Annotated in this window: 201 protein-coding genes, 7 pseudogenes and 1 riboswitch (1 of these 209 cut by a window edge); of the genes and pseudogenes, 112 read left to right on the forward strand and 96 right to left on the reverse strand. The window is 61.4% G+C overall.

The genetic code is table 11. From position 1 onward, the window contains the following. Positions 1-153: 153 nt before the first annotated feature. The 7 genes and pseudogenes from IEX53_RS06065 to IEX53_RS06095 form a co-directional block, all read right to left on the reverse strand. Positions 154-741: a TetR/AcrR family transcriptional regulator gene (locus IEX53_RS06065; RefSeq protein WP_188822489.1), complete on the reverse strand. Its 588-nt coding sequence runs from the start codon at positions 739-741 to the stop codon at positions 154-156. Between the two features lie 87 nt (positions 742-828). After that, positions 829-1,590 (reverse strand): TonB-dependent receptor domain-containing protein, encoded by a 762-nt coding sequence (locus IEX53_RS06070; RefSeq protein WP_188822491.1) that lies wholly within the window; start codon positions 1,588-1,590, stop codon positions 829-831. After that, positions 1,488-2,660 carry a TonB-dependent receptor gene (locus tag IEX53_RS06075; RefSeq protein WP_188822493.1) on the reverse strand — a complete coding sequence of 391 codons (1,173 nt, stop codon included), beginning with the start codon at positions 2,658-2,660 and terminating at the stop codon, positions 1,488-1,490. The genes IEX53_RS06070 and IEX53_RS06075 overlap by 103 nt, the downstream gene beginning before the upstream one ends. A gap of 233 nt (positions 2,661-2,893) precedes the next feature. After that, positions 2,894-3,097: riboswitch (cobalamin riboswitch) on the reverse strand. A 233-nt stretch (positions 3,098-3,330) separates the two neighbouring features. Then, positions 3,331-3,471: pseudogene (locus IEX53_RS06080) on the reverse strand (enolase C-terminal domain-like protein); the annotation flags it as partial. After that, the gene (locus tag IEX53_RS06085; RefSeq protein WP_210311628.1) at positions 3,434-3,652 is read right to left on the reverse strand and encodes a hypothetical protein; all 219 of its coding nucleotides are present in this window, start codon (positions 3,650-3,652) and stop codon (positions 3,434-3,436) included. The gene IEX53_RS06085 and the pseudogene IEX53_RS06080, both read right to left, overlap by 38 nt. A gap of 67 nt (positions 3,653-3,719) precedes the next feature. Further along, on the reverse strand, positions 3,720-4,094 hold the full coding sequence (locus IEX53_RS06090; RefSeq protein WP_188822495.1) for a substrate-binding domain-containing protein: 375 nt from the start codon (positions 4,092-4,094) through the stop codon (positions 3,720-3,722). Between the two features lie 207 nt (positions 4,095-4,301). Beyond that, entirely contained in the window at positions 4,302-5,048 is a 747-nt protein-coding gene (locus IEX53_RS06095) for a FadR/GntR family transcriptional regulator (protein ID WP_188822497.1), read from the reverse strand. A 267-nt stretch (positions 5,049-5,315) separates the two neighbouring features. Here IEX53_RS06095 and IEX53_RS06100 point away from each other — a divergent pair, with 267 nt between their 5' ends. The 6 genes from IEX53_RS06100 (at position 5,316) to IEX53_RS06125 (ending at position 12,435) form a co-directional block, all read left to right on the forward strand. Next, the gene (locus IEX53_RS06100) at positions 5,316-6,056 is read left to right on the forward strand and encodes a FadR/GntR family transcriptional regulator (RefSeq protein ID WP_188822499.1); all 741 of its coding nucleotides are present in this window, start codon (positions 5,316-5,318) and stop codon (positions 6,054-6,056) included. A 155-nt stretch (positions 6,057-6,211) separates the two neighbouring features. Then, positions 6,212-7,720, forward strand: coding sequence for an ABC transporter substrate-binding protein (locus IEX53_RS06105; RefSeq protein ID WP_188822501.1), 1,509 nt, complete (start codon positions 6,212-6,214; stop codon positions 7,718-7,720). Positions 7,721-7,803: 83 nt separating this feature from the next. Beyond that, positions 7,804-8,718, forward strand: coding sequence for an ABC transporter permease (locus IEX53_RS06110; RefSeq protein WP_188822503.1), 915 nt, complete (start codon positions 7,804-7,806; stop codon positions 8,716-8,718). A 2-nt stretch (positions 8,719-8,720) separates the two neighbouring features. Further along, on the forward strand, positions 8,721-9,644 hold the full coding sequence (locus IEX53_RS06115; RefSeq protein WP_188822505.1) for an ABC transporter permease: 924 nt from the start codon (positions 8,721-8,723) through the stop codon (positions 9,642-9,644). After that, the gene (locus tag IEX53_RS06120; protein ID WP_188822507.1) at positions 9,641-11,293 is read left to right on the forward strand and encodes an ABC transporter ATP-binding protein; all 1,653 of its coding nucleotides are present in this window, start codon (positions 9,641-9,643) and stop codon (positions 11,291-11,293) included. Before IEX53_RS06115 ends, IEX53_RS06120 begins: the two co-directional genes overlap by 4 nt. A gap of 149 nt (positions 11,294-11,442) precedes the next feature. Beyond that, positions 11,443-12,435 (forward strand): 2-hydroxyacid dehydrogenase, encoded by a 993-nt coding sequence (locus IEX53_RS06125; RefSeq protein ID WP_188822509.1) that lies wholly within the window; start codon positions 11,443-11,445, stop codon positions 12,433-12,435. 105 nt (positions 12,436-12,540) lie between these two features. Here the strand turns inward: IEX53_RS06125 and IEX53_RS06130 are convergent, their stop codons facing one another. The 5 genes from IEX53_RS06130 to IEX53_RS06150 are packed head-to-tail and all read right to left on the reverse strand — an operon-like array spanning position 12,541 to position 17,790. Continuing rightward, positions 12,541-13,347 carry an ABC transporter ATP-binding protein gene (locus IEX53_RS06130; protein ID WP_373288601.1) on the reverse strand — a complete coding sequence of 269 codons (807 nt, stop codon included), beginning with the start codon at positions 13,345-13,347 and terminating at the stop codon, positions 12,541-12,543. Between the two features lie 7 nt (positions 13,348-13,354). After that, the gene (locus IEX53_RS06135; RefSeq protein WP_188822514.1) at positions 13,355-14,203 is read right to left on the reverse strand and encodes an ABC transporter ATP-binding protein; all 849 of its coding nucleotides are present in this window, start codon (positions 14,201-14,203) and stop codon (positions 13,355-13,357) included. Then, positions 14,196-15,107, reverse strand: a complete 912-nt coding sequence (locus tag IEX53_RS06140; protein ID WP_188823019.1) for an ABC transporter permease — start codon at positions 15,105-15,107, stop codon at positions 14,196-14,198. The genes IEX53_RS06135 and IEX53_RS06140 overlap by 8 nt, the downstream gene beginning before the upstream one ends. Positions 15,108-15,114: 7 nt before the next feature. Continuing rightward, the gene (locus IEX53_RS06145; protein WP_188822517.1) at positions 15,115-16,173 is read right to left on the reverse strand and encodes an ABC transporter permease; all 1,059 of its coding nucleotides are present in this window, start codon (positions 16,171-16,173) and stop codon (positions 15,115-15,117) included. Between the two features lie 24 nt (positions 16,174-16,197). Next, positions 16,198-17,790, reverse strand: coding sequence for an ABC transporter substrate-binding protein (locus tag IEX53_RS06150; RefSeq protein WP_188822519.1), 1,593 nt, complete (start codon positions 17,788-17,790; stop codon positions 16,198-16,200). Positions 17,791-17,906: 116 nt separating this feature from the next. Between IEX53_RS06150 and IEX53_RS06155 the strand changes: the two genes are divergently transcribed. Genes IEX53_RS06155 through IEX53_RS06170 form a run of 4 tightly spaced genes read left to right on the forward strand, consistent with a single transcriptional unit; the run spans position 17,907 to position 21,942 of the window. Then, entirely contained in the window at positions 17,907-18,617 is a 711-nt protein-coding gene (locus IEX53_RS06155) for a GntR family transcriptional regulator (protein ID WP_188823021.1), read from the forward strand. Between the two features lies 1 nt (position 18,618). After that, positions 18,619-19,551 (forward strand): dihydrodipicolinate synthase family protein, encoded by a 933-nt coding sequence (locus IEX53_RS06160; protein ID WP_188822521.1) that lies wholly within the window; start codon positions 18,619-18,621, stop codon positions 19,549-19,551. Positions 19,552-19,564: 13 nt separating this feature from the next. Beyond that, complete coding sequence (locus tag IEX53_RS06165) at positions 19,565-20,704, forward strand: mandelate racemase/muconate lactonizing enzyme family protein (RefSeq protein WP_188822523.1); 1,140 nt, start codon at positions 19,565-19,567, stop codon at positions 20,702-20,704. Positions 20,705-20,739: 35 nt separating this feature from the next. Then, complete coding sequence (locus tag IEX53_RS06170) at positions 20,740-21,942, forward strand: mandelate racemase/muconate lactonizing enzyme family protein (RefSeq protein ID WP_188822525.1); 1,203 nt, start codon at positions 20,740-20,742, stop codon at positions 21,940-21,942. A 72-nt stretch (positions 21,943-22,014) separates the two neighbouring features. Here the strand turns inward: IEX53_RS06170 and IEX53_RS23800 are convergent, their stop codons facing one another. From IEX53_RS23800 to IEX53_RS06180, 3 genes and pseudogenes are all read right to left on the reverse strand, one after another. Continuing rightward, the gene (locus IEX53_RS23800; RefSeq protein WP_236016061.1) at positions 22,015-22,419 is read right to left on the reverse strand and encodes a thioredoxin fold domain-containing protein; all 405 of its coding nucleotides are present in this window, start codon (positions 22,417-22,419) and stop codon (positions 22,015-22,017) included. Positions 22,420-22,438: 19 nt separating this feature from the next. After that, positions 22,439-23,389, reverse strand: a pseudogene (locus IEX53_RS06175) (cytochrome c biogenesis protein CcdA); the annotation flags it as partial. Positions 23,390-23,492: 103 nt separating this feature from the next. Next, on the reverse strand, positions 23,493-23,696 hold the full coding sequence (locus tag IEX53_RS06180; RefSeq protein WP_188822527.1) for a thioredoxin domain-containing protein: 204 nt from the start codon (positions 23,694-23,696) through the stop codon (positions 23,493-23,495). Between the two features lie 100 nt (positions 23,697-23,796). Here IEX53_RS06180 and IEX53_RS06185 point away from each other — a divergent pair, with 100 nt between their 5' ends. After that, the gene (locus IEX53_RS06185; protein WP_188822529.1) at positions 23,797-24,129 is read left to right on the forward strand and encodes a hypothetical protein; all 333 of its coding nucleotides are present in this window, start codon (positions 23,797-23,799) and stop codon (positions 24,127-24,129) included. Positions 24,130-24,158: 29 nt separating this feature from the next. Then, the gene (locus tag IEX53_RS06190) at positions 24,159-25,112 is read left to right on the forward strand and encodes an ISNCY family transposase (protein WP_188822531.1); all 954 of its coding nucleotides are present in this window, start codon (positions 24,159-24,161) and stop codon (positions 25,110-25,112) included. Here the strand turns inward: IEX53_RS06190 and IEX53_RS06195 are convergent. Further along, a complete protein-coding gene (locus tag IEX53_RS06195; protein ID WP_188822533.1) occupies positions 25,071-25,601 on the reverse strand; it encodes a thioredoxin domain-containing protein in 531 nt (176 codons plus the stop codon). The genes IEX53_RS06190 and IEX53_RS06195 overlap by 42 nt on opposite strands. A 112-nt stretch (positions 25,602-25,713) precedes the next feature. Then, positions 25,714-26,262, reverse strand: coding sequence for a cysteine hydrolase family protein (locus tag IEX53_RS06200; RefSeq protein ID WP_188822535.1), 549 nt, complete (start codon positions 26,260-26,262; stop codon positions 25,714-25,716). A 211-nt stretch (positions 26,263-26,473) separates the two neighbouring features. On the opposite strand from IEX53_RS06200, the gene IEX53_RS06205 reads away from it, so the two are divergent. From IEX53_RS06205 to IEX53_RS06215, 3 genes are all read left to right on the forward strand, one after another. Continuing rightward, entirely contained in the window at positions 26,474-27,475 is a 1,002-nt protein-coding gene (locus tag IEX53_RS06205) for a GlxA family transcriptional regulator (RefSeq protein ID WP_188822537.1), read from the forward strand. A 236-nt stretch (positions 27,476-27,711) separates the two neighbouring features. Continuing rightward, entirely contained in the window at positions 27,712-28,938 is a 1,227-nt protein-coding gene (locus IEX53_RS06210; RefSeq protein ID WP_188822539.1) for an MFS transporter, read from the forward strand. A gap of 403 nt (positions 28,939-29,341) precedes the next feature. Then, positions 29,342-32,770 carry a DEAD/DEAH box helicase gene (locus IEX53_RS06215; protein ID WP_188822541.1) on the forward strand — a complete coding sequence of 1,143 codons (3,429 nt, stop codon included), beginning with the start codon at positions 29,342-29,344 and terminating at the stop codon, positions 32,768-32,770. Positions 32,771-32,829: 59 nt separating this feature from the next. Here the strand turns inward: IEX53_RS06215 and IEX53_RS06220 are convergent, their stop codons facing one another. After that, positions 32,830-33,318 (reverse strand): IclR family transcriptional regulator domain-containing protein, encoded by a 489-nt coding sequence (locus tag IEX53_RS06220; RefSeq protein WP_236016062.1) that lies wholly within the window; start codon positions 33,316-33,318, stop codon positions 32,830-32,832. A gap of 48 nt (positions 33,319-33,366) precedes the next feature. Here IEX53_RS06220 and IEX53_RS23805 point away from each other — a divergent pair, with 48 nt between their 5' ends. Then, entirely contained in the window at positions 33,367-33,543 is a 177-nt protein-coding gene (locus IEX53_RS23805; RefSeq protein ID WP_236016063.1) for a hypothetical protein, read from the forward strand. 252 nt (positions 33,544-33,795) lie between these two features. Here IEX53_RS23805 and fhuB read toward each other — a convergent pair whose 3' ends face one another. The 3 genes from fhuB to IEX53_RS06240 form a co-directional block, all read right to left on the reverse strand. Next, positions 33,796-35,763, reverse strand: coding sequence for a Fe(3+)-hydroxamate ABC transporter permease FhuB (gene fhuB, locus IEX53_RS06230; protein ID WP_188822543.1), 1,968 nt, complete (start codon positions 35,761-35,763; stop codon positions 33,796-33,798). Positions 35,764-35,992: 229 nt separating this feature from the next. Next, positions 35,993-36,877: an ABC transporter substrate-binding protein gene (locus tag IEX53_RS06235; RefSeq protein ID WP_188822544.1), complete on the reverse strand. Its 885-nt coding sequence runs from the start codon at positions 36,875-36,877 to the stop codon at positions 35,993-35,995. Positions 36,878-36,884: 7 nt separating this feature from the next. Next, entirely contained in the window at positions 36,885-39,014 is a 2,130-nt protein-coding gene (locus IEX53_RS06240) for a TonB-dependent siderophore receptor (protein WP_188822546.1), read from the reverse strand. A 145-nt stretch (positions 39,015-39,159) separates the two neighbouring features. Between IEX53_RS06240 and IEX53_RS06245 the strand changes: the two genes are divergently transcribed. Next, positions 39,160-40,089: a LysR substrate-binding domain-containing protein gene (locus IEX53_RS06245; protein ID WP_188822548.1), complete on the forward strand. Its 930-nt coding sequence runs from the start codon at positions 39,160-39,162 to the stop codon at positions 40,087-40,089. Positions 40,090-40,106: 17 nt separating this feature from the next. On the opposite strand, the gene IEX53_RS06250 is transcribed toward IEX53_RS06245, so the two are convergent. From IEX53_RS06250 to IEX53_RS06290, 9 genes are all read right to left on the reverse strand, one after another. Continuing rightward, positions 40,107-40,973, reverse strand: coding sequence for a D-amino-acid transaminase (locus IEX53_RS06250; protein WP_188822550.1), 867 nt, complete (start codon positions 40,971-40,973; stop codon positions 40,107-40,109). Positions 40,974-41,010: 37 nt separating this feature from the next. Next, positions 41,011-41,829: a M55 family metallopeptidase gene (locus IEX53_RS06255; protein WP_188822552.1), complete on the reverse strand. Its 819-nt coding sequence runs from the start codon at positions 41,827-41,829 to the stop codon at positions 41,011-41,013. Beyond that, complete coding sequence (locus tag IEX53_RS06260; RefSeq protein ID WP_236016064.1) at positions 41,826-42,890, reverse strand: DmpA family aminopeptidase; 1,065 nt, start codon at positions 42,888-42,890, stop codon at positions 41,826-41,828. The genes IEX53_RS06255 and IEX53_RS06260 overlap by 4 nt, the downstream gene beginning before the upstream one ends. A gap of 246 nt (positions 42,891-43,136) precedes the next feature. Beyond that, complete coding sequence (gene gsiD / locus IEX53_RS06265; protein ID WP_188822555.1) at positions 43,137-44,036, reverse strand: glutathione ABC transporter permease GsiD; 900 nt, start codon at positions 44,034-44,036, stop codon at positions 43,137-43,139. Between the two features lie 10 nt (positions 44,037-44,046). Beyond that, on the reverse strand, positions 44,047-44,967 hold the full coding sequence (gsiC, locus tag IEX53_RS06270; protein ID WP_188822557.1) for a glutathione ABC transporter permease GsiC: 921 nt from the start codon (positions 44,965-44,967) through the stop codon (positions 44,047-44,049). Between the two features lie 81 nt (positions 44,968-45,048). Then, positions 45,049-46,602, reverse strand: coding sequence for a glutathione ABC transporter substrate-binding protein GsiB (gene gsiB / locus IEX53_RS06275; RefSeq protein WP_188822559.1), 1,554 nt, complete (start codon positions 46,600-46,602; stop codon positions 45,049-45,051). A gap of 33 nt (positions 46,603-46,635) precedes the next feature. Next, on the reverse strand, positions 46,636-48,540 hold the full coding sequence (locus IEX53_RS06280) for a dipeptide ABC transporter ATP-binding protein (protein ID WP_188822561.1): 1,905 nt from the start codon (positions 48,538-48,540) through the stop codon (positions 46,636-46,638). 18 nt (positions 48,541-48,558) lie between these two features. Continuing rightward, positions 48,559-49,533, reverse strand: a complete 975-nt coding sequence (locus tag IEX53_RS06285) for an isoaspartyl peptidase/L-asparaginase family protein (RefSeq protein ID WP_188822562.1) — start codon at positions 49,531-49,533, stop codon at positions 48,559-48,561. Beyond that, positions 49,530-50,459 (reverse strand): MurR/RpiR family transcriptional regulator, encoded by a 930-nt coding sequence (locus IEX53_RS06290; RefSeq protein ID WP_188822564.1) that lies wholly within the window; start codon positions 50,457-50,459, stop codon positions 49,530-49,532. Before IEX53_RS06290 ends, IEX53_RS06285 begins: the two co-directional genes overlap by 4 nt. 878 nt (positions 50,460-51,337) lie before the next feature. Here IEX53_RS06290 and IEX53_RS24350 point away from each other — a divergent pair. From IEX53_RS24350 to IEX53_RS06330, 9 genes are all read left to right on the forward strand, one after another. After that, positions 51,338-51,766 (forward strand): autotransporter-associated beta strand repeat-containing protein, encoded by a 429-nt coding sequence (locus IEX53_RS24350; RefSeq protein WP_373288602.1) that lies wholly within the window; start codon positions 51,338-51,340, stop codon positions 51,764-51,766. Between the two features lie 38 nt (positions 51,767-51,804). Then, positions 51,805-52,116, forward strand: a complete 312-nt coding sequence (locus IEX53_RS23670) for a Rossmann-fold NAD(P)-binding domain-containing protein (RefSeq protein WP_210311630.1) — start codon at positions 51,805-51,807, stop codon at positions 52,114-52,116. Further along, on the forward strand, positions 52,113-52,730 hold the full coding sequence (locus tag IEX53_RS06300; protein ID WP_210311631.1) for an aromatic alcohol reductase: 618 nt from the start codon (positions 52,113-52,115) through the stop codon (positions 52,728-52,730). The genes IEX53_RS23670 and IEX53_RS06300 overlap by 4 nt, the downstream gene beginning before the upstream one ends. A 456-nt stretch (positions 52,731-53,186) precedes the next feature. Further along, entirely contained in the window at positions 53,187-54,416 is a 1,230-nt protein-coding gene (gene solA, locus IEX53_RS06305) for an N-methyl-L-tryptophan oxidase (protein WP_188823025.1), read from the forward strand. Between the two features lie 112 nt (positions 54,417-54,528). Next, entirely contained in the window at positions 54,529-55,368 is an 840-nt protein-coding gene (locus IEX53_RS06310) for a metallophosphoesterase family protein (RefSeq protein WP_188822566.1), read from the forward strand. Continuing rightward, positions 55,365-56,525 (forward strand): ABC transporter ATP-binding protein, encoded by a 1,161-nt coding sequence (locus IEX53_RS06315; protein WP_188822568.1) that lies wholly within the window; start codon positions 55,365-55,367, stop codon positions 56,523-56,525. The genes IEX53_RS06310 and IEX53_RS06315 overlap by 4 nt, the downstream gene beginning before the upstream one ends. Further along, the gene (locus tag IEX53_RS06320; RefSeq protein WP_188822570.1) at positions 56,518-57,441 is read left to right on the forward strand and encodes a carbohydrate ABC transporter permease; all 924 of its coding nucleotides are present in this window, start codon (positions 56,518-56,520) and stop codon (positions 57,439-57,441) included. The genes IEX53_RS06315 and IEX53_RS06320 overlap by 8 nt, the downstream gene beginning before the upstream one ends. After that, entirely contained in the window at positions 57,438-58,274 is an 837-nt protein-coding gene (locus IEX53_RS06325; RefSeq protein WP_188822572.1) for a carbohydrate ABC transporter permease, read from the forward strand. Before IEX53_RS06320 ends, IEX53_RS06325 begins: the two co-directional genes overlap by 4 nt. Before the next feature lie 33 nt (positions 58,275-58,307). Next, positions 58,308-59,573, forward strand: coding sequence for an ABC transporter substrate-binding protein (locus tag IEX53_RS06330; protein ID WP_188822574.1), 1,266 nt, complete (start codon positions 58,308-58,310; stop codon positions 59,571-59,573). A 51-nt stretch (positions 59,574-59,624) separates the two neighbouring features. On the opposite strand, the gene IEX53_RS06335 is transcribed toward IEX53_RS06330, so the two are convergent. From IEX53_RS06335 to IEX53_RS06360, 6 genes are all read right to left on the reverse strand, one after another. After that, positions 59,625-60,614 carry a substrate-binding domain-containing protein gene (locus tag IEX53_RS06335; RefSeq protein ID WP_188822575.1) on the reverse strand — a complete coding sequence of 330 codons (990 nt, stop codon included), beginning with the start codon at positions 60,612-60,614 and terminating at the stop codon, positions 59,625-59,627. Positions 60,615-60,851: 237 nt separating this feature from the next. Continuing rightward, entirely contained in the window at positions 60,852-61,598 is a 747-nt protein-coding gene (locus tag IEX53_RS06340) for a copper homeostasis protein CutC (protein WP_188822578.1), read from the reverse strand. Further along, a complete protein-coding gene (locus tag IEX53_RS06345) occupies positions 61,595-62,548 on the reverse strand; it encodes an ROK family protein (RefSeq protein ID WP_188822580.1) in 954 nt (317 codons plus the stop codon). Before IEX53_RS06345 ends, IEX53_RS06340 begins: the two co-directional genes overlap by 4 nt. Before the next feature lie 11 nt (positions 62,549-62,559). Next, the gene (locus IEX53_RS06350; protein WP_188822582.1) at positions 62,560-63,432 is read right to left on the reverse strand and encodes an ABC transporter permease; all 873 of its coding nucleotides are present in this window, start codon (positions 63,430-63,432) and stop codon (positions 62,560-62,562) included. Then, entirely contained in the window at positions 63,432-64,352 is a 921-nt protein-coding gene (locus IEX53_RS06355) for an ABC transporter permease (protein ID WP_188822583.1), read from the reverse strand. Before IEX53_RS06355 ends, IEX53_RS06350 begins: the two co-directional genes overlap by 1 nt. A gap of 244 nt (positions 64,353-64,596) precedes the next feature. Next, positions 64,597-66,147 carry an ABC transporter substrate-binding protein gene (locus tag IEX53_RS06360; RefSeq protein ID WP_188822585.1) on the reverse strand — a complete coding sequence of 517 codons (1,551 nt, stop codon included), beginning with the start codon at positions 66,145-66,147 and terminating at the stop codon, positions 64,597-64,599. Positions 66,148-66,276: 129 nt separating this feature from the next. Between IEX53_RS06360 and IEX53_RS06365 the strand changes: the two genes are divergently transcribed. From IEX53_RS06365 to IEX53_RS06375, 3 genes are read left to right on the forward strand one after another with little or no spacing between them, the layout of a single operon-like run. Next, a complete protein-coding gene (locus tag IEX53_RS06365) occupies positions 66,277-67,416 on the forward strand; it encodes an ROK family transcriptional regulator (RefSeq protein WP_188822587.1) in 1,140 nt (379 codons plus the stop codon). 22 nt (positions 67,417-67,438) lie between these two features. Next, on the forward strand, positions 67,439-68,875 hold the full coding sequence (locus tag IEX53_RS06370; RefSeq protein ID WP_188822589.1) for a M81 family metallopeptidase: 1,437 nt from the start codon (positions 67,439-67,441) through the stop codon (positions 68,873-68,875). Positions 68,876-68,889: 14 nt separating this feature from the next. Further along, positions 68,890-70,692, forward strand: coding sequence for an ABC transporter ATP-binding protein (locus IEX53_RS06375; protein ID WP_188822591.1), 1,803 nt, complete (start codon positions 68,890-68,892; stop codon positions 70,690-70,692). A 79-nt stretch (positions 70,693-70,771) separates the two neighbouring features. Here the strand turns inward: IEX53_RS06375 and IEX53_RS06380 are convergent, their stop codons facing one another. Further along, the gene (locus tag IEX53_RS06380) at positions 70,772-71,008 is read right to left on the reverse strand and encodes a helix-turn-helix transcriptional regulator (RefSeq protein WP_373288603.1); all 237 of its coding nucleotides are present in this window, start codon (positions 71,006-71,008) and stop codon (positions 70,772-70,774) included. A gap of 231 nt (positions 71,009-71,239) precedes the next feature. Between IEX53_RS06380 and IEX53_RS06385 the strand changes: the two are divergent. The 5 genes and pseudogenes from IEX53_RS06385 to modC form a co-directional block, all read left to right on the forward strand. Then, a pseudogene (locus IEX53_RS06385) lies at positions 71,240-71,827 on the forward strand (family 4 glycosyl hydrolase); the annotation flags it as partial. A 442-nt stretch (positions 71,828-72,269) separates the two neighbouring features. After that, positions 72,270-73,058, forward strand: a complete 789-nt coding sequence (locus IEX53_RS06390) for a TOBE domain-containing protein (protein WP_188822592.1) — start codon at positions 72,270-72,272, stop codon at positions 73,056-73,058. Positions 73,059-73,084: 26 nt separating this feature from the next. After that, positions 73,085-73,846, forward strand: a complete 762-nt coding sequence (modA, locus tag IEX53_RS06395) for a molybdate ABC transporter substrate-binding protein (RefSeq protein ID WP_188822594.1) — start codon at positions 73,085-73,087, stop codon at positions 73,844-73,846. A gap of 6 nt (positions 73,847-73,852) precedes the next feature. Beyond that, the gene (gene modB, locus IEX53_RS06400) at positions 73,853-74,539 is read left to right on the forward strand and encodes a molybdate ABC transporter permease subunit (protein ID WP_188823029.1); all 687 of its coding nucleotides are present in this window, start codon (positions 73,853-73,855) and stop codon (positions 74,537-74,539) included. After that, a complete protein-coding gene (gene modC, locus IEX53_RS06405) occupies positions 74,536-75,462 on the forward strand; it encodes a molybdenum ABC transporter ATP-binding protein (RefSeq protein ID WP_188822596.1) in 927 nt (308 codons plus the stop codon). Before modB ends, modC begins: the two co-directional genes overlap by 4 nt. Here the strand turns inward: modC and IEX53_RS06410 are convergent. Then, on the reverse strand, positions 75,459-76,049 hold the full coding sequence (locus IEX53_RS06410; RefSeq protein ID WP_188822598.1) for a recombinase family protein: 591 nt from the start codon (positions 76,047-76,049) through the stop codon (positions 75,459-75,461). The genes modC and IEX53_RS06410 overlap by 4 nt on opposite strands. A gap of 456 nt (positions 76,050-76,505) precedes the next feature. Between IEX53_RS06410 and IEX53_RS06415 the strand changes: the two genes are divergently transcribed. From IEX53_RS06415 to IEX53_RS06450, 8 genes are all read left to right on the forward strand, one after another. Further along, positions 76,506-79,850 (forward strand): autotransporter outer membrane beta-barrel domain-containing protein, encoded by a 3,345-nt coding sequence (locus tag IEX53_RS06415; protein ID WP_188822600.1) that lies wholly within the window; start codon positions 76,506-76,508, stop codon positions 79,848-79,850. Positions 79,851-80,237: 387 nt separating this feature from the next. Further along, positions 80,238-81,377, forward strand: a complete 1,140-nt coding sequence (locus IEX53_RS06420) for a coiled-coil domain-containing protein (RefSeq protein ID WP_188822602.1) — start codon at positions 80,238-80,240, stop codon at positions 81,375-81,377. Between the two features lie 174 nt (positions 81,378-81,551). After that, the gene (locus tag IEX53_RS06425) at positions 81,552-82,280 is read left to right on the forward strand and encodes an EAL domain-containing protein (protein ID WP_188822605.1); all 729 of its coding nucleotides are present in this window, start codon (positions 81,552-81,554) and stop codon (positions 82,278-82,280) included. Then, complete coding sequence (locus tag IEX53_RS06430; protein ID WP_188822607.1) at positions 82,280-82,453, forward strand: hypothetical protein; 174 nt, start codon at positions 82,280-82,282, stop codon at positions 82,451-82,453. Before IEX53_RS06425 ends, IEX53_RS06430 begins: the two co-directional genes overlap by 1 nt. 262 nt (positions 82,454-82,715) lie before the next feature. Further along, a complete protein-coding gene (locus IEX53_RS06435; RefSeq protein WP_188822608.1) occupies positions 82,716-83,237 on the forward strand; it encodes a Csu type fimbrial protein in 522 nt (173 codons plus the stop codon). A gap of 14 nt (positions 83,238-83,251) precedes the next feature. Beyond that, entirely contained in the window at positions 83,252-83,677 is a 426-nt protein-coding gene (locus tag IEX53_RS06440) for a fimbrial biogenesis chaperone (RefSeq protein WP_188822610.1), read from the forward strand. A 22-nt stretch (positions 83,678-83,699) separates the two neighbouring features. Then, complete coding sequence (locus IEX53_RS06445) at positions 83,700-86,096, forward strand: fimbria/pilus outer membrane usher protein (RefSeq protein ID WP_188822612.1); 2,397 nt, start codon at positions 83,700-83,702, stop codon at positions 86,094-86,096. 8 nt (positions 86,097-86,104) lie between these two features. Further along, positions 86,105-87,040: a Csu type fimbrial protein gene (locus tag IEX53_RS06450; RefSeq protein ID WP_188822614.1), complete on the forward strand. Its 936-nt coding sequence runs from the start codon at positions 86,105-86,107 to the stop codon at positions 87,038-87,040. Here the strand turns inward: IEX53_RS06450 and IEX53_RS06455 are convergent. Then, complete coding sequence (locus tag IEX53_RS06455) at positions 87,037-87,603, reverse strand: recombinase family protein (RefSeq protein ID WP_188822616.1); 567 nt, start codon at positions 87,601-87,603, stop codon at positions 87,037-87,039. The genes IEX53_RS06450 and IEX53_RS06455 overlap by 4 nt on opposite strands. Positions 87,604-87,889: 286 nt before the next feature. Here IEX53_RS06455 and IEX53_RS06460 point away from each other — a divergent pair, with 286 nt between their 5' ends. Next, positions 87,890-88,585 (forward strand): GntR family transcriptional regulator, encoded by a 696-nt coding sequence (locus IEX53_RS06460; protein WP_188822617.1) that lies wholly within the window; start codon positions 87,890-87,892, stop codon positions 88,583-88,585. A gap of 75 nt (positions 88,586-88,660) precedes the next feature. On the opposite strand, the gene IEX53_RS06465 is transcribed toward IEX53_RS06460, so the two are convergent. Further along, a complete protein-coding gene (locus tag IEX53_RS06465; protein WP_188822619.1) occupies positions 88,661-89,053 on the reverse strand; it encodes a winged helix-turn-helix transcriptional regulator in 393 nt (130 codons plus the stop codon). Between the two features lie 84 nt (positions 89,054-89,137). On the opposite strand from IEX53_RS06465, the gene IEX53_RS06470 reads away from it, so the two are divergent. Beyond that, a complete protein-coding gene (locus IEX53_RS06470) occupies positions 89,138-89,869 on the forward strand; it encodes an SDR family NAD(P)-dependent oxidoreductase (protein ID WP_188822621.1) in 732 nt (243 codons plus the stop codon). Here the strand turns inward: IEX53_RS06470 and IEX53_RS06475 are convergent. Further along, on the reverse strand, positions 89,860-91,245 hold the full coding sequence (locus IEX53_RS06475) for an MFS transporter (protein WP_188822623.1): 1,386 nt from the start codon (positions 91,243-91,245) through the stop codon (positions 89,860-89,862). The genes IEX53_RS06470 and IEX53_RS06475 overlap by 10 nt on opposite strands. A 123-nt stretch (positions 91,246-91,368) precedes the next feature. On the opposite strand from IEX53_RS06475, the gene IEX53_RS06480 reads away from it, so the two are divergent. Continuing rightward, positions 91,369-92,262 carry a LysR family transcriptional regulator gene (locus tag IEX53_RS06480; protein ID WP_188822625.1) on the forward strand — a complete coding sequence of 298 codons (894 nt, stop codon included), beginning with the start codon at positions 91,369-91,371 and terminating at the stop codon, positions 92,260-92,262. Positions 92,263-92,397: 135 nt separating this feature from the next. Here IEX53_RS06480 and IEX53_RS06485 read toward each other — a convergent pair whose 3' ends face one another. The 5 genes from IEX53_RS06485 to IEX53_RS06505 all read right to left on the reverse strand — a co-directional run bounded on the left by IEX53_RS06485 (position 92,398) and on the right by IEX53_RS06505 (position 98,325). Next, positions 92,398-93,642: a saccharopine dehydrogenase family protein gene (locus IEX53_RS06485; RefSeq protein WP_188822626.1), complete on the reverse strand. Its 1,245-nt coding sequence runs from the start codon at positions 93,640-93,642 to the stop codon at positions 92,398-92,400. 43 nt (positions 93,643-93,685) lie between these two features. Then, positions 93,686-94,789: a carboxynorspermidine decarboxylase gene (gene nspC, locus IEX53_RS06490; protein WP_188822628.1), complete on the reverse strand. Its 1,104-nt coding sequence runs from the start codon at positions 94,787-94,789 to the stop codon at positions 93,686-93,688. A gap of 112 nt (positions 94,790-94,901) precedes the next feature. Further along, positions 94,902-95,141, reverse strand: a complete 240-nt coding sequence (locus tag IEX53_RS06495) for a hypothetical protein (protein ID WP_188822630.1) — start codon at positions 95,139-95,141, stop codon at positions 94,902-94,904. A 111-nt stretch (positions 95,142-95,252) separates the two neighbouring features. Next, positions 95,253-96,560 carry a sigma-54-dependent transcriptional regulator gene (locus IEX53_RS06500; protein ID WP_188822631.1) on the reverse strand — a complete coding sequence of 436 codons (1,308 nt, stop codon included), beginning with the start codon at positions 96,558-96,560 and terminating at the stop codon, positions 95,253-95,255. Then, positions 96,547-98,325 (reverse strand): sensor histidine kinase, encoded by a 1,779-nt coding sequence (locus tag IEX53_RS06505; protein WP_188822633.1) that lies wholly within the window; start codon positions 98,323-98,325, stop codon positions 96,547-96,549. Before IEX53_RS06505 ends, IEX53_RS06500 begins: the two co-directional genes overlap by 14 nt. A gap of 205 nt (positions 98,326-98,530) precedes the next feature. On the opposite strand from IEX53_RS06505, the gene IEX53_RS06510 reads away from it, so the two are divergent. Then, entirely contained in the window at positions 98,531-99,829 is a 1,299-nt protein-coding gene (locus tag IEX53_RS06510) for an MFS transporter (protein ID WP_373288591.1), read from the forward strand. A 70-nt stretch (positions 99,830-99,899) separates the two neighbouring features. On the opposite strand, the gene IEX53_RS06515 is transcribed toward IEX53_RS06510, so the two are convergent. Then, positions 99,900-100,343 (reverse strand): GNAT family N-acetyltransferase, encoded by a 444-nt coding sequence (locus tag IEX53_RS06515; protein ID WP_188822637.1) that lies wholly within the window; start codon positions 100,341-100,343, stop codon positions 99,900-99,902. 250 nt (positions 100,344-100,593) lie between these two features. Here IEX53_RS06515 and IEX53_RS06520 point away from each other — a divergent pair, with 250 nt between their 5' ends. From IEX53_RS06520 to mog, 7 genes are all read left to right on the forward strand, one after another. Continuing rightward, positions 100,594-103,338 (forward strand): nitrate/nitrite transporter, encoded by a 2,745-nt coding sequence (locus IEX53_RS06520; protein ID WP_308429131.1) that lies wholly within the window; start codon positions 100,594-100,596, stop codon positions 103,336-103,338. Positions 103,339-103,351: 13 nt separating this feature from the next. After that, positions 103,352-107,083 carry a nitrate reductase subunit alpha gene (locus tag IEX53_RS06525; protein ID WP_188822639.1) on the forward strand — a complete coding sequence of 1,244 codons (3,732 nt, stop codon included), beginning with the start codon at positions 103,352-103,354 and terminating at the stop codon, positions 107,081-107,083. Next, complete coding sequence (gene narH / locus IEX53_RS06530; RefSeq protein ID WP_188822641.1) at positions 107,080-108,609, forward strand: nitrate reductase subunit beta; 1,530 nt, start codon at positions 107,080-107,082, stop codon at positions 108,607-108,609. The genes IEX53_RS06525 and narH overlap by 4 nt, the downstream gene beginning before the upstream one ends. Beyond that, positions 108,606-109,292 carry a nitrate reductase molybdenum cofactor assembly chaperone gene (narJ, locus tag IEX53_RS06535; protein ID WP_188822643.1) on the forward strand — a complete coding sequence of 229 codons (687 nt, stop codon included), beginning with the start codon at positions 108,606-108,608 and terminating at the stop codon, positions 109,290-109,292. The genes narH and narJ overlap by 4 nt, the downstream gene beginning before the upstream one ends. A 17-nt stretch (positions 109,293-109,309) precedes the next feature. Further along, positions 109,310-110,014: a respiratory nitrate reductase subunit gamma gene (gene narI, locus IEX53_RS06540; protein WP_188822645.1), complete on the forward strand. Its 705-nt coding sequence runs from the start codon at positions 109,310-109,312 to the stop codon at positions 110,012-110,014. A gap of 92 nt (positions 110,015-110,106) precedes the next feature. Further along, positions 110,107-110,892, forward strand: a complete 786-nt coding sequence (locus tag IEX53_RS06545) for a peptidylprolyl isomerase (protein WP_236016079.1) — start codon at positions 110,107-110,109, stop codon at positions 110,890-110,892. 13 nt (positions 110,893-110,905) lie between these two features. Next, positions 110,906-111,427 (forward strand): molybdopterin adenylyltransferase, encoded by a 522-nt coding sequence (mog, locus tag IEX53_RS06550; RefSeq protein WP_188822647.1) that lies wholly within the window; start codon positions 110,906-110,908, stop codon positions 111,425-111,427. Positions 111,428-111,461: 34 nt separating this feature from the next. On the opposite strand, the gene IEX53_RS06555 is transcribed toward mog, so the two are convergent. From IEX53_RS06555 to IEX53_RS06565, 3 genes are all read right to left on the reverse strand, one after another. Then, a complete protein-coding gene (locus tag IEX53_RS06555; protein ID WP_188822649.1) occupies positions 111,462-112,955 on the reverse strand; it encodes an MDR family MFS transporter in 1,494 nt (497 codons plus the stop codon). Positions 112,956-113,190: 235 nt separating this feature from the next. Then, on the reverse strand, positions 113,191-114,786 hold the full coding sequence (locus IEX53_RS06560) for an ABC transporter substrate-binding protein (protein WP_188822651.1): 1,596 nt from the start codon (positions 114,784-114,786) through the stop codon (positions 113,191-113,193). 176 nt (positions 114,787-114,962) lie between these two features. Next, on the reverse strand, positions 114,963-116,111 hold the full coding sequence (locus IEX53_RS06565; RefSeq protein ID WP_188822654.1) for a mandelate racemase family protein: 1,149 nt from the start codon (positions 116,109-116,111) through the stop codon (positions 114,963-114,965). A gap of 194 nt (positions 116,112-116,305) precedes the next feature. Here IEX53_RS06565 and IEX53_RS06570 point away from each other — a divergent pair, with 194 nt between their 5' ends. The 8 genes from IEX53_RS06570 to kduD all read left to right on the forward strand — a co-directional run bounded on the left by IEX53_RS06570 (position 116,306) and on the right by kduD (position 122,714). Next, positions 116,306-117,079, forward strand: coding sequence for a FadR/GntR family transcriptional regulator (locus tag IEX53_RS06570; RefSeq protein ID WP_188822656.1), 774 nt, complete (start codon positions 116,306-116,308; stop codon positions 117,077-117,079). A 45-nt stretch (positions 117,080-117,124) separates the two neighbouring features. Further along, complete coding sequence (locus IEX53_RS06575; RefSeq protein ID WP_188822658.1) at positions 117,125-117,439, forward strand: cupin domain-containing protein; 315 nt, start codon at positions 117,125-117,127, stop codon at positions 117,437-117,439. Positions 117,440-117,619: 180 nt separating this feature from the next. Next, positions 117,620-118,642, forward strand: coding sequence for an ABC transporter permease (locus IEX53_RS06580; RefSeq protein ID WP_210311632.1), 1,023 nt, complete (start codon positions 117,620-117,622; stop codon positions 118,640-118,642). 38 nt (positions 118,643-118,680) lie between these two features. Beyond that, positions 118,681-119,526: an ABC transporter permease gene (locus IEX53_RS06585; protein WP_236016080.1), complete on the forward strand. Its 846-nt coding sequence runs from the start codon at positions 118,681-118,683 to the stop codon at positions 119,524-119,526. Position 119,527: 1 nt separating this feature from the next. Continuing rightward, complete coding sequence (locus IEX53_RS06590) at positions 119,528-120,367, forward strand: ABC transporter ATP-binding protein (RefSeq protein ID WP_188822662.1); 840 nt, start codon at positions 119,528-119,530, stop codon at positions 120,365-120,367. Next, positions 120,343-121,134: an ABC transporter ATP-binding protein gene (locus IEX53_RS06595; protein WP_188822664.1), complete on the forward strand. Its 792-nt coding sequence runs from the start codon at positions 120,343-120,345 to the stop codon at positions 121,132-121,134. The genes IEX53_RS06590 and IEX53_RS06595 overlap by 25 nt, the downstream gene beginning before the upstream one ends. A gap of 18 nt (positions 121,135-121,152) precedes the next feature. Then, on the forward strand, positions 121,153-121,977 hold the full coding sequence (gene kduI / locus IEX53_RS06600) for a 5-dehydro-4-deoxy-D-glucuronate isomerase (protein WP_188822665.1): 825 nt from the start codon (positions 121,153-121,155) through the stop codon (positions 121,975-121,977). Further along, a complete protein-coding gene (kduD, locus tag IEX53_RS06605; protein WP_188822667.1) occupies positions 121,974-122,714 on the forward strand; it encodes a 2-dehydro-3-deoxy-D-gluconate 5-dehydrogenase KduD in 741 nt (246 codons plus the stop codon). Before kduI ends, kduD begins: the two co-directional genes overlap by 4 nt. Here kduD and IEX53_RS06610 read toward each other — a convergent pair whose 3' ends face one another. The 5 genes from IEX53_RS06610 to IEX53_RS06630 all read right to left on the reverse strand — a co-directional run bounded on the left by IEX53_RS06610 (position 122,715) and on the right by IEX53_RS06630 (position 127,632). Next, positions 122,715-123,461 carry an ABC transporter ATP-binding protein gene (locus IEX53_RS06610; RefSeq protein ID WP_188822669.1) on the reverse strand — a complete coding sequence of 249 codons (747 nt, stop codon included), beginning with the start codon at positions 123,459-123,461 and terminating at the stop codon, positions 122,715-122,717. Beyond that, positions 123,458-124,267, reverse strand: a complete 810-nt coding sequence (locus tag IEX53_RS06615) for an ATP-binding cassette domain-containing protein (protein ID WP_188822671.1) — start codon at positions 124,265-124,267, stop codon at positions 123,458-123,460. The genes IEX53_RS06610 and IEX53_RS06615 overlap by 4 nt, the downstream gene beginning before the upstream one ends. Then, a complete protein-coding gene (locus tag IEX53_RS06620) occupies positions 124,264-125,112 on the reverse strand; it encodes an ABC transporter permease (protein WP_188822672.1) in 849 nt (282 codons plus the stop codon). The genes IEX53_RS06615 and IEX53_RS06620 overlap by 4 nt, the downstream gene beginning before the upstream one ends. Next, positions 125,109-126,077: an ABC transporter permease gene (locus IEX53_RS06625; protein WP_236016065.1), complete on the reverse strand. Its 969-nt coding sequence runs from the start codon at positions 126,075-126,077 to the stop codon at positions 125,109-125,111. The genes IEX53_RS06620 and IEX53_RS06625 overlap by 4 nt, the downstream gene beginning before the upstream one ends. 85 nt (positions 126,078-126,162) lie before the next feature. Beyond that, on the reverse strand, positions 126,163-127,632 hold the full coding sequence (locus tag IEX53_RS06630; RefSeq protein WP_236016081.1) for an ABC transporter substrate-binding protein: 1,470 nt from the start codon (positions 127,630-127,632) through the stop codon (positions 126,163-126,165). A gap of 277 nt (positions 127,633-127,909) precedes the next feature. On the opposite strand from IEX53_RS06630, the gene IEX53_RS06635 reads away from it, so the two are divergent. The 4 genes from IEX53_RS06635 to IEX53_RS06650 all read left to right on the forward strand — a co-directional run bounded on the left by IEX53_RS06635 (position 127,910) and on the right by IEX53_RS06650 (position 132,196). Next, on the forward strand, positions 127,910-129,136 hold the full coding sequence (locus IEX53_RS06635; RefSeq protein ID WP_188822675.1) for a M24 family metallopeptidase: 1,227 nt from the start codon (positions 127,910-127,912) through the stop codon (positions 129,134-129,136). A 62-nt stretch (positions 129,137-129,198) separates the two neighbouring features. Next, positions 129,199-129,870: a response regulator transcription factor gene (locus IEX53_RS06640; protein ID WP_188822677.1), complete on the forward strand. Its 672-nt coding sequence runs from the start codon at positions 129,199-129,201 to the stop codon at positions 129,868-129,870. Beyond that, positions 129,870-131,198, forward strand: a complete 1,329-nt coding sequence (locus IEX53_RS06645) for a sensor histidine kinase (RefSeq protein ID WP_188822679.1) — start codon at positions 129,870-129,872, stop codon at positions 131,196-131,198. Before IEX53_RS06640 ends, IEX53_RS06645 begins: the two co-directional genes overlap by 1 nt. Positions 131,199-131,335: 137 nt before the next feature. After that, positions 131,336-132,196: a DUF3313 domain-containing protein gene (locus tag IEX53_RS06650; RefSeq protein WP_236016066.1), complete on the forward strand. Its 861-nt coding sequence runs from the start codon at positions 131,336-131,338 to the stop codon at positions 132,194-132,196. Between the two features lie 181 nt (positions 132,197-132,377). Here IEX53_RS06650 and IEX53_RS06655 read toward each other — a convergent pair. Further along, positions 132,378-133,050 (reverse strand): annotated as a pseudogene (locus tag IEX53_RS06655) (SDR family NAD(P)-dependent oxidoreductase). A gap of 171 nt (positions 133,051-133,221) precedes the next feature. Between IEX53_RS06655 and IEX53_RS24465 the strand changes: the two are divergent. Then, positions 133,222-133,362: pseudogene (locus tag IEX53_RS24465) on the forward strand (helix-turn-helix domain-containing protein); the annotation flags it as partial. 54 nt (positions 133,363-133,416) lie between these two features. On the opposite strand, the gene IEX53_RS06665 reads toward IEX53_RS24465, so the two are convergent. From IEX53_RS06665 to rfbB, 9 genes are read right to left on the reverse strand one after another with little or no spacing between them, the layout of a single operon-like run. Then, entirely contained in the window at positions 133,417-134,358 is a 942-nt protein-coding gene (locus tag IEX53_RS06665) for a glycosyltransferase family 2 protein (protein ID WP_188822683.1), read from the reverse strand. Beyond that, positions 134,355-135,620 carry an O-antigen translocase gene (locus tag IEX53_RS06670; RefSeq protein WP_188822684.1) on the reverse strand — a complete coding sequence of 422 codons (1,266 nt, stop codon included), beginning with the start codon at positions 135,618-135,620 and terminating at the stop codon, positions 134,355-134,357. Before IEX53_RS06670 ends, IEX53_RS06665 begins: the two co-directional genes overlap by 4 nt. Continuing rightward, the gene (locus IEX53_RS06675) at positions 135,617-136,720 is read right to left on the reverse strand and encodes a DegT/DnrJ/EryC1/StrS family aminotransferase (protein WP_188822686.1); all 1,104 of its coding nucleotides are present in this window, start codon (positions 136,718-136,720) and stop codon (positions 135,617-135,619) included. The genes IEX53_RS06670 and IEX53_RS06675 overlap by 4 nt, the downstream gene beginning before the upstream one ends. Then, positions 136,713-137,654, reverse strand: a complete 942-nt coding sequence (locus IEX53_RS06680; RefSeq protein ID WP_188822687.1) for a GNAT family N-acetyltransferase — start codon at positions 137,652-137,654, stop codon at positions 136,713-136,715. Before IEX53_RS06680 ends, IEX53_RS06675 begins: the two co-directional genes overlap by 8 nt. Next, positions 137,648-138,562, reverse strand: coding sequence for a glycoside hydrolase family protein (locus tag IEX53_RS06685; protein ID WP_188822689.1), 915 nt, complete (start codon positions 138,560-138,562; stop codon positions 137,648-137,650). Before IEX53_RS06685 ends, IEX53_RS06680 begins: the two co-directional genes overlap by 7 nt. A gap of 6 nt (positions 138,563-138,568) precedes the next feature. Further along, complete coding sequence (locus IEX53_RS06690; RefSeq protein WP_188822691.1) at positions 138,569-139,240, reverse strand: acetyltransferase; 672 nt, start codon at positions 139,238-139,240, stop codon at positions 138,569-138,571. Continuing rightward, complete coding sequence (locus IEX53_RS06695; RefSeq protein ID WP_188822693.1) at positions 139,230-139,640, reverse strand: sugar 3,4-ketoisomerase; 411 nt, start codon at positions 139,638-139,640, stop codon at positions 139,230-139,232. The genes IEX53_RS06690 and IEX53_RS06695 overlap by 11 nt, the downstream gene beginning before the upstream one ends. A 40-nt stretch (positions 139,641-139,680) precedes the next feature. Further along, the gene (gene rfbA, locus IEX53_RS06700; RefSeq protein ID WP_188822695.1) at positions 139,681-140,562 is read right to left on the reverse strand and encodes a glucose-1-phosphate thymidylyltransferase RfbA; all 882 of its coding nucleotides are present in this window, start codon (positions 140,560-140,562) and stop codon (positions 139,681-139,683) included. Next, the gene (gene rfbB, locus IEX53_RS06705; protein ID WP_188822697.1) at positions 140,559-141,629 is read right to left on the reverse strand and encodes a dTDP-glucose 4,6-dehydratase; all 1,071 of its coding nucleotides are present in this window, start codon (positions 141,627-141,629) and stop codon (positions 140,559-140,561) included. Before rfbB ends, rfbA begins: the two co-directional genes overlap by 4 nt. Before the next feature lie 281 nt (positions 141,630-141,910). Between rfbB and murQ the strand changes: the two genes are divergently transcribed. Then, positions 141,911-142,837 carry an N-acetylmuramic acid 6-phosphate etherase gene (murQ, locus tag IEX53_RS06710; RefSeq protein ID WP_188822699.1) on the forward strand — a complete coding sequence of 309 codons (927 nt, stop codon included), beginning with the start codon at positions 141,911-141,913 and terminating at the stop codon, positions 142,835-142,837. An 80-nt stretch (positions 142,838-142,917) separates the two neighbouring features. Beyond that, a complete protein-coding gene (locus IEX53_RS06715) occupies positions 142,918-144,033 on the forward strand; it encodes an anhydro-N-acetylmuramic acid kinase (protein ID WP_188822701.1) in 1,116 nt (371 codons plus the stop codon). Positions 144,034-144,048: 15 nt separating this feature from the next. Here IEX53_RS06715 and IEX53_RS24165 read toward each other — a convergent pair whose 3' ends face one another. After that, positions 144,049-144,183, reverse strand: coding sequence for a hypothetical protein (locus IEX53_RS24165; RefSeq protein WP_268902574.1), 135 nt, complete (start codon positions 144,181-144,183; stop codon positions 144,049-144,051). On the opposite strand from IEX53_RS24165, the pseudogene IEX53_RS06720 reads away from it, so the two are divergent. After that, a pseudogene (locus IEX53_RS06720) lies at positions 144,164-144,346 on the forward strand (N-methyl-L-tryptophan oxidase); the annotation flags it as partial. The gene IEX53_RS24165 and the pseudogene IEX53_RS06720 sit on opposite strands and share 20 nt — an antisense overlap. 261 nt (positions 144,347-144,607) lie before the next feature. Here the strand turns inward: IEX53_RS06720 and IEX53_RS06725 are convergent. The 6 genes from IEX53_RS06725 to IEX53_RS06750 form a co-directional block, all read right to left on the reverse strand. Then, the gene (locus IEX53_RS06725) at positions 144,608-145,831 is read right to left on the reverse strand and encodes a Gfo/Idh/MocA family protein (protein WP_188822703.1); all 1,224 of its coding nucleotides are present in this window, start codon (positions 145,829-145,831) and stop codon (positions 144,608-144,610) included. 21 nt (positions 145,832-145,852) lie between these two features. After that, positions 145,853-146,674 carry a sugar phosphate isomerase/epimerase family protein gene (locus IEX53_RS06730; protein WP_188822705.1) on the reverse strand — a complete coding sequence of 274 codons (822 nt, stop codon included), beginning with the start codon at positions 146,672-146,674 and terminating at the stop codon, positions 145,853-145,855. Positions 146,675-146,676: 2 nt separating this feature from the next. Further along, positions 146,677-148,098: an enolase C-terminal domain-like protein gene (locus tag IEX53_RS06735; protein WP_373288593.1), complete on the reverse strand. Its 1,422-nt coding sequence runs from the start codon at positions 148,096-148,098 to the stop codon at positions 146,677-146,679. Beyond that, positions 148,091-149,254, reverse strand: coding sequence for a dihydrodipicolinate synthase family protein (locus IEX53_RS06740; RefSeq protein WP_188822709.1), 1,164 nt, complete (start codon positions 149,252-149,254; stop codon positions 148,091-148,093). The genes IEX53_RS06735 and IEX53_RS06740 overlap by 8 nt, the downstream gene beginning before the upstream one ends. A gap of 10 nt (positions 149,255-149,264) precedes the next feature. Further along, a complete protein-coding gene (locus tag IEX53_RS06745; RefSeq protein WP_188822711.1) occupies positions 149,265-150,407 on the reverse strand; it encodes a Gfo/Idh/MocA family protein in 1,143 nt (380 codons plus the stop codon). A gap of 324 nt (positions 150,408-150,731) precedes the next feature. Next, positions 150,732-151,445, reverse strand: a complete 714-nt coding sequence (locus IEX53_RS06750; protein ID WP_188822713.1) for a TetR/AcrR family transcriptional regulator — start codon at positions 151,443-151,445, stop codon at positions 150,732-150,734. A 117-nt stretch (positions 151,446-151,562) separates the two neighbouring features. Between IEX53_RS06750 and IEX53_RS06755 the strand changes: the two genes are divergently transcribed. The 8 genes and pseudogenes from IEX53_RS06755 to IEX53_RS06790 all read left to right on the forward strand — a co-directional run bounded on the left by IEX53_RS06755 (position 151,563) and on the right by IEX53_RS06790 (position 165,450). After that, a complete protein-coding gene (locus IEX53_RS06755; RefSeq protein ID WP_188822715.1) occupies positions 151,563-152,852 on the forward strand; it encodes an ABC transporter substrate-binding protein in 1,290 nt (429 codons plus the stop codon). Between the two features lie 102 nt (positions 152,853-152,954). Beyond that, positions 152,955-153,815: pseudogene (locus IEX53_RS06760) on the forward strand (carbohydrate ABC transporter permease); the annotation flags it as partial. After that, positions 153,808-154,680, forward strand: coding sequence for a carbohydrate ABC transporter permease (locus IEX53_RS06765; RefSeq protein WP_188822720.1), 873 nt, complete (start codon positions 153,808-153,810; stop codon positions 154,678-154,680). The pseudogene IEX53_RS06760 and the gene IEX53_RS06765, both read left to right, overlap by 8 nt. 16 nt (positions 154,681-154,696) lie before the next feature. Further along, on the forward strand, positions 154,697-155,710 hold the full coding sequence (locus IEX53_RS06770) for a Gfo/Idh/MocA family protein (protein WP_188822722.1): 1,014 nt from the start codon (positions 154,697-154,699) through the stop codon (positions 155,708-155,710). Beyond that, positions 155,703-156,770 (forward strand): Gfo/Idh/MocA family protein, encoded by a 1,068-nt coding sequence (locus IEX53_RS06775; RefSeq protein WP_188822724.1) that lies wholly within the window; start codon positions 155,703-155,705, stop codon positions 156,768-156,770. Before IEX53_RS06770 ends, IEX53_RS06775 begins: the two co-directional genes overlap by 8 nt. A gap of 238 nt (positions 156,771-157,008) precedes the next feature. After that, positions 157,009-158,088: an ABC transporter ATP-binding protein gene (locus IEX53_RS06780; protein WP_188822726.1), complete on the forward strand. Its 1,080-nt coding sequence runs from the start codon at positions 157,009-157,011 to the stop codon at positions 158,086-158,088. 913 nt (positions 158,089-159,001) lie between these two features. Further along, complete coding sequence (locus tag IEX53_RS06785; protein ID WP_188822728.1) at positions 159,002-164,776, forward strand: autotransporter outer membrane beta-barrel domain-containing protein; 5,775 nt, start codon at positions 159,002-159,004, stop codon at positions 164,774-164,776. Positions 164,777-164,853: 77 nt separating this feature from the next. After that, the gene (locus IEX53_RS06790; protein ID WP_188822730.1) at positions 164,854-165,450 is read left to right on the forward strand and encodes a L,D-transpeptidase; all 597 of its coding nucleotides are present in this window, start codon (positions 164,854-164,856) and stop codon (positions 165,448-165,450) included. A gap of 46 nt (positions 165,451-165,496) precedes the next feature. Here the strand turns inward: IEX53_RS06790 and IEX53_RS06795 are convergent, their stop codons facing one another. From IEX53_RS06795 to IEX53_RS06815, 5 genes are all read right to left on the reverse strand, one after another. Next, positions 165,497-166,141 carry a hypothetical protein gene (locus IEX53_RS06795; RefSeq protein ID WP_188822732.1) on the reverse strand — a complete coding sequence of 215 codons (645 nt, stop codon included), beginning with the start codon at positions 166,139-166,141 and terminating at the stop codon, positions 165,497-165,499. A gap of 4 nt (positions 166,142-166,145) precedes the next feature. Beyond that, a complete protein-coding gene (locus IEX53_RS06800; protein WP_188822734.1) occupies positions 166,146-167,606 on the reverse strand; it encodes an aspartate aminotransferase family protein in 1,461 nt (486 codons plus the stop codon). Next, on the reverse strand, positions 167,603-168,415 hold the full coding sequence (locus IEX53_RS06805) for a class II aldolase/adducin family protein (protein WP_188822736.1): 813 nt from the start codon (positions 168,413-168,415) through the stop codon (positions 167,603-167,605). Before IEX53_RS06805 ends, IEX53_RS06800 begins: the two co-directional genes overlap by 4 nt. Beyond that, a complete protein-coding gene (locus IEX53_RS06810; RefSeq protein ID WP_188822738.1) occupies positions 168,408-170,006 on the reverse strand; it encodes a xylulokinase in 1,599 nt (532 codons plus the stop codon). The genes IEX53_RS06805 and IEX53_RS06810 overlap by 8 nt, the downstream gene beginning before the upstream one ends. Positions 170,007-170,104: 98 nt before the next feature. After that, a complete protein-coding gene (locus IEX53_RS06815; protein ID WP_188822740.1) occupies positions 170,105-171,130 on the reverse strand; it encodes an AraC family transcriptional regulator in 1,026 nt (341 codons plus the stop codon). A gap of 227 nt (positions 171,131-171,357) precedes the next feature. Between IEX53_RS06815 and IEX53_RS06820 the strand changes: the two genes are divergently transcribed. The 12 genes from IEX53_RS06820 (at position 171,358) to glpK (ending at position 185,582) form a co-directional block, all read left to right on the forward strand. Beyond that, a complete protein-coding gene (locus IEX53_RS06820) occupies positions 171,358-172,503 on the forward strand; it encodes an MFS transporter (protein ID WP_188822741.1) in 1,146 nt (381 codons plus the stop codon). A 5-nt stretch (positions 172,504-172,508) separates the two neighbouring features. Continuing rightward, the gene (locus tag IEX53_RS06825; RefSeq protein ID WP_236016067.1) at positions 172,509-173,909 is read left to right on the forward strand and encodes a coniferyl aldehyde dehydrogenase; all 1,401 of its coding nucleotides are present in this window, start codon (positions 172,509-172,511) and stop codon (positions 173,907-173,909) included. 314 nt (positions 173,910-174,223) lie between these two features. Continuing rightward, positions 174,224-175,396, forward strand: coding sequence for an OmpP1/FadL family transporter (locus tag IEX53_RS06830; protein ID WP_188822745.1), 1,173 nt, complete (start codon positions 174,224-174,226; stop codon positions 175,394-175,396). Between the two features lie 191 nt (positions 175,397-175,587). Then, a complete protein-coding gene (locus IEX53_RS06835; RefSeq protein ID WP_188822747.1) occupies positions 175,588-176,358 on the forward strand; it encodes a DeoR/GlpR family DNA-binding transcription regulator in 771 nt (256 codons plus the stop codon). Positions 176,359-176,466: 108 nt separating this feature from the next. After that, on the forward strand, positions 176,467-177,966 hold the full coding sequence (glpD, locus tag IEX53_RS06840) for a glycerol-3-phosphate dehydrogenase (protein ID WP_188822749.1): 1,500 nt from the start codon (positions 176,467-176,469) through the stop codon (positions 177,964-177,966). A 46-nt stretch (positions 177,967-178,012) separates the two neighbouring features. Continuing rightward, on the forward strand, positions 178,013-179,083 hold the full coding sequence (locus IEX53_RS06845) for an ABC transporter ATP-binding protein (protein ID WP_188822751.1): 1,071 nt from the start codon (positions 178,013-178,015) through the stop codon (positions 179,081-179,083). A gap of 14 nt (positions 179,084-179,097) precedes the next feature. Then, the gene (locus tag IEX53_RS06850) at positions 179,098-180,168 is read left to right on the forward strand and encodes an ABC transporter ATP-binding protein (protein ID WP_188822752.1); all 1,071 of its coding nucleotides are present in this window, start codon (positions 179,098-179,100) and stop codon (positions 180,166-180,168) included. A 3-nt stretch (positions 180,169-180,171) separates the two neighbouring features. After that, on the forward strand, positions 180,172-181,038 hold the full coding sequence (locus IEX53_RS06855; RefSeq protein ID WP_188822754.1) for a carbohydrate ABC transporter permease: 867 nt from the start codon (positions 180,172-180,174) through the stop codon (positions 181,036-181,038). A gap of 1 nt (position 181,039) precedes the next feature. Further along, entirely contained in the window at positions 181,040-181,909 is an 870-nt protein-coding gene (locus IEX53_RS06860) for a carbohydrate ABC transporter permease (RefSeq protein ID WP_236016068.1), read from the forward strand. A gap of 2 nt (positions 181,910-181,911) precedes the next feature. Further along, a complete protein-coding gene (locus tag IEX53_RS06865; RefSeq protein WP_188822758.1) occupies positions 181,912-182,205 on the forward strand; it encodes a DUF2160 domain-containing protein in 294 nt (97 codons plus the stop codon). A gap of 94 nt (positions 182,206-182,299) precedes the next feature. Beyond that, positions 182,300-184,021, forward strand: coding sequence for an ABC transporter substrate-binding protein (locus tag IEX53_RS06870; RefSeq protein WP_188822760.1), 1,722 nt, complete (start codon positions 182,300-182,302; stop codon positions 184,019-184,021). Positions 184,022-184,082: 61 nt separating this feature from the next. Next, on the forward strand, positions 184,083-185,582 hold the full coding sequence (gene glpK, locus IEX53_RS06875) for a glycerol kinase GlpK (RefSeq protein ID WP_188822762.1): 1,500 nt from the start codon (positions 184,083-184,085) through the stop codon (positions 185,580-185,582). Positions 185,583-185,591: 9 nt separating this feature from the next. On the opposite strand, the gene IEX53_RS06880 is transcribed toward glpK, so the two are convergent. Next, positions 185,592-186,203, reverse strand: a complete 612-nt coding sequence (locus IEX53_RS06880; protein WP_188822764.1) for a TetR/AcrR family transcriptional regulator — start codon at positions 186,201-186,203, stop codon at positions 185,592-185,594. Positions 186,204-186,280: 77 nt separating this feature from the next. On the opposite strand from IEX53_RS06880, the gene IEX53_RS06885 reads away from it, so the two are divergent. After that, positions 186,281-186,898 (forward strand): NAD(P)H-dependent oxidoreductase, encoded by a 618-nt coding sequence (locus IEX53_RS06885; protein WP_188822766.1) that lies wholly within the window; start codon positions 186,281-186,283, stop codon positions 186,896-186,898. Positions 186,899-186,911: 13 nt separating this feature from the next. Here IEX53_RS06885 and IEX53_RS06890 read toward each other — a convergent pair whose 3' ends face one another. From IEX53_RS06890 to IEX53_RS06905, 4 genes are all read right to left on the reverse strand, one after another. Then, positions 186,912-187,556 (reverse strand): hypothetical protein, encoded by a 645-nt coding sequence (locus IEX53_RS06890; protein ID WP_188822768.1) that lies wholly within the window; start codon positions 187,554-187,556, stop codon positions 186,912-186,914. Between the two features lie 117 nt (positions 187,557-187,673). Further along, positions 187,674-188,813: a pentapeptide repeat-containing protein gene (locus tag IEX53_RS06895; protein ID WP_188822770.1), complete on the reverse strand. Its 1,140-nt coding sequence runs from the start codon at positions 188,811-188,813 to the stop codon at positions 187,674-187,676. Between the two features lie 171 nt (positions 188,814-188,984). Then, a complete protein-coding gene (rnk, locus tag IEX53_RS06900; RefSeq protein ID WP_188822771.1) occupies positions 188,985-189,410 on the reverse strand; it encodes a nucleoside diphosphate kinase regulator in 426 nt (141 codons plus the stop codon). 300 nt (positions 189,411-189,710) lie between these two features. Further along, positions 189,711-191,075: an MFS transporter gene (locus tag IEX53_RS06905; RefSeq protein WP_188822773.1), complete on the reverse strand. Its 1,365-nt coding sequence runs from the start codon at positions 191,073-191,075 to the stop codon at positions 189,711-189,713. A gap of 436 nt (positions 191,076-191,511) precedes the next feature. On the opposite strand from IEX53_RS06905, the gene cyoA reads away from it, so the two are divergent. The 5 genes from cyoA (at position 191,512) to IEX53_RS06930 (ending at position 196,570) form a co-directional block, all read left to right on the forward strand. Beyond that, positions 191,512-192,663: a ubiquinol oxidase subunit II gene (cyoA, locus tag IEX53_RS06910; protein WP_373288594.1), complete on the forward strand. Its 1,152-nt coding sequence runs from the start codon at positions 191,512-191,514 to the stop codon at positions 192,661-192,663. 54 nt (positions 192,664-192,717) lie between these two features. After that, on the forward strand, positions 192,718-194,721 hold the full coding sequence (gene cyoB, locus IEX53_RS06915; protein WP_188822777.1) for a cytochrome o ubiquinol oxidase subunit I: 2,004 nt from the start codon (positions 192,718-192,720) through the stop codon (positions 194,719-194,721). 4 nt (positions 194,722-194,725) lie between these two features. Further along, positions 194,726-195,367: a cytochrome o ubiquinol oxidase subunit III gene (gene cyoC / locus IEX53_RS06920; protein ID WP_188822779.1), complete on the forward strand. Its 642-nt coding sequence runs from the start codon at positions 194,726-194,728 to the stop codon at positions 195,365-195,367. Then, positions 195,364-195,759: a cytochrome o ubiquinol oxidase subunit IV gene (gene cyoD, locus IEX53_RS06925; protein WP_188822781.1), complete on the forward strand. Its 396-nt coding sequence runs from the start codon at positions 195,364-195,366 to the stop codon at positions 195,757-195,759. Before cyoC ends, cyoD begins: the two co-directional genes overlap by 4 nt. Positions 195,760-195,892: 133 nt before the next feature. Next, entirely contained in the window at positions 195,893-196,570 is a 678-nt protein-coding gene (locus tag IEX53_RS06930) for an SURF1 family protein (protein WP_236016082.1), read from the forward strand. 7 nt (positions 196,571-196,577) lie between these two features. Here IEX53_RS06930 and IEX53_RS06935 read toward each other — a convergent pair whose 3' ends face one another. Continuing rightward, positions 196,578-197,468, reverse strand: coding sequence for a helix-turn-helix domain-containing protein (locus IEX53_RS06935; RefSeq protein WP_188822785.1), 891 nt, complete (start codon positions 197,466-197,468; stop codon positions 196,578-196,580). 92 nt (positions 197,469-197,560) lie between these two features. Here IEX53_RS06935 and IEX53_RS06940 point away from each other — a divergent pair, with 92 nt between their 5' ends. The 5 genes from IEX53_RS06940 to IEX53_RS06960 all read left to right on the forward strand — a co-directional run bounded on the left by IEX53_RS06940 (position 197,561) and on the right by IEX53_RS06960 (position 203,737). Further along, complete coding sequence (locus IEX53_RS06940; RefSeq protein WP_188822787.1) at positions 197,561-198,832, forward strand: ABC transporter substrate-binding protein; 1,272 nt, start codon at positions 197,561-197,563, stop codon at positions 198,830-198,832. Between the two features lie 69 nt (positions 198,833-198,901). Then, positions 198,902-199,762 carry a carbohydrate ABC transporter permease gene (locus IEX53_RS06945; RefSeq protein ID WP_188822789.1) on the forward strand — a complete coding sequence of 287 codons (861 nt, stop codon included), beginning with the start codon at positions 198,902-198,904 and terminating at the stop codon, positions 199,760-199,762. Continuing rightward, positions 199,759-200,595, forward strand: coding sequence for a carbohydrate ABC transporter permease (locus IEX53_RS06950; protein ID WP_188822790.1), 837 nt, complete (start codon positions 199,759-199,761; stop codon positions 200,593-200,595). The genes IEX53_RS06945 and IEX53_RS06950 overlap by 4 nt, the downstream gene beginning before the upstream one ends. 15 nt (positions 200,596-200,610) lie before the next feature. After that, the gene (locus IEX53_RS06955) at positions 200,611-201,696 is read left to right on the forward strand and encodes an ABC transporter ATP-binding protein (protein ID WP_188822792.1); all 1,086 of its coding nucleotides are present in this window, start codon (positions 200,611-200,613) and stop codon (positions 201,694-201,696) included. 37 nt (positions 201,697-201,733) lie between these two features. Continuing rightward, on the forward strand, positions 201,734-203,737 hold the full coding sequence (locus IEX53_RS06960) for an aldo/keto reductase (protein ID WP_188822794.1): 2,004 nt from the start codon (positions 201,734-201,736) through the stop codon (positions 203,735-203,737). Between the two features lie 9 nt (positions 203,738-203,746). Here IEX53_RS06960 and IEX53_RS06965 read toward each other — a convergent pair whose 3' ends face one another. Then, positions 203,747-204,769, reverse strand: a complete 1,023-nt coding sequence (locus tag IEX53_RS06965; RefSeq protein ID WP_188822796.1) for a LacI family transcriptional regulator — start codon at positions 204,767-204,769, stop codon at positions 203,747-203,749. A gap of 568 nt (positions 204,770-205,337) precedes the next feature. Between IEX53_RS06965 and chvE the strand changes: the two genes are divergently transcribed. The 4 genes from chvE (at position 205,338) to IEX53_RS06985 (ending at position 210,058) form a co-directional block, all read left to right on the forward strand. After that, positions 205,338-206,378 (forward strand): multiple monosaccharide ABC transporter substrate-binding protein, encoded by a 1,041-nt coding sequence (chvE, locus tag IEX53_RS06970; protein ID WP_188823037.1) that lies wholly within the window; start codon positions 205,338-205,340, stop codon positions 206,376-206,378. 125 nt (positions 206,379-206,503) lie between these two features. Continuing rightward, positions 206,504-208,030 (forward strand): multiple monosaccharide ABC transporter ATP-binding protein, encoded by a 1,527-nt coding sequence (mmsA, locus tag IEX53_RS06975; RefSeq protein ID WP_188822798.1) that lies wholly within the window; start codon positions 206,504-206,506, stop codon positions 208,028-208,030. Positions 208,031-208,035: 5 nt separating this feature from the next. Then, complete coding sequence (gene mmsB / locus IEX53_RS06980) at positions 208,036-209,229, forward strand: multiple monosaccharide ABC transporter permease (protein ID WP_188822800.1); 1,194 nt, start codon at positions 208,036-208,038, stop codon at positions 209,227-209,229. 136 nt (positions 209,230-209,365) lie between these two features. Next, a complete protein-coding gene (locus IEX53_RS06985) occupies positions 209,366-210,058 on the forward strand; it encodes a fumarylacetoacetate hydrolase family protein (RefSeq protein ID WP_188822802.1) in 693 nt (230 codons plus the stop codon). A 10-nt stretch (positions 210,059-210,068) separates the two neighbouring features. On the opposite strand, the gene IEX53_RS06990 is transcribed toward IEX53_RS06985, so the two are convergent. Together IEX53_RS06990 and IEX53_RS06995 are read right to left on the reverse strand one after the other, a co-directional pair. Then, positions 210,069-210,347 carry a type II toxin-antitoxin system RelE/ParE family toxin gene (locus IEX53_RS06990; protein ID WP_188822804.1) on the reverse strand — a complete coding sequence of 93 codons (279 nt, stop codon included), beginning with the start codon at positions 210,345-210,347 and terminating at the stop codon, positions 210,069-210,071. Further along, positions 210,347-210,622 (reverse strand): CopG family ribbon-helix-helix protein, encoded by a 276-nt coding sequence (locus tag IEX53_RS06995; protein ID WP_188822806.1) that lies wholly within the window; start codon positions 210,620-210,622, stop codon positions 210,347-210,349. Before IEX53_RS06995 ends, IEX53_RS06990 begins: the two co-directional genes overlap by 1 nt. 185 nt (positions 210,623-210,807) lie before the next feature. On the opposite strand from IEX53_RS06995, the gene IEX53_RS07000 reads away from it, so the two are divergent. Then, positions 210,808-211,398 carry an ANTAR domain-containing response regulator gene (locus IEX53_RS07000; protein ID WP_188822808.1) on the forward strand — a complete coding sequence of 197 codons (591 nt, stop codon included), beginning with the start codon at positions 210,808-210,810 and terminating at the stop codon, positions 211,396-211,398. A gap of 19 nt (positions 211,399-211,417) precedes the next feature. Further along, positions 211,418-212,689, forward strand: coding sequence for a CmpA/NrtA family ABC transporter substrate-binding protein (locus tag IEX53_RS07005; protein WP_188823038.1), 1,272 nt, complete (start codon positions 211,418-211,420; stop codon positions 212,687-212,689). Between the two features lie 14 nt (positions 212,690-212,703). Here IEX53_RS07005 and IEX53_RS07010 read toward each other — a convergent pair whose 3' ends face one another. Together IEX53_RS07010 and IEX53_RS07015 are read right to left on the reverse strand one after the other, a co-directional pair. Then, positions 212,704-213,069: a type II toxin-antitoxin system VapC family toxin gene (locus IEX53_RS07010; RefSeq protein WP_188822810.1), complete on the reverse strand. Its 366-nt coding sequence runs from the start codon at positions 213,067-213,069 to the stop codon at positions 212,704-212,706. Further along, on the reverse strand, positions 213,063-213,278 hold the full coding sequence (locus IEX53_RS07015) for a ribbon-helix-helix protein, CopG family (RefSeq protein ID WP_188822812.1): 216 nt from the start codon (positions 213,276-213,278) through the stop codon (positions 213,063-213,065). The genes IEX53_RS07010 and IEX53_RS07015 overlap by 7 nt, the downstream gene beginning before the upstream one ends. A gap of 447 nt (positions 213,279-213,725) precedes the next feature. On the opposite strand from IEX53_RS07015, the gene IEX53_RS07020 reads away from it, so the two are divergent. The 4 genes from IEX53_RS07020 to IEX53_RS07035 are packed head-to-tail and all read left to right on the forward strand — an operon-like array spanning position 213,726 to position 220,608. Next, on the forward strand, positions 213,726-214,967 hold the full coding sequence (locus tag IEX53_RS07020) for an MFS transporter (protein WP_188822814.1): 1,242 nt from the start codon (positions 213,726-213,728) through the stop codon (positions 214,965-214,967). A 26-nt stretch (positions 214,968-214,993) separates the two neighbouring features. Beyond that, the gene (nirB, locus tag IEX53_RS07025; RefSeq protein WP_188822816.1) at positions 214,994-217,441 is read left to right on the forward strand and encodes a nitrite reductase large subunit NirB; all 2,448 of its coding nucleotides are present in this window, start codon (positions 214,994-214,996) and stop codon (positions 217,439-217,441) included. Between the two features lie 5 nt (positions 217,442-217,446). Continuing rightward, entirely contained in the window at positions 217,447-217,785 is a 339-nt protein-coding gene (gene nirD, locus IEX53_RS07030; protein ID WP_188822817.1) for a nitrite reductase small subunit NirD, read from the forward strand. Beyond that, complete coding sequence (locus IEX53_RS07035) at positions 217,786-220,608, forward strand: nitrate reductase (RefSeq protein WP_188822819.1); 2,823 nt, start codon at positions 217,786-217,788, stop codon at positions 220,606-220,608. Positions 220,609-220,769: 161 nt separating this feature from the next. On the opposite strand, the gene IEX53_RS07040 is transcribed toward IEX53_RS07035, so the two are convergent. Continuing rightward, on the reverse strand, positions 220,770-222,764 hold the full coding sequence (locus tag IEX53_RS07040; RefSeq protein WP_188822821.1) for a PhoX family protein: 1,995 nt from the start codon (positions 222,762-222,764) through the stop codon (positions 220,770-220,772). A gap of 246 nt (positions 222,765-223,010) precedes the next feature. On the opposite strand from IEX53_RS07040, the gene IEX53_RS07045 reads away from it, so the two are divergent. Further along, positions 223,011-224,030 (forward strand): glycoside hydrolase family 25 protein, encoded by a 1,020-nt coding sequence (locus tag IEX53_RS07045; protein WP_188822822.1) that lies wholly within the window; start codon positions 223,011-223,013, stop codon positions 224,028-224,030. On the opposite strand, the gene IEX53_RS07050 is transcribed toward IEX53_RS07045, so the two are convergent. After that, on the reverse strand, positions 224,031-224,606 hold the full coding sequence (locus IEX53_RS07050; protein ID WP_188822824.1) for an NAD(P)H-dependent oxidoreductase: 576 nt from the start codon (positions 224,604-224,606) through the stop codon (positions 224,031-224,033). Positions 224,607-224,698: 92 nt separating this feature from the next. Here IEX53_RS07050 and IEX53_RS07055 point away from each other — a divergent pair, with 92 nt between their 5' ends. Continuing rightward, positions 224,699-225,586 (forward strand): LysR family transcriptional regulator, encoded by an 888-nt coding sequence (locus IEX53_RS07055; RefSeq protein WP_188822826.1) that lies wholly within the window; start codon positions 224,699-224,701, stop codon positions 225,584-225,586. Here the strand turns inward: IEX53_RS07055 and IEX53_RS07060 are convergent. From IEX53_RS07060 to IEX53_RS07085, 6 genes are all read right to left on the reverse strand, one after another. Beyond that, positions 225,575-226,342, reverse strand: coding sequence for a phosphodiesterase (locus IEX53_RS07060; RefSeq protein WP_188822827.1), 768 nt, complete (start codon positions 226,340-226,342; stop codon positions 225,575-225,577). The two genes, IEX53_RS07055 and IEX53_RS07060, sit on opposite strands and share 12 nt — an antisense overlap. 31 nt (positions 226,343-226,373) lie before the next feature. Then, positions 226,374-227,396, reverse strand: coding sequence for a LacI family DNA-binding transcriptional regulator (locus tag IEX53_RS07065; protein WP_373288597.1), 1,023 nt, complete (start codon positions 227,394-227,396; stop codon positions 226,374-226,376). Then, entirely contained in the window at positions 227,393-228,193 is an 801-nt protein-coding gene (locus IEX53_RS07070) for an ABC transporter permease (RefSeq protein WP_188822829.1), read from the reverse strand. Before IEX53_RS07070 ends, IEX53_RS07065 begins: the two co-directional genes overlap by 4 nt. Continuing rightward, positions 228,190-229,011: an ABC transporter permease gene (locus IEX53_RS07075; RefSeq protein WP_188822831.1), complete on the reverse strand. Its 822-nt coding sequence runs from the start codon at positions 229,009-229,011 to the stop codon at positions 228,190-228,192. The genes IEX53_RS07070 and IEX53_RS07075 overlap by 4 nt, the downstream gene beginning before the upstream one ends. A gap of 264 nt (positions 229,012-229,275) precedes the next feature. Next, positions 229,276-230,412, reverse strand: a complete 1,137-nt coding sequence (locus IEX53_RS07080; RefSeq protein WP_188822833.1) for an ABC transporter substrate-binding protein — start codon at positions 230,410-230,412, stop codon at positions 229,276-229,278. A gap of 25 nt (positions 230,413-230,437) precedes the next feature. Further along, positions 230,438-230,686 carry the final stretch of an ABC transporter ATP-binding protein gene (locus tag IEX53_RS07085; RefSeq protein WP_188822835.1) on the reverse strand. The gene runs 882 nt beyond the window's last position, so only the last 249 of its 1,131 coding nucleotides appear in the window; the start codon falls outside the window, past its right edge; it ends in the stop codon at positions 230,438-230,440.

Consider the following 230,686-nt stretch of genomic DNA (forward strand, 5'->3'; position numbering starts at 1 on the left):
TGGAATCAGAATTCCGCAGCCAGGGGAATCCTCAATACGATTCCGCGTTCAACGGACACGCTCTAGTTTGGGAGAGACGCCACGATCTCGTTCCTGTAGCATGCGGATGTCCTGTTCTATGGAATGAGGAGAGTTTGCGAAGCCAGCGGAGTTTTAGGCCATGTTTTCCGGCGGTGGCGGATCGACTTCCTCAGGAGAAGCATTCACAAGCCAGGCGATCTCCTTGATGATCCGGGCGCGTTCATTAGGCTGCCATGAGTGGTAATCGAGGGTTTCCAGCAGTTTCAGGCCCTCCAGCGCCAGATAGGCGAGCAATGCGCCCCGCGGACTGGCCGCAGTTTCGGAAATCCGCTCGATAACCGTCTTCTGGTTCTTCTGAATCGTCTTGCGCAATTCCGCATCCTGCGCCAGGGCGGCGCAAAGATTGAGCGCTACCGACCGGAATTCATCCGGGAAGGGGTGCGAGGCAGCGGCGATCCGGCCTCGGATGACGGCACTCGGCCCTTCGCCGAAGGCTTGGACCGCCGCCTCGTTGAAGGCATTGTCGGCACCGACCGCGCGCTCCACCACCGCCGCTATCAGCTCACGCTTTGATTTATAGTCATAGAGGACGGTTGCCTTGCTGACACTTGCCTCCATAGCAACGGCATCGAGCGTCAACCGTGCGGCCCCGTCCCGGGCCACAACGGTTTCGGCAGCATTCAAAATGGCTTCGCGATCGATGGTGCGTTTCCGGCCCATGGGAATATCCAATTAATTTCCGACCGGATGGTTATTAATTGTTGCGATTTAATAGGTCAAGCCGCTTCAACCAACGCATTCCCTATATCAGAAGGTCGCCTTCAAGCCGGAGAAGGCCGTCAGACCCGGCGTGTTGAAACCATAGACCTCCTGGTAATCGCGGTCGAAGAGGTTGTCGATCCGGCCGAATATCTCGACCGTCTCGTTGACCTTGAAGCTGCCGCCCACATTGATCACCGTGTAGCTCCCGAGCGTAACGAGCGGCGGCAAGGTGCTTGCGTAGACGCTGTCCACCATCTTGCCGTTGAGCACCGCCTCGGCAAAGACGCGCGCCCGGTTTTCATAAAATACATAAGCCGCATTCAGCGAACCCGTGTGGCGCGGACGGCGCACTTCGGCAAGGCGCGGGCCGCCGTCCACCGTCTGCTCCGTCGCATCGGTATAAGTATAGGTGCCCGTCATCGTGAGGCCGTTGAAGAAATCGACGGTTGCGGAAACCTCGACGCCCTGGCGGCGGCTTTCGCCATCGCGGTTGACAGGCGACGACGTGAAGTCCGGGTTGTAGACCGTGGCAATCTCATTCTCGAGGTTCTGGTGGAAATAAGTAACGTCGACGATGAGACCATTGCCGAAGAAACTTTTCTCCACGCCGACATCCCAGCCGAGACCTTCCTCTGGTTTCAGGTTCGAATTGCCCTTGAACGTGCCGGGAATATAACCGAACTGCTCGTAAAAAGTCGGGTTGGTCACGGCGGTACCAACGGACGCATGTAGCCGCGTCTCGGTATTCGGAATCTGCCAGGCGGTGCTGACCGTCCAGGTCGCGCATCGTAGAAGGCATCGTTCCAATCGCGCCGGACGCCGGCATTGAGATAGAATTGCTCGAAGAACTCTCCGCGATATTCGCCGGCCAGCGAATGGGCGTTGCGGCTGAAGGTCTCGGTAAGATGGGAGGGCGAGAAGGTCTCGCGCTGCCATTCATAGCCGGCGGTCAGTTGGTGGACCTGGTTTTCCAGGTCGTCATAACGATAGGAAGCCCGATAGTCGGCATTGTAGCGGTTGCCGTCGTTCCAACTGTCACCGAACGCGCTGGAATGATTGAAACGGTAAATGTCATTACCGGAGAAGCGTACCTTCTGCGTCAATGCACCGTCGAGCGCGGTGTTGATGATACCGATCGAGCCGAAGAACTCCCGGCTCTTCGCATAATCGTCGGCATCATAGGCCATTGCGGTGGCATTGTCCTGCGGATCGAGGTCGCTGCGGCGGTTCACATAGCGCAGCGTGCCGTCAATCGCCGTGTTGGGTGAGACGTCCACGGTGAACTTGCCGTTGAACGTGCCGTTGCGGTCGCCATCGTCTTCCGAACCGGTCTGCGAGATATTGAAGCCGCCCATGCGCGGCAGGGTGCCGGAGAGCGCATAATCGAAATTCTCGCCGCCCCCACGGGTGGAGAGCGCTCCCATCACCGTGCCATCGCTGCCGATTTCGGTGCGTGCCGTCGACTTTACCGCATTGCGGTTACCCTTCCTGGTGGTGATGTTGATGACGCCCGACATGGCATTGGCGCCCCAAAAGGTACTTTGGGGGCCACGCAGGATTTCGATGCGTTCGATGTCGTCGTCGGCCAAGCTTCCGAAGTCGAATTCGCCCTCGCCATTGTCGTTGGCCTTTACGCCGTCGATCACGACGAGCACGTGATTGGCCTCCGCGCCGCGTACGCGCACCTGCGTCAAGCCGCCAAGGGAGCCCGTTCGCGATACGGCAAAGCCCGGTACGAGCCGCAATGCATCCGCAACGTAGCGAATCTGGTTCTTCTCCATCTCCTCGCCGGTAATGACGGTTACGGCGCGGCTGGATTTCTTGAGTTCCACCGAAGTCAGCCCCTCGGTGATCACGATTTCATCGAGCTCGATCACGCCTTGGTCCTGCGCAAGGACGGGCTGACAATATGCGATAGCGAGCAGGGAGCACCCTGCCAGACAAGTCTTCATCTTTCCCCCACGGCAGGGCGTGCCTGCACGGTTTTTCACCGCGGGTGAGGGAGGTTCAGGACAAGCAGGCGCTCTCGCGAACCGTCCGCTGACGCGGCGACATCTTCGACAATGTCACCGCTACGGACGGCCGCGCCCGGACACTCCCCGTATCCTGGCATGGGTGACCGGCACAGGCAGGTCTCCTGACTTCCGCGTCATCGCTCTCCCCGCCTTCCCGCGCTTTCACGCAGTGGCATCTTGAGGCAAGCTCGGCGGTTACAGTTGCGGGGGCAGTCCCGGTCTCGGTCCCTGATGGGGAGTCCTCACCGTGTTCCCTTTTCATCCGTCATGCTGACGGAACCTGTTCCGCATGCTCAGCTTATCCGACGGTGGGGGAGGGCGGTCAAGGGGTTTTCAATTGCTCGGGCCGCACGATCGATGCTGGTGTGCCGCTGGCGGCGACCTCAGGCTTTCGTTCTCAATCCGGGGCGATCCCGCCACGCTGGTTCAAAGCGCCGGGTCGCGCGGGACCCGACGCAATTGGTACCGGATCGGATGTCAGGGACGTTTGCCGAACTCGGCTGTCGCCACGGTCCAGGTTCTTGCCTGTTCGCTCAGCGAGAAGCCAAGGCCGGTGCTCGGCAACGCTGGTCAGCATTTCACCCGACGCGATGGGAGTATCGAACTGCGCCGCAAGCACCGCATGGCCTTCCGCGTCATAGGCGTCGAGCGGCTCTTCGATCCAGAAGAGGTTCCGTCATGGGCTTCTGCCGGCCGGTCAGCACCTTCGCGTCGCTTATCGCCGTCTTGAGCGGCAGGATGACGTGAGAAATTTTGACGTAAGCGATCGTGTCCGTGGTTGCCTCGCCTGCCGAGAGGCCACACTGAAGGGCCATTGCCGCGACGAGGCGGGGCCGTTCGATCAGTTTCGACATGAATCTTCTCCAGTATCTTCGGTTGATATGATCGGCCAGCATGCATTACGCAGGCCGGCCCGGTGCGTCAGCCTGCAATATCCTTCTGGATGTCCTCAAAGAACATCTCGCGCCAGTCGGCCGGCGCAGTGCTGATCATGCCCGCCTTGTGCATGTACTGCCATACCGGCAGCGCGCCCGAGGGATCGGTTGAGAATACCGTTCCCTTTCCGTTGAGGACGGAGAGGACCTCTTCCTCGGTGATGGGATCGCCGCTGGTTTTGAGATATTGACGCGCAACCTCCGCCTTATTGTTGTTGATATAGGGATCGGCCTCCTGCAAGGCCGCGATCAGCGCACGGGAAGCGACCGGATTGGCTTCGTGGACCTGTTTGGTGGTGAACAGGATGTTGGAGGCCACCGGTTTGTCGAAGAGTTCCGCATAATTCAGGATCTGGCGCACTTTCGGGTCTCGCAAGGAAACCAGGTAGTATGGCGCCGAGGAAAAGTGACTGTTGACCTCGTGGGGGACGGACTGGACCGGCGCCAAATCCGGCGATCTCGACTCCGGCCTTGAGGCCGGCAGAGATTTGCGACTTCAATTGCTCGGTGGCCATCTCTACTCATCATATGTTTACGAGGATGCTCGTAAGATGACATTTGGTTGTGGTTAATAGGACTCTGGCAACCGCACGCTGGAATTACGAACAAGGGCTCTGTAGCGCTTCAATCCACCCTCAAGGTGAAGGCGCATGGCTCCGCGCGCGGCTTCCGCGTCGCGGGCAAAGATCGCCGCCGCGACCTTGATATGCTCGGCGAGCAGAATATTGTCGCGGTTGGGGAGAGGATCCTGCCCACCCATGGCGCTGCGAAATTTGACGCGTGGGATCACGCGCCGGCCTATATGCTCCAAGAAGGAGCGGAAGCGGGCGTTGTTGGTGCTCGAGGCGATTGCCAGATGAAACTGGAAATCTGCGTCATCCGTGGACTTGCCCGCTTGAACGAGCTCCGAGAAATGATTGAGCCGGCTCTGAATTTCTGCCTCCTGGGCAGGGGAGCTTCTCAGTGCCGCAAGCCCTGCCGCCTCCACCTCCACGCCGATGCGCAATTCAAGTTCTTCTATAATGTCCGATATCCTGTCGCTGACGTCAGCGAAAATCGCAGGTACGGTCGAATTGGAACGGGAGGCGAGCACGAACACACCGGCCCCCTGGCGCGGCTCCACGAGCCCCTCGGCGCGCAAAGCGGCAATCGCTTCACGGACTACGGTTCGGCTGACCCCGAAACGTTGGACGAGGACAGGTTCAGTCGGAAGCTTGTCCCCTACGGCATAATCGCCATTTGCGATTTCGGCGCTAAGAGACTCGATGACATGAGCGGCAAGGGAGCGACGCTTGCCTGATATAATTGCACTCATTGATCCACCCAAAATGCTATCCTTATATCATAGCTGCATATACGCACGGAGAATACGTCCTATTTTCATATGATGATTAGATGAGGGTGGGTCTCCGCGCTTTGCTCGCATTGAGCGCTTGGATTACCCCGGTAAGACAAAACGATGATCGCAGTCTCCCTTCATGGTAATATAGTCATCATCATATAACATCCGTTAGATGTTTCCGCTTCCGCGATATTAATATGATGATTATACTGCCTGTTTTGATAAGGGAGGAAAATCATCATGAACAGACCCGCGGGCGTGCGTCAAACACTCTCATCCCGGGTAGCGGACGCCCTCCGCAGCCGGATTGAAGCTGGCGAATATGCGCCGGGTGACAAGATGCCGACCGAACTGGTTCTTGTGGAAAAGTTCAGCGTCAGCCGAACCGTCATTCGCGAAGCCATCGCAGAATTGCGCGCCGATGGCCTGCTTCAATCGCGTCAGGGCGCCGGCGTCTTTGTGCTTGGTCCAAAACAGCACGCCGGGACGCTGAAGCTCTTCACGCACGCCACCGACAAGATTTCGGATATTATTGAGGAACTGGAATTGCGCATCGGGATTGAAGTCGAGGCCGCTGGGCTCGCAGCCGCTCGAAGCTCGCCGGCACAGGAGGCTGCAATCCAGGCGGAACTGTATCATTTTTCTACCCTTGTGGCCGAAGGTAAGCCGACGGACGCCGCCGATTTCCGTTTCCATGTGGCCATCGCAGCCGCTACCAACAATGCTCGATTCAAGGCTTTCCTGGAGCAGATTGGCAAGCGCATCATTCCGCGCGTCAAGTTCCGCACGGTCATGGGTGGAGTGGATCCCCTCCCAAGCCGCGATCAAATTATCCTCGCCGAACACGCCGCCATCGCCGACGCTATTCTCGCCCAAGACCCTGACCAAGCGCGTGAGGCAATGCGCAGGCATCTGCTCACTGGAATCATGCGCTATCGCGCTTTGACAAGGAAGGCGTCTGTCATCCTGGAGAGCCGTTGACATCATTTCGATATTGATCATATAACTTTTTCCAGAGAGATATTATGAATTTGGAAAAGTGTGCCGTCTGGAGGAGACATGCGGCACATGGGAGGCGATGCGCCGGCTATGCCGGAGCCGCCTTTTTGGCATCGGTTCTCAAGGGGAGGAATACAATGAGGCCAAGGTTTCTTGTCATGACAGCGGCTGTTCTGATAGCATCGGTGGCTTCGGCTGCTTATGCTCAGGGCGCCGGCAAAGAGATCAAGATCGTCCTGCCGGAAGAGCCGAGCAATCTCGAGCCCTGTGGCACGATCATCACCAGCGTCGGCCAGATATTGAGCCAGAACGTGACGGAGCCACTGACGGTCATCGACGCCGCGACCGGCCAGCCGATGCCGAAGCTTGCCACGGAGTGGACGCGCATCGACGATTTGACCTGGCGGTTGAAGTTGCGCGCCGGCGTCAAATTCCATGACGGTAAGGACATGAACGCCGAAGCCGTCGTCCATTCGATAAAGCGGATGACGAGCGGCGCGATCACCTGCAACAACATGGCCAAGTTCGGTGACGCCAAGTTGACGGTTACGGCGGTCGATGACCTGACCGTCGAGATCAAGTCCGACAAGCCGCAGCCGATCCTCCCGACGCTCCTCAGCGTAGTCATGATCGTGTCGCCCGCAACCCCGGCGGACAAGGCCGTGAACGACCCGGTCGGCACCGGCCCTTACAAGCTGGCGACATTCAATCCGCAAACCGTTGTCCTCGACCGCTTTGACGGCTACTGGGGTGACAAGCCGGTGTTCGACAAGGCGACCTACGCGTGGCGACCGGAATCCTCCATCCGCGCGGCGATGGTCGAGACGGGGGAGGCGGATCTCACGCCCTCGATCGCATTGCAGGATGCGAGCAATCCGGAAACGGACTTTTCCTATTTGAATTCCGAGACGACTGCGATCCGGATCGATACAACCCAGCCGCCGCTCAATGACGTGCGCATTCGAAAGGCGCTTAATCTGGCCATCGATTGGGAAGGTTTGAAGGGCCTGTTCGGCGACGCCACGCTGCGGGCAGCGCAGATGGTCGTTCCCGGCATCAACGGCCATGACGACGCCCTGAAGCCTTGGGAATATGATCCCGAGCAGGCCGTCGCGCTTGTGGCGGAAGCCAAGGCGGCGGGCGTTCCCGTCGATACGGAAATCAAGCTGATTGGGCGCAACGGCATCTATCCGAACGGCAGCGAGGCCATGGAAGCCATGATGACCATGTGGCAAGCCGCCGGATTGAACGTGAAGCTGACAATGCTCGACGTCGCCGACTGGCTTCGCTATCTGCAGAAGCCTTTCCCCGCCGAGCGCGGCGCGAATCTCGTCCAGATGATGCACGACAACAACAAGGGCGACGCGGCCTTCACCATTCCGATTTTTTATCGTTCGTCCGGCCAGTATTCGACACTGAGCGATCCGAAGATGGATGCGCAGATCGATGCGGCGCTTTCTGCTACAGGCGAGGAGCGCACCAAGGCATTCAAGGCGATCTTCGACGAAATGCGCAACGACGTCGCGCCCGATATTCCGATGTTCCATATGATTGGCTACACGCGCGTCGGCAAGCGGCTCGACTGGAAGCCGGATATCACGACCAACAGCGAAATTCCGCTGGCGAACATTCGCCTGAAAAGCTGAGGAAGGGCCGGGCGGAGACAAGTCCCTTATCCTGTCTCCCCCGGCACATCCCTCCCTCATCGATCAATCCAGGAATGATGTGAATGCTGGCTTATATCGGGCGGCGCGCGTCGCATAGTATCGTTTCGGTCATAGGGCTGCTGGCGCTTGTGTTCGTTCTCACGCGCCTGACGGGCGATCCGTCCGCTCTTTATCTTCCGCTCGATTCGACGCAGGAGGCGAGGGCGGCCTTTGCTAAGCTGCATGGCTTCGACCAGCCGATCTATTGGCAATTCTGGGAGTATCTTCGCAATCTGCTGCAACTCGATTTCGGGCAATCCGTCCGGCAGAACCGGTCGGCAATGGCCGTCGCCCTGGAAGCCTTTCCGCAGACGCTGAAGTTGGCCTTCGTCGCGATGATCCTCTCCACCGTGCTCGCGGTTGTGGTCGGGGCGATTGCGGCATCGCGGCCCGGCGGCGTCTTCGACCGGTTCGTGACCGTTGTGTCACTTTCCGGCGCCAGCGCCCCGGACTTCTGGGTGGCGATCGTCGCGATCCTGGTCTTTGCCGTCGGGCTGGACCTCTTGCCGACATCAGGAACCGGAACTCTCCTTTACTGGATCATGCCGATCTTCGTGCTGACGCTCCGCCCCTTCGGGCTCCTCGTCCAGGTCGTTCGCGGCACCATGCTCGGCGCGCTCGCATCCCCTTATATCAAGACCGCGAAAGCCAAGGGCGTTTCTCGCTACAGGATCATCTTCGGGCATGCGCTGCGCAACTCGCTTCTCCCGGTTATAACCGTCGCCGGCGATCTCGCCACGAGCCTCGTCAACGGCGCGGTCGTCGTGGAAAGCATCTTTGGCTGGCCCGGCATCGGCAAGCTGATGATCGACGCCATCATCCAGCGCGATTTCGCCGTGGTTCAGTCGACCATCCTTGTCACCGCGACGGCCATCTTCATCCTGAACATCATCATCGATCTTCTCTATGCGGCGCTCGATCCGCGGATTCGGTACTAGCCATGACGATGATCGCGACCCAAGCCAAAGCAGTGCGGCCCACCGGGCGGGTAGCTACGCTTTTCAGCTATCTCAAGAATGACAAGCTCGCCTTTTGCGCCGCCGTCTTCCTGGCGCTGCTGCTGGTGATAGTGATCTTCGGCCCGCTGCTGGTCGGGGATGCGGCGCAGAAGCTCGGGCTGCGCCAGCGCAATCTGGCTCCGTTCAATCTCCAGCATGGCTGGATCTATATCCTCGGCGCGGATACTTTGGGCCGTCCCATTCTGGCGCGCCTGATCGTCGGCGCGCAGAACACGCTCGGCATCGCGGCCGCGGCCGTCTGCTGCTCCCTGGCTCTCGGTGGAATGCTTGGGCTCATCGCCGGCTATAGCGAACGTTGGTATAGCCATCTCATCCTGCGGTTTGCAGATATCGTGATAAGCTTTCCTTCGCTGCTTCTGGCGCTGATCGTGCTTTATACGCTGGGGCCCAGCGTAACGAACGTCATCGTCGTTCTAGCGATCACTCGCATGCCCATATATCTGCGCACGACCCGGGCCGAGGTGCTGGAGCTGCGCGAGCGCATGTTCGTCAGTGCCGCGAAATCCATGGGGGCGGGGCCGCTCAGGATCGTGCTGCGCCACATCGCGCCGCTGGTCCTCCCAACGCTGATCACCATTGGGGCAATCGATTTCGCCACCGTTATCCTCTCGGAATCGGCGCTGAGCTTTCTGGGTCTTGGCATCCAGCCGCCCGATTTCACCTGGGGTTCGATGGTGGCCAATGGCCGGGGCTATCTTGCCAATGCCTGGTGGATCTCCTTCTGGCCGGGGCTGGCGATCATGCTGACGACCCTTTCGCTTAACCTGCTCTCGAGCTGGGCGCGCACCATTGCCGATCCGCAGCAGCGCTGGCGCCTTCAGACCTTGCGGAAATCCACGCGATGAACACAGCACAATCCCCCATTCTCAGGGTCGAAGGCCTGACGGTCGATTTTCTTTCCGACCAGGACCCCGTGCGCGCCGTCGACAATGTCTCTTTCGCAATCAATCGCGGCGAGACGCTGGTGATCCTCGGCGAAAGCGGTTCGGGCAAGAGCGTCAGCACAAGCGTGGTCATGGATCTTATAGACCGGCCGCCGGGTGATATCGTTGCGGGAAACATCGTGTTCGAGGGAACCGACCTCGGACGGCTCGATGCGGAAGCGCGGCGAAGCATCAACGGACGCAAGATCGCGATGATCTTCCAGGATCCGCTCGCCTATCTCAATCCGGTCTATACGATCGGCCGCCAGATCGGCGAGGTGTTCGACAGTCATGGCTCGATGACAGGTGCGCAGATCCGCGAGCGGACAATTGAGCTTTTGCGGCGTGTCGGCATTCCGCAGCCCGAGCGCCGGGTCGATCACTATCCGCACCAGTTTTCCGGAGGACAGCGCCAGCGCGTGATGATCGCCATGGCGATTGCCCTGAAGCCGGACCTTCTCATCGCCGACGAGCCGACGACAGCGCTGGATGTCAGCGTTCAGGCGCAGATTCTGGACCTGCTGCGCGAGCTGCAGCGCGAAACCGGCATGGCCCTGATCATGATCACCCACGACCTAGAAGTCGCGGCCGCCATGGCCGATTGGGTGGTGGTGATGAACCGCGGGCAGGTGGTGGAAACCGGTGTTGCAAGGGACGTCTTCTCCAACCCCCAGCACGCCTATACCAAACGGCTGATGTCGGCCTTGCCCCATGGCGCGGCGGCGGAAACCTCCCATCGGCGCTCGAAGGATGTAGCGGGCGAAACCATCCTCAAGGTCGAGCAGTTGACGAAAGAATACGCGCTTCCGTCCGGCATGTTCGGCAAATCCAGAACATTCAGGGCCGTCAGCAACGTCAGCTTCGATGTTCGCAAGGGCGGGACGCTCGGCATTGTCGGCGAATCCGGCTCGGGCAAGTCGAGCGTTGCGCGCATGCTGTTGCGATTGGCCGATGCGACCTCGGGCAGGGCGCTTTATCGTGGCGAGGATATTTTCGCCATGCCGGCGCATGAGCTCCTCAAATTCCGCCGCAAGGTGCAAATGGTTTTCCAGGATCCGTTCGGATCGATGAACCCCCGGATGAACATCAGGTCCATCATTTCCGAACCCTGGGCCATCCACCGCGATATCCTGCCGAAACAGAAATGGCGGGACCGCGTCGCCGAACTCCTGGAACTCGTCGGGCTATCTCCCGATCACGCAGAACGGTATCCTCATCAATTTTCCGGCGGACAGCGCCAGCGTATTGCCATCGCCCGGGCATTGGCAAGCGAGCCGGAACTCATTGTCTGCGACGAGGCCGTGTCCGCGCTCGACGTATCGATCCAGATGCAGGTTATCGACCTTCTGGCCGATCTCAGATCCCGCTTGGGCCTGTCTTATATCTTCATCACGCACGATCTGCCGATCGTTCGCCACTTCGCCGACCGCATCCTGGTGATGAAACAGGGAGAAGTGGTCGAAGAGGGTTCGACCACTGCGATCTTCGATAACCCGCAGCACGATTACACCCGGAGCCTCCTTGCCGCTACGCCGCGTCCGAAATGGCTTGCTTCGGAGGAAATAACCTAGTTCCCACCGGACACCAGGGAGCTTCCAGGAGCCAAGAGAGAACAAATGAACGATGATACCTTGTTGACGGAAGCGGCAGCCGGCGTTCGCATCACCTGGATCGAACTGCGGTCGATCTCACAGGACAAACGGGCAGAGGTCTTCCAAGCATGATCAATATTGCCTTTCACGGGTCCACCACAGCGTCTTATCACGACGATTTCCGCAATTTCCTGCAAAGTGACGCGCGGGTGAGCCTCCTGCCCGATGAACTGCGTGACCATGCCGACATCGCAGCATTCGAAAATGCCGATGTCATCATCGGCAACCGCTTCACCGCTTCGATGCCAACGCCCTTGCGGCTGAAATTGTATCATGTCTCGGCGACAGGCTATGACCGCATCGATTTCGCGGCGCTTGCCTCTTCGGTCATGGTCTGCAATTGCTTCGGCCATGAGCAGGGGATCGCCGAATATGTCATGGCGGCGATCCTCGGCACGCGTATACCGCTGCAGATGGCCGATGCCGGCTTGCGGCAAGGCAAATGGCTGTTCCGCTCTGCTTCGGTCGCGACGGCGCATGGCGAGATCGGCGGACTGACCGTCGGCTTGCTGGGCTATGGACATATCGGCAAGGCAATTGCCCGCCGGGCCAGGGCCTTCAATATGCGCGTGCTGGCGGCCAACCGGAGCGCAGTCGCCGTGGGCGAAAATGTCGATGCCTATTTCAGCCTTGCGGACCTCGACGATTTCTACGGTGCGGCCGATTTCATCGTCGTGTCGCTGCCCTTGAGCGACGAGACGAGGGGCTTCGTCGGCGAGCGGGCATTCTCGCGCATGCGCAAGAGCGCGACCGTCATCAATGTGGGGCGTGGGCCGGTCATCAACGAACAGGCGCTCTACGATGCGCTTGCCGCGCGAAGCATCGGTGGAGCCGTCATAGATACCTGGTACCAATACCCTGGGGATGACGAGGCGATACGGCCCTCGAGATTGCCCTTCGAAAATCTCGATAACATCCTGATGACGCCGCACATGTCCGGCTGGACGAACGGCACCATCCGGCGTCGAGCGCAAACGATGGCCTCCAATATCGACGCCTATTTCAGCGGCGGAATCTGCACAAACATTATTCGTGAACCCGAAAGGACCGACGCTGCGTAAAACGCCGCGCCTGGGATTGATGAGGGTAATTACAGGTCTGGAAGCCATGCAATTCGCCTAATACCGTCGCCGATCACGCAAACGCGGCATCAGACGCAGCGACCTTCATACCCCGAGTCTGGCAGATGCGGCTTCGATGTCGCGCGCCGGGGCTCTGGCTCCATATGCACCGACATAACCGCGGCTGCCATCCATCAGCAGGCGCGTATAGGGGTGCTCGACGGTATTTCCCAGAAGCTGCCGTTTGGTTGCGATCTCGACAAAGCCGCCGCTTTGCATGACAGCGACACGGTCGCAAAGATGAGCGACGACCGCGAGGTCGTGGCTTACGAGGATATAGGTGAGTTTTTCCCGCTCGCGCAGATCCTTGAGCAAGTTCAGGATCTCGGCCTGGATGGAAACGTCGAGCGCGGAGGTCGGCTCATCGAGAAGGAGTATCTTCGGCTCGAGAATGAGCGCCCGGGCAATCGCCACGCGCTGGCGCTGGCCCCCGGACAGTTGGTGCGGATAACGGTAACGGAAGTTGATGGGCAAGCCGACGTCGGCCAGAACCTTCTCTATGCGTTCCTGCCGCCTGTCCTTGCCATGGATCTCCAGGGGCTCGAGCAATGTGCGGCCAATCGTGTGGCGCGGATGGAGGGAGCCGAACGGATCCTGGAAAACAAGCTGCTGTTTGGCCAGTTGCGCATGCGCCCGCTTCTGGCCAATCGCCTCGCCGTCGATCCGGATCGTTCCTGTCCATTGTCTGTTCCGCCCGGCAAGCGCACCGAGAAGCGTGGACTTTCCACAGCCGCTTTCCCCGACAAGCCCGAAGGTCTCGCCTTGAGCGACCTCGAAAGACACGTCCCGCACTACTTTGATGGCGGCGTCACCATGGCCATGGGAGACGGAGAGATGGCTTACTTCGATCATGGGCATGTCAATTCTCCAGCCAGGCCGGGTCACGGCGCAGGACTTCAAGCCTGTCACGGGGATGGTCGAGGCTCGGCAGTGCATTCAGCAGGCCGCGTGTATAGGGGTGGCGAGCGTTATTGAGGTCAGCGGCCGCCAGGGTTTCCACGATGCGGCCCGCATACATGATAATGACCCTGTCGCAGAAACTTCGCACCAGATTGAGATCGTGTGAAATGAAGATCAGTCCGATATTCCGCTCGACCACCAGATCGTCGAGAATTGCCAGCACCTGCTGGCGGACGGTGACATCGAGCGCCGAGGTTGGCTCGTCGGCGATGATGAGGGATGGCGAGGCGATCAGCATCATCGAAATCATGATGCGCTGTCCCATGCCGCCCGAAACTTCATGCGGATAAAGATTGAAGACCCTTTTGGGATCGCGGATTTGAACCCTTTCCAGCATGGAAAGCGTGCGTTCGCGGGCTTCCTTTTTTGAGGCGCGTTCGTGGAGGATCACTGTCTCGGATATCTGCTCGCCGATGCTCATGACGGGATTGAGCGAATATTTGGGATCCTGCAGGATCATCGCGATACGGCGCCCGCGGATGGACAGCATCTGCTCCTCCGTGGCGCTCAAGAGGTCGGTATCCTCGAAGCGCATCCGGTCAGCCTTCACGACCGCGCCCGGCGGCTGCAACCGCATGATGGCGCGCCCGGTCGTACTTTTTCCCGAGCCGGATTCTCCGATGATACCAATTTTCTCGCGCCCGACGGTGAAGGATACATTTTGCACGGCTTTCACCGCTCCGGACAGGGTCGGGAATTCGACCGACATGTTCTCGACGGTCAGGATGGTGTCCGATGAGTTATGCATTGCGGGGGTCCATGATGTCGCGCAGCCCGTCGCCGAGCAGGTTGAAGGCAAGGCTGACGATGAGGATCGCAATCCCCGGAATGGTGGTCAGCCACCACGCATCGAGAAGATACTGACGCCCGGATGCCGCCATGGCGCCCCATTCCGGCATTGGCGGTTGCGCGCCAAGACCGAGAAAGCCGAGGCCGGCTGCGGTCAAGATAATGCTCGACATGTTGAGCGTAAGCCGGACGATGATTGACGGCGCGCAGAGCGGAACGATGTGGCGAATGAGGATGCGCGCCATGCCGGCCCCTTGCAGTTCCGCCGCGACGACGAAGTCGGCATTGCGGAAAGTCAGGGTCTCGGCGCGGGCAAGACGTGCGATCGGCGGCCACACCGTCAGGGCAATGGCGATGACGGCATTTTCGATGCCTGGACCAAGCGCCGCCGAAAAAGCAAGCGCGAGAACGAGGCTCGGGAAGGATAGGAAAATGTCGGTAATGCGCATCAGGACGACATCGACCCAGCCGCCGAGATAGCCTGCTGTCGCGCCGATAACAAAGCCGATCGGGCCGACGATGATTGTCACCAGAAGGCTGATGTAGAGCGTGGTACGTGCGCCGTAGACCAGCCTGGCGAAGACATCGCGCCCGAATTCGTCGGTGCCGAACCAGTGCGCCGCCGAGGGGGCTTGCAGAGCCTTCATGAAATCCTGGGCGATCGGGTCCTGAAGCGCGATGACCGGGGCAAGAGCCGCGACGATGATCAGGAAGAGGATGACGACGAAACCTGCCAGCGCAAGCGGATTGGCGACGAGCTTGAGCCAGGCGACATAGGCATTGTGAAGGCGGGCCTGCCGCGTGGAGGTGAATTCCTCGTTGATCAGCCAGCGATGCAGTTCCGAGAAAGTGCCGGATTTCATCATGGGTTCACCGGGTCCTTGGATCGATAAAGCGATAAACGATGTCGGACAGGAAGTTGATGGCGATGGAAATCAGCCCAATCAGAAAGACGCTTCCGAGCACCGCGTTCATGTCCGCGAAAAACAGCGCGGAGGTCAGGTATTGTCCGAGCCCCGGCCAGGCGAACACCGTCTCGATCAGCACCGTTCCGTCGAGAAGGCCGCAATAGGCGAGCGCCACCACGGTCAGAAGCTGCACGCGGATATTGCGGAAGGCATGCCGCCAGATGATCGGCCGTTTACCGAGGCCCTTGGCGCGGGCGGTGAGGATGTATTCCTGGTGAAGCTGCTCGAGCATGAAGCTGCGCGTCATGCGGCTCAAATAGGCCATCGCGGCGTAGCCGAGGATGACAGCAGGTGCGATAAGGTGATGGATCGCACTGCGGAATACATCCCAATGACCGCCCAGAAGGCTATCGACGAGGATGGAGTTCGTGCGCGCCTGCACGATGCCCTCATTGTAGACATAAATGCGCCCGCCGGGTGGGATCAGGCCGAAATGCGCGTAGAAAAGTAAAATGACGATCGTTCCGAGCCAGAAGATCGGCGTTGAATAGCCAAGCAGGCCGACAATTCGGGCGACATGGTCAACCCAGGTGCCCTTGTGAACGGCAGCCGCCACGCCCAGCGGAATGCCCAGGCTCGCGCCGATCAATATGGCAAAAGTAGCCAGTTCCAGCGTCGCCGGGAAGACGCGCGCAAGGTCACCCAGCACGGGCTGCTTGGTGATATTTGACTGGCCGAAATCAAGCCGTGTGATATTGCCGAGATAGTGCGCGAACTGGACATAGACCGGGCGATCCAGACCCATTTCCTTGTATACGCGGTCATAGGTCGCCTGATCGGCCTGGTCGCCGATAACGGCAATGACGGGATCGGCAGGCACCATGCGTCCGACCACGAAGGTGATGACCAGAAGCCCGAGCAGAGTCGTCAGGATGACGGCAAGCGACGTCGCGAGTTTGCGGGCAGCCTTATATATCGAATGGTTTGGCGCAGGCGCGTCTGTCGTCTGGGAAATGCTCATTCCACTATCCTTAAAATCGGCACGTCATTCGCTCTTCGAGACGGTGTCCCAGCGCGTCAGCCATGTCGGATGGCCGACATATCCTGTTACTTCTTTGCGCACGGCCTTCGGATCGGTGCGCTGGAAGGACGTGATCAGGGCAGGGGAGGCGCGTAGGTACGCGTCATTGATGCGCGTATAGAGTTCGTTGCGCTTTTGCTCGTCGGTTTCATGGGCCGCGGCGATCACCAGGTCCTGGATATGCTTGGGCACATCCCAGACCGTGCGCCATGCGAGAAGACCGGTCAGCTTTGCCGCATCGGAGTTGTCGGCATTGGTGGCGTAGGATTGCAGCACGGCATGAGGATCGGGAAGACGGTCGCCGGAGCGCGACGAAAACAGCTCAAATTGACGGCCGCGGAATTTTCCCATCTGGTCGCCCATTTGCAGATCGAGCCGGATCCCTGCCTTCGCAGCGTTGTTCTGCAACGAGATACCGATTTCCGACTCGGGCGTGCTGGGCTGCGTGAAGTAGGTCCGGGAGAAGCCATCGGGATAGCCCGCTTCCGCCAGAAGCTGTTTCGCCTTTTCAATGTCGAGGCTGTAAGGGTTATCCGTTCGTGCGCCGGGCAGGCCTGCGGGGATAATGGTCTGCTGTTTGATCCCGTAATATTTCATGACGGTTTCGGCGAGACCGTCATAGTCGATGAGATAGCGGAAAGCCTCGCGCACCTTGGGGTTGGACAGAATCTCGTCTTTTTGATTGAGCGCGAGATAATAGAACCCGAAGCCGGGAACTCTCTGGACGGAGACCTTCCCATCCGCCTCCAGTCCGGCCAGATCGGTGGAGGATAGCCGCGTTGCCACATCCACGTCGCCGGCATCGATCTGAAGCCGCTGGGCCGAGGATTCCGGGATATGGCTCATAAAGACGCGGCGAATGGCTGGCTCGCCTTTCCAGTAATCCTTGAAGGCATCCGCTATCAGAAGCTGATTGGACCGCCAGGTGGTAAGGGAGTAGGGGCCCGAGCCCGCATCCTGCGTCTGGAGATAATTGCGGGCCCAGTCGCCATTCTTCTCTTTTCCCGCCAGCAATTTGCTGTCGACGATCGAAGTCGAAAAACTGGCGAGGGAGTAGAGGATAAGTTTTGGGTTCCAGATCTCCGGCGTCTGCAAGATCAGCGTATGATCGTCGGTTGCGCGGATGAGAGCATCGACATTTTCAGCAGAGAAGCCCCACTGGCGAAGATCGGTGGAGGGCGCGAGGCCGAGCTTCACGAGCCGGTGCAGAGACCATTCGACATCCTTGGCCATCAGTGGATTGCCGGAATGGAAATGCACGCCTTGCCTGATCCTGAAGGTGAACGTCTTTCCATCTTCGGAAATCGTCCAGTTCTCCGCAAGCGAGGGCTGCGGTTCGGTGATCCTGTCCGGCGGCAATGCGATCAGCCGGTCGTAGAGATTGGCGATGACCTCCGAGGCTTCCAACTGGTTGATTTCGTGCGGATCGAGGCCCCGCATCGTCGTCATATTGATGGCGATAACCAGTTGATCCTCAGGGGTCTTGGCAATTGCGGCGCCGCAACCGAACGCAATCAATGTTGCGCCCGCGATGGCCACGAGATTTCGCTTCAGCATTCTTCCTCCCGAGGCTCCTCAACCCCGTCATCTCGAATTTGGCTATCGACATGAATACCAAATCTGATATACCAGATTTCACATTCAACGAGCGCAGTCAACGGATTTTGGAAGAAATGATCGAAGGCGAGGACAAGCCGTCGGGCGCGGACGGGTTTGAAAAGATCGGAGCCGGCTTCCAGGTTACCGTTCGCGACCACGTCCATCGTGAGATGCGCGCCGCCATTCTTGCCGGGCGTTTTGCCACCGGCGAGAAGCTCAACGAGCGCAGCCTCGCGGAGCAGTTCGGCGTCAGCACCACGCCGATCAAGGAGGCGCTTCGGCAACTGGAAACGGAGGGGCTGGTCGAATCCCTGCCGCGGCGCGGCGTCGTAATCCGTTTTACCAGCAATTGGGCGGAGGAAATGATCCTCGCTCGGGCAGCCCTGGAATCGATGATCGCGCATCTGGCGGCCAAGCGGATCGACAAAAAGGGCGAGGCCGACCTGGCCGCAACCACCAGGCTGATGAGTGACGCCACGATATCCGGCGACGCGGACAGCCTGATTGCTCTCAACGAGACCTTTCACGATCTCATCCACAAGATCTCGCGCTGCGACTATCTGGCCAATCTGATCGAGCGTCAGCAATTTTATGACGCAGGAACGCGCCGGGTCATCCACCTTGACCCTTCGGAACGAAGCAAATCCCTGGAGGAACATACCGCCATCGCCGATGCGATTATCTCCGGCGACGCGGACAACGCGGAACGCCGGATGCGTGACCATGTGGTGCGCTCCGGCGAAACCTATCTGAACATCGTTTTTGGAAGAGAGAAGGATATTTGACGTGACTGAGAGACTTCAGGCCGTGCGGCGCGCGCTTACGGGCATTTCAGGCGTTCCGGTAACACCCTACGCAAAGGACGGCTCGATCGATGCGCCGAAGCTCGCTCAATTGATCAAGGGGCTTGCTGACGCCGGGGTCCATAATCTGATGGCCGCGGGTAATACCGGGGAATTCTTCACCCTGACGATGGATGAGGTCCGCCTCGTGCACCGCACGACCATCGAGGCAGCGGATGGAAAATCCCTGGTGAGCGCGGCAGTCGGGCGTTCGCTGGCTGAAGCAAAGGCGCTTGCGAAGGACGCTATCGCCGCGGGCGCTGATGCGATCATGGGCCATCATCCGATGGACCCGTTCGCGGGGCCGTCCTACCAGGCGGCATATTTCCTCGAGCTTGCGGACGCCTGTACGGTTCCCGTCATCGCCTATGTGCGCAGCGATGCGTTGCCGGTGGAGGATTTCCGGAAACTCGCGCTGCACCCAAATATTGCCGGGATCAAGTTCGCATCGTCCAACCTCATGCTGTTGTCCGATGTCATCCGCGCCACCCGCGACACGCCCTCGATCTGGGTTTGCGGCCTTGCGGAGGGTTGGGCGCCCGCCTTCTATGCCCTGGGGGCCCGCGGTTTCACATCCGGTCTCGTCAATGTCTTCCCCGCGCGCTCGCATGCGATTCACAAGGCTCTCGAAGCCGGTGATTATGCGCAGGCCCGCCGCCTGATAGACGGCATCGCGCCGTTCGAGGCGTTACGCACCAAATATTTGAATGGCGCGAACGTAACGGTCGTCAAGGAAGCGATGGGGATGCTCGGCAATGGTGTCGGCCCGGTCCGCGTGCCGGGGGTCGTCGCATTGAACGCTTCGGAGCGGGCCATTTTGCGCGAGGTCGTGGACCGCGTCCGGACTGAAGGCGAAGCCGAAGTCCAGGCAGCGTGACTGGAGACATCAAGTGCGCATCACCGGCATAAAGACATACATGCAGCGCGTCGATGAGCGGCCGCGCCTGCTTCTCAAGATCGAAACCAGCGAGGGGATCAGCGGCTGGGGCGAATGCTATAATCATGGCCCGGACTGGGCTCTTCCGCCGCTTCTGGATTATCTTTTTCACCAGATCGAGGGGGAGGACCCGAGGAGGGTTGAATTCCTCGTCCTGAAACTCAACCAGCAGTGCAGGTTCCCGCCCGGCGCCCTGGGCCTTGCCGCGATTTCCGCAATCGACCACGCATTGTGGGATATTGCCGGCAAGGCGGCGGGCCTGCCCGTCTATATGCTGCTTGGCGGCAATGTGCGGGACCGGGTGCGCGTCTATTGCGGCGTCTACACCGCGCCGGACGCCGAACACGCTCTCGACCAGACGATGGAGCTCAACGAAACCTACGGCTATACCGCCTTCAAGCTCAGCCCGTATCGCCGCGACCTGCATGCCGGCCGCTGGGGCGAACTCGTCAAGGAAACCGGCGACTGGTTTGCCCGAATCCGCGAGATCACGCCGTCGCATTTCGAATTTGCCTTCGACGCTCATGCCAAGATTTACGAGCCCTATAAGGCCGTCCAGCTTGCCGCCGCGATTGCGCCCAATGATCCGCTTTTCTATGAGGAACCCATTCGGCCCGAACATATCCCGGCCTGGCGCGAGTTGAAGTCGAAAGTGACCGTCCCGCTGGCGACGGGCGAGTCGCTCTATAATCGCTTCGAGTTCCTGTCCCTGCTTTCGGCCCAGGGTGCTGACATCATCCAGCCCGACATCTGCGTGGTCGGCGGCGTTTGCGAAATGCGCCGGATCGCGGCGATTGCCGAGGCGCATTATGTCACGGTTGCTCCGCACAATCCGATGGGGCCGCTGGCGACCGCCGTCAACATCCACTTCTGCGCCGCGCAACCGAACTTCCAGATCCTGGAATTCAAGCCGCATGTCCATGCGCCTTGGGCGCTCGATCCCTACATGCCCGTCGACGGCCATATGGAGCTGCGGCCCGACCGCCCCGGCTGGGGCATCGAAATCGACGAAAAAGCGCTGCAGACCGAAGATTATGTCCATTGGGAACGCAAGATGACCCGTAAGCCGGACGGCGCAACGGCCTATCCTTGAACCCAAATGGCACTCTATACGATACGGAGTATTCGATGAAAATCACCGCGCTTGAAACGGTCCAGCTTCCCAGCCTCAACAATATCATCTGGCTCCGAATCCACACCGACGAAGGGATCATCGGGCTGGGCGAGACGTTCCGCGGCGCAGATAGCGTCGCGACCTACCTGCACCGGGAAGTCGCGCCGCAGCTCATCGGCAAAAACCCGCTGGAAATTGACCGCATCTCCAAGCTTCTGACTGAAACCTATGTGGGTTTCCGCTCGTCGGGCGTCGAAATCCGCGCGGCATCCGCCGTCGACATCGCGCTCTGGGATATATTCGGCAAGGTCACCAACCAGCCGATCCATCAATTGCTCGGCGGCCTCTCGCGCCCGTCGATCCGCACCTACAACACCTGCGCCGGCTACTCCTATAACAGCCATGGCGCGCGCCGCTATATCGGCACTACCGATGCGCCACAAGGCCCCTATGACGATCAGGTCGCGTTTTCGAGCGATGCCGGCGCCTTGGCCGAAAGCCTGCTTGCCGAAGGCATTACGGCAATGAAGATATGGCCGTTCGATCCCTTCGCCGTTGCCGGCGGCGGCAATTTCATTCACCGGGCGGACCTCGACAAGGCGCTCGTGCCCTTCCGGCAAATCCGCGACGCGGTCGGTGACCGGATGGAGGTGATGGTCGAGCTGCATTCGATGTGGGATCTGCCTTCCGCGCTGGCGATTGCCCGCGCAATGAAGGAATTCCGCCCGTTCTGGATGGAAGATCCGATCAAGATGCAGGATACCGAGGCTCTGGCGGTCTACGCGCAACGCTCCGGCCTGCCCGTCTGCGCCAGCGAGACGCTGGCGACCCGCGCCCAATATGTCGAGCTCTTACGCAAGAGCGCCGTCGATTATGTCATGCTCGACATCTCATGGTGCGGTGGCCTCAGCGAGGCGAAGAAGATCGCCACCATGGCAGAGGCCTTCCAGCGACCGATCGCCCCCCATGACTGCACCGGCCCGGTCGTCTTTGCCGCCTCGATCCATCTATCGCTGAACGCGCCGAACGCGGTGTTCCAGGAATCGGTCCGCGCCTATTATTCGACCTGGTACCGCGATCTCGTCACGATAATGCCGCGGATCGAAAACGGACAGATTTATCCGTTCGAAGGGGTGGGCCTCGGGCTGGAGCTCAGCGACTACGTGCTCGGCAATTCCGATGTCATCCGCCGCACCACGGCGATGAACGACCTGTAAAGTGTTTCGACGCCGTGAATAAGGGTGAGCCTGGTTTTGGTACAAGCCTGGTTCTGATCGACAGGAGCGGCCTCAGTTTACGATCGACGCTGCCAGCGTCTCTACGGTCATGTCGCCGATCAGTCGTGAACCGTTGAGCTCCGCCCCGCTGGCGTCGAAAAAGACCACCGTGGGCGGGCCGATGACGGCCAGGTCGCGCATCAGGTCCTGCTTGGCCTCGTCCAATGTCGTCAGATCGACCTTGACGCGCTGGAATCCCTTGAGCCCCGTCACGATTTCCGGAGCTGAGAGAATGTCGCGCTCTATCCCCCGGCAGATAACGCACCAGTCGGCGGTGAAATAGACGAGTGTGGGACGGCCATTGGCCGTGGCAAGCTTTTCTTTCAGGCTCGCCGCTCCGTCGACATGCTCGAATGTCAGATGTGCCGTGTCCTGTGATATCGGCGGCGAGCGGAGCGGTGACGCATGGCCCGACAATCAGCGCCGAGAGAAACCCTATTCCCGCCGCGCCACACACGGAGCCCCGGGCGCCAGTCTTGACGCCGGTCATGCGGCTGACCCAGGCGGCAGGCAGTTGAAATTCGAACAGGCCGAACATGGATGCGGCCAACACCACGAAAAGAACCGCGACCGCTCCGATGGCGTAGGACGATTGCAGCACCATCTGAAGATTCTGCCCGGACCAGGCCGCAACGATGCCGAGCATTCCGAATGCCAGCGCCATGGCCATTACATAGGCCGAGGAAAGCACAAATCCCCGCTGCGGCGTCAGCGCTTCGCCTTCGCGCACCAGCGTCGCGCTCAGGATCGGATACATGGGCAGGACACAAGGCGTGAAGGCGAGCAGCAGGCCGAAAGCGAGAAAGCTTGCGACTGCCCAGAGCGCACCGCCACTTGCCAGCAGCGAGCCGACCATTCCACCGCCGAGCGAGTCGCCGGCGAGGTGGAAATCACCGCTTCTCGTCTTTTTTGCCGGCTCCTCCTGCGTTGGCGCGACCCTGAAGCCGACGACTGCCTTCGAAACCTGCAGGCTCCGTGGGTCGAGCGTTACAGTGAGCGGCGGATAGCAGATCGAGTCCTTCTTGCATCCTTGATAGATGATCGCGATCTGGTCCGAGGTTCCGGATTTGAACCGCGCCGTAGCCTGCGAATAGTAAACCTCGGACGCACCGAAATTCGCGTCATTGGACTCGACGACAGCAGGAGGGGTCTGAAGTGAGATGTCCAGGCCGGTGGCGGTGTCTCGCGCCTGGATGTGATCGCGGTAGAGGTAATACCCGTCCGCGATCTTCCAGCGCAGCACGATCTCCTCGCCCTGTCCGCGTTCCACGGAGAAGCGAAAAGCGTCCTCAGCTTTCAGCACGTCAGCCTGTTGCGCGGAAGCGGCGGCGGGCAGGAGAATGAAAAGCAGGCTCGCAAAGAGCCGGAAGGCTATCACAAGAGGCATGAATATCGCTCAAAGTTGGAGCATGAACCCAAACCGAAGGCCGGCATCAGTAAAAGTTGCAGACTATTCGGGTGAGATCATGCGGCAAAAACGAAAACTCTGATCACTGGCCCGGTTCTGGAGCTCGGGCGTCGGCGACGACTTGCCGGAACCCTGCCTCATCAAGCGCAGAGGCGATCAGAAACCGCCCGATCAGGAAAACCGGCGTTCCTTGCAGGCCAAGGGACTCGGCCTGCGCGTTGTTGCGCTTGAGCAAGGCCGTGATTTCCTCATTCATGTCGCGCGCATCGGTCTCGAGCCGGGTCATGTCTATATCGGTGGCTTCCAGTGCCTGCCGCCAGCAATTCTAAATGGCTTTTGCTTGTCGTCGAATTTGGCTTTCGCGGTTGGGGGATTTCTGATTCACCGTGGTGATGGTGGTTCTCGATGAGTTTTTCGATTTCCTGCCCGGCGTTTGCGCAACCTTTCCGGACAAGCGGAAGGGCGGCGATGTGATTTATTCGATGGCCGACATCGGCATGGCCGGGTTTGCGCTCTTCTTCATGCAGTCGGAGTCCTTTCTGGCCCATCAGCGCTCACTGGAGGCGCGGCTCAAGACCTCCAATTGCCAGGGCTTGTTCGGGATGAGGAAAATCCCGACCGACAATCATATCCGTTCGATGCTCGATCCAGTCCCGCCGCATCTGCTGCAGCCCGTTTTCGACCATGTGATGTCGGCCTTGCGTTCCCGCGGCGCCTGACGGCCTTCGAGCGGCTCGATGGCCGTACATTGATCGCATTCGACGGAACCGAATATTTCTGCTGGCAGAAGCTCGGCTGCCCGCAATGCCAGACCCGCAAGCGCGCCGGCGGCAAGACGGACTATTATCATTCCATGCTGGCGGCGACGGTCGTCGCCCCCGGCCATGCCATGGCGCTGCCGCTGATGCCGGAGTTCATCGTCCGGCAGGACGGGGCCGAAAAGCAGGACTGCGAGCGCGGCGCCGTCAAGCGCTGGCTCGCCGCCCATGCCGAACGCGTGCGCGACCTGCGCCCTATCTATCTGGGCGACGATCTCTTCGCCTGCCAGCCGGTCTGCCAGGCGGCGCTGGCCAGCGGCGGCGATTTCCTGTTCACCGCAAAACCGGCCTCGCACAAGGCGCTTTACGACTTCATGCAGGGCGCTGATATCGAAGCGTTTTCGCACACCCGCAAGGAAGGCGCCAAAAGGCTGACCTGGCATTATCGCTGGTTCTCAAACGTGCCGCTGCGTGAGGAAAAGCCCGCGCTCGACGTCAACTGGCTTGCCCTGACCATTTGCGACGCCAAGGGCAAGACCCTCTATAACGGGACCTTCGTCACCTCACTGCCATTGACCCGCCAGAACATCGCCGACATCGCCGCCTGCGCCTGCGCCAGGGCAAGATGGAAGATCGAGAACGAGGGCTTCAATGTCCTCAAGAACAACGGTTATCACCTGGAACATAATTTCGGCCACGGCAAACAGAACCTCGCCATGCTGTTCGCCGCTATGAACCTGCTCGCCTTCGCCATGCATACGGCCTGTGATCTCATCGAGCCCCTCTGGATCAAGGCCCGCCACGCAAAGCGCGCGCGAAAGCGCTTCTTCGAGCATATCCGCACCATCACCGAATATCTGGTCTTCCCGGATTGGAACACCTTGATGTCAACACTCATAACCTCAAAGCCACCGCCCGAAATCTACAAACAAAGCGCTATGTGACAACGGGCAGCAGCCAGATTTAGAATTGCTGGCCTGCCGCATTTTCTGTTGCGGAACCTTACCGCCGGGGATATCCATCAGGGCGCGATGGGCCATTTCGTACCGGCCCTGGTATTGTGCCGCGAGAGCGAGCTTGGCGCCGTAGACGGACGCCTCGGTCAGAATCGGCCAGTCCTTGTAGACATGCCTGATCTGGCCGTCAGACTTCATCACCGCGTCCAGTGGCGCCACGGTTCGCTTGCAGTATGGGCAATTGTAATCGAAGAATGAGACGATCGTCAGATTGCCTAACGGGTTGCCCCCGACCGGTGCCTGCGGATCGTTGAGGATCATTTCGAGCGATGTGTCATTGGCGGCTCGGGCCTGTGCCGTTACTCCTGTAGAGGCAATGGCCGCCAGACCTGCCAGCAAGGTTCGTCTGCTTACCGTAAAGGCAGGCGTAAACTCGTCGCCTGCTGGCGACGAGTTTATATGGCGTTGAACGTCCATCGTGGAACTCCAGGCTATTGTCATTGCCGAAGTCGAACCGTGCCCAGCTTAAGGCAGGCTTAACGGTTCGTTCGGTCGCCCGGAAAGTGCAGGGCCCCACGAGACAAGCATCTTAGCTGCCTGTGTAATTCTCGGTATCGATGATCGTGGCATAAGCGAAGCCAAGCGCCGACATCAGGGCGGCATGTACCGAAGCTGCCGGCACCGTCACGCCGCCGAATTCCAAATCGCGTGTCGCGCAGGCATCGTGTACTACCGTGGTCTTGTAGCCATAGTCACTGGCCGCACGGGTCGTCGCGTCAATGCACATATGACTCATCGCGCCGATGACAGTGACCTCCTCGATCCCGGACGCATCGAGGACTTCCTTCAGATTGGTCTTCAAGAAAGGGTTGGGTAAATTCTTGATGACGACCGTTTCACCGTCGCGCGGGGCGACGGCTGAATTGATCTCAGCGCCCTCGGAATCGGGGGTGAAGAAGGGCGCATCCTGGCTCGGGGAGATATGCTGGACATGGATGACGCGATCTCCCTTCTTGCGGGCTGCTTCGATTACCTTGGCAGCATTGGCCGCGGCCTTTTCCATGCCGGCCAACTCATACTTACCGTTCGGGAAATAGTCGTTCTGGATGTCGATCACGACGACAGCGCGCTTGCTCATGGGCTCACCTTCTTTTGCTGTTACTGCGGTTTAAAGCATGTCTCCCAAAAGTGGGAACCGGTTTTGGGCAAAGACATGCTTAAAGACAAAGACCTAAAGCGCGTTGCATGGGTGCGATTAAACGCAACGCGCTTTAGTGACTGGACAGTAGGTCACGGCCTGATCTATGCGCCATTGGCGATATCGACATATTAAGGGGTAATAGGGACAAATGGCGGATCGGCAGCACACGGAAGTCGGCATTTTACTCTATCCCGGCGCGCAAACTTCCGCCGTTCTGGCCATGACCGATCTCTTCACCGTGTCGAACCGGTTTCAGGCTCCGGTCGCTGCCGGGGCAACGCCGATTGCGGTCAGCCATTGGCACATCGAGCGGATGGGCTGCGCACCGGAGCGCGTGCATGCAACGGACGTTTGCACAGGTTCCGATCCCGATGTACTCATCCTGCCGCCCAGCTTGGATCAGCCAGCGACCGCGGACATCACAGTGCTTTATGTCGAGTGGCTGCGCGCGAGATATGCGGCGGGCTGCACCCTGGCTTCGGTCTGCACTGGCGCGTTCCTGCTTGGCGAAACCGGGCTCCTCGACGGCCGTCCCGCGACAACGCACTGGATATTAGAGGACCAGTTTCGCTCAAGGTTCCCGAAAGTTCTGGTCGATGTGGGCAGGCTGCTGATCGATAGCGGTCAGATTCTATCCGCTGGCGGTCTCATGTCCTGGACGGATCTGTGCTTGCGGCTGGTTGAGCGGCTGCGCGGTGCGGAGGTCATGACGCAGACTGCGCGATTCTTGCTGGTTGATCCGCCGGGACGCGAACAGCGCTATTACAGCCTATTCTCGCCGAGCATGCACCACGGCGATGCGGCGGTCCGGGAAGTGCAGCGCTGGCTTCAAGGGACGGCAGCGAAGGACATCTCGCTGGGAGCGCTGGCGGCCAAGGCCGGACTGGAACGCCGCACTTTGTTGCGCCGGTTTCGCAAGGCTACAGGCATGACGACATCGGAATATGGTCAGCGGATACGTGCCAGCAGAGCCTGCGAGCTTTTACAGTTCAGCGCCAAATCGGTGGAACAGATCGCCTGGGAGACCGGCTATGGCGACCCCGGGGCGTTCCGCAAGATATTTGCCCGGTTCGTCGGCCTGACTCCCAGTGAATATCGGCGGCGTTTCGCCGTAACATCCCGAGGGGAGCGTCATTTCGCCGAGAATTAGCCTTTCGCTCTTAAGCTGGGCTTAAGCTGAGCCATGTGCGCTGAGGGGATTCCGACCCAGAGCACAAGGCCCCACGAACATTGAGCAAACACCATATATCCTCCATCCCCAGGCGTACTTTCCTCCTCGGCGCCAGCGCCTTGACGCTGTCAGGCTGCGTGTCGGCCACGCAACCCGCCCCAATCGCATTGACACCCAAGCCCGTTCGTCCGGTCAGGCCACCGATGTATGCCGCGATGCCCGATGAACAGTTCCCGATCCCGGCGGTCGACGTCTCCCAGGTCGATGAAAAATGGTGGCGCACCGAGGTGGATTATCCCACCGGCGAAAAGGTCGGCACGGTGATCGTCGATACGCCCAATCGCTACCTCTATCACATCAGGCCGAACGGCAGGGCCGTGCGGTATGGCGTCGGCGTGGGCCGCGACGGTTTCGCATGGGCCGGCCGGGGACACATCGCGTACAAGCGTAAATGGCCTCGCTGGAATCCTCCCGACGAGATGGTGGGCCGCCAGCCCAAGCTGGAACCATACAGCATCGCCAATGGCGGAATGCCCCCCGGGCTCAACAACCCGCTCGGGTCCCGCGCACTCAATATTCATGAAGGGAACCGCGATACGACTCACGAAATTTCGATGCTGTTCTATCTCGCCGGGTTCCTGCTCGGAGCCGGGTGGGGACTGACCTTTACGATCGGTCCGATTATGCTGTCGGGGCTGGTGACCGATGTCAATCGGGCGGTATTGTTCAGCGTGTTGTCGGCGTTCAATGCGCTGGGCATGGGCCTTGCTCCGGTTGCCGCGCGCGGGCTGCTCGGGGCCGGGGTGCCGCATCCGGTTATTTTCGCAGGCGCGATGGTGCTGGCGGTCGCAAGTGCTGTGCTTTTTTACGCCGCCGGCCGGAGACTATCCCATATCGCGGCGCCGCAACGCTGGTCCCTGCCGGGTGGAGAAGCCGAAGCCTGGCGCCGCATCGCTCGCTCGCCGGCCAAATATCCATTAATCATGGTTTTTCTTGGAGCCTGTGTTTTCAGCTCAATGGTCAATTTCCAGACGACGTTCGCCGCTTCCAAGGAGTTGAACTATTCGATTTTTTACATCTCATATACCGCCGCGGTCATTGGCGCTCGTTTCCTGGTGAGCGGGTTCGTCAACCGGAAAGAGCCGATGAAGACCACCATCGTCCTGCTCATGTTAATGTGCGTGTCGCTGGTCATGTTCGCGGTGATGTCTGCAAGTCCCGTACCTTATGCCGCGAGTTCCATGCTTCTCGGTCTCAGCTACGGCTTGGTCTACCCACTCATCCAAGCCCAGGCAGTGAGCGCTTCCGAAGAAAGCCTGCGTTCCCGTACGCTTGTCTATTTCTCGCTATGCTATTTCATCGGCGTGTTCGGTTTCCCCTTGCTCGGGGGGGGCGTATTATCGTCGAAGGCGGATATCAAGCGCTGCTATACGCCTTGCTGATCATGGGAATCCTGGAACTGCTGGTGGCGGTGTGGCGCTATCTGGCGGCACAGCGAGCCGTCATTCCGTCAGGCAATTCGGCCTAAAGCGCGTTGCGTTTAATCGCACCCCACCGTACACGACTCATTGAGTTTTGAGGCTTTTCGGGCATGTTTTGTTCCATGCGTTGATAGCGTTATGTGGTGAGAAGGTAATCCACGTCCTGAGCGTGAATGGAGCGTAGCGGAATTCGCCTCGGCATTACCTTACGCCGCTACCGGATGGTGGATATTGACGGCTCGGTCGAGGTGCGGGCTGGCGAGATAAGCCGAAACGGCACGACGACCCGCCAAAAACACTTTTCATTTCGCGTGGCTGGATTTAACACGGGCGGGTGCTGGACAAGTCGGAGCTATCGGACGCGATGAACTATCCGCAGGCTGAAATCAGGCGGCTCTTCGACACGGTCACCTGGGAACGGGGAGCCGCCTATGCGCGGGAGGGTCGGGTTCTGTCAGCCAGTTGGGGGGATGGGAGTCAGATCGTCAAGGCAACCGTGCGGGGCAGCGGGCGCAACACTTATGGGCAGACGATTCATGTAGCCTATGATAGCAATGGCGCCATCCGCGCCGTTGCCGGGCATTGTTCATGTCCGATTGGATATAATTGCAAGCATGTGGCGGCGGTTTGCTATTCGCGGGCATCCGGCAAAGCGGGGCGGGCGCCGCCTTCCGTCCGGATGAACCGTGAGGCAGTCAAAAATCCGGCATCCGCGCCTGCCACGCTTCCTGCCCGGCTTGCCTCCTGGCTCGGCGACTTGCAGGCCGCACAATCCCAAATGCCCGACGATCCAGACATCTGGCCCGCCACGGTGCGTGACCGGCTGCTTTATCTCTTGAATGTCGATGGCAATGGACGATTGACCATAGAGACCATGAAGAGCACAGTCCTCAAGAACGGGAACCTCAGCGCCACGGCAAGGCGATATGACGTCTCGCGGATCGACCGCCAGAATTCCCCGAAATTCATCCGGCTGCGAGATTTGAAAATCATCAGCCGCCTCAAGATGCTCGGCTTTGCCCAGCCTTATTATTATTACGGCCAACAGCCCGAACCCGTGCCCGGCGAAATTTACGCGCTTCTCGAAATGATCGCCGAAACCGGCCTTGGACGCTGGCGCGACCCGGCGGGACCGGCTCTACATGCCGGCGAAACCCGCGAGGGCGTATTCCAGTGGCAGACGCTGAAACAGGGCGCGCAGCAGTTGATGCTGACGGACAAGGATGGACGCCGGCTGCATCCCCTTCCGCTCGATCCCCCGGCTTTCGTCGACCCGCAAACGGGGGAAATAGGGCTGCTCACGCTCGATGCGCCGGCTCGCATGGTGCCGCTGCTTCTGAACGCGCCGGTCATTCCCGCCGAACATGCCTCGCAGATCATGCGAACATTGCTGGAAATGCCGCAGGTTCCGATACCAGTTCCGCAACGCATCGACACGGAAACCCGGCAGGCCCGCGCGCCCCTACCGGTATTGCGGCTTTCCCTGACAAAAGCGACCCGGCATGGTCAGTACAGCTGGATGCGCGAGCCTGTGCAACTTCCAACGCTTCGCCTCTCCTTCGATTATGACGGGCGAGTCTTCGGCGACGGGCCTGGCGGGCAGGAGCGGTTTCTGGAAAACGGAAAAGCCGTCACATTGCTGCGCGACAGACAGGCAGAAGAGCAGGCATTCGATCGGCTGCAGGAAGCTGGTGCCCTGTTTGCCGCCGACATTATTGAAACACCGGACCGGAACGCCGGCAAAACCGCGCTCTATTTTTCTACCGCCGATGAATTGACCACCGAACTTTTCGGCTCTTCCGGCTTTGATGACGCCGTTCTCGAGTTCATGACGGACACCCTGCCGGAATTGCGCAAGGATGGCTGGCGGATCGAGATCGCCGAGGACTGGCCCTATAAATTATATGACGGCCCGATGGAAATCCGGGGCGCGGCCGTACCCCGGGGTGGAGATGGCCGCAGCGATTATTTTTCGATGGGCGTCCATCTTGAGGCCGGGGGCGAAGAACTGGACCTAGTGCCAATGATCCGGCAATTGCTCGATGAGCTGGCGTTTCTCGACCGCGACGCTCCCGATTGGGACGACATCGTCGAAGGCATTCTGGCGCAAATGACGCTTTACCCGCGATTGAAGGACGGGCGCCTCATTCCGCTGGAAGCAGCCTCCCTTTTGCCGCTGTTGCGGGTATTTCTTTCCGCCATCGGCCTCATGGACGGGTTCCACAAGGCGGAAGCGGGCCGCGCCTTTGAGATAGCGGAAGCGTTGGAAGGCTGTGGCATTCCCTTTGAAGCCGGGCCGGAACTCCATGCCCTCGGGCACAAGCTGCGGGCGCTGGCCGCAAACCCGCAAACGGAACCGCCGTCGATGTTCCGGGCGACATTGCGCCCTTACCAGAAGACGGGCTTCGGCTGGCTCAAGGCGCTGGGCGAAACCGGTTTTGGCGGCATTCTGGCCGACGACATGGGGCTTGGGAAAACCGTCCAGACGCTGGCGTTTCTGGCGGAACGGCATCTCGGAGACAATTCCTCGAAGCAACCCAGCCTGCTCCTCGTACCGACCAGCCTCGTCCATACATGGAGACGCCAGGCGGAACAGTTCGTGCCTGAGCTGAAGGTTCTGATCCTGCACGGACCGGAACGGCAAAAGGAGTTCGGCGCCATCGCGGCCCATCATGTCGTCGTCACCTCCTATCCCCTGCTCAACCGCGACCACGATGTCCTTACCGCCACCCAATGGGATGTGGTCGTTCTCGATGAAGCGCAGACCGTCAAGAACCCGGCCGCTTCTATCGCCAAAAGGATCAGGGAGCTCAAATCGGCAATGCGCCTGGCCCTGACCGGGACGCCGATGGAAAACTCGCTTCTCGACCTGTGGGCGCTTTACGACTGGCTGATACCGGGCCTGCTGGGCGACCGCAAAACATTCCGCTCGCGCTTTCTCGTGCCGGTCGAAACCCATGGCGATGCCCATGCGCAAGCCGAACTCAATGCCCGCTTAAGGCCGTTCATGCTGCGGCGGACCAAGGAGCAGGTGGCGCTCGACCTGCCCGAGAAGACCGAAATCACCGAACTTGTGGAACTCGGAGACCGGCAGGCGGCACTTTATGAATCGATCCGCCTTGCTATGGACGAAAGGGTGCGCAAGGCAATAGCCGAGCGCGGGGTGGCGGGGAGCCAGATCACCATTCTCGATGCCCTCCTGAAACTGCGCCAGGTCTGCTGCGATCCGCAGCTTCTGAAGCATGATGCAGCCAAATCGGTCACCGGAAGCGCCAAGCGGTCGCGACTGCTGGAACTGCTTGCCACGCTCATTGCCGAAGGCCGGCGCGTCCTGGTTTTTTCGCAATTCGTGGAAATGCTGCGGCTGATCGAAGAGGATGTCAAAGCGCAGGGCTGGTCCTATGCCTGGCTGACCGGCGACACCGTCAACCGTGACGAGGTCGTCTCCGGCTTCCAGTCAGGCGATGCGCCCGTTTTCCTGATCAGCCTCAAGGCGGGCGGGGTCGGGTTGACGCTGACGGCAGCCGATACGGTCATCCTCTACGATCCCTGGTGGAACCCCGCGGTCGAGCGCCAAGCGATGGATCGCGTCCACCGCATCGGGCAAAACCGGAACGTCTTCGTTTACCGGCTCATCACGGAAGGGTCGGTTGAAGAGGCGATCTCGCGACTTCAACAAAAGAAGCAGGCGCTTGCGGATGCGCTTTTCGAGGGCGGTGAACACGGCCCTCTGGCGCTCGAAGCCGATGATATCGCCGCTCTTTTCCAGCCGCTGGGCACGGCGGAAGCGTGACCTAGGCCGGGCCGCCAAAGCGGCGAGTTGTTGCGATGTCGCACTGATTTGCGAAGGAACTACCAGCCGAGGCCGTCGGAGATTTTCTTCGCTGCTTCTTTCAGCAGAAGAACATAGCGCTGGACATCGTTGTCGCTGGTTCGAAACGCCGGGGCGGCGATGTTGACGGAGGCGATCACCGAACCATCGAAGGCCAATACCGGTACGGCGACCGATACAAGCTGCTCACTCACCTCGCCTCGGCTGACGCAGTACCCAGCCTCGCGGATGCGCTGCAACTCGGCCTTCAGCTTCGCCCTGTCGGCAATCGTCCTTGCGGTGAATTTCTTGATCTCGGTGGGAATGAGCTGATCCTGGACCGGGGCGCCAGGAAGGCGAGCAGCACCTTTTAGGAGCCTGCATAAAAGGGAGATCGCCCCTAGGCATTTCTCCGCCTGCCATCTCAATTCCTGAATTTCCAGAGCGCATCCAGGGAGACAAATCATGCCCGCCATTGCCGTGACGTCGCTCATCGCAGCGATTGTCGAAGAAAATGAAAGCCGCTTCATAGATATCCGCAGACGGCTCCACGAATATCCCGAATCGCTTTCGAGGAGGTGCGAACGGCGGCGCTCGTTGCGCAAACGCTCGGCAATCTTGGCATCGAGCACCAGACGGGCGTCGGACGCACCGGAATCGTCGGGCATATCAGGGGAAGAAAAGCGGCCCCCATGCTGCTCATCCGCGCCGACATGGACGCGCTGCCGATGCAGGAGCAGACCGGGCTTCCCTAATGCCAGCAAGATACCCGATTGCATGCATGCCTGCGGCCATGATCTGCAGACGGCCACGGTGCTGGCGGTGGGCGCCGTGCTGAAACGGCTTGAAGACCGTTCCCTCGCAAATCCGCCGCAAGCCGATTCCTGATTACCAGCCGGACGAACGCTCGATCGCTTTCGGCACGCTGGCCCTGGCGAGAACAGCGTTCGATCTTCTGGCTTAAGCGTGATAGGTCCGGACATGCTATTCCGAGGACTAGGCGCGCGTCACGGACGTCTTCCCACCATCCATATGAGATATGGCGCGCCGATCATCGCGGCGAAGAGGCCGAGCGGCAGTTCATAAGGAAACGTTGCCGTGCGCGCGCCGAAATCCGCGAAAGCCATCAGCAGGTATCCGAGCGCGAACGATCCCGCCAGATGATCCCGCGCCGTGGTGAAGCCCGCCCGCGCGGCGATGTGCGGCGCGATCAGGCCGACGAAGCTGAGCGGGCCGACCAGGAGCGAGGCTGCCCCTGTCGCCAGCCCACAAACGGCCAGCATGACGATGCGGCTTGACCGGACGGGAAGCCCGACGCCTTGCGCCATGGAAGGCCCAAGCGGCAGGATGGTCAGCCAGCGCCCGAAAGTCAGGGCAATTGTGAGCGTGACGGCCGCAAGAATTGCGAGAAAGATGGCGGTACCCGGTGTGGCGGTGGAAGCTGAGCCGCCGATCCAGGCGAGGATTTGCCACGCCCGCTGGTCGCCCGCCGCCATCAGAGCCGAGAGCACGGACGAACTGAACGAGCCGACCGCTATGCCCGATAGCAGCAGTTTTTCCGGCGGCAGGCGACGGCGACTGGCGAAGGCGAGCACCATCGACATGGCAGCTAGGCCCCCAAGCGCCGCCCCGGCCACCAGATGCACCGGACTTGCCACGGCGAAAAAGCTGAGCGCGGCGGCAAAGCCCAGCCCCGCCCCACCGCTGACGCCGATCACCTCCGGGCTCGCCATGGCATTGCCGGTGAGGCGCTGGAGGGTCGCGCCGGTCAGTGCCAGCAGTCCCCCAGCCCCCGCGGCGGCGAGCAGGCGCGGCCACCGCAGCGGAGCGATATCGGCGGCGGAGCGGAGGTCGAGCACGGCCCAGCCGCTTCCGGTGCGCGCCGTGAAGAAGGCGAGGAACACGATAAGAGGCAGGAAGGCCAGCAGCACCAACATGCCCTTCCTCAACGCAATGCGCTTGCTGTCCGCCTGCCGCTCTTCCCGTAGCTCGGCGGCGCGGACCTTCGGGAGCAGCCATAGCAAAAGCGGGCCGCCGAGCAGCGCCGTGACCGCGCCCGTCGGAAAGGTTTCGCTGGAAGCGTTCGCGAGCAACTGCACCGCGCCGTCACAGAACCAGAGGAACAGGCCGCCCGCCAGTGGGGAGAGGCCGATCACCGCCGCCGGCCGCCGCACGCCGCAGCCGCGCACGAAGGCCGGGGCGGCAAGGCCGACAAAGCTGACGAGGCCGACATTCGCCGCCACGAAGCCCGCCAGCACCGTGGCGATCCCGGCAACCGCGAACCGCACGCCCTTCAGCCTGACGCCGAGAGACCGCGCGCCGGCATCGCCCAACCCCAGGAGCAGCAAGGGCCGCAGCAGCAAGGCGGCAAACGCCCCGCAAAAGATGAGGGGGACGAGCAGCGCCCTGGCGACCGACCAGTCCTGCTGGCTCAGCGATCCGCCGTTCCAGACCACCAGCGACATCAGATATTCGCCCCGCCCCAATGTCAGCGCAGCCGAGAATGCAGCCGCCGTCACCCCGACGAGAAGGCCGCAGACGACCATCGTCACCGGCTCGAACGCCCTGCGCCAGCCGAGCGCGAAAACCAGCGCCGCCGCAATGGCCGCGCCAGACAACGCGACGATGCTGCGATGCCCGTCGAGGAATTCGGGGAAATAGAGCGTGGCCGCAACGATGGCCAGTTGCGCCCCTGCGGATATGCCGAGCGTAGACGGGTCGGCAATCGGGTTGCGCAGCAATTGCTGCAGCAGCGCCCCGGAAAGCCCAAGCGCCGCGCCCGCAAGGAACGCCACCGCCGCCCGCGGAAACAGGCCATGAACGAGGATGATGGCTTCCATATCGAGCGGCGCAGAGCCGGATAGGAGGTGCAGCCACGCAGAAATGGGCGCGCGTAGGGAGGCTTCGTGGACGAAGAGGAAGGCGGCGGCGAGAAATGCTGTCGCGAGAAGCGCCGGGGCTTTGTTGAATTTCATTCGCCTAAAGGTGCTGGCTGGATGGCACCCCCCTCCGCCCTGCCGGGCATCTCCCCCTCAAAGGGGGAGATTGGCTGATAAAACCCTCCGCATACATTCTGCAACGTATGCGATTGATGTTCCACATTGATGAAAGCGTAATCTCCCCCCTTGAGGGGGAGATGTCCGGCAGGACAGAGGGGGGTGGTTGGCGCTGCCGTCTCCAGTCGAACATGAAACGCCCTACGCATCATCCCCGCCTCTCGGCCAGCAGCGCATCCTGCAACAGGCGCGCAAAGCGCATTCCGGCGATGACGCCGCCATAGGGGTTGATGTTGCCGAGGAACAGAACCCTTCCCTGCCGCACGGGTTCGAGCGCGTTCCAGATCATGCTGTTTCGCAAGCCGCTGCGCGCTTCCACCGGGATCTCCGAGATGACGACGATCCGCGCATCCTTCTCAGCCGCCAGCCTCTCGATCGGCACCGGCGCGGCGAAGGTGAAACGGGAGCGGTCGTTCCAGGCATTGGGCAGGCCAAGCCGCGCCAGCACATCTCCGAACATGCTGTCTGCGCCGAAGATACGGACATGGCGGGCATCGCCGATATTAACGAGATAGGTTGGCCGGTCGGCAAAACGCGCGAGCGCCTCTTTCCCGTGCTCCAGTCGAAGCGCGATATCCGCCAGCAATTGGCTCCCCCGGTCCTGTCGCCCCAGCTTCTCGCCGAGTGCGGTGACAGCGGCAAGCGCCTTGCCAAAAGGAGGCTCGCCGCGAATGTAGAATGGCAAGGACATGATAGGAGCGATCCGCTCCAGCACCTGTTGATGGCGGGTATAGAACGGCGAGATCAATATGAGATCGGGCTTCAGCAAATGCAGAAGCTCGAAATTGGGCGAGCCGCGAAGCCCGAGATCCACCACCGTCTCCGGTATGGCCGGTTCCACCGCACCTTCACGGAACTGGATGAGCTCCGTTGCCGCAATCGGCATCGCCCCGAGCGCCACCGATGTCTCCAGCATCGCCCAGTCGATTGCGGCGATCCGGGGCATATTTTGCGCCACGGCTCCGCCCGATGCGAACAGAGCCGCCGCGCCGAGAAGCATCTCCCGGCGGCTGACCAGGTCTTTGGCGCGCATGACAGGATTACCAGCTATAGGTCAGTTTCCCCGTAATCGTGCGGCCATCGCCGTAATAGCACCCGAACGAGCTGCAGCTTGCGACATAATCCTTGTCTGCAATGTTCTGCACGCCGAGCGATGCCTTGTATCCATCCTTGCTGTAGGTCAGCGCGGCGTCGAGCAGCGTTACCGCGTCGAGATCGTATGTGTTCGCGCTGTTGCCGTAGCGCTGGCCGACATAGCGCACCCCGCCGCCGATGCCGAAGCCCTTCAGCGCCGTGTTTTCATCGAAGCTGTAATTGAGCCAGAGGCTGGCTGCGTGTTCAGGCACGTTTTCCACCCGGTTTCCGTCATCCGCGCCTTCGCCGATTTCCGCATCCGTATAGGTGTAGGCGGCGCGAAGGTCGAGCCCCTGCGCAAGGCTCGCCACGCCTTCCAGCTCGACGCCCCTCACATGCACCTCGCCGATCTGCGTGGAAACGCCGTTGATGGTGCGCAGCACATTCTCCTGCCTGAGGTCATAGACGGCGGCGGCGAAGAAGCCGTTCCATCCCTCCGGCTGGTATTTGATACCCGCTTCGACCTGCTCGCCCTTCGTCGGCTCGAAGGGATTGCCGGTCCGCGCATCCGCCCCCGCAACCGGCTCGAAGGAGGTCGAATAGCTGATATAGGGCGCAAGGCCGTTATCGAAGAGGTAGCTCAGCCCCGCCCTGCCGGTCAGCTTGTGATCGTCCTGGTCGAGAGAACGCACCGCGCCGCTCAGCCCATTGGCCGACGTACCCGAGGTCTTGGCCCAGTCCTGCCGCAAGGCCAGCGTCGCCCGCCAGTTGCCGAAGGCAAGCTCATCCTGCGCATAGAGCCCGATTTGCGACATATCGCTGTCGACGGTCGTGTCGAGGGTCTGCGAGATCAAAGAGACCGGCCCGCGAACAGGATTGAGCACATCGAGCGGCGTCGCCTGGAAGAACTGCGTGCGCACATTATTGTCGAAATAGCGGTAGTCGAGCCCGAGCAGCACCTTATGTTCGAGCCCGCCCGTCTCGAATTCCGCCTGCAGATTGTTGTCGATGTTGAAGGTGTTGAGCCGCTCGTCCTGGAAGGTGGCGTTGCGGCGCAGCGTCCTGCCATCGGCCAGGAGGCCGAGCGACGACATGCCGAGCGACTGATATTCCCAATCGAAATTCGTATAGCGGGCATTTTGGCGGAAGGTCCAAGTCTCACCCAGCCGCTGCTCCAGTTCATAGCCCAGATTGGTGAGCGTGCGACCGGATTCGTCGAAGCCCTCGTCGCCGACGTAGAAATCGCGGGGCAGCCGGTATCCGCTCGAATCGATCGTATATTGCGGCGGAAGGCCCGAGGGCGAACTGGGATTATCGTGCTGGATGCTGGTCAGGATCGTAAGTTTCGTGTCCTCGTCCGGCTTCCACGTCAGCGCGGGCGCGAAGAAATAGCGGTCATTGTCGAGACTGTCCGTCTGCGCTCCGGCCGTCCGGGCAAGGCCCGTCAGCCGGTAAGCCCAATCCGGGCTCTCCTTCACCGGCCCGCCGAGATCGAAGAACCCGCCGAACGTCTCGTAGCTCCCGCCCTGGAGCCCCACCTCTCCGAAACTTTCGAACACCGGCCGCTTGCTGATCATGTTGATGAGACCGCCGGGATTGCCCTGCCCATACATGACCGAGGCCGGTCCGCGCAGCACCTCCACGCGCTCCAGCCCATAGACATCGACCGCTGGCGCCCCTGCCGTGCGCATCATGCGAAGGCCGTTGAGGAACTGCGCCTGCCCTCCGTTGAAACCCCGTATGACCGGCGCGTCGAAACGCGGGTCGGCGCCATAGGGCTCGCCCACCACGCCCGGCGTATAGTTGAGGATGCCGCCCAGCGTCTGCGTATTGCGCGCCTCGATCTCGTCACGGGTGACCACCGAAACCGATTGCTGCGTTTCGACGAGCGGCGTACCCGTCTTCGTCGCGCTGGCGCTCGAGTTGGCGACATAGCCTTTGACCGGAGCTTTCGGGTCTTCCTTGGCCGTGCCGCTATTCACGACGATGGGGGCAAGCGTGATGCCCTCCTTCTCCTGGGCTACGGACGCTGCCACACCCGCGCCGAGGCTCAAGAGCGAGGTGCTCAAAAGAAGCTGAAACCGAAAATGACGCATGACGCAGCCCACCCGCAATTAATCTGGATATTTTCCGTCATCTTTAACAGAGGGCATATATATGAATCCAATAAGCGATCGATGGATTTTCCATAAGCAAAACTTCTGATAAATACCCAGAGCATAAGCAGGAGAATTTGGTCCGATGAACATCAGGTCGAGGCAGCGCGGGCCGGAATTGGAACTCAGGCATTTGCGCTATTTCATCGCCCTGGTGGAGGAGCGGAATTTCGAGCGTGCCGCCGCGCGGCTAGGGATCGCGCAGCCGGGCTTGAGTCAGCAGATTCTGAAGCTGGAGGCGCTGGTGGGACTACCGCTCATCGACCGCGCGAAGCGCTCGGTTCACCTGACCGCGACCGGAGAGATTCTTTACGAGGACGCCCGCAAGATCGTTGGACAGGCGGAAGCGACCCTTGCTCAGCTCCGGCGCGTGGGCCGCGGGCAAACGGGCCGGATCATGATCGGCTATGTCGTATCCGCCGCCTGGTCCGGCGCGCTGACCGAAACGCTCTCCTCATTCAGGGCGGACTATCCGGAAGTAGAGCTCCAGCTTGTCCAGATCGAGATGCGCCAGCAGCTGGCGCAGATCATGGAGGGAGAGCTCGATTTCGGCTATATCCGGCCCCCTGCATCCATCCCGCCCGGGCTCAAGGTCACCACCGTGCTTCGCGAGCCGCTGGTGGCGGCGCTTCCCGCCACGCATCCGCTGGCCTCCCGGTCGGTTATAAATCTTGCCGATCTTGCCGGCGAAACCTTCATCACGCCGAAGCAGCCGCCCGACGTAGGCTTTCATGCCAACACGATAGCGGCCTGCGCCGACGCGGGCTTTACGCCTGTTATCAACACGAGCGGCCGCGATTTCACCACGACCGCCAGCATGATCGCCGTCGGCCTCGGCATCGCCCTGGTGCCGCAAAGCATGGTGGAATATCTACGCCTGCCCGGCGTGCGCTATCTGCCGCTTGACCGCAACAACATCGCGACGGAGCTCGCGGTGGCCTATCGAAAGAGCGAGAGCTCCCCGGTAGTGCGTGCATTCATCGCTCATCATCGGGCGATGAATGCACGGAAATGATAGCGCTTGGGCCGAATTCACTCGCTCGCGAGCAGGGTCTCGATATAGAGTTCGCGCAGTTCGAGCGCGAGCGCGCCGGGCTTGCCGTCGCCAATCGGCTGGCCGTCGATGGAGACAACAGGCATGACGATGGTCGAGGCGCTGGTGAAGAAGGCCTCGCTGGCGCAAAGGGCTTCCTCCACCGTGAAGGTGCGTTCCACAAAGGCGAGGTTCTTTTCCTCCACCAGCCGTAAAATGGCGCGGCGGGTCACGCCCGGCAGCACCGCGTGGGAGAGCGGGCGGGAGATGATCTCGTTGAGCCCCGTCACGATGAAGGCCGTCGAGGAGGCGCCTTCGGTGACGACGCCGTCTTCCACCATCCAGGCCTCATTGGCCCCGGCGCGCGCCGCCGCCTGCTTGGCCAGCACCTGCGCCAGCAGCGAAACGGATTTGATGTCGCGGCGCGCCCAGCGCAGGTCAGGCACGGTGATGACGGCAGCGCCCTTCGCCAACCCGGCATTGGCGCGCACGGATTTGGCTTGCGTGAACATCACCACGGTGGGCTTCAGATCGGCGGGGCAGAGGAAATCGCGCTCGAAGACACCGCGCGTCACCTCAATATAGATGAGCCCTTCGGTGAGATTGTTGCGGGCTATCAGCTCCTGCTGGATCGCCGTCCATTCCTCCTGCGTGTGCGGGTTGGGAATGCCGATTTCTCCCAGCGAACGGTCGAGGCGTTTCAGATGCGCCTCATTGTCCGCGATCCGTCCCTCGATGAGCGCCGTCACTTCATAGATGCCGTCGCCGAACAGGAAACCCCGGTCCATCACAGGGATATGTGCCTCTTTGAGAGGGAGATACTGGCCGTTTACATAGGCGATACGGGGGTATGAAAGGGGTGCCATGGGGGTATCTTTCCGGGTGAGAGGGGATAAATCGGGTTCAGCGCAGCATGGTGGACATGGCGGAGAGGCAATTGATGATGCGCACCGCTGTCTCGACATTTGGCGCACGGAAACTGAGCTCATCACCGGAAAGCCGCGTCAGGTCCGGCCATTGGCAAAAGAGATCGGCTAGCGCAGGCGTCTGCGCTCGGATGCGCGCTTCGATGGAGCCTTGCAGCACGAAGGGCTTCACCCTTTCCGCCCGCTCCAGCGCTGCCTTCATTCCTTCCCGGATCGCCGCCCGCGCTCGCTCTGGCGAAAGGCTCGTCCCGCTGTTGCAGCCATAGGCGCGCTTGGTCTCAACGAACACCGTATCGGGGAAGAGATCGCGGTTTTCGGCAATGAACACATCATCGCCGCTCGCCAGGATGACCGGAGCGCCATATTCCCCGGCGAGGGCGCCGTAAATCCCGGCTTCGCCCAGTTCCATGCCGTTGAATTCGACCCGAGCGAAGGCGAAGCTGTTGATGGTATGGGCGAGGATGCCGCGGCCATGGGCGCGGGAATGATAGCCGACAAGGCAGACCGCGTCGACACCCTGCTCCACCCCGGACATCATGCTCAAGTAGCGCGGCTTGCCCTGCACTGCGAGCGCGCGCGGGTCGAGGAGATCGGGCGGCATGTTGCGGAAGCCGCCATGGGAGTCGTTGACGAGGACTTCATCCGCCCCCGCGTCGAAGGCCCCGGCAATCGCCGCGTTCGCCTCGTGCACCATCAAAAGGCGCGCGCGCTCATATTCGGGATTGCCGGACCGGGTCTGCTCTGGGTGGTAGACTCCGGCGACGCCCTCAATATCGACGGAGATGAGAATTTTCATGGGGTTTGCTCCGAAAACAGGGAAGTCTGGTCCGCCATCACATCGAGAAGCGCCCGGCGACGATGCCCGTCGCGGCCCTCCACCGTTTCGGCATGCCAGAGCGCATGGATGATTGCCTGCTCCGCGCTATCGGCCACCGCCTGGAACAGCGGGTCGATGAGCGCGTCATGCAGCATGGCGATCTGGGGCATGGGGCGGGAGACATCCTGCGGCACCGTATAGGCGGTGGAGAAGGCGAGCGCGATGTCGCCGCTGCCATGGCCGAACACCGAGCCGGTGCGCGCCAGCCCCGCTCCGGCGCGCAAAGAAAGGCGGCGCAATTGCCGCGCGTCGAGCGGCGCGTTGGTGGCGATGATGAGGATGATCGAGCCTTTCTCCGGCTCGCCGGCAGTGGCAAGCCTCTCCGCAAGCGTCAAGCCGATGGCGCGGCCCGCCAGCATCAATTGCGCCGGCCGGCCGAAATTCGACAGCACCAACGCGCCGACCGTGTATTCGGCCCCGCCGGAAAGCACCGCAATGCGCGAGGCGCTGCCGATGCCCCCCTTGACGCCGAAGCTCGACATGCCCCGCCCGGCCCCCACCGCGCCTTGCGCGAAATCGGGACCGGCGGCCATGCACGCGCCGAGATAATGCTCCCCGGTGACCGCCATCGCCTGGATGTCGTTGAGATAGCCGTCATTGCACTCGAAAACGAGTGGATTGACCGTCGGCAGCCGCCGCCCGCATTGCGGATTAGCTGCCACGCATTGGCGGATCTGCGCCTGCGCAACCGATGCGACCGAAAAGGTATTTGTCAGCGCAATCGGCGTTTCCAGCACGCCAAGCTCTTCGACCTGCATCAGCCCGATGCTTTTGCCGAAACCGTTCAGCACCGTGGCGGAGGCGGGAACCCGGTCGCGATAGACATCGCCGGCATGGGGGCGAATGGCGGTGACGCCGGTCTGGATGGGGCCGTCGGCAAGGGTCGTGTGACCGACCGTGACGCCCGCTACGTCGGCGATTGTATTGCGCGGGCCGGGTTTAAGCGCGCCGATATGGGGCGGGAAGGGGGAGTTTTTCAACGCCCCCTCCTGGTGAATTTTAATTCTAGCCGGGAAGGTCGGCGGGACAGTACTCCCCTCCGCCCTGCCGGGCATCTCCCCCACAAGGGGGGAGATTGGCTGTCAGGTCCCCTTTCGCCAATCTCCGACGTTGCAGGGTTGGGGTCCGCCATCGATGAAGTCCAATCTCCCCCCCTGTGGGGGAGATGTCCGGCAGGGCAGAGGGGGGTGATGCCTGGAACCAGCGTTTCCACTTTCACACGCCCCTCACGTCCGATCAATCTTCGGATCGAGCGCATCGCGCAAACCATCCCCCAGCAGATTGAACGCCAGCACGGTGAAGAAAATCGCGAGGCTGGGAAACAGGGCCACATGCGGGGCATTGACCATGTCGGCGCGGGCATCGTTGAGCATCGCGCCCCATTCGGGCGTCGGCGGCTGTGCGCCCATGCCCAGAAAGGAGAGGCTGGCGGCGGTGATGATGGAGGTGCCGAGCCGCATGGTGAAATAGACGACGATGGAGGAAATCGTCCCCGGCAGGATGTGGCGCACGAGAATGGTCCAGTCCGACGCGCCGATGCTTCTTACCGCCTCGATATAGGTCATCTGCTTCAGAACCAGCGTGTTGCCGCGCACCAGGCGGGCGAAGGCGGGAACCGAGAACACCGATACCGCAACCACCACATTGATCATGGAGCTGCCGAGAATGGCGACGACGCCAATGGCAAGCAGAATGCCGGGGAAGGCGAAGAGCACGTCCGATATGCGCATGACGATGCGGTCCCACCAGCCTTCATAGTAGCCGGCGAGCAGGCCGAGCACTGTGCCCACCAGTCCGCCGAGCGCCACCGACAGAATGCCTGTCGCCAGCGAAATGCGCGCGCCCATCAGGATGCGGCTGAAAATATCGCGTCCGAGCGGATCGACGCCAAGCCAATGCGTTAGTGACGGCCCGGCATTGATCTGGTCGTAGTCGAAATAATTCTCCGCGTCGTAAGGCGCGATCCAGGGCGCGAGCACCGCCAGAAGCACGAGCAGCGCCACGAAGCCGAGCGCCACGAGCGCCACCGGCTGCTTGCGGAATTTGCGCCAGAATTCGCTCCACGGCGTGCGCACGGCTTCCGCGGCGGCGGCAAGGCTGGGGTCGAGCGGAATGGTTTCACTCATCGTCATTGCCTCACTTGTAGCGGATAGTGGGATTGATGAAGCCATAGAGCACATCCACGATGAGATTGATCAGGATGAATTCCAGCGAGAACAGGAGCACCAGCCCCTGGATGACGGGGTAGTCACGCTGGTTGACGGAATCGACCAGCAGACGCCCCAGCCCCGGCCAGTTGAACACCGCCTCTACGACGATGGAGCCGCCGAGCAGGAAGCCGAATTGCAGGCCCATCATGGTCACGACAGGGATCAGCGCATTACGCAGGCAGTGCTTGGCGATCACGACGCGCTCGTTGAGGCCCTTGGCCCGCGCGGTGCGCACGAAATCTTCGCTGATCACATCGACGAAGGAGGCGCGGGTGAAGCGCGCCATGACAGCGGCGACCGCCGCGCCGAGCGTCAGCGACGGCAGGATGTAGTTCCTCCAGCCATCCGCGCCCACCGTCGGCAGCCAGCCGAGCTGGACGGAGAAAACCTGCATGAGCAGCATTCCAAGCGCGAAGGCGGGGAAGGAGATGCCCGATACCGCCAGCGCCATGCCGAGCCTGTCGGGCCATTGATTGCGGTAAACGGCGGAAACAATGCCGATACCCATGCCGAAGGCGACGGCCCAGACCATGCTGGTGACGGTGAGCAGCAGTGTCGGCATGAAGCGCTCCGCAATCTCGGTCGAGACCGGGCGGCGTGTGCGGATCGAGGTGCCGAGATTGCCCTCGAGCAAATGGCCGAAATAGGTGACGAACTGTTCGGGCAATGGCCGGTCCAGCCCCAGCTCGCTGCGCACCAGCGCGATCGTCTGCTCGTCCGCGTCCTGCCCCGCCGCAAGCCGCGCCGGGTCGCCGGGCAGCATATGCACGAAAAGGAAGACGAGCACTGAAACGATCAACAGCGTCGGGATCAAGCCCATGAGCCGTTTCAGGAAATAATGGAGCATGGTTCAGCCCTGCGATGGATGAGGGAAAAGCCCGGCGCGCACCGCGGGGGATTGCAGTGCGCGCCGGCCCAGCGGGATGCGTTACTGCGTAACGGTGATCTCGCTGGAATCGATGTTGCCGTCGGGCTGAACATAGACGCCCGACAGGCGCTTCGAAGTGGCGTAGAGGATTTTCTCAGTCACCAGGGGCGCCCAGGGCACGTCCTTGGCGATCTGCTCTTGAGCCTGCTTGTAAAGGTCGGCTTTCTCGTCATCTTTGGTCGTACGCAGCGCCTTGGCGAGAAGCTCATCCACCGTCTTGTTGCTGTAATAGGCGGTGTTGTTGAGACCGGGGGCCCAGGCTTCTGTGCCAAGCAGCGGACGCAGCGCCCAGTCGGTCTCGCCGGTCGAGGACGACCAGCCGATATAATACATGCGCACGGGGGCGGTCTTCGGATCGGGCCATGCGTTGACGAGTTCCGTGCGCTCGCCGGGTTCGAGCGCCCGGATCTTGGCCTTGATGCCCACCTGGGCTAGCTGCTGCTGCAGGAACTGGATCGTCTTCTGCGCCGTGGTGGTGTTGTAGCCGCTCCAGAGCGTCGTTTCGAATCCATCAGGAAAGCCTGCCTCCTTCAGAAGCTCACGCGCCTTGGCCGGATCGTAGGGCGAGGGGTCGATCTTGTGGGCAAAGGCCACACCATCAGGCACATAGCCTTGGGCCGGGGCCGCGAAACCGTTGAAGGCGACCTTGGCGAGCGCCTCCCTATTGATGGCGTAGTTGATCGCCTGGCGCACGCGGATGTCGTCGAACGGCTTCTGCAGCATGTTGAAGCTGACATAGCGCATGATGATCGAGGGAGCGACCGTCACATTGAGCTTGTCATTGGCCTGCAAGGCCTTCGCCTGCTCATAGGGCAGCGTATAAGCGAAGTCCGCCTCGCCGGTCTGCAGCATCGCTGAGCGGGTGTTGTTCTCGGGCACCGGCTTCCAGATGATGGCGTCGATCTTCGGGTAGCCTTGCTTCCAATAGCCGTCGAACTTCTTGCCCTTGACGTGGTCGGTCTGCTTCCATTCCTCGAAGACGAACGGGCCGGTGCCAACCGGATGAAGCGCGATGTCCTTGTTGCCGTATTTGGCGAGCGCCGCCGGCGAGATGATCGCCGCCGAAGCATGGGCGAGCGTGTTGATGAAGGGGCTGAACGGCTCCTTCAGAGTGACCTTCACTTCGTAAGGCCCGGTCGCTTCCACCTTGGCGACGCGGTTGAACTGGTTGTAGCGCAGAAGCTTGTTGTCCTTGTTCATCACGCGATCCAGCGTGACCTTGACGGCCTCGGAGTTGAAGTCGGTGCCGTCATGGAATTTTACGCCCTGGCGCAGCTTGAACGTATAGACGAGGCCATCGTCGGAGACGGTGTAGCTCTCGGCCAGCACCGGCTGCACTTTCAGGTCCTTGTCGAAGCCGAACAGGCCCTCGTAGAAGGATTTGGTGACTGCGGTGGTCAGCGTCGTGTTGGTGTTGTAGGGGTCGAGCGTTTCGGGCGGATTGGAGATGGCGAGCACGGGCGTTTCCGCCGCAAGCGCCGGTCCGGCGCCGAGCGCTGTCAGGGCGAGAAGTCCAAGAGCCAATCGGCGGCCCCGGTGGAGAATTCTGGTCATGCTAATGTTCCCTCTGTTGTTGATATTGAGAGTTTATCCGCGTCCGAAGACGCCGACGGGGTGATGGGCGACGAAATGACCGGGGCCGACCTCGACAAGTGGCTCGACCATGGGCTCGTCGCCGATGGCGCGCACCGGGCTCGGCAACTCGTCGGTGGCCGGCTCGCGGCGCAAATGACGGCGGGCCGGATCCGCAACCGGGACAGCGGCCATGAGCTTGCGCGTATAGGGATGCTGCGGGTTTTCGAAAATGGCGCGGCGCGGGCCGATCTCGACGATCTGGCCCAGATACATCACCGCCACGCGATGGCTGATGCGCTCGACCACCGCCATGTCGTGCGAGATGAAGAGATAGGCGACGCCCAGTTCTCGCTGCAGATCGAGCATCAGATTGACGATCTGCGCCTGGATCGAAACGTCGAGCGCGGACACCGCCTCGTCGGCGATCACCACCTTGGGGTTCAGCGCGAGGGCGCGGGCAATGGCGATGCGCTGGCGCTGGCCGCCGGAAAATTCGTGCGGATAGCGCTGGGCATGGGCGGGCGAGAGTCCGACCTTCTGCAGCAGCCATTCGACGCGCTCCTCCGCCTTCCGCCCCTTGGCCACGCCATGCACCAGCAGCGGCTCCATGATGGAGAAGCCGACGGTGACGCGCGGGTCGAGCGAGGCGAACGGGTCCTGAAAGATGAACTGGATGTTGCGCCTGAGGCTGCGCAACTCGCTTTTCGGCAGGTTCAGAACGTTGCGTCCGTCAAACTCGATCGCGCCACCCTGGCTGTTGACCAGCCGCAGCAGCGAGCGCCCGGTGGTGGACTTGCCGCAGCCGGATTCGCCCACCAGCGCCAGCGTTTCCCCCGGATGGAGGTCGAAACTGACCTTCTCGACGGCGTGAACCCGCCGCGTCACGCGGTTCATAAGGCCGCCGCGGATGTCGAAGCGCGTCATCAGATCCTTCACGCGCAGGATGGGGGCGGTGTCAGGCTGTACCGTATCCTGCGGCGCGGCCTCAACGGGAGCCTCTTGCGCATCGACACGCAGCAGGTCGAATTTGCGCGGCAAATCGGTGCCCGTCATCGCGCCGAGGCGGGGCACGGCGGAGAGGAGGGCCCGCGTGTACGGATGGCGCGGCGCGGAGAACACGGTTTCGGAAGGACCTTCCTCCACCTTGTCGCCGCGGCACATCACCAGAACGCGGTCGGCAACTTCCGCAACGACACCCATGTCGTGGGTGATGAACACCACGCCCATCTTCATCTCTTCCTGCAAGACGCGAATGAGCTGAAGGATCTGCGCCTGAATGGTGACGTCGAGCGCGGTGGTCGGCTCGTCGGCGATGAGCAGCGATGGCTTGCAGGAAAGCGCCATGGCGATCATCACGCGCTGGCGCATGCCGCCGGAGAGCTGGTGCGGATAGCGGTCGAGCACATTGCGCGCCTCGGGAATGCGCACCAGATCGAGCATCCGCAGCGCTTCGGCCCGCGCCGCGCTGGGGTTCTTGCCCTGATGAACGCGGATCGCCTCGGCGATCTGGTCCCCGGCGGTGAAGACCGGGTTCAACGACGTCATCGGCTCCTGGAAGATCATGGCGATGTCCGCGCCGCGAATGGAGCGCATCGCCGCATTGTTCGCACGCGCCAGATCGAGCACCGCGCCCGAGCGGCGGCGGAAATTCATGGCTCCGGAGGCGATGCGACCGCCGCCATGCTCCACCAGGCGCATCAGCGCGAGCGAGGTGACCGATTTGCCCGAGCCGGACTCGCCGACGATGGCCAGCGTTTCGCCCCGCCCGACCTGGAAGGAGAGATCGTTGACCGCCGTCACCACTCGCTCCGAGGTGGAGAAGCGCACCGTGAGGTTGCGAACATCCAAAACCTGCCCCTCCGCCAGCGCGGGCGGTTGGACGGGATGAGGAGCGGTGAGGGTTGCGGAAGAAGCCATGGACGATCCCACTCGATCTTAAAAGGCGGAAATACCGGACGGATGTTCGAAGATGGCGGTGTGGACGGTGTCGCCGACGCGGGCGTATCCGCGGTACATCCCCTCGGTGTTGAAGGGCAGCGAGATATTGCCTTTCGCGTCGACGGCGATGAGACCGCCACGCCCGCCAACGGGCGGCAATATCTCCATCACGATCTGCCGCGCCGCCTCGTCCAGCGTCGCGCCCGCATAGGCCATACGCGCGGCGAGATCATGGCTGGCGACGGTGCGAATGAAGGCTTCGCCAAGGCCCGTGCAGGAAATCGCCGCCGTCCGGTTGTCGGCATAGGTTCCCGCGCCGATCAGCGCGGAATCGCTGACGCGCCCGGGCCGCTTGTTGGTGACGCCGCCGGTGGAGGTGGCAGCGGCGAGATTGCCATTGATATCGAGCACAACCGCGCCGACAGTGCCGAACTTCCGGTCCTCGTCAAGCGGCCTGCCGCCGCCATCATGGTCGAGAACTGATTGTGCCGTTCCCTGAACGCGGTGAAGCTGCTCGCGGCGGAATTCGATGGAGAAATATGAAGGCTCCACCATCTCCAGCCCCATTTCGCGCGCCATCGCTTCCGCGCCGAGGCCGGACATCAGCACGTGCTCGCCCTGGTCGAGCACTGCGCGGGCGGCGAGAACCGGGTTGCGGATATGGCTGACGCCCGCCACCGCTCCCGCCCGCAGCGTCGCGCCGTCCATCACCGCCGCGTCGAGCTCGTGGGTAGCCGCGCGGGTAAACACGGCGCCGCGCCCGGCGTTGAACAGCGGATTATCCTCGAGCCGCCTGACTGCCTGCCCGACGACGTCGAGCGCCGCCGCGCCGCTGCCCAAAGCCTGCTGCGCCTCAGCGAGGATTTCGGTGAGCGCGGCATGGTAGGCAGCTTCCTGGGCGGGGCTCATGCTTGCCCGGGTGAGCGTGCCTGCTCCGCCGTGAATGGCGATGACGGGTCGGATGGAGGTCATTTCGGTTCCTTGCGCGGGGTAGTGATCTTGCGCCCTTCAACAACCGGGCGCAGCCTGTCGGAGTGGCTGCCATGCAGCCAGGGCAGTACGGCCTCGGTCAGCTGCTGCGCCGCCTTGACCGACAGGCCGGAGGCATGGGAGACCGCGCTGTTGAGCGCTTCGATCAAAGCCAGCGCACTGGCGTCGGAGCTGGCGTAATACTGGCTCTCGGTGCTCGCATAGAGCGCGATTTCAGCAAGCGGCGCGATGGGGGAATTGGGGCCGTCGGTCAGGGCAACGAGCTTGACTCCGGCCTCGTGCACGCGCCGCGCCAGCCAGACCGTATCGGTGAAATAGCGAGGGAAGGCGATGGCGATGACCAGATCGTCTGGCTTCAGACGATGCAGCACTCGGGCGGCATAGGAGGATCCCTCGACATTCGCGAGGAGCTGCACGTTCTCGCAATAGAGCTCGAGATTGCGCAGGAGCAGGCCGCCGAGCCAGCTGCTGCTGCCATAGCCCATGATGAAAACCCGTCTGGCGGCAAGAATGGCCTCGACGGCGCGGGCGCATTCTCCCGCATCCAGCCCCTGCCGGGTCCGTTCGATATTGCCGGTCATATCGGCAAGGGCGGCGGAAAACACATCGGCAACGCCGGCTGACTGGTCGAGCTTGCTGCGCAGCTTCTCCACCGGGGCCAACGCCGCCTCGAAGCCGAGCACCAGCGCCGCGCGGAACTGCGCATAGCCTTCGAAATCGAGCGCCCTTGCAAAACGATTGGCGGTGGCGACGGAAACGCCGGTCGCGGCGGCGAGCTCATCGATCGGCATGGCCGCGACCCGCAGGGGATGATCGAGCACATAATCCGCGATCTGCCGGTGCGATGGCGACAGCGCGGCATGCGCTATGCGTTGCGCGATAGATGGATTGCCGGGAAGCACCGTCATCTCAAAACCTGTTCCGCCTCATCCGCGCCGTTGTTTCGGCTCGTGATTGAAAATTTTCATTGTGAGGTAGCTAACGATATTTTTTTATCGCGCGCAAGGGGACGCTGCCGGATGTGAGCAAATATATCACCCCGCTTGGCTGGCAGCATATAAGCTTGGCCGGGGATTACATCTGGACCCCGACTGACGGCCCCGATCTGAGGCCGCTACGGCGAAAGCAGTGCACCAAGGTAGGTTTTTGCCGCGCCCGGCCACGGACCGACAAGTAATTGTCGGTTGATTATAAGAAACGCTTAGTATTTAAATATACATAGGAATAGTTATCAGGGAATCATAGGTTATTAATGGTTTTTCATTGTTTAATCCTGTTCTATGGCGACGCCGCCAAAATGTCCTCATCCGTGATTGAGCGGCGAAGCCCCGGGGCCGCAGCTTGCCGTTTATGAACAAGGCCGGGAGCCGCTGTTTGCTTGAAACACAGATGTGCTGAGACGGATTGGATGATTGCAAGGCGGAAGCGGCGGGGCGATCGGAAGGGACGATCGGCGGGATTTCAAGACAGCCCGGCTGGGGCGATGGCTGCGCTGCTGCTCGCGCTCGCGGCAGGTCCGGCAAGCGCCAAGGAATTGTAGAACGAGAGCAGCGATGGTGGACCCTTCGACCAACAAAGTGTTGAATGATGCCGTGTTCGCAGGGACAGCCGGCACGGCAACGGCGAGCGTTCCCATCACGGCGCATAACCTCAGCTTCAGTGTCGCCAACTATACCATTACCGGCCAACGATCACGCTTGGCGGCACCAAGCCCACCATTACCACCGCTACCGCCGCGACGGCGACCGCCACCATAACCTCCAGTCTTGCCGGCGCCGCAGGCCTGATCAAGGCGGGTGGAGGCACTCTGTCTCTCAAAGGCACGAACACTTTCAGCGGCGGCATCAACGTCACGGGCGGAACCCTTGACGTCCAAAACGATGCGGCGCTGGGCGATGCCGGCAACGGCGTGACGTTGGCTGGCACCACTCTGAACAGCGCGGGTGGACTCACGCCGAGCCGCGTCATCACGCTTGCTTCCGGCAACAGCACCGTAGGTGGAGGCGCGGGTTCCGCCCGCATCACGGGTTCGGGCAATCTGATGGTTGCTTCGCCTCCCGAGGTTCGGTTGAGGGGACATCGCCGTGGCGAAGATGTGCATAGCGCCGTATCGGGGCTGTGTCGATCCGGCACTATTCGTTTTAAGCGAATAATAAAATCAGTTTTGTCGGCCTTATCTCAAAGTGCGTCAACCGCCACATCCGGCTTCACCTGATCGGCCTGCTTGATCAGGCTAAAGCCAAGGGAAGACAAATGGACAATAGAAAAATCGATTTAAGCGACATGCTGGTGCTCGGTGCCGGGCAGCTCGGCATGGCCGTACTGCGCGCACTCGCGCCGAGGGTGCGGGCGGCGAATGAGCTGCTCACCGTTCTGGTAGCTCCCCAGATGGTGAATAATCCGTCCGAACAGGACAGGGCAAACCTGGCGGAGCTCAAGGCGCTTGGTCTGGAGATCATGGGCTTCGATCTGGGCGCCGACGAGAATGCGCTCGCCGACCTGTTCAAGCGCTATCGGACCGTGGTGAACTGCACCGGCTTCGTCGCCGTCCGGGGACGCAATTGAGTATCACGCGGGCTGTGCTGGCGGCGGGCGTCAGCCGGTACTTCCCGTGGCAGTTCGGCGTCGATTACGACATCGTCGGCCGCGGTAGCGGGCAACCCGTGTTTGACGAGCAGCACGAAGTTCGCGAACTGCTCCGCGCTCAAAGGGCCACCGAATGGGTGATCGTGTCGACCGGCATGTTCACCAGCTTCCTGTTCGAGCCGGCCTTCGACGTGGTCAATCTCGATCGCCAGACGATTCATGGGCTCGGCAGCTGGAATACCAAGGTTACGGTGACAACGCCCGAGGACGTCGGAAAACTGACAACCGAAATCCTTCTGGCCGAACCGCGGGTCGTCGACGAGGTTGTCTATGTCGCGGGCGACACGATCTCCTACGGTCAGCTCGCGGAAGTGGTCGAACGGGTCACCGGTCGCAAATTTGAGAAGACCGAATGGACCTTGGACAAATTGCGCGCCGATCTGGCCGCCGCGCCAAGCGATGTGATGGCCCGGTATCGCGCTGCGTTCGCTCTGGGCGATGGCATGTGGTGGGACAAGTCGCGCACCTTTAACGAACGGAAGGGCCTCAAGGTCACGGACGTCGAGGAATATCTGCGCGCGCGGGTGAACTGAGGCGTTCTATATCCATCGGTGCTCGCCTTATCCGCGGGCACCGACACTCTTCGCAACATGCCGGCCAATGACAAGACCCGGGCGGTGCCCCACATGGGCATTGGGCTGCTCATCGGCGAGAATCTCGACTGGTTCAAGGTTTGCAGCCTCTGTTTGTCGGACAGGCAATGCGCTGCAATCAGAGCTTACGTTCGATGTGATGGCTGCGTCGTACCCGCTGCTCTCGATCATCGACAATACCGAATATATCCTCGCCATCGAACTGATGGCGGGGTGCCAAGCCCATGATTTCTCATCGGCACGGCCTCTCGCGCGTCCGGCACGGAAGCGATCCATGCGCTTGTGCGCAGCCGTATTTCACACTATGCCGACGACCGCTCGCTCCATGGCGACATCGAGACGCTGCGCAATCTCATCCGCGAGACCGCACCCGGAAATCGGCTGAAAGGACAGGAAATGACAGCACAATTCGACGTCGCCGTCATCGGTCTCGGTGCAATGGGGAGCGCCGCGCTTTCCTATCTCTCGGCGCGCGGGGTGAAAGGCATCGGCATCGAGGCCTATCATCCCGCCCATGCGCTAAGCTCGTCGCATGGCGACAGCCGGCTCATTCGTCTCGGCTATTTCGAAGACCCATCCTATGTGCCGCTGTTGAAGCGCGCCTATCTCAACTGGCGCGGGCTGGAGGCGCGGCTCAGAAGTGATATCCTGACCGAAACCGGCGTCCTGCAGATCGGCAATCCCGATAGCAAGATCCTCTCGGGCACGCGCGCTTCATGCGAACTGCATGGCCTCGCCCATGAGATACTGGACGCCGCGGAAATGGCCGTCCGCTTTCCCGCCTTCCAGCTCGATCCCGACGAAGTCGCCGTTTTCGATCCGCGTGGCGGTTACTTACGCCCGGAAGCGGCCATTGCAGGCTATTTGAAATTGGCGGCGCAGGACGGCGCGGTCCTCCATTTCGGCGAAAAGATCACGGCAATCGAGCCCGACGATGCGGGCGTCACCGTCGTTTCCGCCCATGCGCGCTACCGGGCGAAGAAAATCATCGTCTCCACCGGCGCGTGGATTTCCGAACTCGTCCCGGCCTTGGCTAAACATGCCCAACCCATCCGGCAGGTCGTCGCCTGGTATCAGCCGCGCGACGGCTTCGTGACAAGGCCTGAGCGGATGCCGTGCTTCCTGCGCGACGAAGGGGAGGGCGGCTCCTATTTCGGCTTCCCTGCTATCGGCGCCGATGGCGTCAAGGTCGGCCGTCACGCGCATTTCCTGGAGCCGATCGATCCGAATGAGCCGAACCCGCCTGTCAACGACAGGGATACGGCGCTTCTCGACGGCTTCATCGGCAAACGGGTGCCGGCTGCTGCGGGCCAGCGCGTCAATGCCGTCACCTGCCGCTACACCATGCTGCCCTCCGAGGATTTCCTCCTCGATTTATTGCCCGGCGAGTCGCGCATCGTCGTGGCCTCGCCCTGCTCGGGCCACGGCTTCAAGTTCACCAGCGTGGTCGGCGAAATTCTCGCCGATCTCACTCTCGACGGCGGCACGGCGCTGCCGGTGTCGGCGTTTTCCTTTGCCGCCATGGACGCATTCGTGGCGAAGCAGGCCGCGCCCGGAATGATCAAGCCTATTGCACAGCGCTGTCATCGCCTTGATGATTTTATGACAAAACTGAAAAACGGCTGAAAACCTCCGTCAGCAAACTGACACTCACGCCTTCTAAAGAGATCGCCTGAAGAGGCGCCGGCTTGCCGCGAAGGCAGGCCAGCGCGCTTCTGGAACAGAAGAAGGCGCGCCCATGAAGATCGTCCAGATCACCGATACGCATTTCAGCCCGAACAAGCCGCATTTCAATGACAATTGGGAACCGCTGGCCAGCTGGATCGAGGCGGAGCGGCCGGACCTTGTGATCCATACCGGCGACCTGACCGTCGATGGCGCGAATCGGGAAGACGATATCGCCTTTTCCCTCGACCAGATGCGGCAGATCTCCGCGCCGGTTCTGATCGTCCCCGGCAATCACGATGTTGGTCATCTCCCCGGCTCGCACCAGCCTGTCGATCCCCTGCGGCTCGCGCGCTGGCGAGGGCTCGCGGGGCCGGACTATTGGGCCGAGGATGCGGGCGACTGGCGCTTGATCGGCCTCGACAGTCTGCTGATGGGCTTCGAGGACGCCGAGGAGGACGCGCAGTTCGAATGGCTGGAGCGGCAGTTCGGCGCGCGCAATGGCCGCCGCGTCGCGATCTTCACTCACAAGCCACTTTTCGTCGATGAGCCGCATGAGGGCGACACCGGCTATTGGGGCATACGCCCGGCCCAGCGCCGCCGCCTTTACGATCTCATCGCCGCCCATGACGTCGCGCTCTTCGCCAGTGGTCATCTCCATTGGGCCTGGCAGGGTGCATTTAACGGAACTTCGCTCGTCTGGGGGCCGTCAACAGCCTTCATTCTCGATGGCATGGAGCGGGAAATGCCGGGTGAGCGCCTGATCGGCGCGGTCGTTCACACCTTCGGGGCGGATGTGGCGAGCGAAATCGTCGCTGTGCCTGATATGACGGCGCATGTGCTCGACGATGTGGTCGCCGAAGTCTACCCGCACGAAGCCCATAAGGTGAAGAAGAGGGAGCCTGCGGAATGAGCGCGCTTTCGCTGAAAAACATCGCCAAATCCTTCGGCGGCAACGCCATCCTCAAGGGCGTCAGCCTCGATGTCGAGCCGGGCGAATTCATTGCACTGGTCGGCCCCTCCGGCTGCGGCAAGAGCACGCTATTGCGCATCCTTGCCGGTCTCGACCACGCTGACGGAGGGCAAATTCTGATCGGTGGCAAGGACATGTCCGCAGTCGCCGCCGCCGACCGCAACATCGCTATGGTGTTCCAGTCCTACGCGCTCTATCCGCATCTGACCGCGGGGCAGAACATCGCCGTACCGCTCGCCATGCGCCGCCTGACGGGCGCGCAGCGCCTGCCGCTGATCGGTTCGCTCATCCCGGGCCAGCGCGCTATCCGGGCGAAGATCGCCAGCGACGTTCGGGAAATGGCGGCCTCGCTCAAGATCGATCACCTGCTCGACCGAAAGCCCGGCCAGATGTCCGGCGGCCAGCGCCAGCGCGTGGCGCTTGCCCGCGCTATGGTTCGCGAGCCCAGCGTCTTCCTGATGGACGAGCCGCTCTCCAATCTCGACGCAAACCTGCGCGTTCATGCGCGCGGCGAGATCGTCGACCTGCACCGCCGCGCCGGCGTGCCGGCCCTCTATGTCACGCATGACCAGGCGGAAGCGCTGTCCATGGCGGACCGGGTTGCCGTCATGATCGGCGGCAATCTCCTGCAACTCGCCACGCCGCAGGCGATCTATGACGACCCCGCCCATGTCGAGGTCGCCCGCTTCATCGGCCAGCCGCGTATCAATCTCCTGCCCGCGCGGGTGGAAAACGGCATCGTCGCCTTCGGCGATTTGCGGCTTTCGCTTGAAGAGACCGGCCATGACGCCGATCCCGTCACCATCGGCATCCGCCCGGAATTCGTCCGGCTTGCGGCGCGAGGACACGGGCTTTCCGCCCATATCGAGCGCATGGAGTTTCTGGGCTCCGAAGTGATCCTCCATTGCCGCCTCGATGCCATCGGCGGCACGGTCGTCGCCAAGCTCACGCCCGCCGAGACGAGGGGCCTTGCCACAGGCCAGCCGGTCGCGCTCGCGCTCGAGGCGCATCGCGCCATGGTGTTCGCCGAGGACGGTCGCCGCCTGCGCGCAGTTCCCAACAGCGTGCAAACCGCTCGGGAGCTCGTTCATGGCTAGCGTCGCTTCCCTCGCCGCACCGGTCGGCACGGTTGTTCCGCAAGAACGCCGCGAGGCGCGCATGGCCTGGCTGATGGCGCTGCCAGCCATCGTGCTGCTCGTCGTCTTCGTGCTGGCGCCGGTCGCCGCCGTTATTTTCCTTGGCTTCACCGATTTCGAGCTCGGCTACGGCACGTTCCGCTTCGTCGGCTTCGAGAATTACGCCGATCTCCTCACCGACCGCACCTTCCGCAAATCGCTTTGGAACACGGCGGTCTATACGGCCATCGTCGCCCCCGTTTCGATGGCGCTGGGCCTCGGCATAGCGCTTCTCATCGAAAGCGAGGCGCGGGCGAAGAGTTTCTTTCGTACCGCCTATTTTCTCCCCGTCGCCTCGCTGATCGTTGCCATGGCGACAGTCTGGCAATATCTGTTCCATCCGACCATCGGTCCGATCAACGCTCTGCTCGCGCTTGCCGGCATCACCGGGCCGAACTGGCTGGGAAGCTCAGGAACGGTTCTCTACAGCTTGTCGATCATCGGCGTCTGGCAGTCCGCCGGCTTCAACATGGTGCTGTTCCTTGCCGGGCTGACAGCGATCCCGCGCGAACTCTACGCCGCGGCGGAGGTTGATGGGGCGCGGTCCGCCTTCGACCGTTTCCGGCTCGTCACCTGGCCGATGCTGGGACCGACCACGCTCTTTGTCCTCACCATCAGCATCACCAATGCGGTCAAGGTCTTCGAGACGGTCAAGACGCTCACCGATGGCGGCCCGAACAAGGCCTCCGAAGTGCTGCTTTTCACCATCTACCAGGAAGGCTTCGTCTACCTGCGCGTCGGCTATGCCTCGGCCATGACCGTCGTTTTCCTCGCCATTCTCGTGGTGCTGATGTTCCTGCAGTACCGCGTCCTCGACCGCCGGGTGCATTACACATGACCGCGAACGCTGTTTCACTTGGCAGGATCGTCCGCCTGACCCTGCTTTCCGTCGGCGCCGTGCTGTTCCTCGCGCCTTACGTCTTCATGATTTCAACGGCAGGCAAGGCGCAGAGCGACATCTTCACCTCGGCGCTCTCGCTGATCCCGGCGGAGTTCCATTATGTCGAGAATTTCACCAAGGCGCTGAGCCGTGTACCCATGGGCACGCTCCTGTGGAACGGCGTTGTCGTCTGCGGCCTCATCTTCTTCTTTCAGGTGCTGGTGGCGATCCCCTGCGCCTATGCCATGGCAAAGTTGAAGTTCCGCGCCGCCCGGCTGATGATGATGCTGGTCATGCTGGGCCTGCTCGTGCCGATCCATGCGACCGCGCTGCCTCTCTACGTGGCCTTCGACAGCCTGTCGCTTCTCAACAGCTACACCGCGCTTGTCGCGCCCTTCACCATCTCGGTGTTCGCGATCTTCATGTTCCTGCAATTCTTCCGCGCCATGCCTGATGATCTGATCCACGCCGCGCGCCTCGACGGCATGTCGGAACTCGGCATCCTTGCCCGCGTCATCGTCCCCAATGCCTGGCCGGCGGTCACCGCCTTCGCCATCTTCTCGGTGGTGGCGCACTGGAACGATCTCTACTGGCCGCTGGTGGTCATCTCCAAGCAGGAATATGCCACCCCGCCTCTGGGCCTCATGTATTTCCGCGCCGCCGAAGCCGGCGACGATTATGGCGCACTAATGGCGGCGACCCTCATCATCACCCTTCCCCTCGTCGCGGCTTTCCTGCTGGCGCAGAAGCGCTTCGTCGAGGGTATCACCATGACCGGTCTCAAGGGCTGAGACCGGGTTCAAGCAACCAAAGGAACACGAGCGATGAAACATATCCCGCAGTTTTTGGCCGCCGCGGCCATCGCCATGGCGGTGTCGGCTCCGGCAAAGGCCGAAACGACGCTGACGGTGCACTACCCCATGCCTGGCTTCTTCAAGGACGTGATGGACACGATCTCGAAGAAGTTCATGGAGGAAAACCCCGATATCAAGATCCAGTTCGCCAGCCCCTCAGCCACTTATGAGGAAGGCATCCAGACCATCCTGCGCCAGGCCGGAACCGACGCCCAGCCCGATGTTACCTTCATCGGCCTCAATCGCCTGCGCATGATCGACGAGCGCAATGTCGCCGTTGATCTGGGACCGCTCATCGCGAAGGAAGGCAACATGGCCGAGCAGGGCTTCTCGGACACGATCCTGAAGCTCGCGCAAGTTCGGGGCAAGCAGATCGGCCTCGCCTTCGCCACCTCCAACCCGATCATGTATTACAATGCCGATCTGGTGAAGGCTGCAGGCGGCGATCCGGACAATCCGCCCAAGACCTGGGACGAAGTCATCGCGCTCGGCGGCAAGATCAAGGCGCTCGGCAATGGCGTCGACGGCATTGACTTCCGCTGGCAGGGCGATGATTGGATGTTCTCGGCGCTTCTCTTCGGCGCTGGCGGCAAGATGCTGAACGAGGACGAAACCAAGGTCGCCTTCAACGGCCCCGAGGGACAGAAAGCCGTCGAAATTCTCGACCGCATGGTCAAGGAAGGCGGCATGCCCGTCTTCACCAAGCCGGCAGGTGAGCAGGCCTTCGCGGCGGGCAAGGTCGGTTTCTCCTTCCAGACCACCGGCGCGCTCATCAACACGATCAAGAATGTGGGCAACAAGTTCGATCTGCGCACCGCGAAGATTCCCCTGATCGACCCGGAAAAGGGCCGTCTGCCTACCGGCGGCAATGCCGTGGTCATCCTGACGAAAGACGCGGTGAAGCAGGAAGCCGCCTGGAAATTCGCCAAATTCGCCGCCGGCCCTTACGGCGCGTCTGTCGTGGTTCCGGGCACGGGCTATGTGCCGAACAACGAGCTTGCCGCCAAGTCGCCCGAATATCTCGGCGATTTCTACAAGAAGAACCCGCTGTTCCAGGCGAGCCTAAACCAGATGCCGCTGATGGTTCCCTGGTACGCCTTCCCAGGTTCGAACGGCGTCAAGGTCACGCAGACCATTGTCGACAATCTGTCGCGCATCGTCGACCAGTCGGCCACGCCGCAGGAAGCGCTCGAAGATGCCGCGGCGGATGTGCAAGATTTGCTGCCGCGCAAGTAATGTTCCGAAAGAGCAAAACGATCTCGCCGCCCGCCACCGGGCGGCGCTTTTCTAGCCTGCGTTAAGATCACGCACCGTCCCGCCAACCCGAAACCGGTAGGGCACCATCAGATGGCGGGCAGGGGCGGCGTTTTCCGCCATGTCGAGAAGCAGCGAAGCCGCCGCCGCACCCATGGTGGCATCCGGCATCTCGACCGTGGTGAGCGGTGGCTCCATCAGGCGGCCGATGGCAATGCCGTCGAAGCCCGCGACGGAGACGTCTCGCGGAATGGCAAGGTCAAGGCGCCGCAGCGCTCCGATAACGCCGCATGCTAGAAGATCGTTCGAGGCGATGATGGCTGTGGGCTTGAGCTGCTCCATCGGTACCATCAGGTCGAGATGTTCGTAGCTGTTGAGAAATGGAATTTCATACGCCTCGAGCGGAGCCAACCCTGCCGTTTCCATTGCGCGACTATATCCCTGATAGCGCGCGAGCGCGCGGTCGGAAGCCCCGAATTGGCCGGAGACGAACAGGATGCGGCTATGTCCATGCTTCAGCAGGAACTCCGTGAGTTCCCGGCCTGCCAGAAAATTATCCGTCGTCACCGCCGCAGCGAACCGCGCGGTCGGGCGGTTGTTCAGCAGCACCGTCGGCGGCAATTGCATCGTAAGCGCCGGGCTGCGATGCGGGTCGCAAAGGGTCAGGATCAGCCCGGTCGGGCGCTCGCGGATGAGTGAAGCCACGGCATCGGCCTCCTGCGCCGGGTCGTAGTTCGACTGCGCGATCAGCACGCTATGTCCGGCAACCAGCATACGCTGCTCGATGCTCGACAGTGAGGCGGCGAAGACGGGATTGGTGATGCTCGGGATCAACACGCCGATGAAGGGGCGTTTGTGTGCAGAGGCGGAAGAGCGCCCCGCCGGGCGATAGCCAAGCTCCGCGGCAGCCCGGCGCACACGGCGCACCATCGCCTCGCTAGCGGGGCCGGTCCGGTTCAGCACCCGGTAGGCGGTCGCCACCGAACAACCGGCACGAAGGGCGACCTGCTGGAGCGTAGCCATCCGATCCTTACGCTGTCTTTAAAAGATGCAGCCTCTGGCCTACCCGCCCGTGGAGCATTGCAACCATTGGCGGAAGGAAAAATGCCGTGCGCTTTCCCGTATGAGAAGTAGCGTTGGGATACCGATACGGTGCAAATGCAACGCCGATGTGACATTTTGGAGGGCAGGCTGCGGACACGACCGAACTGATGGCGGTTCTCGTCTTGATGGAATAGCCAAGCGCCCCTCGCCGTTGGCTCAGACCTGTGAAGCGGTACTTTCAGTAAGGCCACCAAGCTTCTGCTTGATTTCGCGGACCCTCGTTGCGGAGGTGATTTTCGTCTCCGTAGCGGAAAAGCCGAATGCAATGCTTCTTTCGTCTGTAGCTTCGATGGTTTCCCGGCAGGATGCGTGAACTTCGCTTGCGCTGGTTTCCCTGGCGATCTGCGCGGCGTTACCGGCTGTTACGCCGCTTCCGGGCATGATGGAGATGCGGCCTTGCGCTTGTCGGCTCAAATTTTTAAGCACGGCGAGCCCTTCGAGCGCCGTGTTGGCCTGGCCTGATGTCAGGATACGCTCGAAGCCGAGTTCGATGGCCTCCTGAAGCGCTTTCTCGGGATCGGGCGCCAGATCGAACACGCGGTGCAATGTCGTGCCCAACCCGTGGGCGTGAGCGATAAGCCGGCGCAACAACCCCAAGTCGAGATTGCCGTCGGGCAGCGAAGCGCCGATAACCACGCCCGCAAGGGCCGCCGACTGCACCGCATCGATGTCGGCTATCATGGCCGCCTCTTCTTCGGCGGAAAAGTAGAAGCTGCCGGCGCGCGGGCGGATCATGGCATAGACGGGGATCGGCGCCTTGGCGGCCAGCGTCATGAGACCGGGCGAGGGGGTCAGGCCTCCGACATCCAGCGCCGAGCATAGCTCTATCCGGTCGGCTGCCCCAGCGATGGCGGCTCTCAGTCCCTCCGGGCTATCGACACACACTTCAAGCTTCACGCTCAAGATCGCCTCCCCAGTACCGCCGCACCGATAAGGCCGCCGTCGCTGCTGAATTTGCCCGGCACGACGAGCGGCTCGTCTACGCGCCGCAGGATGCGCTGGCGCACCGCCTTGTCGAGCTCCGCGATGAGCGGTGTTGCGTTCGCAAGTCCGCCGCCGATGGGAACCACCGAGGCGCCGGTGATGTTGACGACCGCGGAAAGCGGATCGGCTACGAGTTGAAGATAGGCTGAAATGGTCCGGTGCGCCGGAAGGTCGCCATCCTGCCATGCAGTGAGGATGCCGTAGCTGTCTTTCTCTTCTGCGTTGAGGAACTGATGCAGGCGTTCGATGCCGCGCGCGCCGCCGATGGTATCGACGCATCCTTGCTGCCCGCAGCCGCAGGCAAAGCGCGGGATGGTTATCTGCCCTTCGCCCTCCAGTTCCACAGTCGTATTGAGGATCGGCCCATGGCCCCACTCGCCGGAAAGGCCGCCCGCGCCGCGAATGAGCCTTCCCTCTGCCACGAGCCCACCGCCGACGCCCGTGCCGAGCACCGCGCAAAAGACAATGCGGTGACCGGCGCCCGCTCCCTCGCCCGCCTCGGCCAGCGCGAGGCAGTCGGCATCGTTGGCGGCGAAGACGCGCCTGCCAAGCCGCTCGCCAAGCTCCTGTTCCAGCCTATGTCCTGTGATGCACGGGATATTGGCGGAGAATGCCTTCCCGTCCGCCGGATCGACCAGCCCGGCAATGGAAATCGCCAGCGGCGCGTCGGTGCCATTTGCGTGGCGCTCCAGCAGGCCGTGCAAAGCGTCCACGAATGCTGTCCAGTTTCCGGCGGGCGTCGGCAGCCGGTCGAGAAGCTCCAGCGATCCGGGCCGGGCGGAATAGGCGAACCGGATGAAGGAGCCTCCGATATCGGCGGCGAAGACCGGTGGCGCATCCGGCGCGGACGGCGTTTCAAGTTGCAGCATGCTTTGTTTTCTCACCGTCGCGGATCCAGGAGATCGCGCAAACCATCGCCCAGAATATTGAAGCCGAGCACGGTTATCATGACCGCCAGGCCCGGAAACAGCGACATATAGATATTGAGCCCCAGATAATTGCGCCCGCTCGACATCATCGCACCCCATTCCGGCAGGGGCGGTTGCGCGCCGAGGCCGAGGAAGGACAGGCTGGCGGCGGAAAGAATGATCGTGCCCGCCGTAAGGGTCGATTGCACGATGATCGGCCCGACCGCGTTGGGCAGGATATAGTGCGTCATGATACGCCAGCGCGAAAGCCCCAGCGAAACGGCGGCCTCGACATAGTCCATTGACCGCAGGCCCAGCGTGAGATTGCGGGCAAGGCGCGCATAGATCGGCACCGAAAACACGGCGATGGCGATCAGAAGGTTGATCAGGCTGGTGCCGAGAATGCTGACGATCAGGATGGCGAGCACGATGCCGGGGAAGGCGAACAGCACATCCATGAACCACATGATGGTCGCATCGACGCGTTTGCCTGCCATGCCGGAGAGGATGCCGAGCGGCACGCCCGCCAGCACGGAAAGGCCGACACCGAGCGCCACTTCCAGCAGTGAAATCCGCGCGCCGTAGATGACGCGGGCGAAAATATCGCGCCCGCCATCGTCGGTCCCGAAAGGATGCTCCCAGGAGGGCGGCAGCATCGTCGCGAGCAAATCCTGCTCGTAAGGATCGGCCCGGGTAAGGAGCGGCGCGAAGATTGCGCAGAAAACAATGAGCGCCACAAGCGCGCCGCCAACCGTGATGCTGGGATGGCGCGCGGTAAAGCGTATGGCTCGGAGGAGCCTGCCGGGACGGGATGGCGGGGAGGCGGTCAACGTCATATTGCTCATCAGTCGAACCTTATGCGCGGGTTGAGCGCCGCAATTAGCATCTCGGCGATGAAATTGGCGAGCACCACCCCGGTGACGGCGACCAGCGTGACGCCCTGGATGACCGGATAATCGCGATAGCGCACCGAATCCACGAGGAGACGCCCAATGCCCGGCCAGTTGAAGACGGATTCAGTCACCACGGCCCCGCCGATCAGCGCGCCGAAATTGAGGCCCACGATGGTGATGATGGGGATCAGTGCGTTGCGCAGCGCATGGCTCCAGTAGATCGACGAGGCTGCCACGCCCTTGGCGCGCGCTGTGCGGATGTAATCTTGCCCCAGCACCTCGATCATACTCGACCGCGTCATGCGGGCGATGAGCGCGGCGGGCAGAATGGCGAGGGAAACCGACGGCAGGATATAGCTCTTCCAGCTCGATGCGCCGAGCAGCGGCAGCCAGCCGAGCTTTACCGAGAACGTGTTCATCGCCATCAGCGCCAGCCAGAAATTGGCGATGGAAGCGCCGAGGATCGCCAGGAACATCACCGCATGATCAGGCCAGCCATGCCGGTAGATTGCCCCGATCATCCCTGCGGGAACGCCGATGGCCATGGCGAGCAGATAGGCCGTCAGCGCCAACGCGAGGGTGTAGGGCAAGCGCTCCGCGATTTCGCTCGTCACCGGCAGTTTGGAGCGGATGGAGGTGCCGAGGTCGCCATGCAGGGCGTCCACTGCGAATTGCGCATATTGCTGGACAAGGCTCCGGTCGAGGCCCAGACGGGTGCGCATCCCATCCACCGCATCCTGCGTCGCCTCGGGACCGGCCATGAGGCGCGCGGGGTCACCCGGCAGGGCGCGCAGGGCGAGGAAGATCATGAGCGACACGCCGATCAGGATCAACGGCAGGCCGATGAGCTTGCGGAGGATGTAGGCTTTCATAGGCGACCCGTTATGAAAGGCAGTTCAAATGGAAATGCTGGCGGGACAGCGCCCCCCTCTGTCCTGCCGGACATCTCCCCCGCGAGGGGGGAGATTGGTTGGCATTGCCCGCACCGCTCATACTGAAACATTAGCGATTGGCGCCGTGCATCTATGTAGGCGTAATCTCCCCCCTTGCGGGGGAGATGCCCGGCAGGGCAGAGGGGGGCGACGTGGAGTGCCAGCGTTTCCATTATGCGCCGCTCTAATTCTTCACCGCATCCTCGACGACCACCTGGCCGCCCGGAATCATGCCGACGCCTTCGACGCCCTTGCGGACGGCGTAAACGTCCTTCGTCGTATAGAGAAGCACATGCGGCGCTTGCTCGTTAATTTCCTTCTGCGCCTCGACATAGAGCTTGTTGCGCTCGGCTTCGTCCTGAAGATTGGTCGCATCGTCGAGCAGCTTGTCGAGCTTCGGATCGTTGAAGAAGCCGAGATTGGCCCCGGCGGGCGCGGCGCTGGCGGAGTAATAGAGCGGGCGGAGCTGGAGGTCGGCGCCGTTGACGCTGGTGGACCAGGAGGCGATGACGGAGCCGATGCCATCAGCCGCCTTGCCCGCCGGGTCGGCGAAGGCCGCCTTGGTCCAGACGCCGCTTTCCATGCGCCGCACGTCGAGCTTGACGCCGATCTTCGCCCACATGGCCTGCAGCAACTCGCCGATGCGCGCTTCCGGTTCCTGCACCGCGACTGACATGGAGAAGCCGTCAGGGACGCCCGCCTCGGCCAGCAGGGCCTTCGCCTTGTCGAGGTCGAGCGTATAGGGCTGCAGCGACTTGTCATAGCCGTTCATGACAGGCGGCAGCGGCGAATTGGCGGGAATGGCATAACCCTGCATGATCGCGCGTACCAACCCTTCACGATCCGTCGCAAAGTTCAGGGCCTGCCGCACCCTGATATCGTCGAGCGGCTTCATCTTCGTGTTGAGGGCGACCCAGAAGACCGCCGCGCCGTCCGAACTGATCACCTTTACATCATCGCTTGCCGAAAGCTGCGTGGCGAAGGCGGGAGGCAGCGGATTGACCACATCGGCATCGCCGGTCTGGATCGCCATGTTCATGACCGAGGGCTCGGATGTCCACGTCCATTTGATCTCGTCGACACTGTCAGGCGCGCCGCCCCAATAGTCGGGGTTCTTCTCCTCCAGCACATATTCGCCGGACTTATATTCTTTGAGCTTATAGGGGCCGGTGCCGACCGCCTTTGCCCCCAGCGTGCCCGCGGCATCGGCGGCGGGGCTGACGATCCAGTTCGAGGGGGTGGTGAGCAAGGCGAGGAAGGCCGGATAGCGCTTCTTCAGCGTGAAGCGGACCGTGTTTTCGTCGACCGCCTCGACCTTGTCGATGACCTGCCGGATGCGTCCGCTCGCCGCCAGGCCACGCTTGGCATCGAGATGGCGGGCGTAATTCTTCACCACCGCATCGGCATTGAACGGCGTGCCGTCATGGAATTTGACGCCCTGACGCAGCTTGAAGGTCCAGACAAGGCCGCTATCGTCGCTGGACCATTCGGTGGCGAGCGCAGGCGCGGTGGGGTTGGTGTCCGTCCGCTCGAGCAGCCCGTCATACATCGGGTCGAGCACGGAACCCGTATAGGTCGCCGTCTGGTCGCCCGGATCCATGGAGCGCGGCGCCTCGGTCTGCATGACCGTCAAGGTGGCGGCGGCGGCTTGCAACGGCAGCAGCGAGACGCCGGCAAGCAAGGCACTGCCCAGCAGGGCGGCGCGAAATGCGTAGAACGATCGATTTTCGGACATGCCAATTCCCCTTTTTGTTCTTCGTTTCGCTCAATGAGCCTAGCACGGTTCATTTCAGAACGAATTAGCCATTGATTTGTTCATTTATTGAACTTAGCGTCAAGCCTGAAATCAATTGCCAGGGACTCGATGTTCACCGCCACCCAAAGACAGATCCTGCGCGCCATCAGCGAATCCGGCCCGCTCAGCCGGACCGAGCTCACCTCGGTGCTGGGCTTGAGCAAGGCGGCGATGAGCGGGCTTGCCCGCGACCTCATCGACAAGGGCGTGTTGCAGGAGACGGTGCAGGTCTACGGGCAGGGGCGTCCCTCGCTGCTGCTGGACATCCATCCGGGCTGTGCGTTCCTCATCGGCGTGTCGCTGCTGCAGGACCCGGCCCCCATCGTCATGACGGATCTGGGCGGCGAGATCGTCGCCGAAGTCCACATTCCGCTGTCGCGCGACCCCGAGAAAATCGCCGCCGAAATCGCGGCTTCGCTGTCCGCGCTGCTGAACGACCGCCCTGGATCGCGTGAAAGGCTGGCGGGGATAGGCATCGCACTTTCGGGCTTTGTCGACCGTACGCAAAGCCGCTGCGTCCAGTCCACGCTCCTTGGTTGGCAGGATGTGCCGCTCGCGGAAATCGTCGCCGCGAAGGTGGACGTGCCCGTCTTCATCGAGAACGACGCCAAGGCCGTCGCGGTCAGCGAAAAGCTCTTCGGCGAAGCGCGTGAGGTGCAGAATTTCAGCCTCGTCTCGCTCGGCGATGGTATTGGCTGCGCGCATTTCATCGACGGCAAGCTCTATCGCGGCAATCATGGCGGAGCCGGCGAAATCGCGCATCTCACCATCGAGCCCGGCGGCGCTCCCTGCCGCTGCGGCAAGCGCGGCTGCCTCGACACCGTCGCTTCCATGAAGGCGATCCGCGAGAGCGCACGGGCGGAAGGACTCATCTGCCAAACGCTGGACGAGATCGAAACCGAGGCTGCGACCGGTAACACCACGGCGATCCGCATCCTGCATCGCGCCGGTTCAGCGCTAGGCCTCGCCATCGCGCATATCATCCAGCTCAACGATCCCGGCGAAATCCTCGTTACCCATGACGAATATTCGTTCGACGGCCTGCTCGGCACGGTGATGCGGCAGGCGATTGAGGCCAATGTCCTGCCCCGGCAGGCGAACGAGACCGCCATTCGCACCCTGCGCGTCGATGAAACCGTCTGGGCGCGCGGCGCGGCAGCCATCGCCGCACATCGATTTCTCGTCGGCCCGGCTGGGCCGCAACAATGAAGCATATCAATCGAGGTCATCCATGCGCATAGCCGTCGGCGGAATCCATACCGAATGCAGCACCTACAATCCCGTTCTGGCGGAGGCGCATGATTTCACCGTGCTGCGCGGAGAAGAACTGCTGGCCGCGCCGCGCTTTGCTTTCCTTGGAGATTACGACGCGGAATTCGTGCCCACGCTCCATGCCCGCGCCATCCCCGGCGGCCCCGTTTCCCGTGCCACATATGAGACCTTCAAGGCGGAGTTCCTGGAACGCCTGAAAGCGGCGCTGCCCATCGACGGCCTCTATCTCGCCATGCATGGCGCGATGTATGTGGAAGGCATGGAAGATGCGGAAGGCGACTGGATTTCCGCCGCGCGCGCCGTCGTCGGCGAGGATTGCCCGATCTCGGCCAGCTACGATTTGCACGGCAATGTCACGCAGCGAATCATCGACGCGCTCGACATGTTCTCGACCTACCGCACCGCGCCGCATATCGATGTCGGGGAAACCATGCGCCGCTCGGTCGCCATGCTGGTCCGCTGTATCACGGAGAAGGTGAAACCGATCTTGCTATGGGCGCCGGTGCCGGTGGTGCTGCCGGGCGAGCGCACCTCGACCGAGGATGAGCCGGCGAAGAGCCTCTATGCCCGCCTGCCGGAAACCGACGCCATCCCGGGCATATGGGATTCCTCGCTCATGGTCGGCTATGTCTGGGCCGACGAGCCGCGCGCCACTGCTGCCGCCATCTTCACCGGCACCGACAGGGCCGTTCTGAAACGCGAAGCGAAGACGCTTGCCGCCGCTTACTGGGATGCGCGGGAGGATTTCGTCTTCGGCTGCGAGACCGGCTCCATCGAGGAATGTGTTGCCCGTGCCGTGGCAAGCCCGACCGCGCCTGTCGTGCTGGCCGATTCCGGCGATAATCCGACCGGCGGCGGCGTGGGCGACCGCGCCGATGTGCTGGCAGAGTTGATCTGCCGGAACGCGCAGGGCGTCATTGTCGCCGGCATTACCGACCGCCTGGCGGTGGAGATGTGCTTTGCAGCCGGGGAGGGCGCGGAACGGGAGCTTTCCATCGGCGCGACGCTCGACAAGGCCGGAAGCCGGCCGATCCGGGTTCGTTGCACAGTGCGCAGCCTTCACGATGCGGCAAACCCCGCCGACCGGCAGGCGGTGGTGCGCATCGGCGGCATCGATCTCGTGCTGTGCGCCAAGCGCCGCCCCTATCACAACATTGCCGACTTCACGGCGCTCGGCCTCGACCCGCGCGCGGCCAAGATCGTGGTGGTCAAATCGGGCTATCTGTCGCCGGAACTCGCCCCCATCGCCAATCCGAACCTGATGGCGCTGTCGCCCGGCGTGGTGGATCAGTTCGTCGAGCGCCTGCCGCGCCTGCGCAAGGTCCGCCCCACCTTCCCCTTCGACCGCGATTTCGCCTTCGAGCCGGAAGTAAAGCTTTCCGCGCGCTCCGCCTGAAAGGAACACCGGCCATGTCTCCCGTGCTTTCCGTTTCCAATCTCGTGACGGCATTCGAGGCGGATGGCGCGTGGCGTCCGGTGGTGAAAGGCATTTCCTTCGAAGTCGGGCAGGGCGAAACCGTCGCCATCGTCGGAGAATCCGGCTCCGGCAAGAGTGTCACCTCGCTTTCCATCATGCGGCTTCTCGACCCCGCCCATAGCCGGATTGCAGGCGAAGTGCGGCTGGGCGGGCGCAATCTGCTGACACTTTCCGAGCGGGAGATGCGCCATGTGCGCGGGCGCGAAGTGGCGATGATCTTCCAGGAGCCGATGACTAGCCTCAACCCGGTTTTCACCATCGGGCGGCAGATATCGGAGGCGCTGACCTGCCATGGCGGCATCGACCGTGCCGCCGCGCGCGCCGAAACCTTGCGGTTGCTCGACAAGGTGCGCATCCCCAACGCTGCCGCCCGCTTCGACGATTATCCGCACCAGTTTTCCGGTGGCATGCGCCAGCGGGCGATGATCGCGATGGCGCTTGCCAGCCGTCCGAAGCTTCTCATCGCCGATGAGCCGACAACGGCGCTCGACGTGACGATCCAGGCGCAGATTCTGGACCTCATCAAGACGCTTCAGGAAGAGGAGGGAACCTCCGTCCTCTTCATCACCCATGACATGGGTGTGGTGGCGGAAGTGGCGGACCGGACGCTGGTCATGTATCGCGGCGAAGTGGTGGAGGAGGGGACGATGGCGGATATCTTCCACCGGGGCAAGCATCCCTATACCCGCGCGCTCCTCTCCGCCGTGCCGCATCTGGGCTCCATGGCGGGCAAGGCTGAGCCGCTGCCCTTTCCGGTCGTGGACATGGCGACGGGCGAAAAGCAGGAGCCAAAAGCGCCCGCGGCCAAGCCGAAGGAAACCGAGCCGGTGCTGCAGGTCCGGAACCTTACCACGCGCTACCAGATCCGTGGCGGGGTTTTCGGGCGCCCCGTTGGGGCAGTTCACGCGGTAGAGAATGTCTCATTCGATCTTTACCCCGGCGAAACACTGGCGCTCGTCGGCGAATCCGGCTGCGGAAAATCCTCCATCGGGCGCACGATCATGCGGCTCACCCATGCACATGGCGGCACGATAAGACTGGCGGGCAGGAACCTGCTTTCGCTGCCGCCGGAGGAATTGCGGCAGGCGCGGCGCGACGTGCAGATGATCTTCCAGGATCCGTTCGCCAGCCTCAATCCGCGCATGAATATCGGCAACGCCATTGCCGAGCCGATTATCCAGCACCGGCTGGCGAGCAAGCGCCAAGCGCGCGACAAGGCGGCGTCACTGCTGGAGTGCGTCGGCCTTTCAGCGGATATGATGGGCCGCTATCCCCACGAGTTCTCCGGCGGCCAGCGACAGCGCATCGCCATCGCCCGCGCGCTGGCGCTCGATCCGAAAGTCATTGTCGCGGACGAGTCCGTCTCTGCGCTCGATGTGTCGATCAAGGCGCAGGTCTGCAATCTCCTGATGGACCTCCAGGAAAGCCTCGGCCTATCCTACCTCTTCATCAGCCACGACATGGCGGTCGTGGAGCGCGTCAGCCATCGCGTGGCGGTGATGTATCTGGGCGAGATCGTGGAAATCGGCCCCCGCCGTCAGGTGTTCGAGAACCCGCAGCACCCCTATACGAAAAAGCTGATGGCGGCGGTGCCGGTGCTCGATCCGGAGCGGCGGCGCCTCAAGCGCGGCCTCGATGCGGAGGAACTAAAAAGCCCGGTACGCCCCCTCGGCTTTGTCCCTCCGAAACGGGATTACCGGGAAATCTCCTCCGGGCATTTCATAGCGATTGGCTGAAGCGCGATTCGGCAGAAGACAATGCTCACCCGCTTTCAATTCCCCGTCGATTGAGCCGGGGTGAAGCGTCTGGAAAATATCATGCCTCCCGGCGGCTGACGCTGGCATACATCCCCGAGGTTCGAAAATCGCTCGGATTGGTGCCGTAGAGGCGGCGGAAGACCTTGGAGAAATAATTGGGGTCGTCGAACCCGCACAGCGCCGAAACCTCCTTGATCGGCATGTCCGCCGCCTTGGTCAACAGCTTGGCGGCTCGCTGCAGGCGTTTCTGCAGGACGAATTCCGCCGGCGGGAGGCCCTCGCTGGCTGCGAAGATGCGGGAGAAATGCCGAAGCCCGGCTGGAACCCGCGCTGCCCCAACAAGGTGCGCTACGAAATGCTCAAGCGGCTCGGATATTTCGTGACCGAACGAGCCGGCGCAGGGCGAAATCTATTTCGGCGAAGAGCGCATCCATGGCCGCTCGCGCGCTGAGATGCGTCCGCTCCGGTCCCGCATGCAGATCGTCTTCCAGGATCCGTTCGCCTCGCTCAACCCGCGCATGACCAGAGTTCGGAGCATTTCGCGGAATATACCCCCTGGTTCATCAAGCGCGACCGTGAAGACCTCATCGAGAAATTCGGCATTCCATTGGACGAATATCCCAAGCGCTGCATCGAGCAGATCGAGCGCTGGAAGGATCAGGCGGCGGCCTATCGCTCAGCGGAGCGCATCGAAGTGAAACAGTCGAAGGAATACGCCTCTTCGATCATGAACTCCGTCTGGACCGGCGAGCCCTCGGTCATCTACGGCAACCAGCGCAACAATGGCTGCATCACCTCGCTTCCGGCGGCATGCGCTGCCGAAGTGCCCTGTCTGGTCGACCATAATGGCATCCAGCCGACATTCATCGGCGAACTGCCGCCGCAACTGACGGCGCTGATGCGCACCAACATCAACGTGCAGGAACTGACGGTTCGGGCGCTGATGGCGGAAAATCGCGAACACATCTATCACGCGGCGATGATGGACCCACATACTGCCGCCGAACTCGACCTCAACCAAATCTGGTCGCTGGTAGACGACCTGCTTCTTGCGCACCGGGATTGGCTGCCGGAATGGACGCAGGCTCCCGCGAAACAGGATCAGGCCGCGTGACACCTTCGGCCCAGCTTGGTAAGCATATCGCTTAGGAGCGGAGCTACAGCGCGCTTCGCAGATGCTCCTAATCGCCGAACCTCGCCATGAGGAAATTCGGGCGGCGGTCGGTGCGGACAAGACCGGCACGCGCTGATTACGGCAGGTCGGCCAGAATTCCCGTGCGGCTTGCCGAATCAGCAGGCCGTGCGCCCAGCTTCTCGGAAAGCATGCGATGCTGCCCGCGCGCCCGGGGCGGTCGTGCCGAGGGCGGAAGCCGAGCTCAGCGAGTGGCTCAAGCGATAGCTGTCTCGCAAGAGGTGCATGGCGGAGACCTGCATTCTTGTGGATGTTCATTCGGCCCCCTGCCGGGATCCTCCGAGGTGCTCTGGATTTCCGCTTCCCTATCCGCCCTCTTATCGTTATATAGTTATCCTATATGACGGTCGCCGAAAGCAGGCGGATGATTGAAGCCTCAATTACTCTCGGAAGCGAGGAAGTTCCCGCCATTGGGCGTGAGCGTATTCGGCTGCTCGAGGCCGTGGCGCGCAGCGGCAGCATTACGGCTGGCGCGAAGGCGGCGGGGCTCAGCTACAAGGCGGCCTGGGATGCGCTTGACGCCATGGCAAACCTGTTTGGCCAGCCTCTGCTCGAAACCCGCGCGGGTGGCCGCGCCGGGGGCGGTGCCAGACTCACGCCCACCGGCCTCCGTGTCGTCGAAGCCTTCCACCGGCTGGAGGCGGAGCTTTCCCAACTGCTCGCCCGGCTCGAGCCGGAACTGGCGGGAACGGGCATCCGGCCGCTTCATCTCGTATCGGGATTTCTCATGAAAACAAGCGCCCGCAATGCACTGCGCGGCACGATCACCGGCATCGTGTCCGACACCCTCATGGCGGAAATCGCGGTAGCGATCAACGAAGACACGACCATCCACGCACTGGTCACCAATGAAAGCGTCCGCGAGCTTGGCCTCGTGCCCGGAAGGGAGGCCATCGTTCTCATAAAGGCGCCCTTCGTGATCATCGCGCCGGGGGGAGATCGTCCAGCCATATCCGTCCGCAATTGTGTGCCCGGCACGGTGCTGCGCTGCGAGACCTCGCCCGTCAATGCCGAGATCGTGCTCGACATCGGCGGCGGCAAGACGCTTGCCGCGACGATCACGGCACGCAGCGCCAAAGACTTGGATATCACGCCCGGCCGGCCGGCCTATGCACTGTTCGATGCCGCGCACGTCATCATCGCCACCGACTGAAACCGTCACGGGGAAGGGGAAATATCATGAGAAGGCTGAAATCGCTCATCGCGGCTGCCGTCCTGGCCGTTGCCGCCTTAAGCGCGGGGCAGGCGAGCGCGGATGAAACCAATGTCGCCGTCGCCGCCAATTTTACCGACGCGGCAAAGGACATCGCCGCCGCCTTCAAGGCGAAGACGGGGCATGAAGCGGTGCTTTCCTTCGGCTCGTCTGGCCAATTCTATACGCAGATCAAGCAGGACGCGCCTTTTCAGATTTTCCTGTCGGCGGATGCGGAACGCCCGGAGAGGCTCGTCAAGGAAGGGGTGGGCGTGGCCGACAGCCGGTTTACCTATGCCATCGGCAAGCTCGTGCTTTGGAGCAAGGACGCGGACCTCGTGAAGGGCGAGGAGACGCTCAAAAATGGCGGATTTAGCAAGATCGCCATCGCCAATCCGGCGGCAGCGCCTTACGGAACGGCGGCGGTGGAGACGCTGAGGGCACTCGGCGTCTATGATGCTCTCAAGCCGAAGATCGTGCAGGGCAACAATATCGGCCAGACCTTCCAGTTTGCGGATACCGGTAATGCGGAACTCGGCTTTGTCGCGCTCTCGCAACTCGCCGGGAATGACGGCGGCTCGCGCTGGCTGGTGCCGCAGGAGATGTACACGCCAATCCGGCAGGACGCCGTGCTGTTGAAAAAGGGCGAAGGGAACAAGGCGGCGGCAGCTTTTATGGACTTCCTGAAAGGTCCGGAGGCCCGCGCCATCATCCAAAAATATGGCTATGCCATCGGCACGGTCAGTTGAGGCATGATGAGCGGGCTTGGCGCGGATGTGTGGGTTGCCATAGGGCTGACGGTCGAACTAGCCGCGGTCACCACGGTGGTCTTGCTGGTCATCGGCACGCCGCTCGCATGGTGGCTCGCGCGCACGGATGCGTGGTGGAAAGAAGCAGTGGGCGCAATCGTAGCCATGCCCCTCGTGTTGCCGCCCACGGTGCTCGGCTTTTATCTCCTTCTCGCCCTCGGCCCGGATGGTCCCGGTGGCGTGATTGCCGGCCTCTGGGGCGCGCGCACCCTGGCCTTCACCTTCGAGGGGCTCATTATTGGCTCGGTCATCTATTCGCTGCCCTTCGTGGTGCAGCCGATCCGCAACGCATTCGAGGCGATGGGTGAGCGGCCGCTCGAAGTCGCCGCGACGCTGCGCGCTTCTCCACGCCGCGCCTTCTGGACCGTCGCGGTTCCCTTGGCGCGACCGGGCTTTTTCACCGGGGCGGTGCTCGGTTTCGCCCATACGGTTGGCGAGTTTGGCGTCGTGTTGATGATCGGCGGCAATATACCGGGCGAGACGAAGGTGCTGTCGGTGGCGATTTATGATTATGTCGAGACCTCGCAATGGCGCGAGGCCACCATTCTGGCGACCGGCATGGTGGTGTTCGCCTTCGCCGTCGTCCTTACCATGATGCTGATCGAAAAGCACTTTTCTCGGGTCGCCGAATGAGCGGACCAAACGAAATCCGCGTCGCCTTCAGAGGGGGACTAGGACGTTTCACCCTCGACGCCGCATTCACCGTGCCGGCTTCGGGCGTGACGGCCCTCTTCGGCCCTTCCGGATGCGGCAAGACAACGGTGCTGCGCTGCATGGCCGGCTTGCAGCGCCTGGCCGGCGGCTATTGCGCTGTTGGCGACGATGTCTGGCAGGATGGCAGGCTATTCCGCCCGACCCATGAGCGTTCCATCGGCTATGTTTTCCAGGACGCGAACCTCTTCCCGCATCTCTCCGTCACCGGCAATCTTCTCTACGCCACCTGTGGCCGCAAGCCGCGATCGCCAACGGATCGGATCGGCTTCGACGAGGTGGTGGCGCTTCTCGGGCTGGAGACGCTGCTCGACCGCGCGCCGCGCAATCTCTCCGGCGGCGAGCGCCAGAGGGTGGCTTTGGGGCGGGCGCTCTTGTCACAGCCGAAGCTGCTCCTGATGGACGAGCCGCTCTCGGCACTCGACCAGCAGACGAAGGATGAAGTCCTGCCATTTCTGGAACGTCTGCACGATTCGCTCTCCCTGCCGGTCATCTATGTGAGCCATGACATCGCGGAGGTCGAGCGACTGGCCGATCATCTGGTGCTGATGCGCTCAGGCAAGGTGCTGGCTGCCGGTTCTTTGAACAGCCTGCGAAGCGACCCCGCGCTTCCGGTTGCCGCCAAGCGCGAAGCCGCGCTGACGCTCGACGCTGTCGTGACTGCCTATGACCCGGTCCGCAAGCTTGCGACCCTCGATGTCGATGGCGGACGCTTCACCGTGCCGATGCCTGAAGCCGTGATCGGCGAGCGCCTCGGCGTGACAATCGCGACGCGTGACAAGAATCGTGTCGATATTGACCCTCTCGCCACGGCATGCCGTGGCGAGAGGGTCATGCGTGGCTAGATATTCAATCCAGGCAGCTGGAACGACGGCGTCGGTACCTCCCGAAGCAGCCGCCGAATCGTGCGCGGATGAACGGCGTATTTTTCAGCAACGGAATTGATCGTCTCCCCCATGGACCGGACAGCGGCGACCGCCTCCAGCCGTTGTGATTCGTTCAGCGCCGGCGGCCGGCCGATGTGATGCCCCTTTGCCCGGGCCGCCCTCATCCCTGCGCGGGTTCGCTCGCCGATCAGGGACCGCTCGAATTCCGCCAGCGCCGCCATGATGTGAAAGATGAGGCGCCCCCCGGGCGAGCGCGTGTCGATGCATTCGGTCAGCGAATAGAACTCGATTTTCCGCGCCGCCAGGGCATCTATGGTTTCCACCAGATCGAGCAGAGACCGCCCCAGCCGATCCAGCTTCCAGACGATGAGTGTATCGCCCGGCGAAAGGGTCTCCAGAACTCGTAGGAGGCCCGGCCGGGAAAAATCCACGCCTGACATCCCGTGGTCTTCGAAAATATGGTCGCATCCAGCAGCATGTAACGCCTCCCTTTGCAGATCAAGACTTTGATCATCCGTCGATACGCGTGCGTAACCAAATTTCATGCTCAATTTTCCTTTAATCTTTTCAGTGCTTTGTCCGCGTTCTCCTTCTCGTTGCATGCCGCGAAGCGGCCTCCCGTGATTTTGGCTTGACTCAAGGGGACGGTTTTGTCCGCCCCTGATTTGCCCCGATTAGCCTGTGTCACCCCACAGAAGCTGCTAGCGATTACAAGCATTTCTGCGTACTGTTACCCGTTGCTGCCCATATAGACAAAAGCCTCCCCTTTCTCCCGATCCGAGAGACAGAAACCGCGCCATTTAGTCGGGGTGACTACTTGGATTTATGTTGGGCTTTAGGGGTATTTCCGAATGAAAATCTTCGTTTGCTTCAATTAGACGCTCGATAGAACGGGATTCTCCCGCTTTTTCTCCCATCTGAACTTTGGATGCTTCTTCCGCTTGGGCCTTTCGCGGTTCCGTGCGCCCGAACTTCGATGTTTTTTCGCAAACGAGGAATGAATGAAATCGACCGCCGCTCTTAATATGACCACTTCTCTTGTCGCGCTGGTCGCGGCGATGGCTGCCCCTGCGCAAGCGCAGCAGGCTTCAACCGGATGGACCGGTGGAAGCTCGTACTGGACTACTTGCGCAGGAGGCAGCACGTGCCGGGTCGATGGCGACAATCACTGGGGTAACTACGCGAACTGGGCGGGCGGCGTGGTCCCCGGTGCGAACACCGATGTGAATATCGGCCTTTCCACCTATCAATCCGGAACGAATTCTCGCCCGACGCAGCACGACACGGTTGAAATCGTCCAGGGCAGCACGGCGAATGCCGGGTCCGTCACGATCGGCTTTACCGGGTCGCGGGCTGACTCGGGAACGTTCGGTGAGGGCAATCTCTCGGTCACGGAAAACTCGAATTTGAATATCAGCCGCACGCTGACCGTCGGTGAGGATGGCAATGCCCGGCTTCAGGTGCATGCAGGCAGTACAGTCGATACGCAAGGTCGCGTCACCGTCGGCGCGGACGAGGCCAGCACCGGTATTCTGGTCAATGGCGGCCGCTTGATCAACCGTAATGGCCTCGTTGTCGGCGCGGATGGCTATGGCAGAGTTGTCACCGATGGTGCAGGCGCGCTTACCCAGACGGTCGGTGACACGAGGCTCGGCGCGGAAGAAACCGGCGTCGGCGTTGTTCAGGTTCATGGGGGGACGATGACCGGCAGCGGGCGGTTCGATGTCGGCTATGAAGGCGAGGGCTACGTCTTCGTCGAGCAGGGCGGTACGCTCTCCAACGGTATCGGCGTCGTCGGGCGGCAGGAAGACGCCAGTGGTTTCGCGGTGGTGCGGGATGCTGACAGCGTCTGGAGCAACACCGCCTTGACCCTCGGTCAGAAGGACGATTCCACCGGTGTTCTTGTCCTCACCAATGGCGGTACAGTGCGCGTCGGTGGAGGCGAAGGCACGCTGACGATTGCGGACGAAGTTGGTTCGACGGGCATTCTGAATATCGGTGCTTATTCTCCGACGGGGCAGGACTACGGTCTCAACAATGTGGTTTCCGACCTGCTGCCAACGGATCTCGCCCCTGCAGCCGGCGCTGGTTATCTCGACGCCAAGACCATCCAGTTCGGTCAGGGCGCCGGCTTCGTCAACTTCAAGCACACGGAAACCGAGGCTGACGATTATAGCTTCAAGGCCGGGTTTGCGGGCAATGGTACGGTCACGCACCATGCCGGGTTTACGGTTCTGGACGGCGACTCCTCTGCTTTCACGGGCAACATGACCATTCTTGGCGGCGTTGCCGTTGCCAACAATGTGCTGGCGGGCAATGTCGGGGTCGGTGCTAGCGGAACCTTGCGCATCGGCCATGGTGGCGCGACTGGCGATGTCGTCAACGACATCCAGAATGAGGGCCTGGTCCAGTTCAACCGTTCCGACCGCTATGTCTATGGTAGCGTGATCGCGGGTACGGGAGCGGTCGAACAGCTGGGTACGGGTACGACGGTCCTCACTGGGGCCAACGCCTACACCGGCAGGACCACAATCACCAACGGCACTTTGCAGCTCGGTGACGGCGGCACGTCCGGCTCGATCGCAAACACCTCGGGCGTCGAGATCGGCGAGAACGGCACGCTTGCCTTCAACCGATCCGATGCGGTGCTGTTCGACCGCAAGATCACCGGAACGGGCAAGCTCGCCCAGATCGGCTTCGGCCTTACCAATGTGACCGAGGATAATTCCGGCTTCACCGGCGAAGCACGCGTGGAAAACGGCGTTCTCTCCGTCAATGGCGTACTCAGGGGTACGATGGACGTAACCGGCGGTACGCTGGAAGGCGTGGGCCGCGTCGGCACCACCACCGTGCGCAAGGACGGCTCCATCGCTCCGGGCAATATCCTGGGCGAGCGGATCGGGACGCTCACCGTAGATGGCGACCTGGCGCATGAGGCGGGCTCGAAATATCTGGCGGATGTGCGCTCGACGGGCGAGAATGATCTGCTGCAGGTCATGGGCAAGGCGGACATCACTGAGGGCTCCGTGCTCAACGTCACGAAGCTCGATCCGGCCCGCTACGAGCTGGAGCATCGCTATACCGTGCTTTCGGCGGCTCAGGGCGTCACGGGCGATTATGACCTGACCGGCGATACCTGGGTCTCAACCTTCTATCAGGTCCAGGATCATTACGACCAGAACAATGTGTATCTCGACGTTGCCCAGCACCGGCTGTTCCAGGAGGCGGGCAAGACCCGCAACCAGATCGCGGCGGCGACGGCGGCTCAGGAGCTGAAGGCCGAGCGCGATCCGCAGACGAACTATCCCACCAACGAGCTGTTCCGGGCCATCGCGTACCTCCAGACCGATGGCGAGGCGCAGCATGCTTTCGACGTGATTTCGGGCGAAATCCACGCCTCGGTAAAAGCCGACCTCGTCGAAAGCAGCAAATTCGTGCGCGACGCCGTCACCAACCGTATCCGTGGCGCCTTCGGGCTCGATGCGGCGCAGGCTCGCTCGGAGGGCAAGGAACTCGCGCCCGGTGATGCGGACGGCACGGTTCTGTGGGCCAATGGCTTCGGCTCATGGGGCACGCTCGAGGGTGATAGCAATGCCGGTGACCTCGACCGCGACATCGGCGGCGCCTTCGTCGGCATCGATACGTCGGTGGCGCAGAACTTCCGCCTGGGTGTTGTCGGCGGCTACAGCGACGCCTCCTATGATGCCGCAAGCCGCCAGTCGACCGGATCGAGCCGCAATGTTGATCTGGGCGTCTATGGCGGTGGGCAGTGGGATGCCATCGGCGTGCGGCTCGGCGCCAACTACACCTGGCACAAGCTCGAATTCGACCGCTCGGTCGTCTTCCCCGGCTTCGCGGAGTCGATTTCGTCCGACTATGACGGCCACACGATCCAGGCATACGGCGATATCGGTTACACGATCCGCCATGGCGCGGCGAATTTCGAACCCTTCGCGGCTCTCGCCTATGTCAGCACCAAGACGGACGATTATGCCGAAACGGGCGGCGTCTCTGCTCTGACGGGCGCAAGCGACGACATGGGCACCGGCTTCTCCACCCTTGGCCTCCGGGCCTCCACCGAAATCCAGCCCGGCGTCACCGCTCGCGGCATGGCCGGCTGGCGGCATGCCTTCGGAGACGTCGAGACGAGTGCGTCCCATGCATTTGACGGCAGCAGCATCTTCTCCGTCGGCGGCGTGCCGATCGCGCAGAACCTCGCGGTGCTCGAGCTGGGCGTCGATGCGGCCATCAACGAAAAGCTGATGGTAGGCGTCTCCTATGCGGGCCAGCTGGGCGATGGCGTCCAGGACCATGGCCTCAAGGGCAAGGTGGACTGGAAGTTCTAGAATTCTCCGTGCGTCCCGCCAGATTGCACGGAGATGCTGACCGCCGGAACGATACCCGCGCATCGTTCCGGCGGTCACAGGGCGGGGTCGGGAAACAGGAGACCGGGGATGAGTGGTGACAGAGGGGCCAGAAGAATTCTCCGGTTTCTAAGGAGGCTTTTCCGGCGGGAATGTGGCGCTCCGGAAGGGAGCCGGAGCGAGCAGGCGGAGGGAACGGTGCTTCCACGATTCTTAGAGATAACGCCGTATCCCGAAAGGCTGTTCGACCCCGGGGGGCGGCCTGGGACGAGGCAGGTTTTCGGAAGGAAACCCGCTCCGGCTGCGGGGCAGAGACTTTCATTAGGCGCGTTGCGGCAATTGGCGAAGATCGATCGATAGGGGCGTTGAATGGAAACGGCGAGCGGCAATCGGGTCATGCGCATCATCGGCGGCTGGGGCGGCAAGAAGGCGGCCGTCGCGGCGATAGAGGAGGAGAACGATCTGGCGGTGCTGCTCGATTCCGTGCAGCAGGTCGCGCTGACGCTTCAGGAGGAGTATGAGCGCAGTCTCGCCAAGGTCGGCCGGGATGTGTCGCAGCTCGCCACTCAGGTGGCGACGCTGCACCCGATGGTGTCGAAGCTCAAGAACGACCATTCCGTCGATGACAAGCGCAACCGGGTGCTGGAAGCCGAGCAGGCGCGGCTGAAGGAACAGGTCGGCAAGATCCAGGGCGAGCTCGAGCATTACCGCTCCCTCAGCGTGAAGCTGCGCGAGCAGCTCGACGTGGCGACGGAGCGTGAAGCCAACGACAAGAACGCTCTGAAGACACTGAAGACGGATCTGGAGAAGGCGCTGGCAGATATCCAGGAGCGGGACGGCGAGCTGACGTACGAAAGGCGCAAGCGCAGCGAAGTGGAGCAGGACCGCGACACGATGCGGGCCCGTATCGCCAAGCTGGAAGCGGAATATTTTCAGGCGAAGCGCGCCATCGCCAAGGTCATCAACGACCATGGCATCGTGAAGGGCAATCTCGCCACCCGCGAACTGGAGCTGGAGCGCGCGCTGGAAGACTTCGCCATCGAGCGGTCCGCCCGCGCGCAGGCCGAGGCGCTTCTTGCCCGTAGCCGGCACGAGCTGGAGGAATCCCAGCGCGGCAACCGCGAGAAGGAGAAGGAGCTCCGCCGCCTTATCGAGCAGTACGAGTCGGAGATCCAGGATCTGCGCGCCAGGAAGACCAACGCCGAAAACGCCGAGATGGCGCTGCGCGGAAAGGTCGTGCTGGTCCAGCGGCTGCTTGTGAACCAGCGGTCGAAGACGGACAAGGCTTACGAGCATATAGGCCATCTCCAGGAATCCATCCGCAAGCTGATGTCGGACGAGGCCTCTGGGAGGGGGCAGGACATCAACCTCGAATGGGAGCCGGACGAGGAGCAGGTCACGGCGGAGGATCTCGAAAGCGTCGACCTGAAGACGGACGTGCCGGAGACCTCGTCGCCGAGCCAGGTGGTCCGGCTTCCCGTCAGAGACCGCAACAACAACAATAATTGACCTGATGCCATGCAGGAGGACGCGCAGGAATTCGGAACATCCAGATCGGACAGGGTGCCATCCCACGACGCAACGAACGCCCTGTCCGTGCGGCCCGCCGCCGCAGGGGCCAGCCAAAGCCCATCCCTCGATAGGATATTGGCTGGCCCCTCTTTCACCCGAGGGGAGCCCCCGATGAAGACCGAATGGCGGGAATTTGCCGGGATCGTCTTCACGATGGTGTTTCAGCCCATCGTAGATGTCACGTCCGCCGGTGGTCCCTACGCCTATGAGGCGCTTGTGCGCGGGGCGGGAGGAATGAGCGCGTCGGCGGTCCTCGGCAGCATTCAGGATCATGACCATGACGCCTTCGATGCGGCCTGCCGTACGGCTGCGGTGGAAATCGCCGCCGCCCATCATCTCGATGGCAGGCTCAGCCTCAACATCTCGCCTTCGGCCCTGTGCAATCCGCGCTACGGCATCTATTCGACGATCCGCGCGGCGAGGCAGGCGGGGTTCGCGGCGGACCGGCTTATCTTCGAGGTGACAGAGCACGATACCCGCCACAACCTGCCAATGTTCAAGCGTTATTTCGACGCCTACCGCAAGCGGGGCGTTACGATCGGCATAGACGATTTCGGCGCCGGCTACGCCGGGCTGAACACGCTCATCCTGGTACGTCCAGACATCATCAAGCTCGACGCGGGCCTTATCCGGGGGATCGAGGACGATTCGCTGCGGCAGGCCCTCGTGCGGGGCACCCTCGAGGCGTGCAGGCGCGTGGACATATCCGTCATCGCCGAGGGGATAGAGACGGTAGCGGAGAAGGAAATTCTGCAGGCGCTCGGGATCGAGCTGATGCAGGGATATTTTTTCGCACGGCCAGCCCCCATCGCGGCCTGGGTAGAAGGGGGGAGCGCCTGATGGGCAAGGGAGGCGCCAGGAAAGTCCCGGTTCCACGGACTGACAGGGAGGCGATCGAATTCGCCGTCTACCACCTCGACCAGTTCGATGTTCAGAGCTTCCTGTTCGACTGGCTCACGGGGGAATCCATCGAAAAATATCTGCATCCGGAAGGGCGCCAAACGTGTCACTAAGTAGAAATTTCTATGAAGGGTTGCAAAAATGACAAAAATCGGATATTATAATCTTCTGGTTGATATCAAACTGTTATGTACTTTAATATTCTTGCGATGTAAAAAGTATTTGTAATAAGTACTTAGCGTTTCTTTGACCGTACGTCGGCATCCTTTTCCCAGAGAGGGTGTCCATAAATGAAACGGGTGCGGCGGCCTAGGGCGCAAAGGCTTCTGACACTTTTCCCGCAATTGCGCGACTTGAAAAACAAGGTAGCAATCCATGAAATTTCTTCTTTCCATGGCCACAGCGGCGACCGTTGCGGCGTTTTCCACCATGCCGGCGACGGCGCAGACCGCCACCGCCGATATTGGAGTTACCCTTGACGTCCAGGCGAGCTGCACCGCCACGGCGACCCCGCTGACCTTCCCCGCTGCGACGGGCAACATCGCAGCGCCCATCAATGGCACAGCCACCGTGGATGTCACTTGCACCAATGGTGCGACCTATGAACTCGGCCTCAATGGCGGTGGCGAAAACAGTACGGCGGCGCGCAAGATGACGAGCACCACCGTACCGGCTAATAAGGTTGACTATCAGCTTTACCAGGAAGCGGGCCACACCAATGTCTGGGGCAATGTCCAGGGCGCTACGGTCGAGGGCACGGGCTCGGGCACTGCGTTCACGCATACAGTCTATGGCCAGGTGTCACCGCAAAATGCCCCCGTCGGCAGCTATAGCGACACGGTCACGGCCACGATCTGGTATGGCTCATCGACCGCACCGGCGGGCGGCGGCAACTAAGCGAGAGGTGGTGAATGCGCCCTTTCCTCCTCGCCATCGCATTGGCCTCGGTGTTGCTCTTCGCTTCCGGCGTAGCAGCCTCGACGCTTCGGGTCGCGCCAATTTCGGTTGCGCTGACAGGCGGCGCCAGCGCTTCCTTCGTGCGCGTCTGGAACGACGACAAGACGACCCTGCGCGTGCAAGCGCGGGTTTTCCGCTCGGTGGAAAAGAATGGTAAAGCCGTGCTCGAGCCCACCCGCGACGTGGTGGCAAGCCCGCCCATGGCCACGCTGAAACCGGGCACCGAAAATCTCATCCGTATCGTGCGGGTGTCGAAGAAGCCGATCGATCATAAGGAGACCTATCGCCTGGTCATCGATCAGCTGCCCGACGCGACGCAGGTCAAGCCGGGAACGGTGAAGATCCTCGTGCGTCATGCCATACCGCTTTCCTTCGAATAAGAAACAAGCGGCGGCCGGCTTAATGCTGACCGCCGCCATTTCCACCGCGGGCGCGACGATAGCGCTCGCGCAAGGCATCGATCTTTCGGTGCTCGATACGCCGCTTCGCCCCTCGCTCGAACAGGCGCAGCCCAATGCCGACCTGCAATTGGAAATCACCATCAACGGTGATCCGGTGAAGCTGGTTGCCTCGGTGCGAAAGGAGGCCGACGGCGCGCTTTCCATGGAGCCGGACGAACTGCGCAATATTGGTATCCGTCCGGTTGATATTGCAAAACGTCCGGACGGCCGCATCGCGCTCGACCGTCTGCCGAATGTCAAAACCGTCCTCGACGAGCAGAGACAGATATTGGACTTCATCGCGCCGAACAGCGCCCGTCAGCCGCGCCAGATTTCGGCCGGCGGCGGTATCCAGCCGCTGGGCAGGGACGATCCGCGCAACAAGGTCGAGACGAATTTCGGTACGCTGCTCAACTATTCGCTCTATGCGAATGTGTTTTCCGGCGACAATGAGTATTTCTGGCGCGACGGCCTGTCGGGCACATTCGAAAACCGCATTTTTGGCTCCGCCGGCGTGATCGACAATTCCATGTTGCTGGCCGAGGGCGACGTGAGGCGGCTGGATAGCCGCTGGGCGTGGTCAGATATTGACACGCTGCGCACCTACCGGGCAGGCGACGTAATCACCGGCGCTCTGAGCTGGACACGCCCGACACGGCTGGGCGGCATTCAGTTGCAGCGCAATTTCAGCCTTCGGCCCGGGCTGGTGACGATGCCGGTTCCGGATTTTTCGGCAAGCGCCGCCGTGCCCTCCACCGTCGATGTGTTTCTCAATAATGCGCGGCGTTTTTCCAATCCGGTTCCTGCCGGTCCGTTCGAACTGACCGATATGCCAGTTGTGACCGGAGCCGGCACGGCGCGGATCGTCGTGCGCGATGCGAGCGGTAACGAGACCGTCACCGAAAGTGCCTATTTCGTGTCGGACCAATTGCTGCGGCGGGGCTTCCTCGACTATTCGCTGGAACTTGGCGTGCCGCGTACCGGCTATGGTACAGAAGAGGATACTTATGAAAAGCAGCTGATGGGTTCGGCATCGACGCGATACGGCCTCACCAATTGGCTGACGCTCGAAGGCCATGCGGAAGGCGGCGAGGGGCTGGCCAATGCGGGGCTTGGTGTCGTAAGCGGCATCGGGCGCTGGGGCGTGGGATCGCTGGCGGTTTCGGGATCGACTGCGGATGGCGAGACAGGCTATCAGATCACCGGCGCGGCGGAGTTCGATCTTTTCGGCGCGCGGCTGCAAGCGCGGATCCAGCGTGCGTTCGGCATCTATAATGATATTGCTTCGGTCACCACGCCACGGCTTGTCGACGATGATGGCTACATCTATTCGGGCGCGGCAGCGAAGGCGATGGATCAGGTGTCGCTGTCTTTCCCGCTCAATTTCGATGTCCCATCCTATGTCAATCTCAACTATACCCGGCTCGAACGGTTCGATGGCTACGATCAAAGCGTGGTGGGCGCCTCGTTCAGCCGGGCTTTGTTTGGCGGCACCTTCACTGCTTCCGGCTTCACCGATCTGGAGGACGATGAGTATGGCGTGATAGCTAGTTTCTCCATGCCGATCGGCAAGGACATGACGCTCAGCACATCCGCCCTTTCCAACAAGGATGGCGTCTCGGGCATTGCCACGCTCAGCCGTCCGGCGCGCGAGGAAAACGGCAATCTCGGCTGGTGGGTGTCGCGCCAGCAGAACGACAATTCGAGCACGGCGGCATCCGTTGACTGGCGCGCGCCTGTTGCGCGGCTGGGCGGCACGGTCAGCAACCAGAATGGCGAGACCGCTGCCAATGCGCAGGTGTCTGGCTCGGTGGTGGCGATGGGTGGCGGCGTGTTCGTCGCCGACCGGATCGACGATGCGTTCGCGGTGGTCGATGCCGGGATCCCCGGCGTGCCGGTGCTCTTCGAAAACCGGCCTGCCGGCAAGACAGGACGGAATGGCAAGCTGCTGCTGCCAGATTTGCGTTCCTATGAGCGCAACCGTATCGGCGTGGATCCCAAGGACTTGCCGCTCGATGTAAATGTCGATGCAACGCGGCGCGATGTCATCCCCGCAGGCCGTTCCGGCGTGATCGTTCCCTTCGGCAAGAAGGAGGCGGGTGATTCCTCGCTTGTCATCTTTCGGCAGGAGAATGGCGATTTCCTTGAGATGGGAACGCAAGGCCGCACCGGCGCAACGCTCGAGCCGTTCATGGTCGGCCATGACGGTGAAACCTTTATCGAGGGGCTACAGTCGCACAATCGATTGATCATGGAGCGGCCGAACGGGGAAAAATGCGTTGCTGAATTTAATTATCGCCCGAAACCCGGCGAGCAGACCGTGGTTCCGGATGTCCCGTGTGTTTCACTGAAAGAATAGAGGTTTTCATGTTCGCTCGTTTTCTTCTCCTGGCAATTCTCGTGCTTCTTCTGTTTCCGGCGCGCGCCGGCGCCGCCACCTGCACGGCGAATGTGAGCAGCCTCAATTTCGGCGCGGTCGATACGCTTTCGGGCGACACACCGGCGACCGCGACGATCTCCGTCGATTGCGAGAATGTCGGCTCGTCCTCGCTCACGGTGTGCGGCAATTTCGGCGCGGGTTCCGGTGGCGCGTCAGGCAATTCCCGGCAGATGGGTCCCGGAACGGGGGGGCTGGGGTTCAACCTCTATGCGGATGCGAACCATGCCATCCCATGGGGGCATGCGGATCAGCCCGCATTGGGATTGCCGCAGCGCTTCAGCCTGCCCGTCTCCGGCACGACCGCCTCGGGAAGGATGACGCTCTACGGCCTTGTCCCCAGGCGGCAGCTCAGTACCCGGACCGGGAGTTATACCTCCGAATTCACCGGCAATGACGCGCTTTTCTATTATGCTGAAGGCGATACGCTGCAGTGCAACGCCCCAGCGGGTGCGAGCGCCACGACGGCGATTTTTACCGCAAGCGCTACTGTTCAGGCCAATTGTCTCATCGAGGCGGACAATATCAATTTCGGCACGGTCGGTCTTATCACCTCGCCCATCGATCAAACCGGTCAATTGCGGATCACCTGCACGCCGGGGGTCGGCTATACGATTGCGCTCGATGGTGGCCTCAGCAAAGCCACCAATCCGGAACAACGGCAGATGCGCTCCGGCGCAAATGTCGTGTATTACGGTCTCTATTCCAATGCCGCGCACAGCCAGGCCTGGGGTTCAGGCGGCGATGCCGTGACCGGAGAGGGGAGCGGCGCTGAAACACGTACCGTCTATGGCCGGGTGCCGGTGCAACAGGCTGCACCCGGGCATTATTCCGACACCGTGGTGGTGACGATTACATATAATTAGGGGATTTGTTCCAGATGCGCCGATGCCAGCCTTCTGATCGTCTTAGAGCAAACGCCATAACGGGAAGCGACTGAGGATTTGGACTCGCCGTTCTTCAACGCCGAGAGCGCCTCCGCCGTCTGCTCGGGGGTCAGCGCGGATGGCCTTCCCAGATGCTTGCCGGCGGCGCGGGCCGTAAGCATTCCCGCCCGGGTGCGCTCGCTGATCAGCGCGTGCTCGAATTCCGCCATCGCCGCCATGATGTGAAAGACCAGCCGGCCGCCGGAATTGCTGGTGTCGATGCTTTCGTTGAGTGAGCGGAAGTGGACGCCGCGCCGGTCGAAGCCATTGATCGTCTCGACGAGATGGACGAGCGAGCGGCCGAGCCGGTCGAGGCGCCAGACGACGAGCGTGTCCCCGGTTTCAAGTCTTTCGAGAACGGCATCGAGGCCGGGCCTTGTCGCCGCTATGCCGGAATAGCCCTTGTCCTTGAAAATCAGCTGGCAGCCAGCCTGTTGGAGGGCAGCAATCTGAAGCCCCAGATTCTGCTCCTCGGTGGATACCCTCGCATACCCTATAATCATGTTTCAATGCCGCGGTCCGTTCGATCGGCGGCGAACTGCCGTCTCCCGGTCCGGGCGTTACCCCCGCTTCCCACAACACATTCTATTGTATGGAAGGCCCCGTCCACTCCACGCCCATGGAATTTACGATTCCTTTACCATGGCGCCGAAAAAGGCCATCTCCCCTCTGAAATCAAGATGTGGTAGATAGAAAGGTGAGACAGCTTGCATTTTTGGTAAATACGGAGTCTTGCTTAAATTGGGGACAAGGCAAAGCGTTGGGGGAATCTTGGGGCATAACAGGCGGATGCGTAAGATCGCGGGGGCGGCGCGGCACGTAAAGGATTTGATCGTTTCGGGGCAGCTTGAACCAGGCGTGCGGCTGGACCCGGAATTGCTCGCCGCTCATTCGGGAAACACGGTGGAGACGTCGCGCGAGGCTTGTGCCTTGCTCGTCGGGCATGGCCTTGTCGAACTCAAGAGCGACGATGATTATTATGTCGAGCAGACGGGGGCGAAGGATTTGCGGGAGGTGATGGCCGTTCGCTTCCTGTTGCAGGGAACCGCGCTCAGGGCATCCATTGCTGCCGGCGACGCGGAGTGGGAGAAAAACCTTGAGCGTGCCTATAAGCGCCTCATTGCTTTCTACCCGCCGGATAAGGATCGGGAAGGTAACAACCTTGAAAAAAACCTGCTTGAATTCCTTGTGCGTTATCGGGAGTTCCATCAGGCGCTGATCTCTGCCTGTCCGGTCACCAAGCTTTTGTCGCTTCTCGATACGCTTTTCGATCAGGGCGCGCGCTATTGCCGCTCGGCGGATTCCGGAGCGGCGGTTCTCAAGCATATCCCCAAGCCGCTGGAATGCTGGCGCGATCCCGAAGGACATGAGCGCATTCTGCTGGCTGCTCTCGACCGCGACCCGGAGACCGCCAGCGAGGAATTGCGCCTCCATCTCCTGACGAGGATCGGCGCGCCGCCACAGAACCCGATTTTTCTGAACTGAGGGCGGGTGTTCGTAGCCGGCCGCAGCACTGCCAGAAATTTCGTGTGCACTGAGGCTGAATAAGGTCTACCCGGATTATGCCCCCGCCTTGCTCTTGTCATGGGCGCGGGCGGCCTCATCGACGGCATCGCCATGGGCGAGCGCCCAGGCACACAGCGCCTCGAATGGCTGGCGCAGGGAGTGGCCCAGCGGCGTGATGGCATATTCCACGCCGATGGGCGCGGTCGGCAGCACCGTGCGCGTCACCAGTCCGTGTTTCTCCATCCGCTTCAACGCATCCGCCAGCGCCTTGTGCGTGATCCCACCAAGCCGCCGCTTGATTTCGTTGAACCGCGCCGGTTTCGGGCAAATCACGGTAAGGATCAGAATGGTCCATTTGTCGGCGATCTTGTCGAGCACGAGGCGCACCCGCTCCACGTTGGCACATGCCTGCTGCGAAAGGATTTCGAGGTCGGTATCGTCGGTCATATCTAGGCTACCTAAAGTGCGTTCTTGATATCAGATACACGATGTATACCTATCTCGCCATCGTTAAAACCAAAGGAGACGACGATGGCTCGAATGGATGACAAGGTGGCGTTGGTGGTCGGCGGAGCGAAGGGCATTGGCCTTGCCATTGCGGAACGGCTGGCCTCGGAGGGCGCGACGGTATTCCTCACCGGGCGTCGGGCCGATGAAGTCGAGGAGGCGGCTGCCAAAGTGGGGCATGGCGCACGCGGCCTCGTCGCCGATGCGAGCGTGCCTGATGATGTGGTGCGGGCGGTCGCAACCATCCGCGACCTGCATGGCCGCATCGATGCGCTGGCGCTCAATGCCGGGATTTCGGAACCGGCAGCGCTTGGCGACACGACGCCGGAGCATTTCGACCGGCATTTCTCGGTCAATGTCCGTGGCCCTGTGTTTGCCATGCAGGCGGCGCTTGGCACGTTGAGCGAGGGCGCATCCGTGGTGCTCGTCGGATCGATCGCGGGCATTATAGGGGTGCCGGAGCGCGGTGCCTATTCCGCCACCAAGGCAGCGCTCCGCTCCTACGCTCGCACCTGGACGGCGGAATTGAGCCCGCGCGGCATTCGCGTCAACGTCGTGAGCCCCGGCCCCACCGACACCGCGATGATGGCGGCCACCTCGGAGGAGTTCCGCAATGCGATCATCGCCCAGATCCCGCTCCGCCGCATGGCTCGCCCCGAGGAAATCGCGGCGGCGGCAGTGTTCCTGCTCAGCGGTGACGCCAGCTACATCGCGGGGACTGAACTATATGTCGACGGCGGCGTAGCTCAGATCTGAGCCGATCCCGCCGTCTCATACCGGGCGCGGGTGAAGCTGACAAAGCTGGCGATTGCCGCGCAGACACCGGCCAGGACGAGCGCGACAGACGGCGCGCTCGTCAACGGGCTGACCGTGAAGATGATCGACATGCAGATGGCGCCGAAGGTCTGGCCGAGCAAGCGCGCCGTTCCCTGCATCGCACCCGCGGCGCCGCTGCGGGCCTTCGGGGCAGAGAGAAGCAGGATGCGATTGTTCGGCGTCTGGAACAAACCGAAACCTGCGCCTGCGAGGACCGAGCCCACTAGAAAGGCGATGCCGCGCGGATCGGGCGGGCAGAGGCCGGCGATGAGAAGGCCGGAGGCGAACAGCGCCCCGCCTCCGGTACAGAGCCAGGCCGTCTTTACGCGGTCCGCAAGCCGCCCCGAGATCGGCGCGAGGATGGCAGTCGCTGCAGGCCAGGGTATCATATAGAGCCCGGTAAGGCCCGGCGTCATATGCAGCGTGTGCTGCAGATAGAATGGCAGGGCCACATAGCTCAGCATCTGGCCGGTGAAGCACGTGACCGACGCGATGACCGCAACGCGGAACGCAGGATCGGCCAAAAGATCCACCGGCACGATCGGGGTCGGGCTGCCGCGTTCGAGACGCAGCAATGCAAAGAGGCAGAAGGCCGAGCCGCCGATAAGGATGACGCCGCCAACGGGAGACTTGGCCATCAATTCCGCCCCGATGAGGAACAGGATGAACATCAGCGTATTGGCGATCAGGGCCTTGGCGTTCACCTGCCGGTGAATGCCCTGCACCGGGCCGAGAACCCGACCGCAGACGAGTACGATGATACCGAGGGGTATGTTGACGGCGAACAGCCATGGCCAGCTTGCCACCGACAGGATCGCGCCCGCAACAGCCGGGCCGGCGGCGGAGGAAATCGCCACCGTCATTGCATTGAAGCCGATAATGGCGCCAAGCATGTGCTGCGGCACGGCGAAGCGCAGGTTCATCACCGCCAAAGCCATGATGGCCCCCGCGCCAAGCCCTTGCACGAACCGCGCGGCCACCAGAATGGGCAGGCTCCAGGCAAAGGCGCAGGCTGCGGAAGCGACCGTGAACAAGGCCACACCGAGGAGGTAAACACGTCGGGGGCCGTGAATTTCCCCCAGAGCACCACATGGCAGAAGGGCGATGAGCACAGCCAACTGATAGCTCGACACGACCCAGACGGTGCGGCTGGGATCGGCTGCCAGCGAGGCGGCGATGGATGGCAGCGCGACATTGGCAATGGCGCCGTCGAGGACGACGAGCACCAGCGCCAAAAGCAGGAGGCCGACGGCGAAATAGCGCCGCGGAGCCGGAAGCCCGTCATGGGCCTGGCTTGCCACCGATGTTACGGACATGGGAAATCACCTTGTTCGATTATGTGTTTGCGCCATCGATATTCCCCGTCCGCAATGTGCACCAGACGCAAGGCTGGAAAACCACCGTTGCGCCAGACGCCATGCCTCGTTACAGGATAGGACATGCCGGATATCGACTTGAACCTGCTTGTGGCCTTGGATGCCCTGCTCAGCGAGCGGAGCGTATCGGCAGCTGCGCGCAAGCTGGGCTTGAGCACCTCCGCCATGAGCCGGACGCTGTCGCGGCTGAGGGCAGCGCTTGGCGACCCGATACTGGTACAGGCCGGGCGCGGCATGCGCGCCACCCCACACGCCGAAGCCATCGCCGATCAGGTTCACTCGCTGACAGCCGCAGCCCGGACCGTGTTGAGCCCGTCGCCCGCCATCGATATCCGTCAGGTGCAACGGGATTTCACCATCCGGGCAAATGATGCCTTCGTGCTGCTTCATGCCGCGCGGCTCAGCTTTATTGTCGCCAGCGCCGCCCCCGGCGTGCGGCTGTGCTTCGCGCCCAAGCCGGACAAGCAAATCCAGCCCCTGCGGGATGCGATGATCGATCTGGACATAGGGGTCATCCCGGGCAACGGAGCGGAGCTGCGCGGCCAGACGCTCTTTACCGACTCTTATGTCGGCGTTGCGCGGGCAGGGCATCCTCTACTGACGGAGAGGCCCGTCACTGCCGAGCGATACGCCGCCTGCAAACATGTCATTTCTTCAAGGCGCGGGCGTTTTCACGGCCCAGTCGACGAGGCGCTGGCGGCGGTGGGGCTGTCGCGGAAGGTGAGCCTGATGGTGCCGAGCTATCCGGCGGTCATCGCCGTTGCGGCGATGTCGGACCTCGTCGGGCTGGTGCCACGCTCCTGCCTGCCACTCGCAGCAGCGAGCAACACTGAAATCTTCAAACTGCCGGTCGCCACCCCCGGCTTCACCATCGCCCAGACATGGCATCCGCGCATGGACGCGGATCCCGTGCATCGGTGGCTGCGAGGCCTGATCTTCGATACGTTCAGAATGTGACCGGGCATCGGCACCGGACTGATATCGCCCGGCGCGAATTCAAGCCAATGGAACCGCCAAGCTGGCGGTTCCTGCGCTATATCCGCAATTGGAAGGATCGTTCCATCTTGGCGGATATATTCATAAGGGTGTGGCTCAGTCGCCGAAGAACAGCGGCCTATCCTCCGTGCCGTCCTTGATGCGGGTCGGCAGGCCGATATGGTTGAGGAGGTTGAGGAAGGGCCGGGGCGGCAGCTCCTCGACATTTGCCATCTTGCCGACATCCCATGCGCCCTCTGCGATGAGGATCGCGGCGGCGGCGGCGGGGACGCCTGCTGTATAGGAGATGGCCTGGCTGCCGACTTCGGCATAGGCTTCCTCGTGGTCGGCTACGTTATAGATGAAGATTTCGCGCTCCTTGCCGTCCTTGACGCCCTTCACCACATCGCCGATGCAGGTCTTGCCCTTGTAATCGGGCGCGAGCGAGGACGGGTCGGGCAGTACGGCTTTCACAACCTTGAGCGGGACGACTTCCTGACCCTCGGCGGTCTTGATCGGCTGCTCTGAGAGGAGGCCGAGATTCTTCAACACCGTGAAGACGGTGATGTAGCGCTCGCCGAAGCCCATCCAGAAGCGGACATCGGGCACGCCGAGATTCTGCGAAAGCGAATGGATCTCGTCATGGCCGGTCATGTAAGTAGTGCGCGTGCCGACGACGGGCAGATCCCAATCCTTGCGGATCTCGAACATCTTGTTGGAGGTCCACTCACTGTTCTGCCAGGACCAGACCTGGCCGGTGAACTCGCGGAAATTGATCTCCGGGTCGAAATTGGTCGCGAAATAGCGGCCATGGTCACCCGCATTCACATCGACGATGTCGATGGAATCGATGCGGTCGAAATATTCGTCCTTGGCAAGCCGCGCATAGGCATTCACCACGCCGGGGTCGAAGCCAGCGCCGAGAATGGCCGTCATGCCGGCCTTTTCGCAATCCGCCCGACGCTTCCACTCATAGTTCGCATACCAGGGCGGCGTTTCGCAAATCTTCAGCGGGTCCTCGTGGATGGCCGTGTCGATATAGGCCGCGCCGGTGGCAATGCAGGCGGAAAGCACAGGCATGTTGACGAAGGCTGAGCCCACATTGATGACGATCTCCACGCCCGTCTTCCCGATCAGCGCCTTGGTCGCTTCCACGTCCAATGCGTCGAGCGCATGCGCTTCGAGCCGGCCTTCCACCTTGAGGCTCTTCTTTTCCCTGACGGAATCGATGATCGCCTGGCACTTGTCGAGCGTGCGCGAGGCGATATGGATATCGCCAAGCACATCGTTGTTTTGGGCGCATTTATGAGCGACGACGTGGCCTACGCCACCAGCGCCGATGATAAGGACGTTCTTCTTCATTAGGCTGGTGCCTCCTTCTTTCTTCACATCACCAGGAAGAGCCTCAGGACAGGCTCGACAGATAATCCTCAAACGAGAATTCACGGACGACACGCAGGCTGCCGTCGAGCTTGCGCACGACAATCGACGGCATCTGCACGCCATTGAACCAGTTTTTCTTGACCATGGTGTAACCGGCGGCATCCTCGATGGAGATGCGGTCACCGGGCTTCAGCGCATGATCGAAGGGGAACTCGCCGAAGATATCGCCGGCGAGGCAGGACTTGCCGCAGATCATGTAGCGGCGGTCGCCTGTCGTGCGCGACATGCGGGCGCTTTCACGGTAGATCAGCAGGTCGAGCATGTGCGCCTCGACGGAGCTGTCGACAATGGCGATGTCCTTGCCGTTGAAAAGCGTGTCGAGCACGGTGACTTCCAGCGTCGTGCTCTTGGTGACGGCGGCTTCGCCGGGTTCGAGATAGACCTGCACGCCGTAACGCTCCGAAAAAGCCTTGAGCCGGTCGCAGAATGCGTCGAGCGGGTAGTTCTCGCCGGTGAAATGAATGCCGCCGCCAAGGCTGATCCAGTCCACCTTCGAGAACATCGAGCCGAATTTCTCCTCGATCTGGGTGAGCATCCGGTCGAACAGGCTGAAATCGGCGTTCTCGCAATTGTTGTGGATCATGAAACCGTTGACGCGGTCGAGGACGGCGGCGACCTTCTCGGCATCCCACTCGCCGAGGCGGCTGAAGGGCCGCGCCGGGTCGGCGAGGTCAAAGCTCGAAGAGCTGATGCCGGGGTTGAGCCGCAGCCCGCGGCTCAAATTTCCGGAACGGTCGACAAAGCGCTCGAGCTGGCTGATCGAGTTGAAGATGATCTTGTCGGCATTGGCCACGACGGCGTCGATCTCATGGTCGGCATAGGCGACGCTATAGGCGTGGGTTTCGCCGCCGAATTTCTCGCGTCCGAGCCTGACCTCATTCAGCGAGGAGGAGGTGGTGCCGTCCATATATTCGCGCATCAGGTCGAAGACGGACCATGTGGCGAAGCATTTGAGCGCCAGCAGCAGCTTGGCGCCGGAATGCTCGCGGACATGCTTGATCGCCTGGAGATTGCGCAGAAGCTTGCTCTTGTCGATGAGATAATAGGGGGTCTGGATCGTCTCCATAGGGGATTCCGTGAAACAGAATAACGATGGAGCCACGGTTGCCCGTAGCGGCGGATGAGGCTGAAATGGTCGATAATGCGGAAGGGAGCCGTCAGGCTCGTGCGGGGCGCGTTTAATATCCCGCAGCGGAGATCAGCGTTTTGGCGCTGTTCCCCCGGCATCTTTTTTCGGCGCGCAGAAGCTCGGCAATCGCATAGGCGATCACCGTGAAACCGATGCGTTCACTCCGGCGAACGGCATAAGGCACCTTCACGCACGCTTCGATGGCGCGCGGGATGAAAGGTTCTTCCGTTTGGGTGGCGTCCAGTTCGACTGAGCCCATCCCCAATTGGAAGAGGGCGTCGTGTGACATAGCGTCCTCCCCAACCAGCAGATGATGCCTGCACCAGGCAGGTGGCCTTATAGCATCCCCCGCCGGGAATTCAACCGGGCTGGGGCAAGTTCCTCCCTATTTGCCATCCGCTCAGCGCTTACGGAACGTGGAAGCATCGATCCGCAAGCGCTGCAGGCGGGCGTAAAGGCTGCGCCGGGGCAATTGAAGCTGTTCGGCGGCAAGGCCGACATCGCCGCGGCAGCGCTCCAGCGCGGCGCGGATCACGCCTTGCTCGAACCGGTCTAGCTGTTCGGAAAGAGACAGATGGTTCGGCTCGGCAGCAGGGTCGGGATTGAGGCCCAGCACGGTCTGCTTTGCGAAATTGCGCAACTCCCGCACATTGCCGGGCCAACCATGGGAGTTTAGGCGGGCCTCGATGCCCGCGTCGATAGACGGGCGCGGCTGGCCGAATTGCGAAGCCGCCTCCTTGAGGAAATAGGCGAAGAGCAAGCCGATGTCCTTGCGCCGCTCCCGCAGGGGCGGAATGCGCAGGCGCACGGTTTCGAGCCTGTAGAGAAGATCGGAGCGGAACCGTCCTTCCGCTACCGCGCTGTCCAGATTACCCTTTGCAGCGGCGATGATGCGCAGGTTGACGGCGCGCGGCTCGCCATCGGGGGAGGGCAATTCCCGCTCCTCCACCACGCGCAGCAGCTTGCCCTGCAAGGCGGGCGACATGCTGTTGATCTCGTCGAGAAACAGCGTGCCGCGATCCGCCTCGGCGATCCTGCCGCGCTTTACCCGGCTGCCGAACAGCACTTCGTCCGCCACGCTATCGGGCAGCGCCGCGCAATCGATGGCGATGAAGCTGCGCGAATGCCGCGCGCTCCAGCGGTGGAGGAGCCGGGCGGCAAGCTCCTTGCCGGTGCCGGTTTCGCCCTCGATCAGCACGTCCACATCGACGCTGGCCAATTGCCGGATCGTCTCGCGCAGCCGCAGCATGACCGGCGTTTCCCCTAGGAGGGGATAGTCATGCTCGGCCTCGGCAGCGGCCTGGCGCAGACGGCGGTTTTCCAGCACGAGGCGGCGCATTTCCAATGCCCGGCGTACGCTGGAAATCAGATGATCCGCCGAAAACGGCTTGGTGATGAAATCGAACGCGCCCTTTTTCAGCGCCGACACCGCCATGCCGATATCGCCATGGCCGGTGATGAGAATGACGGGCAGTTCCGGATCGCGCGCGAGCAGCGTTTCCATCACCGCATGGCCGTCAATTTTGGGCATACGGATATCGGTGACGACGATGCCCGGATAGTCGGGCGAGAGGCTGGCGAGCGCGGACTGGCCATCGCCATGAGGCTCGATGTCGATGCCGGCAATCTCGAACGAATCCGCCAACGCCGTGCGGAAAGCCGCGTCGTCATCGACCAGCATGACCCGCAGCGTCTCATTTTCCGCCATGATTTGCCTCCCGCTCTGCTCGTTTCACTGTGGCGGCAAAGGCCGCGCCGCCGAGCGGCGAGGGAACGATGGTCAGGCTTCCCTCCAGCTCCGTCATGATGTCGCGCGCGATGCCGAGCCCCAAACCCAGCCCCTCCGGCTTGCCTGTCACGAAGGGATTGAAAATCTCCTCCCCAAGCTCAGGGTCGATGCCGGGGCCGTTGTCGGCAACGATCAGGGACACATGATCGCCGGTCTCGCTGACGAGCAGCGCCACATGCGGGTCGGACCGGTCAGCCACCGCGTCGAGCGCATTCTGGAGGAGGTTGACCAGCACCTGCTCCAGCCGCACCCGGCTTGCCATGAGATGAAGGCCGGAAGGAGCGGGCAGGTCCAGCCGGACATTGGCGTTGCGGAAGCGGTCGCCCATGAGAAGCAGCGTGCCTTCGATCAGTTCGGATAGGGCGATTGACTTGATTTCGCCACGCCGTCGTCCCGCAAAGCGCCGCATTTCCTGCGTGATCGAGCCGATGCGTGCCGTCAACTCGACCGAAGCCGAGAGATTGGCGGCGACCTTGTCCAGCTTGCCTTTTTCCAGATGATGCCGGGCATTTTCCGAGAGGGTGCGGATCGTCGCGACCGGCTGGTTGATCTCATGCACCAGCCCCGCCGTGATCGAACCCAGCGATGCGAGCCGGTTCGCCTGCGCCAACTCCTCCCGCGCTTCGCGAAAGCGCTTGTCGGCGCGGGCGCGTTCGGCCATTTCCGCGTGGAGTTCCGCCGTGCGGCTTGCCACCGCCGCCTCCAGCGCGGCCCGGTCCGCCGTGGCGCGCGCCGCCCGGGTGATGCGCCAGTATAGCGCCGCCGTCAGGCAGGCGAGGAGCGCCATCGCCGCCACGGTGATGAGGCGTGCAAGATCGTTTGCGGTGCGAATGGCGGGCGCCGTCGCCGCTATATGGACTAACTTCAGCTCCGTTCCGGCAATCGGCTCGCTCACCGCCACGAATTGCCGGCCGTCCGGCCCGCGCATTTTGCCGCCGGGCTCGAAGGCATAATGGCTCGGCTCCAGATTGCCTGCGGTGAACTGTCCGCTCCCGATGATTTTCGTGCGCTCCGCCGCCGATATCGGCTGAAAGGACCGCAAATCCTCGGCCTTGTCCGTCGAAGCCAGAATGATCCCGCGCGGATCGATCACGAATGTTTGTCCCGGATCGTTCGACCAGCTCTGCACCAGCCGGTGAAACTCGAACTTTATGACCACGACGCCGACAGGATCGGCTTCATCCCCGATGCGCCGAGCGAGGAAAAGGCCGAACCGCCCGGTCACATCGCCAATTGCATAATACTCGGCCACGCCATGTCGCACCGCCGCCTGAAAATAGGGCCGGAAACTGTAGTTGCGCCCGACGAAGCTTTCCGGCGTACCGGCATTGGAGGAAGCAATCGCGGTGCCGTCGCGGGCGATGACGTAGATGATTGGCGAGCCGACCTGGCGGGCAAGGAGCTCAAGCTTGCCGTTCAATCTTTTGGTTGGGTCAGGCGAGCCGGCTGAAAGCACATCCTGAAGATCGCTATATTCCTTGAGCACCACCGGCAGGAGCCGGAACTTCGCCAGTTCGCTGTCGACCAGCCGCGTCTGCTGGCGCGCGATCAGAATCGTATCCTGGGTGAGGCGGGTAAGCGCATCGTTCTGCGTCCAGAGCTTCGCGGCCCACCAGACAGCCGAAGCCGACAGCAAGGCAATGAGGACCGCGAGGGCTTTGGCGGATTTTCCGGATAGCTGCATTTGTGCAAGATTATGCAATCAAGCGCACAAAGTCACGCAGCTTTTTGCATAAATGAAGCCGTCGCGGCATGGCTAAGATGACGAAACTTCATTGATTTCAATCGTTTAAATATCAAGCGCTTAAAATCTGGAGAAATTGTGTCCCACCCTCTAACGTCGCCCCTAACCATGAAAAATTCATCAGGGAGGGAGACGCATGGTTTCCATGGCACCCGAACAAACCGATGCGCAGGGCACCAATAACCGGCTCAAATCCATCATCGGCGGATCGACCGGCAATCTCGTCGAATGGTTCGACTGGTATGTATATGCGGCGTTCGCGCTTTACTTCGCCCCGCATTTCTTTCCGGCTGAGAGCCAGACGGCGCAGCTTTTGAGCGCCGCCGCCGTTTTCGCCGTCGGCTTCGTCATGCGCCCCATCGGCGCGTGGGTGATGGGCATCTATGCCGACCGCAAGGGCCGCAAGGCGGGTCTCGCGCTCTCGGTGACGCTGATGTGCGCCGGGTCGCTCATCATCGCTCTCACCCCCGACTACCAGACGATCGGTCTCGCCGCTCCGGCGCTTCTCATTGTCGCGCGCTTGATGCAGGGACTTTCGGTCGGTGGCGAATATGGCGCGAGCGCGACCTATCTCTCGGAGATGGCGGGCAAGAGCCGGCGCGGGTTCTACTCATCCTTCCAGTATGTCACGCTCATCTCGGGCCAGCTTCTGGCGATCATGCTGCTGATCCTTTTGCAATCGGTCATGGAGAAGTCCACGCTCGATGCGTGGGGCTGGCGCATTCCGTTCGCGGTCGGCGCGGTGCTGGCAGTGGTGGTTTTCTGGCTGCGCCGTGGCCTTGCCGAAACCGAGAGCTTCAAGAATGCGAAGAGCACAGGCGCGCCGAAATCCGGCTTCTGGACGCTCCTCAAATACCATCCGAAGGAAACCGCGCTGGTCATGCTCCTGACCGCCGGCGGCACGCTCGCCTTCTATGCCTATTCGATATACATGCAGAAATTCCTGGTCAACACGTCCGGCTTCAGCCGCGAGGTGGCGAGCCAGATCAACGCCGTGACGCTGTTCATCTTCATGTGCCTCCAGCCCGTTGCCGGCGCGCTCTCGGACAAGATCGGCCGCAAGCCGCTGATGATCGCCTTCGGCGCGGCAGGCGTCCTCTTCACCTATCCGATCTTCGCCACGCTCGAGCAGACGCGCGATGCGCTGACGGCGGGCCTCCTGGTAATGGCGGCGCTGATCATCGTCACCGGCTATACCTCGATCAACGCCGTGGTGAAGGCGGAGCTCTTTCCGGCGCATATCCGCGCGCTCGGCGTGGCGCTGCCCTATGCCCTCGCCAATACGCTCTTCGGGGGCACCGCCGAATATGTGGCGCTGAGCTTCAAGAATGGCGGCTGGGAACGGGGCTTTTACTGGTACGTCACCGTCATGATCGGCATCTCGCTCATCGTCTATCTGCGGATGCGCGACACCAGCAAGGACAGCCTCATCAAGGAAGACTGATAAAGGCGTCAAATCATGCAGACGGGGCTTTCGCCCCCGTCTGCAACAAGGCATATGCGGACAGGCGGATTTAAGTCCTCTCCGGTCTGCAGTAGATCGCCTGAACGAAACCCTCCGCATCCGGCTCCGGCAGGATCGTGAAACTGCAACGCCGGCAGCACGCAATGCTGGCGGCGTTGTCAGGCTCGATATGGGCCTCCAGAGCGGCATAGTCCCGGCCCGGCCCGGACAGGAACGCCGACAATACCGCCGCGCCGGTCCCCCGACCTCGAAGATCGGGACGCAGGGCAAAGTCGAGATAGCCGCGCACCGAATCCTCCCGGTCCACCTGCACCTGCGCAATGGTCCTGCCCGCCTCCAGCACCACCCAGCACCGCGCCGCTGCTCCCGCCGTCACATAGGCAAACCACTCATCGTCCGGAAAGGACAGGCGGCGCGACAATTCCGCATCCGCGAACCATGCGCGGAATTCGGGAAGGTCGTCGCTCTCAAAGGGTCGGAACGTGATTTGCATCGCGATTCTCCGGCATTTTCCGTTGTCGCTGCAAGATAACATGGGGCGGGTATTCGCATCATAATTTGTACGCGGGCACGGCCGCCTATCGCTGCGCTTGCCTCGTATTCCGGCGACAGCCGGTCACGTTCGTGCGAACCGGGGCGTGAACTTGATCTTCCGCAAAGAACGAGGATGCCAACTCGGTGAGGTTGGCGCCATGAACCTGGAGACGCCCCTGTCTTCAGGCACTTAGTGCGGAAAACGGACCATGAGCCATCATCAGCCAATGGACCGCGGCGGTCAGACCAATGCGCTCGCCATGAGCACCGTCGCCTTTACCGTCTGCTTCGCCGTCTGGACGATCTTTTCCATCATCGGCGTGCGAATCAAGGACGAGCTGGGCTTGAGCGAAACCCAGTTCGGGCTTCTCGTCGGCACTCCCATTCTCACGGGATCGCTGATCCGGATCCTGCTCGGCGTATGGGCCGACCAGTACGGCGGGCGGCCTGTCTATGTCGTCGTCATGTTGTCGGCGGCCGTCGCGACCTTTCTTCTCTCCTATGCGGATACCTATGCGCACCTGCTTCTCGCCGCGCTCGGCGTCGGCATTGCCGGCGGTTCGTTCTCGGTCGGCGTCGCCTATGTCTCGCGCTGGTACGACACGAAACGGCAGGGGACCGCGCTCGGCATCTTCGGCGCCGGCAATGTCGGGGCGGCGGTGACGAAGTTCTTCGCGCCTTTCGTGCTGGTCGCCTATGGCTGGCAGACCGTCGCGCAGGTCTGGGCCGCCGGGCTCGTCGTCATGGCGGTTCTCTTCTGGTTCACCACCAGCGACGATCCGGTGACGAGCGAGCGCCGCGCCAAGGGTGTGAAGCCAAGAAGCGTCTGGCTCGAACTGGAGCCGCTCAAGAAGCTGCAGGTCTGGCGCTTCGCCCTCTATTACTTCTTCGTCTTCGGCGCCTTTGTCGGTCTGTCGCTGTGGCTGCCGCGCTATCTCATCGGCGTCTACGGCCTCGACATCACCACGGCGGGCATGATCGCCGCCGCCTATTCGGTGCCGGCCTCTATCTTCCGCGCCTATGGCGGGGTGCTCTCCGACAAATATGGCGCAAGGCGGATCATGTACTGGACGTTCTTCGTCTGTGTCACAGTCACCTTCCTGCTCTCCTACCCACCGACCGACTATGTGGTGCGGGGCATTCACGGGCCGATCGCCTTCCATTTCGAAACAGGCGTTGTTCCCTTCATCGTGCTCATCTTCATCCTGGGCTTCTTCATGAGCCTGGGCAAGGCGGCGGTCTACAAGCACATCCCCGTCTATTATCCTGATAATGTCGGCGCGGTGGGCGGTCTCGTCGGCATGATCGGCGGCCTTGGCGGTTTCGTGCTGCCCATCGCCTTCGGCGTCCTCAACGATATCACCGGCATCTGGACGAGCTGTTTCATGCTGCTCTTCGTGCTTGTGGCCGTCGCGCTCGCCTGGATGCACCTCGCCATCCGCCGCATGGAGCGCGGGGCTGCTGAAAGCGAGCTGAGCAAGCTGCCCGAACTTCCTGAAATGCAGGAGGTGCATGGGCCGAAGCAGGTGGGCAAGCTCGGCGCCCATCTCATCGAGGATTGGCGGCCGGAAGACCCGGCCTTCTGGGAGAAGACCGGGCGCGGGATCGCGCGTCGCAATCTCTGGCTATCGATCCCATCGTTGCTTCTGTCCTTCGCGATCTGGATGGTGTGGTCCGTGGTGGTGGCGAAGCTGCCGGCGGTCGGGTTCACCTTTACCACCGACCAGTTGTTCTGGCTCGCGGCGCTGCCCGGCCTCTCGGGCGCGACCTTCCGGATCTTCTATTCTTTCATGGTGCCGGTCTTCGGCGGCAGGCTGTGGACGACGCTCGCCACCTGGTCGCTGATGCTGCCGGCGCTCGGCATCGGCTTTGCGGTGCAGAATCCGCAGACGCCCTACATGGTGTTCCTCGGCCTTGCCCTTCTGTGCGGCTTCGGCGGAGGCAATTTCGCCTCCTCCATGGCCAATATCTCCTTCTTCTTCCCGAAAGCGGAGAAGGGTAATGCGCTGGCGCTCAATGCGGGCCTCGGCAATCTCGGCGTCAGCGTGGCGCAGTTCATCATCCCCTTCGTCATCACCGCGGGCGTGTTCGGCTGGCTGGGCGGCGAGCCGCAGGCAACCGTCGAGGCGGGCTCGACGACGCGGATGTGGCTGCAGAATGCGGGCTTCATCTGGGTGCCGTTCATCGCTGCCTCCGCCTTCGCGGCATGGTTCGGCATGAACGATATCGCCTCGATGAAGGCTTCCTTCGCGGAGCAGGCGGTCATCTTCCGCCGTAAGCACAACTGGATCATGTGCTGGCTCTATACCGGCACCTTCGGCTCCTTCATCGGCTATTCGGCGGGCTTCCCGCTGCTCGCCAAGACCCTGTTCCCCGATGTGGACACGCTGAAGCTCGCCTTCCTCGGGCCTCTCGTCGGTGCGCTCTCGCGCTCGGCGACGGGCTGGATCTCCGACCGCTGGGGCGGCGGGCGCGTCACCTTCTGGGTGTTCGTGGCGATGATGGCCGGCGTGCTCGGGGTCATCTACTTCCTCGGCGTCAAGGATCAGCCCTATGCCTTCGCCGGCTTCTTCGCGAGCTTCATGCTGCTGTTCTTCGCTACCGGCGTTGGCAATGCGTCGACCTTCCAGATGATCCCCGCGATCATGCGGCAGGAGATTGCGCGGCTGGAGCCGGGCATGAGCCCGCCGGAGCGGCTGAAGCAGGCGGAGAAGGAATCCGCCGCCATCATCGGTTTCACCTCGGCCATTGCCGCCTATGGGGCCTTCTTCATCCCCAAGAGCTACGGCAGCTCCATCGCGCTCACCGGCGGCGCGGAGGCGGCGCTCTGGGGCTTCTTCGGCTTCTATGTGAGCTGCCTCGTCATCACCTGGGTTTTCTACACCCGTCGCGGCGGCCTGCTCCATGCGGTGGAGCGGATCCGTCAAACCCCTGCCGTCCGTGCGGCTGAATGAAAGGAGCAAAAAGTTGAGCCACTTTCTCGACCGCCTCACTTTTTTCCGTAAGAATGTGTCCGAGTTCTCCAATGGGCATGGCATCGTCACCCATGAGAACCGGGACTGGGAAGAGGGCTACCGCGCCCGCTGGCAGCACGACAAGATCGTGCGCTCGACCCATGGCGTGAACTGCACCGGCTCCTGCTCGTGGAAGGTCTATGTCAAGGGCGGGATCGTCACCTGGGAGACGCAGCAGACCGATTATCCGCGCACGCGTCCCGACCTGCCCAACCATGAGCCGCGCGGCTGCCCGCGCGGGGCGAGCTATTCCTGGTATCTCTATTCCGGTAACCGGGTGAAATATCCGCTGGTGCGCGGGCGGCTCCTGAAGCTGTGGCGCGAGGCGCGCAAGGAGAAGACGCCGGTCGCCGCATGGACGTCCATTGTCGAAGACCCGAAGAAGCGTGCCTCCTATACCTCCATTCGCGGTCATGGCGGCTTCGTGCGGGCGGAGTGGGACGAGGTCACCGAGATCATCGCCGCCGCCAACGCCTATACGGCGAAGCGTTACGGTCCCGACCGGGTGGTGGGTTTCTCGCCCATCCCGGCCATGTCGATGGTCTCCTATGCGGCTGGCACGCGCTATCTGTCGCTGCTGGGCGGCACCTGCCTTTCCTTCTACGACTGGTATTGCGATTTGCCGCCCTCAAGCCCGCAGACCTGGGGCGAGCAGACGGATGTGGCGGAGTCCGCCGACTGGTACAATGCCGGGTTCCTCATGCTTTGGGGCTCCAACGTGCCGCAGACGCGCACTCCGGACGCGCATTTCTACACGGAAGCGCGCTACAAGGGCACCAAGAGCGCCGTCGTCTCGCCCGACTATGCCGAGGCGACCAAGTTCGCCGATATCTGGCTGCAACCCAAGCAGGGCACCGATGCCGCGCTGGCGCTCGCCATGGGCCATGTCATCCTGAAGGAGTATCACCTTAACCGGCAGGTGCCTTATTTCGCGGACTATGTGCGCAAATATACCGACCTGCCGATGCTGGTGCGTCTCGTCGAGAAGGACGGGGCCTATGTGCCGGACAATTTCCTGCGCGCTTCCGATTTCGACGGCAGCCTTGGCGAGACCGAGAATGCGGACTGGAAGACCGTCGCCCTCGATGAGGCCTCAGGAGGGGCCGTCGCGCCGCTGGGAACGGCGGGCTTCCGCTGGGACAAGGAGAAAGGCCGCTGGAACCTTGAGGAAAAGGACGGCAAGGGCCGTGAAACCCGCCTGAAACTGAGCCAGATCGGCAAGGGAAGCGAAACCGCCGTGGTTGCTTTCCCCGATTTCGGCGGCCGCGCCACCGAACATTTCGTCAAGACGGAGCACGGAGAAATCCTCAACCGCAACGTCCCGGTGAGCCGCGTGAAGCTTAGAGATGGCGAGGCGCTGGTCGCCACCGTCTTTGATCTGCTCTGCGCCAATTACGGCGTCGATCGCGGGCTGGGCGGCGGAAATGTCGCGTCGTCCTATGACGAGGACGTGCCCTGCACCCCGGCCTGGGCGGAGAAGATCACCGGCGTGCCGCGCAATGCGATCATCACCGTGGCGCGCGAGTTCGCCACTAATGCCGAAAAGACCAATGGCCGCTCGATGGTGATCCTCGGCGCGGGACTCAACCATTGGTACCACATGGATATGAACTACCGCGGCATCATCAACATGCTGGTGCTTTGCGGCTGCATCGGCCAGTCGGGCGGCGGCTGGTCGCATTATGTCGGGCAGGAGAAGCTGCGGCCGCAGACCGGCTGGGCGCCGCTCGCATTCGCGCTCGACTGGGGCCGCCCACCCCGGCAGATGAACGGCACCTCGTTCTTTTATGCCCATACCGACCAATGGCGCTATGAAACGCTGTCGGTTAAGGAAATCCTCTCGCCCACCGCGCCCGAAGGCGACTGGTCCGGTAGCCTCATCGACTACAATGCCCGCGCCGAGCGCATGGGCTGGCTGCCATCCGCGCCGCAGATCAAGGCCAATCCGCTTTCCATCGCGGTAAAGGCCGAGGCCGCCGGGCTGGAGCCGAAGGATTATGTGGCGAAGGCGCTGAAGGCGGGCGAACTGGAGCTTGCCTGCCATGACCCCGACCACCCGGACAACTGGCCGCGCAATCTCTTCGTCTGGCGTTCGAACCTGCTCGGCTCCTCCGGCAAGGGGCATGAATATTTCCTCAAGCACCTGCTCGGCACCTATCATGGCGTGCTCGGCAAGGATCTGGGCGAGGAAGGCCTTGAAAAGCCGAAGGAAATCGCCTGGCATGACGATGCCCCCAAAGGAAAGCTCGACCTGCTGGTGACGCTGGACTTCCGCATGTCCACGACATCAGTTTATTCCGATATCGTGTTGCCCACCGCCACCTGGTACGAGAAGAACGATCTCAATACGTCGGACATGCACCCCTTCATCCATCCGCTGACGGCGGCGGTGGACCCGGTCTGGGGTTCGCGCACCGACTGGGACATTTATAAGGGCATCGCGAAGAAATTCTCCGAGATCGCCCCCGAAGTGCTGGGTGTTGAGAAGGATGTGGTGCTGACGCCCATCTTGCATGACAGCCCCGGCGAACTGGCGCAGCCCTTCGATGTGAAGGACTGGAAGCGCGGCGAGACGGAACCGGTTCCGGGCCTGACCATGCCGCAGGTCGCGGTGGTGGAGCGGGATTATCCCAACCTCTACAAGCGCTTCACCGCGCTCGGGCCGCTCATGGAAAAACTCGGCAATGGCGGCAAGGGCATTGCGTGGGAGACAGCGCACGAAGTCGAGCTCTTGAGGGCGCTCAACGGCGCCGTGCTCGATGACGGCCCCGCCAAGGGCCAGCCCAAAATCGAGACCGACATCGACGCGGCGGAAGTGATCCTGACGCTCGCGCCGGAGACCAATGGCGAGGTGGCGGTGCGCTCGTGGGAAGCGCTGTCGCAGCGCACGGGCCGCGACCACGCCCACCTCGCCTTGCCGAAGGAGGACGAGAAGATCCGCTTCCGCGATCTCGTCGCCCAGCCGCGCAAGATCATTTCCTCGCCGATCTGGTCAGGCCTCGAAAGTGAGCATGTCTGCTACAATGCCGGCTATACTAACGTGCATCAGCTTATCCCCTGGCGCACGCTGACCGGACGGCAGCAGTTCTATCAGGATCATCTGTGGATGCGCGCCTTCGGCGAGGGCTTCGTCACCTGGAAGCCGCCGGTCGATTTGAAGACCGTGGCGAGCACACTGAAGGACAATCACGATGGCAGCCCGCATGTGGTGCTGAACTTCATCACGCCGCACCAGAAATGGGGCATCCACTCCACCTATTCGGACAATCTCCTGATGCTGACGCTCAATCGTGGCGGCCCGGTGGCGTGGATTTCGGAAGAGGACGCGAGGAAGGCAGCTATTCAGGACAATGACTGGATCGAGGTCTTCAACCGCAACGGCGTGCTGACCGCGCGCGCCGTGGTTTCGCAGCGCGTCAATCCCGGCATGTGCATGATGTACCACGCGCAGGAGAAGATCGTGAACACTCCCGGCACGGCCATCACCGGCCAGCGCGGCGGCATTCACAACTCCGTCACCCGCGCGGTGCTGAAGCCCACCCACATGATCGGCGGCTATGTCCACCAGGCCTACGGCTTCAACTATTACGGCACCGTCGGCTCCAACCGGGATGAATTCGTGATCGTGCGCAAGATGGTGGGCGCGGTCGATTGGATGGAAGAAAAATTGGAGGCCGCAGAATGACCATTCGCGCCCAGATCGGCATGGTGCTGAACCTCGACAAATGCATCGGCTGCCACACCTGCTCCGTCACCTGCAAGAATGTCTGGACGAACCGCGAGGGCGTGGAATACGCTTGGTTCAACAATGTCGAGACCAAGCCCGGCATTGGCTATCCCAAGGAATGGGAGAACCAGAAGCGCTGGAAAGGCGGCTGGAAGCGGCGCAAGGACGGCAAGATCGAGCCGCGCATCGGCGCGAAATGGCGGGTGCTCGCCAATATCTTCGCCAATCCCGACCTGCCGGAGATCGACGACTATTACGAGCCCTTCACCTTCGATTACGAGCATTTGCAAAACGCGCCGCTCTCCAAGGCTTTCCCGACCGCGCGCCCGCGCTCGGCGATAACAGGCGAGCGGATGGAGAAAATCGAATGGGGGCCGAACTGGGAGGAAATCCTCGGCGGCGAGTTCGCTAAGCGCTCGAAGGACCAGAATTTCGAGGGCCTAGAGAAGGAAATCTACGGGCAGTTCGAAAACACCTTCATGATGTATCTGCCCCGGCTGTGCGAGCATTGCCTCAACCCGGCCTGCGTCGCCTCCTGCCCGTCCGGCGCCATCTACAAGCGGGAGGAAGACGGCATCGTCCTCATCGATCAGGACAAGTGCCGCGGCTGGCGCATGTGCATCTCCGGCTGCCCCTACAAGAAAATCTATTACAACTGGTCATCGGGCAAATCGGAGAAATGCACCTTCTGCTTTCCGCGCATCGAGGCGGGCATGCCGACCGTCTGCTCGGAAACCTGCGTCGGGCGCATCCGCTATCTGGGCGTGATGCTCTATGATTCCGATGCTATCGAGAAGGCGGCGAGCGCGGCGGATGAGAAGGACCTCTATCAGGCCCAGCTCGACCTGTTCATCGACCCCAACGACCCCGCCGTCATCGCCCGAGCCCGCGCCGATGGCGTGCCGGATGCCTGGCTGGAAGCGGCGAAGCATTCGCCCGTCTACAAGATGGCGATGGAATGGAAGGTGGCCTTCCCGCTCCATCCCGAATACCGCACGCTGCCCATGGTCTGGTACGTGCCGCCGCTCTCGCCGATCCAGTCTGCGGCGGAAGCGGGCAAGATGGGCATCGACGGCGGCATGCCCGATGTGCGCTCGCTGCGCATCCCGGTGAAATATCTCGCCAACCTGCTCACCGCGGGCGATGTGGAGCCTGTCGTGAAGGGCCTCGAAACCATGCTCGCCATGCGCACCTATATGCGGGCGAAGACGGTGGACGGGGTGACCGATGAGGCCATCGCCGGCAAGGTCGGCCTTTCCGGGCGGCAGATCGAGGAGATGTACCGCATCATGGCCATCGCCAATTACGAGGACCGCTTTGTCATCCCGTCCTCGCACCGCGAGCAGATCGAGGATGCCTATGATCTGCGCGGCTCCTGCGGCTTCTCCTTCGGCAATGGCTGCTCCGGCGGCGACAGCACGGCGAGCCTGTTCGGCGGTGGCAAGAAGCACAATGCCAGAAATCCGATGGAGATTGCCCGATGAAAAGCTTCAAGGCGCTCTCCGCGCTCATCTCCTATCCGAAGCCGGATCTCATCGCGGCGCTGCCCGATATCCGCGCCGTGCTCCATGAAGAAGGACTGCTGGCTGAGGCGCAGCTCGCCGGTCTCGACCACTTCCTCGACTGGATGGCAAAGGCCGATGGCTACGAACTCGAGGAAAGCTATGTCCACCTGTTCGACAGATCGCGGGCGTTGTCGCTCAACCTGTTCGAACATATCCATGGCGAATCCCGCGACCGGGGTCAGGCGATGGTGGACCTGAAGGCGCTTTACGAGCGTCAAGGGTTGCATATGGGGCAGGGGGAATTGCCCGATTATTTGCCTCTCTTCCTCGAATTCCTGTCCCTCTTGCCGCCGGACGAGGCCCGCGCGCATTTGCGCAACGCGGCGCATATCGTGGCGTCGCTTCATGGACGGCTCGTCAAGCGCGAAACGCCCTATGCGACCCCCTTCGCGGCCATCGCCGAACTGGCGGGGGAGAGTGCGCAAGACGCAGCAATCATGGATGACGACGGCATCGAGCCGGACGATCTGGCAAGCCTCGACGCCGCATGGGAAGAGGCGGTCGTCACCTTCGGTCCCGGCGAGGCGCTCGACGGCTGTTCGAGCGACCGGCTGAAAACCCGCCTGCGTGCCGCGCAACGCGTGCCAAGCGTCACGGCCTGAAGCTCAGGAGACAGCAAATGTTCGCTTACACAAATAATCTCGTCTTCGGCCTTTACCCCTATCTGTGCCTGACGGTGTTCCTCGTCGGCAGCCTCATCCGCTTCGACCGCGAGCAATATTCCTGGAAGAGCTATTCCAGCCAGCTTCTGCGGCGAAAGCAGCTGATGTGGGGTTCGAACCTGTTCCATGTCGGCATTCTCGTCATCCTGATCGGCCATATGGGCGGCCTGCTCACACCGATCTGGGTCTGGGATTTCCTCGGCGTGCCGCATGGGGCGAAGCAATTGCTCGCCATGGTCGCGGGCGGCATCGCCGGCGTCGCCTGCTTCATCGGGTTGACACTCCTCCTGCATCGCCGGCTGTTCGACCCCCGCATCCGCAAGACGTCGAACCCCAGCGACATCGCCGTGCTGATCATCCTCTATGTCCAGCTCATTCTCGGCCTTTCGACCATCTTCGTCTCCGCGCATCATCTCGACGGTGAGGAGATGGTGAAGTTCATGAACTGGGCGCAGGGCATCGTCACCTTCCAGCCGAACGCGGCGAACTATATCGCCGATGTGAGCCCCATCTTCCGGGCGCATATCTTCCTGGGGCTGACGATTTTCCTCATCTTCCCGTTCACGCGGCTGGTGCATGTGTGGAGCGCCCCGGTCTGGTATCTCGGACGGCGCGGCTACCAGATCGTGCGTACGAAACGGTCTCCGGCGGAGCAGGCATGATGGCGTCGATCCGCATAGACCGCCGCGCCCATGCCGCACCGGTTAAGCGGACGCATGTTCCGCTTTCCGTGGAACCCTTGACCAGCCCACCGATGGTGACGGTAAATGGCGTCACCATCGCGCAGGAGGCGATTGCCCGCGAGATGCAGAACCATCCGGCGGACGATCCGACAATCGCGTGGGCGGACGCGGCCCGCGCGCTGGCGGTTCGGGAGCTTCTGCTGCAGGAAGCCCGGCGGCTCGATGTGATGGCGACGCCTGAAGAGAGGGAAGGGCGGAGCGAAACGGAGGAAGAAGCGCTCATCCGGGGGCTGCTTGAGCGGGAACTTGCCGTTCCGCAGGCGGACGAGGCCTCGTGCCGGCGCTATTTCGAGAAGAATCGCCCTCGCTTCAAAAGCCCCGATCTCTTCGAGGCGGCGCATATCCTCTTCTCCGCAGACCGGCAGGACGAGGCGGCTTTCGCCAAGGCGCTCCGCTCAGCGCAGGCGGCGCTTGAGATGCTGGCCTTGCATCCCGAACGTTTCGCAGATCTCGCCCGTGAGTTCTCGGCCTGTTCGTCGTCGGGAAATGGCGGCCATCTCGGCCAGTTCACGCGCGCTCAGGTGTCGCCGGAATTCGCCTCGGCGCTCGACGGGCTGACGCCGGGTGAAATCGCTCCCGAGCCGGTCGAGACGCGCTATGGCGTCCATATCATCCGGCTCGACCGCCGCATTGGAGGCGATGATCTGCCTTTCGAGGCCGTACGCGAGCGGATCGCCGCTTTTCTTGTCCAGTCCGTCTGGCATCGCGCGGCGGCGCAGTATATCTCTCTGCTGGCGGGAAGGGCGATGATATCAGGCATCGATTTGAACAGCGCCGGGACGCCGCTCGTGCAGTAAGGCTTGATTGAACATGGTCCGTATCGGCATTCTTACCATTTCCGACCGCGCCAGCCGCGGCGAGTATGAGGACTTAAGCGGTGCGGCCATCGTGGATTGGCTGACCCGCGCGATCACCTCGGAATGGGAGCCGCTGCGCCGCATCGTGCCCGACGGGATCGAGCCGGTGCGGGATGCCCTCGTCACGCTTTGCGACGACGACCATGCCGATCTGGTTCTGACCACCGGCGGCACCGGCCCTGCGCCGCGTGACCTGACGCCCGAGGCAATGCGGCTCGTGATGGAACGCGAACTGCCCGGCTTCGGCGAACTCATGCGTCGCATCAGCTTCGAATCCGTGCCCACCGCTATCCTGTCGCGCCAGACGGCAGGCACGCGCGGGCGCACGCTGATCGTCAATCTCCCCGGCAAGCCCGGCTCTATCAATGTATGTCTGGACGCAGTGTTCCCGGCGATCCCCTATTGCCTCGACCTGATGGGCGCGGGCCGGATAGAGACCGACCCGCAAATATGCCGGGCGTTCAGGCCCGCGTGAGAGGACGGGTTCGGATATAGTATCCCCCCGCAAGTCACTCCAGGCCCATGGGCGCCTCCTGCACATCGTCTCGCAGGGGCCGCTCTTCCATGGCGGCGAGGGCCACCAGCGCGATGAGAAGCCCTATCGCAGCAGCGATGAAAATCCAGCGGAAGACAAAAGCGATGTCTAGCCCGTGCGCGGTGAAGCTTTGGGCGAGCGTTTCCATCGTGATGTGGCTTGCTGCTCCGGACGGAAGAGCGCCCATGAGAATAGCGCCAAAGCCAGCCACGACCAGCGCGCCGCCCAGCGAACGAAAGAAATTCATGGTGGCGGTGGCCGTGCCCATCTGATGCGGCACTACCGCGTTCTGGACCGAGACAGTGGCAATGGGCAGAAGCGTGCCGAGCCCGAGCCCGACGATACCCAGAAGGATTTCGAGCGTGAGATTGGACATGCCCTCCGGCACCGCGGCGAGGACCGCCAGCCCGGCGATGGCGATAGCAAGGCCGATCATCGGCATGCGCTTGTAATGCACGACTTTCGGCATCATGCGGCCTGCACCGGTGGCGCCAAGCATGGTGCCCACCATCAGAGGCATCATGGCGACGCCGGAACTGCCCGCGCTGAAACCATAGACCGTTTCCAGGTAAATTGGCAGGTAGATGATGAGGCCGATGAACGTGCCCATGCTGAAGCAGGCCGCAATCGTTCCCATGGCGACGATCGGGTTCGCGAGCACTTCGGCGGGGATCAGGGGTTCGGGCGCAGTCATGAGCCGTCTCACAAAGGCGACCCACAGCACGGCGGATAAAGCGAAAAGGCCGAGGATGGCGGGCGAGCTCCAGGGATAGGTGAGGCCGCCCCAGTTGAGCGCCAGCATCATCGAGACCGTGGCCGCCGCCATCAGCGCCGCTCCGCTCCAGTCGACGCGATGCGGGCGCTCGTAATGGGGCAGTTTTTTCAGGAGCGTGCTTGTCATCCAGAAAGCAAGCAGGCCTAGCGGCACGTTGATCCAGAAGATCGCCGACCAGTGCACATGTTCCGCCAGGAAGCCTCCGAGCAGCGGGCCGGCAATGCTCGACGTGATGAAGACCGCAGCGATATAGCCTTGATAGCGCCCGCGCTCCTTGGGCGAGACGACATCGGCAATGATCGTCTGCGGCAGCGCGATGAGACCGCCGCCACCCAGGCCCTGTACGGCTCGAGCGAAGATCAACGTCAGCATGTCGGGCGACAAGGCGCTCGCGACGGAGCCTATGAGGAAGAGGGCGACCGCGACGAGAAGCGTCACCCGCCGCCCTGCTATATCAGCCATCTTGCCATAGAGCGGCGTCACCGCCGTGGCGGTGAGGAGATAGGCGGTGACGATCCATGACAGCAGATGAATGTCGCCGAGGTCCCGCCCGATGGTCGGCATGGCGGTGGCCACGATGGTCTGGTCGAGAGACCCCAGCAGCATGGCGAGCATGATGCCGAAGACGATGGACCGCGTCTCGGAAAAGGTCAGTCCTGTCTTCCTGGAGGATTTGGATCGCGCAGCATTCATGGGCGGAGGTTTTCCAATATTGCGTGAATAGACGGTGCAGTATCACAAAGGCTCGACAGAAATCGATAACATTATTCAGAAATTAATCTGACGATATCAAGTTAATAAGTATTAATGTTTAAGTATATCTATGAAAATTACAGATATACTAATGCCCAATTTCCGGGTCACTTTGGGTCCCGGACATTGGCAAAGCTGCGCGCTTCCTATGTTTCGAGACGGCGGGTGACGCGCTTCAGGACTTCGTCACCCACTCGAACCGTGACAGCCACGGGCTGGCAATGACGCCGTGGACGGTTTTGCGGAACGCTGCCGTGTCGAGCACCTCGGAAAAGGGCTGGATTGGCATGGGATGCGCGTCGATATAGTGCTGGATCTCCTCATAGGCCGCCTTCTGCCTTGTCGGGTCGGCCTCGAGCAGGGCAGTCTCCACCATGCGGTTGAGTTGCGGGTCGTAGAAGCTCGCGCGCCAGCCCTGATAGTTGGTGAGCTTCGCCTTGTCCGAATTATCAGGGTTATAGGCAAGCGCGCGCAGATTGTTGTCCGGATGCGGCTGCTGGCCACCGCCGCCGCGTCCGATGAGAAGCTCGAAATTGCGGTCGCGCATGGCACCGTAAATGGTATCGCCCGAGCCGCTGATCATGCGGACGCGAAAGCCGCCCTGCTCCAGCGTGTTCTGGACCGCCGTGGCCGCCTTTGAGAACGGCTCCTCCGACAGGAAGCGCAGGGTGACATCCATGCCATCGGGATAGCCCGCTTCGGCCAGCAAGGCGCGGGCGCGCGCGACATCGAGCTTGTAGCCCGGATCGGGCAGCGAGCCGATGATGCCGGTGCTGATCGGGCGCTGCCGGAGCGTGCCGAAATAGGGCATCACCGCGCGGTTCACCCCCTCATAGTCGATGAGATGGCGTAGCGCCTGCAACACGCGCGGATCCTTGAAGCGCTCGTCCTTCATCGAGGCGGCGAGATAATAAAAGCCCGAGCCATAGGCCGTTTCGATCTCGATTTGAGGATCGGATTCGAGCGCCCGCAAATCCGGCGACTGCATGGAATAGGCGACATCTATATCGCCCTTTTCCAGCATCAGCCGCTGCGTCTGCGATTCCGGCAGATGGCGGAACAGGATGCGCCGCATGGCCGGTGGCTCGCCCCAGAAGGCCGGATTGCGCGTCATGATCACATATTCGTTCGACGCCCATTCGCTCAACGTATAGGGCCCAGACCCGGCCGCATTGGTGCGCAGCCAGGCGGCGCCCCAGTCGCCATTCACCTCATGCTTCAGCACGGTTTGCTTGTCCAGAATCGTGCCGAAGCCGTTCTGGGCAAGGATCATCATGACCAGCGTCGGATCGTCCGGCTGGGGCAGGTTCAGCACGAAAGTGTGCGGGCCTTCCACGACGAACAGCTTGTCGGCATTCTCGGCCTTGAAGCCGCGCGTCTTCAGCGCCGACGCCTGCGCGAGATTCAGCTTGAGCAGCCGGGTCAGGCTCCATTTTACATCCTCTGCGGTCACGGGGTTGTCGGAGGAGAAGCGCGCATCGGGGCGCAGGAAGAAGCGCACCGACATGCGGTCTGGCGAAATCTCCCAGCGCTCCGCCAGGCGAGGCCTGAGGCTTCGGTCCTTGGGATCGAGGATGACAAGCGTGTCGTAGATATTGTTCAACACCTGAACCGTCTCGCGCCCTGTGATGCCGGCCGGGTCGAGCGTCAGGATGTTGTTCATCGTGGTCGCCACGACCAACTGGTCAGCAGGCGTATCAGCGTGCGCCGGCAGCATGGCCGCGCCGGTGAGCATGGCGATCAGCCCCATGCGTTTCAGAAAGGTTTTCATTCGTTCTTCCTCCCGTTTGGTTTGCCGTGCCTTCTCTCCCGAGGCACTCCCTCTCCGCCGTCATTCTCGGGCTTGTCCCGAGAATCTGCCATAAGAAGAAGGCAAGCGATTACCGTCCTGGTTGAACGCTCCGTCGCAGATCCTCGGGACAAGCCCGAGGACGACGAGGAGAGAACTCACCCCACCCGGTTGTTCTCGATAAAATCGAAATTGATGTCTTCGCCAAGACCTGGACGGTCGGGGACATGGACAAAGCCATGCTCATCCATCGGGTCGGACAGCGAGTTCAGATAATCGTGCCCGTCATCATATTCGAGGAATGGGTGCAGTAGCCCGCGCTCGTACCAGCGGCAGTTCTTGGAGGCGGCGACCACATGCAGGTTCATCGCGGTGTTGCCGTGCACCTCGCATTCCATGCCGAAGCATTCCGCCATCCGCATGGTCTTGATCGCCGGGGTGATGCCCCCGACGTCGTTGACGCCGGTGCGCAGGATGTCGCAAGCGCCAAGTTTTACCCATTCGGCGCGGTGCCAATGCTTGCCCGCAGCGCTTTCCGGGCCGACGACGGGAATATCGAGATTGTCGGCCAGCCATTTGTAGGAGGACATGGATTGCTCATCCATCGGCTCCTCGATCCAGTCGAAGCCGAGCTTTTCCAGCCCGCGCCCGAGTTCCAGCGCATCCGTGCGGGAATACCAGTGGAAGGCGTCGATCATCAGCCGGATATCGGGGCCGACCGCCTCGCGCACCGCCGCGCAGGCCTTCAAATCCATTTTAACATCCGGGGCCCAGCTGACCGGCGGCATCCAGGTGTGCAGCTTGATGCCTTTGTATCCGCGCTTGACCAGCGTATCGGCAAAACGACCGTAATCCTCCGGCGTCGCGAGGCCGCCCGGCAATTCGTCGCCGCACATGATCGAGCCATAGGCCGGCATCTTGTCGCGGTAGGCGCCAATGAGCTTGTAGACGGGCTGGTTGAGGGCGCGTCCTGCCAAGTCCCACAAAGCGCAATCGACCACGGCGAGGGTGCGGTCGGTCAATTGCGCCGCTGATCCGCGCTGCCAATGCGCCAGTTCCTGCCAGAGCCGCTCGCGGTCGCGATGATCCTGCCCGATCAGCACCTTCTTCACGAATTTCTCGATCACATGGGGCCGCACGATCTCCGGCGCGGTGAAGGAGTGCCCCTCATGGCCGTCCTCGGTGCGGATCGTCAGCAGGGCCTGCCTGACCTTGTGCGGCGGGCCCGGATGCGCATGGCCGGCGCTGTCCGAATGCCTGCGCGTCGTCGTTTCGAACAGCCGGACCTCTACGTCGGTAATGATCATGATTTCCCTCGATTTGCCACCCGGCGCGCGGGCTATTGCCGCGATTAATGGAGGGCATGGCCGAAGTTGTCAATAAGCTGTAATACATGTTATGGATATTGTCCTGCAGATTACAGCAACCAGGCAATTGCCCGGATGCGTTTGCCTGTGCTTTGAGTGGTGGAGCATCCGCCCGACAGATCAGGAGTGAACCCATGCAGCCCGGAGGAACGCAGTCCTTGGTGCATCGCATCAGCGGCGATCTGCGCCAGGCGATCGAAGCCGGCGCCTTTCCGCCCGGCACGCGCCTGCCCAGCGAGAAGGATCTGACGGAACGCTATGGCGTGAGCCGGACCGTCGCCCGCGAGGCCTTCGCCAATTTGCGCGCCGACGGTCTGGTCGAGTCGCGCAAGGGCGCGGGGGTGTTCGTTCTGGAAAAGTCCCCCGTGCAATCGCCGTTTTCTGGGTTGAACGTCGATAAAATATCCTCCGTGATCGAATTGCTTGAATTGCGGACAGTTTTTGAAGTCGAAGCGGCGGCTTTCGCGGCGGCGCGGCGCTCGGCGGCACAATTGGAAAAGATCATCGAGGCGCATCGGAGGATCGCCGAATGCCTGCGGCTGTGCCAGCCGACGCGCGATGCGGACTATGATTTCCATCACGCCATCGCCGAAGCGACGCAGAACCGGCGCTTTCCCGAGTTCCTGCAACTGATCCGTTCGGGAATCATTCCGCGCGGCGAATTGCAGGGCGGCCCGGTCGGCCAGCGCCCGCGCGACTACAATCTGCACCTTCAGGAAGAGCATGGGCGAATCGTCGATGCCATCATCCAGGGCGATTCCGCGCTTGCCCGCCAATGCATGGCCGACCATTTGCGCGGCTCGATGGAGCGCTATCGCGAGCTGTTGCGCAGCCGCGCGGCGCGGACAGATGGGGAAAACCAGCCATCGGTCCGTGGCAGCGATGGGCCACATGTTCGTCACTTGTAATACATGTTGAGATAGGCTAGGGTGCCCTTAATTCGGAGGAGCCCCATGCTAGAAAACCATTATCCGGTCGTCGTCACCGGACCCGGCAAGACGCGCCAGGTTCTCGCGCACAACGCCGAAATGATGCTCGTCTCGTTCCGGTTCGAAGCTGGGACGGAGGGCGCGCTGCATTCGCATCCGCACATCCAGTCCACCTATATCCGCTCGGGCCGGTTCGAATTTTATCGCGGCAGCGAAACGCTCATCCTCGGCCCCGGCGACGCGGTCGCCATCGACGCGCATGTCCCGCATGGGTGCCGCTGCCTGGAAGCGGGAGAGCTGATCGACAGCTTCACCCCGCGCCGGGATGATTTTCTGTAGGCCTGCGTCCTCTCCGCCGTCATTCTCGGGCTTGTCCCGAGAATCTGCGGTGGGATGTGGAAGCGCGCTACGTCAGCGACTTGGAAAATATGTGTCCGCGGCGAAGAGACCAATCCCTGCTCGCAGCAGATTCTCGGGACAAGCCCGAGAATGACGGCAGGAAATGAATAGGGAGGAGCGATGTTGTTACGAAAAGCGCGATTTCAGGGGTTGCGGCATCAGGCGCTGTCGATTGCCGCAACCCTGTTCGGCCTGCTGCTGCTGACATTCGTCATCGGGCGGGTCATGCCGGCGGATCCCGTGCGGGCGATGGTGGGCGAGGATGCCAGCCAGGAGACCTATGATCAGGTTTACCGGCAATTGGGGCTGGACCGGCCGATGTGGGAGCAGTTCGTCGTCTACCTCAAGAACGTCGCCACCGGCGATTTCGGCACGTCGATCCGCACCGGCCACCCGGTCATCCAGGATATTCTCCACGTCTTCCCGGCGACCATCGAGCTGGCGACGCTCGCCATCCTGCTCGGTGCGGGGCTGGGCGTTCCGCTCGGCGTGCTCGCCGCCGTCAACAAGGACCGCTGGCAGGATCACGCCATCCGCGTCTTCAGCCTTATGGGCCATTCCATGCCCATCTTCTGGACCGGCATGATCGGGCTTCTCGTCTTCTATGCGTGGCTCGGCTGGGCGGGCGGCAGCGGGCGCATGGATTTCTTCTACACCGGCGAAATTCCGACACCGACTGGCTTCCTCCTCATAGACAGTCTCATTGCCGGGCGCACCGATATTTTTCTCTCGGCGCTGCGGCATCTGATCCTGCCTGCGCTACTCCTCGGCTATGCGTCCTCGGCCTATATCACCCGCATGGTGCGCAGCTTCATGCTGGACCAGCTCGGGCAGGAATATATCGTCACCGCGCGGGTCAAGGGCCTGTCGAAGCGCCAGACGATCTGGCGGCACGCGTTTGCCAACATCCGCGTCCAGCTGATTACTATCGTGGCGCTCGCCTATGGCGGGCTGCTCGAAGGCGCGGTGCTGATCGAGACAGTCTTTGCGTGGCCGGGCTTCGGGCAATATCTGACCAGCAACCTGATCATCGGCGACATGAATGCGGTGATGACCTGCGTGCTCTTGGTGGGCGTAATCTTCATCGCGCTCAATATGCTTTCAGATTTTCTTTACCGGGTATTCGATCCGAGGACGCGATAATGGCATCGACCGACACCGTATATACGCGCCGTTTCCCCATGCTCGGCGGCGCCTTCGGCCTCCTGCGCACACTCATGAAGAGCCCGACCGCCGCCTTCGGGGTGATCATCATCTCGGCCCTGTGCATCATCGCGCTGTTCGCGCCTTTCATCGCGACGCATGATCCCTACGTGCAGAATCTCGACAATGTGCTGCAACCGCCCGGAACCGGGCATCTGTTCGGCACGGATGAGCTCGGTCGCGACATCTTCAGCCGCGTCGTGTACGGCGCGCGGATCAGCCTGACCATCATCGCGCTGGTCACCGTCATCGTCGGTCCCGTAGGGCTGCTCGTCGGCACCACGGCTGGCTATTTCGGCGGGCGCTACGACACGATCATGATGCGCGTCACCGACATCTTCCTCTCCTTCCCGAGCCTCATCCTGTCGCTGGCTTTCGTGGCGGCGCTCGGGCCGAATTTGCGCAACGCCATCATCGCCATCGCGCTCACCGCCTGGCCGCCCATCGCGCGCCTCGCCCGCGCCGAGACGATGACCATCCGCCGGGCCGACTATATCGCTGCGGCGCGGCTGCAAGGGGCGTCCAGCGCGCGGATCATCGTCAAGTCCATCGTGCCGATGTGCCTGCCCTCGGTCATCATCCGGCTGACGCTCAACATGGCGACGGTGATCCTGACCGCCGCCGGCCTCGGCTTCCTCGGCCTCGGCGCGCAGCCGCCGCTGCCCGAATGGGGCGCGATGATCGCCACCGGACGACGCTACATGATCGACAGCAGCTGGCTCGTCCTCTTCCCCGGCATCGCCATCGTCAGCGTCAGCCTTGCCTTCAACCTCCTGGGTGACGGCCTGCGCGACGCGCTCGACCCCAAGCAGAAAGGACGCTGAGATGAGCGAAATTCTGCTCGACGTGCAAAATTTGAGCGTGCGCTATGGCAATGCGGCAAGCGACGCGGTGAAGAACGTCTCCTTCACGCTTGGCCGCGAAAGGCTGGGCATCGTCGGGGAAAGCGGCTCCGGCAAATCCACCATGGGCCGGGCGCTGATGAAGCTGCTGCCCAACGCAAGGATCAGCGCCGACCGGATGGAGTTCATGGGAACCGACCTTGCGAGCGCAAGCGAGGCGGAAATGCTGAAAGTCCGGGGCCGGCAGATTTCTATGATCCTCCAGGACCCGCAATATTCCCTGAACCCAATCCATCGTGTCGGCGACCAGATTGCGGAAACCCTGCTCCGGCATTTCCCGATATCGAAGCGCGAGGCGCGGGAGAAATCGCTGGCGATGCTGGAGGCGGTGAAAATCCGCGATCCAGAGCGGGTCTATAATCTCTATCCGCATGAGGTATCGGGCGGCATGGGGCAGCGGATCATGATTGCCATGATGCTGCTCGCCGATCCGCGCATCGTCATCGCCGACGAGCCCACTTCGGCCCTGGACGTGACTGTGCGGCTGAGCGTACTCAAGATTCTCGAGGATCTGGTCAAGGAGCGCGGCATCGGGCTCATCATCATTAGCCATGATCTGAACTTGGTGCGCAATTTCTGCGACCGGGTGATCGTCATGTTCGGCGGGCGTGTGGTCGAGACGCTGGCTGCGCGCGACCTCGACAATGCCAGCCACCCCTATACGCGCGGCCTGATGGCGGCTCAGCCCCGCATCGGCGGTCCGCGAACGCCGCTGCGGGTGCTGGACCGCAGCGCGCCATGGAGCCGGGAGCTTTTGCCGTGAGCATAGAAATCACCGCGAACAATCTGTCGATCAGCTTCGGCACAGTCAAAATGCTGCCGGACGTGTCCTTCCGCGTCGAGCCGGGCGAGTGCTTCGGCCTTATCGGAGAGAGCGGGTCCGGCAAATCCACCGTGCTGCGCTGCATCTCGATGTTGAACGGCTTCTGGACAGGGGATATCCGGCTGGGCGGCAAGTCCGTCCGCGACATGGACCCGGTCGAGCGCTGCCGAAAGGTGCAAATGGTGTTTCAGGACCCCTATGGCTCGCTGCACCCGCGCCAGTCGATCCGCACCGCGCTTATCGAGCCGCTGCGCATCCACGGCCTCGACAATCGCGAGGAGCGCATCCGCAAGGCAATCGGCGATGTCGGCCTGCCGGTCGATTTTTTGGGCCGCTATCCCCACCAATTGTCCGGTGGGCAGCGCCAGCGCGTCGCCATCGCCCGGGCGCTGATCCTCGATCCGGCGCTGCTGCTTCTCGACGAGCCGACCTCGGCGCTCGATGTCTCGGTGCAGGCGGAAATCCTCAACCTCCTGACCCGCCTGCGGCAGGAGCGCGGCTTCACTTCCATCATGGTGACGCACGATCTGGCGGTTGTCTCCTATATGTGCGACCGCTTCGCGATCATGCAACGCGGCGATATCGTCGAGGTTCTGAACCGTACCGCGCTGGAGCGCGACGAGGCGACGCATCCCTATGGCCGTGAACTCATCGAAACCTCGCTGGCCTATGAGGGACGGCATCTGCTACCCAGCACACAATCATAAGAGAGAGGAGACACAAGGATGCTGACTGTCGAGACGCGGCACGCCGTTCACCCCGAGCATGCCAAGGGCATGGATACCGAAACCCTGCGCCGCCATTTTCTGGTTCAGGATATTTTTCGCGAGGGCGAAATCCGGCTCGTCTACACCCATTACGACCGCTTCGTCATGGGCGGTGCGGTTCCCGCCGGGGGCGATCTGGTGCTGGATGCAGTTGCTGAGACGAAAACGCCTTTCTTCCTCGACCGCCGCGAGATGGGCGTGGTCAATATCGGCGACACCGGCACGGTATCCGCCGCCGGCGAAAGCTGGCAGATGAACCGTGGCGACGTGCTTTATCTCGGCATGGGCGCGGGGCCGGTCACCTTCTCGGGCGGTGGACGGTTCTACATCACCTCCTGTCCTGCGCACCGGGCCCTGCCGCATCGCCTGATCCGGCTTGCCGACAGCAAGGAGGTGAAGCTCGGTGCGAGCGAGACCTCCAACAAGCGCACGATCAACCAGTTCATCCATCCGCTCGTCATGGAAAGCTGCCAGCTGGTGCTTGGCTATACCACGCTGGAGGATGGCTCGGTGTGGAACACCATTCCCAGCCACATCCACGACCGCCGCATGGAAGCCTATCTCTATTTCGGCATGGAGCCGAAATCGCGCGTGCTGCATCTGATGGGCGAGCCGACCGAGACGCGCCATCTCTTCATCGCCAATGAAGAGGGCGCGCTGTCGCCGCCATGGTCGATCCATTCAGGCGCAGGGATAGGCTCCTACACCTTCATCTGGGCGATGGCCGGCGACAATGTCGATTATACCGATATGGATTTCATCCAGCCGGAGGATTTGCGATGAACTCCTTTTCGCTGGAAGGTCGCAAGGCGCTGGTCACCGGGGCCAATACCGGGCTTGGGCAAGCCATCGCCATCGGATTGGCTGAGGCGGGCGCGGAGGTTGTCTGCGCTGCCCGGCGCGATTGCGACGAGACGCTCGCCCAGATCCTCGCGGCGGGCGGCAAGGCCTCGGCGCTGCATCTCGACTTCGCCGATCCGATGGCGGCGCGGGACGTGTTTGACGGGCAAGGCTTCGACATCCTCGTCAACAATGCCGGCATTATCCGGCGCGCCGATGCGGTGGATTTCACGGAAGCCGATTGGGACGACGTGATCGACGTCAATCTGAAGGCGCTGTTCTTCACCTGCCAGGCTTTCGCGCGGGAATTGCTCGCTCTTGGCAAGCCGGGCCGCATCGTCAACATCGCCTCGCTCCTATCATTCCAGGGGGGTATCCGTGTACCGTCCTATACCGCCAGCAAGCATGGCGTGGCGGGGCTTACCAAGCTCATGGCCAATGAGTGGGCAGCGCGCGGGATCAATGTCAACGCCATTGCGCCCGGCTATATCGAGACCAACAACACCGAAGCGCTGCGCGCCGACCCGGACCGCAACCGGGCCATCCTGGAGCGCATTCCGGCAGGCCGCTGGGGCCGCCCCGAGGACATTGCCGGAACGGCGGTCTATCTCTGCTCCGACGCCGCGTCCTATGTCCACGGCGCGGTGCTCAATGTCGATGGCGGCTGGCTGGCGCGGTAGTTAAGCCGGCATGCGCGGGATGCTGGCGAGCAGGTTGCGCGTATAGGCATGGCGCGGGGCGGCGAGGATTTCGCGCGTCCTGCCGCTTTCGACGATCCTGCCGCGCTCGAGGATGATCGTTTCCTCGCAGAGCGAGGCGACGAGGCCGAGATCGTGCGAGACGAGCACGAAAGTCACGGTCTGCGACAGTTCCTTTAAAAGCTCGACGATGCGGATGCGGGTCGAGAGATCGAGCGCGCTCACCACTTCATCGGCAAGGATCACATCCGGCCGCGAGACGATTGCCCGGGCGATGGCGATGCGCTGGCGCTGACCGCCGGAGAATTCATGCGGGTATCGCATTGCCGCATCCGGGGGAAGGCCGACCGAGGCGAGGGCCTCCGCGACTGATGTCTTCGTATCGCCGGGGATTTGCAGCGAGCGCAGCGGCTCCACGATGATATCGAACACTTTCTGGCGCGGATCGAGCGAGGAATAGGGGTCCTGAAACACCGCCTGCACCGTGCGGCGAAACCCATGCATGAAGGTTCGGTTGCGCGGGTCGAGCGGTGCGCCATTGACGGTGATTGTTCCCTCGGATGGACGCCCCAACCCCAGCAGAAGGCGCAGCAGGGTCGTCTTGCCGGAGCCGGATTCCCCGACAATGCCGAGATTTGCGCCTTTGCGCAGCGTCAGGCTGACATCATCAAGCGTTTTTTGCCTGGCCGTATAGCCGAAGGAGACATTGCGGACATCGATGAGGCTCATGGCGCGATCTCCAGTGCCTCGTCGAAGGCGCGCGCGGCCGCGACGAGGCTTCGGGTATATTCGTGGGCAGGCTCACGAAAGACGCGTGCGACCGCGCCTTCCTCTACCACCCGGCCATGCCGCAACACGATGACGCGATCAACGGTGCCGGCGACAACCGGCAGGTCATGGCTGATGAAAAGCAGCGCCATATTCCGCTCGCGGACAAGTTTCCCGAGCAGGTTCAGGATTTCCGCCTGCGTGGTGACGTCGAGGGCCGTCGTCGGCTCGTCGGCGATCAGCAGTTCAGGCTTGCAGGCGAGCGCCATGGCAATCGCGGCGCGCTGGCGCTGGCCCCCGGAAATCTCGTGCGGCCAGGATTCGGCGATGCGTTGCGGCTGTGGCAAGGCCACCTGCTCGAGGAGTTCAAGCACCTCGCGCCTGACTGTCGCGTTGTCAGCCGGGCGGCCATCGCGCCGGGCACGGCGGCGGAGGGCTTCGGCGACCTGATCCCCGATTTTCATCAGGGGGTCGAGGGCTGTGAGAGGCTCCTGAAAGATGGTGGCTGCGATCGTTCCGCGCAGCGGCACGAGATCGCGGTCACGGGTGCCGATCACCTGTTTGCCTCCGAGGAGGACGGAGCCGCTGGCGCTGAGCCCCTCGCCCAGAAGGCCGATGGCGGCGAGCGCCGTCAGCGACTTGCCGGAGCCGGATTCGCCGATAAGGCCGAGCCGCTCGCCCGGCGCGACGGAAAAGGATACATCGGAGACGAGCGCCTTGCCGCCCGCATGGACGCAAAGGTTTTCAATGGCCAGAAGCGGGCTCAACGGCGTTTCCTCCTGACCGGGTCGGCAAGGTCGCGCAGGCCATCGGCAAGGAGATTGATGCCGATGACGAGCGAAACGAGCGCGATGCCGGGCGCGATGGCGCCGAAGGGAGCGGTGTAGACGGTGCCTTGCGCCTCCTGCAAAAGCCGCCCCCATGAGGCGTTGGGCGGCGGGGCGCCAAGCCCGAGATAGGAGAGCGAGGCCTCCGCGATGACCGCCAGTCCGAATTGCAGGGCGAGATTGACGAGCAGCGTCGGCCAGATGTTCGGAAGGATGTGGATCGCCACGATGCGGGGCCAGGACGTGCCGGAAATGCGCGCGGCGGTGATGTAGTCCATGCGCAGGATCCGCTTGGCGAGGATGCGCGTCAGCCGCGCGACGATGGCGGAATTGGCGATGCCGATGGCGACGATGGCGGTCCAGAGGCTCGCGCCGTCGCTGGAGGCCACGATAAGCATGGCGAGCAGCAACGTCGGGAAGGCGATGAGGATATCGAGCCCGGCGGCGAGCACATCGTCGAGCGTCCTGGAGGCGAAGGCGGCCAAAAGGCCGATGGTGATGCCGATGAGGCCGCCGATGATGACCGCGCCGGTGCCGACGATAAGAGCGATGCGCGAGCCGATCATGATGAGCGTGAAAAGGTCGCGTCCGAGCCGGTCAGTCCCCGCCAGATGGGCGAGGGAGGGAATTTCCAGCCGCCCGCCGGCCATCGCGGCAGGGTCGTAGGGCGTCCAGAACAGGGTGGTTAAGCCAGCTATGAGGTGCAGACCGACGAGCCCGAGCCCGATGATGAAGAGCCACGGCAGGCGATTGCGGACCGGCGGGGAAATGGCGAGGTTCGTCATTCGCTCCCTCCCACGCGCCCGCGCAGCCGCGGATCGATCAGCCGCTGCGCGAGATCTGCAGCAAATCCGACCAGCAGGACGATCAGCGTCGAGATGAAGAGCACTCCCTGCACATTCGGATAGTCCCGCTGCTCGATGCCAAGAAGCAGCATGGAGCCAAGGCCCGGCAGCGAAAACACGCGCTCTACCACGACTGCGCCGAGCAGGGTGGAGGCGAGCTCGATGCCGAGAATGGAGATGACTGGCACGGAGCCGTTGCGGATGCCGTGGCGGATCAGCGCCTCCGGAAAGCTCGCGCCGAGCGCGCGGGCGGTGCGCAGGTAGTCGCTGCCGAGCACGTCCTGCGTGGCCGAGCGCACATAGCGGATCAGCGAGGCGGACATGACGAGCGCGATGGTGACGACCGGCAGCACCAGCGCTTCCATTGCTGCATCCGGCCTTTGCCAGCCGCGCGAGGGGAAGCCGCCTGAGGGAAAGAGCCTGAGATTTACGGCAAAGAGTGTCACGAGGAGAATCCCGATCCAGAACACGGGCACGGCGATGCCGAGCTGCGAGACGACCGAGATCAGCGAGCCATACCAGCGGTTCGATTTCACCGCCGCCACGATGCCGAGCGGCACGGCTACGACAATCGCCAGCAGGAAGGACATCAGCGTCAGCGGCAGGGTGACGGTGAGCCGTTTCCCGATTTCCGGCAGGACGGGTGCATGGCTGACGAAAGATTGGCCGAGATCGAACCGGGCAAGACTGGCGACGAAGCGAATGAACTGATCGGAAAGCGGCAGGTCGGAGCCCACCTGCCGGCGCGCGGCCTCGATCTGCGCCGCATCCGCGCCGACCGAGACGAGCGCATTGGCGGGATCGCCCGGCAGCAGCCGCAGAAGCAGGAACAGCACCGCCGCTGCAATCAGGATCGAAACGAAGAGAATGGCCAGCCGGCGCAGGAAATAGGAAAGAATGGTCACACCCTTTGATCGACAAACCCGCCCGGCAGAGCCGGGCGGGTGAGCTTATAGCGCAATTTTTCGAATTGCCGATGGCTGAATCCGATCAATCCGCCTTCTTGATGCCGGAGACGAAGAATTGCGAGTTGAGGCCGTTGATTGGATAGCCGGTCACCGCCTTCGCGGCGACGACGATCTGCGGATAAAGATAGAGCCAGTTGCTGGCGGCGTCTTCGGCAATGATCGTGTTGGCTTCCTTGAGCTTCGCGGTTTGCTCACCGGTCATGGCGCTCTCCTCGGCCTGCTTGATCAGATCCACCACTTTCGGATTGTTATAGCCCCAATAGAAGTCCGGATTGCCGTAGAAAACGATGTCACGGTGGTTCACATGCTCCTGCAAGGTCGCCTGGAAATCATGCGTCTTGTAGACCTTGGAGTACCATTCATTGGCGGTGATGACGTTGATGTTCACCTTGACGCCGACCTTGGCAAGCTCCGTCTGCAGGAACTGCGCGGCGATTGGGTGCGGGTCATAGTTGGGCGTGTCGAGCGTAAAGGTGAATCCATCCGGATAGCCGGCCTCAGCGAGCAGCGCCTTGGCGCTTTCCGGATCGTAGGCATCGACCTTGGTAAGGTCCGCATACCACGGGTCGGTCGGCGGCACCATCGACCCGATCAGCGTGCCGTAGTCGCCCCAGACGGCCTTGAGAAGCTTGGCCTTGTCCACCGCGCGGGCGAGCGCCTTGCGCACCTTGACATTGTCGAAGGGGGCGACGCGGTCGTTATAGGCGAGCAGCAGCTTGGTCGTGGATTGGCCTTCCGCAACCGTGAAATCCGGATTGTCCTTGAATTGCGCGAGCGAATCCGGGCTCTGGACGGAGGTGACGATATCGACCGAGCCGGTCAGCAGCGCATTGTTGAGCGCCGTTGCCTCGGTGAAATATTGGAAGACTGCTGCGCCATTGTCCGGCTTTTTGCCCCAATAACTATCGAAGCGCGTCAGTTCCAGCGACGAGCCGCGCCGCCAGTCTTCCAGCTTGTAGGGGCCGGTGCCGTCTTCAGTCGCGGTCAGATTGGTGGCCGCGTCGTTGACGATCCAGACATAGGTGAGGTTATAGGGCAGCGAGATGGAGCGCGACGAAAGCTTGATGATCACCGTCGAGTCGCCAGGCGTCTCGATGCTCGCAATCGTCTTCAGACTGTTCTTGCGCGAGCTTTTCGATTCCGCCGAAACCACCCGCTCGATGGAAAACTTCACGTCCTTCGAGGTCAGGGGATCGCCGGAATGGAATTTCACGCCCGGCTGGAGGCTGAAGGTGTAGGTGAGGCCGTCGTCGCTCACCTTGTAATCCTTGACCAGCACCGGCTCGACCGTGCCGGAATCGGTGAGGCGGAACAGCGATTCATAGACATTGCCGTTGAATGCCTCGTTGATGCCCTGACCCGCTCCGGCGGTGTTATCGAGGTTCTGCGGCTCGTAGAGAGACCCGATATTGATGGTGGCGTCGGGATCGAAATCCTGCGCCTCCGCCGATCCCCCGGCCAGCGCGCCGAAAAGCAATGCCGCCGCCGTCATGGCACGGGCGTTCAGCCGGCTGGACTTCAGAACTGCGCCGGTGCGGGTCATCAAACCGCTCATTCTCGATACTCCATTCACGTGGCCTTGCGGCCATACAATTACTGGCCGCGAGAATAGCCGGGGCGCTGCTCGCTTGATGAGGATGGACACGCAATTTTCTACATTTTAGAAGAAATATTTTCTCTAATGTAAGCTGATGTGGCAAATGTATTCCGACACTGGCGTTCCGCTGCCGATCCGCATAAATCCCTCGTTAACGACAATGGAGCGGGCCATGAGCGATATCGACCGGAAACGCGCACAACAATTGATGCGGGAGGCGGCGCTAGACGCGCTGGCGCTGTTCCAGCCCGAAGCGTTCCGCTATGCTATCGGCGCTCCGGCGGGTGTGGCCACCATGTGGGGCAGGGCGGCTGCGGCCATTGCGCTGGTGCCTGCCGACGCAACGGCGAGCCTGGCAGCAGTGGCGAGCGACCATTCAAGCGCGGCGGTCCGTAAGGTCGCGCCAGATGTTGATTTGCGCACCCATCGCATCTGGATCGACATGCTGGATATCACCGATGCAGGCAGCATCGAGGAAATCGACGAAGCTTATCGCCGCTCGGGCAACACCGGGCCGAGGCCGGAAACATTCGACCGTTCCGCCGCTTTCGGGCTGTTCAGCGACATTTTGAAGGAGCGTGGCCTTGACCATGCAAGAATCGGCGTGGATCTTGAATTTGTCCCTGCCGCTGATTTCGACGCGCTGAAACGAGCGCTGCCCAATGTAATCTGGGTAGACGGCTCCATGGTGCTGCGCCGTCTTCGCGCAGTCAAGACACCGCGCGAGATCGAGCGGCTGCGCCAAGCCGCGAAGGCTGCGGAAGCTGGGCTCGTTTCCATGGCGGCTGCGGTGAAGCCCGGCGTATCGGTCAGCGAACTGTCTTCCGCCTGGAAAGAGGGCGCTTATGCCGCCGGCTTCCGTTTAAGCGGGCATTGGGACTATATCTCTGTCGGTCCCGATCTCTCGGACATGTCTGCGGTCGTCGCGTCCGGAGCGCTGATCAAGGCGGATGTCGGAACGCTGGTTGAAGGCTATTCCTCCGACGGTGCGCGCAGCTTCACCCACGGCCCGGCGTCTCCGCTTGCCCGCGATATCTTCAAGGCACTGGAAAACGCCTTCGCCGCCGGTCTCGAACAAATCCGGCCCGGCAACAGCTTCGGCGCGGTGCATGCGGCCATGCTCGCCTCGATGCGTAAGGACGGCTTCGGCGAATATCACCGCGGCCATTTCGGCCATTCGGTCGGCGGTAGTGTGGGTATCGAGGAATGGCCGTTCTTCTCCGCCGATAACCCCGAGCTCATCCTGCCGGGTATGGTGGTCGCGCTGGAGACGCCCTTCTATGGCCAAGGTCTCGGGGCGCTTATGATCGAGGACCAGTTCCTCGTGACGGACACGGGGGCGGAATGCATGAACACTTTGCCGCGCGGTTTGATCAACGTAGAAGTCGCGACCCTGTAGAAGGCCCGCAATGCTGCCGTAATCTTCGGGGCAGACAAGAGCAAAGAGGGGCGCGAGGAACGATGCGAATTCTGCTGATCGAGGATGAGAGGGAACTGGCGAATGCCCTGTCGGCAGCGCTCGGCAAGCACGGCATCGTCACGGACCACACCATGCATCTCGCCGATGCCCTGGAGTTGACGCGCCAGAACGATTATGACGCGATTCTCCTCGACCGTCGCCTGCCCGATGGCGAGGGGCTGACCTTTATCCCGAAACTGAGGCGGTCTGGCTCAGGCACGCCCATCATCGTGCTGACGGCGCGAAACGAGCCGCTGGAGCGGGTCGAGGGACTGGATATCGGCGCGGATGATTATCTCGGCAAGCCCTTCCTCGTCGAGGAACTGATGGCGCGGGTGCGCGCCGTGCTGCGGCGGCCATCGAATCTGGCGGAGCCGAAAATAACTGCCGGGCGCGTAGTGATCGATCCGCTGCATCTGGACGTCACGCTTGGCGCGGCGACCTTTGATCTTCCCCGGCGCGAACTGCTGGTTCTTCTGGCGCTCGCCAAGCGCAAGGACAAGACGGTCCTTCGCTCCGCGCTCGAAGCGGCGGTCTATAATTACGAGGAGGAGATTCAGTCCAATGCGCTCGATGCGCATATCTCGCGCCTGCGCAAACGGCTCTCCGACGCACGCGCCGGCGTGACGATCCACAGCATCCGGGGCGTCGGCTACCTTCTGAAGGAGGAGTGATGGATAGGGCAAATCCATCGCTTTGGTGGCGACTGAGCTGGCAACTCAGCCTCGTCATCGTGGCGGTGGTTGTCTCCGTGATCATCGGGCTTTGCATATGGGCCACGACGATCATGTCCCCGAATATCGCCATGGAGGACAAGATCGTTTCGGCAATTGCCGGCGCCGTTACACGCGACAGCCGGAGCGGGCTGGCAATTCGCAACACGCCCGCGCTCAAATCCCTGAAAGAGCAGAACGGCGAGCTTTGGTTCATCGCGTCAGCCATGGACGGCGCTTTCGTTTCCTACGGCCCGGTTCCCTCGGCCTATGCGGCGCTTGGTCCGCTGGTCCGCCTGTTTGAGGAGGCGGATCTGCGCGGATCTCCCGCAACCGGCGAGATTGCAACCATCGAGAATGTCGCAACGAGCGTAGGCGAGGTTCGGGTTCTGTTCGGCGGCGTAGCGGACAAAGGCTGGCCCGTTCTTGCCCTTCTGAGACGGAGCTACCCAATTTATATATCCTTGATCGCATTGGCCTTGCCTGCGATCTTTCTTGCCGTGCCGCGGATCGTCAGCCGGGCGCTCACACGGGTGAGCGACGTCGCGCAAAGGGCGGCGGAGATCGAGCCGCGCCGTCCGGAAGCCCGCCTGCCGGTGGAGGGCATTCCCAAGGAAGTCGCCCCGCTGGTGATTGCCTTCAACGGCGCGCTGGCTCGGCTTGACAGCGAATTCCGGAAACGGCGGCATTTTCTGATCGATGCGGCGCATGAGCTACGCACGCCCATCGCCATTATGCAGACGCGGATCGACGGGATGCCGGAGGGACAGGAGCGCAGGCGTCTGCTTGACGACGTCGCGCGGCTGGCGGAGACTGCGGAACAACTCCTTGATTTCGAGCGCAACGATCAGGCTATCGATCTGTACGAAACGGTCGATCTCGTAGACATCGCCCGCACGGTCGTGGCCGACCTCGCGCCGCTCGCGATCGCGGCGGGCTATCAGATCGCATTTCAGAGCGAGGTGGAAGCGCTGCCGCGCCAGGGCAGCCCGTCCGCCCTGCCGCGAGCCATCAGCAACCTTGTCCGCAATGCCATCGATCATGGCGGCAACAGTGGAACGATCACGGTTTCGGTTTCAGCCGGCGGGGAGATCGCCGTGGCCGATGAAGGGCCGGGCATTCCAGTTGAACATCAGGAATTGGTGTTCGAGCCGTTCTATCGCGTCACGCCGAAAAGCACAGGCGCAGGGCTGGGCCTGAGCCTGGTCCGGCAGGTGGCTGCCAACCATGGCGGGCAAATCAGCATCGAAAGCGCGGCGGCGGGGACACTGGTCACGCTTCGGCTCTGAGCGTCATCCTGTAATGTTGCGGCAATCCAGCATTCGCATGCTCATTCCAGAACATCCGGCATGGAGGCCAGACAAGCGTGCATTGCAACCCACGAAACAACAAAATATCCCACCTGAATGCCGGGCTCCCGTCATCCTTGAAGCTTGTCTTCGTCCTGCCTTTCGTCTTCGCTGCCGGATGCGCCTCGGTGCCGTTGAAGGAAGGCGGGACGCTTACGTCTTACGGCAATCTCAGCGCGCCCAAGGGAAAATTGGCGAAGAAGCGGATTTACGCCGATGGGCAGCGGCTCGCGGCGGTTAAGACGGTCAGCATCGTGCCGACAAGTTACGTCCCCAGCGCCGCGGGCCGCGTGAAGTCGGAAGCCGACCGCGTGATGGTTGCGAACGCGCTGGACCGGGCGCTTTGCGTCGCGCTCAGCGACAGATATCAGATGGTTGCGACCGGACAACCGGCGGATATGACCATCCGGTCCGTTGTCACCGATCTTGTTCCGACCAACAAGGCAATGGCCGGGGTCGCCACGGCGGTGAGCGTCGGCAGTGGTTTTGCCTTGCCGGTCAGCGTGCCGCGCCTGCCGGCCGGGCTCGGCGGGCTGGCCGTGGAAGCCGAGGCGGTCGACAGCACCGGCGCCCAGACTGCCGCCATGGTCTGGGCCCGCGGCGCAAACTCGATCCAGGACAAGCCGCGCGTTTCAGAGGTGGGCGACGCCTACGGCCTCGCTGCGAAATTCGCGGAGGATTTTTCGAAGATGCTCATTGCGGGAAAGGAGCCGAAGGGGCTGGATATCGCCCTTCCCTCAAGGCAGCGGGTGCAGTCCTGGCTGGGCGGCAAGCCGAAATACGCCGCATGCGATGCCTTTGGCCGCGCGCCCGGATTGCTGGGCGCTGTCGCAGGCAAGTATGGCCTGCCGCCGCAATGGACCGAGAAAAAGCCGAAGCCGGTTGAGGCAAATATTGCTGGCGTCTCGACGGCAGCCAAAGCAGGAACGGGCTGGTAATCAGCGTTCGCGACGTGACCTGCCGGAATTGGCAGAAAAACGATCGTGCGGCTGAGCCAGTCAGGAACAGCATCATTATTCCACCGGAAAGCGCAGCCCTTGCCATTTGCGGCAGGGCGCGCCTCGCGAGACGGTTTGGTGATGTAAGATTACGTGCCGACGGAGACGAAGTAGCTCGCCGTCATGAGGCGGGCTCTTCCGTGGTGTAGTCGGTTGCAACGGTAATTGCGCGGTTCGCTTCGAGTTCGTCGACGCGCGCATCGAGCGCCTCGCGGATTGCCCGATAGGATGTGCTGCCAAGCGCCAGGCGCAGGGGTGGGTTGGCCTTCTCGGCCACAGCGATCATCGCATCCGCCATCCGCTCCGGGTTGCCGATGATAACCCACTTACCGCCGAACAAGGCGTCGCGCGTGAGATGTGCGGGTGTGCCGTCATAGGCTGCGATCGATTCCGGTTGGACGAGGCCGCTCCCGAAGTTGGTCCGCGCCGGTCCCGGTTCCACCAGGGTGAACTGAATACCGAAGGGGGCCGTCTCCTTCGCGGTCGTCTCGACGAAACCTTCTATGCCCCATTTAGTGGCGTGGTAAAGGCTGAAGCCGGGGTAGGTAATCTGCCCGCCTTCTGAGGATACCTGCAGGATACGGCCTCCGCCCTGTGCGCGGAGGTGGGGAAGAGCGGCCCGGATGACGGCGATCGGCGCTCCAAAGCCGCCCACCATGGGCTGCGTGAAGGTCGTCCAGCGTATCGGACCGACGCACGGTGGCAGCCACCCGGTCGCCACGCGACAGCAGCTTTTCGGCCATGAGGCGCCCGAAACCGGAAGATGCCCCTGTGATGAACCAAGTACGTGTCATGATGATCTCCTTTGTTTGAACTGAAACAAAGATAGTGGCATTCCGCTGTTGAGATTATGCCTTGAATTCCACATGTGCTCGTGAAAAATCATCATGAATGAAAAAGCCTGATCTTGCCGATCTGAACGCCTTCGTCGCCATACCGGCTTCGGCGGCGTGGACGACATTCCGCAGCCCGTTGCGGGCGATCTGGGCTATGAGAGCGTCAGCGCATTCATCACCATGTTCAGGCGAATGCCTGGAACCACCCCCTCGCGTTATTTTAACGAAGCCTGTCCAGGTGTTCATTGCTCAGCACGGAAGCTTCATTGAGATGATCCGGCAGGAAAAGCAGGCAGACGAGCGGTTCAGTCATGACACTGGTTTCTAGCCAAGATAGCGTTTGAGCCGCTCCTTTTGCGCTCGGGCAATGCCATCGATACCGGGAATCCAAGTTGCGCCATAGGCCAGCAGATAGGACGGGCGCACATGATGGCTAAGAGCCTCGCGCAACAATGCCCGGGCAGCGTTTCGTGAAACCGAAAGCTCCCGGAAAGCATCGCCTGCCCTGAAGCGGGCCAGGCCCGCTTCGCAGGCGGCCATAATATCCGGGCGGTCACTGTATAGTTGTTTGACTATTTTGAGCGTCTCCACGAACTCGTGCTTATAGGCGTTGAGGTCTTTGCCATTGTTGACGCCATGCTTGCGGTAGCGGCACCAGACGCCGGGCAGTTTCTCCACTTTGCCGGTGACAGCGATTTGGATTTGTAGCAGCCAGTCGCTTGCGACCGGGAGAGATGAATTATAACCATCCTTGGGCATCGAGCTGCGGCGAAACATGATGCTCATCGGTCCGGCAATGCCCATCTTTCGGATGATGTTGGTAACGTCGCTGGTATCCAATCGGGAAGACGTATTGGTCGTCGATAGCGTCATATCGGTGTCGCTGTTGAAGATCTCGACTGCGTGATATGTCATGACGACGTCGGGATGACTTTCCATGTAACGCACTTGCATATCCAGCTTGCCTGGAAGCATCACGTCATCCCCTGCAAACAGTGAAATATATTCGCCATCGCATGCCATCAGCGCCTGATTGCAATTGGGTGTTATTCCTAGATTTTTTGGATTGTAAAAAGCCTTGATGAGGCGAGGATGGTTCTGTTCATATTCCCTCAGCACGTCCTGCGTGCCGTCAGTCGAGCAATCATCGCTGACGACAATCTGCATATCGTCCCGGTTTTGGGCGATGATCGAGTCGAGACACTCTGCCAGGAAATGTCTGGCATTGTAGCAGGGTACCATGACGCTGACCCGTGGCTGGCTCATACAGGCTTGTTCCTTGTTTGCGGTCGGCCAATATAGAGCCGGTAGTAGATTATCGAGAACATAGCATAAGCTAGTGTGTTTGCCAGAAACGCATAAGACGTGCCGATGAGGCCAACCCTGTCGACAAGGTAGACGGTGGCCACGTAGAGCGTGAAGCCGAAGAATAATTCAGACCCTACCATGATGCCAACCTTGCCTCGTACGATCATGTGATAGGCGATAACCCAGCCGCCTATGCGGATGACGCTTCCGGCGAGCTGCGGCGCCAATATGGCAGACACGGGCTCGAAATCACGGGAGAACATGATTGGCACGACTAAATCGCGCAAGATATAGATCGCAAGCGCGAGAACGCTGCTCGTAGCAATGGCGAAGAATAATATCTTCAGCACGAGCTTTCGCTCCTCGCCCCATTGTGCCCGGCTTAGCTGGGGAACGTAATAGACCGTCAGCGCAGTGGTAACAACCAGCAGGTAAAGCTCGGCAATTTTCCACGAAGCTTCCCAATAGCCCGCACTGGTCCAACCCAGCTTGTCCCCGATGGTGGTGCGGATCAGCATCAGCACGATAGGGGTCGAAATGACCGTGGTCATGCTCATGATCCAGAATGGCGCAAATTGCCGTATTGTCTGCCGGTCGAGCCGGGGCCGGAACCACGACCAGTCGATGCCCGGAATTCGAGCGACCATGGCCAGGGCAATCAATATGGCACTTGCCGGCGCCAGCACCACGCTCGCCAGCCCTCCTCCAATCCCGAAGATGCTTACCAGTGCAACGGAAATTACCAAAAGCAACAGGCTGGATGCGGACTTCGAAACGATCAATTGACTTATCTGTCCGGCGCCATTGAGCAGGGCGAGGATGATCTGAAACAGGACGCTGAAGGGGAGGGCGAGAGCCAGGCAGACGATGGCCCAGGCGAACGCGCGCGTGTCGAACATCGTGCTGGATATCCAGCCCGGCACGAAAAGCAACGGAACGGCAAGCACGACGAGCAGCAAGCTTGCGAAGCCTGCTGCCCGCTGCACATGAATCTTGCTGGTCCCTTCCGGGTGGCTTTCGCTGACAAGTCGCACCAGCCCGGTAGTAAAGGCGCCCGCACACATGGCTGTCGCCGCCGCCGCAAAATTCTGGAACTGCCCAAACGCGGCGATACCTTGCGGGCCTGTCTGCACCGAAAGATATTTCAGGACAAGAAAGCCCGAGGAAAGTTTGATGCCCGTTTCGATGGCAGACAGGATCGAGGTCTTGATCAGATTCAAGCTTTGAACCTGTTCATTGCTTCTATGACTTGCGCAGTCTCCGCATCGGTTTGAGTCGGCGACATGGGCAGGCTTAGCACTTCGCTATGCAGGCGCTCCGTCTGTGGCAAATTCAGGTGAGCAAGCTCGGGGTAAGCTGCCTGGTGATGTGGCGGAATTGGGTAATGGATCAACGTCTTCACGCCGCTGTCCAGCAGGTGCTGCCGTAATGCTTCGCGATGCGGTGTACGAACCACGAATAGGTGGAAGACGTGCCGAGACTGGTTTGCCCATGCCGGCAGGGTGATCAGTGGATTGTCGATGCCTGAAATATATTGCCTGGCGATTTCGCGGCGGCGCGCCGTGTGGGTAGAAAGATGCCGCAGTTTCACGCGCAGGAAAGCTGCCTGAATCTCATCCAGCCGGCTGTTCACGCCCTTGAAGTCGTTCTTATATTTTTCATGCGACCCATAGTTTCGCAGGGCGATCAAAGTATTCGCCAAGGCTTCGTCATTTGTTGTCACTGCACCGGCGTCGCCCAGGGCGCCGAGATTCTTGCCGGGATAGAAGCTGAAGCCTGCGGCGTCACCCCAATTGCCTGCCAGCTTGCCTTCCATTTCAGCGCCATGTGCCTGGGCTGCATCTTCCAGCACGAGCAAGCCGCGCTGGTGCGCCAGTTCCATGATCGACGGCATATCCGCCAACTGGCCGTAAAGATGGACAGGCAGAACGGCGCGAGTCTTCTCCGTAATGGCGTCCGCCACTTGTTCAGCGGTGATGTTATAGGTGGTCAGCGAGGGTTCGATCAGAACAGGTGTCAGGTTGCAGGCCGAAATCGCCAGAATGGATGCGATGTAGGTATTGGCTGGGACGATGACCTCATCGCCATCCGCGAGCTTCCCCATCTCCTTCCAGGCACGCAGCGTGAGGATAAGCGCATCCAGACCGTTGCCGACCCCGATGCAATACTTGGTGCCGCAGAAGTCCGCGAATTCGCGTTCGAAGGTTTCTAGCTCGGCGCCGCCGATGAACCAGCCCGAATCGATAACGCGAGTTGCCGCCTCGACGAGTTCGTCCCGCATGGTCGTGGTAACCGAGCGAAGATCCAGAAATTCAACCATCTACGTCCATCTCGTACCAGTCCAACGTTATGCCGCGCCCACCGAAGCCCTCTTTTTGGGCAATCAGGCCCTCATTGAGATCACGGCCGCCATTTTCGGTCGAAATACCGAAGCTGAAATATTTCTTCCCCTTTGCTGCAAACTCATCGATGACCTCTTCAAGCAGAAAATCGAGCGCACCAAGCGATTTTCCTTCCTCGGAAGTTGCGATATATTGAGTATGTGCAGCCGTGTCGAAGACAAAGATGAGTGTCGCAGCCAGCATGACGCCGTCGCGCTCGATGCAGCGCAAGGCGATCCGATTATTGAACTGGCTTTTAAGGTAACGCAGTTCCGCCACAGAGTGAACGGGACTTGCACCGTGACGCGCCAATACGGATGAGAGGAGGCTGTGAAATCCCTCCCAGTCGTCGCTCTCCGTCATGGCAAGCTGTTCTTTTTTCGCGCGCGCGATCAGCCATTTGCGGCCTTTGGACAGCTTTCGAGGCTGATCGAGGTGAATGACGCTGGAAATGTCTCGCCGCACCAGGCGGGCATTCATCCGCGTCAGGGCGTACAGATCGTCTTGGCTAGGCAGGACATGGAAAATATAGGGTACCGTTTTATAAATGATTTTAGTGATCTCGGCACCGCGAGCATATTCTTTCAACGCCTCAAAAGCCTGCAGAACTTCAGATGCGCGTGTTCTTGGCGCCAGCATCAGCCCGCCATAAGTCAGTCCCCCATGCGAAACCAGGACGTCGCCGGTCTGGGACGCCGGCAGGACGGCGATGAGTTTATCGTCGCTCCAGCACAGCAGGGAATGGTCTTTAAAGCGATCGGCGTGATACTCCATGAAAGCGCGCTCATAAAAGAATAGCCGCGCCCTGCCGTTGCGGACGAATTCGTTCCAGATCGTAATATTTGCCGGTTCGTAACGGCGCCAGACTACCATTCCAGCAGTTCCGCCAAACCGAAGCCCTCTGCGCCATAATTCCGGCCATTGTAGAATATGTAGATTTTCTCACCTATCTGAACCACGCTTGGATAGGCAATCATTTGCGAATCCCACCCGTCAGCCGCAGCGCCGAGGCCGATCTCCTGATCGTGGCGTTTCCAGTTTATCATGTCCGAAGATCTGGCGAAGCCCAACTGGTAGGGTTCATGTTCCGTACCGTAACCATAGAAGAGATAATGGTCATTTTCCCCACGCGAGAATACAAATGGCCTGCCGACGCGGTGTTCGCTACCAGCCACGTCAAGAACCACCTTTCCCATCTCCCCAAAGAAATAGGGATTATCGGATTCCGTATACCGGACATTATAGACTGGCAGCGTCTTGACGGCGCCGGCGATATAGTGGCTGCCGCCGCCATACCATGCCTTCCAAATCCCGTCCCGATATAGTACCGTATGCGGAACCCTGAATAGTGTTTCAGCATTGGTTCGCTCGAAAACCGGAACCTTCTGATAACGCTTGAAAGTCTGCCCGAAATCATCCGAAATGGCCAGTCCGCCGAATGCTAGGAAGCGCACTTTCGCTCCTAATTGGTAGCCGGCGTAGTAAAGATAGACTCTACTTCCTTGCTGGACAACAGCAGATGGAACGACCCCATTTTCGTCAAAACAGCCATCTTCTCCGATGTCTAGGACAGGCGTCTGCGAATACCCCATCACCCTGGTTGGGTCGTCCTTTTGCAGGTCTACGAATCCAATGCGGCTGACGCCGATGGCGTCTCTCAGGCCAACGAAAACCCGTATTCTGTCTGGTAGCACGAGGGGCGTCGGTTGCAGCGCATGGCTGATTGCCCAATCGATTTTTCCGGTCGGATCGAAGACCAACCCATGTTTATGCCACTTCATGATAACCTACAGTTTGACATTTAATGCACTTTTCCGGGGGAATTCCTCCACAGGCGAACCATGGTAGATTCGTTCCGGATTTTTGAGTGATTTGTTCACTAGCGTTCCCGACGCGATGACACAATCGTGCGGCACGCTTACACGGTCGTTGAACGTGGCATTGACGCCCACGAAGCATGACTCTCCGATATCGCAATAACCCGAAACGACCACGTGAGACGACAGAAAACAATTGTCGCGAATGATGGTGCGGTGCCCTATGTGGTTGCCGCTCCAGAGAATGACATTGTTGCCGATCTCCACGAAGGGCTGAACCGTATTGTGCTCGAAGATGAAGCAGTTTTCGCCAATAATCGCATTGCGCCAGACGAAAGCGCGCGAACTGATATAGGTGGCGAAGGAGTATCCTCGCTCCTTGGCGGCAAGGTACAGGCGTGTTCGTAGCCGGTTTAGCTGGCTTGCCGGAATGGCGACGAACAGTTCGTACTCCGCTGGATCGTATTGTTCGTTGAGTTCCTCGAAGGGAACGACCGGAAGCCCGTTTATCTGCTGCTCTTTGATATAATCCCGCTCGACCGCAAACGCAGCCACGTCATAGCCGGAATCGTAAGTGAAGTACTCATAGGCGATGAGAGCGAACTCGCCTGCGCCGACCAGAACGAGCTTTTTAGATTTCACGGGATCCCACCTCTTTCAAAAACTCTGAATAGTCGCGGATATAATCGGCCTCTGAATATTCCTCGCTCGCCAAAACAAGCAGAATGCAATCTGCAGAAATGTCATGCATTTCGTGCCACATATACCTACCAATGTAGACACCTTCATCCGGCTTGCTCAGGCGGAATTGATGTTTATTCTGGCCATCATCAAAAATAAACGTGCAACTCCCAGCCAAACAGATCGCAAGCTGCTGTAGTTTGCGATGGGCGTGATAACCGCGTGGCTGATCTGGAGACATGCCTATCATATAGTAGACCCGTTTGAGATCGAAAGGCAATCCATTCTTGCTCTCCAGCGCCACCAGTTGCCCACGCGAATCTGTACGAGATGGCAATTTCAGGATATAGGGCTCTTCCATGTTCAGCATCTCTTCTTGACGATTTGAATGGTGCCGAACGTCATTTCAATTGCCTGCCGATCATCAATCCCATGAGATATTTTCCATAAGCATTATCCTTGAATTTCGCAACCGCCTCTAGAAGACCGTCATCGGAAAGCCACCCGTTATTCCAGGCGATCTCCTCCAGGCAGGCAACCTTGAAACCCTGCCTATGTTCCAGAGTTGCGACAAAGTGGGCCGCGTCGAGCAGACTGTCGGGCGTTCCGGTATCCAGCCACGCGAAGCCTCGACCGAGAAGCTCTACATTCAAATCACCAGCCTGTAAGTAGGCTTGGTTGATGCTCGTAATTTCAAGTTCGCCCCGCGCGCTCGGCTTGACGGCCTTGGCGATCTCAACGACGCGATTGTCGTAAAAGTATAGCCCCGTCACCGCATAGTTGGACTTCGGCTGCTTGGGCTTCTCCTCGATAGAGATTGCCCGCATTTCATGGTCAAACTCGACGACGCCAAACCGTTCCGGATCGCGGACGGGGTATCCGAATATCGTGGCACCGTGTTCCTTTTCTGAGACGCGCTGAAGCATGCTGCTGAAGCCGGGACCATAAAAAATATTGTCGCCGAGCACCAGGCAAACGCTGTCATCTCCGATAAACTCCTCGCCGAGGATGAAGGCCTGTGCGAGGCCGTCTGGCGAGGGCTGCACCTTATATTGAATTTCAATCCCGAACTGCCTGCCGTCGCCAAGCAGCCGCTCGAATGAAGAGCAATCCTCCGGTGTGGTAATGACCAGTACGGTTCTGATTCCCGACAGCATCAAAACCGAGAGCGGATAGTAAATCATCGGCTTGTCGTATATGGGGAGCAATTGCTTGCAAATGCCGACGGTGGCCGGAAATAGTCGCGACCCTGTTCCTCCGGCGAGGATTATCCCCTTCCTCATAGGGCTTCCTCCAGGATTGCTACGCCGAGCCGACGCCGGTCATATCTGTTGGCCTGAACGGCCTCGCACCATTCCCTATTGGCGACGAACCATTCGACGGTCTTGCGAATTCCTGTCTCGAACGTCTCCACCGGCCGCCAGCCCAGTTCATTGATCAGTTTATCCGCGTTCACCGCATAGCGGCGATCATGCCCCGGGCGGTCTGTTACATGCCGGATCTGCTGCCTGTAACTTACGCCATCCTCGCGGGGCGTGATCGAATCCAGGACGTCGCAGATCGCATGCACAACCTCGATATTCTTTTTCTCATTGCAGCCGCCGATATTATAGGTTTCCCCAGCCTTGCCATTCTCGATGACCGTTAGGAGTGCCCGTGCATGATCCTCTACGTAGAGCCAGTCACGAATCTGCGCGCCGTCGCCGTAAACCGGGAGGTCCTTGCCATCCAGCGCGTTGAGAATCATGAGCGGGATCAGCTTCTCCGGGAAATGGTAGGGACCATAATTGTTGGAGCAATTGGTAATGACGGTGTCGATGCCATAAGTCCTGGCCCAGGCTCTGACTAGATGGTCCGACGCTGCCTTGGATGCGGAATAGGGGGAACTGGGGCTGTAGGGCGTTGTCTCGCAGAATGGTTCGTCGCCCTCGTGGAGGTCTCCGAAGACTTCGTCTGTGGATATGTGGTGAAAACGGAACTTGCTTCGATTTCCTGCCCTGCCGCCAATGTACTTTCTGGCTGCCTCAAGCAGCGTAAAGGTGCCGATGATATTTGTTTGAATAAAATTTTCAGGTCCGTCTATGGACCTATCCACATGCGTTTCAGCAGCCAGGTGCATAATCGCGTCGGGCTGGTAGTCCGCAAACAGCCCATCAAGAGCGGTGCGGTTCCGAATATCCATTTTTACGAATGAATACCGTGCCTCGCCTGCGCATTCCGCCAAGGATGCGAGATTGCCGGCATATGTCAGGGCATCGACGTTGAGAACGTGATGGGGAGTATCTCTTACGATATGCCTTACAACTGCGGAACCGATAAACCCCGCGCCCCCGGTGACGATAATTTTCACTACGCGATCCCTCTATCACCTATCCGACAACCGTCACCGATTGTCAGTATTCAACTCTCGCTTCTGTTACAACAGCAAGCTGTTGGATAAAGGCGAACCGGGAGTGATCTTTCCACGTTATCCAAAGAATTCAGAACAGCCGGAGGGTCTCCGTTATGCGGCGATCATCCCCAACTGTTCCACATGCCGCGTAAAGGGTAATATCGCTCCGACCATTGAGCCGGTTTGGATGAAGCCCCATTTATGCCGGTACCGTGAGGCTTTAACGGAAGTGGGACGATATGTCTTCGCGACGGCGCCTTTTCGCAGAGCTTGAGAAACTGGTTTCGGAAGCGCGCAATCCGAAGTCCGTGGCTATCGATCTCATGACCACAGAGGATATTTTGCGGCTGATGAATGCCGAGGATGCGATTGTTCCCGGCGCGGTGGCGAAGGTCATCCCGCAAATAGACCGCGCGGTGGAAGAAATCGTCCGCGCGTTTCGTGAGGGTGGACGGCTGATCTATATCGGCGCCGGGACGAGTGCGCGTCTGGGGGTTCTGGATGCGTCGGAATGCCCGCCTACCTTTTCCGTCCCGAAAGGCATGGTGATCGGTATCATCGCAGGTGGCCGCGATGCCATCATGCGCGCCGTGGAGGGAGCGGAGGATGAAGCCGAGGGCGGACGGCGCGATCTGGAAGCGGTGGCGCTTACGGCAGGGGATGTGGTCGTCGGCATCGCCGCCAGCGGGCGCACGCCTTACGTGGTTGGCGCGCTCGAATACGCCAGGTCAATCGGCGCCGTCGCCGTGGCGCTTACCTGCAATCCGTCGTCCACCCTCGCTGCCATGGCCGATATCGCTATTTCCCCGGTTGTCGGGCCGGAGGTGCTGACCGGATCGACAAGGCTCAAATCCGGGACGGCGCAGAAGCTCGTGCTCAACATGCTCTCGACCGCCAGCATGATCCGCCTCGGCAAAACCTATGAGAACCTGATGGTCGATCTGTCGATCAGCAATGAGAAGCTCCACGCCCGCGCCATCCGCATCATTGCCGAGGCAACAGGTTGCGCGTCCGACGTGGCCGAAACCTACCTGGCGAAGGCCGGCAACAATGTGAAGATGGCTATCCTGATGGTGCTGACCGGCCTCGATGCACGCGATGCGGAGAAGGCGCTTGCAAAAAGCGATGGGTTCCTCCGAAAGGCCCTTGAAGCGGCAGGGAAATAAATCCGAAATATGGTATTCGGCCATCACGCGTCTTCACGCCGCCATCGGTGACGCCATGAATTCGAACTGAGGAGAAAGGCATGCAGCCGATCTGGGCCGTGGGCTTGATGACGGGAACGGTGCTGGACGGCAATATCGACGTCGCCCTGCTGAAGACGGATGGGGAGATAGTCGAAGCTTTCGGCCCTTATACGCTCGCGCCTTATCCGCAAGACATCCGCGGCCTGCTTGAAGAAACCCTCGCGCAGGCCCGGAAATGGAACTTTGACGGCCCGGAACCCGCGATCTTCATGCAAGCCGAAGAGGCGCTCACCCGGGCGCAAGCGCAAGCCGTACAGGCTCTGGTGGCGGAGGCCGGGCTGCGGATGGGGGATATCGACATTGTCGGCTTTCACGGCCAGACCGTCCTTCATCGTGCACCGCAACAAGGTCGTCTGGGCGCCACGCGGCAACTGGGCGACGGGGAACTGATGGCGCGGCTTCTGGGCGTGAGGGTCGCCTATGATTTCCGCAGCGCCGACGTTCGGGCCGGAGGGCAGGGCGCCCCTCTGGCAGCAGTCTATCATTCGGCCCTGCTCAAAAGCATTTCCCGGGATGGGAAAGCGGCCATTCTTAATCTCGGCGGCGTGGGGAACATCACCTGGAGCGATGGAGGGGGCAAACTCGTCGCCTTCGACACCGGCCCTGCCAATGCGCCAATCAACGATTGGGTGAAATCGCACGGCCTTGGCGATATGGACAGGGACGGCAGGCTGGCGGAAGCGGGTAAGGTGGATGAGGAACGGCTCACCCGGCTCCTAGAGCATCCCTATCTTTCCGCCGCCTATCCCAAGTCGCTGGACCGCTTCGATTTCGGCGCGGCCATGGCGGAGGGCCTCACCGCCGAGAACGGCGCGGCGACGCTCACGGCGTTTACCGCTTCGGCAGTGGGCAAGGCGCTCGACCTCCTGCCGCAGCGTCCTCAAAGGCTCTTCGTCAGCGGCGGTGGTCGCCACAACCCGACGCTGATGCGGATGCTTCGTGAACGGGCCAACGTAGAAATCTCCCCTAGTGAAGAACTTGGCTGGCGCGGCGATGCGGTAGAAGCCGAGTGCTTCGCCTTTCTCGCCGTGCGCGTGCTGCGCGGGCTGCCGATCAGCTTTCCCAGCACCACCGGCGCGCCGGAGCCGATGACCGGTGGGCGGCTCGCGGGCTGAGTCCGGTTCCATACATCAACCGGCCAGCCGCTCTGCGGTGGCGGCATCGAAGAGATGCAGCTTGTCGAGATCGGGCAGGAGCCGGCGCCTGTCGCCCGGACGAATGCTGATCCGCTTGCGCATGGCGTCCATGCCCGGCGAGCCGCGCATCGTCGTGGCCTCGCCCTGCTCGGGCCACGGCTTCAAGTTCACCAGCGTCGTCGGCGAAATCCTTGCCGATCTCACTCTCGACGGCGGCACGGCGCTGCCGGTCTCGGCCTTTTCCTTTGCCGCCATGGACGCATTCGTGGCGAAGCGGGCCGCGACCTCCTGAGTGTTTCACGGTTTGATGGAAACTGCTGTTACCGTGATCCCTTCATCCTCGCCCTTCGAGGCTCGCTTCGCGAGCACCTCAGGATGAGGGTGAAGGGGCGTTGCGCCTCAGCATGAGGTGGAGGGACGTCGGCGCTTCAGTAGCCCTCATGGTGACGTGCGATTGGAGCGCAGCGGAATGAGCCTCGAACCACGAGGGCGCTTGGCGCAGTTCCATCAAAACATGAACGGCTCTAGTGTTCCCAAGCATTGCAGCGCATTGTCAGACGCGCGGCGGCTCCACCATGACCGACCCGCCCTCGCGCGCACTGCGTAGCGCCGCGACGCCGCACAGCACGGACATCGCACCCGCGCGTGATCCCGCGCGCTGGCGCAGGCGGTCGTTGGAGCCGGGCTTGAAGATCATGTCGCGCATGCGGTTGTCGCCGCCATAATGGCCACCGGGCTCATGCGGCACCCAGATGCGCTCCACCTCGCCGCCGAAGCTCTTGATCAGCAGGATTTCATCGGCGGGCGGCTCCGTCCAGGGCTGCTTTTCATACTGCCGCATTTCGATGCGGCCCTTATGGCCGTTGAAGGCGATATGATGCCCTTCGATCGGCATATAGGTATTGAGCGAATAGGAAACCTGCACGCCGCTGGCATAGCGGATCGAGGCGGTCATCGTGTCCGGAATATCGATTTCCTCGCGGAAGACGCAGGCGTCGCGGACATAGCCATCAACCGTCGAAGGGTCTTCATAGAGCGTATCGAGAAACGGATCGGCGGAGAGATCGAAATAGTAATCGCATTCGCTTTTGTACGGACAGGTGCGGCAGCGCTCCCACCGAAACGGTCCGTTGCGGCCGTAATGCAGGAGCTGGCCGAAGCCTTTCACCTCGACGGGGTCGGAATCGAGATACCAGTTGAGCAGATCGAAATGATGCGTCGCCTTGTGGACGAAAAGGCTGCCAGAGCGCTCAGCGAAGGCGTGCCAGCGGCGGAAATAATCCGCACCGTGCTTGTTATCGAGATACCAATGGAAATCGACCGATGTGACCTCGCCAATGGCGCCGTCATTGATGAGTTCCTTGATCCGCGCCGCGGTGGGGGCGAAGCGGTAGTTGAAGGACACGTCCACCCGGCGGCCGGTCCTTCTTTCCGCCGCGAGGATGCGGTCGATCTTGTCACGCGTCGTCGTCATTGGCTTTTCGCTGATGACATCGGCCCCGGCTTCGAGCGCGCGCACGATAATGTCGTCATGGGTGTCATCAGGCGTGCAGACGATCACGAGCGCGGGCCTCAGCTCAGCCATCATCCGGTCGAAATCGCTATAAAGGGGCGCATCGGACCCGATCATCGCCCGCGCCCGCTCGGCGCGCATGAGGTTCAAATCGCAGATGCCGACGAGTTCGACATAATCGCTCCAGCTCGCAAGCAACTCCCGGCCCCACATCGTCGTGCCGCGATTGCCTGTCCCGACAAGGGCGTAACGCGTGCGTTTCATGGTTTTCCTCCCGAAAAACTCTCAGCAAACCGTCCTGTACCGCCCGACCACCGTGGCGAGCACCTCCTCCACCGGCAACGCGTTCCAGCGGTGCGAGAAGATTTCCACCTCCTGCGGCCCGAAGAAACCCGCCTTCTCAATCATGGCGCGGAAGGCTTTAAGGTCGATGACGCCATCACCCATCATGCCGCGATCGTTGAGCGGGTCGGTGGTCGGCACCAGCCAGTCGCAGATATGATGCGCATATATCTGCCCGTTGCGCCCCGCTCGCGCCACTTGTTCTTCCAGTTCGGGATCCCACCAGACATGGTAGACGTCGATAGCGACGCCGGTTCCCTCGCCCAGCCGGTCGCAGAGGTCGAGGGATTGTCTCAGCGTATTGATGCAGGCGCGGTCCGCCGCGTAGAAGGGATGCAGCGGCTCGATGGCGAGCGGGATGCCGGCTGCGCGCGCATGGGGCAGAAGCGCGGCCATGCCGTCCTCGACCATCTGCCGCGCGCCCTTGAGATCGCGCGAGCCTTGCGGTAGGCCGCCGACAACAAGCACGAGGCAATCCGCGCCGAGTGCGGCGGCTTCATCCACCGCGCGTTTGTTGTCCTCGATGGCGCGTTGGCGGCCTTCGGCATCCGGCGCGGGGAAGAAGCCGCCGCGGCAAAGCCCGCTGAGGCGAAGCCCGTTCTGGCCGACGATATGCGCCGCTTCCGCAAGCCCGACGCCATGAACCTGATCGCGCCAGGGCGAAATGGTGGTGATTCCTTGCGCAAGGCAGGCATCGACAAGCGCGCCGAACGCACCGCCCTGTTTTATGGTCGCGAAATTGATCGACAGGCCGGATAAATCCATGCTTAACTCCCCCTCTTTTCAAGCGCCGTGAAGGTGGCAGCGGCCGCTTCCCCCGAAATGCCAAGGCCCGTGGCGTGGAGCGTCGTGCCAAGGTCAAGCCTGCCGTCCTTTATATCGAGGCGGAGGCGACCATCCGCTGTCTGCCTGTAGAGGTCGCCATGGGCGTCAAGCCATGCGCGCACCTCTTCCTCCCCGGCGCCCTGCATGCCATCGACATAATGGTGTCCGTTGCGCTCGACATGGCCGAGGCGAAGGATAGCGGCGAGCGCCAGATCCTGCTGCACGGCGATGCCCGCCTGCGTGGTCAGATCCTCCGCCGACATGAAGAAGCCGTCGCCTTCGGTATTCCATTTCTCCACCCGCATCCGGTTCAGCAGCGAGCGGTAGAAGCCTTTGCAGGATTTGGAGGAGACGCCGCGATAACCCTGCGCCTTTGCCTCAAGAAACGCATCGGGCGTCCCGTCCGACTCGTCGATTTCGAGCAGAATGCGCTGCGCCAGCCTCGTGACCGGGCGGGAGAGGGCGGTGGCGCGGGGAAAGGGCTGCTCCAGAAACAGCAGCGACCCGCGCAGGCGCTTCAAGGAAGGCTCCGCTTCGATGCGGTCGATGAGTTCGATCGCCGCTTCCTCATCCTCGAACTGCTCGTTGCCGTCGAGCGTCACCAGATATTTGGGTTGGCGATCGAGCACCGCGGCAATGGCTTTGAGGCGCGCTACATCTTCCAGCGGGCGTCCTGAAACCTTGAGCTTGAAACAGGTCAGCCCATAGGCGCGGATTTCCTCCTCCAGGCACTCCGGCAAGCCGTCATCGTGACGCGCGGAGAGGTCGGCAGGCGTCAGCGCATCGACATAGCCGACGGTATGGCGCAGGACGAGACTCGGCTCCGGTTTGAGCTGGGCGAGAAACGTGTCGATATCGGAGCCGGCAAGGTCTGGCGTGGTCTCCGCATTGATCTCAGGAAGGTTTTCGCGCAGCGCCTGCGTAACCGGAACATTGTTCCATCTGCAAAGCGCATCCAGCACCGCGCGGTCGACCAGCGCCAGGCCGAAGGACGCGACCAGCCTGTTGAGGCCCTCCGCTGTCGCGAGGCGATGCTGCTCGCCCTCCAGCGCCGTGTGCAGGGCAAAGGCGGGGAGGGCAGGCGCGTTGCCCGCCAACTTCACCGCGAGGCACACCGAACGGCGCAGTTGCTCCTCATTATCGGCCTGACCCAGCGCCGGGTTCTTGTCGAACCATTTCGGCACCATCAGTTCGGCCGCGTAGCCATTGACGTAGCGGCCTTGGCCGTCTTCGATCGTCAGACGTAGGAAAAGCTGGCTCGCCTCATTGACCGTCGCCGCGCCGAAACGGAACGGCGTTCGCATTGTCACGCGCCGTTCGAAAAGCGCGGCGTCCCGGACTTTTACCGCCTGCATCTCACGCAACGCCCCGGACAGCGAGGAAAGCCTTCATGCGGCTGACGGCGATATCAGGGTCAGCAAGCACATTCGCCTTGTCGGCCAAACGAAACAGCTCGGCGAAATGCTGCGTAGAGCGCGCGCTCTCCTGACCGCCCACCATGGTGAAATGGTCCTGCAGCCCATTGAGCCAGGCGAGAAAGACGACGCCGGTCTTGTAGAACCGTGTCGGGGCGCGGAAAATATGCCGCGACAGCGCAACGGTCGGCTCTAGAATGTCGAAGAAGGCCTGCGTCTCGCCGCGCTTCAGGGAAGCCAGCGCGCTCGACGCAGCGGGGGCAATGGCGTCGAATATGCCGAGCAGCGCGTCGGAATGTCCCTCAGCGTCCCCGGCGATGAGTTCAGCATAGTTGAAATCATCGCCTGTATACATGCGCACGCCCTCAGGCAACCGCCGGCGCATGGCGATTTCCTTTTCCTTCGACAGAAGCGAAATCTTGATGCCGTCGATCTTTGCCGCATTGGCCTCGATCATCTGAAGGCAGGTTTCCATGGCCTCCATATGATCGGCAGCGCCCCAATATCCGGCAAGAGCGGGATCGAACATCTCGCCCAGCCAATGGATGATGACCTTGCCATCGGCTTTTGACAGCACGCGGGCATAGGTTTCGAGATAATCCTCCGGCGAGCGGGCGGTGGCGGCCAGCGCGCGGCTCGCCATCAGGATGACGCGCCCGCCATGGCCTTGCACGAAATCGAGCTGTTCGTGATAAGCGCCTATGATCCGCTGGAGATCGTGTCCGGTTCCCTCAAGATGATCCGTGCCGACGCCGCAGGCGATGAGCGCATCGTCCCGGCTGGCGGCTTCCCTCAGCGACCGTGCGATAAGCTCCCGCGCTTCGGGCCAGGCGAGGCCCATGCCGCGCTGCGCCGTATCCATCGCCTCGGCCACGCCCAGACCCAGATCCCAGAGCCGGTGACGGAATCGCAGCGTCGCATCCCAGTCGATGGCTGGGGTCAGCCATGGATCGTTCCCCGCCAGCGGATCGGCCACCACATGGGCCGCCGCAAAAGCGACGCGGTTGAAATCGCTGCTTTTACGCTGCTCGAATGGGATGGGCGTACCTTGCAGGCGATAGTTTTCAATGCTGCCGCTTTCTACGGGCAATCGGATATCGCGCATCTTCGCCTCCTCAAGCCAGCGCAGGAACATCGAGCCAGCGGCGTTCCTTCCAGGACTGGAGGCCGAGTTCAGCCAGCTGCACGCCCTTGACGCCTTCCATCAGCCCATAGGGCCATGGGGCGTCCTCGGCGAGGTGGCGGATGAACATCTCCCACTGCGTCTTGAAGCCATTGTCATAGGCGACATTGTCAGGCACTTCCTGCCAGGTCTTGTAGAAGTCGATGGTTTGCGGCTGGTCGGGATTCCACACCGGCTTCGGTGTGCTGGTGCGGTGCTGCGTCCAGCATTTCGTCAGCCCCGCCACGGCGGAGCCATGGGTGCCGTCCACCTGAAAGGTTACGAGGTCGTCGCGGCGCACCCGCACCGCCCAGGAGGAATTGATGTGGGCGATGACGCCGCCTTCGAGTTCGAAGGTCGCATAGGCGGCGTCGTCGGCGTCGGCGGCATAGGGGCGCCCCTGCTCGTCGACGCGCTCGGGGATATGGGTCGCGCCGAGGCAGCTTACTGCTTTCACGGGCCCGAACAGATTGTCGAGCACGTAGCGCCAATGGCACAGCATGTCCAATATGATGCCGCCGCCATCCTTTACGCGGTAGTTCCAAGACGGGCGCTGGGCCGGTTGCCAGTCGCCCTCAAAGACCCAATAGCCGAACTCGCCGCGCACGGAGAGAATTTTGCCGAAGAAGCCGCTGTCGCGCAGCATGGCGAGCTTGCGCAGCCCCGGCAGGAAGAGTTTGTCCTGCACGACGCCATGCTTGATACCGGAGCTTTCCGCCAGCTTTGCAACGGCGAGCGCATCTTCCAGCGTGTCGGAAATCGGCTTTTCGCAATAGACGTGCTTGCCCGCCCTTATCGCCTTTTCGAGGAGACCGCCGCGCATCTGCGTGGTCCCGGCGTCGAAGAAAAGCGTATCGTCCGGATTGCTGAGTGCCGCGTCCAGATCTTCGGTCCAGCGGGATATGCCATGGCGGCGGGCGATTTCCTCGATCTTCCCGGCATTGCGCCCGACGAGGATCGGATCAAGCATGATTTTCTCGCCGCTTTTCAGCGTCACGCCGCCCTGATCGCGGATAGCCAGGACCGACCGGACCAGATGCTGATTATACCCCATGCGTCCGGTGATGCCGTGCATGATGACGCCGATGCGCTTCATTCAAATCTCCTCCCGAAAACCATAAAACAAGAGCCCGTTCCCATAGGGCGCCTGTTTCAGCCATGGCAATTTGTAACCATTTGGTTATTTAGTTGCGTGAAAGCGGGGGTCTGTCAAGGTATGAAGATGAGGAAAACCCGCAATTTGAAATTGTCATGAGGGTGCCAAGCGCCCTCGTGGTTCGAGGCTCGCTGCGCGAGCACCTCACCATGAGGGCTACTGGAACGCTGCAGCCTCTTCATCCGCGTTGTTAAGCGCCGGCGCCCCTTCACCCTCATCCTGAGGTGCTCGCGTAGCGAGCCTCGAAGGGCGAGGGTGAAGGGGTCACTTATCCACCTTCTCCGGCCGCAGCGTCGCCAGAAGCGTTTCTACGATGTGCAGCCCCCAGCGGTCGAGTTCCGCGGGCGTCATCAGGTCGCGCTGAAAAATGGTGGAGAGGGTGTAGCGGTTGGAAAGATAGAAAAAGCCCAGTGAGGCGATGGTGAGATAGACATCGACCGGATCGAGACCGGCGCGGAATTCACCGGACGCCTCGCCGCGCCGCAGCACATCCTTCAATTCCGAGATGAAATTGGAGTGCATCTCGGTAATCGCGCCGGATTGCCTCAAATAGCGGGCTTGATTGAGGTTTTCCGTAGCAAGGATGCTCAGGAATTCCGGGTGATCGAGGTAATAGTGCCAAGTGAACAGCGCCAGTTCCCGCAAGCCGTCCACCGGGGCCTTGCGGGCAAGATCAAGCCGGCGTTCCGCATGGCGGATATCGCGATAGGTATCTTCGAGAACGGCCAGATAGAGCGCATCCTTGTCCCCGAAATAATGGTAGATCATGCGCTTGTTGGTGCCCGCCCGGCGCGCGACGACATCGATCCGTGCACCGGCAAGCCCCTTGTCGGCGATTTCGCGGCGGGCGGCCTCGAGGATGGCGGCGCGGGTGCGCTCGGGGTTGCGGATCTGCGCCGTGCGCTTCCGCTTGTCTGCCCCTTTGCTCTCTGCCACCTCGGCGGGAACGGGCGTTTTTTCTTTTCTGCTTTCGGTCATTCCACATCCACTTGACAAGGCAACGGATCGATGGTCCGATGTAACCAATTAGTTATTAAATGACAACACTCAGCTATCTGCATTATCAACTTGGCAATCATCAGGGAGGAGGTGCCAATGTCCGTGATGCTTCAGAGACGTGCTGTCCTTACAGCAGGTTTGGCCGCATTTTCGCTCGCTGCTCTGGGAGGAGGGCGGGCCTTTGCGCAGGCCACGCGGTTGCGCATGCTCTGGTGGGGCTCGCAGGAGCGGGCCGACCGCACCAACAAGGCCATCGAGGCCTATAAAAAGGTGAAGCCGGACCTCACCATCGCTGGCGAATTTGCCGGCTGGAGCGATTACTGGCCGCGTCTTGCAACGCAGGTCGCGGGGCGCAACGCCCCCGACCTGATCCAGATGGATTACCGCTATATCTTTGAATATGCCCGCCGCGGCGCGCTTGCCCCGCTCGACGAATATCTTGGCAAGGGCCTCAACATCACTGATTTCGGCGCGATGAATATCGATTCCGGGCGGGTTGACGGCAAGCTCTACGGCATCAATCTCGGCGTCAATTCAAGTGCGCTCATGTTCGACCGCGCGGCTTGGGAAAAGACCGACGCCACGCCGCCCTCCGACGTCAAGACCTGGGAGGAATTCGCCGAAAACGCCGCCAAATTCGGCAAGAACAAGCCGAAGCCCGGCTATTACGCCACGGCGGATGCGAGCGGACTGGAGCCCAGCCTTGAATGTTGGCTGCGCCAGCAGGGCAAATCCCTCTACACCACGGATGGGAAGATCGGCTATGGTGCGGACGACGCGGCCAAGTGGTTCGCCATGTGGGCGAAGATGCGCGAAGACGGCGCCTGTGTACCCGCGGACATTCAGGCGCTGGACCAGCTCAATATCGAAACCAACGCGCTGACGACAGGCAAGGCGGCGACGGCCTTCGCTCATTCCAACCAATTCGTCGGCTATCAGGCGCTGAATAAGGCCAAGCTATCGCTCGCTGCCTATCCGAAAGTCTCAACAGACGGGCCTTCCGGCCATTATCTGAAGCCGTCGATGCTGATCAGCGTTGCCAATGGCAGCAAGGGCATCGAGGACGCCATCGGCTTCATCAATTTCCTCGTCGCGACACCTGAAGGCGTCGATATTCTGGGTGTGGAGCGCGGCGTTCCGGCGTCCGCCTCCATGCGCGACCAGCTGGCCGGGAAACTCGACGATGTGAGCAAAAGCATGGTGCAGTACATTGCCGATATCACCCCCGGCGCTGGTGAGTTGCCGCCCGCTCCGCCGCCCGGCGCGGGCGAGTTCGCCTTCGCGCTGAAACGCGTGGCGGAGGAAGTGGCATTCCAGCGGATCACGCCGGAGGAGGGTGGCGTCCGTCTCGTTCAGGATGCGGAAAATATCGTCAAGCGAAAGTAGCAGCTTATGACGGCTTACTCCGAATCCATAGCCGGGGAGGGGCGCGCGGCGGCGTCTGCCCCGAAAAAAGCGGGGCTGAAACGGATTTTCAGCCGGAATATCCATGCCTATTTGTTCCTTTTGCCCTGGTTCGTCGGTTTTTTCGGGCTGACGCTCGGGCCGGCGCTTGCCTCGCTCTACCTGTCCTTCACCAATTACGATTTGCTGCAATCGCCGGACTGGGTGGGCGCGGCAAATTATGTGCGCATCGCCACGGCGGACCCGAAATTCGCGGCGGCGATGCAGGTGACATTCACCTATGTGCTCTTGTCGGTGCCGTTGAAACTCGCCTTCGCGCTGCTCGTAGCGCTCGCCTTCAATCGCGGCATAAGGGGGCTGACGCTTTACCGGGCGATTTTCTACCTGCCGTCGCTGCTCGGCTCCAGCGTCGCCATCGCCGTGCTCTGGCGGCAATTGTTCGCCTCCGATGGCCTCATCAACATGACGCTGTGGAAGCTCTTCGGCTATGAGGGGCCGAGCTGGATTTCCAACCCGGACTATTCGATCTACACGCTTGTCATCCTCTCGGTATGGCAGTTCGGCTCGCCGATGATAATTTTCCTCGCCGGGCTCAGGCAGATTCCGCAGGATATGTATGAGGCGGCGGAAATGGATGGGGCGAGCAAGCTGCGCCAGTTCTTCCGCATCACCCTGCCGCTGCTGACGCCCGTTATTTTCTTCAACGCCGTGATCCAGACGATCGACGCCTTCAAGGCCTTTACCCCCGCCTTCATCATTTCGGAAGGCACGGGCGGGCCGATCAACTCGACGCTGTTCTACACGCTCTATCTTTATCAGGAGGCGTTCGGCTTCTTCCGCATGGGCTATGCCTCGGCGCTCGCCTGGATTTTGGTGGTCATCATCTCGCTGTTCACGGCCTTTTCCTTCCTCTCGGCGAAATATTGGGTGCATTACGATGACTGACGCCGTCTCCACCCGTCCCGGCGCGACGCCGCAGCGTTCGCCCATGAAATCGGTGCTGCTGCATGGCGTGCTGGTCGCGGCGTCCTTCGCCATGCTTTACCCGATCCTCTGGATGATCTCCGGCTCGTTCCGGCCGCAGGATGAGCTGTTCGGTTCCACTTCGCTCATCCCGTCCTCCGTCGATTGGGGTGGATATATCCGTGGCTGGACCGGGTTGCAGGTCAGCTTTGGGCGGTTCTTCTGGAACTCGTTCTTCATCGCGGTGCTGGCGACCATAGGCAATGTCGTGGGCTGCTCGCTCGCCGCCTTCGCCTTCGCCCGCCTGCGCTTCGGCGGGCGGAATTTCTGGTTCGCGCTGATGCTGGGCACGCTGATGCTGCCCTACCACGTCGTCCTCATCCCGCAATATATCCTGTTCCTGAAGCTTGGCTGGGTGAACACCTCGCTGCCGCTGATCGTGCCGAAATATCTGGCGACGGATGCGTTCTTCATCTTCCTGATGGTGCAGTTTTTCCGTGGCATCCCGCGCGAGCTGGACGAGGCGGCGATCATGGATGGGTGCAGTCCGTTCCGCATTTACTGGAAGATCATGCTGCCGCTTTCCATGCCGGTTCTCGCCACCGCCGCCATCTTCGCCTTCATCTGGACATGGGACGATTTCTTCGGCCCGCTGATCTATCTCAACGACATCGACACCTACACGGTCCAGCTCGGCCTGCGCTCCTTCGTGGACTCGACCGGGAGTTCCGACTGGACGGCGCTGTTCGCCATGTCCAATCTCTCGCTGGTGCCTGTCTTCCTGTTTTTCCTGTTCTTCCAGCGCTTGCTGATCGAAGGCATCGCCACAACCGGCATGAAGCGGTAACCCCTAGGGCATTCCCATGAAACCAGTCAAATTCGCCATTATCGGCATCGAACACGACCACATCTTCAGCCAGACGGCCTGTCTCCTGAATGCAGGCGCGGAGCTTGTGGGCTTCCATGCGGCGGAGAATGCTATTTCCCGCAGCTTTGCCGAAAAATACCCCGATGTTCCGCGCGTCGATGATCCCCGCCGCCTTATCGATGACGAAAGCATCGATCTCATCGTCACCACAGCGGTGCCCGACGAGCGTGCCGGGATCGCCATCGAGGCGATGCGCGCGGGCAAGGACGTCATGGCCGACAAGCCCGGCATGGTGACGCTGGCGCAGCTTGAGGAGGTCAAGCTCGTACAGGCCGAAATGGGCCGGATCTATTCCATCCTCTATTCGGAGCATCTGGAAAACCGCGCGACCGTCAAGGCGGGCGAACTCGTCGCCTCAGGGGCTATCGGCAAGGTGGTCTCCATCGCCGGTTTCGGGCCGCATCGCCTCCGCGCGCCGACGCGGCCCGAATGGTTCTTCGAGCGGCAGCGTTCCGGCGGCATTCTCGTCGATATCGCCTCGCATCAATGCGAGCAGTTCCTGTTCTTCACCGGGGCTGATAGTGCCGAGATTCTTTCGGCAAATGTCGCCAACCGCGCCCATCCGCAATGGCCGGGCCTGCAGGATATGGGCAGTATTCACGTTACGACCGGCGAGACCGACGGGTTCATCCAGGTCGACTGGTTCACGCCGGACGGGCTGCCAAGCTGGGGTGACGGGCGGCTCTTCATATCAGGCACGGAAGGCGCAATCGAGATCCGCAAGAACATCGATATTTCAGGGCGCGAGGGCGGCAATCACCTCTTCCTCACCGACCGGCAGGGCGTGCGGTACATGGACTGCTCACAGGTTCCCTTGCCCTATGGCCCGCAGCTTCTCGCCGACATTCGCGAGCGGACGCAAACCGCCATGCCGCAGGCGCGTTGCTTCGCCGCGATGGAACTGGCGCTGAAAGCCCAGGCCCTCGCCGAGGGGAACCGTCATGGCTAAGCGCTACCGGGTCGGCATCATCGGCTGCGGCATCGGCCGGTCGCATATCGTCGAGGGCTATGCGCCGCATGGCGACAAGTTCGAAGTGGTGGCGCTCTGCGACCTCGACGAGGCGCGCCTCAACTCAGTGGCGGATGAATTCTCCGTGCCGCGCCGCACCGTTTCGTCGGATGAGCTCATCGCCATGCCTGATATCGACATCATCGATATCTGCACGCCGCCGGCGCCCCACACCCGCCTCATCCTGGAGGCGCTGGCGGCAGGCAAGCACGTCGTTTGCGAAAAGCCGTTGACCGGATCGCTTCTCGAAGTCGATCAGGTGATGGCGGCGGAAAAGACGGCGCGGGGCGTGCTGATGCCGATCTTCCAGTACCGCTATGGGGAAGGCGTCGCGCAGGCCCGCCGCATCATCGAGAGCGGCATTGCGGGCAAGCCCTATGCAGGCACCGCCGAAACCTTCTGGAAGCGTACGGCGAGCTATTACGACAATCCATGGCGTGGCCGTTGGGCGACCGAGCTTGGCGGGGTGCTGATGACCCACGCCATCCATCTCCACGACATGCTGACCCTTCTCATGGGGCCGGTCAGCCAAGTATTCGGGCGCGTCGCCACGCGGGTCAACGCCATCGAGGTGGAGGACTGCGTTTCGGCAAGCCTGCTTATGAAGAACGGTGCGCTCGTCTCCTTGACGGCGACGCTCGGCGCACAGGAGGAGATCAGCCGACTGCACCTCGCCTTCGAGAACGTCACCTTCGAGAGCAACCACGCCGCCTATTCGCCAGGCGACGGCCCTTGGCGGATTGTGCCTGCAAATGAGGAGGTCGCGCGGCAGATCGAGACGCTGTTGAAGGATATGCCGCCGGTGGGGCGGCGCTTCACCGGGCAGATGGAAGCCTTCTACCACGCGCTGGAACAGGGCGAGAGGCCGCCGGTGACCGCGGAGGACGCTCGGCGCTCGCTCGAACTCCTCGCCGCGATCTACCACTCGAGCGAAACCCGCACCGATATCGCCCTGCCGCTAGGGCAGGATCATCCGAAATACAAGACGTGGCGGCCGTAGAGATGATTGTTTTGATGGAAGCGCCAAGCCCTCGTCCTTCGAGGCTTCGCTGCGCTACGCACCTCAGGATGAGGGCTATTGCGGCGGCGCAACCCTTCACCCTCATGGTGAGGTGCGAGCCTGACCCTGAGCTTGTCGAAGGGGAAGGGGAGCCTCGAACCACGAGGGTGAAGGGCGCACAGTTGTTTCCGTGTAGATAAGATTCTTTAAGTTAAAAGAAGTGGGAGGAGGAAACAGCATGGCAGCAAGCAGCATCACACTCGAAAAAATCGTCAAGCGATACGGCTCCCTGCCGATCATCCATGGCATCGATCTGCAGATCGAGCCGGGCGAATTCACCGTATTCGTCGGGCCTTCCGGCTGCGGCAAGTCAACGCTGCTGCGGATGATTGCGGGGCTGGAGGAAATATCCGGCGGCGATCTGCGCATCGACGGCGAGCGAGTCAACGACTTGGCCGCCTCCAAGCGCGGCATCGCCATGGTGTTTCAGTCCTATGCGCTCTATCCGCATATGACTGTATACAAGAACCTCGCCTTCGGTCTCGAAACTGCCGGCTACAAGAAGCCGGAAATCGAGGCGCGGGTGAAAAAGGCGGCGGACATCCTCCAGATCGGCCCGCTCCTGCAACGCAAGCCGAAAGCGCTTTCCGGCGGGCAGCGACAGCGCGTGGCGATTGGCCGGGCGATCGTGCGCGAGCCCCGGATTTTCCTTTTCGACGAGCCGCTGTCGAACCTCGATGCGGAACTGCGCGTACAGATGCGCGTCGAGCTCGCCAAGCTGCACCAGCAATTGGGCTCCACCATGATCTATGTGACCCACGACCAGGTGGAAGCCATGACCATGGCCGACAAGATCGTGGTCTTGCGCGAAGGGCGCATCATGCAGGCGGGAAAGCCGCTTGACCTCTATAACAACCCGGCCAACCAGTTCGTCGCCGGCTTCATCGGCTCGCCCAAGATGAATTTCCTCACCGCCCGCCTCACGCCCGAAGACGCCTCGCGCCGCACCATCGAGGTGGGCGGAAGCCGTATTGTTCTGCCTAAGCCGGTGGAGGCCAGGGCGGATGAAACCCTGACCTTCGGCGTTCGTCCGGAGCATCTCAATCCGCAGGAACAGGAGGCTTCGCTCGGGAGCGCCTCGGTGCAACTGGTCGAGCATCTCGGGGGCTCGACGGTGGTCTATGCAAGCACGCCGACGCGCGACCCCGTAACGATGCTCCTCGACGGCCAGCGCCCGATCCGCATCGGCGACACCATACCCTTCGGCTTCGACCTTGCCCAGACGCATCTGTTCGGCGCGGATGGGCGGCGGATTTAAAGTGGCTCCTGTTTCGATGGAATCGCTGGGTGCGGGTAGCGAGGCAATGGTTGAGCCTTTTTGTGCCTGACGCAGAAATCCATGGCGCGACTGCGAAGCAGCTGTACCCATATAACGGCGCCAATTCTACTTATGATAGTTCATTGTATCAATTTATACTCTAATTAGTTGCGAATCGTGGGCGATTATACGGCGAATCGTTTCGGTCATCGGATGTTTGGCTTTTTCGTGGTTTTTGCCGCGGCAACAAATTCCGAAGATAATTCATGTGGCGTATTGTCGCATATTGTCTCGCGATCATGCAGGCCGGCTGTGCGGATTTGGAAGTTCTCCCTTGTAATTGTCCGCTTCGCGCGCGCGATGGGCATGGCTCCACCCCAAGCGGAAAGCGCCGGTTTCCCTCGCAAAAATGTGGGTAGCCGCCGGTCCCGGTGCTGCGCTGCAACATGCGCTGATAAGTTGAATTTGACATTTATTTTACACAAATACGACTGATCGATTTGATCGCAACAGCATATTTACCGATCGCTAACGAATATTATTGCTGATCTACAGCGCGGGCCAAATATAAAGCCACAATACGCTCTCTGCCAGCCATGCCTGATGCCGGCACGAAGTCTGCGCCTCAAATATTATGTCCTTCTTATACAATCAGTGCGGGTTGACACTACGTACCCGGCGTTGGTAGGCGAGTCATGCCTTGTAATGGGGGCCTTCATGGTGAAAGCCATGTTGTCGTAGTGGCTGAACAAGTCATCTGCGCGTGTGGTTTGGTATCGGATCGCGTCTGAAAAGACGTTTCAAGTATCGCGATACAAGACGACCCTCTTCCCCATCCATTTTTGCTTGTCCTCGAACGTACACGTCTTTGGCGTGCGCGAACGGCCCTGTATGTCTGCAAAAGGATAGAGAATTGAACACGTACGGTCTCGTTTCTCATAAGAAAAATATCTCGGCGCTGATGGCTGGTGTAGCCGTCATGTGTCTCGCAGCCGGGCCGGGTCTGGCCGATGACAAGACGCTCGGCGAATTCGCGCCGGGCCACTATGCCGATGGCAATTACGACCCGAAGACGGCCAAGACGCCCGGGCAGAACGACAACAAAGCCGGTCAGCAGGAGTTCAATAACGGCGCGGGCAATACGCTCGGCGGCAGCTATGAGAGCGTGAAGGGCGGGCGCGAGAACTGGTCCTACAAGACCATCAGCGAGATCGACGCCGAGGGCCGCGTCGTTAGCAAAACCGGGACCATCCCGGCTGGTGAGCTTGCCACCGGCCCGCGCAACAACACCGTTTCCTATTTCGACCCGGTCACCCAGGAGAATGTGACCGTCAACGTCTTCGATACGGCCAAGCTCAACGTCGTACCGGCCGAGAGTGTCCAGGTCTGGGACAAGGACAGCGATCAGGAAGCCTATATCGACCCGCGCCTCGCGACTGTTTCGAACGGCTCCAGCCTTTCCGTGGTGGTTGGCAATCCCGATGGCGCGACGACCGCGCCGGAAAATACGCTGAACATGCCTATGAAGGCGGGCCAGGACGGCAAGATTTCCAGCGCCTACAAGGTGGAAGGCGACAATTCCTCCCTTTCCTACGATACCAATACGCGCTTTGACCTTGGTTCTTCCGACTATGAGGCTCCGGGCAATGCCAACCGCAAGGTAGATGTCTCCGGCGTCAATTTCGACAAGGGCGCGGTCATCCCCGAAGGCGCGACCTGGATCAACGCCGAAGGCAAGGTCGAAACGATCCCGGCGGGCGAGGTAAAGGACATCGATTCCTTCCGCAACTATAACAATTACCTGATCGGCCAGATTCAGCAGGGCAAGATCGCCGGGGGCACCGCCGCGGAAATCGAAGGCAAATACCGTTCGGCGCTGGACGGTGCCTACACCAAGACGACGGTGACCGTGGAATACAGCCCCGCCGACCACCCGAAATACGTGCAGGACAAGGCGCTTGGCGAGCGGAGCTTCATCCATGCGACCGATGGATCGACGGTGACCGTTTCGGAGGGGCGCACGGTTGAGGACGTCACCGGCGGCAGCAACCATTCGATCGCCTATCTGCAGGACAAGGCCAAGCTTGAGAACAACGGCACCCTCGCCAGCCGCTACAGCGAACACGCCATCCGCGGTGAAGATAATGCTGCGGTGCACAATGGCGAGAAGGGCGTCATCTCGAATTTCGTGCCTGATAAGGACGGCAAGCCTGACGTCGGCGAGCATGTCTCCAATGGCGTCGTGCTTCAGGACAACGCGGCCATCGTCAATGACGGCATCGTCAATGTCGGCGGTTCGCCGCGCCCCGCGTCAAGCCCGGAAGGCCGCAATGAGGGCGAAAATGTCCGCAATGCCGGCATCATCCTCACCGACAATGCCAAGGGCACCAATAGCGAGAAGGGCGTTATCAATATCGGCGTGAATTCGCCCGAGAATGTCCGCATGGTCGATGGCGTCTATCTGCAGGACGGCGCCGAATTCACCAACAGCGGCAAGATCAACATCGGCAAGACGGCGCAGTCGCAGAAGGGCGAAGCGCAGACGGATGTGGACAGCAACTCCGCCTTCCTCACCGGCATCCGCGCCGTCGATGGCGGCAAGGTGACGAACGAAAAGGGAGCCGAAATCACCATCGGCGCAAAGACCGGCCGCGCCGCCGCGATCTATGCCGGATCGAGCGACACCACGAAGCCGGGCACGGTCGATTTGGTCAACAATGGCAAGATCACCATTGACGGCAACCGCGCCGGCACGCCCAACGCCAATTTCGGCATCATCGCAGAAAACGTGCAGGGCAGGATCGAGCATAATGGCGAGATCGACCTCAACGGCGTCAACGCGCGCGGCGTCTATGTGCTGGGCGACAAGGTCGCGACCCATGTCGATGTCTCCAAGGATGCGACGATCAACGTCTCCGGCGGGTTCAACAAGGACACCGACACGCGCAATTATGGCGTCTGGATCCAGGGCGGCAAGGCGACCTCCGATATCGACGGCACGGTCAATCTCGACGGGCAGGGCGGCATCGGCGTCCATGCGCGGGCGGGCGGCAAGATCACGCTCGGCGAGAACGCTTCCGTGAACTTCAAGGAAGGCTCCGACCAGATCGGCTACTTCATCCACGGCAAGGATTCGGCGATTGCAGGCATCGACAGCAATCTCGATGTGAGCACGAAGAACTCCACCCTGTTCCGTATCGAGGACGGCGCGGATTTCGCCGGCGTCGGCGGCGGTGACGGCAAGACGCTGACCGCATCGGGCGAGAATTCGACCATCCTGCACGTGACCGGCAATGGCGCAAAGGCCGAAACCGGCAGCGGCACCTATAATCTGACCGGCAAAGGCTCCGTCGCGGTGAAGGTCGAGGGCGGCGCACAGGCCGATGTCGCCAAGGACACGAAGATCAATCTCGACGCCGACAACACCATTGCCGGTATCGTCGATGGCGGGAAGTATGATCTGGCGGGCAAATATACCGGCCAGGGCGCCAGCAAGCTGGACAATGACGCGGAAATCACCTCCGACAAGAACGGCGTCACCGGCTTCATCACCCGCAATGGCGGCCATCTCGACAATACCGCCAACATCACCCTGACGGGCGACAATGCCGTTGGCATCAAAGCCGAAAATGGCGGCACGGCCGAGAATACCGGCAATATCAGCGTCGATAACGGTCAGGCCATCGTCGCCAACGGCGGCGGCAAGGTGGAAAACAAGGGCGACGTCAAGGTCGGCAAGGGCGAAGGCATCGTCGTCCATGACCGCGCCACGGTGGACAACACCTCCAAGGTGACCATCGGGGAGGGTACCGGCGTTCGCCTCGAAGACAATGGCGTCTTCAACAATGCTGAGAGCGGTACGATCACGGTCGACAAGGGCACCGGCATCCTGGTGCAGAACACCACCGGCAAGGAATCCGTGGCCCGCATCTCCAACGAGGCCGACATCACCGTCAAGGACGGTACCGCTGGCGTTCATATCCGCGACGGCGCGGCGCTGGACGGCAAGGACTTCTCGGGCACGCTGACCGTGGGCGGCGGCGCGCATGGCGTGCTGATCGGCAAGGATGCGGCAGGGCTGCGTCTCGGCGACGTCAACGTCAAGGTGACGGGCTCGGGCAACGGCATCGAAAACGAGGCCGAAACCGGCAATGTCGAGCTGCAAGGCACCGTCATCGACGTCTACAACAATGGCTCCGGCATTCGCACCGGGACCAGCTTCACGTCCAACTCTTCGGCTACCGTCAATGTCCATGGCGATGGCGGAACAGGGTTCCGTTTCGAGAAGGCAGACGGCTCGGCAACCAGCAATCCGCTTGCCATCGGCAAGGATTACAAAATCGCGCTGAAGGACACGAGCGCCAACGCCACCGGCATCCATGTCAACACGACCGGCACCGCTGTCGTGGATAGCGTTCTTGACGACCAGGGCACTGATAACACGGCGGTCAATATCGCCAATGCCGGGGTTACCTCGGTGGGCGGCGATATCAGCGTCAACACCAAGGCGGGCAGCGGCGGCACGGGCATCGTGATCGGCAAGGCCGATGCGGCCTTCACCGATGGCAAGGTCACGGTCGAGGCTTCCGGCGGCTCCGCGCTTGTCGTGAAGGATGCGGGGAAGGGCGTCCTCCACACCGGCACGTTCGTCTCGGCAAGCGATGCGGCTGTTGTCGATCTCTCGCCCTCCAACGGCACGACCTTCATCAGCGCAGGCACCATTACCGCCAAGGCGCATGACGCGGTGGCGATCCAGGGCGGCGCGGGCAATGACACCATCGCCCTCACGGATGGAAGCCAGACCACCGGCATCGTGCGCGGCGGTGACGGCACCGACACCATAGAATGGGTCGGCGGCAAGCTCGTCGGCAGCATCGAAATGGGCGCGGGCGACAATGAAAAGCTCACCATCGTCGGGCGCGATCTCTCGACCGTCTATCATCTCGACGGCGGCGCGGGTTCGGGCGACACGCTGACGCTCGCCGATGTCAATTATTTCGGCGGCACGCTTGACGCGGACGACGCTTTCGGCAAGCGCGCGAAAGGCGTCAATCTCGGCAGCGACTGGGAGAATATCAACCTCGTCAGCGGCACAAAATTCACGCTGACCGACGATCTAATCTACGGCAACCAGCTTGTCCTCGACGGAACAAGCACGCTCTTCGCCGGCAACAATGTGCGGGCCACCCTCGGCGCTGCGGGCAGTTCGTTCCTCAACGCAGGTACGGTCGATCTGACCAATGGCAGCTACTCCCTCGCCGATACCGTCACCGTGAATGGCGATTATCGCGGCGTCGCGGGCAGCACCATCGTGCTCAACACCCATCTCGGCGCGGACAATTCGCCGACCGACAAGCTCATCGTGACTGGCGGAACGGAAGGCCAGACCGCGCTCAACATCCTGCGCGATCCGCAGAGCCGCGGCGCGCAAACCAAGGGCGACGGCATCGAGGTCGTCCGTGTGGATGACGACAGCGCCTCCAATGCCGTCTTCACCGCGCCGACCATGTTTGCCGGTGCCTATGAGTACAATCTCTTCCAGGGCGGCATCAGCAATCCCTCCGACGGAGACTGGTATCTGCGTTCGGCGCGCTCGACCGGCGCGCAGACCGTGGGTGTCTATGGCGATACGCTGGCCCGCTTCGGCGCCGATACCATCGGCACGCTGCAGCAGCGCACCGGCGGGCGCATCTGGAAGAACGATCCGAAGCCTGCGGAAACCGTCTGGTGCAAGGACGTCTCGAAGAACTTCAAATGCGAGCTGACGCCTGAGCAGAACGGCGTTTACGCCGACAGCACCGGCCAGAGCGTTCTCTATGGCGGCGGGGTCTGGGGCCGTATCGTCGGCCAGCGTGACAAGCTCGGTGCCGCAATCGGCTCGGACTATGACCGTGACCTGTGGTTCGCCCAGGCCGGTGTGGAAGGCGTCATCTCGGAAAACGAGCGCGGCGTCTGGATCGGCGGCATCTTCGGCACCTATGGCAAGCAGAAGGTGGATATCGATGTCTCGCCCCTGCCGACGAAACCCTCCGTCGCCCGCTTCGGCCAGATCGACACCGAAGGCTACGGCATCGGCGGAAACCTGACCTGGCTCGGCGATAACGGGCTCTATTTCGACGGCGTTGCCCAATATATGTGGTACCGCAGCGATCTGAGCGCGACGGGCTTCTCGCCGCTCGCCGAAGACAATCACGGCTACAGCTACTCCTTCAGCGGTGAAGTCGGCAAGCGCATCGAGATGGGCAATGGCTGGAACATCGTTCCGCAGGCGCAGCTCGTCTACACCCGCGCCGAATTCGACGGCTTCAACTTCGCCAATCCGGATCCGCAAAACCCCGCGGGCGTGGATGTGACCGGCGGCGAGGGCGAGAGCCTGCGCGGACGGCTCGGCGTGCGGATAGAGAACCTCTATAACTGGACGGGCTCCGACAACGCGCTTCGCCGCATCCAGACCTACGGTATCGTCAACCTGCACTACGAGTTCCTCGATGGCGGCAAGGTCAAGGTCGCCGGCGACACGATCGGCCAGCGTAACGACCGTCTGTGGGGTGAAGTCGGCCTCGGCACCAGCATCAGCCTGACGGAAAACACCAGTCTCTATGGTGAAGCCCGCTATTCGACGTCGCTGGAGAATTTCGGCGACAGCCATTCCTACTCGGGCAACATCGGCCTGCGTATCAAATGGTAATCCGGCCCTGACCTCGGCCTGATGGAAGTCGTCCTGCCTCACGGCAGGGCGGCTTTTTGCTTTTTCCGGAGAAAGCCATGAAAAATCTGCCCGTCATCATGCTCGCCGCGCTGCTTGCCGGTTGCGTGAGCGCCCCGCCGGAAAACCAGGGCGGCGCGCAGCCGAACGCTCATGCGGGCGAGCCGTTTCCGGTGCGGGTCGTCAACCGCAACAAGTTCGCCCCGCGCTTCCGCCCGGCGACCGTCGCCAACACGACCGGCGAACCTGCCGGTACGGTCGTTATCGATACCAGGAATAATTATCTCTATCTCGTGCAGGACGATGGAACTACCCGGCGCTATGGCGTGGCGGTCGGCGCCAGCGGCCATGCCTGGAGCGGCAGGGCAGTCATCGGGCGCAAGGCCAAATGGCCGGCATGGCATCCGACCGACGATATGCACGCGCAAACCCCGGGCCTGCCGCGCCGCGTCGAGCCGGGACCGCAAAACCCGCTCGGCGCGCGCGCGCTTTATTTATACCAAGATGGCAAGGACACGCTCTACCGCATCCACGGCACATCGGAGCCATGGACGATCGGCACTAAAGCCTCGTCCGGCTGCATCCGCATGTTCAACGAGGATATTATCGATCTCTACGAACAGGTTGGAAACGGCGCGCAAGTCGTTGTTCGCTAAGATGATTGCTTGACAGGATCTGGTAGCCTCCGAACAGGCCTCAAGGTCAATACCCCGCCTTCATCACGGCCCGTTCGCCGCGCCGATGCCGCGCGGCAGCATCATTCCGGTCCTTCTTTAGGCGGCCGTTGGCGATGAAGCGCACGAGCCATGGGATATGCCTGACCTTGCTGCCGGTACTCTGGGCGAGGATGAAGCTCTGGGCGCATTTCTCGAGGATTTCGAGGTTGAGGAGGAGGCGTTCGAGGGTCATCCCGAGGCAAAGCGCGAGATCGTCGAAGCAATAGGCATTCGCTCCGTTCGACAGGGCGGCGAAGGATTTGTCGGTCGAGAGTGTCTTTATATAAGACACCTCTTTTCCCAAATGCCTGACCTGCTCGTCGAAAACATCGGGCATGGTGAGGCCGAGACGTGCAAGTTTTGACGTCCATGGTATTTCACCGGCGGCAATGGCGCCGATATCAGGGCGGGCGAGATAGATCCGGTGATGCAAGTTCCGCGGCGGGGCGGAAAGCGGCGTCCATTCGAAAGCGTGACCGGCGGGCAGCGTGCCGATCCTGACCATAACGAAGCAATCCTGCTCCGGGATACGCTCGGACAGCGTGTCGCCGGGAGTCAGCAGCCCCTTGCGCAGAAGCCGTACCGCTGCCTGCCCGAGGCTCTTTTCGATGGGCGCGTTGTTGATCGTCATGGCATCATACTAGCCGGAAGACGGATTCGAAGCGGTCGAGCGCGTCGTCGATCACATCGTCCGTGTCGGCCATGCTGGTATAGATACGGCTACCCGCCAGCGTCAGGATGCCATGCGCCATATAGGCGGCGCCCATCTCTTCCATCAAATGCTTGCGGGCATTGGCCTCGCGCATCAGTTTCAGCGGGTTGCGCATGCTCATCAGGAGCACAGCCGAAGTCTGGAGGTGGACGATGGAGCCCATATTGTAAACCACATAGGGAAGGCCCAGCCGGTCGAGGATTTCTTTCAGCCCCCTGGTGAGCCGGTCGCCCGCCCGCCCGGCGATGACAGGCGCATTGGTGCGGGCCATCTCTTCGATTGCATAATAACCCGCGACGCAGGAGAGCGGGTTGGCCGAGAGCGTGCCACCGACAAAGGCGCGCTTTTTGGTGGTGCCGATGCCGCCCACGAGCGTCATCATGATTTCCTTGCGCCCGCCAATGCCTCCCGCCATCAGATAGCCGCCGGTCAGGCATTTGCCGAACACGGTGATATCAGGGTTGACGTTGAAATAGCCCTGCGCGCCGCCAAGCCCGACGCGGAAGCCGGTGACGACTTCGTCGAAGATTAGCAGCGCGCCGAACTCGTCGCAGAGCTTGCGGACTTCACGGTTATAGTCGGGCGTGACGGGCCGCGTGCCGCTTTCGGGGCCGAGCGGCTCGACGATGACGGCAGCGGTGCCGCCGCGAATGCGGTTCAGCATCAGCTTGCGCCGCAGCCCGCCAAGCTCGTTGGGGAAGATTTCCTGCGTATAGCCGGTGACGCCCTTCGGAATACCCGTGGCCTCGCGCCGGCCGGTGCCGGGCACGCGCATGCCATAGACCATCTGGTCGCTCCAGCCGTGATAATCGCCGCCGATTTTGATCACCCATTTCTTGCCCGTATAGGCGCGGGCGAGGCGGATCGCGCCCATGCAGGCCTCGGTGCCTGATCCCAGCATGCGAAACATCTCGATGCCAGGCATGTACCGGCGGATGATCTCGGCCAGTTTCAGCTCATATTCATGGGTGAGGCCGGTGACCGCGCCGCACTCATCGATGATTTCATGCACTTTCTGGCGCACGGGCAGATAGTTGGAGCCAAGAAGCGTCGGCCCGCCCGCCTGCAGGAAGTCGGTATAGCGATTCCCGTCCACATCCCACATATAAGGCCCATCAACCTTCGCGGCGGCAATCGGGAAGGGGTAGTTGAAGGCGAGATTGTGCTGCACCCCGCCGGGGATCACCTCCGCCGCCCGCGCCGCCCATGCCTGGGAGGTCGGGCACTTCTGGTCGAAATAGTCGAGCACTTCGGGCATGTTCGCCCTGGAAATGCCGCGCGGGGGCTGTTTCAGCAGCGCATTCAGCCGGTCCATGAGGTCTTTATTATCTGGCCATTGGCTGATGCCGTAAGCGGGTTCGGGGCTAAGTGCGGCCATGTTCATTTCAGGCTCCCTTGAATCTGTGCTTTCTCCAGCGTGTCGAGAACGAACGCCTGGAGCCGGGTGTCGAGATCGGTGCGGTGGCGGATGCGCTCGCGCAGATGATGAGCGGCGGCGGCTTCGATTTTGCGGATCATATCGGCGGCGGCGCTAAGATCGGTTCCGGCGCAGATGACGCCATGGCTCGCGAGAAGATAGGCGAAAACATCTGGCCGCAGTGCTTTTGTGAGGGCCTTGACCAGCATCCCCGTGCCGGAGGGGCGGTAGGGGATGAGTGCCACATGCCTGCCCAGCACCAATTGCCCCTCACCCTTACCCTCTCCCCGTAAGGACGGGGAGAGGGGGGCGTCGGCGCTGCCGCTCCTTTTTTCTCCCCCTGCACCAGGCAAAAAGAAAGAGGTGGCAACGCCTGTGTCCCCCTCTCCCCGCGTGCGGGGAGAGGGTAAGGGTGAGGGGCATTCCACGACCGGCCAGGGCAATGTCTCGTGCAGCAACGCCACGGCGCTGGCGATTGGCTGATGCGTATGAATGCTGGCGCGGCGGGAGGGATAAGCCGCCAGCATCCGCGCATGCAGGCCCTTCTCGATGGTGGGGGGCTTCTCGCCTTCCACGACCGCAAGCGTTTCGATCTCGAGGATCACCACATCTTCGGCGCGCATGGCGTAATAATCGGTGGCGGAGGGCGTCACGGCCATCAGCCTGTCATCAAGGCGAAGGCCGATATTGCCGCCGGTCCCGGCGAGATAACCGCTATCCGCGAGCGCGCGGCACATATCGGCAATCTCCTGCCGGTCGCGCATGAAGCTAGCCATGGGCAATCCCCTTCGCGCCGTTAAGACGTCTATAAAGCGGCGCGAGACGCCGGTGAAACTCGGTGAAAATGCCGAAGCGCTCGTCATAAAGCGCGCGCGTCGCAACATTCGGCTCATAAACCCTGTTGATGGCGACGAGACGTCCGGCATCCTCCAGCTGGATCAGCCCCAGCCCCGCAGCGCCGATAAAGGCTGCGCCGCGCGCATTCGCCTTCATCGGGTCGTGCGGCTGGCGGATGTGTACTCCGAGCACATCGGCGAAGATCTGGCACCAGGCATTCGACATCGCTCCGCCACCGATCATGGTAATCTCCTCCGGCTTGCGACCGAGAAATTTCGTCACCGGCTTCATCATCCACCGCGTGTTGAGCGCGACGCCCTCGAACACGGCCCGCACCACCGTTTCGCGATTGTGCTCGATGCTCATATTGACGAGGCCCGCCCGCAGCGTCGGATCGTCCACCGGGCAGCGCTCGCCGAACAGCCATGGCAGATACATCATGCCGTCCGCCCCGGCGGACGTACGCGCTGCGATCTCGTCGAGAATCCTGTAGGTGTCGGGCGTGGGCTCGGAATCGATCAGACCATCGTCGTGGAAAACGATGCGGTCCTTCAGGAAGGCGATGTTGCTTGCCCCGCTCGACTGCATCGCCATCATCAGATATTTCGACGGCACGGGGCAGGGCACAGACGTAATCTGGTCGAAAACATTGGTCTTCTTGAACGGCACATGCGCGGCGATCCAGGACGACGAGCCCATATAGAGATGCGCGTCATAGTCGGCGAGCGTCCCGGCGCCGATGGCCGCGGCGGAATTGTCGATGGCTCCGGCGACAACGGGTGTCTTCGGCGAAAGGCCCAAAAGCTCGGCGACTTCGGGCAGCAGTGTGCCCACCACATCCGTCGAGCGCACCAGTTCCGGAAATTTTTCCTCGTCGATGCCGCTCTGGCGGATGAGGCCCGCATCGTAGCGGATATTGTTCACATCGCGGTTGTCAGTCACCCAGGAAGTGAGGATCGAATCCTGCGTGGCGCAGAAACGGCCCGTGAGCCGCAAGTTGAGATAATCGAGAACGTTGAGGAACCTGTGGGTCCTCGCATAGATATCCGGAAAGGCATCGCGGATGAGCAGCATATGAGAGGCGGGGTCTTTGCCAGACAGAGCCGGTGCGCCGCCGCAGAGCCGCAGCCATTTCTGCAGCTTGATCGGGTTATAGCCCGCGACCTTAATAACCCCGCGCATTTCCTTCTTGAGATATTGCGCGCCGCGCATGTCCAGCCAGATCACAGCGTTCATCAGCGCTTTGCCGTCTCGGTCCACGGCAATTGTGCCTTCGCCCTGCGTGGAGGAACAGATGGCGACGATGTTCTCGCGTGGCACCGCATTCTTTCCCAGCACTTCCCGCGCAGCGTCGATCAAAGCATTCCACCATTGCGCCGGATTCTGCTCGGCACCGATGGTATCCACCACTAGCAAAGGGACCGGCCTGAACGCCCACGCGGCAACCTTGCCTGATATCGAGACCAGCCCGACCTTGCAACCGCTGGTGCCGAGATCGATCGCAAGGATATGTTGGTCGGCTATGGCCATTATCGTCGAACACGAACCCATCGGATGTTGTAGTCGACGATAGTGGAAGCCTGGACTTTCAAGGAGCGCCGAGCCGTCCTATTAGGGGTCTTATCCGGTCAAGATAGGTCAGCGCGCAGCGCCCCCGGCGTCGCCCCGGTCCATCGGCGGAACGCGCGGCGGAAATTGTGGGGGTCGGAGAAACCTACGGCGAAGGCGATCTGCTCCACGGGCATGTTCTGGTTTGCGAGGAGTTCGAGCGCGCGGTTCTTCCGCACTCCGTCGAGGATCGACTGAAACGAGACACCGCTCTCGGACAGCCTTCGGCGCAGGGTCCGCTCGCTCATGCCCAGCGCCCGCGCGACCTTGGAAATATGGTTGCGGCTGTCGAGCTTCTGCCGCAGTACCCGCTCGACCGAGGCGATGATTTCGGCGGCCTCGCGGTTGCGAGCGCGGTTATACGCCATGAACTCAAGAAGCTGGCGGTGAGTGAAAGAATCGGCGGTTACAAGGGGGCGGCAATACCAGGCAGGGCTGAAGACGAAGGCGTTTCCCAACTGGCCGAACCGCACCGGGCAGCCGAAGACCTGGTTGTAGACCTCCGCATGGGCGGGTGCGGGGTAGGCGAGATCGACGCGAAGCGGTCGGAACCCCTCGCCGACAAGGCCGGTAGCGATGCCCATGAAGCTGGCGAAGGCCTCTTCGACCAGAAACACATGAATTTCAGGATCATGAAACCGGCTGGCGGCGGTGACGGCGATGCCGTCCGCCTCCACGCGCGTGTCGAATTCTAGCATGCTGCCCGTATCTTTTTGCAGATCGAGGCCGAGCTTCACTGCCTCGCCGACCGTGGCTGCCGTCAGCATGGCATAGCCTACGAGCCCGACGGAAGTGATCTTCTCGCGCATGCCGGTTTCAAGCCCGAGCGCCTTCCCCTTGGCCATCGTCATGGCGCGGAGGATCGCCTCGCGGCCCTGCCGGAACGACACACGGCAGGCCGGGTCGGCCAGATCCTCCGTGCTGATGCCAAGCCCGGCGGTGAGCCGTGAGGCGTCGAGCCCCATATCCCCCAGCGTCGCGGCGATGCTGCGGATCAGGAATGCCGGAATATTGGCGGTGACGTAACGCGCGTCGATTGTTTTCATGTTCCTCCCCCTCGGACGATGTTCCCTCTCGTCCCGCGGCCCGAAGCGAGGCAGCCGCTTGTTTTATGCCATGAAAATACAAAGCCTCGCCCGTGGCAACCATCAAATATAAGCGCTGCCTCGCATGAATGGATTGGCCGGATTTGACACTATAGAGGTCCCCAATTGCCCTTGGCCCCGAAAAGCCTTCCTTCTAATCTTGGCGATTAAAAATTCGGGGAACGGCGATGTTTTTATGGATACTCGGCTTGAGCGCCGCTTATGCGGTCGCGCTCAACGGCACGATGGTCATGCCTGTCGTCGTGCTGTCGGTGAGCAAGCTCGGCGGCTACGATGAGGGCTTGGCGACGCTGGTAGCTAGCGCGGAACTGGCCGGTATCGCGCTTTACGGGCTGTTCCTGCCCAAACTGGCGCTGAAATCATGGAGGGCTGTTGCCTTGGCTGGCCTCGTCGCGGTGGCGGCGGGGGAGGCGGTCAGCTTCATGCTGCAAGCGCCCGCCGCGCTGGCCACCGCGCGCTTCGTGACCGGCCTTGGCGAAGGCGCGCTGTTCAGCCTCGTTGCGATGAGCCTTGCCTCACGCGCCAATGCCGAGCGGCTGTGGGGCCTGCTCTGCCTCATCGGCGGAACCACCATGGGCCTCTTGCTGTTCGTCGTGTCGCTGATGCCGCAGCGCGAGGCGAGCGCGCCGGTGTTCCTGACGATCGCCGCCTTTGCCGTGCTGATGGCGCCGCTTCTCTTCTTCATCAAGTGGCAGACGCCCTTGCTCGTGACGGCCAGTCACCATTCTCGGCTCGATGGCGGCAAGATGCTGTTGGCGATGATTGTCGTCTTCCTCGTCTATGCGGTGCAGGCGGCGCAATGGGCGGTGTGCGGCTATGTCGGCGAGCGGGTCGGGCTGACGAATGGCGAGGTCGGCTTCTACCTCGCTGTCTCGTCGCTGGCCGGGTTCGTCGGCGCGGCGGTACCTTCCTTGACGCGCGACAAGGCGAAAAGGCTGTCCGCCGTGCTCATGGGCTTCCTCATCATGGCGTTGTCGATCTGGTTCCTGTTCAACCGGATGACGCCGCTCGTCTTCGTCGTCTCGCAGGTGTTCGTGAATATCGGATTCTATGTCGTGACGCCCTTCGTCACCGGCGTACTGACCGAAAACGACCCGGACGGATCGCTGATGTCGCGCACGCTGGTTATCGCCATTGTCGGCGCGACGGTCGGCACTGCCATTGCCGGGCCGGTCTTCGCGGCGGAGGGCGGCGGCATTTTTGCCTGGGTGTGCCTGTTGCCGCTTGGCATTGCGGCAATCTGCGGCATGATGATCTTCGGTCATCTGCATCGCAGCCTTGGGATGGTAGAGGCGGCCAAAACAGCGGAGTGACCCCTTTGCCCGGCACGATTTTGGACACCCTCCTGCAGCGCCAGCGCGACGCTTTCGAGGCCGATTTCTACCCGTCTTTCGAGGCGCGGCGCGACCGGCTCGACCGCATCGGCAGATTGCTCAGGGAGAACCAGGCGGCGCTGTGCGAGACGGTGTCGCGGGATTTCGGCCACCGCTCGCATCACGAGACGATCCAACTGGAAATCGCGCCGCTGATGGGCGCGCTCCGGCATACGCGGGCGCATCTGCGCAAATGGATGAAACCCGAACGCCGGGGCCGGTCGCTCGAATTTCTGCCATTTTCGAACCGCGTGCAATATCAACCGCTTGGCGTCGTTGGCATCATGGTGCCGTGGAATTATCCGCTTTTGCTGGCGCTCGGGCCGCTGATCGACGTGCTTGCTGCTGGCAACCGTGCAATGATCAAGCCATCGGAACAGACGCCCGAGACATCCGCCCTGCTCGCGCAGCTTGTCGGCAAGTTCTTCAAGCCGGAGGAAGTAACGGTCACCGAGGGCGAGGTGGAGGTGGCACAAGCTTTCGCGGCCCTGCCTTTCGACCACCTGATTTTCACGGGCTCCACTGCGGTTGCCCGCAAGGTCATGGCGGCGGCTGCGCCGAACCTGACGCCGCTGACGCTGGAGCTGGGTGGCAAATCCCCTGCCATCATCGCGCCTGACTATGCGGTGGCGGAGGCCGCGCGGGATATCGCCTTCGGCAAGCTGATGAATGCGGGGCAGACCTGCATCGCGCCCGATTATGTGCTGATGGAGAGAAGCAGGCTCGACGCTTTCGCCGAAGCCTTCATCGCCCAGGCAGAAACCTTTTATCCGCTGAATGGTGTGCGGCGAGACTATTCGAGCCTTGTCGGCGAGCGGGCGCATGGCCGGCTTCTCAATGGCATCAAGGAATGCCGCGCGCGCGGCGTCAGGCTCCTGACCGCCGATATCGCGCTGCCGCCAAAGGGGTTCCACGTGCTGCCAACCCTTGTCATCGACCCGCCCGCCGATTGCCTGCTGATGGAGGAGGAAATCTTCGGTCCGGTGCTGCCCCTGATACCCTATGACGATTTCGACAGCGCGCTAAAATTTGTCCGCGCGCGGCCCCGTCCTCTGGCGCTCTATCTCTTCACCCGTGACAAGGGAACGGAGGAAATGACCCTCCACAACACGATCTCCGGCAATGTCACGGTAAACGGAACATTGCTCCATATCGCCCAGAACGATTTGCCCTTCGGCGGCGTCGGGCCCAGCGGCATGGGCGCTTATCACGGGCACGAAGGTTTCAAGCGCTTCTCCCATGCGCGCGGCATCGCCAAGGTGCGGCTCTTCAACCCCGCCCGCCTCGCCATGCCGCCCTATGGCCGCCTCGCGAAACTGCTGGCGCGGTTCATGATGCGGGGGTGAAACCCTCTCCCTCCCCCTTGCGGGGAGGGTGGCCCGAAGGGTCGAGTGGGGGTGGTGACGTTTGCGCGGCGGTCTTCGAAGCAAGCGCAAACGTCACCACCCCCATCCGTCTGCTCCGCAGACACCTTCCCCGCAAGGGGGAAGGAGGGCGTGTGCGCTTTCTTGGCCGCATATGACACCAATGTGTCCCCATTTTCCCTTGCCGGAATTGCGCCCCCACATATCGTCTCCTTCGAGAGATTGAGGAGTCTTTCAAGGGGGAGCTGCCGGCGGAAACATTCGCCAGAGCGGTGCCGCATATAAAAGGGGACAAAATGACCACGAACATTCGAGGCAAAGCGCCACTTGCGCTTGCTGGCGCGTTGGCGCTTGGCATCAATGCCGCTTCCGCCGGCGGGTTCAGCCGGGGCGAGGCCGACACAGATATTCTCTTCATGGAAGGCAATTACGGCGTCCGTTCCAGCGCGGTCTATGTCGCGCCCCGCCGCACCTATGCCACGCTCAATGGTCGCGATGCTTCGGACAGCGCCTATTCGGATTCGTTCTGGGTGCCGAGTGTCGCCCTCAAGGCGAAGCTTGGCACATTGCCGGTCACTTGCGCGCTCACCTATACGCAGCCCTTCGGCACCGATGCGACCTATGGCGAAGGGGCGCAGAATGCTGAGGCCGAAACGGCCATGGGACAGGGGCTGCCGCTCATCAACCCGACAACCAAGCTGAGCTTTTCCACCGACGAATATGGCGCGACCTGCGCCGTCCGCTTCGATGCCGGACGCGGGGGGCTGCATCTTATCGGCGGCGTGTTCTACGAGACCTTCGAATATGATGAGGACACCTGGTTCGGCTCCATCCATCTGGAGGACGATGGCGGGTTCGGCTACCGCATCGGCGCGGCCTATGACATTCCCGAATATGCCATGCGTTTCCAGGTGCTGTACCGCTCGCAGGTCAAGCATGACGCTGAAGGCACCTTCACGCCATCGGAGCTTGCGGGCCTCTATGGCATAACCGGCCAACTTCCTTCGGTCGGCGGGGGCATCCTGCCGCAATCGGTCAAGCTCTCCGCGCAGAGCGGTATTGCGCCCGGCTGGTTGGTCTATGGCTCCGTCACCTGGACGGACTGGAGCGTGCTGCCGCATTTCCAGTATGACGTGGAGAACCTCGCTTCCGCCACCAAGATCTTCAATTACAAGGACGGCTATACGATCCAGCTCGGCGTGGGCCATGAATTCACGAAGGAATTGTCGGGCACCGTCAACCTGACCTGGGACCAGGGTGTGGGGAGCGGGTCCGACATCACCACCGACACCTGGACCCTCGGGCTCGGCGGCGAGTACAAGACGGCAATGGGCACGCTCGGTCTTGGCGTTTCAGTTTCCTATCTGACCTCGGGATCGCAAAGCGAAACGAAAGGCGCGACCTTCAACGCCACCGCCGATAGCGATTGGGCGACAGGGGTTGGCGTGAGTTACTCCTATGCGTTCTGATCGCCAGCGCTTGGCGGTACACTTGTCTGGAGACAGCGCCCGGTAAGCGGCGCTGTTTCTGATTCAGGCGTCGGGTATACTCGCCACCGCACATCATGCTGCAGTTTCGCATTCCCTTCCGAAAGCAGCGCACTTGTCTGCCTTTCGTTTCCCCGTAAGATGAAGCGAAAACGAAACGCGGAAGGGAACTTATGCATCTTTCATCACGTCAGACGGAAATCGTCGCGCTCGCCAAGGCGGAGGGCCGGGTTTTGGTGGAGGAGCTTGCCGCCAAATTCGCGGTGACGCCGCAGACGATCCGCAAGGATATCAACGATCTGTGTGAGCTTCGCGTTCTGACGCGCATTCATGGCGGGGCGCTGTTTCCGCGCGGCAATGAGAATGTCGAGTACGAGCAGCGCCGGGCGATTGCCGCGCAAGAAAAGCAGGAGATCGGCCGGATGGCGGCGGATCTCATTCCGAACGGGTCATCGCTTTTCATCAATATCGGCACCACGACCGAGGCCGTCGGCGAGGCTTTGACCGAGCATCGCGATTTAATGGTCATTACGAATAATATCAATGTTGCCAACAGATTGCGTCTGTTTTCTGCCATAGAGGTTGTGATAGCGGGCGGCGTCGTGCGCCATAGCGATGGCGGGATCGTCGGCGAAGCGGCGGTAGATTTCATCCGTCAATTCAAGGTGGATTTCGCCGTCATCGGCGTCTCCGCCATCGATGAAGACGGCGCGCTGCTCGATTTCGACTATCGCGAGGTCAAGGTGGCGCAGGCGATCATCGCCAATGCACGGCATGTCATCCTGGTTTCCGATTCCGGCAAGTTCAAGCGAACCGCACCGGTGCGGATCGGCCATCTCCAGCAGATCAACACCTTCATTACCGACGGTTGCCCCTCCCAGCATATCCGCACGATCTGCGAGGCCAATGACGTGCGCCTTGTGGAAACCGCACCGAATATCTGAATTTCATGATTTTCGCAGATATCTTCGTTTGACATTCCTTTTATTTTCAATTGATATGAATTCAGTTTCGAATTGCGCGACCCGGGACGGTTGCGGGACGAGGGGAATATGTCGGGCGAGGGCGTTCACGACCTCTTTGTGATCGGCGGCGGCATCAATGGCTGCGGCATCGCGCGCGACGCGGCGGGGCGGGGCTATTCCGTCGCGCTGGCGGAGATGAGCGATCTCGGCTCCGGCACCTCATCGGCGGCCACCAAGCTCATCCATGGCGGCCTGCGCTATCTCGAGCATTACGAGTTCCGGCTGGTGCGCGAGGCGCTGATGGAACGCGAGGTGCTGTGGGCGATGGCCCCGCACATCATCTGGCCCTTGCGTTTCGTTCTCCCATTCCAGCATGACGGCGTGCGCCCGGCCTGGCTGATCCGGCTCGGCCTGTTTCTTTACGATCATCTCGGCGGACGAAAGCTGCTTCCGGCGACTTCGACGGTCAATCTACGGCGCGATCCGGCCGGGAAGCCGCTGAAGCCGCTGTTTTCCAAGGCGTTCGAATATTCCGACGGCTGGGTCGACGATGCCCGTCTCGTGGTGCTCAACGCCCGCGATGCAGCGGATCGCGGCGCGCTAATCATGCCGCGCACGCAGGTTGTTGCCGCACGGGAAGAAGCTGGGCTCTGGCGCATCGAAACGCGTGATGTGACGACGGGCGCTGTCGCCGTCTATCTTGCCCGCATGCTCGTCAACGCCGCCGGGCCTTGGGTGGATACCGTGCTGTCGGGCGCGCTGGGGCGGAACAATGTCCACAATGTCCGGCTGGTACAGGGCAGCCATATCGTCGTTCGCAAGAAGTTCAGCGATCCCAGGGCCTATTTCTTCCAGAACCCGGACGGGCGGATCATCTTCGCCATCCCCTACGAAAATAATTTCACGTTGATCGGCACGACGGACCGCGATTATCACGGCGACCCAGCCAAGGTGGCGATCACGCCGGAAGAAATCGCCTATCTGTGCGATGCGGCGAGCGAATATTTCATCGAGCCGGTTACATCAGACGACATCGTCTGGACCTATTCCGGCGTGCGCCCGCTCTATGACGACGGCGCGTCGAAAGCACAGGAAGCCACACGCGATTATATCCTGAAGCTCGAAACGAAACCGCCTCTTCTCAATGTGTTCGGCGGCAAGCTCACCACCTATCGCCGCCTTGCCGAACATGCGCTGGAGAAAATCGGCGAGGCCATCGGCACGAAGGGCGCGCCATGGACGGCGGGGGCGCATCTGCCGGGCGGGGATTTCGGCGTCACTGAGTTCACCCGGCAGGTGGACAAACTGATTGCCGCCTATCCGTTTCTCGTCCGGGACCATGCGACGCGGCTCACGCATTGCTATGGCACGCTGGCGCCGAGCCTTCTGGGAGAAGCGAAAGATATTGCGGGGCTCGGCCGCCATTTCGGTGGTATGCTCTATGAAGCCGAAATACGCTGGCTCCGAGAGCGCGAATGGGCGCGGACCGCGGAGGATATTCTGTGGCGCAGGACCAAGCAGGGCCTGTGCCTTACAAGCGCGGAGGCTGAGGCGCTGCAAACATATCTGGAAGAGGGCGGCGCATAAGGCTGCAGTAGAATAATTCCGAAGGTTGGGAGGAGGCCTCGGACACATGCTGGAATTACGGAACATATCGAAGAAGGTGGGGGGTGCTTATCACATTCACCCCACCAATCTGGTTTTGCCGCGCGGCAGCCTGAACATTCTGCTCGGGCCAACGCTGTCGGGCAAGACGTCGCTCATGCGGCTGATGGCGGGGCTGGACCGGCCAAGCGAGGGCGCGATCCTCTTCGACGGGCGTGATGTGACTTCGACGCCGGTGCAGAAGCGCAATGTCGCGATGGTGTACCAGCAATTCATCAACTACCCCACCTTGAGTGTTTATGAGAACATCGCCTCGCCCATGCGGGTCGCGGGCAGGCCTGCGGACGAGATCGACCGCGAGGTGCACAAGGCCGCGGATCTTCTGAAGCTGACGCCGTACCTCAACCGCACCCCGCAGGAGCTTTCCGGCGGTCAACAGCAGCGCACCGCTATTGCCCGCGCCATCCTCAAGCGGGCCGATCTGGTGCTGCTCGATGAGCCGCTCGCCAATCTCGATTACAAGCTGCGCGAGGAATTGCGCGAGGAACTGCCGCGTATCTTCGCCGAATCCGGGGCGATCTTCGTCTATGCCACGACCGAGCCTTCGGAAGCGCTGCTTTTAGGCGGCAACACCGCGACCCTCTGCGAAGGGCGCGTGACGCAGTATGGCCCGACCATAGATGTCTATCGCCGCCCGCTCGACCTTGTCACGGCCCGCACGTTCGCCGACCCGCCGCTCAATACGGCGCGCATGGTGAAGGCGGGCGATACATTCCTGCGCGTCGACCGCGCCGTTATCGCGGTGCCCGAGCAATTGTCAGCGATCAGCGACGGGCCGCTCACCATCGCGTTCCAACCTCATCATCTGCGGCTGGAGGCGACGGAAAACGCGTCCGTACCGCTCAAGGCACGCACCCTCATCTCGGAAATCGCGGGATCGGAAAGCTTCATCCATCTCGATTACGAGGGCGAGCGCTGGGTGATGCTGACGCACGGCGTGCGGGACATCGAGCCGGACCGGGAAATTGAAGTCTATCTCGATACCCGGCATCTGATGGCATTCGATGAAACCGGTCGCGCCGCCGGCGGACAGGCATAGGAGGAGGGGAGAGGATGGCTCGCATCACGCTGGATCATATCCGTCACGCCTATAGCGCCGCGGCCCAGGCCAAGGGCGACTATGCGCTGAAGCTGGTCGACCATGAATGGGAGGATGGCAGCGCCTATGCATTGCTCGGACCCTCCGGCTGCGGCAAGACGACTTTGCTCAACATCATTTCCGGCCTGTTGCAGCCGACCGAGGGACGCATCCTCTTCGACGGGCGCGACGTGACCGGGCTTTCGACCGAGGAGCGCAACATCGCGCAGGTGTTCCAGTTCCCCGTCGTCTACGACACGATGACCGTCTTCGATAATCTCGCCTTCCCCTTGCGCAACCGCCGCATGCCGGAGCCGGAAGTGGTGCAGCGCGTAAACGAGATTCTGCGCATGACGGACCTCTCGGTTATCGCCGGGCGGCGGGCGCTGGGGCTGACCGCCGACCAGAAGCAGAAGATTTCGCTCGGGCGCGGGCTGGTCCGCGCCAATGTCAACGCGATTCTCTTCGACGAGCCGCTGACGGTGATCGACCCGCATATGAAATGGGTGCTGCGCTCGCAGTTAAAGCGGCTCCACCGCCAGTCGGGCTTCACTATGGTCTATGTCACCCACGACCAGACCGAAGCGCTCACCTTCGCCGACAAGGTGGTGGTGATGCATAATGGCGAGATCGTGCAGATCGGCACCCCAGTGGAGTTATTCGAGCGGCCGAGCCACACTTTCGTCGGCTATTTCATCGGCTCGCCGGGCATGAACCTGATGCCCGCGCGGATCGAGGGCAGCACTGCGCAGGTAGGAAGCCAGTCCATCCCGCTGCCCGGCGCGCCGCGCATCGGCAGTGCCAAGCGCATCGAGCTCGGCATCCGGCCCGAATTCGTCAGGCTCGGACGCGAGGGACTTCCGGTACGCATCGACAAGGTCGAGGATATCGGGCGCTACCGCATAGTGCGCGCCGGTTTTGAGGGGCAAAAGCTCGCCGTCGTCGTGGAGGAGGACGGGGAAATCCCCGCCGAGCCGCGGGTGCTTTTCGATCCCAAGGCTATTGGCATTTTTGCCGATTCCTGGCGCGTGGGAATGGAGGGATAGGCCATGGAAAAAAGCTGGAACAACAAGGCGTGGTTCCTGGTGCTGCCGATGCTGCTGCTGGTGGCGTTTTCCGCAATCATCCCGCTGATGACGGTGGTCAATTATTCGGTTCAGGACACTTTCGGAAACAACCAGTTCTTCTGGGCCGGGACCGACTGGTTCGAGCAGATCCTTCGTTCGTCGCGCTTCTGGGATGCGCTCGCACGCAACCTCGTCTTCTCTTTCATTATCCTCGCCATCGAAGTGCCGCTCGGCATCTTCATCGCGCTCAATATGCCGAAGAAGGGCTTCTGGGTGCCTGTCTGCCTCGTCGCCATGGCGCTTCCGCTGCTCATCCCGTGGAATGTGGTGGGCACGATCTGGCAGGTATTCGGGCGCAGCGACATCGGCCTTCTCGGCTATTACGCCAACCGGCTCGGCCTGGATTACAACTATGTCAACGACCCGTTCGATGCGTGGGTGACCATCATTCTCATGGATGTGTGGCACTGGACGAGCCTTGTGGTGCTGCTCTGCTATGCCAGCCTCGTCTCGATCCCCGACGCCTATTATCAGGCGGCCCGCATCGACGGCGCGTCGCGGCTGTCCGTCTTCCGCTACATCCAACTGCCCAAGATGAAGCGCGTGCTGATGATCGCCGTGCTGCTGCGCTTCATGGACAGCTTCATGATCTACACCGAGCCTTTCGTGGTGACGGGGGGAGGGCCGGGCAATTCGACCACTTTCCTCTCCATCGATCTGGTGAAGATGGCGCTCGGGCAGTTCGACCTCGGTCCTGCCGCTGCGATGTCGCTGATCTATTTTCTCATCATCCTGCTGCTCTCATGGGTGTTCTACACCGTCATGACCAGCCACGATCAGGAGGCGTGATATGAGCGCCGTCGTTAATGATACTGTCTTCACGCGGGAAACGCCCCGCCAGCGGGTGAAGAGCCAGCGTACAGGGCGGTTCGGCTGGCTGGTGCCGGCGGTCTATATCGTGCTGCTGCTCATCCCGATCTATTGGCTCATCAATATGAGCTTCAAGACGAACCAGGAAATCGTTTCGTCGATGACGCTCTATCCGCATGAGCCTACCTTGCGGAATTTCCAGGCCATCTTCACGGATTCGTCCTGGTATTCAGGCTATATCAACTCGATTATCTATGTCGTGCTCAACATGGTGATCTCGGTCGCTGTGGCGCTGCCCGCCGCCTACGCCTTCTCGCGCTACCGGTTCCTGGGCGACAAGCATCTGTTCTTCTGGCTGCTCACCAACCGCATGGCCCCGCCGGCGGTGTTCGCCCTGCCGTTCTTCCAGCTCTATTCGGCCTTCGGGCTGATCGACACCCATATCGCCGTCGCGCTGGCGCATTGCCTGTTCAACGTGCCGCTGGCCGTCTGGATATTGGAAGGCTTCATGTCCGGCGTGCCGAAGGAAATCGACGAGACCGCCTATATCGACGGCTATTCTTTCCCGAAATTCTTCGCCAAGATATTCACGCCGCTCATTGCCTCCGGCATCGGTGTCGCCGCCTTCTTCTGCTTCATGTTCTCATGGGTGGAACTGCTGATCGCGCGGACGCTGACGACGACCGACGCAAAGCCCATCGCCGCCACCATGACGCGCACCGTCTCCGCCGCCGGCATGGATTGGGGCCTGCTTGCCGCCGCGGGCGTGCTGACGCTGATACCGGGCGCGCTGGTGATCTGGTTCGTCCGCAATTACATCGCCAAGGGCTTCGCGCTGGGGAGGGTATGATCATGGCACATCTGCCCGATTTTTCATGGATGGCGTGGACCTGGGCGACCGTGGCCTTCTTCGGGGCCATTGCGCTGCTGCTCGCCGGAATGTGCGTGTGGGAATATCTCTCGCCCGGCGGGTCCCCGCGCAACGGCATCCTGCGCTTCGAGACGACGCGCGGCGACCGGCTGTTCATCTCTTTGCTCGGCAGCGCCTTCATCAATATCGCATGGCTCGGGCTGGTCGGACCGAACCTTTGGTGGGCGCTCGCGCTCTCGGTGATCTACGCCATCGGCGTGTTTCGTTACGTGTGAATTCGGGGCGCGTTGCGTCCCAAAGGAAATGGGCTCGGCGATCGCGCCCAGAATTTTGAATGTCAATGCAATCGCAAGCTTGGGGAGGAATACCATGCGACGGCATCTTATGACCACGACAGCACTGATCGTGCTGGCAATGACCGGCTCGGCCTTAGCCGGAATGGACGAGGCGAAGCAGTTCCTGGACAAGGAGATTGGTGATCTTTCATCCTTGACCCGCGCGGACCAGGAAAAGGAAATGCAATGGTTCATCGACGCGGCGAAACCGTTCGCCGGCGCGGAGATCAAGGTCGTCTCCGAAACGATGACGACGCATGAATATGAATCGAAGGTGCTGGCCCCGGCTTTCACCGCGATTACCGGCATCAAGGTGACCCACGACCTGATCGGCGAGGGTGATGTTGTCGAAAAGCTGCAGACGCAGATGCAGTCCGGCGAGAACATTTATGACGCTTATATCAACGACAGCGACCTGATAGGCACCCATTGGCGCTATCAGCAGGCACGCAACCTCACCGACTGGATGGCGAACGAGGGCAAGGACGTCACCAATCCGATGCTCGATGTGGATGATTTCATCGGCAAATCGTTTACGACGGCACCGGACGGAAAGCTCTATCAGCTGCCGGACCAGCAATTCGCCAATGTCTACTGGTTCCGCTACGATTGGTTCAATGACGAAAAGAACAAGGCGGATTTCAAGGCGAAATATGGCTACGATCTCGGCGTGCCGGTCAACTGGTCGGCCTATGAGGACATCGCTGCGTTCTTCACCGGCCGCGAGATCGACGGTAAGAAGGTCTATGGCCACATGGACTACGGCAAAAAGGACCCGTCGCTTGGCTGGCGCTTCACCGACGCATGGCTTTCTATGGCCGGCAATGGCGACAAGGGCATCCCGAACGGCAAGCCGGTCGACGAATGGGGTATCAAGGTCGATGCGAATTCGCGTCCTGTCGGCTCCTGCGTGGCGCGCGGCGGCGATACCAACGGCCCGGCTTCCGTCTATGCAATCGAAAAATATCTGGAATGGATGAAGGCCTATGCGCCGCCGGAAGCCCAGGGCATGACCTTTTCCGAATCAGGTCCGGTACCGGGCCAGGGCAACGTAGCCCAGCAGATGTTCACCTATACTGGCTTTACCGCCGACTTCGTGAAGCCGGGCCTGCCGGTGGTGAATGAAGACGGCACGCCGAAATGGCGCTTCGCTCCGAGCCCGCATGGCGTCTACTGGAAAGATGGCATGAAGCTCGGCTATCAGGACGTCGGCTCGTGGACGCTGATGAAATCGACTCCCGAGGACCGTGCCAAGGCCGCATGGCTCTATGCACAGTTCGTGACGTCGAAGACGGTGGATGTGAAAAAGAGCCATTTCGGCCTGACCTTCATCCGTCAGTCTACGCTCGATCACAAATCCTTCACCGACCGCGCCCCGAAGCTCGGCGGCCTCATCGAGTTTTACCGCTCCCCGGCCCGCGTGCAATGGTCGCCGACCGGAACGAACGTTCCTGACTATCCGAAGCTCGCCCAGTTGTGGTGGCAAGCGATTGGCGACGCGGCTTCCGGCGCCAAGACTGCGCAGGAGGCGATGGATTCGCTCTGCGCCGAGCAGGAGAAGGTGCTCGCACGCCTCGAACGTGCCGGCGTCCAGGGCGATTTCGGGCCGAAGCTCGCCGAAGAGCACGATCTGGAATATTGGAACAAGGATGCGGTCTCCAAGGGAAACCTTGCACCGCAGCTGAAAATCGAGAACGAAAAGGAAAAGCCGATCACCGTCAATTATGACGAACTGGTCAAGAGCTGGCAGAAGTAATCACTACCATTTACCGGGGCGGCCTGGCCGTCCCGGTTATCTATAAAGGATTGCAGTGAGAATGAGCGGTTATATCCTGGCGATCGATCAAGGCACCACTTCGACGCGGTCGATGGTGTTCGACGGCAATATGAATGTTGTCGGGAAAGGGCAGCAGGAGTTCACCCAGCATTTTCCCGCTTCGGGATGGGTCGAGCACGACGCTAGCGAGATTTGGGAAAGCGCCCGCTCGACCATCCGCACGGCGCTTGCTGAAGCCGGGATCGAAGCTGCCGATATTGCCGCGATCGGCATCACCAACCAGCGGGAGACCGCCGTGGTCTGGGACCGTGCCAGCGGAGAGGCGCTGCACCGCGCCATTGTCTGGCAGGACCGTCGGACAGCGCAGCTTTGCGAGGAGTTGAAGCGCCGGGATCTCGAACCGCTTTTCACGCAGAAGACCGGCCTGCTTCTCGATCCATATTTTTCCGGCACGAAACTGGCATGGCTGCTGGACAATGTACCTTCCCTGCGCGAGCGCGCCGAGAAAGGCGAGGTCTGTTTCGGCACGATCGACAGCTGGCTGATCTACAAGCTTACTGGCGGCAAGGCGCATGTAACCGACGCCACGAATGCCTCCCGCACATTGATCTATAATATCGGCGAGAACCGTTGGGATGCGGAACTGCTGGATATCTTCAAGATTCCCGCCGCAATGCTCCCCGAGGTGAAGGACTGCGCCGCGGATTTCGGCGTCACCGACCCCGCCTTGTTCGGCGCGACCATTCCTATCCTTGGCGTCGCGGGCGACCAGCAAGCGGCGGTCATCGGCAATGCCTGCTTCGAGCCGGGCATGATGAAGTCCACTTACGGCACCGGTTGTTTCGCGCTCCTGAACACGGGCACGGACCGCGTAGCGTCTTCAAACCGGCTCATCACCACCATCGCCTATCGCCTGGACGGCGTGACGACCTACGCCCTCGAAGGCTCGATTTTCATCGCCGGGGCTGCGGTGCAATGGCTGCGGGACGAGATGGGCTTTATCTCCGCCGCCTCCGAAGTCAGCGCGCTTGCGCAGAAGGCCGACCCCAATCAGCGTGTTTATCTCGTTCCAGCCTTTACCGGCCTGGGTGCGCCGCATTGGGACGCCGAGGCGCGCGGCGCTATTTTCGGCCTGACCCGGCGGACCGGCCAGGCCGAGTTCGCCCGCGCGGTGCTTGAGAGCGTGGCTTTTCAAACGCTCGATCTTCTGGAAGCCATGCGCGGCGACTGGAAAGGCGCGAACGGCAGCACCGTGCTGCGCGTCGATGGCGGCATGGTCGCGTCTGACTGGACGATGCAGCGCCTCGCCGACATTCTGAACGCGCCGGTCGACCGCCCGACCTTTCTGGAAACAACCGTGCTCGGCGCAGCATGGCTGGCCGCCTCCCGCGCCGGCCTGTGGCCCGACCGCAAAGGCTTCGCCGAACGGTGGCAGCGCGATTGCCGCTTCGAGCCCTCGATGCAAGAGGAAGAGCGGCAGGGGACGATCCTGGGCTGGCGGGACAGCGTTTCGCGCTGCCTCACGCATCGTCCCGGGTGAGACAGGCGATTAAGTCCGCTTCTGACGGGTCAGCATGTCGAGAATCGTGTCGCGGAGTTCCCGTTTGGCTTCTTCCGCGCTCATTTCATTTGCCGCAGCAGCCGATGCCAGCGCTTCCGCTGCGCCCAGCATTGCCCGCAAGCCGGGAAGGCTGACATGGCCGGAAGGGGAAGCGGGCTCGAGTGCAGCACGGCATTTGGCAAGGAATGCACTCTCGCCTTCGCGCTTGACACGCTCCAGTTCCGGTGACCCGGACAGGGCGGCGATGATGCCCGGTATCTCGCGCCCCTGCGCAAGCACGCAGTCCACATAGGCATTGGCTAGGACTTGTGCCCGCACCGGGGCGGTCTGCGCACTTCCGGCAATCGCCGCATCGATCAGCGCATTCTGCCGCGCGTCGAACTCCCTGTAGAGCGCCGCAAGCAGGCCGTTTCGATCCTGGAAATGGTCATACACCACCGGCTTCGTCACCCCCGCCTTCACGGCGAGGTGGCCGAGCGTCAGCGCCTCCGTGCCTTCCTGCTGTACGACGGTCCAAGCCACCGTGATCAATTGGCGGTAGCGCTCGTCGCGCGTGAGCCGCTGGCGGGGACTCGTTTCGTCCTGTTTTGTGCTTGACATCGTTATATACCAAAAGTAACTTACTAAAAGTATATAGCAGCCGAGCTATCTCGGCAACAGCAAAGAGGAAATACGCCATGCACGCGCTTATCGTGGTCTCGCATCCAAAAAAAGACGCCCTTACCCACGCGGTAGCAAAAGAGGTCGCCGCGGGGATCACCGCAGGGGGGCAAAATACCGCCGAAATCGCGGATCTGGCGGGGGAGGGGTTCGATCCACGCTATTCGGAAAAGGATGTTGCGACCTTCCTGCGCCATACGCCGGCTCCGTCCGATGTTGTCGCCGAGCAGGCGCGGGTGGACCGGGCGGATGCGCTAGTTCTCGTCTATCCGGTCTATTGGTGGTCGTTTCCCGGCTTGCTCAAGGGCTGGGTCGACCGCGTGTTTTCCAATGGATGGGCCTATGACGAAACGCCTGAAACCGGCGTGGTCAAGAAGCTGCAGAGGCTGAAAGTCCATCTCGTTGCCATCGGCGGCGCAGACCTTCGAACTTATGCGCGCCGTGGTTATTTCGGCGCGATGAGGACGCTGATCGAACAGGGCATCTTCGACTATTGCGGCGCCCCGGTTGTCACATCGGAACTGCTCCTCCCGCCTGAGGATGGCGACTGGACGCCCAGGCTGACAGAAGCGCGCGGCATCGGCGCACGGGCGTTCAGGAATGCCGGCCTTCGCAGCGTTGTCGACGCTGCCTGAGCAGCAGGTCACGCTAACCGCACTGATATACTTTTCGCACGTCGATGGTTCGGATTGGGATATCGTCTCCCGCCGAACCAGCGCCCACGAAAGGCTTGGAGCCGACAGCCGTTATACAACCGTCTTCCCCGAGAGCGCTCCAGGTGAGAAATGGCTGCAGGCTGATGTCTATCTTCGGGATTGGAAAAGAGGTGTCGCCCTTGTAGGGGACCTTGTAGATTCGGCGCGCCGGGCGGCCGCCGGAATTCGGCAGTTGAACTGAGAGGCTCGAGAACCATGCGCCGGTGCCGGAGCCAGCGCTATTCGAGACGGAGAAGCCGACGATATCCTTCAGCGCCATCTTGCCGTTCGGGGGCAATGGCGGCAAGACGTAACGCTTGGGGCTCGAGGGTTTGGCGTTGCCGAAGCTTTGTAGATAAGTCTGCTCCAACGACTGTAAGCTTTGGGCTCCCCGAGCACCCGGTGGTGTCCTGTTGTTCGACCAGAGGCGCCCTGCCGCGGCGCGCAATGTGCAGGGCGCTGAACCGCGATTCAACACGGCAAAAAAGGCATTGACCTTCATCATGCCGGGACGGTCGTAGGCAATCTGCCGTATTTCGAGTTGCCCGGGTGCGCAATAGGCGAGCTGCTCCGCCGCAGCAAGTTCACCAGTCGCCATAACCCCGGCGAACAATATGAGAGTGGAGAGGGCAGATAATCTGGGGCGCGCTTTCACATCTCGCCTCGCTGGCTGTTTGTCCGTTGCAACGCAGTGCCGCCACTGCCGGATGGAAGACTATTTCTTGCAATCCCGGTTCGAGGTCTTGCCGTCAGGCATTTTCGTGCGGCACAGAATGGCGAAGCGATAGCCTTGGCGCGTGAGCTTCGTTTCGGTGAACAATGTAGCGCCGCGCAAGTCCGCGCCTGTCAGGTTGATCTTGCCGCCGAACGCCCCCTTGGCGGCATCCGAGGGGACCGGGCCGACATCGTTCTGGCCTGCTGCCTTGTCGGAAACGCCCTGGGCATGGCCGTAGATCTTTGCGTTTCGCAAGTTCGCGCCCGTGAAATTCGCGTTATAGAAGCTGCCGCAGAGATTGGCCTTGTGCAGTTTCGCTTCGGAAAAATCGGCGTTGGTAAAATCGGAGCAAAGGCCGTTCATGGCGTCCGGGGTGCTCTGCGCGCCGGTCAGGTTGGCGCGCTTCAATGTTGCGCCGCTCATGTTCACCCAGAAGAGATTTGCGTCGCTCAGATTGGCTCCGGTCAGGTTCGCTCCCTTGAAGGAATTGCCGCCCAGATTGGTGCCGGTGAAATTCGTGTCCTTCAGGCTGGCTCCGTCCCAGCTCATGCTGTCGAGCGCCGACTCAGATTTCGTGTTGCAGCTGACGAAATTCGCGTGGTTGATGCGCGCGCCATCGAACACGCCGCTCGCCACTCCATTGACGGTGCAGTTCATCTTCCCGTCATCACCGGTCTTCGCCGGTTCGATGCCGCGGAGATCCGCGCCTGCAAGATTGCAATCCTTGCCGCATTGGGCGGTCCGCCGGAACGTGTCGAGCGTCGACGCAGCGGGCTTTGTGGCAGCCGTCACTTCGTTGGAAACGCCAGCTTTGGCAAGGTGCGTCTGGAGTTGTTTTGTCCGCTCGTTATAGGCGGATTCAAGGCAGCCGGGGTCACTGTTGCATTGGGCCCGCTTCTGCAGCCATTCATAGTGACTGACGGCCAACTCCGCCCGTGCCCTGCCTTCCACCTGGCTACCGACGGTCCTGTAGAGGTCGTCGAGCTTCTGATCCTTCTGGGAAAGGCCGGCATCAGCGCAAATGGCGCGCGTGTCGGGCGCACTTGCGCTTCCGCAGCTGAAACTCGCGGCACTGCCCTGCGTCCCGAAAGACAGCAGAAGACCGGACGCCGCAAGAAGTGGGAAAGCAAGTTTTTTCATCTGGATGTTCTTCCATCATGGCCAAAGCATTGTGATGAATATCCAAATGAAAGGTAAAATATTTATAAATATTTAATCACGTTATACATAAAATACTACAGGCTACATGGAAATATTGGCTGATGGCAAATAATAAGGCCCGAGCGGATATGGTTATATCCGCTGGCCGGTTTACATCATTTCTTTTTCGGCAGCGTCGGGCTGTTCGACGCGCAGGACGGTCAACTCATATCGACGCCCGCCACGGGCCGTCCAACTGATCGATTGGCCAGCGGAAAGTCCGATAAGCGCGGTGCCGATGGGCGTCAGGATGGAAATCCGGTTTTGCGCGATATCCGCCTCGCCGGGAAAAACAAGCGTCACCCGCTTTTGCTGGGCACTGTCGGAGCGAAACTCGACGGTCGATCCCATCCGCACGACATCGGCCGGAACGGCTGAAGCCGGGACGACCTTCGCCCGTTCCATTTCCACCTGCAATTCCTCCGCGACCTCGGGGAAGCGGTCATAGGCATCCTCGGCGAGGTTCGTAAGGCGCTTGTGATCGATGTCGCTGACGATAATCCTGGGCTTGCGCCCACTCTTCTTGGGCTGGGTCATGGCTAAATCTCCGGATGACGCATGGCTGCGCGTCCAGCGCGAACCTTGCCGTATCAAAATGATGGGAATGTTTAACGCCTCAAGGATCGAGGCCTGCGCGAAATACAGTATCACGCCCCCCGAACTCGGGGCGCAATGGCCGAGCTCAGGGGCTACGATTCCGCGATCGGATGCATCCGGAAGAATGTGGCGCGTGTGTTAACCATGCGCGATAGTTTGTGCGTTTCCGCGTGATTGTCAAGCTGATTGCCAATCCAGCGGGAACGCACGCGCTGCATCCCTATGAAAAGGGCGAGCCGGTTACCGCCGCTGGCGGCGCACCGGCTCGGTTCCGTAGTCGAGTATGCGGCTGAGGCTCAGGGCCAGCAATGTGCAGATCGCGCCGGAGATCAGGTAGCCGCCGATGAAGATGATGCCGAAGCCGCTGGCGAGCCCCAGCGCGACCAAGGGCGCGAAACCGGCGCCGATCAGCCATGCGAGGTCGGATGTAAGCGCTGCGCCGGTGTAGCGGTAAACGCGCCCGAACCGCGAGGAGACTGCACCGGATGCCTGGCCGAAGGAAAGACCGAGAATGCCGAAGCCGATGATGATGAAGGCGTCCTGGCCCGCGCTGCCCGCGTCGAGCAGGAAGGGCGCGGAAAACGAGAAGATTCCGATGATGATGGCGCCGATCATCAGCTGGCTGCGCCGCCCGATGCGGTCGGCGATGAGTCCGGAAAGCACGATGCCGATGATTCCCACAATCGCGCCCGCCACCTGCACCAGAAGGAATTTCGACACCGGCTGGCCGCCATGCAGCATCACCCAGCTCAGGGGGAAGATCGTGACGAGATGGAACATCGCAAAGCTTGCCAGCGGCACGAACGCGCCGAGCACCACGTCTGCCGCGTGCTTGCTCAGCATCTCGAAGACCGGGCGGGCTTCCAGTTCCTTGGCCTCCATAGCGACGCCGAATTCCTTGCTGGCGACGATGCGCAGCCGTGCGAACAGCGCCACCACATTGATCGCAAAGGCGACGAAGAACGGATAGCGCCAGCCCCAGGAAAGGAAATCCTGTGCCGAGAGGTTGGAATAGAAGTACCAGAACAGGAGGCTCGCCAGCGCGAAGCCGATGGGCGCGCCGACCTGCGGGATCATCGCATACCAGCCGCGCTGGTTCTTCGGTGCGTTGATATTGAGAAGCGAGGCAAGGCCGTCCCATGCGCCGCCGAGCGCGAAACCCTGACCCAGCCGGAACAGCGCCAGGAGCGCCACGGCCCAGTAGCCGATCGTCTCATAGCCCGGCATGAAGGCGATGGATGCAGTGGAGCCGCCGAGGATGAAAAGCGCAATCGTCAGCTTGGTGCCACGCCCGTAATGCCGGTCGATCCATGTGAAGACGAAGGTGCCCACCGGACGCGCCAGAAAGGCGAGCGAGAATATCGCGAAGGACATCATCTGCGCCGCGAGCGGCGTGGGCGCGAAGGGGAAGATAAATTTCGGGAAGACCAGAATGGCACCGAGACCGAAGACGAAGAAATCGAAGAATTCCGACAATCGGGCGATCACCACGCCGATGGCGATGCTGCCAGGCGCAATCGGCTTGCCACTGTTTACGCGGCGGGCGTCCCTTTCGAGGCTCGAAGACGTCGGTCCTTCGAACCAGGGTTTGGCAATCGTGCTCATTCTATTTCCTCCTGCTTTATCTCCACCTCGAAACGAATGTCGGACAAACTTTGATCCAGATCAAGGAATCTTTCCCCAAAAAGCCGAGGGCAAGATGCAATAGTATCTGGTCACATCGTTATTGTGTGTTAATTTGATACTTACGTTAATTTTCTTGGGGAAGCTATTGTATGGAGATGTAAAATGGGCAAGTTTGAAATCTATAGGCAAGAATAAACAGAATTCTTAAATCGCATGTCGTGAATCGCCGTTCACGGGAATTCGATCTGAACTTTCCAAAGGGAACTTCGAATCGCCACACTCGTCGGCAATGCCCATGATCGGAGTGTTTGCTGCGGTGCGGTAAATTGTTGCAGTGCGGCCAACCGCCTCATTCCGCGAGGGTGGCGTTGCCATTACTGCACGCCGAGTCACAAACTAAATTCAAGCATGCGAGATGCCCATGCATCCAAAAACTCTTGGACGATTGGCCGCCTTCCTGATCCTGCCTGCAGCGCTGTCCGGCTGCAATTGGGTCGTCATGTCTCCTTCCGGCGACATCGCCCGGCAGCAGGCAGACCTGATTCTCATCTCGACGGCATTGATGCTGATCATCATCGTGCCCGTCATTTTCCTGACGCTGTTCTTCGCGTGGAAGTACCGTCAGTCCAACCGCGACGCGGCCTATGAGCCGGAGTGGAGCCATTCGACCCGGCTCGAAGTGATCATCTGGTCGGCGCCGCTCGCGATCATCATCGCGCTGGGTGCCATCACCTGGATGAGCACGCACAAGCTCGATCCCTACCGCCCCCTTGACGAGATCGCGCCGGGCCGGCCCATCGCCGCCGATGTCAAGCCGCTGACGGTGGAAGTGGTGGCGCTCGACTGGAAATGGCTGTTCATCTATCCCGACTACGGCATCGCCAGTTTGAACGAGATGGCCGCGCCGATCGATGTGCCGATCCGGTTCAAGATCACCGCCTCCTCGGTCATGAACTCCTTCTACGTTCCGGCGCTGGCGGGCCAGATCTACGCCATGCCGGGCATGGAGACGAAGCTGCACGCGGTCATCAACAAGCCGGGCGATTATGACGGCTTCTCCGCCAATTTCAGCGGCGCCGGCTTCTCGCATATGCGCTTCAAGTTCCTTGGGCGCGACCAGGCAGGTTTCGATGCCTGGGTTGCCTCGGTGAAGGAGAAGGGAACCGCCCTTACGCGGGCCGACTACCAGAAGCTCGAGCTGCCGAGCGAAAAGGAGCCGGTGCGCTATTATTCCTCGGTGGATAGCAATCTCTTCGATGCGATCCTCAACATGTGCGTCGATCCTTCCAAGATGTGCATGAAGGAAATGGCGATGATCGACGCCCAGGGCGGCGGGGGCAAGGAATCGGCCAACACCGTGTTGCGCCTCACCTATGACCGCGAACGCAAATGGGGCGCTATCGGCAACCAGTCGCGTCCGTTCCTGCTGTCGCAGTGCACGCCGCAGGGCACGGGACCGGGAGGCAGCGTGGTGCTTCCGCCGCAGAACCGCTCGGCCTACCCGACTTTCGGCAAGGTGAAGGGCGAGGAGCTGAGCCAGGTTTCGACCGGCACGGTCCTCAGATAGTCCTGTATTCAACTGGCGGTGCCCGAGGGCGCCGCCATGTAAAGGTTTAGACGCATGTTTTCCAATCCTGACCTTCTGAAGTTCATCTTCGGCCGGTTGACGCTGGAATCGATTCCCTATCACGAACCGATTCTCGTCGCGACGTTCATCGGCGTCGCGATCGGCGGCCTCGCCGTGCTCGGGCTCATCACCTATTACCGATTCTGGGGCACGCTCTGGCGCGACTGGATCACCAGTGTCGATCACAAGAAGATCGGCATCATGTATATCATCCTCGGGCTGATCATGCTGCTGCGCGGCTTCTCCGACGCCATCATGATGCGCGCCCAACAGGCCATTGCCTTCGGCGGCAATGAAGGCTATCTGCCGCCGCACCATTACGACCAGATCTTCACGGCCCATGGCGTCATCATGATCTTCTTCGTGGCAATGCCGCTCGTCACGGGCCTGATGAACTATGTCGTGCCGCTGCAGATCGGCGCGCGCGACGTGTCGTTCCCATTCCTCAACAATTTCTCGTTCTGGATGACCACGGCGGGCGCGATCATCATCATGCTCTCGCTGTTCATCGGCGAGTTCGCCAAGACCGGCTGGCTGGCCTATCCGCCGCTTTCGGGCATCGCGTACAGTCCTGATGTCGGAGTGGATTATTATATCTGGGGCCTGCAGGTTGCCGGCATCGGCACGACGCTATCGGGCATCAACCTGATCGCGACCATCGTGAAAATGCGCGCGCCGGGCATGACCTTCATGAAGATGCCTATCTTCACCTGGACCGCACTCGTCACCAACATCTTGATCGTCGCCTCCTTCCCGGTGCTGACCGCCGTGCTCGCGCTCCTGTCGCTCGACCGCTATGTCGGCACCAATTTCTTCACGAACGATCTGGGCGGCAACCCAATGATGTACGTGAATTTGATCTGGATCTGGGGCCATCCGGAGGTCTATATCCTCGTGCTTCCGGCCTTCGGCATCTTCTCCGAGGTCGTCTCGACCTTCTCGTCCAAGCGCCTGTTCGGCTACACCTCGATGGTCTACGCCACCTGCGTCATCATGATCCTCTCCTACCTCGTGTGGCTGCATCACTTCTTCACGATGGGCTCTGGCGCATCGGTGAACGCCTTCTTCGGCATCACCACCATGATCATCTCGATCCCGACGGGCGCGAAGATGTTCAACTGGCTCTTCACCATGTACAAAGGCCGGATCCGTTATGAATTGCCGATGCTATGGACGGTCGGCTTCATGGTGACTTTCACCATAGGTGGCATGACCGGCGTCATGCTCGCGGTGCCGCCGGCCGACTTCGTGCTCCACAACTCGCTGTTCCTGATCGCGCATTTCCACAATGTGATCATCGGCGGCGTTCTGTTCGGCATGTTCGCGGGCATCACCTACTGGTTCCCGAAGGCGTTCGGCTTCAAGCTCGATCCGTTCTGGGGCAAGATGAGCTTCTGGTTCTGGCAAATCGGCTTCTTCGTCGCCTTCATGCCGCTCTATGTGCTCGGCCTGATGGGCGTGACGCGCCGCATGAGCCACTTTGACGACCCGTCGCTGCAGATCTGGTTCGAGATTGCCGCGCTGGGCGCCGTGCTCATCGCGATCGGCATCGCCTCGTTCCTCATCCAGCTCGTCGTCAGCTTCCGCAAACGCGAGGCGTTGACTGACTTGACGGGCGATCCCTGGGACGGACGGACGCTGGAATGGTCGACCTCATCGCCGCCGCCGGAGTATAACTTCGCCTTCACGCCGATCGTCCGTGACCATGACAGCTGGTACGATATGAAGAAGCGCGGGCACACGCGTCCGCTGGAAGGCTACATACCGATCCACATGCCCAAGAACACCGGCACGGGTGCAATCCTCGCCGCCTTCAGCATCGCCTTCGCCTTCGGAATGGTCTGGCATATGTGGTGGCTGGCGATCCTCTCCTTCGTCGCCATGATCGCCATCGCGATCGGCCATACCTTCAACTACAACCGGGATTATTTCATCCCTGCCGAAACCGTGGCCGCGACAGAAAACGCGCGCACCAGACTGCTCGCGGGACAGAACTGAAACCATGAGTAAAGCAGCCCACGCCCACGCCGCTCTGGCGACCCCGACAGCGGGAGACCAGGAATTCTATCTGAAGGAAGAGCACCACCCGGAAGGCAGCACCATGCTGGGCTTCTGGCTCTATCTGATGAGCGACTGCCTGATCTTCGCCGTCCTCTTCGCCGTCTATGGAGTGCTCGGCCGCAATTATGCGGCGGGCCCTTCGCCGGCAGACCTGTTCGACCTGCCGCTCGTCGCCGTCAACACGGCGATGCTGCTCCTGTCCTCCATCACCTATGGCTTCGCCATGCTGTGGATGGACCGCAACGCCAAAGCCCAGACTCTGCTCTGGCTCGGCATAACCGGCATTTTCGGCGCGATCTTCATTGCGCTCGAGCTCTACGAGTTCAGCCATCTGATCCATGAAGGCGCGGGCCCGCAGCGTTCGGCGTTCCTGTCGTCCTTCTTCATGCTGGTCGGCACGCACGGCCTGCACGTGACCTTCGGCATCATCTGGCTGATCACGCTGATGGTGCAGGTGGCAAAGTACGGGCTGATCCCGGAGAACAAGCGCCGGCTGATGTGCCTTTCGATGTTCTGGCACTTCCTCGACGTCATCTGGATCGGCGTCTTCTCCTTCGTCTATCTGATGGGAGTCCTCGGATGAGTACGCATTCTCACGCCCATACCGGCCATCACGCGGCAGACACCCATCACGACGATGGGCCCGCGCACGGCACCTTCAAGGGCTACATGACCGGCTTCCTCCTGTCGGTGATCCTCACCGCCATCCCCTTCTGGCTGGTCATGAGCGGCGTCACCGACAGCAAGGCCCTCACGGCGGTTCTGGTCATGGGGCTCGGCGCGATACAGATCGTGGTCCATATGATCTTCTTCCTGCACATGAACCCGCGCTCGGAAGGCGGCTGGACGATCATGGCGCTGATCTTCACGCTGGTGTTCGTCGGTATCCTCCTCGCCGGCTCGCTCTGGGTCATGCATCATCTGAACTACAATATGATGCCCATGTCGCCAGAGGTGATGAAGAACATGCCGTAAGGATGATTTCGGAAAGGCTCTGCCTTTTCGGATGGATCATACGGCAGAAAAGGTTGGTGTGGCCATGAACCACGCTTCGACGGATAAGGCCGGGGAGACAGTTCCCGGCCACCCGCGCCGCTCACGAGCTTTTATGATCGGCGCGATGCTTTTCATGGCGGCTGTTTTTATAGCCCTCGGCACGTGGCAGGTGCAGCGGCTGTTCTGGAAACTTGACCTGATCGCCCGCGTCGATGCCCGCATTCACGCCGCGCCCGTTTCGGCACCTGGTCCGTCCGATTGGGCTAATATAACAGCGAAGAACGATGAATACCGGCGCGTCACGGCTTCCGGCACATTCGATTACGATAAGGACGTGCTTGTTCAGGCCGTGACGGAACGCGGGCCCGGGTTCTGGGTGCTGACGCCGCTCCATCAGCCGGATGGCGCGACGATCCTTATCAATCGCGGCTTCGTCCCCAATGACCGGCGTGACCGCGCTGCGCGTGCTGCTGCCGAAGTTTCAGTCAGCACCACGATAACGGGGCTCCTGCGCATGAGCGAACCGGGCGGCGCGTTCCTGCGCTCGAACGATCCCAAGGCGGGGCGCTGGTATTCCCGCGATGTCGCCGCGATTGCCGCGGCCGAGCACCTTCAGAACGTCGCGCCCTATTTCATCGATGCCGACGCGAGCGCGAACCCAGGCGGTCTGCCGGTGGGCGGTCTGACTGTCGTCCGCTTCCGCAATACGCATCTCATCTACGCGCTTACCTGGTTCGGTCTGGCGCTAATGAGCGCGGGCGCGGCCTATGCCGTGCGGCGAATGGCATAGTTGCTCTTCATCCCATCGCGGCGCGCATCTCGCGGCGGAAATCCGAAGGGGACATGCCTGCAATCTGCCGGAAGGCCTTGTTGAAGGCGCTGACGGAGCCGAAGCCGCTCTCCATGGCGATCTGGAGGATATTCTCCGTCCCGTTCATCAGCATCGCCTGCGCGCGCGAAAGCCGGAGCAGCGTCAGATATTTGATGAGCGTCATTCCCGTCGATTTCCGGAACAAATCCATGGCGTATTTCGGATGAAGCTGCACCGCGCGGGCGATGTCCGTCGCGTCGATATCGTCGAGGAAATGCGCAGCGATGTAGTCGCACATGCGCGCGACACTCGAGGATGGGCCGGTTCCGCCGTCATAGCCGGCCTTTCGTTCGCAGGTGGCGGCAGATTTCACTGAATAGGGCTCCAGAAACATCCGCTCGATGCGCAGGAGCAATTCGGCCACCGCATGTTCGGCTTTTGCCGGATCGCCCGATGTTGCATAGCGGAGCCAGCGTGCGAAGTTTTCCTCGTCTGCCATGTCCGTGTGCGAAGTGAGTATGCTCGCGCCTCCCATCAACTGAGCAGAGGCTGCCACCGGCATTCGCAACCGAAAAAAATGAACAAGCGGCAGGTGCGCGCCCGCATAGAGGGAATCGCCCGATGCCTCGTCCATCCGATGCGGTTGCCCGCCCCAGAACAGGCAGATCTGCCCTGCGTCGAGCTGCAATTCATATTCGCCCATTATGTAATGGACGGAACCCCGCATGACAAAATTTACCTCCACCTGCGCGTGCCAGTGCGGTCTCAACATGACAGGCGGGTGGGTATGAAAAAATTGCAGGGTGGTCGGCAAGCCTTCAATACTGCTTGCCCCGGGCTGGTAGACGGCTCTTTCGGCAATCTTACTTTCCGCCAAATTGACATTCCCTTTTGACGAGACAGTTTTCCGCTAGGCGCTAATCTCAACAGGTTCGCTGAAGAACGGCAATTGGAAAAGGGAGGTTTTCAATGTGCTTCAAAATTCTTGGCGCGGCCCTGTCGCTTGCGCTTTTGACCGTGCCCGCCGCCGCGCAATCCACTACCATCACGATCTGGAGCTGGAACGTCGCCGCATCGTCGCTGAAATCCACGCTTGAAGGCTTCAACAAGAAATACCCTGATATCAAAGTCAATATCGAGGATCTCGGCAACGACCCGGTCTATGACAAGACGCTGGCCGCCTGCGCCGCGGGCGGGGAGGGCCTGCCTGATATCGTCACCATTGAGAATTTCGAGGCGGAAGTGTTCTGGGCCCGTTTTCCGGATTGCTTCACTGACCTCACCCAGCTCGGATATACGCCTGAAAAGCAGGCGCTCTTCCCCGATTTCAAGCGCACCGAGCTAGAAGTGGACGGGGTTGCTTATGCCATGCCGTGGGATTCCGGCCCGGTTGCGGTCTTTTATCGCCGCGATTTCTATGAGAAGGCCGGGGTCGATCCGAAGACGATCAAGACTTGGGATGATTTCATCGCGGCTGGCAAGAAAATCATGGCGGCCAATCCCGGAACGGTCATGGCGCAGGCGGACTTCAACGGCGACAGCGAATGGTTCCGCATGATAGCCAATGAGCAGGGCTGCGGCTATTTCTCCACCGACGGGCAAAGCATCACAATCAACCAGCCTCCTTGCGTCGCCACGCTGGAAAAGCTGAAGGAGATGAAGGACGCGGGCATCATAACCGCCGCGATCTGGGACGAGAAAATTCAGGCGAATACGGCGGGCAAGGCCGCAAGCCAGATGTATGGCGCGTGGTATGAGGGCTCGATCCGCACCAACTCGCCCGATCTCTCGGGCAAATGGGGCGTTTATCTCATGCCCAGCCTGACGTCGGACGGCCCCCGCGCTGCCAATATCGGCGGTTCCTCGCTCGCCATCAGTTCCGCGTCGCAGAACAAGGAGGCGGCATGGAAATTCATCGACTATGCCCTCACCACCAATGAGGCGCAGGTGACGATGCTGAAATCCTTCGGGCTGGTGCCCTCGCTTCTTTCGGCCATTGACGATCCCTTCGTCAAGGAGCCGCAGCCCTATTGGGCCGGGCAGCCCGTCTGGGCTGAGATTTTGGCGACCCTGCCCAAGATCGAGCCCGCCCGCGGCACGGCATTCCAGACCGATGCAGACGCCATCTACATGGCGGCCCAGGCCAAATATTTCGCAGGCGGCTATCCCAATGCCAAGGCCGCGCTGGACGATGCGGCCAAGCAGATCGAAGCCGCCACGGGGCTACCCATAGCCGAATGAGAGCGGGCAGGGCGCGTCCTGTCATACAGGCGCGTCCTTCTCATCAATATCGGTCTGTCGGAGGTCGCCATGCGGCTCAATAACCGGATCGCCTACGCGTTCCTCGCCCCCTATCTATTGATCTTCGCGGTGTTCTGGGTCTGGCCGATCATCGACTCGTTCCTGCTGTCGTTCCAGAACACCCGCGTCAATCCATGGCGCTTCGCACCGTCGCTTAACTGGGGCCGGCTCATCGCCGATCCCGCCTTCTACAACGCGCTGTACAATACGCTGATCATTCTTGTGATACAGGTTCCTGTCATGATCGCGCTCGCCACGATCATGGCTGTTCTCCTGAATTCGCCGCTGCTAAAGGCGCGTCCCTTCTACCGCTTCGCTTTTTTCGCGCCTGTGGTCGTCGGCGAGGTTGCCTATGCTGCCGTGTTCCGGGTGATGTTCAGCGCCGATTTCGGCATCATAAACAAGCTGATCACCTCGGTGGGGCTTGCGCCCATCTCCTGGTTCGACAACGGCAACGCCGCCATGGCGCTGCTCATCATCGCCGTCACCTGGCGCTGGGCGGGCTACAACGCCATCATTATCCTCGCCGGACTGCAATCCATCCCAAGCGACGTCTACGAAGCCGCCACGCTCGACCGGGTGAGCAAGCGCCAGCAGTTCTTCCACATCACGCTGCCGCTCCTGAAACCCATCATCATGTTCTGCGTGGTTCTGTCTGTCATCGGCACGATGCAGCTCTTCACCGAGCCGTTCCTCATCACCAACAGGGGCGGTCCCGGCGGGGCAACGGAGACGCTCGGCCTCCTGCTCTATCGGCAGGGCTTCACTTCGCTGAATTTCGGCTACGCCTCGGCCATTGCCTACACCATGGCAGCACTCGCCATCGCCATATCGCTTCTCAATCTGTGGGCCGGGAGGGAATCGAAATGAGATCCAGATCCAGAACCCTGCTCTGGCAGAAGATCGGTCTCCACGCCGTGCTGACCCCGCTGGCGCTCATCTGGCTGTTTCCGCTGTGGATGATGTTCATCTTCTCCACCATGCCGGATCACGGCATTTTCAGCCCCGAGATCGTGCTGACGCCGTCGACCAATTTTCTGGAGAACTTCCACGTCCTTCAGGGCAACACCAATTTCCTGCGAGCCATGTTCATCTCCATCACGGTCGCCATCATCTACACGGTGTTGTCGGTGCTTTTGACCTCGATGGCCGGGTGGGCGCTCGTACGCTACCGCTTCGCCGGAAAATCCGTGGTCATCGCCATTATTCTCGGCACCATTACGCTGCCCTTTGCGGTGGTGGTCATCCCGCAATTCATCATGGTCGCGCGGGAGTTCAAGCTCGCCAATACATGGATCGCGCTGATCGTGCCGCCGCTTTTCAACTCGCTCGGCGTACTTTTTATGCGGCAGGCATTCTCCATGATGCCATCGGAGCTTTTCGATGCCGCCCGCGTCGAGGGCGTCAAGGAATGGCAGATATTCCTGCGCATCGCGCTGCCGCTCGCGCGCCCCACCATGGCGGCGCTGTCCATCATTCTGTTCCTCGCGTCGTGGAACAATTACCTCTGGCCGCTCCTCGTTAATTCCCGGCCCGGCATGATGACCGCGCCGGTGGCGCTCGGTACGCTCATCGGCCTTACAAAGGTTTCGTGGGGAGGCATCATGGCGGGCGCCGTTCTGCTGACCGCGCCAGTGCTTGCCGTGTTCGTTTTCCTGCAGCGCCATTTCATTGCCGGCATCGCCGCCGGCGCCGTCAAATAATCGGGGGAGCGGGTCATGGCTGGCCTTGTGCTAAAAAATGTCGTCAAGCGTTACGGTACGCTGGAAATCATTCACGGCGCCAATCTTGACATCGCCGATGGCGAGTTCGTGGTGTTCGTAGGCCCGTCCGGCTGCGGCAAATCTACCCTGCTGCGCATGATTGCGGGGCTGGAGGATATTTCGGGCGGCGAAATCGCCATTGGGGGTAAGATCGTCAATGATGCAGAGCCCGCCGATCGCGGCATTGCAATGGTGTTCCAGTCCTATGCGCTCTACCCGCATATGACGGTGGAGGAGAACTTGTCCTTCGGCCTAAGGATGAATGGCAATCCTAAGGAGGATACGGCCAAGCGCGTGCGCCGCGCCGCGGAAATCCTGCAGATCGCCGAGCTGATGCACCGGCGGCCGAAGGAGCTTTCCGGTGGCCAGCGCCAGCGCGTCGCCATCGGCCGCGCCATCGTGCGCGAGCCGCAGGTTTTCCTGTTCGACGAGCCGCTGTCGAATCTCGACGCCGAATTGCGCGTGCAGATGCGCGTCGAGATCGCCCGTCTGCACAAACAACTCGGCACGACGATGATCTATGTAACTCATGACCAGACCGAGGCGATGACGCTCGCCGACAAGATCGTCGTGATGCGCGGCGGCAATATAGAGCAGGTCGGCGCGCCGCTTGACCTCTATGACAATCCCGCCAACCGGTTCGTCGCCGGCTTTGTCGGCTCCCCCAAGATGAATTTTCTGGCGGCGAAGATATCAGGTGCAGGCGAGGATGGCGTCGCCGTCTCTCTCGATGGCGATCCCGCCTTGCGGCTCACGCTGCCGCTTGCGACGCAACTTGCAGAAGGCACGTCCGTCACGCTAGGCATCCGGCCCGAGCATTTCCGCGATAGCGGTATGGGCGACGTCGATTTGATCGTCCATGTCGATATGGCGGAGCATCTGGGCAACACCAGCTATGTCCACGCCCGCCTCGCGGGAGGCGCGCCGCTGGTCATCGAGCGCCCGGATTCGCGCGGTCTTGCCAATCAGCACCACCTGACGGTGGGCATTCCCCTGAACAAAACCTTCCTCTTCGACGCAGGCGGCCACCGCCTGCGCTGATCCTCCCTTACAACCCGACCATTCCAGAGGTTTTTCAATGACATCCGTCCAAAAGATCCGCTGGGGCATCATCGGCCCAGGCACCATCGCACGCACCTTCGCCGATGGCATCGCCCATTCGAAAACCGGCGAGCTCGCCGCCATCGCCACGCGCAATCCGGACAAGCCGGGCCTTGGCGAGGCATTTCCCGGCGCGCGGGTTCTCCATGGCTATGAGGCGCTCCTGAGCGATCCCGAGATCGACGCCGTCTATATCGCCACCCCTCATACCCTCCACGTCGAATGGGCGATCAAGGCCATCCGCGCCGGAAAGCATGTCCTTGTGGAAAAGCCGATTGCGCTTTCAGCCTATGATGCCGATGCGATTTTCCATGAGGCGAAAAAGGCCCGGGTCTTTGCTGGCGAGGCGTATATGTACCGCCTGCACCCCCAAACGGCGAAGCTCGTCGAACTGATTAAGCAGGGCGTTATCGGCGATATCCGCATCATCCGCTCCAGCTTCGGCTTCAGCATGGGCAGCTTCCGGCCCGACCATCGGTTGTTCGCGAATGACACTGCCGGGGGCGGCATTCTCGACGTGGGGGGCTACCCAGTCTCTATGGCCAGGCTGATCGCAGGTGCAGCGGAAGGTAAGCCTTTTGCCGAGCCGGAAAAAATGTTCGGCGTTGCCCATCTAGGGGCGTCCGGCGTCGATGAGTGGGCTTCCGCCGTGCTGAAATTTCCAGGCGGCATCATTGCCGATGTATCGTGTTCCATCATGGCGAAGCAGGACAATGTGTTGCGCATTATCGGAGAAACGGGCCGTATCGAGGTCGAGGACTTCTGGTTCGCTTCCGGGCACAAGGGCGGGGTAGGGCGTATCGAGATTATCCACGGGAACGATCGGGAGACCGTCGAGGTCCGCGAGGAGGGATGGCTTTACGCCTTCGAAGTGGACGCTGCGGGCGAAGCGATCCGGGCGAGCCGGCAGGAGTTTGCAAGCCCCGGCATGAGTTGGGCCGATTCGCTCGGCAATCTGCGGGTTATGGACCAATGGCGTGCCGCTGCGGGGCTGGAATATGGCGTCGAGACTGCGGCGAAGCGGGTGAAGAATATCGCGGGCGAAACGGTGCGCCCCGGCAACGCTATACCAAAACGGCAGATTCCCGGCCTCGCAAAGCCCGCATCCGCCGTGGCGCTGGGGTTCGAGTTCTTCCCCAATTTCGCCTCGGCTTCGCTGACGCTGGACGCCTTCTATGAAGCGGGTGGCAATCTGTTCGATACGGCCTTCATCTATAACGGCGGGCAGACAGAAGCGATCTTCGGCGACTGGCACACGAGCCGCAACGCGCCACGGGAAGAGATCGTGCTGATCGGCAAGGGCGCGCATTCGCCGCTCTGCTATCCGGATATCATCTCGAAACAGCTCGACCAGTCGCTGGAGCGGCTGAAGACCGACTATGTCGATGTCTATTTCATGCATCGCGACAATCCTGCCGTCCCGGTGGGCGAGTTCGTCGATGCCATGGATGCGGAAGTGCGGCGCGGACGTATTCGCGGCATTTTCGGCGGCTCGAACTGGACGCGCGAGCGCATGGACGAGGCCATCGCCTATGCGGAAAAGTCGGACAAGACGGCCCCGGCGGCGCTTTCCAACAATTTCTCGCTTGCGGAAATGCTCGAGCCGATTTGGGCGGGATGCGTCGCGGCTTCCGGCGATGAATGGAAGGAATGGCTGAAGGCGCGCAATATCCCCAATTTCGCCTGGTCGAGCCAGGGGAGAGGCTTCTTCACCGAGCGGGTGGGACGCGACAAGCGGGATGACGAGGAGATGGTGCGGACCTGGTATTCCGACCGCAATTTCGAGCGCCGCGAAAGGGCCATCGAACTGGCAGAGCAGCTTGGCCGCCACCCGATCCACATCGCGCTCGCCTATGTCATCGCGCAAGCCTTCCCCGTGATATCGCTCATCGGCCCGCGCACGGTCGGCGAGCTGGAAGACAGTCTTTCGGCGCTCGATATCAGGCTCAAGCCAGAACAGCTGGCATGGCTGGAGGGATAGCGGGTAACGTTATCCGATGCTTTGCAGCGTGCCCGGGTCGGCTCCCGCGATCCGGGCGAGAACCGCCTCGGCCAGCTTGCGCCCGGCGAGCTTGAAACTTTCGCCGACGACGATGAGTTCGGGCCGGAACCATGGCAGGATGTCTGAGGATTGTTTCGCGGCGACATCCACTTCAACCCCCAGTCGCAGCCCCGCGGCTTCCAGGCCGGCCACGGTGGCGATGGCGGCAGCGCTCGATGCGCAGACGATCCCATCCGGTCGGTCGCCCTGGCGCATGATCGCCTGGACGCGTTCGCGCAATACGTCGAGCGGCGCGTCGATGTCGATACCGGGCAGGATGTGGGCGGTGTAGCCATTTTCCCGCGCGCCGTCGAAAAAGCCGTTCACCATGTGACTGTAGTAGGTCAGATGCGGCGGCGGCGTCAGGATCGCCAGCCGGCGGCGCCCGCGTTCGGCAAGCCGGGCGGCCACATTGCGGGCGAAGCTGTAATTGTCGAAATCATGGAACGGATGCTCGATGCCCATATCGGTGCGCCCATGGGTGGCGAAGGGCACGTTGTGCTCGCTCAGATAACGCACCCGCGCATCGTCAGGCTCCGTGCGGGAAAAGATGATGCCATCCGCCGAACCCGTCTCCACGATATAGCGGATCGGCTCCATCGGATCCTTGGAGTGGGAATAAGGCGTGACGATCAGGTGATATTGCGTGTTGGCCAGCACTTCGGAAACGCCATGGACCACATGCGAGGTGAAGCCCATGATTTCGTCCTGCGTGTTGAGCACGAGCGCGATGACATTGGTCTTGCCGGTGCGCAGGCGAACCCCGGCGCGGTTGGGCCGGTATCCCACCTGCCGCGCAATCAGCTGGACGCGCTTGCGCGTCTCGATGCCGATCTCCGGCGCATCCTTCAGCGCGCGGGAAACGGTCGTGACGCCAAGCCCCGCCATGAAGGCGATGGTCTTGAGAGTCGGCCGGTCGCTTTCCGGCGGGGTCTGTGCCTCCGGCTTGTCGCTCTCTGTTTCACTCTTCATGCCAACAGCCTCCCGCCTTTTTCTGGGCGAATGGCGGTATATCGCATAGCCCGCTTTTTCTTGGGAAAAAGTTTTCCCCAGTTTCGTTGAACCTGTCCCGATAGGGCGGCCCGTAAGGGTAACACGCCCTTCATTTTCACGTCATCCCCAAGGAGAAGCATTTCCTTTTACGTAAAATGGTTGCAAAAACCCCTTAAGATCGAGCACAGCCCTGCGGAAATCCTCCGCCAACGCGACACGGAAGGAGGTGGTGAAATGCTTGAAATTGCCCGCTGCGGTAGAATAAACAAGGCGTCGTCTCCATCCCAGTTGACAAATGAACCGTTTTAAAAAATCATATCATATAATTTAAGCCCGGGAGGCGGAGGCAATTTCCCTGAAGCGTCAGCGCGTTTGATCCTGTGATCGGGGTCGAAGGGGAGGGTTCACCAATATCCGGGCTTGGGTGGGATCGGTCGCCCTGTCTCGAGTCAAGACCTTGGAGTCGAGGCTTGAGATGGGTGCGTCCGGAATGTGATCAGCAACTGGGAGGATACCCGTGAAAATACTCAAGACTGCTTTGGCAGCGATGCTGTCCGTCGCCTGGATGGGAGCCGCCGCCGCTCCGACCATGGCGCAGGAGAAGGGCACGATCGGCATCTCCATGCCGACGAAGTCGTCCGCGCGCTGGATCGCCGATGGCGACAACATGGTGAAGACGCTGCAGGAGCGCGGTTACAAGACCGACCTGCAATACGCCGAAGATGACATCCCGAACCAGCTGTCGCAGATCGAGAACATGATCACCAAGGGCGTGAAGGTCCTCGTGGTCGCCGCGATCGACGGCACGACGCTTTCCAGCGCGCTGCAGCAGGCGCATGACGCCGGCATCAAGGTCATCGCCTATGACCGCCTGATCCGCGACACACCAAATGTCGACTACTACACGACCTTCGACAATTTCCAGGTCGGAGTCCTGCAGGCGAAGTCGCTCGTCGACGCGCTCGGCCTGCCGGAGAAGAAGGGTCCCTTCAACATCGAGCTGTTCGGCGGCTCGCCTGACGACAACAACGCCTATTTCTTCTATGATGGCGCGATGTCCGTGCTGCAGCCCTACATCGACAAGGGCGAACTCGTCGTCCAGTCCGGCCAGACCGGCATGGACAAGGTCGGCACGCTGCGCTGGGATGGCGCCGCCGCCCAGGCCCGCATGGACAACCTGCTCTCGGCCTACTACACCGACAAGAAGGTCAATGCCGTGCTGTCGCCCTATGACGGCATCTCCATCGGCATCCTCTCCTCGCTGCGCGGCGTAGGCTACGGCACGAAGGATCAGCCGTTCCCTTACGTCTCGGGCCAGGATGCGGAAGTCCCGTCGGTCAAATCGATTATCGCGGGCGAGCAGTACTCGACCATCTTCAAGGACACCCGCGAACTCGCCAAGGTCACGGCCAACATGATCGATGCCATTGGCACCGGCAAGGAGCCGGAAGTCAACGACACCAAGACCTACAACAATGGCGTCAAGGTCGTTCCTGCCTACCTGCTGAAGCCAGTTCTCGTGACCAAGGAGAACTGGAAGGACGTTCTGGTCGGTTCCGGTTACTACAAGGAAGACCAGCTCAAGTAAGAGTCTGGACACTGGGCCTCGGCATTCCGGGGCCCTTCCTGCCGCTTTATCGCTGCCTCCCTCGGGATAGTCATCCCTTGGGCATGGCGATGAAAGCGGTTTGATTTATGCGGGTGTGGATCAGCATGGACACGATCCTTGAAATGCGGAATATCTCCAAGAGCTTTCCCGGTGTGAAAGCCTTGGACAATGTCAATCTCGCCGTGGCCAGGGGCGAGATTCATGCGCTGGTCGGAGAAAACGGCGCCGGCAAGTCGACCCTTATGAAGGTGCTGTCAGGCGTCTATCCCCATGGCAGCTATGAAGGCCAGATCATCTATAATGGTGAGGAGCAGCGCTTTCGCGGCATTCAGGACAGCGAGCGCCTCGGCATCATCATCATCCATCAGGAGTTGGCGCTCGTCCCGCTGCTTTCGATCACCGAGAACATCTTCCTCGGCAATGAGCAGGCGCATCGCGGCGTCATCGACTGGGACATTTCCGAGAAGCGGACGCGTGAGCTGCTGCAGAAGGTCGGGCTCAACGAAAACCCCGCGACGCTGGTCACTACCCTCGGTGTCGGCAAGCAGCAAATGATCGAGATCGCCAAGGCGCTCTCCAAGGAAGTGAAGCTGCTGATCCTCGACGAGCCGACGGCGAGCCTCAACGAAAAGGACAGCGACGCGCTGCTCGAGCTGCTGCTGGAGTTCAAGGCGCAGGGCATTTCCTCGATCCTCATCTCGCACAAGCTCAACGAGGTGGAAAAGGTCGCCGACCGCATCACCGTGCTGCGCGACGGCACGACGGTCGAGACGCTGGAAAAGGACGACATCAGCGACGAGCGCATCGTCACCGCCATGGTGGGCCGCGAATTGTCGGACCGCTACCCGAAGCGGACGCCCAAGATCGGCGACGTGCTTTTCGAGGTGAAGAACTGGGTCGTCTATAACCAGCAGCACCCCGACCGCCAGATGATCAAGGGAATCAACCTGAATGTCCGCGCGGGCGAGATCGTCGGCATTGCCGGGCTGATGGGCGCGGGGCGCACTGAATTCGCCATGAGCGTTTTCGGCAAATCCTATGGCCGCAACATCAGCGGCGAGGTCTATCTCCATGGCCGCAAGGTCGATGTTTCGACGGTCAACAAGGCGGTCGAGAACGGCCTCGCCTACGCGACGGAGGACCGCAAGACCTACGGCCTCAACCTCATCGACCATATCAAGCACAATGTGACGCTTGCCAATCTCAAAGGCGTGTCCAAGAGCGGCGTCATCGACGATTTCGCCGAGCTGAAGGTCGCCAACGAGTACCGCACCAAGACCAAGCTGCGCTCATCGAATGTCTATCAGGTGACCGGGAATCTCTCGGGCGGCAACCAGCAGAAGGTCGTGCTGTCGAAATGGCTGTTCTCGGACCCGGACCTGCTGATCCTCGACGAGCCGACGCGCGGCATCGATGTCGGCGCGAAATATGAAATCTATGAAATCATCAACAAACTGGCGAATGAAGGGAAGGGCATTCTGGTGATCTCCTCCGAAATGCCCGAACTTCTCGGCATATGCGACCGCATCTATGTGATGAACGAAGGCCGCCTCGTCGGAGAAATGCCAGCCAGCGAAGCCAGCCAGGAAAAGATCATGAGAACGATCATCCGCGCTGAGGGAAGGGTGTAACAACTATGAGTGAAATCGCATCTGCCGAAACGAACACGGCAAAACCGAAACAGTCGCTGTCCGCATACATTAATTTCCGGGACTACGGGCTGGTCGCGGCGCTGATCCTGATCATGCTGTTCTTCCAGTACACGACTGACGGTACGCTGTTTCGCCCGCTGAACCTCACCAATCTGGTGCTGCAGAACAGCTACATCATCATCATGGCGCTGGGCATGCTGCTGGTGATCGTGGCGGGGCATATAGACCTTTCGGTCGGTTCGGTCGCGGGCTTCATCGGCGCGCTTTCGGCGATGATGATGGTGAAATGGGGTGTCCCTGTCGTCCCGGCGACGATCCTCTGCCTCGTCATGGGCGGCGTCATCGGCGCGGCCCAGGGTTATTGGGTCGCCTATCACAAAATACCTTCCTTCATCGTCACGCTCGCGGGCATGCTGGTTTTCCGGGGCCTCATGCAGGCGCTTCTGGGCAACCGGTCGATCGGCCCGCTTCCGCCGCAGTTCCAGCTGCTCTCCAATGGCTTCATTCCGGACTTCTTCCCCGGCTATGGCATCCACATGACGACCATGCTCATCGGCATCGTGCTTGTCGGCTGCATCGTCTGGTCCAGCATACGCAACCGTATCAAGCGCGAGCAGAACGGCTATGGCGCCGAGCCTTTCATGCTCTTCGCGGCCAAGAATATCGTCATCGGCGGCATTGCTCTGTGGCTGTGCTATCTGATGGCAACCTACAAGGGCTTGCCCAACGTGCTCATCGTCATGGCGGTGCTGATCGGGATTTTCGCCTTTGTCACGAAGCACACCATTATCGGCCGCAGGATTTATGCCATGGGCGGCAATGAGAAAGCGGCGAAACTCTCCGGCATCCGCACCGACCGGCTGACCTTCGTCACCTTCGTCAACATGGGCGTTCTGGCCGCGCTGGCTGGTTTGATCATCACCGCGCGCCTCACCACGGCGACGCCGAAGGCGGGCTTGGGCGCCGAACTCGACGTCATCGCTGCGGTGTTCGTCGGCGGTGCTTCCGCCATGGGCGGCGTCGGCCAGGTATTGGGAGCGGTCATCGGCGCTGCCATCATGGGCGTCATGAACAATGGCATGTCGATCATGGGCATCAATGTCGATTGGCAGCAGGTTATCAAGGGCCTGGTGCTGCTCGCCGCAGTCGTCTTCGACGTCTACAACAAGAACAAATAATTCCGCGCCTGGAATTGTGATCGGTGCATCGGCTCGGGAATCGAAAGGTTCCCGGGCCGATTGCGTATGAACGCTTCCATCCGGGCTTTCAGCGCTTTAAAGATGCGTCCGTCATTCATGAACGAAAGCTCTGTCCATGCCTGAGAAACATCTCTTCGCACCCCTGCCGATTCCCACCCTGCCGATCGAAGGCACGGACGCGCTCTTCCCCGTGCATCGCATCTATTGCGTCGGGCGCAATTTCGCCGACCACGCCATCGAGATGGGGCATGATCCTAACCGTGAGCCGCCCTTCTTCTTCCAGAAAAACCCGGATTCGCTCCTGCTTTCGGGCGAGGACATGCCTTATCCATCGCAGACGAACGATCTCCACCATGAAATCGAACTGGTCGTGGCGCTGGAGAAGGGCGGCACGGATATTCCCCTTGAGCAGGCGCTCGACCATGTCTTCGGCTATGCCGTCGGCCTCGACATGACGCGGCGCGACCTGCAGGGCGAGGCGAAGAAGCTTGGCCGTCCGTGGGAAACCGGCAAGGCTTTCGAGCTTTCCGCCCCCTGCACGCCGCTCGTTCCGGCCGCACAAATCGGCTATCCGGCGAAAGGCGCGATCTGGGCCAAGGTCAATGGCGAGCCACGCCAGAATGGCGACCTCGCGCAGATGATTTGGAAGGTACCCGAGATAATTTCCTATCTCTCTCGCCTTTTCACGCTCCAGCCCGGAGATCTGATCTTCGCGGGAACCCCGGCCGGCGTCGGCGCGGTCAAGCGCGGCGATACGATCGACGGCGGCATTGACGGGGTAGGGGCGATTCGGACGCGGATTCTGTGATCCCGTCCGCCTATTGTCGCTCTTCCCGCGTATGCCACACACGAAGTATGGAAATGGTCGATTTCCGAATTTCGTAGCGGACCTCGTAATGCCCAACGAGCAGCCGCCTGATCTCACGCGGCTCATACTCGAATAATTGTTCGCCGATGCGCGGGTGGGTCTGCAAAATAGCTGGAGCCTTCGTCAGCGTTTGCACCGCCCGCGCGGCAGCCGGCTTATTTACCGGCGCCAGAAATTCATAAAGGCGCGTTAAATCCGAAAGCGCTTTGCTGGTCCACTCCAGTTCCATCAGCGCGGCATGGGTACTGGCAGCGGGATATCTGTGCTCAGGCTATCCGCCCACGCCTGAACGGCTTGATGGCTTATAACCTGACCTGCATCTACATCGGCAAGAGCCTCCCGCGTTAGCCGCTCGCGCTCTTCTTCCTGTTCAAGCCAGGCGGAAAGTGCCTGTTTCATGATCCAGCCGCGTGAACGCTCCAATCGCTCGGCCATCTGATCAACCTTTTCGGCCAGCGGAAGCGGGATATGTGCAGTTAGAACTTTAGTGGTTGTTTGCGCCATGGATCGTGCTTTCAATCTGATTTACTTCTAATCATGTTGATTAAATCTCAATCGGTCAAGTCGGGAATCCCGCCAAAAATACACGTCAGGCTGCGGTCGGCCTAAAAAATAGGCTCATACATTTTTGCATTTTGTTTCAGCAATATTGCGTTGCGAAAACAATTTCCCTGCGGCATGAAGGAATCATGCTGCATCGCGACCTGACCATTCTGGTGATCGACGAAAACGCCATCCGTGCCTCGATTATTGAGGAGGGGTTGCGCGAGGCGGGGCATGCGCAGGTGACCGTGATCCACGAGGTGCAGGGCGTGGCGCGCATCATCGAGACGCTGCAGCCGGATGTTATCGTCATCGATATCGAGAATCCCAACCGCGACATGATGGAGCACCTGTTTCAGCTAACGCGCTCTGTCAGCCGGCCCATAGCCATGTTCGTCGACCGCGCCGATTCTGCTTCCATCGAGGCGGCGGTGGAGGCGGGGGTTTCGGCTTATATCGTCGATGGGCTAAAGAAAGAACGGGTCAAGCCGATTCTGGATGTTGCCGTCAGCCGGTTCAATGCCTTCAGTCGCCTCCAGCGCGAGCTGGCGGATGCAAAATCTGCTTTGGAGGAGCGCAAGATCATTGAGCGCGCCAAGGGAATTTTGATGCGGATGCGCAACCTCTCGGAAGAAGAAGCATTTGCGCTCTTGCGCCAGACGGCCATGAACGAGAAGAAGAAGCTCGCGGAGATCGCGCACAGCGTCGTCACCGCCGCGGGACTTCTCATGCGATGAGGAAAACGACGTGAACAGCATGGCACATGACATGGCAGGGCAGGGCGCGCCGCTGCCGGGAAGGATCGCAAGCGAAGGCGCGCGGGTCGTGCGTGCCGGGTTCATTCCGCTGGTCGATAGCGCGGTGCTGATCGCGGCGGCGGAATTCGGCTTTGCCGCGCGCGAGGGGATCGCGCTCGATCTCGTCAGGGATGTGTCCTGGGCGAATGTGCGCGACCGGCTTGCCTTCCGCCAGTTCGATGTTGCGCATATGCTCTCGCCCATGCCGGTCGCTTCCATGCTCGGCCTCGGCTCCAACCCGTCGCCCACCATCGCGCCATTCTCGCTGGGGCGCGGCGGCAACGCCATCACGCTTTCGACGCGGCTCTATGCGCGTATGCAAGGGGAGGGCGGTCTTGCCGAGCCGGAGAATGCGCTGGATAACGCAAAGGCGCTGGCGCGGGTCATCCGGCTCATGAAGGAGCGGGGCGAGCCGCTGCTCACCTTCGGCATGACCTACCCCTTTTCCTCCCACAACTATGAATTCCGTTATTGGCTCGCCGCTGGAGGCATCGATCCCGACGCTGATGTGCGGCTTGTCGTCGTGCCGCCACCGCTCACCTCCGATGCGCTTGAAGCGGGAGCCATCGACGGCTTCTGCGTCGGCGCGCCCTGGAACATGGTGGCCTCGGAGCGAGGCGTTGGCTGCATCGTCGCCACCAAGCAGGATTTATGGCCCTCCGCGCCGGAAAAGGTATTGGGCATGCGTCCGGAATGGGCCGACGCGCATCCCGAAACCCTGTCGCGGCTGATCGTGGCGCTCGACGCCGCCGCACGCTGGTGTGACCAGCCCGAAAACCGCGACGCGCTGGCGGAAGCCCTCGCCGACGCCCGCTATGTCGCCGTCCCCGTGGATATCCTTCGCCGCGTCCTTGCCGGCCGGTTCACCATCAATCCGCAGGGCAGCGAGCGGGTGGGGGAGGATTATTTCGTCTTCCATGCCGGTCACGCTAACTATCCGCGTCCGAGCCATGCCCTGTGGATCTACAGCCAAATGATCCGCTGGGGGCAGGGGGCCTTCTCCAAGGTCGGGGTCGAAGGCGCGGCTTCTGCCTACCGCCCCGATCTTTATCGCAAGATTCTCGGGCATGGCGCTGCTCCCGACGACAAAGACTTCCGCATCGAAGGGGCCGAACCGGGTGACGGCTTCATCGACGGCCATGTCTTCGATCCCACGAAAATCGAGGAGTATGTCGCAGGCTTCGCGGTGAAGGCGTTGCCGTCGGCTGGCGCGGGGTATCAGGAAATCTGAGGGGCGTGCGTTTATTACAGCGTGTAGGGTACGCGTATCCCGGGATCGCGGGATGGAAAATCTTTGATATTGCGGGTCACAAGCAAGCGGCCGGCGGTCTGCGCTGTCGCCCAGATCACTGCGTCGGGCAGTTTGATGCGGTGTGCTCGACGCAATTCCACGGCACGGTTGGCGATTGCGTCGTCCAGGGCGATAACATTGAAGCCGTCAAGGAAGAGTCGCGTCGCGTCGACCAGATCGGCATTTGCGCCGACCATCACCTCCATCCAGGTGATAATACTGATGGCCCGGTTTTCGAAGCGCTCGATTTCCATACGGGCTTGGGAAACGGCGTTCAGATGGTCAATGAGGATGTTGGTGTCGAAGAGCGCGCCTACCATTCGCCGCGCACCTTCTCCTGATAAGCTATGCCATCGACCTTGCGCTCACCCCACAAGCCGAAGCCATCCTCGACCTGTTCGCGATGATGGCGATCGAGATAATCGTCTATCGCCGCGCGGATCAGCGCCGCGCGGGATTGACGCGTCCGCTTGGCAAGTGCGTCAAGAGCTTCCACCTGTGCATCGTTCATGTCGATAAGGGCGCGCATCGCATACTCCTGTGATGTATGTCATGTATATCATATGTCGATAGGTAATGGAAGGGGCAGCGACCAATCCCTGCCACCTCCGAATTTCTCATGCTGCACCTGCTCAATGAATCGGCAGCAGAGGATGCCACCGCAATCACCTGCCTAAAAATAAGCCGATAAATATGACGCCAATTTTATAGGCATATCCACCTTTTCTTAGAGCCTTTCCAGAAAAATCAATCCCTTACCAAACCGCTCTCGAATTGGCACGCGGCTTGCATCTCTTATCAATGCTCCGGTCAATGGCGATCGGGGCGAAACCGGACGCGGATGGCGCGTTCGGGCCAAGGACAATGACGTCGCAAGGTTTTTCAAGTCCGTGCGGGAATCTCCCATTCCCCGGACGCGAATGATCTTAGCGGCGTTTTTTTATGCCCGACTTCCGCCAACAAAGGGGAACTGCGCATGACCAATTTGAATACAACAGAACCGATGCAGGCCGGTGAACCGGCCAGGGCATTGTGGATGTCGACCACCGCTTTCACGGTCTGCTTTGCGGTGTGGACGATCTTCGCCATCATCGGCGTTCGCATCAAACAGGAACTCGGCCTCACCGAAGCACAATTCGGCTTGCTGGTGGGCACGCCCATATTGACCGGATCGGTCATTCGCATCGTGCTGGGCATATGGACAAGCCGCTATGGCGGCCGCCTCGTCTATACGCTCACCATGCTGGCGGCGGCGGTGGCGACCTTTCTGCTTTCCTACGCCACCACCTATACGCAAATGCTGATTGCCGGGCTCGGGGTCGGCCTAGCGGGGGGCTCCTTCGCGGTCGGCGTCGCCTATGTCTCGCCCTTTTTCCCGCCGGAAAAGCAGGGAACAGCGCTCGGCATTTTCGGCGCGGGAAATGTCGGCGCGGCGGTGACGAAATTCATAGCGCCCTTCGTTCTCGTCGCGTGGGGCTGGCAGGCCGTCGCGGAAATCTGGGCCGCCGGACTCGCCCTCATGGCCGTCATCTTCTGGTTCACCACCACGGATGATCCCGCCTATCGCGAACGCCGCTTGACCCGCGCCGCGCCGCGGAGCATTGCCCAGGAATTCGCGCCGCTCAGGAATGTTCAGGTCTGGCGCTTCTCGCTCTATTACTTCTTCGCATTCGGCGGCTTTGTCGCCCTGTCGCTGTGGCTGCCGCGCTATCTCGTCGGTGTTTACGGCTTCGACTTGGCAGCCGCAGGCATGATCGCCGCCGCCTATTCGATCCCCGGCAGCATCTTCCGCGCATTCGGCGGCGTGCTCTCGGACAAAAAGGGCGCGCGCAGCGTCATGTACGGCATGTTCGCCGTGTCGGCGGTGGCAACGCTCATCCTGTCGATGCCGGCGGCCAGCATTTCGCCCATGGTGTTCATCGCCGTCATCTTCGTGCTCGGCTTCGTGATGAGTCTCGGCAAAGCTGCCGTCTACAAGCACATCCCGGCCTATTACCCCACAAGCATCGGCGCGGTCGGCGGTGTCGTCGGCATGATGGGCGGCCTTGGCGGTTTCATCCTTCCGATCGTCTTCGGCCTTCTCAAGGACATGACCGGCCTTTGGTCCAGCTGCTTCATGCTGCTGTTCGCCATCGTTGCGGCATCTCTCGTCTGGATGCATCTATCGGTCAAGCAATTGCAGCGCCAGCAGCACCCCGCCTCTGCGGTTGCCGCATAACGAGCATAACTAGGGAAACAGGAAATATGACAGAAAAACTCGTCATCATCGGCAGCGGCATGGCTTCAGGCCGTATGCTCGAGCACCTTTTCGAGGCCGCGCCCGGCGCTTTCGACGTCACGCTCTTCGGTGCGGAGCCGCGCGGCAATTACAACCGCATCATGCTGTCGCCGGTGCTGGCGGGTGAGAAGACCTATGAGCAGATCGTCACGCATGATGCGGACTGGTATGCGAAGCACAATGTGAACTGCCGCTTCGGCGAGACGGTGACGAAGATCGACCGCAAGGGCAAATTCATCGTCACCGCCAAGGGCGAGACGCCCTATGACCGGCTGGTGGTGGCGACCGGCTCCGCGCCCTTCATCATCCCCATCGCGGGCAGGGATCTGCCGGGCGTCCGCGCCTTCCGCGACCTCGACGACGTCAACGCCATGGTGGAGGCGGCGGGCAAGCCCAATGCCAAGGCTGTGGTGATCGGCGGCGGGCTTCTCGGCCTCGAGGCGGCGGCGGCGCTGCGCCTGCGCGGCATGGAAGTGGTTGTGCTTCACCTCATGGGGCACCTGATGGAGCGCCAGCTCGACCCGGCGGCCGGCTATCTGCTGCAGAAGGAGTTGGAAAGCCGCGGCATCAAGGTGCATTGCAAGGCGCAGACGCAGGCCATTGTGGGAAGCACCCATGTCGAAGGCGTGCTGCTGGATGACGGCACCATCTATGAGGCGGACCTCGTGGTGATGGCGGTCGGCATCCGGCCCGAAGTGCGCATCGCCAATGATGCGGGCCTTTATGTTGAGCGCGGCATCGTGGTCAACGACCAGATGGTGTCCTCTGACCCCGACATTCTGGCCATTGGCGAGTGCGTCGAGCATGAGCGCATCTGCTACGGCCTCGTCGCGCCGCTCTATGACATGGCGAAGGTGGCGGCGAAGACGCTGCTGAAACAGGACGCCGCCTTCCGCCCGGTGGAAACGGCGACGCAGCTTAAAGTAACGGGCGTAAGCCTTTATTCCGCCGGCGATTTCGCCGATGCGCCCGACCGCGAGGAAATCGTGCTGCGCGATGCGAGCGCGGGCATCTACAAGCGGCTGGTGCTGAAGGAAAACCGCATTCTGGGCGCTGTGCTCTACGGCGAGACGGGCGATGGCCCTTGGTTCTTCGACATGCTGCGCAAGGGGACCGACGTCTCCGAAATGCGCGACACGCTTATTTTCGGCCAGGCCTATCAGGGAGGGTCCCCCCTCGACCCTATGGCGGCCGTTGCAGCCTTGCCAGATGATGCGGAAATCTGCGGCTGTAACGGCGTATGCAAGAGCAAGATCGTCGGGACGATCACCGAGAAAGGCCTGACCTCGCTGGACGATGTGCGGGCCCATACCAAGGCTTCCGCCTCCTGCGGCTCCTGCACCGGGCTGGTCGAGCAGCTGATGAAGCTGACGCTCGGCGACAAGTACAACCCCGCCGCCGTCCAGCCCATGTGCGGCTGCACGGATCTGGGCCATGACGACGTGCGGCGTTTGATCAAGGCCAAGAAGCTCAAGACCATCCCGGCGGTCATGCAGGAACTGGAGTGGAAGACCTCCTGCGGCTGCGCCAAATGCCGCCCGGCGCTCAACTATTATCTCGTCTGCGACTGGCCGGATGAATATGCCGACGATTACCAGTCGCGCTACATCAATGAGCGCGTCCATGCCAACATCCAGAAGGACGGAACCTATTCGGTCGTGCCGCGCATGTGGGGCGGCGTGACCAATGCGAACGAATTGCGCGCCATCGCCGATGTCGTGGACAAGTTCAACATTCCGATGGTGAAGGTCACCGGCGGTCAGCGCATCGACCTGCTCGGCATCGAGAAGGAGGATCTGCCCGCGGTCTGGGCCGATCTTGGCAAGGCGGGCTTCGTCTCCGGGCAGGCTTATGCCAAGGGTCTCAGGACGGTGAAAACCTGTGTCGGCTCCGACTGGTGCCGTTTCGGCACGCAGGATTCGACGGGGCTCGGCATCCGTATAGAGAAATTCATGTGGGGCTCGTGGACTCCGGCCAAGCTGAAGCTGGCGGTTTCCGGCTGCCCGCGCAACTGCGCCGAGGCGACCTGCAAGGACATCGGCGTCATCTGCGTCGATTCCGGCTTCGAGATCCATTTTGCTGGCGCGGCGGGGCTCGATATCAAGGGCACCGACAAACTCGGGCTGGTCTCGACCGAGGATGAAGCGCTGGAGGTGATCGTGGCGCTGACGCAAATGTACCGCGAGCAGGCCCGCTATCTGGAGCGCATCTACAAATGGGCCAAACGCGTCGGCCACGACGAAATCCGGCGCCAAGTCCTCGACGACAAGGAACGGCGCAAGGCCTATTACGACCGCTTCGTCTTCAGCCAGAAATTCGCCCAGGTCGACCCCTGGTCCGAGCGCGTCTCGGGCAAGGACAAGCACGAGTTCAAGCCGATGGCGACGGTGGAATTCAATCAGGCGGCGGAGTGAGGGAGGTGGATATGAAATGGATTGAAGTCGGCGATATCTCGGACATTCCGCAACGCGGCGCGCGCTGCGTGAAGACCCCGCAGGGCAAGATAGCCGTGTTCCGTACGGCGGAAAACGAGGTCTTCGCCATTGAGGATCATTGCCCGCACAAGGGCGGCCCCTTGAGCCAGGGCATCGTCCATGGCCGCGCCGTCACCTGCCCGCTGCACAATTGGGTGATTTCACTGGAGACGGGCAGGGCGCAGGGCGCGGATGAAGGCGAGGTGCGGACCATCCCCGTGCGCAACGAGGCGGGTAAGCTGTTCATTGCGCTCGAAAACCTGATGCTGGCGGCGGCGGAATAGATGGCGGTAGAAACCAAAACCACCTGCCCCTATTGCGGCGTCGGCTGCGGCGTCATTGCGCGTGTGGCGGAGGATGGCGCGGTGAGTGTGCGGGGCGATCCGGAACATCCGTCCAATTACGGGCGGCTCTGCTCCAAGGGTTCGGCACTGGCGGAGACTATCGATCACGACGGGCGGCTGCTTTATCCTGACATCAATGGCAGGCGCGCGGGCTGGGACGAAGCACTCGATCTCGTGGCGCGGAGATTCTCGGAGGTGATTGCCGAGCATGGGCCGGATGCGGTCGCATTCTATGTCTCGGGGCAATTGCTGACCGAGGATTATTACGTCGCCAACAAGCTGATGAAGGGCTTCATCGGCTCGGCCAATATCGACACCAACTCCCGGCTCTGCATGGCCTCATCGGTGGCCGGGCACAGGCGGGCTTTCGGTGCGGATACGGTGCCGGGTGTCTATGAGGATCTGGAACTGGCCGACCTCGTCATCCTCACCGGCTCCAATCTCGCCTGGTGCCATCCGGTTCTCTACCAGCGCCTCGCGGCGGCCAAGGCAGCAAGGCCGCATATGAAGATCGTCGTGATCGATCCGCGTCGGACCATGACCTGCGACATTGCCGATATATATCTGCAAATCCGCCCGGATGGGGACGTGGCGCTGTTCAACGGCCTCCTTGTTCATCTCGCTCGCAGCCCGGCATTGGACGAGGATTTCATCCGCGACCATACCAGCGGTTTCGCGGAAACTCTGGAGGCCGCGCGGGCGAGCGAGGCGGATATCATATCCCTGACGGGCCTTTCGCAAGGGGAGATAGAGGCCTTCTACAGGGTGTTCGAGGGGACGGAGAGGGTGGTAACCTGCTACAGCCAGGGGGTAAATCAGTCCTCTTCGGGCACCGACAAGGTCAACGCCATCATCAATTGCCATCTGGCGACGGGCCGCATCGGCAGGCCTGGCATGGGGCCGTTTTCGCTCACCGGGCAGCCCAACGCCATGGGCGGGCGCGAGGTCGGCGGCCTCGCCAACATGCTCGCCGCCCATATGGCCATCGAGAATCCCGAACACCGCGAGCGCGTCCAGCGCTTCTGGAACGCGCCCATCATCGCCGACAAGCCGGGGAAGAAGGCGGTGGAGATGTTCGAGGCGGTGGCCGACGGTCGCATCAAGGCGCTCTGGATCATGGGTACGAATCCCGTAGTGTCGATGCCGGATGCCGACGCGGTAGCAGAAGCCCTTCGCAATTGCCCGTTCGTCGTCGTCTCCGATATCATGCGCGAGACGGACACGACGCAATATGGCCATGTCCTGCTTCCTGCCCTGGGCTGGGGCGAGAAGGACGGGACGGTTACAAATTCCGAGCGGCGGATTTCAAGGCAGCGGTCGTTTCTTGAAGCGCCCGGCGAGGCGCGCGCCGACTGGCGAATCATCTGCGAGGTGGCGACGCGGATGGGATTCGGTGAGGCGTTTGCGTTTGAGAACCCGGCGGAGATTTTCGCCGAACATGCTGGTCTGTCGGGGTTTGAGAATAAGGGCGCGCGGGATTTCGATATCGGGGGGCATGCTGGGCTTTCAGGGGGGGAATATGATGAGTTGGAGCCGTTTCAATGGCCTGCTCCGGCGCGAGACACCCCCCTTTCTACCGGCCATCTCCCCCTCAAGGGGGGAGATTACGCCTTCATAGACGTCCGGTACCAATCGCCCACGTTGCAGATTGAAGGCGGAGAGTCACGTCAGCCAATCTCCCCCTTTGAAGGGGAGATGCCCGGCAGGGCAGAGGGGGGTGAGCGCCAGCCCATCCGCTTTTTCGCCAACGGCCATTTCTACCACCCCGACCGAAAGGCGCGGTTCGTTCCGGTTCAGGCCACCATCACCGAACGCGTCAACGCGGCGTACCCGCTGGTACTCAACACCGGACGGATTCGCGACCAGTGGCATACCATGACGCGGACGGCGAAGAGCGCGCGGCTGTCAAGCCATCTCGCTGAACCCTTCGCCGAGATCAACCCTGACGATGCGGCGATGCTTGGCATTTCCGATGCTGCGCTGGCGCGCATTGCCAGCCCGCATGGCGAAATCCTCGTCCGGGCGCTCATCACGCCGCGGCAAACAAGGGGCGCGGTGTTCGTGCCGATCCACTGGACGGACCAGTTTGCCTCCAATGCCCGCGTCGATGCGCTGGTGCCGCCGGTGACTGATCCCGTCTCCGGCCAGCCGGCGCTGAAGCATGTAGCGGTGTCGGTGGAGCCCTATCGAGCCGGATATTATGGCTTTGCGGTATCGCAAACGCGCCCCTCATCCGTAAACGCTAATTATTTCGCCTTCGCCAAGGTCGAGCACGGTTATCGCGTGGAGTGCGCCTTCGCCGAAGTGCCCGACGATTGGGAGACATGGTGCCGGGAGACCTGGCAACTGCCGGACATGCTTTCCCCGCTTGCCTATCACGACCGGGAGAGCGGCGACAGGCGCATCGCTTTCCTTGACGGCGACAAGGTCGTGCTTGCCTTCTATGCGGCACGAACGCCGGTGGCGGTTTCGCGCAACTGGGCGGTGGCGCAGCTCGGAGCGGTCCATGACAATCCCCGGCGGCGTATCGCAATCATGGCCGGGCGGCCGGGCGCGGACCAGCCGGACCCCGGCGCGACCGTCTGCGCGTGCTTTTCCGTGGGCGTCAACCAGATTGCCGCGGCGATCGAAGGCGGCTGCGGCTCAGTGGATGGCATAGGCGTGTTGCTCAAGGCCGGAACCAATTGCGGCTCCTGCCGCTCGGAAATCAGCGCGATGCTGCAGGCGCATCTTCTGGAGGTTCCGGCGCAGGCGGCGGAGTAGCGCCGACCCTTTCCTTCCCCTTGGGGGGAAGGTGCCGCGTTAGCGGGCGGATGGGGGGGTGACGTTTGCGCTTGCTCCGAAAACCCTAGCGCAAACGTCACCACCCCCACCCGACCCTTCGGGCCACCCTCCCCGCAAGGGGGAGGGGAGGTGTCAGACACTTAAACCGCGATCTTCCCGCCGCCCTGCTTCGTAATCGCCACCACGGACGGGCGGGTCGGCAGGTCGTCGCGGAAGTCGGGCCAGCGGGTCGAGAGGTCCTCGTAATAGGACGGACGGCCATGGCCTTCCCATTCCTCGCCGCCATCGCCCGGATGCTGGACCGCAACGAAGGCCGTCTCATCGTCAGGCGTAAAGAGCGGGCCGCACATCTCGGCTCCAACCGGCACGCGGAAGAAGAGCTTCGACGTGGCGCGAGCGCCGCCTTCGGTATCGACAGCCCAAAGACCATCGGTGCGCCCGGTGTCCTTGTTGTTGTTGCCGTCGGTGGAAACCCAGAGGCGCCCGGCGGAGTCGACGGCGCAATTATCAGGCATGCCGAACCAGCCGTTCTTCGTCGTATCGGTCGAGAAGGTGGCACCGACTTCGGCAACTGAGGGATCGCCGCACTTCAGCAGGATTTCCCACTTGCCCTTCGTGGCCGCAAAGTCGCCACCCTCTTCGGCGATCTCGATGATGTGGCCAAAAGCGTTCTTGGCGCGCGGATTGGCGGCGTCGACTTGGTCGTCCTTACGCTTGGTGTTGTTGGTCAGCATGACATAGACCTTACCGTTGACGCCATTGGGCTGGACGTCTTCCGGGCGGTCCATCTTGGTCGCGCCGAGCAGATCTGCCGAACGGCGGGTCTCGATCAGCACATCGGCCTGGCTCTTGAAGCCGTTTTCGGCGGTCAGCGGGCCCTGGCCGAACACGAGCGGCATCCACTCGACCGTGCCGTCCTCGGAGAACTTGGCGACATAGAGCGTGCCCTCGTCGAGCAGGTCCATATTGGCCGCGCGGTCGTCGGGGTTGAACTTGCCCGCCGTCACGAACTTATAGACATAGTCGAAGCGCTCATCGTCGCCGAGATAAAAGACGACACGGCCGTCCTTGTTCACGATCGACTCGGCGCCCTCATGCTTGACGCGGCCCAGCGCAGTGCGCTTCTTCGGCACGGAATTCGGGTCCAGTGCATCGACCTCGACCACCCAACCGAAACGGTTCGGCTCGTTCGGCTCCTTGGAAATGTCGAAGCGGTCGTAGAAATTGGCCCATTCGTAAGAGCCTTCGGGGATGCCCATGCGCTTGTAATTGGCGGCTTCGGGGTGATCGGCCGGCAACTCGCCGCTGAAATAGCCGTGGATGTTCTCTTCGGCCATGATGTAGGTGTGCCAGGGCGTCACGCCGCCGGCGCAATTGTTGACCGTGCCGAACACCTTGGCGCCGGTCGGGTCGGCCTTGGTCTTGAGCCGGTCATGACCGGCGGCGGGGCCGGAGAGTTGCATCTCGGTGTTGGAGGTGATGCGGCGGTTATATTTGCCGTCAAGCACCGGCTGCCACTTGCCGTCCACCTTCTTGATCTCGACGATCGTGCCGCCATGCGCGGCCATCTCGACATCGACCTGCTCCTTGGAGAGCGGGTTCTGCTTGATCTTGCCATCGGCGACGGTGACGAGGCCGGGGAACATCAGATGCGGGTTGGTATATTCGTGATTGACCACGAGCAGGCCATGCGTCGAGGAGCCTTCGAGCGGGATATAGCCAACATAATCGTTGTTGTAGCCGAATTGCTTGGCCTGGGCATCCGCGGACTGCTTGGTCGGGTCAAAAGCGGGCGCATCGGGGAAGAGCGGGTCGCCCCAGCGCAGCAGCACGTCGGCGTCATAGCCTTCCGCCACATGGTGCTTGGCGTCGACACCTGCCTCCACTTCCTTGAAAGAGAAGGCAGAACCGTTGCCCGCTGCCTTGGCGTCGTCAGCGGCCATGAGCGCCAGCGGGCTCACCGTCATCGCAATGGCCGACACCGCCAGAGAGCCCTGGAGAAAGCCACGGCGCGAAAAGCGCTTGGTGATGATCTCACCCATGGTCGGGTTGTCGGTCGGGTTGCGCGGCGCGCTGTCGGCTTCCTCAAGCTGACTCGTCTTGAACAGGGTTTGCTGTGAAACGTTCTCGTTCATCTGGCTATCCTCACTTGAAAACATGCCCCCTTTAGAGCGTTTCCAAGCTCTAGAAGCCGGATGTAACAGTGAGATGAAACGGGTGTGGCTTTCGCACGTCTGAGCGACGGGAATCTTCAGCAAAAGCTAAAAGTTAAAATTCGATTCAATCTTTATTTGCAATTTGGCTTTAGCAATTGCTGAAGGAGGCTCCGCGTTATGGGGCCTTGGGAGTGGGTCTTGTTCTCGTATTGCGTAAAGGGTTCCATGCGTTTTTTCGGCATGTCGGCCATAGTGCCCATCTGCATGGTTCTGGCCGGTTGCTCGTCGACGAGCGACGGCGTGGACGAACTCATGGCGCGGCCATCGCTTGAGACGACAAGTTCCATCACGCCGCCGGCAAATGTCGTGCCGCCTGCTCCAGTGCCGCCCGCCCCGGTCGCCCAGCCGCAGCAGCAGGAAATGGCGCTGGTGACGCCCGTTGCCGCGCCCGTCATGCCCGCCCCGCCCGTCCGGGTGCCCGAGCCGCGGCCGGAGGTGGAACCCGCCGCTTTCGTCGTTCCGCAGAAGCCGACGGGACCGGTCGAGCGTAGCCGCATCTACAGCCGCCGTTTCCGCGATGCCAAGCCGATCAATTTCGGCAGGGCGTCGCCAAAGGCGCTTCCCGTTCATGGCGTCGATGTGTCGCGCTGGCAGGGCGAGATCGACTGGGAGAAGCTACGCTCGCAGGGCGCCAACTTCGCCTATATCAAGGCGACCGATGGCGGCGACCATCTCGATCCGATGTTCAAGACCAACTGGCGCAGGGCGCATGAGGCCGGGCTGAAGCGCGGCGCCTATCATTTCTTCTATTGGTGCCGCACCGCAGGCGAGCAGGCCGACTGGTTCATCCGAAACGTGCCGAAGGTGGAAGGCGCGCTTCCGCCGGTCATCGATGTCGAGTGGAACGGCGAATCCCGCTGCAGCCAGCGCATCTCGCGCAAGCGCGTGCTGGAGAAGATGAAGGTCTTCATGGAGAAGCTGGAGCGCCATTACGGGCAGCGCCCCATCATCTACACCGCGCCTGATTTTTATAGCGACAATCTGAAGGGCGAATTTCTGGATTATCCCTTCTGGCTGCGTTCCGTGGCGGCGCACCCCTCCAAGCGCTATCCGGGCCGCAAATGGCTGTTCTGGCAATATTCCGGCTCTGGCCTCTCCCATGGGGTGGAGGGCAAGATCGATTTGAACGCCTTCAACGGCAGCGTGGACCACTGGCACCGCTGGGTGGCGCGGGCGGGGAGTTGATCACGCCGCCTTGGTCTGCCGCGCGGGAGTCGTTTCGATCCAGCCGCGCAGGGCCAAAGCATACTCGGCTGTAGCCTCTTCCAGCGCCCCGGCATCGAGCTTGTCAGCCTCATAGAGCACGAAGGGCTTGGCCCATTCGAGTCCGCAGCGGTTCGCCGTTGCGCGCAGGGGTGCGAACAGATCTTCCATTGCGAACATGTTGCGCCCGCCGGGGCGATAGGCCTCCGGCACATTGCCCGCCGTCGCGGCGACGAGCAGCGGCGTACCCTCGAATACGCGGCCTTCCGTCTCGTAGGCGATATAGAACATGCGGGTCAGCACCGCATCCTGCCAGGCCTTGAGAAGCGGCGGGGTGGAATACCATTGCACCGGAAATTGCAGCACGATCCGGTCGGCCGCAAGCAGCCGTGCCGCTTCCCGCTCACCATCCCGGAAGAGGTCGATGCCATGGGGATAGAGCGCCTGCATGTCGACAAGCTCGACATCTGGAATGGTGCGCGCTGCGGTGGCCAGCGCGGCATTGGCCCGCGAGCGGGAGAGATCGGGGTGAAACAGCAGGATCAGGGTTTTCGGCATCGACGCCTCCTTTCAATGTAGCGATGGAGGCATGATGCGCTGAATTAAGAAATTACTCCAATCGATTAACGATATGGCCTATTATTTATTCCATGAATTTACGCTCGATCGATCTCAACCTGCTGGTCATCCTCGATGCGCTGCTTGAGGAAGCCCATGTCAGCCGCGCCGCCGACCGGCTCGGCCTTTCGCAGCCTGCTACGTCGGCGGCCTTGCAGCGCTGCCGCCATCTCTTCCGTGACGATCTCTTGGAGCGGGGGCGCGGCATCATGCGTCTCACACCAAAGGCGGAGGCACTGCGGGCGCCGCTGAAATCGCTGCTCGCCGATGCTGCCGGGCTTATCGACGCGCCGGAAATACCGCTCCGCGACATCCGCCAGACCCTGCGGATCACCATGGCGGATTATCCGGCGCTGTTCGTCATCGTCCCGCTGCAACAGGAATTGCAGCGGTCGGCCCCCGGTATCGATCTCGTCATTCAGCCCTGGCACGGAGCGGATGCGGCGCGTGAGGCCCTGACCGGCGGGACGAGCGATCTGGCAATCTCCGTCTTCCCACCGCTGGAAGACGATCTTCACCGCGAGGAACTGCTGCACGAGCATTATCTCATCGCCATGCGCAAGAACCATCCGGCGGCGGAAAATTTCAGCCTCGATCGATGGCTCGCCTATCCGCACATTCTGGTTTCGGGAAAGGGCGATGTGCGCTCGCCGCTCGACGCGGAGCTCTCCCGGCTTGGCCTTGCGCGGCGCGTCGGGCTGGTGGTGCCGAATTTCCAGATGGTGCCGCCGCTTCTGCAAGGCTCGGATATGATTGCGATGCTGCCCTCGCGCTGCGTACCGGAGGGTACGCTTATGAGCTTCGCCCCGCCTATCCCCGTTGCCGGCTTTCCCTTGCACCTCGCCTGGCACAAGCGCCGCGCCAGGGACACGGCGCTCCAGCACGCGGCGGGGATTCTGGAGCGGTTGTTACGTGGTTGAGCGATCCCTGCATGGAAACTCATGCTGGTGGACAATGATATCCTCGCTATCCCCCAGGATGACCGCATAGGCAGGAGCCTCGAAGCTGGGCTTGTGCGGCCCGGTGAACGCCAGCGCGGATTGAATGCCTGTGCTGCGCACCGTCACGAACGGAATGCCGCCCCAGCTGCCCGCCGCAAAGCGATGCACGTGCCCGGCGAAGATGTGGCGCACATTGCAGTGCCGGCTCAGCAGGCCGCGCAGCGCCTCGGCATCGGCGAGCCGCCATTTGTCGAGCGAGGGAATGCCAATGGAGAACGGCGGGTGGTGCATGAAGATGAGCGCGCCTTCTGGCGTACCGGAAAGTACGCTGTCGAGCCAAGCAAGCCGCGCTTCGCATAGACGTCCTTCAATATGCCCTTCCTCCAGCGTGTCGAGGAGAATGGCCCTCGTCCCGCCGAGATCGGCGAAGGATTGGATGAAGCCGTCTTCGCCAGGCGCGTCGGGGAAAGCCTCCCGAAAGGCGGCGCGAGCGTCGTGATTGCCCATCATGAGCCGGTAAGGGGCGATGAGAGTAGCGAGCCGGTCCTTTAGCGCCGCATAGGCTTCAGGTTCGCCATTATTCGTCAGGTCGCCGGAGAAGATGATGAGGTCCGCATCGGCATGATGACGGTTCAAATCGGCGATGCAATCTTCCAGCCGTGCGAGCGGATCGATGCCGGAAAGCGTCCCGCCCGGCGCGGTCAGATGAAGATCGGAAACCTGGATGATTTTCATGGCGTGATTCCCAAGGAGAACTGGCTTTCTATCATATTTCACCAAGCGTGCTGTGCCGCTCGATGAAGACCGCTTCGAGATGTGCGGTGGATGGCGGGGCGTGAGGATCGGCGAGGCGGCGATCGAGATGTTCGATGGCGCGGGTGGCAATCTCCGCCGGATCCTGCCGGAAGGTGCTGAGCCGGTAAGCATCCCACGCCGCCTCGGGGATATCATCGAAACCGATCACCGAGACATCCTCCGGCACGCGCAGCGCGAAATGACGGCGCGCGGTGTCGATGAGCCCGAACGCGATCAGATCGTTGACGCAGAAGACCGCCTGCGGACGGTCAGGACGGTTGAACAGGGTTTTCGCCGCTTCCTGCCCGCCCGTATAATCGGAATCCTCGCCGGTGGCGACCGTTACCTCCGCGCCGAGCCGCCGCGCTTCATCCACGAAGGCGCGCTGGCGCTCGACGATGCTGGGCGTGCCTGACGCCGACCCGGCAAGACCCAGCCACCGCGCGCCCCGCGCCACGAACAGCGCCGCCGCCTTCTTCGCCGCACCGGCATTGTCGATGCGCACATGGTCGCAATCGGGCTCCGAGCGGCCGATCATGACCAGCGGCTGGCCGTTCTGCCGGGCAAGCTCAGCGAAGGAGGCGGGTGGGGAGCCGGATAAAATGATCGTCGCCTCGGCGCGATAGCCGAACAACGCCATCTCCGCCGCCCGTACCTCCTCGCCCGAACTGCCGGTGTTGATGAGCAGGGGCACATTGCCGCGCCGGATCAGGCCACGCGTCAGCGTCGTCACCAGATGGGCGCGGAAGCCCAGTTCCGGCTTTGTGGCGACGAGGCCGACGAGCCGGCTGCGATTGGCGAGAAGCCCGCGCGCCAGATCGTTGACCTGATAGCCGAGTTCCGCCGCCGCGCGCATCACCTTCTCGCGCGTCTCGGCGGCGATGCTCGCGCCCGGCGTGAAGGCGCGGGAGACTGCGGAACGGGAAACCCCCGCCCGTTCGGCCACCTGCTGGGCGCTGACGAAACCACGTTGCTCTGCCGGTGAAATTTTCAATGCCCGACCTTCGACAAGACATCCGATTTCAGGAACCGCTCCACAACCAGCATGAAGGCGATGGAGGGAATGAGCAACAGCAGCGCCGTGATCGACGCCACCTGGTAATTGCCTCCGGCGCTTGCCGTATAAAGCAGCAGTGGTAGGAGGTTCACATCCGGCGCGCCGACGAAATAGCTTCCGGTGAACTCGTCGAGCGATTCCAGAAACACGAAGATGGCGCTGGCAAGAAGGCCGGGCGCGGCGAGCGGCAGGGTCACGTCGCGGAAGGCGCGCATGGCGCTAGCCCCGAGCGAGCGGGCAGCCTGTTCCAGTTCGCCATCCACCGCCGCGAAGGCCGCCGTCGCGATCCACACCGCATAAACGAGGCCATGGGTGACATGGACGAGGACGACGCCCGCGATCGTGCCATTGAGGCCGAACTGATAGAACAGCCGCGCGATGTTCACATAAACAGGCAGATTGGGGAAAGCCTGCGGGATGAGGAAGGCAAGCAGGATTGCCGCGCGGAACGGCAGTTTCAGCCGGGCGAGTGCGTAGCCGGCGGGAACGGCGAGCGCCAGCGCGACGATCACCGTAAGCACCGCCACGAACACGCTGTTTGCAAGCGATTCCAGCGCATTGCCGCGCGGGCTGAACACGCGCTCCCAATAGCTGAACCCGTAATCGAGCGGCAGCGCATGCGGGAAATACCAGCGCTCCGCCACGGTCCAGAGAAGCAGATTGGCGAGCGGCCCGAAGATGATGAAGGCAAGAAGCCCCAGGAGCAGGGCGCGGGGTATCCATTTAAGGCTCATGCCCGTTCCCTCATGCTGTGACGCAGATAAGCCCAGGCAGCGCAGGCCGTGATAAGAAGCGAGATGAGGCCGAGCGCATTGGCGAGGCCGTAATCGCCATAGGCGTTGATGCGGAAGGCGATGTCCGCTGTCAGCATGGTCGGCGACTGGGCGTTGATCATCAGCGGCACCGAGAGCACCGACATCATCGTGACGAAGGAAAGAATGAGCCCGACCATCAGCGTGGATGCCACTTGTGGCACCAGGATTTCGATGAGGATGCGCAGGCGGGATGCGCCAAGGTTCCGCGCGGCCTCGATGGTGCCGCGATCGACCGAAGCCATCGCTCCCGCCACCAGCAGCGCGACGAAGGGCGTCTGCTTCCATACAAACGCGATAACAATGCCGCGCCAGTCGAGAAAACTCATGGCCTGCAACGGGGTGATAATGCCGGAGGCGACGAGCACATTGTTCATGAGGCCGTTCTTGGCGAGGAAGGTTCGCAGAATCTGACCTACCACGATGAAGGGGATGAAAAGCGGCCAGCGATAGAGCCAGCGCAGGATCGCTACCGCGCGCGGGTTCTCGCCCAGCGTCAGATAGCCGCCGATAGCGACCGAGAATATGCCGATCAGCGCCGTGGAGAGGGTGACGATGACGACGGTGAAGATTATGTCGGAGGTGTAAAGCTCGAACGCCTTGGTGAAGTTGCCGAGGCCATAGCCATGCTCAAGCGCGAACGCGCCGATGACGGACGCAGCCAGCGGGACGACGAACAGCAGGACGATCACCGCCAGCGCGGGGAGGATAAGGAGGAGGCCAAGGAGCGATTTGGGCATGGTCATCGGAAATGTTTGGACAAGGAAAAGGCCTCATTGAAACGCTGGCGGGACAGCGCCCCCCTCTGTCCTGCCGGACATCTCCCCCGCAAGGGGGGAGATTGGCTGATGCGACGCACGGCTCTCATCCTCTTACATCCGCGATTGATGCCGAACGTTGATGAAGGCGTAATCTCCCCCCTTGCGGGGGAGATGCCCGGCAGGGCAGAGGGGGGCGACGTAGAGCGCCCACGTCTCTGGTTCTGTTTTTTCCGCTGACCTACCTCAATTTACCGCCTGCCGCTCATACGCCTCCAGGATCGCCTTGTTATAGGGCGCGATCGGGAAGGGTTTGCCGTTCCTGGCGAGATCATCAGGGGTGATGTCGACGAAGAGCTTGTTCCACGTCGCGTCATCGAGTTCCGCTTTCACATGCTGCGCATCGATGCCGGGATACCAGTTGAAGCGCTTGACGATGCCCTCGGCCTGCACTTTCGGGCTGGTGGCGAGCTCCACGAACTTCTCAGCCAGTTCCTTGTTGGGCGCATTGGCAGGGATCACATAATGCATCGGCTGGCCGGGCATTCCGGGGGCGGGAAGGAACAGCTTGAACTCAGGCGGCAATTGGCCGTTCGCCTGCCAGGAATAGAACATGTCGACCCAGACCGGTCCCATGGCGATCTCGCCGCGTGAGAGAAGGTCAAGCGTGCCGGCATTGCCGGGAGTGAGCGTGGCATTCTGCGTGAATTCCTTGAGGCCGGCGAAAGCCTTGTCCCACTTCTTCGTTTCGGCTTCCTCGAACGGGCCGTTCATCAGCTTGTTGGCATCGCCGTCGCCGAAGGCATAAATCCAGCCCATGACGAAGCTGACGCCGGACGCGCCGCCCTTGATGCCATTGTAGCCGAACTGCTTGGGGTTGGCCTTTGCCCATTCTGCCAGTCCCGCATAGCTCTTGGGCGGGTTCGGAACGAGAGCCGGGTTATAGGCAATTGCCGTCTGGCTGTTGAACATCGGCATGACATAGCCGCGTACATCCGCGCCCAGCGCCTTGTCGGCATTGGCCCGCGTTACCAGCTTGCCAGTGGAAATACGGTCGCGATAGGCCTCCAGGTCGCCACCCTCGACCATCGGGCCGACGAACTTCTCATGCGCGACGGCAACGTCCGTATCCCAGACCTTGGCGGCAGCCTGCTTCTGCGCCTGGAAGCGCTCGACGATCTTCTGCGAGCCCGCATCGCCCGGGCCGGTGCCGACGACGCGCACGGTGTTGCCGGGGTTCTGCTTTTCGAAAAGCGGCCCGAGATAATTGTTGACGTAGTCGACCATGTTCTGATCGCCCGCGGTCATAATGGTGAGTTCCGCCGCGCCGGCGGGCGAAGCCGCGAGGCTGAGGGCGAGTGTTGCCTGAAGGAGTGACTTCATCGGTTGCGTCTCCGGTTGGTGAAAATCATGCGTCGGATGCTTCCAGCATTCGGGCCTTCCCGCCCGCCTGCTGGGATTGGGTGTTGAAGAGAAAGAGCCTGTCCGCGGGGATGCGTATCCGCACCGCCGCGCCGCGCTCGTAAGGAGAGGGGGCGTCGACCAGTAACGTCTGCGGCCCGACGCTCACGGAATGCCGCCAGAGCCCCCCCGGATAGCTCGCCGCCTCCACATGGCCAGTCAACTCAAGCGCGCCGGAAGGAGGTTCGCTACTTGC

Source organism: Paramesorhizobium endophyticum (assembly GCF_014640615.1).
GTDB lineage: Bacteria > Pseudomonadota > Alphaproteobacteria > Rhizobiales > Rhizobiaceae > Paramesorhizobium > Paramesorhizobium endophyticum.

Coding starts and splice junctions, on each gene's coding strand:
- IEX53_RS06465 (WP_188822619.1), bottom strand. CDS start 89,053: ATGACCGACGATACCGACCTCGAAATCCTTTCGCAGCAGGCATGTGCC.
- IEX53_RS06315 (WP_188822568.1), top strand. CDS start 55,365: ATGAGCGCGCTTTCGCTGAAAAACATCGCCAAATCCTTCGGCGGCAAC.
- IEX53_RS06285 (WP_188822562.1), bottom strand. CDS start 49,533: ATGACCTCCATCCGACCCGTCATCGCCATTCACGGCGGAGCAGGCACG.
- IEX53_RS06170 (WP_188822525.1), top strand. CDS start 20,740: ATGAAAATCACCGCGCTTGAAACGGTCCAGCTTCCCAGCCTCAACAAT.
- IEX53_RS06210 (WP_188822539.1), top strand. CDS start 27,712: ATGCCCGATGAACAGTTCCCGATCCCGGCGGTCGACGTCTCCCAGGTC.
- IEX53_RS06235 (WP_188822544.1), bottom strand. CDS start 36,877: ATGCGCGCCAAAGACCTGGTCAGCCGCCGGGAGATGCTTCTCGGCGCG.
- IEX53_RS06770 (WP_188822722.1), top strand. CDS start 154,697: ATGAAACCAGTCAAATTCGCCATTATCGGCATCGAACACGACCACATC.
- IEX53_RS06585 (WP_236016080.1), top strand. CDS start 118,681: ATGCTCGGCGGCGCCTTCGGCCTCCTGCGCACACTCATGAAGAGCCCG.
- IEX53_RS06150 (WP_188822519.1), bottom strand. CDS start 17,790: ATGCTGAAGCGAAATCTCGTGGCCATCGCGGGCGCAACATTGATTGCG.
- IEX53_RS06495 (WP_188822630.1), bottom strand. CDS start 95,141: ATGTCACACGACGCCCTCTTCCAATTGGGGATGGGCTCAGTCGAACTG.
- IEX53_RS06850 (WP_188822752.1), top strand. CDS start 179,098: ATGGCTCGCATCACGCTGGATCATATCCGTCACGCCTATAGCGCCGCG.
- IEX53_RS06665 (WP_188822683.1), bottom strand. CDS start 134,358: ATGAGCCAGCCACGGGTCAGCGTCATGGTACCCTGCTACAATGCCAGA.
- IEX53_RS06445 (WP_188822612.1), top strand. CDS start 83,700: ATGCTGACCGCCGCCATTTCCACCGCGGGCGCGACGATAGCGCTCGCG.
- IEX53_RS06580 (WP_210311632.1), top strand. CDS start 117,620: ATGTTGTTACGAAAAGCGCGATTTCAGGGGTTGCGGCATCAGGCGCTG.
- IEX53_RS06940 (WP_188822787.1), top strand. CDS start 197,561: ATGTGCTTCAAAATTCTTGGCGCGGCCCTGTCGCTTGCGCTTTTGACC.
- IEX53_RS06830 (WP_188822745.1), top strand. CDS start 174,224: ATGACCACGAACATTCGAGGCAAAGCGCCACTTGCGCTTGCTGGCGCG.
- IEX53_RS06390 (WP_188822592.1), top strand. CDS start 72,270: ATGATTGAAGCCTCAATTACTCTCGGAAGCGAGGAAGTTCCCGCCATT.
- IEX53_RS06180 (WP_188822527.1), bottom strand. CDS start 23,696: ATGACCCGGCTCGAGACCGATGCGCGCGACATGAATGAGGAAATCACG.
- IEX53_RS06955 (WP_188822792.1), top strand. CDS start 200,611: ATGGCTGGCCTTGTGCTAAAAAATGTCGTCAAGCGTTACGGTACGCTG.
- IEX53_RS06130 (WP_373288601.1), bottom strand. CDS start 13,347: ATGATCGAAGTAAGCCATCTCTCCGTCTCCCATGGCCATGGTGACGCC.
- IEX53_RS06245 (WP_188822548.1), top strand. CDS start 39,160: ATGAACATCAGGTCGAGGCAGCGCGGGCCGGAATTGGAACTCAGGCAT.
- cyoD (WP_188822781.1), top strand. CDS start 195,364: ATGAGTACGCATTCTCACGCCCATACCGGCCATCACGCGGCAGACACC.
- kduD (WP_188822667.1), top strand. CDS start 121,974: ATGAACTCCTTTTCGCTGGAAGGTCGCAAGGCGCTGGTCACCGGGGCC.
- IEX53_RS06510 (WP_373288591.1), top strand. CDS start 98,531: ATGGCACCCGAACAAACCGATGCGCAGGGCACCAATAACCGGCTCAAA.
- IEX53_RS06675 (WP_188822686.1), bottom strand. CDS start 136,720: ATGGTTGAATTTCTGGATCTTCGCTCGGTTACCACGACCATGCGGGAC.
- IEX53_RS07020 (WP_188822814.1), top strand. CDS start 213,726: ATGACCAATTTGAATACAACAGAACCGATGCAGGCCGGTGAACCGGCC.
- IEX53_RS06280 (WP_188822561.1), bottom strand. CDS start 48,540: ATGGCTTCTTCCGCAACCCTCACCGCTCCTCATCCCGTCCAACCGCCC.
- IEX53_RS06475 (WP_188822623.1), bottom strand. CDS start 91,245: ATGTCCGTAACATCGGTGGCAAGCCAGGCCCATGACGGGCTTCCGGCT.
- chvE (WP_188823037.1), top strand. CDS start 205,338: ATGCTGTCCGTCGCCTGGATGGGAGCCGCCGCCGCTCCGACCATGGCG.
- IEX53_RS06730 (WP_188822705.1), bottom strand. CDS start 146,674: ATGGATTTATCCGGCCTGTCGATCAATTTCGCGACCATAAAACAGGGC.
- IEX53_RS06680 (WP_188822687.1), bottom strand. CDS start 137,654: ATGGTAGTCTGGCGCCGTTACGAACCGGCAAATATTACGATCTGGAAC.
- IEX53_RS06215 (WP_188822541.1), top strand. CDS start 29,342: ATGAACTATCCGCAGGCTGAAATCAGGCGGCTCTTCGACACGGTCACC.
- modC (WP_188822596.1), top strand. CDS start 74,536: ATGAGCGGACCAAACGAAATCCGCGTCGCCTTCAGAGGGGGACTAGGA.
- IEX53_RS06745 (WP_188822711.1), bottom strand. CDS start 150,407: ATGAAGCGCATCGGCGTCATCATGCACGGCATCACCGGACGCATGGGG.
- IEX53_RS06200 (WP_188822535.1), bottom strand. CDS start 26,262: ATGAGCAAGCGCGCTGTCGTCGTGATCGACATCCAGAACGACTATTTC.
- IEX53_RS06435 (WP_188822608.1), top strand. CDS start 82,716: ATGAAATTTCTTCTTTCCATGGCCACAGCGGCGACCGTTGCGGCGTTT.
- IEX53_RS06415 (WP_188822600.1), top strand. CDS start 76,506: ATGAAATCGACCGCCGCTCTTAATATGACCACTTCTCTTGTCGCGCTG.
- IEX53_RS06565 (WP_188822654.1), bottom strand. CDS start 116,111: ATGATCATTACCGACGTAGAGGTCCGGCTGTTCGAAACGACGACGCGC.
- cyoA (WP_373288594.1), top strand. CDS start 191,512: ATGCCCATGCATCCAAAAACTCTTGGACGATTGGCCGCCTTCCTGATC.
- IEX53_RS06480 (WP_188822625.1), top strand. CDS start 91,369: ATGCCGGATATCGACTTGAACCTGCTTGTGGCCTTGGATGCCCTGCTC.
- IEX53_RS06440 (WP_188822610.1), top strand. CDS start 83,252: ATGCGCCCTTTCCTCCTCGCCATCGCATTGGCCTCGGTGTTGCTCTTC.
- gsiD (WP_188822555.1), bottom strand. CDS start 44,036: ATGAGTGAAACCATTCCGCTCGACCCCAGCCTTGCCGCCGCCGCGGAA.
- IEX53_RS06820 (WP_188822741.1), top strand. CDS start 171,358: ATGTTTTTATGGATACTCGGCTTGAGCGCCGCTTATGCGGTCGCGCTC.
- glpD (WP_188822749.1), top strand. CDS start 176,467: ATGTCGGGCGAGGGCGTTCACGACCTCTTTGTGATCGGCGGCGGCATC.
- IEX53_RS06985 (WP_188822802.1), top strand. CDS start 209,366: ATGCCTGAGAAACATCTCTTCGCACCCCTGCCGATTCCCACCCTGCCG.
- IEX53_RS07035 (WP_188822819.1), top strand. CDS start 217,786: ATGGCGGTAGAAACCAAAACCACCTGCCCCTATTGCGGCGTCGGCTGC.
- IEX53_RS06125 (WP_188822509.1), top strand. CDS start 11,443: ATGATCAATATTGCCTTTCACGGGTCCACCACAGCGTCTTATCACGAC.
- IEX53_RS06905 (WP_188822773.1), bottom strand. CDS start 191,075: ATGAGCACGATTGCCAAACCCTGGTTCGAAGGACCGACGTCTTCGAGC.
- IEX53_RS06145 (WP_188822517.1), bottom strand. CDS start 16,173: ATGAGCATTTCCCAGACGACAGACGCGCCTGCGCCAAACCATTCGATA.
- IEX53_RS06120 (WP_188822507.1), top strand. CDS start 9,641: ATGAACACAGCACAATCCCCCATTCTCAGGGTCGAAGGCCTGACGGTC.
- modB (WP_188823029.1), top strand. CDS start 73,853: ATGAGCGGGCTTGGCGCGGATGTGTGGGTTGCCATAGGGCTGACGGTC.
- IEX53_RS06845 (WP_188822751.1), top strand. CDS start 178,013: ATGCTGGAATTACGGAACATATCGAAGAAGGTGGGGGGTGCTTATCAC.
- IEX53_RS06640 (WP_188822677.1), top strand. CDS start 129,199: ATGCGAATTCTGCTGATCGAGGATGAGAGGGAACTGGCGAATGCCCTG.
- IEX53_RS07040 (WP_188822821.1), bottom strand. CDS start 222,764: ATGAACGAGAACGTTTCACAGCAAACCCTGTTCAAGACGAGTCAGCTT.
- IEX53_RS23670 (WP_210311630.1), top strand. CDS start 51,805: ATGGACAATAGAAAAATCGATTTAAGCGACATGCTGGTGCTCGGTGCC.
- IEX53_RS06105 (WP_188822501.1), top strand. CDS start 6,212: ATGAGGCCAAGGTTTCTTGTCATGACAGCGGCTGTTCTGATAGCATCG.
- IEX53_RS06960 (WP_188822794.1), top strand. CDS start 201,734: ATGACATCCGTCCAAAAGATCCGCTGGGGCATCATCGGCCCAGGCACC.
- IEX53_RS06085 (WP_210311628.1), bottom strand. CDS start 3,652: ATGTCGAAACTGATCGAACGGCCCCGCCTCGTCGCGGCAATGGCCCTT.
- IEX53_RS06635 (WP_188822675.1), top strand. CDS start 127,910: ATGAGCGATATCGACCGGAAACGCGCACAACAATTGATGCGGGAGGCG.
- cyoC (WP_188822779.1), top strand. CDS start 194,726: ATGAGTAAAGCAGCCCACGCCCACGCCGCTCTGGCGACCCCGACAGCG.
- IEX53_RS06805 (WP_188822736.1), bottom strand. CDS start 168,415: ATGGCTAGCTTCATGCGCGACCGGCAGGAGATTGCCGATATGTGCCGC.
- IEX53_RS06155 (WP_188823021.1), top strand. CDS start 17,907: ATGATCGAAGGCGAGGACAAGCCGTCGGGCGCGGACGGGTTTGAAAAG.
- cyoB (WP_188822777.1), top strand. CDS start 192,718: ATGTTTTCCAATCCTGACCTTCTGAAGTTCATCTTCGGCCGGTTGACG.
- IEX53_RS06815 (WP_188822740.1), bottom strand. CDS start 171,130: ATGAAAACAATCGACGCGCGTTACGTCACCGCCAATATTCCGGCATTC.
- IEX53_RS06500 (WP_188822631.1), bottom strand. CDS start 96,560: ATGGCGGAAAATGAGACGCTGCGGGTCATGCTGGTCGATGACGACGCG.
- IEX53_RS06790 (WP_188822730.1), top strand. CDS start 164,854: ATGAAAAATCTGCCCGTCATCATGCTCGCCGCGCTGCTTGCCGGTTGC.
- IEX53_RS06880 (WP_188822764.1), bottom strand. CDS start 186,203: ATGTCAAGCACAAAACAGGACGAAACGAGTCCCCGCCAGCGGCTCACG.
- IEX53_RS06990 (WP_188822804.1), bottom strand. CDS start 210,347: ATGGAACTGGAGTGGACCAGCAAAGCGCTTTCGGATTTAACGCGCCTT.
- IEX53_RS06780 (WP_188822726.1), top strand. CDS start 157,009: ATGGCAGCAAGCAGCATCACACTCGAAAAAATCGTCAAGCGATACGGC.
- IEX53_RS06800 (WP_188822734.1), bottom strand. CDS start 167,606: ATGAACATGGCCGCACTTAGCCCCGAACCCGCTTACGGCATCAGCCAA.
- IEX53_RS06870 (WP_188822760.1), top strand. CDS start 182,300: ATGCGACGGCATCTTATGACCACGACAGCACTGATCGTGCTGGCAATG.
- IEX53_RS07055 (WP_188822826.1), top strand. CDS start 224,699: ATGAATTTACGCTCGATCGATCTCAACCTGCTGGTCATCCTCGATGCG.
- narI (WP_188822645.1), top strand. CDS start 109,310: ATGTTCGCTTACACAAATAATCTCGTCTTCGGCCTTTACCCCTATCTG.
- IEX53_RS06330 (WP_188822574.1), top strand. CDS start 58,308: ATGAAACATATCCCGCAGTTTTTGGCCGCCGCGGCCATCGCCATGGCG.
- IEX53_RS06410 (WP_188822598.1), bottom strand. CDS start 76,049: ATGAAATTTGGTTACGCACGCGTATCGACGGATGATCAAAGTCTTGAT.
- IEX53_RS07015 (WP_188822812.1), bottom strand. CDS start 213,278: ATGCGCGCCCTTATCGACATGAACGATGCACAGGTGGAAGCTCTTGAC.
- modA (WP_188822594.1), top strand. CDS start 73,085: ATGAGAAGGCTGAAATCGCTCATCGCGGCTGCCGTCCTGGCCGTTGCC.
- IEX53_RS06470 (WP_188822621.1), top strand. CDS start 89,138: ATGGCTCGAATGGATGACAAGGTGGCGTTGGTGGTCGGCGGAGCGAAG.
- IEX53_RS06135 (WP_188822514.1), bottom strand. CDS start 14,203: ATGCATAACTCATCGGACACCATCCTGACCGTCGAGAACATGTCGGTC.
- nirB (WP_188822816.1), top strand. CDS start 214,994: ATGACAGAAAAACTCGTCATCATCGGCAGCGGCATGGCTTCAGGCCGT.
- IEX53_RS07005 (WP_188823038.1), top strand. CDS start 211,418: ATGGCACATGACATGGCAGGGCAGGGCGCGCCGCTGCCGGGAAGGATC.
- IEX53_RS06725 (WP_188822703.1), bottom strand. CDS start 145,831: ATGAAACGCACGCGTTACGCCCTTGTCGGGACAGGCAATCGCGGCACG.
- IEX53_RS06685 (WP_188822689.1), bottom strand. CDS start 138,562: ATGAAGTGGCATAAACATGGGTTGGTCTTCGATCCGACCGGAAAAATC.
- mmsA (WP_188822798.1), top strand. CDS start 206,504: ATGGACACGATCCTTGAAATGCGGAATATCTCCAAGAGCTTTCCCGGT.
- IEX53_RS06240 (WP_188822546.1), bottom strand. CDS start 39,014: ATGCGTCATTTTCGGTTTCAGCTTCTTTTGAGCACCTCGCTCTTGAGC.
- IEX53_RS06695 (WP_188822693.1), bottom strand. CDS start 139,640: ATGGAAGAGCCCTATATCCTGAAATTGCCATCTCGTACAGATTCGCGT.
- IEX53_RS06775 (WP_188822724.1), top strand. CDS start 155,703: ATGGCTAAGCGCTACCGGGTCGGCATCATCGGCTGCGGCATCGGCCGG.
- IEX53_RS06570 (WP_188822656.1), top strand. CDS start 116,306: ATGCAGCCCGGAGGAACGCAGTCCTTGGTGCATCGCATCAGCGGCGAT.
- mog (WP_188822647.1), top strand. CDS start 110,906: ATGGTCCGTATCGGCATTCTTACCATTTCCGACCGCGCCAGCCGCGGC.
- IEX53_RS07050 (WP_188822824.1), bottom strand. CDS start 224,606: ATGCCGAAAACCCTGATCCTGCTGTTTCACCCCGATCTCTCCCGCTCG.
- IEX53_RS06555 (WP_188822649.1), bottom strand. CDS start 112,955: ATGAATGCTGCGCGATCCAAATCCTCCAGGAAGACAGGACTGACCTTT.
- IEX53_RS06195 (WP_188822533.1), bottom strand. CDS start 25,601: ATGGACGTTCAACGCCATATAAACTCGTCGCCAGCAGGCGACGAGTTT.
- IEX53_RS07010 (WP_188822810.1), bottom strand. CDS start 213,069: ATGGTAGGCGCGCTCTTCGACACCAACATCCTCATTGACCATCTGAAC.
- IEX53_RS06360 (WP_188822585.1), bottom strand. CDS start 66,147: ATGTCCGAAAATCGATCGTTCTACGCATTTCGCGCCGCCCTGCTGGGC.
- IEX53_RS06355 (WP_188822583.1), bottom strand. CDS start 64,352: ATGAAAGCCTACATCCTCCGCAAGCTCATCGGCCTGCCGTTGATCCTG.
- IEX53_RS06365 (WP_188822587.1), top strand. CDS start 66,277: ATGTTCACCGCCACCCAAAGACAGATCCTGCGCGCCATCAGCGAATCC.
- IEX53_RS06995 (WP_188822806.1), bottom strand. CDS start 210,622: ATGGCGCAAACAACCACTAAAGTTCTAACTGCACATATCCCGCTTCCG.
- nspC (WP_188822628.1), bottom strand. CDS start 94,789: ATGGAGACGATCCAGACCCCCTATTATCTCATCGACAAGAGCAAGCTT.
- IEX53_RS06220 (WP_236016062.1), bottom strand. CDS start 33,318: ATGAAGCGGCTTTCATTTTCTTCGACAATCGCTGCGATGAGCGACGTC.
- IEX53_RS06885 (WP_188822766.1), top strand. CDS start 186,281: ATGCACGCGCTTATCGTGGTCTCGCATCCAAAAAAAGACGCCCTTACC.
- IEX53_RS06205 (WP_188822537.1), top strand. CDS start 26,474: ATGGCGGATCGGCAGCACACGGAAGTCGGCATTTTACTCTATCCCGGC.
- IEX53_RS06520 (WP_308429131.1), top strand. CDS start 100,594: ATGAGCCATCATCAGCCAATGGACCGCGGCGGTCAGACCAATGCGCTC.
- IEX53_RS06645 (WP_188822679.1), top strand. CDS start 129,870: ATGGATAGGGCAAATCCATCGCTTTGGTGGCGACTGAGCTGGCAACTC.
- IEX53_RS06335 (WP_188822575.1), bottom strand. CDS start 60,614: ATGGCTACGCTCCAGCAGGTCGCCCTTCGTGCCGGTTGTTCGGTGGCG.
- gsiB (WP_188822559.1), bottom strand. CDS start 46,602: ATGACCAGAATTCTCCACCGGGGCCGCCGATTGGCTCTTGGACTTCTC.
- IEX53_RS06255 (WP_188822552.1), bottom strand. CDS start 41,829: ATGAAAATTCTCATCTCCGTCGATATTGAGGGCGTCGCCGGAGTCTAC.
- IEX53_RS06320 (WP_188822570.1), top strand. CDS start 56,518: ATGGCTAGCGTCGCTTCCCTCGCCGCACCGGTCGGCACGGTTGTTCCG.
- IEX53_RS06325 (WP_188822572.1), top strand. CDS start 57,438: ATGACCGCGAACGCTGTTTCACTTGGCAGGATCGTCCGCCTGACCCTG.
- IEX53_RS06425 (WP_188822605.1), top strand. CDS start 81,552: ATGAAGACCGAATGGCGGGAATTTGCCGGGATCGTCTTCACGATGGTG.
- IEX53_RS24165 (WP_268902574.1), bottom strand. CDS start 144,183: ATGCGCGGCTCGCCGGGCATGGACGCCATGCGCAAGCGGATCAGCATT.
- rnk (WP_188822771.1), bottom strand. CDS start 189,410: ATGACCCAGCCCAAGAAGAGTGGGCGCAAGCCCAGGATTATCGTCAGC.
- IEX53_RS06865 (WP_188822758.1), top strand. CDS start 181,912: ATGGCACATCTGCCCGATTTTTCATGGATGGCGTGGACCTGGGCGACC.
- IEX53_RS06370 (WP_188822589.1), top strand. CDS start 67,439: ATGCGCATAGCCGTCGGCGGAATCCATACCGAATGCAGCACCTACAAT.
- IEX53_RS06595 (WP_188822664.1), top strand. CDS start 120,343: ATGGAGCCGGGAGCTTTTGCCGTGAGCATAGAAATCACCGCGAACAAT.
- IEX53_RS06620 (WP_188822672.1), bottom strand. CDS start 125,112: ATGACGAACCTCGCCATTTCCCCGCCGGTCCGCAATCGCCTGCCGTGG.
- IEX53_RS06250 (WP_188822550.1), bottom strand. CDS start 40,973: ATGGCACCCCTTTCATACCCCCGTATCGCCTATGTAAACGGCCAGTAT.
- IEX53_RS06610 (WP_188822669.1), bottom strand. CDS start 123,461: ATGAGCCTCATCGATGTCCGCAATGTCTCCTTCGGCTATACGGCCAGG.
- IEX53_RS06860 (WP_236016068.1), top strand. CDS start 181,040: ATGAGCGCCGTCGTTAATGATACTGTCTTCACGCGGGAAACGCCCCGC.
- IEX53_RS06115 (WP_188822505.1), top strand. CDS start 8,721: ATGACGATGATCGCGACCCAAGCCAAAGCAGTGCGGCCCACCGGGCGG.
- rfbA (WP_188822695.1), bottom strand. CDS start 140,562: ATGAGGAAGGGGATAATCCTCGCCGGAGGAACAGGGTCGCGACTATTT.
- IEX53_RS06450 (WP_188822614.1), top strand. CDS start 86,105: ATGTTCGCTCGTTTTCTTCTCCTGGCAATTCTCGTGCTTCTTCTGTTT.
- IEX53_RS06895 (WP_188822770.1), bottom strand. CDS start 188,813: ATGAAAAAACTTGCTTTCCCACTTCTTGCGGCGTCCGGTCTTCTGCTG.
- IEX53_RS06095 (WP_188822497.1), bottom strand. CDS start 5,048: ATGAGTGCAATTATATCAGGCAAGCGTCGCTCCCTTGCCGCTCATGTC.
- IEX53_RS06750 (WP_188822713.1), bottom strand. CDS start 151,445: ATGACCGAAAGCAGAAAAGAAAAAACGCCCGTTCCCGCCGAGGTGGCA.
- IEX53_RS06765 (WP_188822720.1), top strand. CDS start 153,808: ATGACTGACGCCGTCTCCACCCGTCCCGGCGCGACGCCGCAGCGTTCG.
- narH (WP_188822641.1), top strand. CDS start 107,080: ATGACCATTCGCGCCCAGATCGGCATGGTGCTGAACCTCGACAAATGC.
- IEX53_RS06575 (WP_188822658.1), top strand. CDS start 117,125: ATGCTAGAAAACCATTATCCGGTCGTCGTCACCGGACCCGGCAAGACG.
- narJ (WP_188822643.1), top strand. CDS start 108,606: ATGAAAAGCTTCAAGGCGCTCTCCGCGCTCATCTCCTATCCGAAGCCG.
- IEX53_RS07045 (WP_188822822.1), top strand. CDS start 223,011: ATGCGTTTTTTCGGCATGTCGGCCATAGTGCCCATCTGCATGGTTCTG.
- IEX53_RS06795 (WP_188822732.1), bottom strand. CDS start 166,141: ATGACGATCAACAACGCGCCCATCGAAAAGAGCCTCGGGCAGGCAGCG.
- IEX53_RS06755 (WP_188822715.1), top strand. CDS start 151,563: ATGTCCGTGATGCTTCAGAGACGTGCTGTCCTTACAGCAGGTTTGGCC.
- mmsB (WP_188822800.1), top strand. CDS start 208,036: ATGAGTGAAATCGCATCTGCCGAAACGAACACGGCAAAACCGAAACAG.
- IEX53_RS06430 (WP_188822607.1), top strand. CDS start 82,280: ATGGGCAAGGGAGGCGCCAGGAAAGTCCCGGTTCCACGGACTGACAGG.
- IEX53_RS07075 (WP_188822831.1), bottom strand. CDS start 229,011: ATGCCCAAATCGCTCCTTGGCCTCCTCCTTATCCTCCCCGCGCTGGCG.
- IEX53_RS06855 (WP_188822754.1), top strand. CDS start 180,172: ATGGAAAAAAGCTGGAACAACAAGGCGTGGTTCCTGGTGCTGCCGATG.
- IEX53_RS06065 (WP_188822489.1), bottom strand. CDS start 741: ATGGGCCGGAAACGCACCATCGATCGCGAAGCCATTTTGAATGCTGCC.
- IEX53_RS06290 (WP_188822564.1), bottom strand. CDS start 50,459: ATGACGGTGCTTCCCGGCAATCCATCTATCGCGCAACGCATAGCGCAT.
- IEX53_RS06375 (WP_188822591.1), top strand. CDS start 68,890: ATGTCTCCCGTGCTTTCCGTTTCCAATCTCGTGACGGCATTCGAGGCG.
- IEX53_RS07070 (WP_188822829.1), bottom strand. CDS start 228,193: ATGAGCCTTAAATGGATACCCCGCGCCCTGCTCCTGGGGCTTCTTGCC.
- IEX53_RS06965 (WP_188822796.1), bottom strand. CDS start 204,769: ATGAAGAGTGAAACAGAGAGCGACAAGCCGGAGGCACAGACCCCGCCG.
- IEX53_RS06590 (WP_188822662.1), top strand. CDS start 119,528: ATGAGCGAAATTCTGCTCGACGTGCAAAATTTGAGCGTGCGCTATGGC.
- IEX53_RS06630 (WP_236016081.1), bottom strand. CDS start 127,632: ATGACGGCGGCGGCATTGCTTTTCGGCGCGCTGGCCGGGGGATCGGCG.
- IEX53_RS06455 (WP_188822616.1), bottom strand. CDS start 87,603: ATGATTATAGGGTATGCGAGGGTATCCACCGAGGAGCAGAATCTGGGG.
- IEX53_RS06890 (WP_188822768.1), bottom strand. CDS start 187,556: ATGGCGACTGGTGAACTTGCTGCGGCGGAGCAGCTCGCCTATTGCGCA.
- IEX53_RS06310 (WP_188822566.1), top strand. CDS start 54,529: ATGAAGATCGTCCAGATCACCGATACGCATTTCAGCCCGAACAAGCCG.
- IEX53_RS06505 (WP_188822633.1), bottom strand. CDS start 98,325: ATGCAGCTATCCGGAAAATCCGCCAAAGCCCTCGCGGTCCTCATTGCC.
- IEX53_RS07060 (WP_188822827.1), bottom strand. CDS start 226,342: ATGAAAATCATCCAGGTTTCCGATCTTCATCTGACCGCGCCGGGCGGG.
- IEX53_RS06515 (WP_188822637.1), bottom strand. CDS start 100,343: ATGCAAATCACGTTCCGACCCTTTGAGAGCGACGACCTTCCCGAATTC.
- IEX53_RS06945 (WP_188822789.1), top strand. CDS start 198,902: ATGCGGCTCAATAACCGGATCGCCTACGCGTTCCTCGCCCCCTATCTA.
- IEX53_RS06420 (WP_188822602.1), top strand. CDS start 80,238: ATGGAAACGGCGAGCGGCAATCGGGTCATGCGCATCATCGGCGGCTGG.
- murQ (WP_188822699.1), top strand. CDS start 141,911: ATGTCTTCGCGACGGCGCCTTTTCGCAGAGCTTGAGAAACTGGTTTCG.
- solA (WP_188823025.1), top strand. CDS start 53,187: ATGACAGCACAATTCGACGTCGCCGTCATCGGTCTCGGTGCAATGGGG.
- fhuB (WP_188822543.1), bottom strand. CDS start 35,763: ATGAAATTCAACAAAGCCCCGGCGCTTCTCGCGACAGCATTTCTCGCC.
- gsiC (WP_188822557.1), bottom strand. CDS start 44,967: ATGCTCCATTATTTCCTGAAACGGCTCATGGGCTTGATCCCGACGCTG.
- IEX53_RS06560 (WP_188822651.1), bottom strand. CDS start 114,786: ATGAAAACCTTTCTGAAACGCATGGGGCTGATCGCCATGCTCACCGGC.
- IEX53_RS06740 (WP_188822709.1), bottom strand. CDS start 149,254: ATGCGCGATATCCGATTGCCCGTAGAAAGCGGCAGCATTGAAAACTAT.
- IEX53_RS07080 (WP_188822833.1), bottom strand. CDS start 230,412: ATGAAGTCACTCCTTCAGGCAACACTCGCCCTCAGCCTCGCGGCTTCG.
- IEX53_RS06930 (WP_236016082.1), top strand. CDS start 195,893: ATGATCGGCGCGATGCTTTTCATGGCGGCTGTTTTTATAGCCCTCGGC.
- IEX53_RS06545 (WP_236016079.1), top strand. CDS start 110,107: ATGGTGACGGTAAATGGCGTCACCATCGCGCAGGAGGCGATTGCCCGC.
- IEX53_RS06810 (WP_188822738.1), bottom strand. CDS start 170,006: ATGGCCATAGCCGACCAACATATCCTTGCGATCGATCTCGGCACCAGC.
- IEX53_RS06715 (WP_188822701.1), top strand. CDS start 142,918: ATGCAGCCGATCTGGGCCGTGGGCTTGATGACGGGAACGGTGCTGGAC.
- IEX53_RS07000 (WP_188822808.1), top strand. CDS start 210,808: ATGCTGCATCGCGACCTGACCATTCTGGTGATCGACGAAAACGCCATC.
- IEX53_RS06485 (WP_188822626.1), bottom strand. CDS start 93,642: ATGAAGAAGAACGTCCTTATCATCGGCGCTGGTGGCGTAGGCCACGTC.
- glpK (WP_188822762.1), top strand. CDS start 184,083: ATGAGCGGTTATATCCTGGCGATCGATCAAGGCACCACTTCGACGCGG.
- IEX53_RS06345 (WP_188822580.1), bottom strand. CDS start 62,548: ATGCTGCAACTTGAAACGCCGTCCGCGCCGGATGCGCCACCGGTCTTC.
- IEX53_RS06110 (WP_188822503.1), top strand. CDS start 7,804: ATGCTGGCTTATATCGGGCGGCGCGCGTCGCATAGTATCGTTTCGGTC.
- IEX53_RS06140 (WP_188823019.1), bottom strand. CDS start 15,107: ATGAAATCCGGCACTTTCTCGGAACTGCATCGCTGGCTGATCAACGAG.
- IEX53_RS06460 (WP_188822617.1), top strand. CDS start 87,890: ATGCGTAAGATCGCGGGGGCGGCGCGGCACGTAAAGGATTTGATCGTT.
- IEX53_RS06835 (WP_188822747.1), top strand. CDS start 175,588: ATGCATCTTTCATCACGTCAGACGGAAATCGTCGCGCTCGCCAAGGCG.
- IEX53_RS06350 (WP_188822582.1), bottom strand. CDS start 63,432: ATGAGCAATATGACGTTGACCGCCTCCCCGCCATCCCGTCCCGGCAGG.
- kduI (WP_188822665.1), top strand. CDS start 121,153: ATGCTGACTGTCGAGACGCGGCACGCCGTTCACCCCGAGCATGCCAAG.
- IEX53_RS06950 (WP_188822790.1), top strand. CDS start 199,759: ATGAGATCCAGATCCAGAACCCTGCTCTGGCAGAAGATCGGTCTCCAC.
- IEX53_RS06100 (WP_188822499.1), top strand. CDS start 5,316: ATGAACAGACCCGCGGGCGTGCGTCAAACACTCTCATCCCGGGTAGCG.